The following is a 221,232-nucleotide window of genomic DNA, read 5'->3' as shown; positions in this document are numbered from 1 at the left end:
CCAACTCTCATCATTTGTGCAGTATCCAATAAACTTATGGTTCGTTCATACGCCTATCTACGTGACACTCAATAGCCAGGGTTCTGCTCATACCCCTCATTTTGATTCAGGTCAAGTGCCTTTTGCGGGATCGGACGAAACAGTTTTAGCTGGCCGTCGGCGCCTTCAAAAGCATTGGTACCGTTGTCAAAATATTTTCGCTTAATATCCCGATTGTACACACTCGCACGCTCTACCAGCGTACCCGTGCGCTTCAGGTCCATCCAGCGGTCGTACTCGCCCAGCAGCTCGCGGCCACGCTCATCGAGAATGAAATCGAGGTCGACTACTGCCTCCGTAACCTGCATTTCCGCTACTTTACCTGGCTTCGCGGCCCGGCGTCTGACTTCGTTGATACGCAACGTGGCAGTTGCCACATCTTCGGCCTGCAAGTACGCTTCAGCCGCGATCAGGTAGGTTTCTCCCAACCGCGCCAGGAATATATCACGGGTGCTACTCCCGCCCAGCGAGAAGGTAGCGGTAGGGTCGTCGAACTTGCGTACGGCCGGCGCACTGTTGTCAATACCAACACCGGAAGTACCCATCCAAATATCGCCAAAAGGAATGATCCGCGTCTTGGCACGGTGCGCCGGGTCAGCGGCACGCCATGCCGCCGTGTCTGCCTCCCAGGACTGCGGATAATAATACGAAATATTCATGTTGGCCCGGTCGGCTTTCGACTTGTCGTAGAAATCGTAATAACGAGGGTAGAATACATTCATGAAGGTACCTTCCCAGCGCGCATCGTTCTCGGTAAACAAGCTATACACGTAGGTCGTCGGCATGAGCTGGTAGGCACGATACGGGTAGCCATTCTTCGCGCCCTCACCGCCCATGTACGGACCAAACCAGTAATTCTGGTTGCTGCCGTCGTTGGCGGCATCCTTGATCGAGCTTTTATCAAACTGGATGGAGAAGAGCACTTCAGAATTTTTTTCCTTCCCGGGCCAGAAGAGGTCCTCGAATGAGATCGTCAACGTTTTGCCATTAATTGCCTGATCCGCATAGGCTGCCGCCCTGGTGTAGTCGTCATCTGCGGCAAAAGTTTCATACCCGCGCGTCAGATGTACTTTGGCCAGGTAATGCAACACAGCCGGCTTCGTAATACGACCGAACGAGGTTGTCGTTTCCGGCACCAGCACCAGCGCATCCGCCAGGTCTTGTAAAATAAAGTCATATACTTCGGCTGCCGAATTGCGAGAGAAGTTGTACGCCGGCTCGTCGTACATTTCGGTGACGATGCTTACCCCACCAAACTGCTGTACCAACAAGAAATAATAGTAGGCCCGTAGACACTTTACTTCGCCCAGGCGGATATCGCGGGTGGCTGTCTTCTCTGTTCTGTCGTAATAATATATAGCAGCATTACACCGGCCGATAGCTTTGTAGCAAGCACCGAAAAAGGTTTCCACATTCACGTCGTTCGACGACAGGTTGCGGTATTCGCTAATGCCTTCGGGCTGAGCGTTGCGTCCTTCGACAAATTCGTCGGTCCCGGCGAGGAACATCCACGGCAATTCATATACCTCCCGCAAAGAAGCGTACGTGCTATTGACCAACGCTTCGTAGCCGTTGGCGGTTTTGTAGAACTCTGTATCCGAAATATTCGAGGGATTCTCTTCGTCGAGATAATCGTTACAATTGGCAAGCCCTGCGATCAGCAATGCTGCCATTCCTACATTTTTAATCGTTGCTTTCATCGTCATCAGAATTTGAGGTTGACACCAAATTGATAGGTTACCGAGCTCAGCCCGCCGTTGGCGTATGTGGCATCGGCCCACTCAGGATCAAATCCGTCGTATTCGGTAAACACAAACGGATTCAATACGTTTGCATACACACGCAGGCTGGAAATGCGCGCGCGTTCCAGCATCGCCGCCGGCACGGTATAGCCCAGCGTGATGTTCTTCACTTTTACAAAGCTCGCATCGCGGTAGAAGCCGACGTTCTCGGTGTTCCAGTATTTACCGGAATTCTTGGGCTGAGGATACTCATTGGATACGCGTGTAGCCGTAACATTATTCTCCTGCATGTACCAGTCTACATTGAGCTTGGAGCGGCCGCGGTCTTCGAAGTTCAGGAACTCCTGGTGGAAAGGGCTTAACACTTGCACCCCTTGCCGGCTATACAACGACGCCGACAGATCAAATGCCTTGTAGGTAATCGTCGTCGAGAACCCTCCTGTCCAGCTCGGCATTGGAGTACCGAGAATGCGGCGATCGTCCGGCGTGATCTTATTGTCGTCACCAAAATCTTTCACCCGTGCCTGGCCCGGCGTCTGCGCATACTTCTTGGCTTCCTCCGTCTCGTCGGCCTGCCAGATGCCGTCGAACACATAGTTATAATTGACATTGATGGGCTGGCCAATAAACCACTTATTGGCGATGTCGTCTACTTTGCCGCCAACGAGCTCTACAATTTCGTTCGTGTTCTTGGCAAAGTTGAAGGTTGTTGTCCAGGTAATGGCATCGGTACTAACGTTTACAGTAGTAAGGGATACCTCCACACCCTTGTTGCGTACCTGACCGATGTTGTCGCGTACGCGCGGTCCCGTAGGCTTTGCCGCATCTGCCGGGTCAAAGTATCCGCCGGTTTCAAAGGGAATTGACTTGGCGAGGATTACGTCTTTGGTCAATTTGTTATAGTAGTCCACGGTACCCGTAATGCGTCCACTGAACAATGAAAAATCTACTCCTGCGTCGACTTCCTGCGTCCGCTCCCAGCCCAGCGAAGAGCTGACAATGCCCGTGCGCGGATACCCGGCCGAGGGTGTACCGCCAAAGTCATAATAAATAGGTGTAACCGATATATAGGTATCGTACGGATTTACATTCTGGTTATTACCTGTCATGCCATAGCTCACGCGCAGCTTCAAAGCGTCAACCTGTCGAACACCCGACATAAAGCCTTCCTCATTGATCTTCCAGGCTACCGCCGCCGAGGGGAACGAGGCCCACTTGTGGCCTTTCGCCAATACCGACGCGCCATCCCAACGATTGGAGACTGTGAACAGGTATTTATTGCGCCAGGTATAATTCAACCGCAGCGCGTAAGACATCAGCGACCACTTCTTGAAGTCCGAGTCCGAGCGTTGATTCGTGGGATCGGCCGTGGCAAGGTTTTCAAAGCCCGAGTTATAAGGCAACTTCGTGGCAGACGCCAGCACAGCTTCATCTCGGAACATGTTGAGTGAATACAGACCCATCGCGTTGATGGCATGGTCGCCAATCACTTTATTATAGGTCACCTGGTTGTCCCATATATAGGAGAAAGATTCCAGTGTATTGATCTCGGCATCGGGCAACGTGGCTACGCGGCCTTCGGAATTGGTGCCGAAATACTTACCCGTCTTCTCATATTTGAACCGGGGGGAGAACGACGTGCGTACACTCAACCAGTGAATGGGTGTATATTCTACAAAGGCATTCGCCAGTACATAATACGTACGCGTATCGTTTGATGCATTGGCCATATCTACCAGTGGGTTTACCGAGCTGGTGAAGTCTAAATACGGAAGATCTTTGCCGGGCTGCACAATGAGCGAGTCCGGATAGTCTGTGAAATAGGGTTTCAGCAACGGCGACATCCGGAAGGCATTTACCATGGCGTTGCTGCTGCCGGCTTCGCGCTCAGCAATAGAAAGGTTTACACTGCCACCGGCCGCCCAGCGATCGTTAAGCGTCTGGCTGACATTCGCCTTCAGGTTGTAACGTTTGTAATTGTCGTGTACAATGTTGCCTTCCTCCTCCTGGTAGCCCATGCCAAGGGTATAACCGAGCTTGTTTTCACCCATGCCGGATATGCCGATCCAGTGGTTCATCTGCCGGCCGGTACGGATCAACAGGCTGGGCCAATCGGTATAATCTTTCTCGGCCACGCGACGATTGAGTTCGTCTTTGTTCGTCGCATTGTTGCCAATATTGGTGTCGTACGCCTGCTTAGCCTGAATGGCGCCGGTGATATACGAATCCTGGCGGAAGTTCCAGAACCTGTCACCGTCCATAAAGTCGGGCATGCGTGCGGCGTCGCGTACACCATAATAGCCGTCGTAAGAGATCACAGCTTTCTGCTTTACCGAGGCGCCGCGTTTGGTCGTGACGATGACCACCCCATAGGCACCGCGTGATCCGTAGATGGCCGTGGACGAGGCATCCTTCAGGATGTCGATGCGCTCAATGTCCTGGGGGTTGAGAAAGTCAATGTTTTCGGTGATCATGCCGTCCACTACATACAGCGGTTGGCCACCGCTGAGCGATTGTTGACCGCGAATCTGTACTTTGAAGTTCGCGCCCGGACGACCCGAAGGGTTTGAAATATCTACACCCGCCACCTGACCTTGTACGGCTTCCACCGTACCCAGCGATCCACGTCGTACGATCTGCTCGGGGTCTACAGCGGCTACGGATCCTGTCAGGTCGGTTTTCTTGACAGTACCATACCCGACGACGACCACTTCCGACAATTGTGTGAGGTCGGATTGCAGGCGGACAGACACCGTCGTCTGTGAGCCTACAGCCATCTCTTGCGGTGCATAACCAATAAAAGAGAAGATGAGGATGGCGTCCTGGTTAGGGACTTGCAGACGATAACCGCCGTTCACATCGGTGGTAGTGCCAGTCGTTGTACCTTTGACGAGAACGGATACACCGGGCAGGGGTGCACCATCATCGGAACCAGTAACAATACCGCTGATGGTAACGTCTTGTGCATGAACCTGAGGGGAAAGCATTCCCACCAGTATAAAAGAACAGAGAACAGCCCGACACAAGCTCCTGGCGGAGCCTCTCGCAGCCGGGGAAAAGGACTGTAAAATGTGCATCATAGGGTTAAGGGTTGGTTTGATTGAGTACACTGGCTAAAACATGTTTCTTTAAGGGTTTTTAAGGCCTTAAATTCGATTGCGCAATCGTTCGTGTTGCGCAATCGATTGCATTTTAGAAAGGATTTTCAAATCCTCCAAAGAATATTTCAATTATTTTATCGTGGAGATTTTTTTTCGGGGAAATTTCGTTGAATTACCCGTATTCTGTATGGCTTGGGACCGATACCAATAAAATCCCGCCAAAACTAGCCCTATCTGCGTTTCATTTTATCGCTTTTTTTTCCTTTATATTGCGCAACCGATTACACATTATGTTGCACACGTCTCAATACGCCCATCACCCCACCGCCTACAAGACCTTTACCACAGCCCAGCTTCGCGAGGCTTTTTTGGTAGAGCATGTGTTTGTACCCGGTGAGATCTCTTTGGTTTATTCTCACTACGATCGGCTTATTGTCGGCGGCGCTGCACCGACCACGCAGCCCCTCGCCCTCACTCCAATCGACGATCTGAAAGCAGACTTTTTTCTGCAGCGTCGCGAGCTGGGTATCATCAACGTCGGCGGTGCCGGCGATGTACAGGTAGACGGCCAAACGTATACATTACAAAATAAAGAAGCGCTCTATGTAGGCCGCGGTATAAAGGAAGTCTCCTTTCTGCCAGGTCCGGGCAAGCCGCTCTTTTATCTCAACTCCGCGCCGGCACACGCGGCATACCCGGTACGCAAAGTATCCCTTGCCGACGCCGACACCGTGGAGATCGGATCGATCGAAACGTCAAACCATCGCATCATCCGGAAGCTGTTGGTAAACAGTGTGCTCGAAACATGTCAGCTGCAAATGGGCCTCACCGAGCTTCAAAAAGGTAGCGTTTGGAACACCATGCCAGCGCATACCCATGCCCGCCGCATGGAAGCATATTTTTATTTCGATGTGCCGCAAGGCCAAACGGTGTGTCACTTTATGGGCGAGCCACAAGAGACACGTCATATCTGGATGCAGAATCATCAGGCCGTATTCTCGCCGCCCTGGTCGATTCACAGCGGTGCGGGTACCAGCAATTATACCTTTATCTGGGGGATGGCCGGCGAGAATCTCGACTACAGCGATATGGATGGCGTTAAACCAAACGAGCTGCGATGAGTAAACTTTTCGACCTTACCGGCAAGCGCGCGCTCATTACCGGTGGTACGCACGGCCTCGGCATGGCCATGGCCAAAGGCTTGGGGCAGGCAGGTGCACACCTGCTCATCAATGGCCACTCGCCCGGCAAGATGGAACAAGCCCTTGCCGAATACAGGCGCGAAGGCATTACCGCCACGGGCCACCTGTTTGATGTGACCGACGACAAAGCTGTATACGCCGCTGTCGCCCGCATCGAAGCCGAAGTGGGCAGCATTGACATCCTTGTGAACAACGCCGGCATCATTAAGCGCACGCCCATGCTGGAAATGGAAGTGGAAGATTTTAAACAAGTCATCGATGTAGACTTGGTCGGGCCTTTTATCGTTTCCAAACATGTAGGCAAATACATGGTCCAACGCAAGGCCGGCAAGATCATCAACATCTGTTCGATGATGAGCGAGCTCGGCCGTAATACAGTGACCGCCTACGCCGCCGCCAAGGGTGGCCTGAAAATGCTGACCAAAAATATGGCCACAGAGTGGGCTCGGTATAATATACAGGTGAACGGTATCGGTCCGGGCTATTTTGCTACAGAGCAGACAGCACCCATTCGGGTAAATGGCCATCCGTTCAATGAATTTATTCTGAATCGCACGCCGGCCGGACGGTGGGGTGACCCCGACGACCTCCGCGGCACAGCGGTATTTCTGGCATCTGCCGCGAGCGACTTCATAAACGGGCAGATTATTTACGTTGATGGTGGTATATTAGCAACCATCGGCAAGCCGGCCAACGAGGCCTAACAACGTGTACAGCATGAAGCGTCAACCATGAAGAAGGAAAAAGCGACCATACACGATATTGCCCGGAAACTGAACATTACAGCCTCCACAGTATCACGTGCCCTGAAAGACCACCCGCGCATCAGTGCCGAGACCAAGAAGGCGGTTCAAAAAACAGCCCAGAAGCTCAACTACCAACCGAACCACATCGCAGCGGCGCTTCGCAATGGCAAAAGCAAGATCATCGGCATCATCGTGCCGACAGCCGACCGGAGCTTTTTCTCATCGGTGGTACGCGGTATCGAAGAGATTGCCAACGGCTCGCAATACAATGTGATGATCTGCCAAACATATGACAATTACGAGAAGGAAGTCGCCACGGTAGAAGCCTTGCTCAATGCACGTGTAGACGGCGTCATTGCGTCGCACGGTAAGGAGACGCAAAACTTCGATCACTTTCTAAAAGTAAAAGAGCGCGGTATTCCGCTGATCCTCTTCGATCGCTCGAACGATGAGCTGGAAGTGAGCAGCGTCGTGATTGATGACTTCCTGGGTGCCTACAAAGCGACCGAGCACCTGATCCAACAAGGCTGTCGCCGCATCGCACACTTCACCAACACCCGCAAGATCAGCATCTTCAAGGAACGCCTCCGCGGATATCGTGAAGCATTACTCGACAACAACCTCTCGTACGACGAAACACTGGTGATCGAAAGCAACCTGCAGTTGGAAGACGGCCGCAACAGCACCGAGCAACTACTCACGCTGCGCGAGCGTCCCGACGGTATATTTTCCGCCAGTGCCCTCGGCATTGTAGGCGCGCTGCAAGTATTAAAGGAGAATAACATCGCTGTGCCCGACCAGGTGGCCCTGGTGGGATTCAGTAATGAAACCTATACTTCCTTTACCGACCCTTCCCTCAGCACCGTAGAGCAGCACAGTATGCGCATCGGCAATGCCGCCGCCGAGATCTTCCTCGAAGAGGTCAACGCAGACCAGAAAAAATTCATCCCCCAAAAGATCGTTCTCAAGCCGGAGCTCATCATCCGGCAATCCTCTCTACGGAAGAAATAACTTTATTACATCACCCGGACAACCTATCGCTTTATGACGCATTTCCTGACCGAAGATTTTCTGCTCACAAACGATTTTGCTAAAACGTTATACCATCAGTACGCCAGGGATCTCCCGATCATTGACTACCATTGCCACCTCTCGCCACAGGACATCGCCGGCGATCGCCGGTTTGAGAACCTGACAAAGGTATGGCTGGAAGGCGATCACTATAAGTGGCGCGCGATGCGCACGCTGGGCATTGACGAAAAATATATCACGGGCAACGGCTCGGACGAAGATAAGTTTAAGCAATGGGCTACCACCGTACCGTATACAATGCGAAACCCCCTTTACCACTGGACGCACCTGGAGCTGAAACGCTACTTTGGCGTAGACCAGGTACTCACGCCCGACTCTGCCGATAGCATTTACCGACAGTGCTCCGAGCAGCTTGGACAAAACGGCAATACCACCCGTGGTCTGTTGACCCGCATGAAGGTAGAGGTTGTTTGTACCACCGACGATCCGGCCGATACGCTGGAATATCATCAGCAAATCAAACGCAGCGGCTTTGCTACAACCATTCTCCCGACGTTTCGCCCCGACAAAGCCTACGCGGTGGAAAACCCGGTCACGTATAATGCCTACCTCGAAAAATTATCGGCTGCTGCCGGCGTCACCATCAACAGCTTTGCATCTTTGATCGCCGCGCTCGAAAATCGTATCGAGTTTTTTCACAGCCTGGGGTGCAAACTTTCCGACCACGGCCTGGAGCAGCTTTACTTTCCCGAAGACAAACAAGCCTTCTCGGCAGAAGGTATCTTTACCAAACTCTTGAAGAAGGAAATACTGACAAAACCCGAAGTACAGTATATTAAATATGCTACACTTGTCGAGCTGGGCCGTCGTTATCATCAGAAAGGTTGGACCCAGCAATTTCACCTCGGTGCGCTGCGCAATACCAATGAACGCATGCTGCGCATCCTCGGGCCCGATACGGGCTTTGACTCGATCGGCGACTATACGCAAGCCGTGGCCCTGGCACGGTTCCTGAATGAGCTGGACAGCACCAACCAGCTGGCGAAGACCATCCTGTATAACCTCAACCCCGGTGACAACGAAGTGATGGGCACCATGATCGGTAACTTCAACGACGGCTCCATCAGGGGTAAGATTCAGTTCGGTTCGGCGTGGTGGTTCCTGGACCAAAAGGACGGTATGGAGAAACAGATCAATGCTCTTTCCAATATGGGATTGCTCAGCTGCTTCATCGGGATGTTGACGGACTCGCGTAGTTTCCTCTCGTTCCCGCGTCACGAATACTTCCGCCGCATCCTTTGCAACCTGATTGGCCGGGACGTAACCAACGGTGAGCTACCCGCCGATGAAAAATGGTTGGGTAAGATCGTATCGGACATCTGCTACTACAACGCGAAAAACTACTTCAACTTTTAACACGCTAACCTGTTGCTCCCCATGCCACAGCTCAACCGCCATACGGCCGACCAGCCGCAGACCCTTCCGGTAAAAATACTTCAGTTCGGAGAGGGTAATTTCCTTCGCGCGTTTGTCGACTGGATCGTCGACATCATGAATGAAAAGACAGATTTTTACGGCGCCATCGACGTCGTTCAACCCATTAGCCGGGGCATGGCGGCCCAGCTCCGTGAACAAGATGGTTTATACCATGTGGTGTTAAACGGCCTGCAACAAGGCCGCACCGTTTCGGAAACACGGTTGATTACTTGCGTAGCCGATGCGTTTAATCCCTACGATGATTTTGAACGCTTTTTAGAACGCGCCCGTAACCCCGAGCTGCGGTTTATTCTCTCCAATACAACAGAAGCGGGTATTACATTTCACGCGGCCGATGCCAATCCGAATACATTGGCGGATAGTTTTCCGGGCAAAGTAACGCAGTTGTTATACCATCGCTTCCAGACTTTTCAGGGCGACGCAGAGAAGGGTTTGATTTTGATTCCCTGTGAGCTGATCGAAAAGAATGGCGACAAGCTGCGTGAGACCGTGCTGCAATACGCCGACCACTGGCAGCTGCCGACGGCATTCAAGCAATGGATCCAAACCGCCAATACCTTCTGCAATAGCCTCGTCGACCGTATCGTACCTGGCTTTCCAAAAGATACGATTCGCGACATTCAGCAGGCTGTGGGCTATACCGACAACCTGGTCGTAACCGCAGAGCCTTTTCACCTGTGGGTAATCGAGGCCCCGGCGGCTGTACAACAAGCCTTCCCGGCCGATCAGGCAGGTTTACAGGTAAAGTTCGTACAAGACCTGACGCCCTATCGCACACGCAAGGTCCGTATCCTCAACGGTGCCCATACAGCATTGGTGCCGGTGGCCTACCTGCGTGGCCTGCGCACGGTACGCGAAGCCGTGGAAGATAACTATACCGGCACGTTTCTACGCGAAGCGATCTACCAGGAGATCATCCCTACACTAGACCTCCCGGCAAGCGAATTGGAGCAATTTGCGGCGGATGTGATGGAACGTTTTCAAAACCCCTTTATCCGCCATGAGCTGAGCAGCATTGCCCTGAACTCGATCTCGAAATATAAAGTACGGGTATTGCCGTCGGTATTGGAGTATTACGCACGCCAGGGAACGCTACCCGAAAAGCTCTTGCATGCACTGGCAGCACTCATTCTTTTCTATAAAGGCACGCACCAGGGCGAAACCTTACCGGTGAACGATACACCGGAAATCCTGGAGTTCTTCGCCCGCGTCTGGAAGACGGGCGATGCCGACTATGTAGTGCGCGAAACGCTGGCCAACACGGCCTTCTGGGATCAGGACCTGACCCAGTTACCAGGGCTACTGGCGCGCGTGACGCATTATATCCATGCTTACGAGACTACCGCCAGCCCGGCAGTCTGATCAGCATAGCGCAAAGGTAGTTTCTTGCGCATACACCGATACCGTAGTATTTCCATCTTGAATCACGCCGCCAAATGACCGTGGCCCCCTTGGTGCGTTATTGCTTAGCAACAACCTTGTACTCAAAAGAGTACTTAAGAGTACGAAAAACTTTTTTCCTGTCTTTTGTTAAAATCGTTATTTCAGAAAATCTTTGTACTCCGGGTTTGGTTGGATGGAACCCTATTAAAATTGTATCATTTTGAACAATCAGTCCCCTTGAACACCCACTTATCCTGTAAGTAGTAGTATCGACAGTTGGGTTGACAACTGTTGAGTCACAATCTAAAAAAGCATTCACTAAATCCAGATCATTTCTTCCAAGGAAAATTTTCACCAGCAATTCGTTCCCCACTAAAACCGAATCCTTGGATAGTCGATGTATTTTGGGAATGATAAACTCTCTGCCATTTCTTTCAAGTTTATCCATTGTAAGCAACTGCTTTCCATCCTGATATTCAACCAAATCGATACTCTCGTTTCTGTTTTTACATGACACTCCGAAGAGAATGGTGATTAGTAATAAAAAAACTCTCATAATTTCTAATTCTTTTTCTTCACGGCCTCGGCTGGAATAACAGTTTTAGGGATCATTGGACAACCTGGCCATCGGTGTTAAGGGAAACGAGTGGCCTACTAGCGTAGCGCAAAGGCAGTCCCTTGTGTGTCCCGCGCGTTGGGACCGATATACACATCAAACTTTCCTGGCTCTGTGCCAAAAGACATATCACGCCGATAAAACGACAAATCATGCGCGGTAAGTTTGAACGTAACATTCTGAGACGCGCCAGGCGCTAATTCAATTTGTTTAAATCCTTTTAGCTCACGCACTGGCCGGGTAACACTGCCGGTTACGTCGTGTAAGTATAATTGCACAGTTTCCTTTCCGGCCCGCGCGCCCGTGTTCGTCACTGTGCAGGTAACTATCAACTCGTCTTGTTGCGTCATCTCCTGTTTATCAACCTGCACCGGACCGTATGAGAATGTAGTATAGCTTAGTCCATAACCAAAGGGATAAAGCGGGTCATTGCGTTCGTCCAGGTATTTGGAGGTATATTTATTGTTCGGATCCATGGGACGTCCGGTGTTTTTCATGCTATAATACAAGGGTATTTGTCCCACCGAGCGGGGGAATGTCACGGGCAATCGGCCGGAAGGATTGTAATCGCCGAACAGCACGTCGGCAATGGCCTGACCGGCCATTGTGCCGGGTAACCATGCTTCCACAATCGCGGGTATATTCGCGTCCAGCCACGGTATTGTCAACGGACGACCATTTAACAACACGGCAACCACCGGCTTACCGGTTTTATAGATGGCCTCTATCAACCGCTGTTGTACGCCAGGTATATTGAGCGACGCGCGACTGGCAGCCTCGCCGGTCATCCAGGCGCCTTCGCCTACCGCCAGGATCACCACATCGGCTTGCTGCGCCGTGCGTACAGCCTGTGCGATGGCCTGCGTGCTGTCGTTGTCAATGGCGCACCCTTTTGCATAAAGCACCTGTGTGCCGGCTGACACGGCTTGCTTCACACCTTCCAGCAATGTAGAGGCCTTGTGCCAATCGCCGGCGGCAGACCAGGAGCCGATCATTTCCCTGCGCGCATCTGCCAACGGGCCGATGACAGCCAGCTTCTTAACATCCTTTTCCAAGGGCAACAGCTGTTTGTCATTCTTCAATAACACGATCGCCTTGCGCGCCACATCGCGCGCAGCCTCCAGGTTGGCAGCACTCATAAGGGTTTCCTTTTCACGTTGCTCGCTGCTATAGCGATAGGGATCGTCAAAAAGACCCAGTTCAAATTTCTTGCGTAAGATGCGGCGTACGGCCTCGTCGATCAGACCCTCTTTCAGCTTACCGGCCTTCACCAACGCTGCCAGGGCATCGTTATAAAAGCCGGCCTGCATATCCATGTCCACACCAGCTTCCAACGCGAGGGCTGCTGCTGAAGCGGTGTCTTCTGCAATGCCGTGCGGGATCATTTCCATGATCGATGTATAGTCGGTTACCACAAAGCCGGTGAAGTTCCATTCCTTGCGAAGGATGTCCGTCATTAGATACTTATTTCCGGTGGCGGGTACGCCGTCGATCTCATTGAAGGATGTCATGACCGTGGCGGCCCCGGCGTCGAGTGCCGCTTTATAGGGTGGCAGGTATGTTTCGCGCAGTACGCGGTCAGACATATCGGTGGTATGATAATCACGGCCCGCCTGGGCGGCGCCATAGGCGGCAAAGTGTTTGACACACGCCATGACACTGTTCAAGCTCCCCACACCGTCGCCTTGAATTCCCTTTACGCGGGCGGCAGCGATCTTTGATCCCAGATAGACATCTTCACCAGCGCCTTCCGTGATGCGGCCCCAGCGTGGGTCGCGCGCAATGTCGCACATCGGTGCAAAAGTCCAGTGCAGGCCTTCTGCCGAAGCTTCATCGGCCGCCACCCGCGCTGACTTTTCAACGGCCGCGAGATCCCAGCTTGCAGCTTCTCCCAGTGGCATCGGAAAGATCGTGCGATGGCCATGCACCACGTCGTACCCAAACAGCAACGGTATGTGCAGACGCGTTTCCTTTACGGCGATCTCCTGCAGCTTACGTGTATACGCCGCGCCATAGGCATTGAAGATCGCCCCTACCCGACCGGCTTTAATATCTTCTTTATAATTTTCACGCATCGTTGGCCCCGTAACATCGATGTCACTGGTAAACAGGGTGAGCTGGCCGATCTTCTCGTCCAGCGTCATCAGCGCCAGCACGGAGTCGACACGTGTCCCGATACCTGTCGATGTTTTTTCAGAAGAGTAACAGGCCGCGCACAACAGCGCTGTGGCCAACGTCAGTGAGCACAGTTTGTTCATAGCTATAAAAAATTAGCGGTTTACGCCCGGTTCACCCCCGCAAGTCTCCCTGGTAGCAGGAAGACGTTGCGTAAGGTGGGGCTCCAACCGGAAGTATCGTTTATTAATTACTGAAACCTAATGTGGTAAAGCCGTCCTGTACCTCAGGCGCCGACATAAACAAATCCCACAGGAGTCCCGTACGGTAGTTTTCAATCATCACAATGATCGGCCCCTGGTCGATGGCCAGGTACGAGTCGGCAGTCCATCCTTGTGTCAGGTTAAAAGCGTCGTAGAAACCGTACTCGCCCCATAGGCGATCGCCGACAGAATAGTAAAAGAATTTTAACGCCCGCATCGACTCCTCCGGTGTATAGGGGAATGACGACAAGGCCGCCGTCGGGCTGATCGTTCCGTTATCGTTGGACGGTGAATGCGCGTCGTATCCACGCTGACTATCATCGCTCGACGTAAGGCCCCAGCAGTCTTCACCATAGCCGACATAACCGCCCGGGTTTGCCACGCAATAGGCGTAGTTGATTTTGGAAGCGTTTAGGTTCTGCTGCCAGTAATCGGCGTAGTCGTCCGAGAAATTTGGATCGAGGCCGAGATAGGAATAGTGTACCCAGAACAACGGACTCGGTGTGCCCAACGGAAGCATATAGCCATAGTGTGTCGTACCCGTGCGGATCGCGCCGTTGCGGCCATAACCATTGGTATAAACACTTTTCGGAATGCCGTGTGTAGGCGATGCCGCAGCCAGGAAGTAGGTGATCTGTTCTTCAAAGTAGCCGTACATGGCGAAGTTCATTTGCCAGTCATAATCCGGCGACCAATGCCAGTAGAGCACCTGCTCATCGTTCTTGCGGTACCAGTCCCATTCAACGCCTTGCCACAGCGTGGTGATGCGGTTAATGAGATTGTTGCCCGCGGTATCGGCCGGTTGTAAATACTGCCGGAACGTAAGCAAGCCCTGCACGAGAAACGAAGTTTCCACCAGGTCCCCGCCATCGTCCTTCTGGCTGAACGGCACCACAGCGCCGGTACTGCCGTCGATCCAATGCGACCAGGCACCATGAAAACGATCAGCATCTTCGAGGAAGGTCACGATCTTGTTCATGCGTTCGACGCCTTCGGCGCGCGTGATAAAGTTTCGCTCGATGCCGACGACCATGGCCATGATGCCAAAGCCCGACCCGCCGCTGGTGACAACATCACCCGAACTGTTGCGCTCGCGCGCCAGACCGCTGACGGGATGGCCAAAATCCCAGAAGTATTTAAAGGTTTGTTGCTGTAGTAATGTAAGGAGCGCGTCGTCGGTAATGACCGGGTGGTCGGGTGTTTCGCTGGGCGCTGTATAAAAGCTCTTGATAAAACTCTGTAACACTTCACCTCCACTGCCTTTCACGTTGGTGTTCAGCGTCATGATGTAACGCCGCAGATCGCCCAGGGCACCTGTGACCGTGATCGTTACTTTTTGTTTGTCGGCCGACACCGACAAACTCGCCGGCACCAAAGCGCCGGCCGAAGTGGTAACAAAAATATTTTGCGATACGACAGTAGCGGCATCTACCGGCTTGGAGAAGGCTACTTCGATCGTGGGTCCCGATAGTGCGACATTTGTTACGCGTGGGACCGTGAGTACTTCAGCACCTCCAATCTTCAAGGAGGTAATGGTAATGGTAGATGTTACAGTTGTAAACTCCACCGTGTGTCCGGAAAATACATCGCCCTCCACGCCTTGTAGTCCATCGGACATGACAAGTTGAAAGGTGGTATTGTTGGCTAAATTCGATTCCGGCGTAAGCGTTACGGTTTTATCACCATTGGAATATGTATAGGTCACTGGCACCGTTTCGCCAGATGTTTTGGCTACCAATGTAACAGAGGTTTCTACCGTCGACTTGTCCAATGCTGCGGCAAAGGTTGCCAGCACGGGCTGCTCCACGGGGGCAGCCGTATTTTTAGAAGCATCTGTCAGGTCCAGCACATAGCTTCCTACCTGCGCAGCCGTTAGTTGCAGAACACCCGGTTCGACCGAATCCTTATCATCATCTCCGCAGGATGAAAATACCCACCCGATCATTAAAAATACCATCCATAGCCAGGCGTTGCGTTGCAAATAAGTCATGATGCTTGGGGTTAATAAAAAGAAGAGGAAAGGTCTCCGGCCATGCCGGAAGACCTTTTACCAAACCAAACTAAACGTAGTGAACTATAACCTACGGTTTTTCTGAGTTATACATGACTTCGATTTCTTGTGCGGTGATCGTCTTATTGTAAATGCGCACATCGTCCAACAATCCTTTGTAGTGCTGCGTGTCAGGGTTCTCATAGTCGCCATATTCGAAAGCGGTAGAAGACATGTCGTTGATAAAGCCGAACGCCAGCTTCGTGCCCACACCTTCCTGTGGTTTGAATTTCATGCCCGCCGCATTAAGTTTTGCACCATCGGGCCAGTTGTCAAAGTCAAACGTTTTGGCCAGCTCGCCGTTTACATAGCCCGCGCCGACGCGAGTCGAGGCAGTATAGGTAAATACGAGATGCATCCATTTGCCGTGAATGAGAGCTGCCAAACCTTGCGGGCCATAGTTTTTAGAGAATGTCCATCCCTGCCAGCCTAAGTTACCTTTGCCGTCAATCCAGGTGTTCTCGCCCTCGGTGGCACCATCGCCAACATCATACTGTGCGGCCAGTAGAGCGTCTTTTGCATGCATTTCCACCTGGAAGCCGTTCGACGCCGCCATTCCTAATACAAAGTTACCACCTTGGTTGTGCGCTGTGGTGTCGGCATTTACCCACAGGCTGATCGAGAAGTTGTCGGTATTTGTAAAGTCTGTGCCATTGGGAACTTCCATGATACTGGTCGTTCCGTTAAAGCTGGCCGCATTACCGGCATTGGCGTTCCGACCGGCTACATAAGTAATCGCTACCGATGCATCGGCATTGTGGTCGCCCATCTCGTCATTACCGTTGTTTTCAAAACGCCAGTGTGCCAGCGCGCCGTCAGGAGCAAAGGTACCCGCAGTGGTAAAAGTGCGCTCTACCGCGCCGAATGCTACACCACTCGCAGACTTCAATCCCGCGCCTACATTAAGGAGATACTGAACACCGCCGCTCAATTCAGAAGAGGGTGTGATGGTCAGTGTTTTACCCGACACATCGAAGCCCAGCGGAACTGTTACATTGTCAAAAATACGCTTTAGTGTAATGTTAGACGATGTAGCTGTACTCTCGTCTACATCGGTATTAAACGTCACTACCAGGTCCGCATCTAGCGGTACCTCTGTAGCTGCCGTTGCGCCATTCAAATCTTTGGAACCCGCCATGGCTGACGCGATGGTGAACGTGCTGGGAGAATCATCGTCATCACTACAGCTGTAGAACACCGCCAAACCTGCCAGGCAGGCGAGCATTGCATAGAACTTAATCGTGTGTTTCATAGTTCATTCGTTTTTGGTTATTCTATATTTTAGGATAGTTTGTGTGTATTACCAGTTGGGGTTGTTCAGCCAGCCGTTGAGGTCTGCTTCCGTTTGGGGTATTGCCAACAGGTTATGTTTATCGGCCCGATAGCCGTAGGGCGCCAGCACGGTGGCGGCTTTATTAGTGCGGATCAAATCCCAAAAGCGCAAACCTTCTAACGCCAGCTCTACGCGACGCTCATGCAGAATAATCTCATTCAGCGCGTCTTCGTTGGTTTCGGTGATATCGAGGAGTATCGTGGGATTTTCTCCGCGGGCACGAGCACGTACCTCGTTGAGATAGTCGAGCGCATCATCAGGCTTACCATTTTTGTTTAATGCTTCAGCCGCCATCAGCAACACATCGGCATAGCGTACCAGGCGACGGTTGTAGCCAAACTGCGCGGGCACGTTTGTTCCCGGCGTCCATACCTTTTGGTTATAACATTCCTTTTCTCCGATGCCATTCGGGAAGCCGGGATATACCAGGCTGTTGGTATAGGCTTCCGGTGTATCGGTATCACCCACGATTTTTATACCATCCTGCCACTCACCAACGTCGAGAACGGTAGAATCCAGTCGGGGGTCGCCGGGCTCGAACGAATTGATCAGGTCGAATGAAGGACGGTTGAAGCCCCAGCCACGGTTGGGAATGCCACGGACACCCTGTACGTTGCCATATTGATTCCCACCGATGGGCAAACCCTCCTGCCGTATGGAGCCTATTTCAAAGACAGACTCTACTCCCTGCTCACCGGCTTCGCTATGAGCTTCACCGAAAGATGCCGCCAGGTCATATTGATGCGAGTTGATCACCGCCAGGGCGGCCACCTCAGCTTGCGGAAAATTGCCTAGCCACAAATAGTATCGTGCTAGCAATGCATTGGCTGTACCAATGGTCACGCGCCCCAGGTCATTGGCCGACCAGCGCTCATCATGCCGTTCCCATAGGTTGTCGCGGGCGAACGTAAGGTCTTCTTCAATCAGCGTATAGATCTCCGATGCCGCTGAACGGGGCAATCCTAACGGCGCCACGACCGTGGTGATCTTGGGCACGTCGCCCCAGGCACGCACCAGATCCAGGTAGAAAAGACCACGTAGCAAATGCGCCTCTGCCAGGTAGCGCGCACGCAACGTCTCATCCATCACAATGTTGGGCACGTTCTCGATCACGACGTTGGCGCGTTTGACACCTTGATACAGCGTCGAGTACCAGTTCTTAATGGACGCCTCGGTGCCAACGTGCGTAAAGTTGTCATAGGGTCCGACGATGGCGCGCTGGTCGGTCAGGTTACTGCCTTTGTGGGCGTCGTCCGACATGATATCGAGAATGGGATATAATCCGAAACTATATTCGGGAACACGCAGCGTGTTGTAAATGGCGTTGACGGCCTGCTCAGCATCCGAGGCACTCGTCGGAAAGTTGGCCGACACCAGCCTGCCTTGTGGCGGCTTATCCAAAAAATCACTACAGCCAAACGGAATGGCTACCAGCATCAGGACCATCACAGGGTAATACAGGGTTATTGTATTCTTTTTCATAACCAATCGATTCTTAAAATGTCAGGTTCAAACCACAGGAATAAATACTCGCGATGGGATACGTGCCACGGTCGACTTTACTGTCGAGCGGATTTTCATTGGCGATCTCCGGTGAGTAGCCGGTAAAGCTTTTTGCTGTAAAGACATTGGTACCGCGGATATATACCCGCGCGGCCTTCACAGCCAGACGGTCCGTGATAGACTTCGGCACCGTGTATCCCAGCGTGAGGTTGCGCAGGCGGAAGAAATTTGCACTTTGCACAAAGCGCGAAGACGGCAAAAAGTTTACTCCACCCTCGGAAGGACGCGGCTCGCTGTTGCTGGTCCCTTCGCCGCGCCAATAGTCCATGACGTGCGCCTCAAAATTGTAAAGATCGGGGCGCACTGTTTCTTTATAGTTCATGATCTCGGCCCCCGACTCGCCTTGAAAGTCGAGTCCAAAATCGAAGCCTTTGAAGTCCAGGCCAAGACTGATGCCATAGAGCATGGTAGGAATCGGTGATCCGAGTGACGTGCGATCGCTGTCGTCGATCTTATTGTCGTTGTTGATATTCACAAAGCGAACATCACCCACCCCAACATTATCCATGTGTGGATAAGCATTGAGCTCGCCTTGGTTTTGAAACAAGCCGTCCACCTGGTATCCGTAAAAGCTGCCGATGGATTCGCCTACGATGCTCCGCGTAATAGAGTTGGGACCGAGCAATTGCCCTGACACACTTCCACCACCTTGAATCTTGAGCACTTCATTGTGAATGGTTGTACCGACTGCGCCCAACCGGTAGCCCAGGCCATTGTCGAGCTTGCTCTCCCACCCCACGTTGAACTCAAAGCCACGGTTAAGAATCTCGCCGGCGTTGAACGTAATCTGTGCCCCGGAGCCGTTTCCTAAATAGCCCGGCACTTCGAGTGGGATAAGGATGTCGGACGTTATCCGACGGTAATAATCCATCTCGACTTTTAACCGGTTGTTAAAAAAACCGGCTTCTATACCCACATCCGTCTGCGTGGTGGTTTCCCATATCAAATCAGGATTACCGGTAATGCCATACGTGGCGCCGGAGAACAGGCGATCGCCTTGACCAAACACCGCATTCACGCCGTTGTCTACCAGCGAGTATATTTTGAGATATTCTATCTTTTCGTTCCCGGTCTTGCCCCAGCTGGCACGCAGCTTCAGGTTATCGAGGAACGTGACGTCTTGCAGAAAAGGCTCTTCGATAATATTCCAGCCCACAGCCATTGAGGGAAAGTCAGCGTAGCGATTGATATCTGTAAACTTGGAAGACCCGTCACGGCGGAAGGAGGCCGTAAAAAGATATTTGCCCTTATATGTATAGTTGGCTCGAAACAGGTACGATATCATGGAATAGTTGTACTTCGGATCGGCACCGTTCTCATCTTTTTCGCTATCAATGATGGTAATGGGGCTACCCTGGTTGAAATACCAGAAGTCTTCATCATCACGCAGGATGTTTTGCGACTGTAGCCGTAAAAACTCCGACGTCGTGTTCTGCATCGTGAAGCCTGCCAAAGCGTCGATGTGGTGGTCACCGAAGTTTTTCTGAAAGTTCAGTGTGTTTTCCCACAGCACGGTGGCCTGATCTTCGAACTTCTTTATCAGCAGGTTCTGCGAGCGCTGTTGTTGCGGCGACACAAAGAATACGGGTGTAAATGCCCGATTCTTAAAATACTTCGCATCTACCCCGACGCTGGTACGGAAGGTGAAAGCATTGTCGAGGAAATTCACTTCGCCAAACAAGTTCCCAACACCGCGAATACCACGGTCACTGCTGTTCGTATATTCTATATCAGCCAGCGGATTGCCGACGTTGGGCACGGCATTAAAATTTCCGTCGGGATTGCGCGGTGTCACCACCGGCAGGGCGCGGTACGTTGCAAAGACGGCATTGCCACCGGTATTGGTTTGTTTATAGGGGGTAATGGTAAAATTATTACCAAAGCGAACGTTTTTGCTTAAGTGGAAGGTATTGTTCAGCTTTATTGTAATGCGCTCATAAGCAGACTTTTCTACAATACCCTCTTGCTTAAAATATCCGAGGCCGATATAATACTGGATCTTAGCCGATGCCCCTGCCGCAGAAAATTGATAGTTCTGAATCGGTGCTGTGCCGAAAACAAGCTCCTGCCAGTCGGTATTCGGCACAACGTCGACATTATTATAAGAGCCCGGCGCAAACTGGTTCACGTATGTGGCAAAGTCACGGCCGTTCAGCAGGTCAATCTTGTTCTGCAACTGCTGTACGCTGTATTCGGCTGAGAGGCTTATCGTAGGATACTCTTGTCCCGGTTTGCCGCGTTTGGTAGTAATCATGACTACGCCATTGGCACCCCGCGCACCATAAATGGCCGTGGAGGAGGCATCTTTCAACACTTCCATGGACTCGATGTCGCCTGAGTTTAGGAAGTCGACGTCTTGAACAATGACGCCGTCCACCACATAGATCGGCGACGAGTCATTAAACGTACCCTGCCCGCGAATCCGCACGACAGGCGCTGCTCCTGGCGCCCCCGTCGTACTAACCACCTGTACCCCGGGCACCCTGCCTTGCAGCGCCTGCATGGGTGAGACCGCAGGCACCTTGGTCAGGTCGGCCCCGCGTACCGATGACACCGAACCCGTCAGGTCCGACTTCTTCACCACACCGTAGCCGATCACGACAATATCGTCCAGGGTGGTCACATCACCTTCGAGCGCTACATCCACGACGGTCTGAGTGCTCACCGCAACAGACTGCGATTTGTACCCTACGAGGGTAAATGTCAGCGTTGCCTCTTCCTGTCCGATGTCCAGCGAGTAGTTGCCTTCCGCATCTGTGGCGGTACCACGGCTCGTTCCCTGAACAATAACATTCACTCCAGGCATCGGGCTGCCATCGACCGCATCGGTTACCGTACCCTTAATCGTGCGGGTCTGCGCCCAGGCTGGCACTGCTAACACACAGATAATCAACAGCGTAATAATTCTTTGCATACTTTCATTTCGCAAAACAGATGTTGGTCTTGGGGACTGTTCGCGCTAGTGAAGTTTGCATTTGGCAAGAGAAACCCGGAATTATTTCGTGGAAATGCGCTTAAAACAACGTTTTCGCAATCGGTTTAGTGAGGTGCTTTTTTCCAGAAGAAAAACATTACTTCAAACGATTCCAGAAGGTTTTCGCATAACTGTTCGAGGTGTTTTAACGGATGAAAAACATCGCGCGAGCATTTTGGTTAAAACGTGCCAGAAACACCGGTTTAGGTGTGATGAAAGGAATGGAAATGTGACGAAATGAGAAAAATCACCCGACAGTTTTCGTGGTAGAAAGATGGAGGCGCTTGTCCGGCGCAGGCCCATGGTCTATAATAACCTCTTCCCACCGCGAAGCATGCGGCCGACGCCCCCGGGACTCAAGCTCCAGCAGCCGCTCAATTACTTTGTGTTTAAAGCCCCAAAGCGTATTTACTCGCAGGTCAAGCTGGGCAGCCAGCGCCTCCAGCGTGTAATCCTTGTTACCGACAACAGCCAGGTAGGCAATGTAAAAGGCTTTTTCCACCGGGAACTTGATGCTGTGGAAAATAGTATAGGCCGTAATGGACTCATTATAACCACACCGTGTACAGCGACGGGCAAACTTTTGACTTCCGTCAAAATACTTTTCATTACCACACTTGCGACAGTGAAATCCCTCCTGCCACTTGAGGCTTTCCAGAAAGCGGTAACACGCCAGGGTATCGGGATACAACGTCTGGAACTGCCGATAATCCATGGTCTTCTCCAGGAGGCGCTCGTTCAAAACCTCTTTTAAGCTGTTCTTGAGCTTCCAGTTGTCGAGGTCCAACAGCGAGTTGATCTGGTTGATCTCGTACGACTGCCGTTCGACCTTGATATTGGTCTCCTCCAACAGTCGATTTTTCTCGTGCAGCTCCAGGGTACGCTCGTGCACCTTCTCCTCCAGCTCGCGCGTGACCTTGTCTTTCAACTGCATGTTGACTTCGTGCTGATGGATAATCCGTCGCAAGGCACGGTCCCGCATATCTTTTAATATATGAATGCGATCGCCCATGGCAAAGGTCAACAGCAACATCTCCACCACAAAGCTGAAGTGCAAACTGTAATGCAGGGGCGTCGTAAAAGGCAATATGTTAAAGTAGACCAGTGCCCGGATAAAAAAGCCAAAGAATAAAATGCCATACGCCATCACAAAAAACCGCGCAGGGCGATAGCCTTTGTTCCAGACCGTTATACCCGTATAAAAGATCAACGATAACGGTATGATCTCGATATCACGATAGGTAAGCAGGTGCGGCAGAAACACGAATTCTACCACAAACCACGCCGAGCGTAACCCGATCATCCACATCAGCCAGCGGTCAAGCCGGGGCGCATTGGCATGCGTGCTCAGAAAACGCCGTGTAAAGACCAGGCTCCACAATATAACGGAACACAACGTAACACCCACCGCATAATCATTCCATTCGGGATGCGAGGGCCACAGGTACTGGAAGCCGACGCCGTCGTAGCTCATGGCGTAGGCGGCTACGCTGAGAATATAGAGAATATAATAGATGTTTTTGATCTCCTTAATAGCCAGGTATACCAGGAAGTTATACAAACTAATAATGAGGATCATGCCATAAAACATACCAAACAAAAAGTATTCGTTCAGCGCATAGTATATAAAGCGATCGGCTGAACGAACACCGATGCGCAGGTCGGCAAAGGCATGCGACTGCACACGGAAATAATAATACATCATCGTGTCGGCCTTTACATCCAGCACGATCTCGAAGTTTTTGTGACGCAGTGGCCGCTGGCGGAAGGGTTGTTTGTCACCCATCACCACGTTTTGATACGACCCGTCCATCTGCGGAACATAGGCTTCGATGTAGTCGATGGTCTGATCGTAGAATTCCAGCATCCATACCTTTCGGCTACGGGCATAATGCCGGATCGGCAACCTGATCCAATACGAAGCATCGGGTACGAAATCCTTGTTTTGGTAGGCCGCGTGTTGTTGAAAGCGATTGGAAAAACTGTGCGACGAGATCTGCCAGAATGAAACCGAGTTGGTGGCGTCGCGGTAAAACATCAGCTCATACGGCATAAAGTTTCGCTCCGGTACACTGTCATTCAGCACAAAGATCTCCTGCGCCGCCGGTCGCCCGGCAGCCAATACCAGTAGTAATCCCAGCACCCACCGCATCCTGTTGTTGTTTTATTTTTCGTCTAACCATCCACCGGAAAACCCGGCCTTCTTCAGACCCGCCCGGATATAGGGGCTCTTTTTCATGACTTTCCACAAAAGCTCCGAGCGGTAGTTTTCCAACTGTAATACGATCGGTCCCTGGTCAATGCCGAGATAGTCTTTATCAAACCATCCCGTGGCGCCATTCTCATAAACAATGCTCAGGTTAAAAGCGTCTTTAAAGCCATAGCGATCATATACCCTGGCACCAAAACGCCGCTTCATATGCTTCAAGGCCGGTATACAGATCTCGGGGGCGAACACCAGTGAGCCCCCTGCCGCCGTCGGCGCAATAGTGCCATCATCCTGCAGGTAAAACTGGGAAGCGCCACGCGCATTGTAGCCTTGAAACGCCACGTTGGGATTTTGTTTGCCATCGTTGCCAGGTCCGTCGCATGCCGTCAGACCCCAGGTGTTTTTATCATACCCCACAAACGCCGCGGCGTTGTTAACACAATAAGCACGGTTTGCATAGGTCGCCCGCCTGGAGTTTTCAAAGTAATCGATGCCTTTCTCACGCATATAGGCATCTTGTATGCCGCGAAAGTCAATATACATATGCGAATATTGGTGGCCGAACAGCGGACCGAAGTTTACAAACTCCTGCCCCTGATATTTTGTCCATTGGTAGGTGTCGGTCCACGCCTTCCAGGTTTCAGCCGGTATAGTATGGGTGGGCGAGCCCATCGCGAGGATGTACAGGATCATACCTTCGTTGTATCCACGCCAGGTGGCATCTATAAAACCGCGCTCAGGATGCCAGCCCATGCTCATGACCTTCTTGTCCTGCATAGCCCAGTCCCACTCTACAGCCTGGTATAGTGTATCGGCCAGTGCCCGTATGTGCGTCTCCGTCGTATCGCTGCCATCAAAGTACGCCTGCGCAGAAAGGACGCCCGCCATCAGTAGCCCGGTATCAATCGTCGATAGCTCAACCTGTTGAAACCGCAGGCCGGTCTTCATATCGAGGAAGTGGTAAAAGAATCCTTTGTGACCTGCCACACCTTGTGCGGCCTCACCTTTGGGAAGACGCCGCAAGAATCTCAACGTGCGCAACGTGCGCTCCGCAGCCTGCACCCGCGTGATATACCCACGCTCGACGCCTACCAGGTACGTTGACAAACCAAAGCCCGTCGCGGCGATGCTCGAAAAGCTCTCGCTGGGCCACCGGTCCGGCAGCTGACCATTCTCCGCGTTTGCGGTCTCCCAGAAAAAGGAGAAGGTCTGCTGCGACAGTGAATCGAGAAAAGGTGTTGCGGTAGTGTCACCACCCGGCTGTTTCGGCACACACGCCCAGCATAACGCCAGGAGCACCCACACAGCAGCGGTTCTTCGAAATAAAATCATGCAAGACGGGGTTGTTGTAGTAAAGGAAAGATCGGACTAAAAGCGGATATTGCCAAACGGGTATAGTGGTGGGCAGGGAAATTGCCCGCCAGGCCGGCGGGCAGGCTTGTTCGCGTTACCGTGTGGTCAAATCACCACGCAAAGTATATACCTTCCCTTTTTCAGTTTGTAACGTCACAGTCTTACCCCCATACTGCACCACACAAGCCCCACCCAATTTTGAGTTTAATGTCACCTGTTGTAAGATACCATCCCCCCACACCATCGACACCTCAAAACCACCACGCGCACAAAGCCCACGCACATGCCCCGTAGCCCAGGCCTTCGGCAACGCCGGCAACAACGTCACCGAGCCATCATGGCTCTGCAACAGCATCTCCGCCATCCCCGCCGGAGCACCAAAGTTACCATCGATCTGAAACGGCGGATGATTATCAAACAGATTGGGCAACGTCGACTTCTTAAATAGTGCGACAAGGTTTTCATGCGCCGCTTCGCCATCGCCCAGGCGAGCAAAGAAGTTAACAATCCACGCCCTGCTCCAACCCGTATGGCCTCCACCATGCGCCAGCCGATAATCGATTGTCTTACGAGCGGCAGCAAAAAGCTCAGGTTGCTGGCGGGTAATCTCCTTCCCGGGATGCAAGCCATATAGATGCGATATATGCCGATGCCCAGGCTCAGGCTCCTGAAAAGATTCTGTCCACTCCAGTATACGTCCGTCGGCGCCAATCTGCGTCGGTGATAACTTTGCCAGGATCTTCTCAATCTTTTTGCCAAAAGCTTCGTCGTGATGCAACACGCGCTGGGCCAATAACGTGCTGGTTAACAGGTCGCGGATGATCATGTGGTCCATCGTCGGTCCCATCACCATCGTCGCTCCCCGGCCGTCGGCAGTTTGAAATGAATTCTCCGGAGAAATAGAAGGACCTGACACCAACTTGCCCGTGGCAGGATTCTCAACAAGCCACTGCGCACAGAAAGCTGCAGACTCTTTCAGGATCGGGTAATATTGTTGGAGGAACGCTTTGTCACCTGTAAAAGCATAGTGCTCCCACACGTGCTGCGCACACCATGTCATGCCCATGGGCCACATCGCCCAACTGGGGTAGCCATACGGCGCGGTGAACAGCCACGGGTCTGTCGTAAAATGTGCTACGGTGCCGTCAATGCCATACATAGTCTTCGCCGTCTTGCGCGCATCGGGGCGCAGTTTATCGAGGAAGGTAATGAAGGGCAGATGCAACTCCGACAGGTTGGCTACCTCGGCCAGCCAGTAGTTCATCTGAATGTTAATATTGATATGATAATCCGCACTCCACGGTGGCGTCAGGCCGTCGGCCCAGATGCCTTGCAGGTTTGCCGGCAGGCCTCCCGGACGCGAGCTGCTGATCAACAAATAGCGACCGAACTGGAAATATAACGCTGCCAGGTGCGGATCTTCATTTCCATGCTGCAACGCCGACACGCGTGCGTCGGTAGGAAAGTATACCGCGTTAGTCACCCCCAGATCGAGCGCTACACGGTTAAAGTAGGATTGATAGTCCTGTATATGCGCGCGTTTCAAATCTTCATATCGCTTCGCGGCGGCGGCGGTCAGCTGCTGTTGCGTGGTCGCGCGGGGGTCGCCGCCGGTGTAGTCGGTAGCAATCGCAATCAGCACTGTAACGGCATCAGCCTTCTCTACAGCGAGGTGTGTACCCCCGGCGGACAGGGAACCTCCTTCGGGTATAACACGCAGGTGTGTTACCAGTTTTACACCTACCCCTCCACCGGTGTGCTCCTGTAATAGTATATCATTTCCCGAAACGGATACCGCCGCGTTGCTGCCGGGACGGGTCAGCGCGAACTGTAACGACAGGGCTCCCGGCCGGTCGGCCGTCAGCCGCACGACCACTACCTGGTCGGGCGCACTTGAAAATACTTCCCGCGTATACGCTACGCCTCCTTGCCGGTATTGTACGTTGGCGATCGCCGTCTCGAGGTCGAGTGCGCGTTCGTACCCTTCGGGTTCTGAATCATGTGCGGGAAATGTCAGCCACAGGTCGCCGGCAGTCTGGTAACTGCTGTTGACCGTTTTGTTGCCCATCATCTTATCGATGGCCAGTTGTTGTGCGTCGACATACTTGCCGGCAAACAACAGCTTGCGGATGACGGGCAGCGCAGCACGTGCGCCGGGGTTGATGAAGTCCTCCGGCTTGCCCGTCCACACGCTTTCTTCATTTAGCTGCAAGCGCTCCGACTGCACACCGCCGAAGACCATCGCGCCTACCCGGCCGTTGCCGACCGGCAGCGCTTCGTTCCAATTTGCCGCAGCCCTGTTGAACCAAAGTCTCCAGTCGGCAACCGGCGCGGGCGGCTGCGCGGCAGCGTGCGTCACAACGCCCAGCCACAGCGTGGCCAGCACTAAACTTATGCGTGTATAAGATCGTATCATCATAGTTGAAAAAACTTGCTAGGCTGTTTTGCGCAGCAGCCGCATCGTTAGTACAGGAAACGGATTTCCCAACGAGTCGACCGGTGCCCGGTGAAAGGTACGAAAGCCCATGTGCTCATAAAAGCCCACGGCTTGTTGATTCTGCTCGTTGACATCTACTTCATATATCCCCAATGTTTCGATGGCATACCGCAGCAGCTGCCGGCCCGTACCCCGACCGCGCGCGGCGGGATGTATAAAAAGCATTTCCAACCGCGTACCGGCTACACCCGCAAATCCGAGAATAACGCCGGCCTCACTGCGTATACAGCGCAGGTCAACATCTTTTAAATAGCTGTGCTGTACCAGGGGGCGGAAGAACTGAATATGTGCTTCGGTCAGAAAGTGGTGTGTGGCACGGACGGACGCCTCCCAGACATCGGTAATCGCCGCATAGTCGTTCGGCGAGACAGGTTCGATGGCATGCTGGATCATAGAAAAGGAATTATTAACGGATAAAGACAGATTGTTTGTTCAACGCATCTACCAGCCAGTAGGGATTGACCTGGTCGAGGTCGGCGGGCAACGCGTCGGGGGAAAAGAAACGCCACGCCCGCGTTTCGGCATTGGTAAAAGAAATATCGGGCACTTCGAGCAGCTTTACTTCAAAATACGAGGTGATATACTGCACACGATGGTCGGTATGATCGTATGTGGCAAAGGCCGGCATGGAATATACTCCGATAAGTCGTATGATCTCGGCCGCCGTGTTGATCTCCTCGCGGATCTCGCGCAGCATCGCATCCTCCACCGTTTCGCCAAACTCTACATGTCCCGAAATGATACACCACTTGCCGGTGTCTCGTCGCTGCTGTAGCAACACATGCCCCTGGTCGTTAAATATGGCCGCGGATACGGCGGGGAGTATCTTCTGTTCACGTGGCATCATGGCTGCGCGAAGTTGGAGCCAAATCTTCAGGAATCCAAGCGCTGACGGGCCTTGAGCGCGGTACGCAAAAGTTTACTGACCTTGGCCACGGGCACATCGCGCGCCGGGTCAATTAACAGAATCTTCATACGCGCCCGTTTCTCCGGCAGCAGATCAGGATGCTCCAACAGATGTCCGTCTACAAAACCGACGTACGGTTGTTTGTATTTTTTATGCACCCACAGGTAACAGAACATCTTATCGCGATAGCAATAAAATGGCATACGGTATTTCCAGGCTTCGGTAATGCCGGCATCGAGTTGCAAAATATGCTCACGCAAAAAGATCATACAGCTTTTTACGGGTTCCGGCTGCCCGGCAAAGTAAAGATCGATTGGACGCATCGATACAAGATGCTGAAAAAAGTGCTAACGACCAACGTCCTAAAAAAGGGCAGCGACGTGGCGTTGCCGGAATCTGTCACACAACATTTTGTCCGGGACTACCACACGCTGCCTTGCCTTACCCCTAAGGCAAATCCTAAACCTACACTAAGACCTAACTGAATAAATATTTTTTCAAGACCTCTTCAATCTCCTTATAGAATAGCTTCTCATTTCCTTCTGTCAGGGCGGCGCTGCCCGTGCGATGAAAGTCGTCAATAACGGGTTTATACCAGGTCGTGTTTACGGGAGCGATCAATAGTTGCTTCAGCTCACTTTTAATAAATTCAAGCTTTACGTGTGACAGCTCCATGATCCGGAATTGCTGGGAGAGGTATACAATCATATTTCGCTCATCCAGAAAATCTTTGATCAGATCGTTACGCAACTTGCGAATGACATCTATAATGTCGACAGCGTCGTGGCGTAGCGTGGTATCCTCCATGGTTGTTTGTTGTTTCATATAAGGGGTTAAAAAATGGTTATCGCAAAGGACTATTGTTGAGAGAACATGTGCTGGCCTTTTTCAAAAGTATGCGGGCGCAATAGTCGCGTGCTGATCGTAGCATCGATCTCGCGGTAGAACAACGCGTTGTCCAGGTTTGTAAAATCGTTGTGCAGCACGGCCTGGAAGATCGGACCGTAGAGCACCGGATCGATGCCGTCGTCTTTCAATAAGTCCAGGCTGTTTCGAATCTTTTCCAGTTGACCTACGCTGGCCCGGGAAGAAAATTTATAATCAATGTACGTATTCAGTTCGCCCTGAATCAGTTTATTCACCAGCGTTGCGCGGTGCTGTTGCAGGATTGGCTTTAATTGCCCGGGGATCAGATCCGGATTCCAATCGTCGATTTTTTTGATGCCGTTTGCCGTTTTTACCATTTTCATACCTCAATCGTTTAGACCGATACAAACGTACTAAAACTAATTTTATTAGTAAAAACAAATCTAACTAAATTTGATAATAGCAGTTTTTAGCGCAAAAACGCAGGGTCGTCCTTCTGGAAAGGTCAACATACTTGTCAAAAAAACACGGTCCTTTTTAGTGTTCCTCTTCTAAGGAATTGGCCGTCAGCACGGTATTCCGGATGACCTCATCCAGCTTCTGTGCCGTGGCTTCCAGCATGGAAATAATGCGGATGTTTTCTTCGCTTAACGTAGATTTTTCAATGATGCTGGTCAGACCGAGGATGGTCGCCACCGGCTGCCGCGTATAGTGCGATTGCACCCAGGAAATATGTTTCAATAGCTCGTTCTGCCGCTCGATCTGCAGCAAGTGACGTTTGCGCTCGTCTATATCCGCGACGGTAATGGTGGCGCCAATGATCTGTTCCTGATAAAATACCGGGCCGTATTCGGCGCGTAGCCATCGCGATGTTTCAGGGAACTGCACCTTGCGCTCGGTGACCACCGACTCGCCTGCCAGCGCCCGATCAAAGTCGCTTTTAAAGGCATCGAACAGGTAACGCCCCGCTACCCGTGTGTCGTACAACGTATAGTCGAGTATATTCATGCCGGTCTTCAACTCACGTCCATACAAGGCCTGGCTTTCATCGCCTGCCTTTTTATTGAAGAATAAGATGCTATAGTCGGGGGCCACCAGGATGACGGTGGACTGTGTACTGTCCAGCACGGCCTGCAGGATCTGCCGCGACAATACCAACTCTCTATGAATGGCCTGGAGCTCGGTTACTTGCTTGTTGACTTCCCCCTCCAGGTTTTTGTTCTGATCCGTGACATACGCCAGCAGATCGTTCTTGTAGATGAGCCCTGTCAGGCTGCCATCGTCCATGACGGCCAGCACGTCGGTATGCGTTTCCTGCATCACCCGCAACGCTTCTTCTATAGCGCACTCCGGCGACAGCGTGGGGCGTTCGGTGAGGCAATCGATTACCAGGGTATGCGAGTGCTGTACGACGTCCTGGGGTGTCAGGACACCGATGGGCTGTTCATTTTCATCCTGCACAACCAGCGCGGACTGTTGTACCAGATGGTCTTTGATCGAACGTGTTCCACTGTAGGCGGGAACCACGTCGTACTGATGCCGGATGAAACGGGCGATGGTCATCAGAACTCCTGTTCGATGTTGGAATAGGAGATCGTGACCCGAAAGTCAACCTTCAGCAGCTCGCCTTCGGACACAAAGGGAAAGACCTTGTCGTCGAGTATATCGATGACCTTCTCCTTCGGCATCTTGGATAAGATGCGTTTGTTAACAAAGACAGCCTCTACCAACGGATGGCCGACTTCCACCAGCTCGAAACCATTAGGAACAAGCATATCAAACGACTTCGATATACCGATCTTACCGTGCTGAGAGTTTTTACCCAGGATGAGAATCTCCTGGAAGGGTGGTAATTTGATTTCTTCGAATGAAAGATCGATGGAGTATTTTAATCCATTCCCTTTAACCATAGACTGACATTTTGCATTAGCGCGGGCCTAATATACATTTATAATAGACATATGTATAGGATTTAGGAAATGGGCTACTAAAAAATTATGATCCCGCACCGTATCGGTGACGTTAGGCAGAGCAACTATGGATGGAGGTGAGTAAGCATCCGGACCAGCTCGTGTGCATCCGGCAGCACGGGGTATATGAAAACAGGGATACCGTCAGCATAAATATCCTTGCGTAAGTCCTTTATATAGTGCATGCTAGGAGAAGACTGGGGGTCAGGATATAGGACGATGACATCGGGTATGCGTACGGCGAGCAGGCGCCGCAAATGGAAAAGATCGCCCGCAACCTCTACGGTAGCACACACCGGCACGCCCTCCAACATCTGTTGCGCGCGTTGTGCTCTGGCAGGATCATCACACAATAAAACGATATGCTTGCGAGGCGCCATTGGGTAAGCCGGTCTACAAAAAAAGCGGCTAAAGTTAACGGATCTTTAGAAAATTAACGAAACCGTCAGGTCCAGGAATCGATCTCAGGCATACCGGTTAATATAAATTGCCCGATTATTCAAAATAATAGTTTGACTTTCGGGTTAAATACCCCTTTTTTGTGACCAAGTATGGTTTGTTTTTTGTTAATACGTTGACAATCAATATCTAGCCTGTAAACAGAAGAATATGAACCTTTCCGGCGCCAATACGACCCACGTTCTACTGGCAGAAGACGACAACGAGGATTACTATATATTTTCGGTGGCGATTCAACAGGTACCCCTGACGGTGCTCCTGACACGGGCGGAAAACGGCGAGCTGCTGATGAAGCTCCTCGACGAGAAAGTACCCGATATACTCTTTCTGGACATGCTCATGCCGTGTAAAGATGGGCAGCAATGTCTGCGGGAAATACGCGCAAATAAAAAATACGACTCCCTTCCGATTATTGTTTACTCGTCACTCGACGACCTTCGAACGATCGAGTTTTGTTACCGCGAAGGTTCGAATCTATACGCTATCAAGCCCTCGTCGTTTGATGAGCTTAAAACCATTCTCGAGCGCATTCTGACCATTGACTGGAGGAAGGTGATGTATTTCCCCACCTTTTCGGACTTTGTGCTCAACCCCCACTGAGATGTAGGGTCAATCGGTAACAAACGGGATGTGTACACGCTGGTATGCAGGCTTACGAATGTGTTCCCGCATGTTTCGAAAGCTTTCAAACGGCCCCTTCGTAGCAAACAGATTGATGAGCCATGCCGGAATGGCGCCTCCCGGATCAATATGCAACATATATTCTACCTGCAACTGCGATGATGCCACCGGCCGGATGGTCCACTTCCCGTCGGCGTGTGGCACCCGTACAACGCCATTCTTCTCGGGAACATAGCTGGGTTCGTTAAACGACTCAACGGTCATGATACGCGTCACGGGGTCTTGCGTGACATGAATCCGTGCGATGAAGTCGCGGTTACTGGCCGGCCAGGGCACATTGATCTCCGAATGGTATACAACCTCTTGTGGCGAGATTTGCTTGAGCAGCGTGCAGCTCCTGGTGCTATATACCCATTGATCGGTAGTGGCTACATCCAGAATGACCGCCGCCATCTGGGACATTGTCGCCTGAATCGAAAACGATACCTTTAACGCTTTAATGTCAGAGCCCGCCACCGAGCGCATGTAGATCTTAATACCCTCCTTTTCGTCACGTAGCTTCCAGTCTTCCTGGGCGGCAACGAATTGCATGGGGTAAATAAGTAAGAGAGCCGATAATAGAGATTTAGGCATAAACACTCGGGATAACGCATTTTAGACGTTCGTAGTTTCTAAAATATTGCCGCCGCCGGAGGATCTTTTTTGCATGTCGCTGTATTTCAGGCGACAAACCCGCATTTTCCGTAGACAAGAATAAACCCCGAAACGTATAAAACCGTATCATTGTGACGTTATTGTTTCAATATTTCAAGAGAACTTCCATGCAAACATTCAAATTTCTGCGCCCCGGTGCCCTGCTGGCCTGCTGTGCGTTGTTGCTTTTGGCCGTAGCCTGTAAAGACGATGATGACAGCAATGCCTCCGCCAACAACCGGCACGTCAACGACTGGATCCTGACGAACATGCAAGACTGGTATCTGTGGAATGACGAGCTCCCCACGAACACCAACAAGAACCTCGCGCCCGATGAGTATTTCAGCTCGTTGTTATACGATGGCGATCGCTTCTCGTGGATCCAGGACAACTACCTGGAGCTGTTGAACTCGCTGCAAGGCATCAGTAAAGAAGCCGGCTACGAATATGCCCTCTACCGCGAAAGCAACACGAACAACAATGTGATTGCGCAGATACTGTATATCAAACCGAGCTCACCCGCTAAAAACGCCGGGCTGAAACGCGGCGATGTCATCACGCACATCAACAATACGCAGATCACCATTTCAAACTACCAAACCTTGTTGTCGGCCCTAAGTGAAAATCATACACTGACGTATCGCGCCATGGATGTGGAGAATGAAAGCCTGAGCGATCCCGCCACTGTTTCACTCACCCCCCAGGAGTACCACGAAAACCCGAACTACCTGCACGCCGTCATTGAAACCGGTGAGCACAAGATCGGCTACTACGTCTATAATTTCTTTGCCTCGGGCCAGAGCGATGGCAACGAGTACGATACCGAAATGGAATCGATCATCAACGGCTTTAAAACAGCCGGTATAACGGACCTTGTACTCGACTTGCGGTTTAACAGCGGCGGCTCTGAAGTATCGGCTCTTAACCTGGCCAGCCTGCTCGGTGCAGACGTCAATAACACGAAAGTCTTCATGACAAAAGAATACAACGACGATATAGAGCAACAGATCCTCAACGAACCGGGTCTTGGCGAAGACATACTCACTGTCAACTTCACAGACAAAGCGGCCAACGTGGGCAATCTGCTGCAGAACAAACGGCTCTTTATCCTGACCGGCTCACGCACCGCCTCTGCCAGCGAGCTGATCATCAACGGTCTGCGTCCCTATATGGACGTATTCCTGGTGGGTGACACAACGTATGGCAAGAACGTTGGTTCCACTTCCCTTTACGACGACACAGATGCCACGAACACGTGGGGCATGCAGCCCATCGTCGTAAAAGTATATAATTCACTGAACCAATCTGACTACGACGGCGGCTTCTACCCCAACATCGTAGACCCCGACAACGACTTTATCCTGTACCCGTTCGGCGACGCACGTGAACCCCTGCTGGCCAAAGCGATTGGCCAAATCACAGGAAGCGGTACGATCGGCCGTACCGGCCTGGTAGACCGTCCGCTGGTAGCGCACTCGCTTGATCGTAAGAAGCGAAGCTTCCAGCTAACCGTGGATGATCGCGCGGTACGGGCATTGAACCGACCGTAACCGATCAGCGTAAGTATACTAAAAAGGGTGCCTTCTAAGAGCACCCTTTTTTTATTCACGTGTAAATATTGTGCTACCGGGCCGGCGCTGCCAGCGTGGCTTGCTGTAAGATGCGATTGACATCTACGTTTGCACCCCATGTCTTATTCGCGCGAGGCCCCATGACCAGCTTTAATACACCGCCCTGTACAATGTCGGTGTGCGTCATCCACGGTCCGTCCAGGCGTTTGCCATTCAGGTATGCTTCCTGGATAAACTTGTTCTGCTCGCTGCAGCCGGGGGCATCCACCTGAAAGTCTTTTCCGTTGGGCAGGTGAATCGTCGTCTTTTCAAATACCGGGCTGCCGATGGTATACAACGGAAGGCCTGGTACAATGGGATAAAAGCCCATGCAGGAGAATACCACGAAGGCCGACATGCCACCACCGTCTTCGTCACCGGGTATACCGAAGATATTATCGGGGAACCAGGTGTTGAGCAGCATGCGGATACGCTTCTGCGTCTTCCACGGTGCGCCGGTAAAATTGTATAGATAGGGAATATGGAAGCTCGGCTCATTGCCCATGGAATATTGGCCGACGATACCGGTGAAGTCGGGAAATTTCGCCCACAGCTCGTATTTACTCCGGCCCAGGCCTTCCTGGAACAGTTGATCCAGGCGTGCTTCAAAGGCTTGCTTGCCCCCCATCAGCGTCATCAGGCCGGGAATGTCTTGCTGCACTTGCCACAGGTAGGTCCAGCCGTTGTTCTCATCGTAATAGTCACGGCCACCCATGCCGCCGTCGAAGGTCGGGTCGATGTCGATCCATTTGCCGTTGGCATCTTTCGGCATGAAGAATCCTTTCTCGGCCTGGTACAGATTCTGGTAGTTTGCCGATCGTTTCAAGAAGAGCGCTTGATCGTCTTTGTGTTTTGCCGCCACGGCAAGCTGCGAGAGCGCCCAATCGTCATAGCTATGGCCCAGCGTAATCGCCACGGCCTGCCTGCGCTCGAACGAATGCACCTCCCCTACCGTTTCCTTTTCACCGGGATGCAGGGCGGGATAATATCCTTTCTGGTGATAGAACGAATCCAATGAGCATGCCGGCCCATTACGCCAGGGCAACATGGTCGCCTGTGTGGCATTCTTTTTCGCTGCTTCATAGGCCAGCGGCAAGTCAAATGGCTGAATACCCTTGCGATAGGCATCGAGCAGCGTGATGGTCGAGTGGAATCCATTCATGCACGGATTGTCGCCCCACAACAACGGGAACGTCGGCAGCCAGCCACTCTGTTGGTACATTTTCAGATACGACGCGATCATGTCTGCTTCCTGGGCAGGGTTCAGAATCGTGCGCAGCGGGTGGTGCGCGAGATACGTATCCCATACCCAATCGTCCACATAGAACGGACGGCTATCGTCGTGGATGCGTTTGTCGTAATGGCTATAATATTTACCGTCTTCGGTAATATTGACCATGCGTTCCTGACAGCGGTAGAGCGCCGTATAGAACGTGCGCTTCATCCTGTCGGTGCCGCCCTTTACCTCAATCTGGTTTAATACACCCTCCCATGCCTTCTGCGCACGTTGTTTATCGCCGTCGAAGTCCCACGCAGGTTGTTCTTTTGCGAGGTTCTTGCGGGCCTGCTCTGCGCTGATAAACGATATTGCATATTTAAACTCGATCACGCTCGCACCGGTCTCTGCCCACGACATACACGCCTGGCCTTTGCCGGTGGTCTCGCGACACGCGGCATATACACCGGGCTTGCTGAATTCACCGTATACCCAGGCCGTCATGCCTTTCACTTGCTCGGTACCCGAAACGGCACGATCTGATACCCGTTGCCAGGCACCCCCCTGGCTGATCTGCAGGAATACATTCTTGGTGGTGCCTGCGGGGAAAACTATACGAAAATGCCCAGTCTTGGCGCCGGGTACAAAAGCGATCTCAATCTCTTCCTGGTCCAGCCATTCAGAATAATAGTATGGCGTCAATACTTCATTCTCGGGGTCCCACGTGGCACGCGGTGGTGTGGCCATAGCCATGGCCGCGCCGGTGTAGGGCATGATGCCAAACAGGTGTCCCTGCCGGTGTGAGACCAACGACAGGGGGAATGTGCTGATCTGCGGATCAAGGTGATCTTTTCTTCCGGGGTACGAGCGTATGGCCTGGTTAGGCAGTTGCGCCGTAGGGCGCGTAGGCTCCAGCAAATGGCCGACGTTGCCGACGCGCGGGTCGACCCAGGACAATGGCGCCTGGCCATACGATGTAAGGGCGAGAAGTAAAGCAGCACTTATGCCTGCGGCCGTGCGGCGTGTAATCAGGTTTGATAGCATAGATCGTGGCTAGTTAATCGATTCAGCAACGGTTAAAGATAGCCACCTTCTTCTGAAGACAAAATACCACTTACACGATATCGTGGAAAAGAAAAGCCATCTCAGTTACGAGACGGCCCTTTCATATGCGTCATTTCAGACAGAACTACTTCTGCGCCCCAAATACCTTCTTCAACAAATCCGTTGTCCGTGCGCCCGGATCATCGCGGATATTCTTCTCCTCCTTCGCCACCATCACGAACAGTCCATCGATAGCTTTCTCAGTAGCATAGTCATCCAAATTCGGATTCACCTTCTGCACCATCGGCAGTTTGTTATATGCATTGACCAGGTCTGCATAATACTTGGTAGCGCTAACCTTCTGCAACGCCGACTGGATAATGGGCTTGAACCTGGTAGTAAGCTCCGGCGACGTTGTTTTGTCGAGGTACTGCGTCGCAGCGTCGTCTTCGCCTTTCAGGATACTCCAGGCGTCCTGAACGGTCATCTGCTTGATCGCCGACACAAAGATGGGCTTGGCCTCCTTGGCAGCTTCCTCAGCACCGCGGTTGAGGGCGAGGACAAATTTATCGACCTGAGCGCCCATGCCTACCTGGCGCAGCTTGGTCTCGACTTGTTTTACTTCCGGCGGAAAAGGAATTTTAATTTCGGCATTTTTAAAATAGCCGTCGGCTTGCGACACCAGGTCCGATCCCTTCGAGGCACCATTGGTGAGGGCTTCTTTGAGGCCGGCGGCAACCTCTTCGGTTGTCGGCATCCCCCCTCCTTTCAGGGTCTTCTTCAGCTTGTCCAGGTTCAGCTGCGCATGCGCGAAGCCCCCGATACAAACAAACAACAGCAATAAAACAGCATGTCTCATGTGGTAAAGTTTAGTTGGCAGCATTAATGCAACCGCCTTAGGCCTTGTAACCCGGCGGCAAGTACCGTCTATCACAAACCTTGCCACAGCTGGAAAGTGTTCCAACAGCACGGCCCTTTTTGTAGACAAAAAGGGCCGCTGCGTTGGAGTTTGTGCTGTCATTCAAATGTAAATGTCTGACCCTCTGTCACACCGCGCCACGTATCCGTCCGGAACGGCGACGCCGGAAAACCTTCCTTATTATAAAGATTATCATCCCACGGGTTATCAGACCACCCAAAGCGCACCGCCACCGGCTTCGCCACTTCGTCCGAAGCAACAACTACTTCGTTGCCCTGTAACCAGGCCTTGGCATAATGAAACTTCTTATCTTCTCCCGCCACTTCAAACCCGCGCAAATAACCATACTTATCCCGGACCACCAGGCCACCGCCCACTTCCGTAAACGACACAAAAGCCTTGTTCCCCTCAATCCTTACCGCCTGATACGACGGTCCCGAGTATACATTACCCTGCGTATATACCTTGTTCAGCGCAATAGCCGCCAGGCGCTTGCCTACGTCTTGTTTGTTACGGGGGTGAATGTCAAAGGCTTCGCCAACATCCGTCGTCACCGCCATGCCCGTGTTGGGCAATGCCAGGGTCATGCGTTGCGCCTCCCGCAGCTCAGCCCAGGCGCTGGTGCCCGGGGGGTTGGCGCCGCGGGACGCCTCGTAGGAAGCCAGTTGCACAAAGTAGAACGGGAAGTCACCTTGTCCCCAACGGCTGCGCCAGTCCTTGATCATCAACGGGAAGGCTGTGCGGTATTGATACGCCCGGCCGGCATTGGACTCGCCCTGATACCAGATCGCACCCGCGATGGTATAGGGGATCAGCGGATTCAACATAGCATTGAACAGCAACGTCGGGAAGCTGTTGGGCCCCACAGAGCCACCACCATCGGCCACGCGCTCGACATAAAATTTCCACGGACCAGCCAGCGGTGTGCGTGTATCCGAAGCGGTTGTTATAGCCAATGCCGCCGGTTCGTCCCACAGGCCACCGCCACCGCCGGTATCCTCCACGCGTACGGCAATGACATTCTTGCCGGCTTTTAACAAGCCTGCCGGAATGCGGTATGTTCTCTTCTGGTCATAGCCCACCGTCTTACCGACCGATGTACCATTGATGAAGGTCTCGTCTATATCGTCGATGGCGCCCAGGGTCAGCACGGCATCTCTACCAGCGTCGGCATCGCTCACGTGAAAGGATCTGCGAAACCATACCACGCCATCGAGACCGTCGAGGCGTTGGTTTTCCCACGCACCCGGTATTGACATGGTGGGCCACGATTGGTCGTCAAAAGCAGCATTCTTCCAGGCGGCTACGTTTGTCGCCGGAACGACGATGTTCATCTCTTTCAGCTTTGTTGTAGTACGCTCTTTACGCTGGGCGGCATACGACTCGAGATCGATCCTGGGCAGTGACGCCATCATGGACTTAAACTCTTCGCTCTTCTCGAAGGCCTCGCGGCTGGTCCATGTCTCGCTGTGCGTACCACCCCACGATGTGTGGATCAGGCCGATGGGCACGTGCAGCTTGTTATACAGGTCGCGGGCAAAGAAGTAGCCGACAGCCGTAAAGTTAGCAGCGGTCTCGGGCGTACACGACTTCCAGTCGCCACCGGCCACATCTGCCTGCGGCGTAGACGCAATGGCTTTTTGTACCAGGAACTGACGGATCTCCGGGAAGTTGGCGGCCTGTATTTCCAGCGTTGCATTTTTCGCAGCTGACAGCGGCCATTCCATGTTTGACTGACCGGAGCATACCCACACCTCACCTATTAAAATATTCTTTACAGCAAGGCTGTTTTTTCCTTTTACGGTCATTTCGTAGGGGCCACCGGCGGCTTCGGCAGCAAGGGTGACCGTCCACTTACCCGCTTTGTCAGTCTTAACCTTTTTGGATTGTTTGTTTAACTGTACCGTTACACTTTCGCCGGCATCAGCCCAGCCCCATACCTGAATGGGCTTATTGCGCTGCAATACCATGTTATCGGTGAAGATCTTCGGAAGCTTGACGTTTCCGTAAGCGTGTGCCATTGTGCAAAGCACCGCCAGGGATAGAAGTAATTTTCTCATACGTAAGATGAAATTGAAAATTTTGCCAGGAAAAAGCAACAGAAAGTATACCCAAAAACAGCATGAGCGTGGGAGCGAAGGCGAACAGGTGTTCTGTTTTTCGCACGCGGGCATGAGGTCTTAGCCCCATAACCTAATTGTTACTATATTCGCCGCATTCTGAATGTAAAATTATGCGTATTCTGGTATGCGACGATGACGAGGTCGTACTGAAAGTAGTAGAAGTAACCCTGCGCGAGCAAGGCTACAAGGCGGTCCTGACCCGTGACGGCCAGGAAGCCATGTCTGCACTTGACCGGGGCGAGCACTTCGACCTGATCATTACCGACATCCACATGCCCTACTTCAACGGCGACGATATCCTCAAGCGCGTGCGCGAGGAACAAGGTAAACCCACCCCGATCATCATGCTGTCATCCGACGGCGAAGAAGAAGTGATTGCATTAGCCCTTAAACAAGGTGTCAACGAATTTTTGGTAAAGCCGGTCAATACCCGCGACCTGCTTAAGAAAATACGCACGCTGTTAGGCTGATTGCGAACGATGATTCGGAACCCGACCGACGCCACTCGAGCCGACCGGTGCGTACACCCGGCTCACCTCCACAACGCTTTGTCGTACCGCCGCTATCATGACACGCGCCACCAGGTATATACCGGTGGATAACGCCACGAGGGCCACCAGTTTCTCGGCATTTCGCTGCTCTGCATATATACCGATGCAGCACCAGGCGATTGTCAGTGGGAAAATAAAATCATGATACCGGTTGCGCACGGCATTCGCCAGCAGGGCCACGGCCAGCACCGCGAGGACTGCGACGACATTTTCACCAAAGGGTACACCCTCGTATCCAATCGACTTCAGCCAGACACCGGCATACACGATGGTACTAAAGGTCAGCCAGGCTGCGGCCGTGGTAAAGGGCAGTTGAATCCATTTATATTGACGGTATAGCGTTGTATTCATTTCGTTGCGAATGCGCGTAAAAATGACCAACGATAAAATCAGTTGCCCCACTTGCACCAGCCAGGCAACAAACAAATACTCTTGCGTGAACGTATAAAGCCACACCATGGTCAGCAGAGATGAAAATACTATAGGCTGGGCAATCTTGTCGTAAATGGGAATATGGCGTTGCGCCGGGAGTAATTGATAGCCGGCATATACCAGCAACGATGCGGCGATAATCGCCACCACAGCGAACGTATACGTCGCGGGGATAAACAGATGCTCATGCCGACCGAAGATCGCGCTTACGGGGATCGCATCTCCGGGTAGGAAAGTATAGACAACCGTAAGCCCGATGCTCAGCAAAAGCGCCGGTAAAGCCAACCAGCGCCAGGAACGTGTGTAATGATCTTTCATATAGACGGAATTACTGTCCGGATGACAAATTGAAAAAATTCATGCCGGGGAATCATGGGCTATTGGCGGCATCCTCCATACGTACAACATGCTCCGGATAGTGTAGAAATAAGTCTACTCTCCCCCAGATTGTAGCTAAAATCGGCTGATTCAAGGCGCCTTACACGGCCGGCAGCAGCATTTTGTGGCTGGCATCCTTATGGTAGTATTGGTATAATACCAATTTTTGAGAAACCATGAGACCCTCGATAAAAAACTTCAAAATGCCGCGGATACCATACCGCCGCCCGCACAGTACCGCAGACCCGATCAAGAATTATATTCTGTTGATATTGATTTTGATGCTGCTCTCAGCATTCGTATTGGGCAGCTAACGAAAAAAGGTGTGAGAGCAAGAGTGCTCTCCTTTCTTCACTCCCGCTCTCACACGCACACTGTATTAATCGTGGTGCCCCGCCGGCTCAATATGTATCATAACATCCGTAAACTCCGGCAGCGTTAGTTGAATATGATCTTTAACACGATGTGAAATCGCATGCCCCTCCTCTACCGTCAGGGCCTTATCCACCCAGATGTGCAAGTCAGCATGCTTAAAAATCCCCATCTTCCGGATATGACACTTCTCCACCAAAACCACCTGCGGCACACTACCTGCCAGACGCATCACTTCTGTATTCACGGCAGGATCTAATGCTTCATCCAATAGCTCGCCAATGGCCGGCCGTAGAATGAGATACGCATTGATCATAATAATAGCCGACGCAAACAGCGCTGCATAGTCATCTGCTACTTCATACCCCTCACCCCCCACAATGCCGATCAGGATACCAATAAACGCTGCTGCCGAGGTGATGGCATCACTGCGGTGGTGAAACGCATCGGCCTTCACAGCATCGCTTTTAATTTCGGTACCGGTTTTCAATACAAACCGGTACAACAGCTCTTTCGTCGCGATCACTACCACCAGAATGATCAGCGTATACGGCTCAGGCGTCTTGTGCGGCGTAATCATGTTCTGAATGCTCTTCACGGCGATCACCACCGCCGCAACCGCCATCGCTATGGAGACGCCCAACGCCACAAGCGCTTCCATTTTGCCATGCCCGTAGGGATGGTCTTCGTCCGCCGGACGCGACGACCATTTCAATCCCAGCCACAGCATGGTCGACGTTAAAATATCAGTGCTGGATTCGATAGCATCGGCAATGAGGGCGTAAGAATTTCCGAGTATGCCGCCAATGCCTTTGATAAGCGCCAGGGCGGTACTGACGATGATGCCGATCACCGTTGAACGAAGACCCTTATGTGAGTTGGGAAGTTGGTGCGCCACGCCGTAATTATTGGGCCGCAATATTATAAAAAAAAACACCCGGTGCATGCTTTTATGCTACCGGATGTCTTCCCTATAAGCGATGTGCCGTATTTAATCGGCAATACCCTGTAATTTGTTTAAAGCGATGCCTGCCGAGAGGTAGTCGTACACCGCTTCGAGGTAATTGGATTGCGCCGTCGACAGGGCCAGCTCGGCGTCTGTCAGCTCAAGACGCGCAGAAATACCGCTCTTATAACGATACTGAATGATGGTGTAGCTGAGGCGCGCGGTCTCGCGCGTTACCGATGCCGTTTCGAGTCGCGCGAACGACTCCTGGCGCGCGGCAAGCGCCTGGTGCACAGAAGCGCGCAGCTGCTCGTGCGCGTGTTGTTGGCGCAACACTGCCTGCTGCCGTCCCAGGGCAGCCCGCTTTACTTTCGCTTGCGAGGAAAACCCGGCAAACAGTGGCACCGAGAGCTGCAGTCCCACAAACGAGGCCGAAGGATAATAGGCGTTGCCATACTCAAAGCTGTTGGTATGCGACTGCACCTGGTACTGCGCCACCGCCGAAAGCTGTGGCTTGCGCAGCGATGACGTCATGCGCACTTGCTGATCTTCCAGTTGCTCTCGCAGCGCCAGCGACTGAAAGTAGGGATTGTTACGCTTGGCCGCAGCGTACACGTCTTCTTCCGACGGCACTGCTTCCGGTCCGGGTACTACGAGCGAATCGGTTAGTACGATGTCTTGCAACGAGTCTACACCGATAAGCGTCTTGAGCTGCAGCGTACTAGTCTCTACCGCGAACGATAGCCGCACGAGCTCAGGCTCCAGGTTCCGCACGGCTGTATAGGCACGCAACGTATCGACACGCAACCCTTTACCTTGCAGCAGCAACGAGCGGGCATCTTGCAGCACGCGGTTGTTACGGCGAATGCTCTCTTGCTGGAGCTTGATGCGCTCGTTCAGCACGAGGACCTTGAGATAGGTTTCGCGCAGCGATGCCAGTACCTCCTGACGTCGGCCCTGTAATGCCGTTTGACTTTCACGTTCCTGTAACCGCGCATGGTGCAGCGAAGGGATCGCCAGCGGGTTATAGATAGGTTGCACCGCCGATACCGAAGCATTCAGCTGGTCCTTGCCGCCAAAGCGGCCGTAAGGCACTTTACCTTCCGAGCTGGTTTCACCAAAGCCGAAGAACGGCGGCAGGTCGAAGTAATGATTCACACCCGCCTGCGCGCTTACCGAGGGAAGGTAAAGCGCGCGGGCTACGATGCGTTGTTGGGCAGCTTGCTCGACGCCGAGCTGGCTTTCAAGGATCTCGCGGTTGTGCAGGTCGGCCAGCTGTACTGCCTCCTGCAACGACAGCGACTGTTGTGCGACTGCCGGCCGTGTTGCGCCCAGGATGAGGGCGAGCAACAGCGTGCGATAGATATACCGAAGTGGTTTCATAATTTTTATAGAGTAAGATCAGGCAATAGCCGCCGGGTTACCAGTCACCGGAAGCGGTGCGGGCTTCGCAGCATGCGCATATGGCCTGGAGAAGTAAGAATATACCGAAGGAATCACATAAAGCGTCAGGACACCGGCGAAGATCAGCCCACCCACGACGGCAATACCGAGCGACGTGCGGCTGCCGGACGACGTACCAAGCGACAACGCAATGGGCAGTGTGCCGAAGATCATCGCGAGCGTCGTCATCAGGATCGGGCGGAAGCGCGAGGCCGAGGCGGCCAGCACAGCGTCTTTTACCGACATGCCTTCTTCCTTGCGTTGGTTGGCAAATTCCACGATGAGGATCCCGTTCTTGGTGATCAGACCGATGAGCATAATGATACCGATCTCGCTAAAGACGTTGATCGATTGGCTCGTGATCCAGAGGCTCAGCAGCGCACCGGTCAGGGCCATCGGCACCGTCAGCAGAATGATAAACGGATCGATCAGGCTTTCGAACTGTGCCGCCAGCACCAGGTAGATGAGCAGAATAGCAAAGATGAAGGCGAAGATCAGGCTCGAGCTACTTTCCGCATAGTCGCGGCTCTGACCGGCAAGGGCCGTACTAAAGCCGGGCGGCAACGTAGCCTTCGTGATTTCATTCATTTCCTTGATCGCCTCGCCCAGGCTCACGCCGGCGGCGGGCGTAGCCGAGATCGTAACGCTATACGCCTGGTTATAGCGGTAAATCGCCGGCGGACTTACACTTTCTTTCATGCTCACCAGGTTGTCGAGCGACACCATCTCGCCATTCTCGGCACGCAGGAACAACGAGTTCAAATCGGCCGGTGCAGAACGTTCTTTGCGATCCAGTTGTCCGATCACTTCATATTGCCGGTCGTTGTAGATGAAGTATCCATAGCGGCGACCACTCAACGCCAGCTGCAACGTGCGGCCTATCTCCTGCGTGGAGATGCCCAACTGGGCGGCCCGCTGACGGTCGATCTCGATGCCGATCTCGGGGCGGTTCACTTTAAAGTCAGGATCCTGGAAGCTAAGCTTCGGGCTTTGCGCTACCTGGCCCATCAGCTTCGGCATGACGCCGATCAGGCTGTTCAGATCAGGCGCCTGCACAATATATTGCAACGGCTGTGAGCTGGAGAAACCACCGATGGTCGGTATTTGAATGGGAATGACGATCACATTCCGGAACCGGCCGGAAGCCGCGATTAGTTTTTCATAGATCTGCTGCTGCGACAAGCCGCTGACACGGTCCTTTGGATCTTTTAAGAACACCCATTGGAAACCGCCGTTGACAGGCTGCACGAGTGTACCAACAGAGGCCGCGATACCGGCATAGGTTCGGTTGCCATTCAGGTCAGGAATGGAGTCGGAAATATAATTATTGATCTCCTTCATCGTCTGCTCCATACTTTCGTAGGATGTGCCCTCCGGCGCAATCACGGCCAGTCCCACCATGGAACGATCTTCCAGCGGTGCAAGCTCCGACGGCAGCGAAGGCGCCAGCCACCAGGCAATCGCAAAGGATCCCAACAGCAACACAAACCCAAACCAGCGCACTTTAAAGAAGGCGTGCAGCGACCGCTCATACGCGCGGTTCAGCCCTTCAAACCATGGCTCGGTTTTACGGTACAACCAGCCGTGCGAAGCATTGGCCTTGAGCAAATACGCGCTCATCATGGGCGACAGCGTCAACGCCACGAAAGCCGACACCAGCACCGAGCCGGCCACCACAATCGCAAACTCTTTAAACAACCTGCCCGTGATACCACCCAGGAACAAGATCGGGAGGAACACCGCCGCGAGCGTAACCGTCGTCGAGATTACGGCGAAGTATATCTCGTCAGAGCCTTTGCGCGCCGCTTCGATTGGCGACATGCCCTGTTCAATCTTACTATAAATATTCTCCAGCACCACAATGGCGTCATCCACCACCAACCCGATGGCCAGTACCAGGCCGAGCAATGTCAACACGTTGATCGAAAAGTCGCCGATATACATGATAAAGAAGGCGGAGATGATCGATACGGGAATCGCCACCAGGGGAATGATCGTACTGCGCCAGTCGCGCAAGAAGATAAAGATGATCATGGCCACCAGGCCGAATGCCAGGAAGAGTGTTTCTTCCACTTCCGACAGCGAGTTGCGTACAGGTACGGTAAAGTCTTTTCCAAGATTGATGATATAGTCTTTTGGAGCCGTACGAACGATCTCGTCAAAGCGGGTCTTGAATTCATCTACGATAGCCAGCGAGTTGGCACCCCGTTGCGGCTGCACACCCGTGCCCACGCCGTAACGCGCGGTCGTACCGTCGCCGACGATCATCGCCGTGCGCTCGTTCTGCGAAGACATGATCGCCGTACCGATGTCGCTGAACCGCACGATGGCGCCTTCGCTTTGACGGACAATCATCTTGTTAAAGTCTTCTTCTGTCACCAATCGCCCTTGCGTACGCAGCGTGACTTCGGTGTTCTCGCCTTCAATCCGGCCACTGGGCAAATCGACGTTCTCGCGTTGCAAGGCAGCCTGAACATCGGCAGGCGTTAATCCGTACGATGCGAGCTTGAGCGGGTCCATGCGCAGGCGCATCGAGCGCTTGCGCCCGGCATAGGTATCAACCAGGCGTACACCCGGGATAGATTGCAGCCGCTCTTTTATATTGATGTTGACGAAGTCGGTGATGTCCTCCAGACTCCGGGTATCACTTTGAACCGTGAGGAACACCAGGAACTCGGCAGGGCCGGACTTTTCTACAATGGTCGGTTCGATGTCTGCCGGCAACTGTTGCCGTGACTTCGACACCTTGTCGCGCACGTCGTTGGCGGCAGCTTCCAGGTCAGCGTCCAGGTTAAACTCAACCGTGATAATACTGACCTGCTCGCGCGAAACAGACGACAGCGCGCGGATGCCGTTCGCTTCGGCAATGGCTTCTTCCAGGGGTTTGGTCACCTGGGCGGCAATGATATCGGCGCTTGCGCCCGGATATACCGTGGTTACCATGACGATGGGAGAATCGGTAACGGGATATTCCCGTGTTCCGAGGAATGTGTACCCGACGATACCGAATAGTACCAGCAGGACCGACATAACACCGGCCAATACGGGCCGGGATATACTTACTTGTGATATCGCACTCATGACGATTTTTACTTGATTTTAGGAGAGAGTATGGCCAGGATTATTTTATAGAAGCAAATGCTACCGGAGCGCCAGGACCAAGCCGCAGTAAGTTGCTGACGATTACAGTGTCACCGGCGGTGAGGCCTTCCACGATCTCCACCAGGCCCGTGCTGCGTTGACCGATCTTAACCGGCACCGGTACCACCTGACTGCGGCGGCTTACATACACCGTGTATCCACCGGTAGAGGGTAACAGCGCTTGTGACGGCACCGACAACGCATGTTCCGAAGTGCTCAACCCCAATGAAATGCGTGCGCTCTGACCCGCCAGAAGTTTACCTTCCGTGTTCTTTGCCAATGCGCGTACCAACAACGTACGGGTGTCCTGGCTCAGGCTCGCACCTTTGGCAAATACGCGCGCGGTATAGGGTTTGTCGTCGGATGCCAGCGTGAAGTGTTGCTCGCTGCCCAGTTGGATGACGTTGGTATATTTTTCAGGAATGGAAAACTCTACTTTGATTTGGCTATTGTCTTCAATATCCGTCAGGATCGTATTCACCGAAACAATGGCGCCGGGGTGCGTATTGATCATACCGAGCTGGCCATCGAACGGCGCCACGATGCGGGTCTTGTCGACCATGACCAGCACCTCGTTGATCTGTGCTTGTAATACCTTCAGGTTGGTGATGGCCTCATCATAATCCTGTTGAGAGATGGCTTCTTTTTCCAGTAGATCTTTCAGGCGTTTTTCATTTAGCACGGCAAGTTTCTCTTGCTGACGGAAACGCTCGAGTTGCGCCTGCAGGTCGGCGTCATCCAGGCGGAATAACAATGTGCCTTTTTTCACGTGGCTACCTTCACGCGCATTTACCTGCACGATCCGACGGGTAAGCTCGCTGACGATATCCACTTCCTGATACGCGACGAGTGTGCCCGTCACCTCCAGTTCTTCGTGAATGGCGTGCGGCTGCAACACGATGACGTCTACCGGTACACCCACCGGAGCGGACGCAACCACCGCGGGCTGTTCGAGATTTTCTGCTTTTGTTGTACACGCAGCGATACCGGCTGCGAGAAGTGCAAATGTGACGACTCCCAACAGGGGAGCATACAACCGATGTCTATACGACTTGTTCATAACTTTAATTGATTGATTTATTTAAATTATTCGATGTGTTTAGGAAAAGGGGTGCGAAGTAAATTTGTTCAAATGTCATATCCTAGTACTTATTGATTTATTTAAATTATTCGATATATAGGAACAAAAAAAATTACGCTTTCTTCAGTGACTCCAGGAACTCGATATAATCATCGAGCACCTTGTTGTTGAGTCTGTACTTCACGTTGCGTCCTTCTTTCTCTGCTACGACTAATTCGGTGTCCGTCAGTTGTTTCAGGTGGTGACTGATGGAGGGCTGTGCCAGGTCGATCATATCCTGCAGGTCCGAGCAATACAGGCATTCCTCCTTCTTTCTGATCTCTTTTAAAATCTGCAATCGGTTGGGATCTGCCAACGCCTTCGAGATCTTCTCAGCCTTCTTGATATTCACGCTCGTCTGTTTTGCTGGCAAAGGTACCGAATTCATCGAAATAATTCAATATATCCACCAACGGGGTCCAGGGGCAATAAGTTCTGGGGTTTAGCAACTTTTTTTAACACCGGCGTGCTAGCGGGTGTTAGTCTCCACAGCGCTGAGTGCATCCCTGGCGCAAGAGTTAGTCCCGACTCGTCGGGGGTCTCTTGTGCCTTAACCTGTTGCCAGTCTGAAGACTGGCAACAGGTTAAGGCGAAGAAATTCTACATACCAAATTCCGATTTCTACCAAATACTGATCTTGACAATACCAACGGCTGGAGGCACAATCTTTGACCGGCATACAACCATGAGCAGCCAAATTTATAACAGAACAATTAAAGTTGACGGGGTCGATATTTTCTATCGTGAGGCCGGAGACAGGAAAAACCCCTCCATATTACTTTTACCTGGTTTTCCAACCTCGTCCGTCATGTTTAAAAATCTGATGATCGCTTTATCAGATAAGCTCTATTTGGTTGCGCCAGATTATCCCGGATTTGGATTCAGCGCTTTTCCCGCGAAAGATCAATTTGAATATTCATTTAGAAATATAGCGTCCTATATAAGCAAGTTTACGGATGAGATAAACCTAACGTCATTCACCATCTATCTTCACGACTATGGATCTCCCGTCGGTCTTCAACTGTGCGTAAACCATCCTGAAAAGATCGAGGGAATAATTGTACAAAGCGGTAATGCATACGAAGAGGGTGTTTATCGGATCTGGGATGAAATGAGAGAATATTGGAAAAACCCTACTCCGGAAAAAAAGAAAAAACTTTACGCATTCCTAAGCGAGGAAGGTGTGAAGTGGCAATATACCGCAGGATTGCCTGAAAAATTGCAATCAACAGTAAGTCCTGAATTGTGGGTATTGGATTGGGACGCTATGAAAAGGCCCGGTAATATCGATATGCAATATGAGCTGAATTGTGACTATCAGAATCACATAAAAATGTTTCCCGTTTTTCAGGAGTATTTCCGTGTCCATCAACCTCGTGCCCTCGTCATATGGGGAAAACACGATCCATTCTTTAATGTGGATGAGGCGGTCTGTTACAAGCGGGACTTACCGGATGCCCAGGTTCATATTATCGATGGCAGTCATTGGGTGCTTGAAACAAATTTTGATGAGGTATTGAACCTTATCCGTGATTTTTTTAAGTAGCATGGGCTGAAAATATAATCCCTTAGGTGTCAGCGAAGGCACCATCAATTGTGTATCTTCGATCACCTATTTATAAAGACTATATCGTTTGTCATCGGCCCCCTGGCTTTTATAGTCCTGATTGATCTCTTATACTATAGTCGTCCTTTTCTTTCGTCTTTTCTGTGCGGTAGGATTTCGTGTTGCAACGAGTTTCGTGTAGGATCGTGGTGCTTCCGGGTGCCATTGTGTGCTTGCTGTCTATCGCCGCGAATGCCGGGTTGTTCTTACCCTCCCCGTGCACGATGCGGTTGCGTTAAATATAACCCCCAAAACCCTCCTGTTATGAAAAAAATCCTGCTATGGTTGGCGCTTGTCCCATTCTCTCTCCTATTTCAGACGTGTTCGCACGATGAAGCCGAACACTCCGTCCCCGGTAACATCCAGTTTGCATTCCAGGTCGATGGTGCTGCAGACAACGGCCGCACGGCCGAAACCCTTGTCATTCCCCCCGGCAGTAACGCGTTGATCAGTATTAAAAAACACAATGGTCAAATTGTTTACACCCGTAAGCCCGTAGAGATACTCTCTTTCGGCAACGGTTATATCACCGCGCCGCTCGCCCTACCCTGGGGGGGCTATTATGTTACGGAGTTCCTGATAGCCGACGACGAAAACAACATCATCTTTGCTACGCCGTTGTCCGGTTCACCCCTGGCGAGCCTGATCGATCATCCCGTACCCTTTTACTTCGCCATCCAGGCGGACCGCGTGACCCACACCGGGGTACAAACCATCAGCACTGACTTCCACATGCCTCAAGCTTTTGGTTATGCCAGCTTCGACCCGGAGCTGATCTCACCCAACCTATTGCTGACGACATTTGTCACCAACTACGAAGGCGGGCTCAAAGCCGCCACGGCACACGCGTATGTGCTGCACGGCATGGACACCGTCTTTGACGACATGCTGGGTGTTAAAGTCAACACCGTGCACTTCGATGGCGTCGCCACCGAGACCTATAAATTGATCATCATTCGCCCTGGCTTCGCGCCGTATCGCCGCACCTTTATATTAGAAGAATTACAGGACGAGCTACAAGGCGATCCGCTGGCCGTAGTGCTCGACCCCGCGCTTACCATGACCGCCGCTACCACGCCGGGCAATCCCGGCTTCGAATTTGGTTTTGCCACATGGGATATCCTTACGCCCAAAACGGTTCGATTCGACTGGGGCGACGGCACGACCGACAGCCTGGTGGTCGTGTATCAGAATGATTACCGCATCATGCACACCTACACCACCCCTGGTGAACATTTTGTCAGCGTCACCGGCGATATCCAAATTATCATATCATTTGGCAATGTGTACAATCTCAGCGGTGGCAACAGCCTCAACCTCGAACACCTGGGCGAGCTGCGATACCTCAGCGTTAATGAGGGACCTGACCGTGTGAACCTCTCCCATAATAAACACCTGGAGTCGGTGTCCGTACAAACGACCACGGTACGCTACCTCGACGTGTCGGACAATCATGCGCTTTACGATCTACATTTCTATTTCGACAACACGCACTTCGATGTTGCCTCCTTCCGAAAGATGATTGACGACATTCACACTTCTGTCGTAGCACACCCCCGCCAGGGACGGCTAACCATTGCCCGTGATCTGGCCGGAACAGAATACCTGCAACCGCTGACGCTCGACGACTGGCAAAAGCTCGTAGACCTGCGGGATACCTATGGCTGGCAGATCTACCCCAACCCAGTGGACTGACGTTTCCCGGAAAGGCCGGTGGTAAGACCGGCCTTTTTCTTTTTGGAGGGTGTGACCGGTTGCCAATACCGTGATATTTCTTTCCGTTGATGCTGCATCTCTTATCACCAGACATGCGCTGCCGGTAGACGGCGCCACTGAAATCGTATACGTATAAACATTCACCGCTTGCTCCTCATCGGTTTTCACTTCCTTCATGGTATATACATACCTTACGTTCGGCTCCCGATACCCCTCCGACTCCCTCTCTATTTCCACTACGGGTACATCCGCTGTCACCGGTTCCGCCACCACATGCACTTCTTCCTCCCCCACTCCATCATCCTCAACGCCACCACCCGACACATCCTCTTTCCCACGCAATGCCAGGATTTTCGCCGCTCCGAACCGCTTCACTTCGTCAATCTTCCCGCCCTCCCGAAAGGCTCCATATTCAATACCAATCGATAACATCAACGTCCACCGGTTGTCCGGCGGGAGTACATCCATGGCTAACTCCAGCACAGTGCTTTCCATTCCCTCTAATGAAGGGTTCCAACCTGTTGAAATATCGATCGAGTAATATGACGGATCATACCACGTCGGAGGCAAATACTCTTTAGCGGCCACATCAAATGTCACATCCGGCACAATACCCAACGTAACCGTCAGGCGAAACATAGCGTGGTTATTCTGCGGAAAATAGTTGATGTCACGCATCAGCTCGGGAATTTCAATGCGCGCTGAACGATTGGATCGATCCATTGTATAATATACCGGTGTGCGTACAATGGAGTCGAAGCTAGGCGCTTTATACATGGTTGAAAACCCTTCAAGCAGGCGTGTATGTTCAGAAAGTGTGATACTGCGGCGGCCCCATTCGCTGGTACCGTCGCGCAATTGCACCTGGCGCATGATACTGTTGATATCACTGCCGAAATTATAGTCTGAGAGGCGCCGCAGTTGATGCATGGCCATCCGCACGTAGCTGCCGTGACGCGAGCAACCGCCGAACTCCGACATGGTGCGACGTGTATTTTCAAAGCTGGGACTGGTTTTTACTTTTTCGCGACTGGGCCCGCCCTTGCGACGAACGACAATCTTGTCGACGCCGCGCATGCGGTAGGCGCTCAGCATGTCTAACTTACCGGTAAAGGCAAATGGTCCTTCGAGAAAAGGCATAGTCAATTGGTTTTTGGGTAACGAGAGGGATTTTCGACAACATTCAATGTTGTAACGGTGTCTACGTCGAATGTACGGAAAGGTTGGGAACTGTCAATGAATAGAATAGAATAAATTTAAAAAAAAAGACTTTTAGAATAAGATGTTTAATACCTATATAATAATTGAATATCTATTGAATGAAACTTATTAAACTATTGGATATCTATTCTATATCAGGATATCTGGTGGGTACTATACCGGATTTTTCAGGTATAATTGATAGCACTAATCTTTAAATATGAAAACTTCTCCTGGTAAGGGGCATTCCGGGGAGCGTAGGGCAATCCTTTACATATAAATATACCCGGAAATGGCTTGCAACGTTCCGTTCGGTAGCGGTCCGACTTCGTCGCGGTTCACGGGAAAGTAAGGACTGACTTGCAGTCAGGCCTTTCATGGTTTTCTAAATCGCGACCTGTGGTTTTGTTTAACGTAACAAAAAATTCTCGGGGTCCCGGCTGCAACGCTTTCTTCGGCATACAGTAATGGCTGGTCATGCATATAGAGCGCATCATCAAGAAATTCACTGCCTTCATTGGTGCCGTGTGATGGCTCTTGATGAATCAGGCGTTCTTCTGCTTTGTCTTTCAGGTTCTTATCGGGATATAAGAAGAAAAAGTTCATGGTGTTTACTGGGTTTAATAAGTAATTGGTTCTCTATCAATGGCTATCCGCGTCAGGCCTTTTGTAACTGGGCGCTTAACCACTTTTCAAAGTTGATGGCTCCCAGCGCTGCCTCACCGGCCGGCACCAGTGCTGCGTGGGTCACTTCTCCACCGAAGTATGCCGGTTTGCCATCGGGTATCACCTGGCGCGGGTCGTTTGTTTGTTTCAGATACCTGCTTACCACGTCGTGCATCGCAAAACGTTCCGGTCCGGCAATTTCTGTTTTCCCATTAACAGGCGCTGTCAGCGCATACCTCACTACAAAAGCAGCCACATCATCTGAAGCGATGGGCTGAAACTGCACATCGGAAAGATGTACTTCGTTTCCTTTCGTAGCCTGATTGGCAATGCCCGCGATGAACTCCAAAAACTGTGTGCTGCGGATGATGGTATATGGCACGCCCGATTGTATGATCAGATCTTCCTGGATTTTTTTGGTACGCATGTACCCGATGTTTTGCATCACATCGACTCCGACAATAGAAAGCGCCACGTGAAGCTTTACACCCGCATTGATTTCATTTTTTTAGTGTCGCAAACAACCCCTGAGATTGTCGCTATTCCCATACTTAACGTTGGTGTTGGGCATAACTTTGCTTAATCGCCGGTGCGTGCCCCGAATTGTTACGCCCATTCAGGGCTCGCTGGATACGCCAGGTGCTCAACCTGAAGCCCGAATACAATATGTATTAAAACAAAAGAGAACAGTAACGTCCTGTTCTCTCCTGCCTCAACTGTCTGTATCCTAAAATTATCGAATAATGCGCGATGAATAGACACGCTCATCCGTAGAAACATAAATAACATAGATTCCAGCACCCAACCGCGTAGTATCGATTGCATGTGTCTCTTGCTGCACTTCCATTACTTCGTGCTGCACTACCCGGCCTGAAATATCGGTGATATTAATTTCATGAACCGGAGCCTTCGACCGTACTGTCAACCGCGTTCTGTCGGAGTTTTGAAAGATCGATACTTTCGAGCCCTCTTCACTCCTTCCGATACTTGTCACTTCATTTACATCGCGTACCCGGATGGCGAGCCCACCTCCTGAAGCCAGGTGGAAGGTGAGCTTGCTTTGGCTGGTAACATTCATGATCTCATGCTGGTAAGCTTTGGCGCTGGCTTCGGAATTCGGGGTGTCACGGTATACGTCGGCAACGCGGTCGACGCCTTCGGGGAGAAACGAGAAGTCTACTTCTATGTCGCGGGCTTCGTAGTTGGTCATGGCGCCGACGTACCACTCTTCGGCGTGTTTGCGGGCGATGACGGCATACTTACCGACCTCGGCGGCCAGGGGTAGTGTTTGGTCCCATACGGTGGGTACCCTGGAGAGAAAGCTGAGGATATCAGTATACTTTCTATATTCCGTGGGGGCGTCGCAGAGATAGGCCAGGGGTTGGTCGAACATGACGTACATGGCTACTTCGTGGGTGCGGGTGCCGATCGTCATGGGTACGCCGGTGCCGATGGGTTGGAACTCGAAGCGGCGTACGTTGCGCATGGAGCCGGGAGTATAGTCGAGCGGGCCGGCGAGCATGCGGATGAAGGGGAACTGCAAATGGTAGTCGGGGTTGGGGGTGTCGTCCCATTTGGTACACTCGGCGCCGCGTACGGCCTCGAAGTTGACGATGTTGGGATATTTCCGCTGCAGGCCGGTGGGCTTGGCACAGCCGTGGAAGATGATCATAAGCTGTTGTTGCGCGCAGGCCTTTGCCAGTTGCTCGAACCAGTTGATGGCTACCTGGTCGTCGCGTTCAATGAGGTCAACTTTTATACCGACGATCCCGTAACTCTTCAGCTCGGCGAGGCGGCCGGGGCTTTCTACCGGCAGGTTGATAAAGTCCCACGTAAAAATCTTGACATTCTTCGAGGCTGCGTATTGACACAGCTCCCTAATGTAACTGGTGCTCCAGCCCGCGTCGAGCGTGACGTATTCCAGTTTGTTCTGGGCGGCAAAATCTACGTAGAACTTATATAGGGCCAGGTTGAGGTTCTTGGTGCCGGACGGAATCTGGGTTGTTTCCAGAATGGCATCGTGCCACCACTCCCACGCCGACTTGCCCGGTTTGATCCAGTCGGTGTTGGTGAGTACAGACGGAGTTGCCAGTTTGTAGACGAGCTCATTGGTGAGGAGTGTTTTGTCATCCGTTGATACGATCACGACGCGCCATGGATATTTGCGCGTGCCGGCGGTGCGTGCCAGGAATGCTTCGCGCTCGATTACGCGATGATACTCATAGATGTTGTCGGGGAAGGATACTGTCTTGGGATAATACGCCCACTTTCCTTTTACACTGGTGGTGCCGCTGGGCTGCAAGTACAAGCCTGGATAATCCAACAAGTCCGACTCGGCTACCACTACACGGATGCCAGACCCGGCGTATGAAAACATGGCGGGCGTGATGGAGAACTTTTTGTTGTCGATCGCTGCGATGGACGCGTACGTATTGTACGATCGCTCCCACGACCGCATCTCGCTATCGGCTTCGGGGAAAATTACCTGCGTCTGACCGGCGAAGTTAAAGTTGGCTTCTTCCGACATGACGTCGACGTTGCCGGCGAGTGCGGTCTCGAAGCGATATGCCACGCCTTCGTCATACGCACGGACGATGAGCGAATAGTTCTCTTCGAAGTCGATGCGCAGCTGGTTGTAGTGATCGCGCAGACCATCGTTTTTACCGTAGAGGCGTTCGATGGGCTCGTCGACACTGACCGTTGCCGTGGATTTCACCGTAGCGTTGCTGCCTACGACCAGGCCCGTGCTCAGCGTCAGGCCGATGGGCGATGACGCGATGACCGATGTTCCATTTTTCTCTACGGCATACTGGATGTCGGTTGCCACGTCGAGGTGGATCATTAGCGAGCCATCGGGCGAGGTAACGTCGTACTCCTGTGCGTTGGCTGCAGACCAAAGGCCGGCGAGCAAACACAGGCTAAGAATTTTAAAACGGATTTGAATTTTCATATAGTTTTATTCTTTAATGCTCTTTCACTCTTGTGTGCTGAATTTAAATACGATCCACTCGCGGTACTCTTCTTCTGCCGCCAGGGTGGTATCGGGAAAATGCGCGTGATTGGGGGCGTCGGGAAAATACTGGCATTCGAGACAGATGCCGCCAAAGGGTTTATACGGGATGGCGGTGTGCCCCGGCACCTCGCTCACCAGGTAGTCGGCTGTATAGACCATTAAGCCCGGGTACGAGGTAAAGACTTCCATCTGGCGGCCGGAGGCCTGATCGTATAACACGGCGGCGGGATCCTTTTCCTTCGTGGCTTTGTCCAATATATAATATTCATTCAGACCTTCCAGGCGATCTCCTTTGGGTATGACTTTGTGCCGGACAGTGCTCTGCTGTAGCCGTTTGGTACCTGCCTCGACGATTTCACCGGTAGGAATATACGCCGGCGTAGCGGCCAGAATGTGTGAAGACCGAACACTCAACGTATGATCCAACATTGTGCCCACGGCCGCCAGGTTGAAATATGCGTGGTTGGTAAAGTTGGCAACAGTCTTCTGGTCGGTCACGGCCGTGTAGGTAATGGTTAGTGCTTGTTCTGCATTCCAACGGTACTCTACCCGGAGTGTGAGCGCGCCGGGATACCCGCCGTCGCCTGCGGGGCTGGAGTATGAAAACACTACACCGTCGTTGCGTTGCTCATACGAAAAAACGCGTGCGTGAAAGCCGGCGCCGCCGCCGTGATTGGTGTTTACACCGTCGTTCGCGTCCAGCGTATATTCTTTTCCGTCGAGGGTGAAGCGGGCCTGGGCTATGCGGTTGGCATAGCGGCCTACGGTCGAGCCCAGGTAACAACGATCCTGCAGGTATCCTTCCAGTGACGGGAAGCCCAGCACCACGTGCTCTTTCTTCCCCGCACGATCGGGCACGACCACGGATACCAGTGTGGCACCGTAGCTCGTTACCTCCACATAGGCGCCGTGGCCATTTGTCAGCCGGAAAAGAAATACCGCTTCTCCGTGGTGTGTGCCCCAGGGTGTTTTTGTGATCGCGATGTCGGTTGCTTCGTTCATCTTCTTTTGTTATTCGTGTATGTATACCACCGCGCCGCCGCCCGGTGCGAGCACCAGGTCGGTTTTCGAACGGTTTGTTACATCCAGGGTCTTGTACGTGTATTGCGCAGCATCCTGGTTGTCGGTTCCGTCGGTATATACTTCGGCTTTAAAGGTTTTGCCGGAAGGTAAGAAAGAAAAATCCAGGGGCAACGTGCGACCATCCCAATCTGTCATGGCGCCGACAAACCAGCGATTATCCTTGCGCTTGGCGACCGTAGCATATTGACCCAGCTTTGCGTTTAACACCCGTGTCTCGTCAAAGCTGGTGGGCACGGCGGACAGGTATTTCATGATGTCGGGGTATTTGCGGTATTCTTCGGGTGAGTCGCACAGCATGGCGAAAGGTTGATCGAACAGTACATACATGGCCAGCTCGTGGCAACGGGTTCCTTGCGTAGACGGCAGGCCTGGGTCGATCGGTTTGAACGCTGCCTGTGTTTTGTTGCGCATGCCACCGGGGGTATAGTCTAACGGACCGGCCAGCATGCGGATAAAGGGTATCAGCACGTGGTGCTCCGGGTTTGCTGTCAGGTCCCACTTCGAGCACTCGGCGCCGCGTACGGCCTCGTAGTTGACGATGTTGGGATAGGTGCGTTCCAGGCCGGTGGGCTTGCTGCATCCGTGGAAGTTGATCATGAGATTCTTCTTCGCGGCGGCGCCGGCGATGTCTTCGAACCAACGGATGGCCAACTGGTCGTCACGATCGATAAAGTCCACCTTGAGGCCTACGGCACCCCATTTCGAAATCAAGTCCATGTTTTTGTCAGGGTCGTTCATCAACGTCGTGGCTACACACCAGAGGAATACGCCTACGTTCTTTGATTTTCCATAGCGGATCACTTCCTGTACGTCTACTTTGGGATTGACTTTGCTCAGGTCGAAGATGTTGGACCAACCGGCATCGATCATTAAATACTCCAGGTGGTTGGCGGCCGCAAAGTCGATGTAGTGTTTATACAGGGCGGTGTTGCGGTTGTCCATGCCGGTGGGGATGTCTGCATCTTTTACCATGGCGTCGTGCCACCATTCCCAGGCAGCTTTGCCGGGCTTGATCCAGCTCAGGTCACTGCCGAGTACAGAAGGTCGCGCCAGTTTATAGACCAGCTTGTTCGTGACCAGGGTACGATCGTCGTCCGTGGCGATGATGATGCGCCAGGGAAACGTGCGCGTGCCGCGCGTGTCGGCAATATAGGGTGCGCGTTCTTTCACCACCGATACAAAGTTACCCCAGCTGCCCATTTCGGTGCGCACCGGGAAGCCAGCCCACGTACCTTGCAGCTTGCCGTTGTGCTTGCCTACGTACATGCCGGGGTAATCGGCCACATCGGCCTCTGCTATTACTACGCGTATAGGGTCATACGAAAAGAGCACGGGTGTCAGTGCCTTCTTATTTTCGGCAATGGCCGACACGGTCGCATAGGGTATATAGGGTACCTCCCAGGAAGTCCACACATCACTTTCGGGAAAGATGGCGGCGGGGTCACCTGTTAGATTGAAGCTTGCCCGTTCATTGACGATTTGAATGGTAGACGGCAGCGTGGTGGAAAAACGATAGGCCACGCCTTCGTTATACGCACGCAGTGTCAGTGCATAGTTTCCTTCAAACGTTACCTCCAGCTCGTTGTATTGGTCGTCCAGTGTTTTAGTACTGCCGTACGGCAACGCGATGGTGCCCTTGTTCTTGCGTGTGGTTGTCTTCACCACCTGCGGTTTGGCGCCCAGCACCCGGTCCGGTAACGCCAGGGCGATGGGTGACGTCAGGACGATCTCCTGGTTTTTAAAGGTTACGGAGTAGGCTAATGTGTCGCCGGTATGCAGGTGCAAGGTTAACCGGCCGTCGGGTGATGTTACGGTCAGTGACTTCGGCTTCGGTGTAAAGGCCGACAACGTGTTGACCATTGTCAGGGTCAGTAAATACAGTATTACAATCTTCTTCATGACATGCTCTTATTCTGCTACTGCGCGGAATACCACGCTTTCAAATTCATTGTACATCTGGAAACGAACGCCATAGGTCATCAGGAATTCGCCGGTGAACTTCTGCCCTTCTAGTGCCGAGATTCTTGAATATTGCGGACTTTTATTCACCTCTTTTAGCGTATATATCTTCGCCGGCTCCAAGCCGTGCAGGTATAGTACCTGGTCGTTGCTGTAGATCTCCTTCTTTAACAGATACGAAAAGACCAGGGCTTCTGTACGATCGGGCAGGACGTACATCATGGCCGCGCGTTTGTGCTCATAGGGCGATAACAGGCGATACAGGTCGCCGAACTGGACGATGTGTCGTATGTCTTTATACTCCTGTATGGCCTTTCGTGAGAACTCTTTTTCGTCCGGGCTCATGTCTTTCGGCTGCAGGTCCATGCCTAACTTTGCCGACATGGCGACGTCGAACCGAAACTTGAGCGGTGTCGAGCGTTGTGTGATGTGGTTTGGTACCACGGATACGTGACTGGCCAGTCCCATCGCCGGAAAGAAGTGTGTTGTGCCCCATTGGATGAAGATGCGGTCGAGTGCATCGGTATTATCGCTGATCCAGTATTCGTCGAAGTACGGCAGTGTGCCGTAGTCGATGCGACCACCTCCGCCTGAGCATAGCATGATGCGAACATCGGTATACTTCTGGCGCATGCGTTTCAATACGGCAAACAGACCTTCGGTGTATTTGATCCACAGATGCGACTGACGATCGGCTGGCAAGTAGGACGAGCCGGGATTTGTGACATAGCGATTGCAGTCCCACTTGAGATAGGCTATGCCGGGATTGCGCGTCAGCAGGTTATCCATGACGTTGTATACATAGTCTTGCACCTGCGGGTTGGAGAGGTCGAGGATGAGCTGGTTGCGGCTTACGTCGATGGCGCGGTTGGGCGCAGTGACGGCCCAGTCGGGATGTTTTTCATACAGCTCGCTTTTGGGGTTGATCATTTCCGGCTCTACCCAGATGCCAAATTTGATTTTCTTCCGGTCGGCTTCGCGGAGTAGTGAGTCGAGGCCGTTGGGTAATTTCTTTTTGTTTACATCCCAGTCGCCGAGACCGGCGCGGTCGTCGTTGCGGGGGTATTTGTTACCAAACCAGCCATCGTCGAGCAGGAACAGGTCGAAGCCCATGCCGGCGGCGTCGCCGATGATTTGTTTGAGTACTTTCTCGTCGAAGTCAAAGTAGGTAGCCTCCCAGTTGTTGAGCAAGGTCATACGCGGTCGGTCGCCTTTGTAGATGCCGTACGTGCGTGCCCAGGTGTGGAACTTGCGTGTGATGCCGCCTTTACCCTCGTGGCTGATGGTGTATAGCAGCGCCGGGGTTTTGAATACTTCCTTCGGTTTGAGCACATACTGCGAAGCGTATGGATTTATACCGGCCAGGATGTGCAGATTCTTGAGCGGGTCTACTTCAAATTCCATGCTCCAGCTGCCGGGCCAGGCCAGCGTGCCGCCGATCACGGTGCCGCTATTCTCTTCGGCCGGGCCTTCTACTCCCAGCATGAAGCATGCATGTGCAAACTGGTTGGTGCGTACGCCCAGTTTGGAATCGATGGTTTTTATGCCTTCGGTAAGCTGCTCTTCTTTCATGTTCATCTCCGCCGCCCAGTTGCCGTAGAAGCTGGTGAGCCAATACGACGAGGCGCGCAGGGCGAGCTGCGAGGATGTGAAGTTAAAGAGGGTGATGTCTTTCTTTTCTTCGTGGACCACCTCGGTCCATTGCTCGATGATGTCTTGTTGCTGATAGGCTTTGAAGCAAAGCGTTACCGACAGGTTGTAGTGCCGGTCGCGCAGGCGGATGCGGGTGAGCGTAATGTTTTTGTCCTGTACCTGGGCCTCGGCCGATACGTAGACCAGCTCGGTGGTCAGGTTTCCGTCGGCGTGCACCGCGCGGAATGCGGGTTCGTTTACATAGGCCTTGCCGTACGCCGGGTAGGCATCCAGGTTGGTGAGCTGTATGCCGGCCACGTCTTTTTCGTCAATTGCCTTACCGTAGTAGCACTGTCGTACGACCTGGTCGTTGTCGACTTTATATACCAGGCTGGTGTTGACCGTACGAATAACGACGGCTTTGTTGTTTGTGTTTTGGGCTATGGCCAGGTGTACGGCGGCGAGCCAAAAAAGTGCTGAATATATAGTTCTTATTCTCCTCATCATATTTTCCCTCTCCCGGTAGATATATGCACCAAAAGAGGCCGGTGAGAGCCTCTTTTAGTGCTGATATTATTCTTTACTGCAATCGGTCATTATTGATTGGAGTATCCTTCATTCTGATCTTCTTCGTCGATCTCGTCGTTTTGCTTGATCTCGTCGAGGGGAATGGGATACCGGCGGTGGTACTCCTGAATGGTGTTCTTTTCAGCGGCCCATTTGTTGCGGGTCAGAATCAGCTCGCGGAACTTGCTGGAACGGATCAGGTCCATGCGGCGCCAGCCTTCGAAGCAAAGCTCACGCATGCGTTCGTCCAGGATGTTGTCGCGGAATTCCTCCTGGCCCATGCCGGCATTCCATTGTTTGTCTGCGGGCAGCGATCCACCCCATGCGCGTGCGCGTACGGTGTTGACGGTGGTGACGGCTTCGCCGGTGCTACCGAGCTCGTTGAGGCATTCGGCATAGCAGAGCAAGATGTCGGCGTAGCGGAGGTAGTACATGTTTTTGCCCGAATACCAGAAGCTTCCGATTCCATCGAGACGGGCATCTTCATATTTCTTGATGTGCGGATCCAGCTCATCGCCACCCAGGCCTGGTGCTATTTCAGGTGTTGTTCCTTTGTAGACGAAGTCGTAGCGGATGCTGGCATCTTTGCGGGTATCTCCTTCTTCCCACAGACCTCCTTCACTGACATTGCTATAGCAATAGGCGGTGGGCATCAGCAGGTCGTAGCCGCCGAAGTAAGCATTGTCGCTGATGCTGGCCACGGCACGTGACCCGGTCTGCCACTGGCATTGGTTGTTATCAGGCCACACGTTGCTAAACTGGAACGAAAAGATCGATTCCGCCGGGTTGGGGCTATTGGGATCCCATAATGTAGCCACATTCGGTACAAGTTGAAACCGGCCGCTGTTGATAACGGTAGCAAACTGGTCACGCGCTTTCGTATAGTCACGCACGCCGGAAGCCTCGGGCGCATACAGGTATACTTTTCCGAGCAGGGCCTGCGCAGCGCTTTTGGTAGCACGACGTTTATCTTCCTGATCTTCGGGCAGGTATTGGATGGCACGTTCCAGGTCCTGGACGATGAAGTCGTATACCACCGGCAAGGGTTGGCGCGTTGTACCGTACTCGGCTGCTTTTTCAAGGTCCATCACCGGTATCTCACCCCAATATTGCGTTATTTCAAATGAAACGCCGGCGCGGATAAAGCTGGCTTCACCTAATAACATTTCGCGTTGTGCGTCTCCATTGGTATTGCCTTCCAGCGTAATAATGGCGGTTGCCGCATCGACAATGACGGGCCAACGCTTATTCCATTGTTCGGTAAGAGCACTGTTGCCGGCAACGAGCGTCGCGTCGTATTTATCGAGCGATGACTGTTGTGCTTCCGTGCGCACCTGGTAGGCTCCCTGCTGGGTTTCGTCGGTGCCCAGGGCGAATACGAATCCGCCGCGGTCTTTGCGGGTCTCCCGCCACCGGTTGTAAAGCCCTGTAATTACTCTATCCAGTTTTTCGATATTCGTAAAGGCATCCTCGCGCGACAACGCTGTCTGCGGGTCCTGATCCAGAAAGTCGGCACATGATGACACCATCAGCAGAATGGCCATCAGACCCAATATGATATTTTTAGTGTTCATTGTATTAAGTTTTTTTTAACGCATCGACTGTTCACAGTATCAAAAGCCAATGTTTACACCGGTTACAAGCATGCGCGAGTTCGGGAAGTCGTCGCCGGTTTCGGGATCGTATCCTTTGTATTTGGTTACCAGGAAGACGTTGCTGCCGGTTACGTAAAAGCGGAAGCTGTTCATTTTCAGTTTCTGCACCAGGCTGGTAGGCAGGTTGTAGGCGAGTGTCAAGGCTGACAGGCGGAGGAACGAAGCATTTTGCACACCCAGGTCTACATCACCATAACCATAGCGGTCGCTGCCGTTGTAGGCGCGCGGAACGTTGGTATTTGTGTTTGTGGGCGTCCAGCGGTTTAGCATGTCTTCGTGGGCCGCATACATACCGGTGCCATTCATATAGCCTTCGTACAGGCCGCTGATGCGCTTAGAGCCGTAGTTGTAGTTGAAGACTGCATTCAACGAGAAGTTCCGGAACGTCAGGTCGGTTGAAAATCCACCGTAGAACTTAGGGTCTTTACGACCAACCGCAAAGCGATCGTGATCGTCGATATCGCCGTCATTGTCGCGATCGAGGGGCAGAATATCACCCGGGCGTACCTTGCGGGCCAGGTTCATGGCCGCCACACGGTCCATGTCCGACTCTTGCGCGATCTTGTCAAACTTATATACGTAGATGGAGTTGACGGATTCCCCGACGAAGTAGTTCTCTTCGCGCTGCATCTCCACGCCGGTAGCGCCACCGCGTTTGTAGATCGCGTCGACATCGCCATACAGCGCTTTGATCTTGTTGCGCGTAGACGTAAAGTTAGCGGCAACGGACCAGCGCAGATCCTGGGTGTTGATGACGTTGGCATTTACCGTTAACTCTACACCGTGGTTATTCAGTACGCCGATGTTTGCGATCGTGCTGGTAAATCCGCTGGTCGACGGCAGCGTGCGACGCATCAACAGGTTGGTGTTATCGGTATTGAAGTAGTCCGCTGTAAAGGTGATGCGGTTGTTCAGCACGGCCACATCCACCCCCACGTTTACTTGCTTCTGGCTCTCCCATCCTACGCTGCTGTTGCCCAAGGTGCCTTCAGGCTTGTAGTCTACGTCGTCGCCACTTACCTGTGCGCGGTACAGCGTGAGATACGCATAGTTCGGAATGTTCTGGTTACCCACACGGCCATAGCCGGCACGCAGCTTGAGTTGATCGAGGTTAGCCCCTTCCATAAAGGATTCCTTCGCGATGTTCCAGGCCAGCACTACCGAGGGGAATGTACCCCATTTATTGCCCTCGCCAAATTTGGAGGAACCGTCGCGGCGTATGGTAACGGTAGCAAAGTAGCGATCGTTGTAGGTATAGTTCACACGGCCCAGGTACGATAAAATCGTGCTGGTTGTAAAGTCGGACGCTACCTTAAAATCGTCCCGGTTGAAGGCTTCGCTGATGTACCTATAGCCGAAGTCGTTGGTCGCAAATCCTTGTGCATCGATTTGGTTATAGTCCCAATTGTTCTTTTGCGCACTAACGGTCACCAGGCCTGAAATGACGTGACGCTCGTTAATGATCTTATCGTAGGCAATCGAATTGTCCCATTGCCAGTTCAACCAGTGATCGTTGCGTAGACTGGCGACGCCGGTGGCTTTTTCGTCGGTCGAGGCACGGAAGGCCTGGCCGACATTGTTAGGTGTATACCAGTAATCGCGTTTGTCCATCACATCGGCGGAAAATGTCGAACGAATATTCAATCCCTCAAGGGGATTGATGGCCACATAATTACTCGACATGAGCCGGGTCTGGTAGCTGTCACCTTTGATGCGCAAGCTAAGCAGGGGATTGTAGATGTTTTTATCCGCAAGACCCGACCATTTGAGGTACATGGCCGTATCGGTAATGGCCATCATGGGATTGGCGCCGTTGGCAGTCGAAAACACGCTGCCTTCGACAAACTGATCGGCGCTATGCGAATAGGATGTATTTGTACCGATCTTCAACCAGCGCTTGATATACTGCTCGGCGTTGAGCCGGCCGGTATACCGTTGGTAGCCGGCGTTCTGCACGACACCTTTCTGGTCTACGTAGTTGAAGCTGACGTAGATTGAACCGTCGTCATTGCCGCGGCTGAAGCCGAGCGTGTGGTTCTGCTGCCGGCCTGTGCGGATCACCCGATCGAGCCAGTCGTAGGACTGATTGTTACGATGCGCGTCGAACTCGTAGTCGGCAAAGGCTACCGAATTGTTCTCGTTCAATACCTGGCCGTTTATATACTGCTGGCGGTCTGCTCCCGGATTGTCATCCATATAGCCATTGGCAAAAGCATCTACACGCAGGTCGAACAGGTCTTTGGTACCGAGGCGCGGCATGAGGCGTGTCAGGTCTTGTACCCCTACCCACCCGTCATAGGTAATGCGGCCTTCGCCCTTCTTCCCTTTTTTGGTAGTAATGACAACGACGCCATTGGATGCACGTGATCCGTAGAGCGCTGTTGCGGATGCATCTTTCAACACATCGATGGTGGCGATGTCATTCGGATTTATAAGGTTCAGGCCACCGTCCATGATCAGACCATCTACGACAACAATCGGGTTGGTACCGAACTGTAAGGAGTTGTTACCGCGAATCTGAATGGTTGTTCCATTCGAACCGGGACGGGGATCGTTCTGCACCAACACCCCGGCCATACGGCCTTGCATGGCCTGGCTGAATGTAGATACAGGTTGTTGCCGCAGTTGCTCCTCGGAGGCGTGTGCCACGGCACCGGTCAGATCCTGACGGCGTACGACGGCTCCAACGACGACAACTTCTTCCAGCGTGGTGATGTCGGGAGTGAGTGTTACGTTGATCGTCGTTTGTTCGCCCACGCGTATTTCTTCGGTGGTATACCCGATGAAGGTAAATACCAGGGTGGCATCGGTCGACGGTACGTCGATGGTATAGTTACCATCTGTATCCGTTACCGTACCCAGCGAAGTTCCTTTGATGGACACGCTCACACCGGGGAGTGTTTCTTCGGTGTTGCCATCGCTTTGCGAGATCACGCGACCGGAGACACGGGCGGATTGTGCCGCTGCATCGGTCGCCAGTAAGCTTGCCGGCACAAGCACGGCCAGCATAAAGCTTAGAATATAGTGCAAAGAGCTTTTCATAGGATCGTGGCGTTAGGTCGTTCATCGGATCGAACCGGTACGCACACGGTTGTTGCGCTCGCGATTGGGTATGGCGCGGCCATAGGAAGTAGAGTTTTCCTTTTCATAGGGTAATTGTTTTGAATAGTGTTTCGGTAAGTGTTTCGGTGTTTCGGGTATTATTTCATAGGAGCTTTTTAGTGTCGTATGATCTCGGTCTCAAACTGCTCCAGGGTCTTGCCCTTGGTTTCGGGTATATATTTTAGCAGAATGAAGAAGTAGAGCAGGCATACGCCAGAGAATATAAAGAAGGTCTGGGGCGCATCGAGTGATGCGATCATGACCGGGAAACCATAGGCCAGCGCAAAGCACGCCGTCCATAGCGCACAGGTTGCTACCGACACGGCGATGCCACGCACCTTGGTCGGAAAGATCTCGGAGATGAGTACCCACGTGACGGGTGCCAGCGTGGTAGCATAGGTGGCAATAAAAGCGAGTACAAAAACAGTAAGCCAGTATCCCTGGAATAACCCCAGCGCGTAGCACAGTCCTACGAGAAAAAGCCACATCGCCATGAGCGCTGACCCGACCAGCATCAGTTTCTTGCGGCCCAGCCTGTCGACAAGCTGCATGGCCAGCAGTGTAAAGAGCAAGTTGATGGCCCCGATCATGATCTGTTGAAAGAGCTGATCTTTTACATTCATTCCAGCCTTTTCAAAAATGATGGGTGCATAGAAGAAGATGGCGTTCGCGCCGGAGATCTGTTGGAAGATGGCCATCGTGATGCCGAGCATGACGATGAAGGCGATGCCAGGTTGAATCAAATCGCGCAGCTTGCCTTTTACCTCGCGGGTCATGCCGGTTTGAATCGTTTGGATTTCGGCGTCTACCACCGTCGCGCTACTGGCCAGGCGCAGCAACACCAGACGGGCTTCCTCCACGCGGCCTTTGCTTAAGAGCCAGCGCGGGCTTTCGGGCACCAGAAATACGCAAACAAAGAACAGCACGGCGGGGATGGCTCCCGACGCAAACATCCAACGCCAGTTGTTTTCCAGGTCGGCGAGCAGGTAGTTCGAGAAGTATGCTAACAGAATGCCGATCACGACGGTCAATTGGTTGACCGATACCATGCGACCGCGAATGGCGGCGGGGCTTACTTCTGCTATATAGAGTGGCGACAGCATAGACGCCGCGCCCACGCCGATGCCGGCCATAATGCGCCATACAATCAACCAGGTATAGGTGGAAGACCAGCCCATCAGTAAAGACGACACCATAAAGATGCCCGCGGCAAATGTCAGCGGCAGCTTGCGGCCGTAACGATCGGTGAGGTAGCCGGTCATCAGCGTGCCGATGATACATCCTACGTAGAGGGAACTACCGGTCCAGCCCAGTTGTGCGTCGGTGAGCTGATAGTAAGGCTGCAGAAAGGGTATCGTGCCCGAAAAGATGGCTATGTCGAAGCCGAACAAAAGTCCTCCGAACGCGGCAATCAGACTGATTAAAAATACATAAGAGCTCTTCCCCATAAAGACCGAAATCGTTTCCTACAAAATTGGGGCAAGAATGCAAACGTTTGAATGGAGAATTAAACTTAAATCATGGACTTTCTTATGGTCGTAAAATTTAGCTCATCCTTTTTTGTTGCGGTATTCCTGGGGCGAAATGCCCATGATCTTGGTAAACATTCGGGAGAAATAATACGGGTCTTCGATGCCAACTTTTGATGATATCTCGTTGATTCTCAATGTTGTGAACTGCAGATACTGGCAAGCGTGCTGGATCTTGAGGTGGTTGAAATACACGACTGGCGAGTAGCCGGTCTTTTTCCGGAAGATGCTGGAGTAATGGGACACAGATAGATTAATTGCTGATGCCATCTGTTCCAGCGTAAGCGACACATCGAGGTGCTGCTGCATGTATTCGATCGATAGGTCTACAGTATCCTTCTGAATGGTATGGTGTGCCAACGCAAATTTCTCGGGAAAGGAAAACGATGCCAGCAGGTAGGCAAAGCTGATGTTGGAGTAGGTTAAGTTATCGAGGCTATAGCCGCTCTCGAGTGCCCGAGCGATGGAATCGAAGATCCGGATGCGCTCGTCGAGAAAGGGCGAATAGTTTACATACTCCTTGTACTGACGCGATAGCAGGGAGGCAAAGTAGGGCGCCTGGATGCCTTTAAAATGTACCCAATGAATGGTCCATGGGCTTTTTTCGTCGGCGCCATATTTGTGCGGCATGTCTGCCGGGATGATCAGGAATTCATTGGGGTTTACTTTGTATGTGCCCGTGGGCACTTCGAGCCATCCTTTTCCTTCTGTGCAATAGATAAGGATGTTTTGGGAGATGCCGTTGGGGCGCTCGCGATAGTGATAGGTGGCCCGGGGGTAAAAGCCGATGTCTGTTATATATAATGCATTCACCGGGGGGGTATAGCCGCATACTTCCAGTATTTTTTTGGGTAGCACAATGGCCCGTTGTCCTTCGAATCCCTCCCGTTTACGAATTGTCTGCATGTTTTTAGCGCAATAAGATTGTCCATCAAAAGAGAAACTTAGTCCATCCAATAAGGGGCAAAGGACCGATATTTTTGCAAAAAACAATCGTTTTAGATGAAAATCAATAGCCAAGTGTCCGTCTGGGAGGAAAGCGTCGTCATTCCTACGTACGGAGTGGGTAAACCAGAAAAAAATCCAATCTTTCTTGAGAACCGTGTTTACCAGGGCAGCAGTGGCGTGGTCTATCCGCACCCGGTCATCGAAAAGATACTGGACGAAAAACATGATCAGTCTTACCGGGCGTTGTTCCTGGAGAACCACTATCTCAAGATCATGATCCTGCCCGAGCTTGGCGGCCGTGTGCAAATGGCTTTTGACAAGATCCGACAGCGGCACTTTGTATATTATAACCAGGTCATCAAACCGGCACTGGTAGGGTTGACGGGGCCCTGGATCTCGGGCGGCATTGAATTTAACTGGCCGCAGCACCACCGCCCCAGCACGTTCGACGCGATCGATTATACGATTGAGGAGCATGCCGACGGCAGCAAGACAGTATGGGTAAACGAAGTGGAGCGGATGTTCCGCACGAAGGGTATGGCGGGTTTTCGCCTGTATCCCGACAAGGCGTATCTGGAGATCAACGCAAAGCTCTACAACCGTACACCTTTTCCGCAGACGTTTTTGTGGTGGGCTAACCCGGCCGTAAAAGTAAACGACGACTATCAATCGGTTTTCCCGCCGGACGTGCACGCGGTGTTTGATCACGGTAAGCGCGATGTATCGGAGTTTCCGATCGCGAAGGGTACTTACTATAAAGTAGATTATTCGGCCGGCGTGGATATTTCGCGCTATAAAAATATACCGGTGCCGACGTCGTATATGGCGATCACGTCCAAGTATGACTTTATGGGCGGATACGAGCACGACTCGCGTGGCGGGTTGCTGCACGTGGCCAACCACCATGTGTCGCCGGGCAAAAAACAATGGACGTGGGGTAACGGCGAGTTTGGTTACGCGTGGGACCGCAACCTGACCGACGAAGACGGCCCCTATATCGAATTGATGACGGGTGTCTTTACCGACAACCAGCCCGACTTCTCGTGGATTCAGCCTTTTGAAGAACGTACGTTTACGCAGTACTTTATGCCCTACGGCGAGCTGGGGGTTGTGAAGAATGCCACCCGCGACGCGATGGTGAGCCTGGAGCTGCAAGGTTCGTCGGTTGCTATAAAATTATATGCCACGGCGCTGTACGAAGGCGCCACACTGGAGGTATTTCATACTGGCCGTGGTGTGCATCAGGAAGTGATTACCGTATCGCCCGAGCACATTTATACTGCCACCGTGAAGCTTGACAGCGTACCGCAGGCGGAACAAGTTCGTTTGGTATTGCGTAGCGCTACCGGCAAAGTACTGGTGGAGTATCAACCGGATAAGCCCGAAGTGAAGCCTGTTCCCAATCCGGCCAGTCCGGCGTTGGCCCCCGCTGTGATCACAAGCGTGGAGCAGCTCTTTCTTACAGGCTTACATATTGAGCAATACCGTCACGCCACGTATCGCGCCACCGATTACTACCAGGAGGCCTTGCGCCGCGAGCCTGGCGATGTTCGCAATAACAATGCGCTCGGCTTGTGGTTTCTTAAGCGTGGTCAGCTCGCACAGGCAGAGCCGTACTTCCGCACGGCCATCGCTACGCTGACTCAACGCAATCCTAACCCGTATGACGGCGAGCCGTATTTCAATCTTGGCCTCTGTCTCTCCTACCTGGGTCGGTATGACGAAGCGTTTGACGTATTCTATAAAGCGTGCCGGAATGCTGCCTGGCAAGACAGTGCTTATCTGCAGCTGGCACGCCTGGCTACACGCAGAGGCTCTTACGAAGAGGCGCTCGACCTGGTGGAGAAGTCGCTGGTACGCAACTATCACAGCCATACCGCACGTCACCTGAAAGCTGTGCTACTGCGCAAGTTAGGCCGCACGGCCGATGCGCATGCGTGGATTGCGGCTTCGCTGGCGATTGACAATTTTAATTATGGTTGCCTGTACGAAGAAGTCATGCTGCCTGAAACCAACGCCGCGGCTGCCGCCGACAAGACCGGTCAGCTGCAGCGCCTGATACGCGGGTATGTGCACAATTATATCGAGTATGCGTTTGACTACGCGCATGCGGGGCTGTATGCAGAAGCCTCCAGCTTCCTGAAGCTTTCCTTGAAAGAGGGCCAGCCCACTTACCCCATGGTGCTTTACTACCTGGGTTACTTCGCCGGACTGATGCACGATACGACTGCCGCCAGTCAGTGGTACGCCCAAGCCGCCGCCGCGGCGCCCGACTATTGTTTTCCGAACCGTTTGGAGGATGTACCTGTGCTGCAAGCCGCGCTGGCAGCCAACGCGGGCGACGCCAAGGCGCATTATTATCTCGGCAACTACTGGTATGCCAACCGTCAGTATACGGAGGCCATTGCGTGCTGGGAGAAGTCGGTGCAGTACGATGCCTCGTTCCCGACGGCCCATCGCAACCTGGCGCTGGCGTATTACAACAAACAACAAGATGCTCAGAAAGCCCTGAAGTCCCTGCAGCAGGCCTTTGCGCTTAACCCTACCGATGCGCGGGTGCTGATGGAGCTGGATCAGCTTTACAAGCAACTGAACAAGCCCCACGCCGAGCGCCTGGCGCTGTTGGAGAAACATCTCGACCTGACGGTGGACCGCGACGATCTATACCTGGAGCGTGTCACGCTGTATAATCTGTTGGGTCAGTTCCAACAGGCACGTCAACTGCTGGCGGCACGCATCTTCCACCCGTGGGAAGGCGGCGAGGGCAAGGTGGTAGGTCAATACCTGCTCTGCCACCTCGAGCTGGCTAAAGAGGCTATTTTGCAAGGTGCCTATACCGAAGCCCTTGGACTGTTGGAAGCCGCTGAAACGTATCCGCACAACCTGGGCGAAGGCAAGCTGTACGGCGCCCAGGAAAATGATATCTTCTATCTGAAGGGTTGTTGCTACGAGGCGCTCGACCAGCCGGCTCAAGCGGAAGCTTTTTTCCGGAAGACTACGCAGGGGCTAAGCGAGCCGGCACAGGCGATCTATTACAACGACCAGCAGCCCGACAAGATCTTTTACCAGGGTCTCGGTTGGAGGAAGCTTGGCACGCCTGACCAGGCTACGACGATCTTTCAGCGCCTGATTGACTTCGGTGCCGCGCACCTGAACGACAAGATCCGCATCGATTACTTCGCGGTGTCACTGCCCGATCTGCTGGTTTTCGACCAGGATCTTGATCTACGCAATCGCATTCACTGCCACTACATCATGGGTCTGGGGCACCTGGGCCTGGGGCAGGGCGCGCAGGCAGAAGAACACTTCCAGGCCGTGCTCGCGGCAAATGCCAATCATTTAGGGGCATTCTTCCATCGGAAGATGAATCGTCTGATGCTTCAGCCGACTGTGGCGTAGTGCATTATATATTGGTTGAGAACGGAAAAGAGGTCGGCTTACGCTGGCCTTTTTTCTTTTCTGGGGGTCATTGCCTTGTAAAATAGCATCGGAGTGACTCAGATTGCCTTGTAAAATAGCATTGGAATGGATATTATTGCCTTGCTAAATAGACAAAATAGGAGTAATATTGCCTTGTTAAATAGCTTTTACGGACGGTGCAGCCTCTCGACAGAACGTAAAACACTCATTATAAGTGCCTTACATTAGTCGCCATATTGATCAAGAATTGCTTGCGTGGCGGGCTGAAAAACAAGGAAAGCCATTGCTACTCCGTGGTGCGCGCCAAGTGGGAAAATCAACGGCTATCCGGCATCTGGCGCGTCAATTCACGCACTTCCTGGAAATCAACTTCGAAGAACAACGTCAGGTTCATAAGGTATTTGAGGGCGACCTGGATCCGCTCGAGCTTTGTGAGACCCTTTCGGTGCTTTACAATACGCCGATTGTTCCAGGAAAGACGTTGCTTTTTTTTGATGAGATTCAGGCCTGTATTCCGGCCATTTCCTCCCTGCGATTTTTTTATGAGAAGTATCCTGAACTACATGTCATTGCGGCGGGCTCATTGCTTGAATTTGCACTTGCTGAGATTCCTTCCTTCGGCGTGGGGAGGATTCGCTCTATATTCGTTTACCCCCTTTCCTTTAATGAATACCTTACTGCCGTTGGAGAGTCCGGGCTTGTAACACACAAAGCAAAAGCCTCTCCCGGCAACCCGTTGACGGATGTAATCCATCAAAAACTAATCACGCACTTCAAGCGGTTTTTGGTGCTGGGCGGTATGCCGGAGGTTGTGGCCACATACGTTGAAAGTAACGACCTTATACGGTGTAGCCGCGTGCTCGATGATTTAGTCACCTCACTGCGGACCGATTTCGCCAGGTATAAAAACCACGTGCCTTTTTTACGTATCACAGAGGTCTTCGATTCCATTATACAGCAGTCAGGAGGTAAATTTATTTATTCAAAGGCGGCCATCTCTTCCACGTACAAACAGATAAAAGAAGCTGTGGATCTATTGACGATGGGGGGATTAGTCATCGCTGTAACGCATTCGGCTTCTAATGGGATTCCACTGGGTGCCGAGGTAAATGATAAGAGTAAAAAGCTTCTGTTATTAGACACGGGAATATTTCAACGGCTGCTCCAATTAAACATCGGTGAGTTGTTTTTAGAAACTGATTTTGATGTCATTAATAAAGGTGCCATTGCCGAACAATATGTTGGATTGGAATTGCTCAAAGCTGCTTCATGTTATCGGCAAGAATCCCTTTTTTATTGGCGCCGCGAAGCCAAAAGCAGCAACGCAGAGGTAGACTATGTTACTCAAAAGTCAGGGCAAATTATTCCCATTGAAGTAAAGTCAGGGAAAAAGGGTTCTATGCAAAGCATGCACTTGTTCTTACAAGAAAAGAAGTCACCTTACGGTGTTCGGTTCTCGCTAGAGAACTATTCAACCTATAACAATATCGTTGTCATTCCTTTATACGCTGCAGGAGACTGGTACTCTTCGTAGTGCATATCCCTGGCACGCTTTTGCATTACCGTGATAATATTCGTAAATCAATAATGTAAAAAAGGGAATCCATGGACAAAAAGAAACTGCAGGATCAGGTTGCAATCGTTACGGGTGCCAGCTCGGGTATCGGGGCGGGCATTGCCAGGGCGCTGGCGCGGGAAGGTGCCCGCGTGGTGGTGAACTATTCGAGCAGCCCCGACAAGGCGGCGGAGGTGTTGAAAGAAATACACGCCGGCGGCGGCGAGGGGTTTACGATCAAGGCCAACGTCAGTAAAGAGGAGGACGTGAAGGCTATGTTTGCCGAGACCATTAAGCGCTATGGTACCGTTGATATTCTGATCAACAACGCGGGGTTACAGAAAGATGCCAAATTCCATGAGATGACGTTGGAGGAGTGGAACCAGGTGATCGGCATCAATCTGACCGGGCAGTTTCTGTGTGCGCGCGAGGCTATTAAAGAATTTATGCGTCGCGGCATGGTGCCCGAGCGTTCTAAATCGATGGGCAAGATCATTTGTATCAGCTCGGTGCACGAAGTTATTCCGTGGGCGGGCCACGCCAATTATGCGGCCTCCAAGGGGGGCGTGATGATGCTGATGAAAACGATCGCGCAGGAGTATGCGCCGCAGAAGATCCGCATCAATAGCATCGGCCCGGGGGCGATCCGTACGCCCATTAACTATGCTGCCTGGCAAACACCCCAGGCGTATAATCAACTGCTCAAGCTCATCCCTGCCAAACGCATTGGCGAGACCGAAGACGTTAACGGCGCAGCGGTGTGGCTGGCGTCCGACGACTCGGAATACGTCAACGGCATCACGTTGTTTGTCGACGGGGGCATGTTGCTATACCCGGGCTTTGAAGACAATGGGTGATACATCCTTTTGGTTATCTTTAGCACATGAACGCAGAAAAGACACGTCTGCAGGAAGACGTCGCGAAGGACAAAAACTGGCGCAAGTGGGGTCCCTATCTAACGGAACGGCAATGGGCCACGGTACGGGAGGACTACAGCGAAAACGGTAACGCCTGGCAGTATCTCACACACGACATGGCCCGCAGCAAGGCCTACCGTTGGGGTGAGGAAGGCATCGGCGGCATTAGCGACGACAAACAATACCTGTGTTTTGCCTTCGGTTTCTGGAACGGCAAAGATCCTATTCTCAAAGAGCGCATGTTCGGGTTGACCGGGTATGAAGGCAATCACGGCGAAGACTGTAAGGAGCATTATTATTACCTCGACAGCACGCCGACGCATTCGTACATGAAGATGCTGTACAAGTATCCGCAGGCGGCTTTTCCCTACGCACAGCTGGTGGAAGAAAACCGCAAGCGGACCAAGGCTGACCCCGAGTATGAGCTGATCGATACCGGGGTGTTTGACAACAACCGCTACTTCGATATCTCGATGGAGTACGCCAAGGCCGACGACCGGGACATGCTCATTCGCGTGACGGTGCACAACCTGGGCAGCGAGCCGGCTACGCTGGAAGTGTTGCCGCAGGTCTGGTTTCGCAATATCTGGTCGTGGAAGAGCGGTACTGAAAAGCCCGAGCTTTTTCAAGATGAAGAGGGTGTGATCCAGCTTAATCATCAACGGCTCGGCAAATATTACTTTTATGCCGAGGAGCCCGGTGAGACGCTCTTCTGCGAGAACGAGACCAATACGCAGCGTCTGTATAATTATGCATCGCCGGGCACCTATAAGGACGGCATTCACGAGTATGTCGTTAACAAAAAGGCTAACACCGTAAACGCCACACGCCGGGGCACCAAGGCTGCCGTGCGTTATACGCTTACAGTTGCTCCCGGCGAGAAACGAACCCTCCGGCTACGCCTGGCCTACCGGTATTTATTCAACCCGTTCCAGAAGTTCGACGAAATCTTTACGCAGCGTGTACAAGATGCCGACGATTTCTACCACGAGCTGCAGGAGAAGATCCAGGACGAAGATGACCGGAACATTCAACGGCAGGCTTTTGCAGGCATGCTGTGGAGCAAACAATATTATTACTATGATGTGGGCAAGTGGATCCGCGGCGACGACGGTCAACCTGCCCCCGCCAGCCGCAAGCTGGGCCGCAACCGTGAGTGGATGCACCTGCGGAACTCCGATATTATCTCCATGCCGGACAAGTGGGAGTACCCGTGGTATGCCGCGTGGGATCTTGCTTTTCATACCATTCCGCTGGCGGTCGTGGACGCCGAGTTTGCCAAGAGCCAGTTGTTGCTTTTCACCAAGGAGTGGTACATGCATCCCAACGGGCAGCTACCGGCATACGAGTGGGCACTAAGCGATGTGAATCCGCCGGTGCATGCGTGGGCAACGTACCGGGTATACAAGATTGACGAAAAACGAAACGGAAAAGGTGATCGCGTTTTTTTGGAAGAGGTCTTTCACAAGTTGTTGCTCAACTTCACCTGGTGGGTGAATAAGAAGGACAACGAGGGTAATAACATTTTCCAGGGCGGCTTCCTGGGAATGGATAACATTGGTGTTTTTGACCGGAACACGAAGCTGCCCAGCGGCGAATACCTCGAACAGTCGGACGGCACAAGCTGGATGGCGATGTATACGCTGAATATGCTTCGCCTCTCCCTGGAGCTTTCCAAGGAGAACCCGGTATATCAAAGCCTGGCCACCAAGTTCTTCGAGCACTTTCTCTACATTGCGGGCGCCATGGCCAACATCGGCGGCGAGGGCATTAACTTGTGGGACGACGAAGACGAGTTCTTCTACGATGTGCTCAATACCTCCGACAACCAGTACAAACGCCTCAAGGTGCGTTCGATGGTCGGGCTGATTCCACTCTTTGCTGTTGAAATTCTCGACGAGGAGATCTTCGAATCTAATCCGCAGTTCCGCGAGCGACTGCAATGGTTTTTACAACATCGTGCCGACCTGGCGGGTCTTATTTCACGGTGGGTGGAAAAAGGGAAGAAAGAGCGCCACTTGTTGTCGCTGCTGCGTGGCCATCGCATGAAACGTATTCTGAAGCGTATGTTGGATGAGGCGGAGTTCCTCTCTCCGTACGGCATACGCGCGTTGTCAAAAGTATACGACGCGAAACCTTATACGTTTCATACCGAGGGTACGGATTTAAAGGTAAAGTATATACCGGGCGAGAGCGACTCCACCATGTTTGGCGGTAATTCGAACTGGCGGGGGCCTATCTGGTTTCCGGTCAACTACTTGCTGATTGAATCGCTGCAGCGTTTTTATCAATATTATGGCGACGACTTTAAGATCGAGCATCCTACGGGCTCGGGACAGATGCGCACCTTGCAAGAAATTGCGGATGATTTAAGTGAACGGCTCGTGCGAATCTTTCGCAAAGATGCGTCCGGGAATCGTCCGGTTTACGGTCATCATCCGAAGCTTCAATCCGATCCGAATTTCCGCGATTACATTTATTTCTATGAGTATTTCCACGGCGACAATGGTCGTGGCATCGGTGCTACCCATCAAACGGGGTGGACGGGACTCGTTGCCAAGCTGATTCAGCCCAAGACGTAGTTTGTGCCCGGCCGCATGGCTGGCACTCTATTTTATCAGATGCCGGTATGAAAAAGAGCATAGGAAATACCTTGTGGGCGATCCCCGAAGGCTATATACCGTCAGGCAGCACGGGCCCGGCGCCGGCTATGACGAGTCACGAAACAGCTTGTATTCTCAATGCCGGCGAGGAAGACGCGCAGGTACAGTTTACGATATTTTTCAGTGACCGCGATCCCGTGGGCCCATACCGTGTTACGGTGCCCGCCCGCCGCACGAAACACGTGCGCTTTAACGACCTGAGCGACCCCGCTCCGATTCCCCTGGATACGGATTATGCGTGTATTATTGAATCGACTGTGCCCGTGGTTGTGCAGCATACACGCCTGGACAGCCGGCAAGCCGAAAACGCTTTGCTAAGCACCATGGCGTACCCGGTGTAGACCGGGTACGGTTTTTACACCCTGATACAGACATAAACCCATACCTGTATGGCTAAAAAAATTGCGCCCCAAAAAGAAGAGCCTAAAAAACCGACTCCGAAGAAAGTGACCGATATCTCGGGCCATCCGGCCAAGAGCCCGGATAACGAGCCGCAGTTATACGAGTCCAATTATAAAAAGACGAAGCGTTAGGTTCATACGCCAGTCTGAAGATTGGCGACAGTCGCAGTAACAAGCTCCGCCCACACGTCCATGGAAGACCTTCACACAGATTCTTATCTCCCGATTGAGCATTACGGCATTATCGGCAATTTAAAGACCGTCGCGCTGGTGTCACTGACGGGATCGATCGACTTTATGTCTTTCCCGACGTTTGATTCACCTACGGTGTTTGCACGCCTGCTTGACGCACAAAAAGGTGGATCATTTTCGATCACGCCTGTGATGCAAGATTACCATAGCAAGCAGCTATACCTGCCGGGAACAGCTGTATTGCTGACACGTTTTTTTTCTGACGAAGGGATTGCCGAGCTGACGGACTTTATGCCGATCGTGCAACACCAAGGCGAGAATCTGTGTGCCATTGTCCGACAGGTTACGGCCGTACGCGGCGATCTCACCTTTCGGATGGAGTGTCATCCAGCCTTTCATTATGGGCAGGCCACTGCCAACTATAGTTTTACGGAGACGGGGGTCTTCTTTCGGGCCGAGCATGATGGCGGTGTCGTGTTGCGACTGCTGGCAGACGTGCCGCTACAATTACGCGAAGGCACCGGCTATACCGAGTTTGTCGTCCGGGAGTCAGAGACGGTCCACATTGTGTTGGAATCTGTTTCCGAAGATGAGACCCATGTGCTTCACCCGATCGGATATTATATTAACACCCTTTACGACGAAACCATCAATTTCTGGCGCCACTGGATCTCGCAGTCTACTTACCGCGGTCGCTGGACGGAGATCGTACACCGATCGGCTATTACGTTAAAACTACTGACCTCGTACGAACACGGGTCGATGGTCGCTGCGGCCACATTTGGATTGCCGGAAACGATCGGCGGAGTGCGTAACTGGGATTACCGCTATACCTGGATACGCGACGCAGCATTTACCATGTACGCTTTTCTGCGTCTCGGCTTTACGGAAGAGGCTACTGCTTTTTTACACTGGATCCATGCGCGCACTGAAGAAGGCAAGCTGTACCTGATGTATACCATCGACGGCCGACACGAGCTTACCGAACGCGAATTACCGCACCTGGAAGGTTACAAAGGCTCGCGGCCTGTACGCATTGGCAACGGCGCACAGGAACAATTGCAACTTGACATTTACGGAGAGCTGATTGATACGATTTATATTTATAACAACCAGCATCATGCTATCACATACGAATTCTGGCAGTGTATTGTCAAGCAAGTAGAGTGTGTCATTGCGGACTGGCGTAAGCCGGACCACAGTATTTGGGAGGTGCGCAGCGACAAGCGTGAATTCCTACACAGCCGCCTGATGTGCTGGGTGGCAATGGACCGTGCCATCAAAATTGCCGATCATCGTTCGTTTCCCTATCCCCACGCACTCTGGCATGCCGTGCGCGACGAGATATACTACGACGTGTTCGATGGCTTCTGGAATCCACAGGTCGGCGCCTGGGTACAGTACAAAGGGGCGGATCAGGTCGACGCCAGTGTGCTGCTCATGCCCCTTACCCACTTTGTCTCGCCGGACGAGCCTCGCTGGCTTGCTACGCTCAAGGTCGTAGAAAAGACCCTTGGCATGGACGTGCTGTTGTACCGGTATAAAGATTCGCCCGCGGTAGACGGCCTGACCGGCGAAGAAGGCACATTTACACTATGTTCTTTTTGGTATATCGAAGCGCTGGCTAAAAGCGGCGAGGTTATCCGCGCGCTCGATAGCTTTGAAAAGATGCTGGGGTATGCCAATCACCTTGGTCTGTTCAGCGAGCAGATCAATAAAAACGCGGCGCACCTTGGCAATTTCCCGCAAGCCTTCACCCACCTGGCACTTATCAGCGCCGCCCTGGAGCTCGACAAACAACTGGACCGCCTCGGCTTTCAGCCACAGGACGGAAAGACATAAAAAAAGGCTGCCTTCCGGTGGAAGGCAGCCTGTATACCTGTATCCTAGTAGCTGTCATTCTGCTCCAGGAAGCCTTCGAACTCCGAAGCGCCGTCGATGGCAGTCTGCGGAATCGGGAAGAGACGCTTGAGCGGATCGCTGTTGGTTTTCTCGGTCCACGCATCCTCATATTTGCCGAAGCGAATCATATCGGTACGACGCAGCATTTCAAAATAAAACTCGAAGCCGCGTTCGCGGAACATAATATCGAGATCGATCGACCCGAGTGGAGGAATGCCGATCCGGGCAGTACGTGCAGCCCGTACAGTGTTGACATCCTGCAGCGCGCCGGCAGCGTCGTCCATCCGAAGCTTTGCCTCGGCACGCATCATGTAAATGTCAGCCAGACGCAGCAGTACGATGTCAAATTCACCCTTTGCTCGCCCGTCGTCGGACGTCTTGCTGAACTCGTATTTCAACACACGATAGCCCGAGCTGTAACCGCTATAGGTTGTATAGTCAACTTCTTCCGTGAAGATCACCGGTTGTGTCGTGTTACCGCGGGTATTGTTAAACAACGGCCCAACAACATAATTCGCTCCGTCGGCACAACGTTTGAACGGGGTGCCCTTCCGGTCTGTCTGCAGACCGTACTGCTGCCCCCGCAGGATACCACGGTCGATCTCAAAATCGGCGGCAGCGATACACGTGACGGCGGGGTCCAGGTTTCTCTTATAGAAACGCATGTCTTTGGTAGCAGGGTCTGCGCCGTCATAGGCATCCACCCACGAGTGGTAGAACTCCGGCGTGATGCCTGGCCCGTCGGTACCGTTGGCATTTACGAATTGCGGCAATGGAAACTGGTCACCCGACAGTGAAAAGTATGCCATCCGGTTGTTGCCGTTCAGGTTGGCGCGTTGGTCGATCGCGAAGACAAGCTCCTTGTTCGTATGATTTTCGTCGTCGAAAATCTCAAAGAACTCGGACGAAAGTGCATACTTACCGGCGTCGATCACTTTGTCACAATACTCCACGACCTTCTCCATGTCTTCGCGGCGGAATTCGTAAGCCTCCGCATACGGATTACGATATACCGGGGCATTCAGGTACAGACGCGCCAGCAATCCCTGCGCTGCGGCTTTCGTGATCCGGCCGGGACCGTTTGTATCGTCCAGCACCGCTTCCGCGGCCAGCAGATCCTGCTCGATATAGTTGACAGCTTCGTCGCCGCGGAGCACACGCGACCGTACATCGAGTGTGTCTTTGGACATGACTATACCGAAAAGATCCAGGCTTAGCATGGAATAATAACCGCGCAGACCACGAGCCTCGGCCAGGTATGCGTCTACCTGCTGACCTTCGCTTTGCAGGGTGCGAACGTTAGAAACGGCAATTACCGAACGCGTAATGCCTTGCGAAATGGCATTCCAGGTATTGGTTATCGGGCCGTTCATCGGTGTGTATGTATGCCTGTGCAAATCGATGTAGATATTGTTATCACCCCAATCGGTACCGCCGCGGTACGGCAGGATCGCCTCATCGGTGGAGATTTCCTGCATGGCAAAGTAGCGGGTGTGCAGAAACACCTCCGACAGCGACGCATAGGCCGGTGCCAGGGTGCCTGCTATAACATCACCGTTCGTCACGTTGCCGGTCAGTGACTCGTCCAGCACTTCTTCCTGCAGGTCGGTGCAACCTTCTACCAGCATGACGCCCAAAAACAATATCAATACATATATATTCTTTCTCATACGCTGTGTACAATTAAAATGAAACATTTAAACCGAACACGATTGAACGTGCTTTCGGATAGCTGGCGTAATCAATACCAAACGAATTGGCATCTTCGATCCGGCGACCTTCTGCATTTGCTTCGGGATCATACCCGGAGTAATCGGTTATTACAAAGAGGTTCTGACCGGTAACCGACAGACGCAGCGACTTGATCCAGTTACCGATGCCCAGCGACTCGGGACTGAAGTTATAGCCCAGGGTGGCGTTATTCAGACGCAGAAAAGCACCCTTTTCCAAATAGCGTGTCGATACGCTGTTCGCGTTGGTAACGTCTTCGTTTGAATATCTCGTAGCCGCATCGGTTGTATTGCGGCTCTTGGCCAGCTGGGCACGCGAGAAGTTCAGATTCGCAGTACCGTTGTAAATTTTGTTGCCGCTCAGGCCGTTGAAATTCACCGACAGGTCGAACCCTTTATAGGAAGCTCCCAGGTTGAAGTTGTAAAGTTTGTCGGGCAACGCTGTTCCGGAAATATAGCGGCTTTCGCCATCTTCCCCGGGCTCGAGGTATGTACTAAAGCCATCTTCGCCGATACCGGTAAATTGTTGCAGGAAGAACGTGCCGATGGGCTCGCCATTTATATAGCCGTTTACGGAAGCCGAGGTGAGGCCGCCTCCGGAAATACTGCCGGAAGGGATCAACGTAGCCGGCGAGTTGCGCACTTCGTTTTTAATGAATGTAATGTTACCGCCTACATGGAAGGTGAAGTCAGCTCCGGCGTCATAGCGGTAGTCGAGTGCCATTTCCGTACCCTCGTTGACGATCTCCATGTCTTTTACGTTGCGCCAGTAAAACAAGGCCGGCTGAATCGGGTCGGGTACCGTAACCTTCAGCAATACGTTGCTTGTTACCTTTCGGAAGTAGTCCACCGAGCCTGTGAGCGCTCCTTCAAAAAAGCCAAAGTCAAGTCCGACATCTGTTTGCTTGGAAATTTCCCATTGGAGGTTCGGGTTCGCGTAGTTCTGAACGATTGTGCCTTGCGGCGCGGAACCGTCGGGAAAGAATGGATAACTATACCCTGCGCCGGTGGCAGTCAGGTAGCGTGCAAACGAAGCTTTCGGCTCGATCTCCTGGTTACCGGTCTGGCCCCAACCGGCGCGCAGCTTCAGTGTATTGACCGGGATGGTCGCCATGAACGGTTCCTCGGAGATGATCCAGCCCGCCGCAAACGAAGGGAAGGTACCGTATTTATTGTTGTCTCCGAACTTCGACGAGCCATCCGTACGCACGGTGGCCGTCAGAAGATAGCGCTCTTTGAAGATATAGTTAAGACGGCCGAAGAAAGACTGCAGCTCGTTCTTGACGGCTTTTCCCAACGGGCGGTTGTTATCTGCAGATGCCGTCAAATCGATCTCCGAGCCAAGGCCGGGGTTATAGCGGGGCTCGATACCGGAGATCGGGAAGGTAGAAATGCTCCAATGGCGCGTTTTCGATGTGATCTTCTGGTATGAATGACCTGCCAGTAATGTGAAGGCATGATTCCCCTTCGAAAAATTGTAGGTCAGGTAATGCTCAATCAGGCTGTTTGTGTTATTTGTGAAATACGAGTCCAGCCGGCCTTCCTGGGCGGGATATACGCTCGGCATGCGTTGCACATCCTGAATCGCGCTGGTCACGTCGATACCGACATTAAGCTTATACACCAGGCCTTCGATGATGCGGAATGACGGCGAGATATTACCGATGACACGGTTCGTCTCGGTGATGTCCTTATAGGTATTGAGCATCGCCAGCGGATTTATCGGGTCTTGGCGCTGGTAAATTCCACCGACACTGTCGTAGGCCGGCATGGTCGGATTCGCGGTAAGCGCTGTGTTGACGAGGCTCGAAATCTCGGGGCGATCGTTGCGGGTGTGCGACGCGTTCAGGTTCATGTCCAGGGAAAGACGATCGTTCAATCCCTTTTGGCTGACATTGATGCGGCCCGTGTAACGCTTCAGATTGCTGTTCTTCAGGATACCTTCCTGGTCCTGCATCCCGAGGGACGCGTAATAGTTCATCTTCTCGGCTCCGCCGAAAAACGCCACATTGTGGTCTTGTGTAGTGCCTGTACGCGTGATCTGGTCCTGCCAATCTGTATTGCCGCCGAGATCGATCACGGCTGCGCCTGTCTGCGGCACTGCCTGGCGAAATTCGTCGGCGGAAAAAACATCGATCTTACGGGCAAGTTTTGATACACCGTAGCTCGCCGAGTACGTTACACCGGACTGGCCGGTTTTGCCGCGCTTGGTGGTGATCAGCACAACGCCATTCGCGCCACGAGCACCATAAATAGCTGTCGCGGAGGCGTCTTTCAGCACGTCGATCGACGCGATGTCCTGCGGGTTGAGGAAGTTCAACGGATTGGTCGTACCGCCGTTGTCAATCCCCATACCGGCGGTGTTGCTGTTATCCAGCGGTATGCCGTCAATGACGTACAACGGCGTGCTGCCGCTGCGCACCGTACCGGGGCCCCGAATCGTGATGTTTTGCGCTGCCCCGGGCTCGCCGCTGGCAGACGTGACATTGACACCTGCTACTTTACCTTGCAGCAGCTGCTCCGGCGAGTTGACGATACCTCGGTTGAAATCGTCGGCCTTGACCGAGCTTACTGCACCTGTTATGTCGCGTTTGGACTGTGTGCCGTAGCCCACGACGACCACTTCGCCGAGCGTCGATGCATCGGACATCAGCTGGATGTCGATGGTGCTCTGCGTACCCACCACGACCGATTGGCTGACCGTACCTACAAAGGTGAATACCAACACCGCGTTGGAAGACCCCACCGTCAGGCGATAGTCACCGTTGGCGTCTGTTACTGCACCATTTGTGGTACCTTTCTCCATTACGTTTACACCGGGCAGGGCTGCGCCGGTTTCATCCGTAAGTTTACCTGTCACGGTCAGCGATTGCACCTGCTGTTGTAAAACGGCAGCGAGCAACGGTCGGGGGTTCGCCCCTGCAAAAACGGCCAGCGCCACCGCTACGATATATTTATCGCAGCGACGCCGTAAACTGCCACGTTTTTGGATACGTTCATAGATGTTTGCCATAGGCTGATAGTTTAATTGATTATTATGATTGGAAGTTATGGAAGCTTTACGAGATGCGTAAATCTGTGGCACCTATATTTTGGTGCGCAAAGAAGGTCATTTGCTACGGGAGAGAAAAAAACACGTGTTATCGTTTTATGAACAAACCTTTAACGCGCCTTCACATGTTTATTGAATGTTCATTCAATAAATCATAGCAATCGTTCTCATAACTGACTACGAAGCCGGATCACCTCATGCTTCATACGTTAATTAACACCCCGTTAACCTGAACATCCTGCTGTAGCTGCTATATTGCCGGCTTTTAATTACTCAAGCCTCATGAAATACCTTTCTGTAGCACGCTTCAGCTTCCTTCTTTTCCTGGCAACCGTGTGCCGTGCGCAACAACATTCCGGCACCGGGCTCATTCATGCACACAACGACTACGTACATCCCATTCCGTTTCTGAACGCGTACTACCAGGAAGCAAGCTCGATCGAAGTGGATATATTCTTGCATAACGGCCAGCTGTGCGTGGCGCACACCGAGCAGGAAATCGATCCAAAAAAAACACTGGCGGCACTATACCTCACCCCTTTGCAGGAGAAGATCCGCTTCCATGGCGGCAAGGTATACGCCAAGGGTAAGCCGCTGAATCTCATGATCGATTTGAAAACGCCTGGCGCCACGACGGTACCAGCGCTTGTCAAGGTCCTACAAAAATATCCTACGCTGACTTCGTGCCCGTCGCTGACCATTACGCTGAGCGGCAGTGTGCCGGAGCCGACCACCTGGTCTTCTTACCCCACTTATATTCACTTCGACGGCCGCCCCGCCGTGCACTACACACCGGAGCAGCTTGCCCGCATCAGCATGATGAGCGACGACTTTTCGCAGTATACCATCTGGAACGGCAAGGGGGTGATTCTGGCGAAAGACCGGACGAAGATCGAGGACGTGATTCAGTCGGTACATGCCCGTGGCAAGAAATTCCGTTTCTGGGCGACGCCGGACGTGGTCAATGCGTGGATCACGCTTGGCAAGCTGGGCGTGGACTATATCGGCACGGATAAGGTGGTCGATCTCAACGCGTTTATGAAAGAGACTCCGCATGTGACCTATACGAATGCCGATGTGCACTCCGTGGCCCCTGCGCCAGTATTGCCAGCCAGCACGGCGGTGGCCCGTAACATCATCTTCCTGATCGGTGACGGCATGGGCCTGGCGCAACAGTATGCCGGGTACACCGCCAACCACGGCGCGCTGAACCTGTTCACCATGCCGGTGGTGGGGCTTTCGATCACGACGTCGGCCGACCGTTATATTACGGACTCGGCTGCCGGCGCGACGGCCATGGCGTCGGGCAAAAAGACCAACAACCGCGCGGTGGGTGTTGACTCGCTGAGCCGCCCCATTCCGTCTATCATCGCCCCGCTTCGGCAACACGGTTTCCGAACGGGGGTTATCTCTACCGGCGACATTACCGATGCTACCCCCGCGGCCTTTTATGGGCATTCGGCTGACCGTGCCTCCAGCGAGGTGATTGCCGCTGACTTCCTGACCAGCGACATTGACGTCCTGATCGGTGCCGGCAGCGCGCATTTTTTACAGCGCAAGGACGGCCGCGACCTGCGCGGCGAGCTGCAACAGAAGGGCTATACAGTCGCTACCGATGTTCGTACGCTCGACACGCTGCGGTCGTCGAAGTTTGTCGTGCTGGATAATACCCTGGGATTGTCCATGAAACAAGGCCGCGGTCCGCTGCTGGCCACCACATTGGATAAGACCCTGCAGACCTTTAGCGCGGGGCAGTCACCATTTTTTATTATGGCCGAAGGTGCTCAGATCGATTGGGGTGGCCACTCGAATGATATAGAGTACGTTGTACGGGAGATGTTGAACTTCGATGAGGCGGTGGGCCGCGCGATGCAGTACGTCGCGAAACATCCGGAGACGCTGCTGGTCGTTACGGCAGACCACGAAACGGGTGGGCTTACGCTGCTGGACGGTGATCTAAAGAAGGGCCACATTCGCGGCCACTTCAGCACGGACGACCACACCGCCACACCCGTGATGGTGTTTGCGTATGGCGCAGGGGCTTCCAATTTTGCCGGTGTTTACCAAAATACCGAGCTGTATAAAAAAATGCTGAAGGTACTGGGCATCCAGCCCTAGGCTGTTACTCCCCGGGATGCGGATTACCGCGCATGTAGCCGGCAATCTGGCGGGCCGCACCGTCGGTGCTGGCCGATAGTGTATCGATAATGCGTTGCTGCTCTTGTTCCGTTTTATTTTGGCTGAGCTTCTTGCTGCCTTGCAGGTCGGTGACGACTATATCGAAGGGTACAATGCCGTTGAGCATCCGCAGCTTGTAGTCTTGCGACAAGCCAGCCCATTGCTTACGATATCCTTCTTCGTAGGTATCGATCATTTTCTCTAACGCCTCGAAGGCCTGGTCCCGGTCGTTGATGATCGTGGCCGCGCCATACGCATGCACGGCAACGTAGTTCCATGTAGGCACGCTTTGCTCGTTGTCGTAGTGTGTGGGCGAGATATAGGCGTGTGGCTCGCTGAAGATCACCAGGTTGACCCGGTCGACAATTTGGCGCCATTGTGTGTTGGCTTTGGCGAAATGCGAGGTGAGAATGACTTTATCTTCGCGGGTTGACACGGCAAACGGCAGGTGTGTTGCCAGCGGCACGTTGTCTTTCGCCGTCACAATGGTAGCGAAACTATAGTGTTTCATGAAGTCGAGCAGCTCGACGGTATCGGTAGCGGCAAATTGGTTGGGGATATACATATATTATTTTGAGGCAGTGTGTTATACGGAGCCTGGCAACAAAAGTTTTGGCAAACAAAACGAAAACCGCTATGATCGTGGGGGCGTCGTTATGCTGTTCGTCCGGCGGGTGAGCGTTGTCCGTTCTTTACTCCCGGTTATCCGCATCGAAACGTTTCAATCCAGCCTGCAACCTGTTCACGGTGCTGGCCAATCTCTCAATCTTCGTTTCTTCTTTTTTGGCGGTATAAATCCAATCGATATAGGCCTTTTGTTCGGCTTCGGTGAGCGACTGATAGAATTTCCAGGCGGCGGGCTCATCGCGCAGGCATTGAATCATTTCGCGTGGTGCTTTTACCGGTGTTTCGTCAAGGTATAACGTGATGTGTACAGTGTCGCCGGCTTCCTTCTTAATCTGTTTACGTATCTCCGCTTTTATCGGCAGGAATAGTCGACCGTCGCGCATGGGCATCAGGTTGTACTGGCTGATGTCGTAGTCGTCGATGGTGCCGCGTACTTTTACCATACCGAAGCGGCGCTTGATGTCGGGGGTGATACCGGGCAGGCAGACGAATGTCCAGCCACCCTTGCCAGGGAAACGTTCGAGTGTAAACTTTCGATTAACGAGGGGCTTTGATTTCATGTCGGTACTACCGTGCTGATACTGTTACCAAGATAAATGTTTGTTGTGACAGCCCCATGGTAAGAGGTGTTTTTTATGTAGATGTTTTACCTCACGATGGGCAAATGTGTAGAATTAATAATCACACTCTTCATTTATAGTATAGAAATTACGTTGTGAATACGATTCTTCTGAAATCTTTCCACTTTTCGAAATCCAATTCTCTTCACAACCTCGTAGTTACTGACATGAATTTGAAACTGGCAGCCGTTGTATGCTGATGGTAACAACTTCTGTAGTTGTTCTATTTTTTTTAATTAAAACCTCTCTACACATGAACAAATTAACGATTCCGAAACTCGTTCCGGGCGAACTACGTCCGCAGGGTTTAATGACACCGTTGAAGCGTGGCGCGTTTCTACGGTACCTCGGTGTCTCGGCGGCTGCCACGGGCTTACTACTGGCCGGCTGCAGCGACGATGATGACGACAAAGCGCCTTCCAGCGTCGATCTCGGTAGCGGCGACACGGGTATTCTCAACTATGCGTATTTGCTGGAACAGCTGGAAGCAGCCTTCTATGTAAAGGTGATTAGCTCGCCTTATGCTAACATGCCTGCCGAGGAAAAAACGTTGCTTATGGAAATACGCGACCACGAGCTTGCACATCGTGATTTCTTCAAGGCCGCCCTGGGTAATGCTGCTATTTCCGGTAATGTGGAATTTGACTTTAGCACGATTGATTTTACCAGCCGCGCCAGCGTACTGGCTACCGCGCGCGCGTATGAAGACCTGGGCGTATCGGCCTATAACGGTGCCGGCGTTTTACTGGAGAGCCCCGACTTTCTGCTGATCGCCGGTAAGATCGTGTCGGTGGAAGCACGTCATGCTTCGGCTATACGCGACCTGCTCAATCCTTTTACGGCCGCCTTCTCCGGCGACGACGTTGTGACTCCGTCCGACGGTTTGGATGTGGTCAGGGCACCGTCGGCCGTACTGGCCATTGCCAGTACCTATGTTAAAACTACGGTCGTTTTTGACAATCTCCCTTCTTAACCCCCTCGCAGCATGAACTTATCACGTATATTCAAAGCGATCGAATCGGTCGACCCCGAAGTATATGAGCGCACGAGCAATCGTCGCTCCCTGTTTGGCAACCTGGCTTCCGTTGGCGTGAAGGCAGCAGCAACGGTACCCCTGATTCTGGGAAGCTCACTGAAAAAAGCTTATGGCAAAGGCAAAGCGTCGGTGGGCGATGTGCTCAATTATGCACTGACGCTGGAGTATCTCGAAGATGCCTTTTATGAACAAGGGCTTATGGCCGAAGGATTGATTCCTGAAAACCGCCGTGTCATCTTCCAGCAGATCAGTAAGCACGAAAGCGCACACGTCCAGTTCCTGCTCGGTGTGCTCGACTCGATGGATGTTACCCCCGTGTCGAAGCCGGAATTTGATTTCACCGCGAATGGCGAATATGCAACGGTATGGAGCAGCTATGCCGTGTTCCTGACTTTGTCGCAGGCGTTTGAAGACACAGGAGTACGCGCCTACAAAGGCCGGGCTCAAGAGCTTGTGGGCCAGGCGGCGTTGACCGCGGCGTTGCAGATACACTCCGTCGAAGCGCGCCATGCCTCGATGATTCGTCGCCTACGCGCAGAGAAAGGCTGGATCACCAGTGCCGAGACCAATGGCGTGCCCACTGCCGTCTACGCCGGCGAAGATGTGACGATGCAAGGGACTGTTGATATCACCGGACTTGGCTACACTACCGCCGCTGCCACGCAGGCATTTGATGAGCCGCTTACACCCGATCAGGTGTTGGCCATTGCTGGTCCATTTATCGTGGCTTCGTAGTCAACACTATTCCAAATCAAAGTATAGACCAATCATTTTAAATCAACTCATATGAAAAAAATCCTCGTATTGATCGTCGTTGCCCTGGTGACTTTTAACGCAGCCCAGGCGCGTCGTTATCCGTTGTACAAAAAAACCACTGTCTCTGACAATTGGAAAAAGTCTCCGGAAAGTACCTGGGAGGGCAAAGACAAGGTATGGTATAAGCTCGATAAGCAAGCCAGGCTTTGGTGGTCGAAAGATGGCAAGAAGTGGGAAACTTCCAAGGACCAAACCTGGCAGGATAAAGACGGAAAATGGTTGAAGATACACGACAAAAAGCTTGTATGGTCAATGGATGGCAATACCTGGGCCGAGGTGCCGGAGTGGTCGTGGGCCAGCCCAAACGGTAAGTGGTATAAGTTCGACAAAGACTGGAGTCTTTGGGTGAAGGGATAGATTTTCGTTAGGTTGCTTTAATCGAACCGTTTAGTTATTAGGTTTTAAGTTTTGTTTTGGGAGGGGTTATCCGGTCTGGATAGCCCCTTCGTGTTTGTGCCTGAACCTGGCGTTTTCCAAAGGATATTTGGTTGCGGTAATTGATCGGGAAAAGGTGTCCTTTTATTGGATATAAATTTGGCTGGATTTATTGGCTCAACAATCGACCATTTTTACACCACAGAAGGTCAGGCTTCAGTCGATGCCGTTATAACTGGTTAGTCTCCTTTTCGGTGCACTTTTTATGCAATCGATCTCTTTTTTGAACTAGCTGGTCGAGTACGTGTATATTTTGGGGAAATCGCTCTAAACCAGCTGTTTTCGCAGAAAATATCTTATACCTATGTATGATTTCTGACTCATTACTAAATGAGTTCCTACCAATAATTAGTACCTTACTAATGAGAAAGTTTGGTTGTTCCGGGTTGGTCTCAAACTTACCATTATGCGTAAATGTACTGTTGCTTTTATGCTCGTTAGCGCAGGCCTACTGCTTAACATTTCCCTGGCACACGGGCAAGGAAGCTTGTCACGAAAGAATATTTCGGTTCCGGAAGGACGCATGTCCCTGATGGACATCTTCCGCGAGGTGCAAATGCAGGCCGGCTTCATGTTTGTCTTTCAGCCTACCCTGGTCGATCAGTTTGAGAACCTGGCGGTGCCTGGAGGCAGCCATTCCGTACAAGAATTCCTCGAGATCGTATTACGCGACACCCCTGTAGGGTTTGAGGAGAACGGTCGCAACATCATCATCTTCCGCCGCCCGGTCACGTTCGACATCCGCGGCCGCGTACTTGACCCCGAGACCGAGGAAGGCCTGCCCGGCGTGACGATTTATATCAAGAATTCAAACAAGGGTACGCACTCGGAGCCTGACGGAAGCTTTGCTATTACCGCGACGAAGGATGACATCCTGGTGTTTTCGTATGTGGGGCGAATCACCAAGCAGGTGACGGTGAATGAGCATACGCCGAAGAAGATTGTGCTTCAGCCGATGACGTTGCCGGAGGTGATGATCAATACCGGATATTATCCCGTGACGGAGGCGGAGCGGATTGGGAATATCTCGACGGTGACGTATAAGGAGCTCGAGCGGAGCCCGGTTGTTAATTCGTTGCAGTCTATACAGGGACGATTGGCGGGTGTTTTTGTGGAGCAGATATCGGGGCTGCATGGCAGCGGGTATAGGATTCGAATACGCGGTCAGAATAGTTTGCGCGATGAAGGGAATGAGCCACTTTATATCATCGATGGGGTGCCTTATCCATCGGCGTCGATGACATATAAGACCAATGCTCACCACCTGCCGTTGGCTAACTCTTTGAGTCTAGTCCCCTTGTCTAATATCCATCGCATTGACGTGCTGAAGGATGCTGACGCGACGGCTATCTATGGATCGAGAGGTGCGAATGGCGTAATCTTAATTAACACCAAAGGCCCCACGAAAAGTGGTTCGGGAGCGGAAGTTAATATCAACACCGGTTTTAGCCAGGTTGGACACTATGTTGACCTGCTCAACACGCAGCAGTGGCTGGCGATGCGACACGAGGCATACACGAATGATCGTGACACAGAGAAGATGGATTCAAAAAATTCTCCGGACGTACTTCGTTGGGATACTACTCGCAATACCGATTGGCAGAAAAAATTAATCGGTGGCATTGCTCCTGTCACAAACGCTGTTGTTAATCTTTATGGCGGCGAAGAAAACACGAAGTTCTTTTTCTCCGGAAATTTCTACAAGGAGGGCGGCGTCTTTCCAAAACGTTTTGATTATACACGCGGTTCGGGCCTTTTTAATATGACGCATCAATCAAAAAATAATCGTTTTCATGCTAACATGATCTTTAACTATGCCGCCGACGACAACAACCTGCCTGTGATTGACATTACTCAACAGGCATTTATTCTGCCCCCCACCGCACCCTCGCTATATGATCCTACCGGGCAACTGAACTGGGCTGATTATACCTGGTATAACCCGCTAGCATATTTGGAATACACCTACCGGGCACAAACCACTAATTGGTCTGCTCACACCATGCTAGACTATGAACTGTTACCTGGCCTGGTGCTTAAAGCCAACCTGGGACAAACGGTTTTTACCCGAAAGGAAACAATTATCCTGCCGAAAAGATACTACTCGCCTGCGATCCGCGATTTTCAAACGGGCGAACATTATGAATCCAACAACACCCTCCGAACCATTATCGCAGAGCCCATCCTGGAATATGGTCGCAATCTCTGGCAAGGTAAATTCAAAATTTTGGTAGGCTCAACGTTTCAGAATATGACGCAAGACGCGCAAGCCACCAGCGGAACCGGTTACACGAATGATGCCTTCATCAGCGATTTGGGCGCAGCTCCCACGTTGAAAGCATCAGAACCCATCGCGTGGCTATACCGGTACGCGGCAGCTTTCGGCCGTATGAACTACAACTGGCGGGAGAAATATATTCTGAACGTCACGTTACGGCGTGACGGATCCAGCCGGTTTGGCGCCGGAAAAAAGTTCTCTAATTTCTGGTCGGTCGGGGGCGCCTGGATCTTTACACAAGAGCCATTTTCGGACAAACTGACGTTTTTGAGCTTTGGCAAGGTTCGCGCTACCTATGGCGTCACGGGCAACGACCAGATAAGCAACTACGGATATTATACCGGGTATGAGGAAACTCTTCCTTACGGTGGCAGTAGCGTAACGCCTATCCAACCGAACAATGCGTTATATTCCTGGGAGACTACCCGCAAGGCTGAAATTGGACTTGCATTGGGTTTCTTCCGAAACAGAATACAGGCCGACTTATCTTATTACCGGAACCGATCTTCCGATCAACTTCAGATGTCGCAGGTATCTACCGTAACGGGTTTTGCACAGGCAAACCTTAACCTGCCTATTATCGTACAAAACTCAGGATTTGAGTTTTTAATAAGCACAACGCAGCTAGACGGCCGGCGTTTCTCATGGACCACCAGCCTGAATTTTACATTGCCCTACAACAAACTGGTACGATACGACAATCTTGCAGCTTCTGCAGATTCCGCGCGCTACATTGTCGGAGAATCTCTCAACAGCAGAAAAGTCTACAAGGGTTATGTGGACCCGGTGACGGGTTTATACGCTTTAAAGGACATAAACGGTGATAATATTATTGATCGACGCGACCGCTATACACTGGACCGTGATGGCACTCGCTATTATGGCGGCATAGACAATACTATCCGCTTTCACAATTTCCAGTTGGATATATTAGTTCAGCTTGTAAAACAAACTGCCTCAACCTACGAAGCCAACACAGGCCCTGCGGGACCTAGGGGCAATACCCCCTCTGTGGACGTCCTGGATCGCTGGCAACAACCCGGCGATAACACAAACATCCAGCGTTTTACTGTAAGCAATGAAGGCGCTAATGCATTTGATAAAGCTATGACAAGTGACATTGCGTATGGTGACGCATCGTACATTCGGTTTAAAAATGTGTCACTGTCTTATAATCTCAATACGTCATTCACCAAACGCCTAGCTGTGCAAGGTGCCAAAATTTATGTTCAGGCTCAGAATCTTTTTACGCTCACCCACTACGTAGGGGTTGACCCGGAAACTATTTTTACGACCAATCTTCCTCCGTTACGAACCATTGTTGGAGGTATCCATTTAACTTTTTAAATTTAAATTACGTTGTCATGCATTATGAAAAATTCCCGGTTCTACCGATCTAGCTGTTCGCGATTCGTTACCTTGCTTTTCATAAGCGTCGTACCAAGCTGTGATTCGTTGGTAGACGTCGATCCGCCCGGCACACGGCCTTCACCCGATTTAATATTTCAGGATGATCTAACAGCCGTCACGGCCGCGCGGGGAATGTACAGTGAAATGTCTTCCGAGCCTTATTTCAATAACGCAGGTATCAGCCTTTTGACCAGCCTGTCGACGGACGATATGAAAACGCTGCCGGCAAGCGAAGAAAAGGACCGCGCACCTTTTGAAATCAACAACATCTCCTCTGCTAACCCACTGGTAAAGGAATACTGCTGGCAACCGGGCTACCGTTATGTCTACCTTGCCAATTCCGTTCTTGACGGTCTTGCCGCTTCGAAGGGGGTCACCTCTGTCATGAAAAATCAATTGCGCGCAGAGGCATTGTTTATCCGGGCTTTTTCTACGTTCTATCTCACTAACCTGTTCGGTGCCATCCCCCTGCCCACCACCACTGAACTCACTAAAAATCTACACATAAGCCGATCACCCTCCTCAGACGCATATAACGCTGTTTTGTCAGACCTACTGGAGGCTCAACAGCTATTCTCGATTGATAAAGAGCTTTCTCTTACAAAAGATGCTTATCCCCGCAGCCGGGCGAACTACTGGGCAGCAACGGCATTTCTCGCCCGCGTATATTTATATCTGGAAAAATGGACGGAAGCCGAGCAACAAGCAACAGCGGTGCTTGACCAAACTTCACTCTTTGCCTTGAGTAACGACCTCGACAGTGTATTTCTGGCAAACAGCCGGGAAGTTATCTGGCAGCTTCTGCCGGTCGTGAAAGACGGCCGACCAAGCGGGCCATACGACGCTCAACTCTTCCTCCAGCGACTAAACAAAAGACCCCTTATTCACCTAACAGAATCGTTCCTGGAGACGCCCGAGCCTGGCGACCAACGGCTCGTACATTGGGTGGACACGGCCCATGTATGGAATACCAATACCGTTTATCACTTTGCCAACAAATATCAACAGCCTAATGGTCAGGATCAATTTCACGTCGAATTGCGACTGGCAGAGCTGTACCTGATACGTGCAGAAGCGCGTGCACATCTGGAGAATCTATCCGGCGCAGTCGATGATGTGGACATGATCCGCCGCCGTGCGAGCCTTGCGTTATTTAAAGGTCAATCGATTACCCGTGACGCTCTATTACAGAAAATCGCCCAGGAACGACGCATGGAACTTTTCGCCGAAGGCGGACACCGCTGGTTAGACCTTAAGCGGACAAACCAGGCTTCCGCAACGTTGTCGCTAATTGAATATAAAAAATGGCAGGATACAGATGAACTGTATCCTGTCCCACAATCTGAAATTGTCAGCAATCCCAATCTTGGTCCTCAAAACCTGGGATATTGATCACCGCCTATTGATTTTTGTACATCGGTATCACGCAAGGGCTTCCCAAATCATTCTGCTTTCTAATCGGACAGATACTTCCTTCAATCATTACTGAACATTGTAGTGTTCCACTTGAAACACATCCCGGGTTCGAATTCAATATACACCCACTCGGTGTCATCGCGTAATAATTAATAACCGGCTCACTTTTCTGGCCAAAGATTGTGCCCGCAACGGCAATGGTGACAGCGGCTGACACTGTCAGTAGATTTGAAATGTTCATAGGGTTTAAATGTTTTAATTAAAAATTGCATTTCGTAGGGGCTCCTATCCCTACTTATCCGAATATACTGACAACATTTAATAGTTTCCCCAAAAATTATACTTTAAATATAGAATTAGGGAAACACCCTAGGTATTTAATATATATGTACTATACATTTTCATTTTTCGGGTAAAATATTACCTGGAAACGATTTCGGGATTTGTGTTTTCTTATACCTTTTTGTGGAAAATGAGTCATTGTAGTAGGATAACTACAAATAGGCTTATCCGTATAGTTGTCTTTATCTATAGGCCATACAACGCCGTATGAGAAATATTACCGTCGGGAGACGGGGTGGGTACTTGTGCGTTAAGAGAATTACGCTAGCACAAACAATATAATATTTCTTTAAAAACCCTAACTAAAAAACTTAGTTCAGGTATAAAAAATTACGTTGTATAAATTCAAGCGAGATTTCTAAAACCTTGGTATCTGCCGGGATAATGCATAGCGCAGTTGCATTGCTGGGAGTATATATTCGAATTATTTCAAGGAAATTCCCTACGTACTGATGGAAGCATCAAGCTTGTGATCCAATATGCAAGCATTTAAGGGTTTATGGACTGATCGAAGCCTGGCGAAAGAATTACACCAACGGCAAAAAGATCATCAGTTACCTGGATGGTTTTAAGCTTCTGAATATTTAAATAAATCGACAGGCGTTACATTATAATACGCACACAATCGCGCTAACTGCGAAACCCGTATTTCATGCGTTCCTTCCTCAATCGTCTCTAATACCTCCGCCTTTATCTGGACGGCTTTGGCAACCTCTGTCAGATCTTTCTCTGCTGCCTCTCTTAATCGCTTTAAATTCCCCCCTATCGTCTTTAAACTCTTAGCCAAAGCGTCTTCAAATTCCTTGTCGATCTTTTCCATGGTGTGCGGCGTCTAATCGTTTATGTCAACGGTACAATAACCGGTTCTGTGCGACAAATAACGGAAGATGACATTACTCGTGTCACCATCATATATGTGGTAACAGCCCTAGCAGGCGATAATTTATATTAATCGAAAAAGCTTATACCGGACGATTGTTTTAGATACACAGTTGTACTCTCTAGGGGTATGCCAGACCGAGTATTTTTTCTTTCTCCTTTTTGGCATCCTTTATTGCCGTGCGTTCGGGAAAGTTTTCGATGAGCTCGTTGGATTGCTGGTGAAATTGTTGGGGAGAGCAACCGGCAAATTCGCGGAAGGTACGAATGAAGTGGGATTGGTCAGCATAGCCGTGCTCGAAGGCGATGTCAGAGAGCTTATCGTACTGCCCCTCACGCAGACGGTCCAGCGCTGCCTGAAAGCGCCCGATGCGTGCAAATAGTTTTGGTGAAATACCGATATGTTCGCGGAAGCGCCGTTCGAGGCTACGCTCGGAAATGCCCAGGTCGCGTTGCAATAACGGCAAGGATACATCACCACGGGCACCAGCAATGTGCGATGCTATCTGCTGGGTACGAGCGTCAATGCGCAGGGTGTTTTGCTGAATGAGGTAGAAGAGGTATTGTGATAGTACTTCGATTTGTTCTTGTAGGGTCCGTGTATCGAGCAGGCGCTCGGGTAGGTTGAAAAGCTCCCGGCGTGACAGCCCGCCGAGGTCTGTACAGCTGTTCGTCAGCGCGTCGGCGTCAAGGCCAAAGACCGTACGTAGGGCGTGTGGCTGAAAGTATACACCAATTTGTCGGAACTGTTGCGGTGTATATAGCTCGCGGTGGCTGCTTGCCTGCCCATACAAAAAGCATGCGGGAAGCTTTTTTTGGTCCTGGTCATAGAAGTTGGTGCCACTCAATTGTTGAAAGATCAGACCGGGACAGCCGTCCGCAATGGCGCTAAAGGTTTTCAGCTCGTCACCACAATCCTGGTTCTCAAGCGTCCAGTAATACCGGACGTAGGGCTTGAGGTATTCAGGGGGCGGTATCTGCTGAAAGTGCATATAGTTTAAAGATACGGCTTTACCATGAAAAAGTTGTGGCCTCCTACTGGATCGCTACTCAAACAGCTCCAGTAGCGTGTGAGGCCAGCTGGACGGATCGCTGCCACTATCGCTATCATCGTCGCTAAGCACGATGGCATAGAAGCCTGACTCGCTCATCAGCCGGATGATGGCCTGCGTGTGAACAAAGCCTGTGTTACACTGGACCCGCAGGATGCGGTCGCAGTCATCCAGGGCAAAGTTGGCCTTGTATTCCGGGAAGCGGGTGTGGATGCACACCAGCAGCCAGGTCGCGTCGGCGGCGTCGGTCACGTTGGTTTTAAAAACTTCTACCGTCATACGTGGTATGTTTTAAGGTTGATGCCTTGGTTTAGTAGATCTGCTGTTCGTCGCCCTGGATGACCACTACCTGCATGTCGTCGAGTGCGAGTGCGTTACATCCTTCGGCCAGCAACTGCTGGTTGGTTTTGGCAGCGCTGGCAGCGAAGTCATCATTGTCCATGTGGGGTACGATGACGGCTTGTGTCATGCCGAGTCCTTCCCAAATAACCTCCGGCGCTTCTGCCGGGTCGTCCATAGCGTCGAAGGCCCGGAGGGTGGGTCCGGCCACGATCGCGCCGGCGCTCCATCCGGCATATACTTTGCCCAGTCGCACCAGCGCGGGTATGATCTCATCGGCGCCACTTTCTTTCATGATCCAACGCAAGTAAAATGTGTTGCCGCCGCCGACCCAAATCACGTCTTTGTGGATCAGCTTTTCGCGTAAGGCCTGTCCCTGGCAGTGACGGAGGTCGATGGTCTCCACGTCAAATCCATGGTAGGTAAAGGCATCGCGGGTGGCCTTAACCCAGCCGGCGGAATCAGGGATCACGTCGGCGGCGTTTTCGATGGCGGCCACTTTAATTTCCTTCGGCAATTTGCCGGCAAGCCGTGCCAGGGTAGCATACTGTTCGTCGGGCAAGCCCAACGAGTATAAGAAGAGCTTCGGTATTTTAGGCATAACATTGATTTACTCCAAAATTATACCTGCCCGGGTTATCCCGCAAGAATATACTGCTCCCATAGCTGGATTTGTGTCGGTCAATATATGTAACTGTGCAGGTTCCTATAAAGGCGCTGTCTTCTTATTTTTCCTGTACATCTTTCAGGTTTTGTAAGGTTATCTCCAGGTCCTTGCCCAGGATCTTTTCAAAGTTTATGAACAACAGCATGATGTTCATGGGGTATTTCATACCACTCTGAAAGGCCCAGGTAACGTTTGTTTGATCTGGGGAAATGCTTTGGAACGTTATGATCGAGTCGGCCCGTCCTTCAAATGGTCTGACGAAACGTACTTCAAGCTCTACGCGTTCATCTGCCATCAGGTTTTTGATTTCCTGTTCGCCCTGCCCTACCTGTTTCACGTCGCTGTCCCATGCGTATACAAAGCCCACGGTGCCGTCGGTGCCGCGGAAAGTTTTACGGGAATGTGGGTCTGCCATCACCCATTTATTATAAGCATCCTGGTTCCGAATCTGACTTACGTAGTCGTATATCCCAGCACGTGGGCGGTTAATCGTAATGGACCGCTGTAGCGCGTATTTCTTCCGGACAAATAAGGCTACGATCAGGGGAAGTGCGATAACGGCAAGAAGGATGCTAATAAAGGTGGTCATGGGTGTTGATGTTTTATCCTGGGTCAAAGATACTATGCTCTACGGCCGTATCGGGAGGGGTGAATGTGACAATCGGCGGGGTGCGGCGAGACAAATTGTTGTGTGCGTGTGTGGCTACAACGCCAGACCGAATTCGGACCGAAGGACTTCCCTCCGGTGGTCTTCGCTGCTGATCTCAGAAATGAGTCGCTGCTCATGGCGTTGCTCGATAAGCCGGTCATTGAACAGCGTAATCCGGCCGGCATCGGTAGGACGTGTGCAGACGATGTTTTTGACAAAGTACGAGTCCGGATTGATTTGTTTGTCGTAGCAGCTGGGCTCGAAGTCGCTGACGTTATGGGCGTCGAGGGTAAAGGTATATTTGGGCTGAAAGGTATTGCCGTCAGACGACATGGCCAACCGGTAGCCATCGTTATGCGGATCGATGCGGAAGTAGTTTCGGCCATCGTGCTGCACCTTGCCGGGTGCAATTTCCAACGGTGTGACGAAGAGGTCACCGAAGCCTACGTCGAGTAGGTAGTCGGTGTCTGCCTCCACCACCACAACGGCCATGTGATCAAAGCGCGGACCGGGCGTGCCTGTATCGTCAAAGATGCTGGCCGATATCATGAACCCACGAAAGCCCACATGTTGTAGCAGTGTAAAAAAGAGGCTGTTTAGCTCATAGCAAAACCCGCCTCGCTGTTGGTTCACAATCTTGTCGTATACCGCTGCCGTATCGAGGGTAAATCTTTTTTTATAGTGTACGTCGAGGTTTTCGAAGGGCACCTGAAAAACGTGTTGACGGTGCAATTTCGTGAGAGTATCGGTGTCGGCGGTAAGGGTATGCTCAAAAGCGATTCGGCCCAGGTACTGTGTAATGTTCATGGGAACAATGTTTTCTATGGCTGGCTCTGGCTAAAATCATCGACTATCAATTTTACGAAATTCCTGCTTTTTTCCATGCTGCCGGCGCTATGTATTCTGTATGTTGGCCGGGGCAAGTTGAGTAAATATGTACGCAAACTGCCGCCGATGGGCCGTGGCGCCCGTGACCAGACGCTTGTTTCTTTTCATGGGGGGATGAAATTTAGGCGTGGGATATGGCCGGATTTTGTACCTTCGGTCTATAAAACCCAACTCTCTATGCGGTGGCTCCTCTGCTTTCCGGTGTTTTTTATTGTGTTTACTGCGCATGGGCAAGACGCTATGCCTGCACGCGCTCGTCGTCTTGAGCATCGCATAGCCGAGCAACGTCGCTCGCCACAGGCCGGTGACGATCTGCATGCCCTCGCCGGCGAGCTTCGCCAACTGACGTTGACCAACGCCGACAGTGGGCGTTATTACCTGGGACTTCTTGGAAATTTGTACGACGTACACCGTCATGACAATGTTGTGGCGGCGCATTATTTCATCTCCGCCGGGCTATACTTCCGCCATCAGGGTCAACCCAAGGCTGCGTTACCGTTCATGACCTCGGCGTTGGATTACCTCGAATCCGGCACGCCTGATTCTACTTATGCCACCCAACTACTCAACCTTGGCGACACCTATCAGGCCCTGGGCGATCCCAGCACTGCAGAAGATTATCATCGCCGAGCCCTGCGATTATTCGAAGCAACCGATAACATTCCAGGGCATGGGCAAGCGCTGTATGGTCTTGGCAGTGATCTGCTGGCGCAAGAGCAATATCGCCAGGCGGAAAAACACTTTCGTGCTGCCCTTAAGCTGCAAGGTTCCAAACAAGACGCTCCGGCGCTGATGGCTACACACACCGGGCTTGCCCGCGTGTACGTCGGCATGCGCCGTTCGAGCAAAGCCATCACGCATTACACCCAGGCACTGGCGCTGGCACAGACTCACCAACGCACTGCCGAGACGTTGGCGCTGATGACGGAATTGGGTATTTACTACGCCGAACACCACAATGCCGAGAATGCCAAAAACTATCTATTGCAGGCGTTACCCTTAGCCTATATGGCCGGTGACACTACGACCACTGCGCACATTCGCGCGACGATCGCCACGCTGAATTCCCGGCGCCGCGGCAGCGCCGACGAACGTGTCCTGCTGGACGATCTGCTGGCGACCACACAAACCGCTGATACGCGCGCCTTTCCGGAAGCTTATTACCGCCTGGCGCAGTGGTATGCGCAGCGGCGTCAATTTGACAAGGCCTATACGCAACTGCATGCCTATCTGCAACTAAACGATACGGTGCACGGTCAGGAAGCGCGGCAGGTCTTGCAACGCCTTGAAGCGCACTATGCCGGGACGCAGCAGGCATTCGAGCGCCGCCAGCTGACGGCGGAAAATTATGCGCAAGCCCTGCAACTGCAATTGGATGAACTCTCCGATCAACGCACTCTATTTATCGGCCTAAGCAGTTTGTTGTTCGTGCTGTTGGTCGCCGGCGTTGTTTACCACACCCGCGTGCGGAAGCGTTACGCTCAAGGTGCGTTACAAGAAATAGATATGCCCAAGCCCCCGTCATTCCCGACGAACTTGCCGCATATCACCTCCCCCAGCCTGCGGCCGATGCTGACCGAAGCCGAGGCTGACGCACCTTCGGTTACTACCCTGGAAGCGATGCTCGCTGTTCAAGATGACGACGCCAGCCGCCAGGCGTTGGTGTTGGTTGTTACTGACGATGCCGATACCCGCACGCGTATTACCAATACGCTGCAAGATCATTTTCGCGTCGTTACCGCTACGGATGGGCTGGACGGCTGGGAAAAGGTTTATACGCAAGTACCCGATCTCGTGCTCTGTGAAACGGTCATGCCCCACTTGAGCGGCAATGCGCTCTGTGAGCGCCTGCGCGATGCCACGGCTACCAGCCACATACCGGTTATTATGCTGACTCCCCATGCGGACGAAGAAATACGGGTACAGGGTCTGCAGGCGGGGGCTGATGCTTATATACTCAAGTCGTTTGAGCCGAAGGAGCTGCGTGCGCGCGTACAGCAGATCATCGAGCAACGCGAGGAGCTGCGGCAGTTGCTCAGCGAGCAGGTTGCTTTGCAAACGCACGACATCTTTCTGTCGGATCCTGAATCCGACTTTATCAATCATGTGACCCAACTGCTCGACGCGCACGCTACGGATGCAGGTTTTGGTGAAGAGGAGTTTATCGCCGCAGTGGGACTGAGCCGGATGCAGCTGCACCGGAAGTTAAAGGCGTTGACGGGTAAGTCGACCACTACTTTTCTGCAAGACTTCCGATTGACACGGGCCAAACAATTTCTAGCCGAAGACAAAGGTATTCAGATTAGCTGAGATTGGATTCCACCACGAAGTCGTCTTCGAATGGTACCCACGTAGCACTCGCTTGTTCGTAGGTATACCGCCCATGCCGGGTTGTTGGGCTGCTCATTTCCGCCCGGACATTGTTCAGATCTGAACAATGCTGCTTCTATATCATTGTTTGCCTGGTCAATTTCGCCGATTCCGGTTCTGGCACAGTTATCGTTATTCCTACATTTAGGAAATAATTTTACACCAGAACGACGATGCCTGGCCCTCCTGGTCTGTTTATGCGCTTTTTGCGTTGGTTTTGCCAGCCGAAGCTGTTGTCTCACATCGAAGGCGACTTGCTGGAGCTATATCATGAACGGTTGCGGAGGCAGGGAAAGCGCCAGGCTGATCTTCGTTTTATCGGTGATGTTATTCTCCTATTCCGGCCGGGTATTATCCGGTCTGCCTTTGAACGTACAACACAAACCCCTTATGGTATGTATACTAGCTATTTTAAAATCGGCTGGCGAAACTTGCTTCGCCACAAAGGGTATTCGCTCATTAATATCGGCGGCCTGGGAGCCGGTATGGCTACGGCGTTGTTGATCACCCTGTGGATCTATGACGAGCTTTCATTTAACAAGTATCATGACCACTATAACACCATTGTACAGGTAGAACGCTCGGAGACCTGGGATGGTACCGTTGAAGTGAATGGAATCCACACCACGGGATTAGGATCTTTATTACGTGGCGACACGTACGACGCGTTGTTTGAACGCGTCGCAATGGTCCGGGCCAATCTCGAAGAACGTGTTGTCGCTGTGGGCGAGCGGAAGTTTACCCAACAAGGATATTTCATGCAGCCCGAGGGCGGTGAGCTCTTCAGTCTGCGTATGAAATATGGATCGCGCGACGGGTTAAAAGATATGAAGTCGATTCTGCTATCGGCTTCTTTAGCCGAAAAACTCTTTGGCGATATCGATCCCGTGAACCAGGTAGTGACGATGGATGCGCAGGCCGAACTAAAGGTGATGGGTGTATATGACGACCTCCCACGCAACACCACGTTCCATGAAGCAAGCTATTTTGCTCCGCTCGATCACTATCTGGGAGGCCAGGGATTGGAGACATGGGACAATTACCACATGTATATCTATGCCCAACTGCGTCCGGGTATTAACGTAGCGCGGGCCTCGGCTGTGCTTCGAGACATTATGTTGCCGCACCTCGATGCCGAACACCTGCAGCACAAGCCGGCCGTATTTCTGCAACCGATGTCCCGGTGGCACTTGTATTCACAGTTTGAGAATGGCATAAGTGTAACGAGTGAACGGTTGCGTACGGTTTGGTATTATGGTATTATCGGCGGCTTTATCTTATTGCTGGCGTGTATCAATTTTATGAATCTGAGTACGGCGCGGTCGGAGAAACGGGCGAAGGAAGTGGGCATCCGGAAGTCGATTGGTTCTTACCGGCTACAGCTCATCCAACAGTTTTACGGCGAGTCGTTTTTGATGGCGGGGTTGAGCTTTGTTGTGGCACTGGCACTGGTAGGACTGACGTTACCGTGGTTTAATGCCATTTCCGACAAGGCTCTTACACTGCCCTGGAGCAGCAGTATTTTCTGGCTTGCCTGCGTAGGCTTTACAATCTTTACTGCGTTTCTCGCCGGCAGCTACCCGGCGCTATACCTTTCTTCTTTCAGCCCTGTAAAAGTACTGAAGGGCACTTTTAGGGCCGGACCGGCAGCGTCCGCGCCACGGAAGGTGTTGGTTGTGATTCAATTTAGTATTTCGTTGATGTTAATGATTGCCACCCTGGTGGTACATCAACAAATTCAGTTTGGCAAGAATCGAGCGTCGGGATATACCCGCGAAGGGCTGCTTTCGCTGCGGGCTGCAAGTCCTGAATATGCAGGACGTTATCAGGTGCTGCGCCAGGAGTTGAAGAATACCGGTATGGTGGAAGAGATGGCAGAGGCTAACTACCCGGTGAACAGCACGAAAGGTTGGAATGGCGGTTTTTCATGGAAGGGTCAGGCTATTGAGCCTAGTTTCAACACGATCTTCGTCTCGCACGAGTATGGCAAAACGGTGGGCTGGGAGTTTACCGAAGGGCGGGACTTCTCGCGTGACTACGTTAGTGATATACAAGGTATTGTCATAAACGAATCCGCGTTGCATTTGCTTGGCATGAAGCATCCTGTGGGAGAAAGCCTGGTATGGGGTGAACGGGGCACGTACAAAATTTTGGGTGTGGTAAAAGATATGATCAAAGGATCGCCGTTTGAGAAGACGGATGCTTCGATCATCTTTCTCTCTGAAAATGACATGCGGTGGCTCTATATGCGTCTTACCCCAACGGTCAGTCCGCACGAAGCGATACCCGCCATACAACATGTCTTTGCTACGTTGATTCCGTCGGCGCCATTCGATTATACATTTGTGGACGATATCTATGCAGCTAAGTTCGCTGCCGAGGAGCGCATCGGCCAACTGGCTACCCTCTTCAGCGTCCTGACGGTTGTGATCAGCTGCCTGGGGCTTTTCGGGCTGGCATCGTATGTTGCCGAGCAACGCACGAAGGAGATTGGTATTCGCAAAGTGCTGGGCGCGTCTGTAACATCTCTGTGGCAGATGCAGTCACGTGACTTTGTACGGCTGGTGGTGATTGCCTGTTGTGTGGCCCTGCCGTTGTCATTTCTGGTCATGCAACGCTGGTTAGAGCATTATGAATATCACACTACACTGGCATGGCCTGTGTTTGTCTTTGTGGGCGGCGGAGCATTGGTGTTGACACTGCTGGTCGTGAGCTACCAGGCCTTGCGGGCGGCGGTGACGAGCCCGGTGAAGAGCTTGCGGTCGGAATAAAGGTTGAATAATTCTATCTGGGCCGGATCGGGATCCATATCTCTTCTTCAGAATCCGGATGCTCGTTTTTATATTTCTCTCCCAATATTTCAAAATGTGGGCGATCATCGAGGACATAGTCTGACGCCGGGAGCCACTCCTGAAAAATATATTGGAACGTGGGCATGAACGCACTGGGAGGACCGTGATGTATGAAAACGGCGTAGTATCCTTCGAGGCTAAAGGGCTCCATGCCGGCGGGAATGGTTGTTATGTCAGACACCTCGACGGCTGCCCATCGGTCGAAGGTTATGTGAGGTGTGAATGCCTTTGGAACCCATCCGTGATCGTAGACCTGAATGGAGTATAGGTCAGTGCCCACGATGTTTGATATCTCACGGCGGCGCAGCATAAAGGTGCGCCAAAGATCGGCTGTACGGTTTTCGGCAAGAGTCATGCGGACGTGCATGCCCATTAGTTTTTTGGGGAGTAGCTGTTCGATACGCGGTGCGGTATTCATGCGGGTCGAGATATCATTACGTTTTATGGAATTTCCTCAAAAGTACGCTTAATTTGTCTTGTTCATTGATTGAAATATTTTCCTGGATGGTTGTCCAATTCCGGCACTGTCGGTCATTGTCCGTTAAATTATCTTCAACGCTAAACAAAACATGTATGCAAGAATTCGCATTGTTATTTCGCCAACCAAGCTACGACTACAGTCAAATTTCGCCGGAAGAGATGAAGGAACTTTCAAAAAAATGGAAAGACTGGGCCGGCGGTATTGCCGCGCAAGGCAGGCTGGTATCCAATGGCCCGCGGTTGGGTGATGCCGGCAAGGTGCTCAAAGCGGGCGGCGTCGTTACTGACGGTCCGTTTGTAGAGATACGCGAGCGGCTGGGCAGCTTTATCGTTGTGAAGGCAGAAAGCCTGGAGGATGCTACTACGCTAGCACACGGATGCCCGGCACTGGATGCACAAGGCAGCGTAGAAATACGCCCTATCATGTAATCTTATCTCCCGTAAGAACCCTGCCTGCTATGGGCGGGGTTGTTTTCCATTTTTCCATGATACAAAATCACGACGCGCTTAAACAGCTTTTTCAACGGGAGTTTTCCAAAATGGTGGCCGTTATCGCCCGCTTGTACGGGCTGGAGCATATCGCCCTGGCAGAAGACATCGTGAGTGAGACATTTCTGCAGGCGATGGAGAGCTGGGAAAAGCGTGGCATACCCGAACACGCTACTGCCTGGCTATATGCCGTGGCGAAGCAAAAGACGCTGTATCACTTTCGTCGCACAAAGATCTTGCAAGACAATGTCCTGCCTTCCGTTGCCTCCAACGCGTCAACAAAAACGGATGCCGTCGAGCCCGACTTTTCACAGCAGGGCATTCGTGACAGTCAGTTGCAGATGATGTTTGCGATTTGCACGCCGGCAATTGCCAGTGAAGCCCAGATCGGTTTGGCACTACGCATTTTATGCGGCTTTGGCATAGACGAGATTACCGAGGCATTTTTGTCTAATAAAGAGACGATCAATAAACGCCTGTTTCGTGCACGGGAGAAGTTGCGCACTGAACGTGTTGCTATGGAGTTTCCACCCGAACATACGCTCGCGACACGACTGGACAATGTACTGCACGTACTATATCTGTTATTTAACGAGGGGTACTATTCTACTACCCAGGATAGGATTTTGCAAAAGGACATGTGTCTCGAGGCTATGCGGCTGTGCCTGTTGTTGACTGACTATCCCCCTACCCGTACTCCCAAGACACATGCACTGTTGGCATTGATGTGTTTTCACGCATCGCGGTTTAATGCCCGCCAGGCGTCCTACAGCGATCTGCCTGTGCTGTACGAAGAACAGGATGAGCAACTGTGGGACCAGGCGTTAATCAATCAAGGGCGTCATTTTTTAAATCTCTCTGTGGAGGGTGACGATCTTAGCTCGTATCACTTAGAGGCGCGCATCGCTTCCTGGCATTGCATGAAAGAAGATACGACAGAAAAATGGGAGGAGATCCTGCAGTTATATAATGATTTGCTCTTTATTAATTATTCTCCCAGTGTTGCCCTTAACCGCACATTTGCATTGTATAAAGCGCGTGGCTGGCAAGCGGCACTTGTAGAAGCCGAGAAGCTCAGGCTTGAAAACAATCATTTTTATTTTCTCTTGCTGGGCGAGCTATACCGGCATACCGACGCGCAACAAGCGCTGGCTCATTTCCGCAGGGCACATACATTGGCCAGGACGCAAGCGGAGAAGCGCGGCATCCAGGAGAAGATTGACGCGCTCGGTATTGCTTGATTACTTCTTCTTTTTGGCTTTTGTTTGCTCTTTCTCCTTTGCCTTCGCTTCGTTTTGCAACGTCCGGTATTTTACAATGCGGCTGATGAGCGTTAGTGGCAACGGCTCGTCCAGCGGGAACTGCACAGATCCTTTGCCTCCTTCGTACCTGGCGAGCTCTTTCTTAAATTCTTCAATGCCCTGGGGCGCCGGATAAAACCCGATGTGGTTTTTAAAGGCTGCGAAGTGCACCAGGTTGCCGTGCAGGTAAAAGGTTGGCATAGCATAGCTGATCTTTTCTTCGGCCTTAGGCGCCGCCTTGTGGATTGTTTCGCGCACTTGTTTGAGGAGCTTCTGAATTGCAGGTGAGAATGCTGCGATGTACTCGTCGATGGTGTTAGCCTGTACGTTTTGCATGATCGGGAGAGTTTATAATCAAATTTACAGGCATTTGTCGTGTCCGACGGAGGGCGATCGTGCCTTTTTGAGGGGGGAAAAAGGGCATTATGCCGTTCGCGTTAGCTGCCGAATGGCGGCCAGGTGTGCAAACAGTACGATGGGCACGATGCACGTGGGCAACCAGCTGTAGGGGAAGTTAAGGATCGCGACGTTGGGTTGATCGAAGGCAAATTGCTGGAGTGGCCAGGGCGCCGACAATACCGCGTTTACGACAATGTTAAGCAAAAGGCCCAGGCATAAAATGTTCCAGATCAGTAGCACCGATTTATTTAGCTTGCCTCTTGTTACTCCGACATACGCAACAATCGGGGCGGTAATGCCTGCCAGGATGTCGAAGTTACGGCCTTCGAAGGTCATGAGCTGCGGGATGGCCTGATGTATGGATAACCAAAACAGAATGATCTCGACGGGAATACGTATGACGTGCAGCCACGTAAGCGCAGGCAATGACAGACCGTCGACAAACTGACGCCCGGCTTTGGTGGCAAACAAGAGAATAACCGTGAGCAATGGGGGAAACAACCCGAGTGCAAAGATACGCGGCGGCATCGCAGCCGTGTCGGTGTTATAGATACCTTTTAGTGTCAGGACGGTTTGCAAGGCCAGCCACGCCAGCAGGCAGATAATAATGCCGTAGTGTCTATCTTTTTGGCTACCGGGATAGTGGATGCTACGGCAGAACAGGTAGATCGTGAGAACGGTTGTGATGGCGAAGACCCAGGGGATGTACGTTGGAAGAGGCGGAAGGTTGATTGACATGGCGGGCGGTGTTAGTTTATACCCTGTACCTGAACGACCCGGCTGACCGACGCGTCCTTTAAATGCAAAACTCCTTCACGGGTCTTGTCTCGCTTGAAGGCGTCGAGATCGGCTTGGGTTGGAAAGCTTACAAAATGGACTTCATAAGGTAGTTCAAGGCTACCGCTAACATAGGTCTCCGGCGTTGGGCGAAGGCGGAGAAGAAGCGTGCCGTTGTACGTTTCAATCAGTGGGATCACTACGTCCTCAAATTGATGAAAGGCCTGTTCCTGGCCCTCGTTCAGGTAAACAAGTTGGGTGACGTAAATCATAGACCAAAGGATTCGAGCGTGAAGTCGTATGGTACGCCATCGATGTCTTTGCCTTCACGTAGGTTGGCGAGGCGACGCGTAATGATATTGATGGCCTCTGCGCCATTGTCACTTGTGATGCACGAGCGCTTCATTTTAATGCACCGGGCCAGGGTGGTACCACTGCCGCCGTAGAAATCGCCCACGAGGTCGTTCTCCTGCGTGGTAATGGAAAGAATGTATTCGAGCAGTTGTTCAGGTTTCTTAGAGTCTTTGAAGTCGATACCCTCTCCTCCCTCTCTGTAGACGTTCGGAACGATCTCTGTAAAGTCGAGGTCGTTAGTGGGCAGCACGGGGCGGCCGGCCGTAAGGGTTGACTGAAAGTATACGCCGCTGCTGCGCTTGGCAGTTTGTGTTTGGAACCAGCGGTATCCCAGTCCTTCGTTTTCCAAACCCGGCACACGCACCAGCAGGTTTTCGCCCAGCGGGCGCAGGTAGCTTTCAAAGAATTCGCCCGACCAGTTTGCTGTCGCCAGCTTTCCGGCGATGATGTAGCGGCGCAGGTTATGCACGGCGGCTGCTTCGCGGTGTATTTTGTATTGTCCCGGATGGTATATCTCCACCTCTTTGCCCTGAATGATTCGCCGTTGGGGTTGATCGGTTAACGTTTCGATGCGGTGGTCAAACTTTTCCAGGCGGGGATGTTTCTGTTCGGTATAGAATCGGGTCTGTTTGTCTTTGCGATAGAACAGCAGGTATTCGTACACGTCGTGATACGTGGCATTGATCATCAGCTGCCGTTCGCTGTGCCGGATCTTGACGGGAAACAGGCCAATAAAACATTCGGAGCCAAATACAGTATCGCAGATGTACTTGAGGTTAAAAAGCTCCATCTGGTTGATCGACAGTGCAAGGAATCCCTGTCTGCGGAGCAATTTATAGGTATTGCTTACCACTTCGTGCAACTGCTCAGACCAATGTGCGGATTTGTCACGGTAGTGTTTTCGCGAGCCGCGTGCCCGCTTGGTGTTGTAGGGCGGATCGAGATAAATAAGCTGAAATGCTTCCTGATGGCCCGTTATCAGTTCGCGTGTCAGGGTGGCTGCCTCTTGCTGGAAAAGCTTATAGCTGTTTCCTTCCGCCGGTGGCGTCGCCTGGACTTCCTGTCGGTGCTCCTGTATAACGTTATCAATCACAACTGCTCTTCGGTTTGGGTGATTGACGAAATTAACAGTTTATTTGTTACCGACAAGTTTTTGCTCAGCCTGTCCGTGGAATGGCCGTTGCGCTATTCGTCACGCAGCGTGTCGACCGGGTTTATACGGGCCAGGTGCCAGGATTTGTAGCCGATGGTCAGCAATGCAATGACCAGTAATAAACCGATGCCGATGCAATAGGTCAATATGTTTGTCGCCTGGTAATATTTCCAAATTGCGCTCATGATCACACTCGTCCACGTGGTGCTTGCCCAGGCCCCCAACAAGGAGGCGACCAGTAAGATGATGGCGAACTCGGTGTTTACAATGCGACTGATGGACACCGTCGAAGCGCCCAGAATCTTGCGAATGCCGAGTTCTTTTGTGCGTTTGATGATATTCAGGGACAGTAACGTAAACAATCCTGTGGCGGAAAGGAGCATGGCGACAATTCCCAGAAATGCGTATGAGTACATGATGCTGACATTCAGCCTGTCGACCTGCTGCATGGACGATACCAACATGTGGCCTGGATATAGTCGATTGGGGAAGACTTCATTCCATTGGTTGGCCAGGTAAGTATTGACGGACGACACGTTGCCCGCATCGGCACTGACGACGAGGTGTTTGTACTCATCGGGCTTTATGTACCGGATCATCATCGGTTCCATCTCATACCACAGGCCCCGGGTATATACATCTTTTACGACGCCGATCACTGTCAAACGAATGGTGTCCCGCCAAAGAATTTCCTTGCCTACGGATTCGGTCCATCCGAAACGGTCGGCGAGCTTACGCGTGATGATGACAGACTCTTGCTGGTCTGTTTGAGAGTCTTTGCGAAAGTCGCGTCCGTCCAGCAGTTTCACATCCATGGCTTGCAGGTAGTTGTCCCCTACTTCAATGATATCCGCTTCCAGGGGAAGCGCCGCGTATCGAATCGGCTCGTGTGTATGCGCGGAGAAGATGCCGGTTTTTGCACCCGCGATAGCCAGGATATTGGAATTTGCTTGCAGTGCATTGCGATAGTTTTCGAACTCTGATCGATCATTTACCGGAACGACTATCGCACCCCGTACGTCAAAGCCCAGGTCATAAGCGCGCTGATACCGGGCGTTTTGCATGAAGGCAATTGCGCTGATCACGGCGATAAGTGAAATGGTAAATTGTAAGCCCAGCAAGGTGCGCGTGAAGTAATTGGTTCCGGCAAAGCGCAATTTCCCCTTGAGAATAGTAACCGGTTCAAACCGGCTGATATAAAACGCGGGATAGCTTCCGGCAACAATGCCGGTTGCCAGCAGAATAGCGACCAGGAAAATAACAAATACCGGTTTTTGCAGATAGTGATTGGTGAGGTGGATGTTATTGTCGGTCATGATATTCCATCCCTCGATCAACAGGTCTGTGATGCCCAGCGACAGTATGAGCGCGAGCAGGCATATACAGGTGGTCTCTCCAATAAATTGTACGATCAATTGTATGCGTAAGCTTCCCATCACTTTTCGTAATCCGATCTCTTTCAGGCGACGGGTGGAAATAGCGATGGCGGTATTGGTCAGGTTAAAGCAGGCGATGAGAAGTATCAATATCGCCATGATTACGGAACCAATAATGGCTGCGAGGGGTGGCGCGGCCCAGGTTGCGGCACGTACCTGGTCGTCGCGATCGCGATATGCCAGTGTTGTGAATGGATCGAGTACAAATTCACGTATGCGAAAGTCTTCGCGTACCCGATTGTTGTTTTCGGTGTAGGCTTGTAATTGTTTTTGTACGCCGGCAACGCGAGTCTCGTCTTCGATTTGTATATATAGCGTGGTCTCATGGCGCCAGTCGTCGACGCGGGTGTCTTTATACTCGTCGCGGAAGCCCTCTATGTTCATATAGGCAGAACCGTCGCGCCGGTAGAAGCTGGAGTTGGCTGCGGGCTCGTGGAAGATGCCAGCGATCTTTACTTCTTTAAGCTCGCCACCATAGACTTGTGTGATCGTCTTACCAAAGGCTTCTGAAGGAGTACGGAACAAGCGCACGGCCATAGATTCGCTAATAAAGACACTCGTTTTGTCACGCAAGTCGACGGGGTTGCCTGCGATAAAATCGAATGAGAACATTTCAAAAAAAGCGGGATCAACATACGTGAGGTTGGCCGCGAAGAGGTCGTTGTCGCGTTTGAAGTTGGAGCCCGAATATAAATAGTGCGTGGTGCGACCGACGTCGGGTATTGTTTTATCGATTACCTCGCCCAATGGCAGCGGTGCATATCCCACGCGTGTGAGCTCGTTCTCGAAGGTTTGAACAGCACTGACGCGGTAGATGCTTTCGCGGTTTTTATGTATTGCATCAAAGGTAGCGTCGTACTCAAAGGCAAGAAACGATATGATGCAACAGGCCAGGGCAATGCTCATGCCGCAGATGTTGATCATGACGAAGATCCTATTCTTCATCATGCTGCGGAAGGTTATGAGTAGGTGGGTTTTTATCATGCATACTGCCATGACAACAAATATGCCAGTGGGTCAACGGCTAATTTAGCCAGATTTGTCTGCTTTTGAGAATGTTGCTTGTTCGGTTGCGAACGGGGTTGTTCGTCGGTGGACGGGACCATGCCGGTGCGCAGGTCTGCGCACCGGTGTCGATCCCTCTTATGCGATGTCGTTAATATGTATACCGCAGCGTAATGCCATACGTACGGGGGTCACCGAGTACGCCGGCGTAGTGCCCGGCGTTGCCGGCGGCTACGAGCAGCTGTTCGAAGTAATTCTTATCAAACAGGTTGCGCGCCCAAATGAAGGCCGACAGGCCGTCGGCGGCGCGGAACCCCAGACGTGCATTGACAAGTGTGTAGCCGTCGACGTTCAGGTATTGTGATGGCGATGAACTCGATGAAAATGAAGAACGGTAATATGTATCAAATGCGACGAAGAACCGGGCGCGGCGACCAAAGAAGTCGCGTTGATTGGACGTTATCTCGCCGCCGAGCGATCCCGCCCATTTGGAAATACCGGGCATTTTCTGGCCGGAGATATCTTTAAAGGCCGAAGGGCCACCTGTCTCTTCCAGCGGTACCGGAGCATTTGTGAAGGATACGTACTCACCCTCTGTATATGCCAGTGCGCCATAAAATGAGAAGTTGCTGTTGATGCGGATGTTCCCGTCCAGCTCTATGCCTTGTACCCGTATTTTCTCAGCGTTGGCTAAATAGCCTCGGTTCACCCCCACCTCGGCCGTCTGTACTTGTGTTTGATAATCTTCGATCTCGGTGTGATGGAAGACCACGTTGAGCGTGGCGTTGGCGGCGGGTGAGGTCTTTACGCCCACTTCTACGTGATTAACGGACTCGGGCTTGATGCGTGCCAGGTCAAGCAATATTTCGCCGTTGGCTGTCGGAAGGCCACCAAGGTTTACGCCGACGGGTTTATAGCTTGTGGAATAGGTGGCAAAGGAGTTGATCTTTTCCAGAAACCGATATGCAACAGTCACCTGGCCGGAGAAGTTCGACTCGTCTACGTCTGCGTTGAAGGCCTGGTCGGTATATACCAAGCGCTTGAGTGCAATGAGATCGGGATTGTCGGTCTGCAGGCCTCCGTAGGTGCGACGGTCGAAGTCTACTTCTTTCTCGTCGTAGTTAAAGCGAATGCCGGGCAGGAAGTGTAGCCTATCGGTGATGGCCCAGTCAAGCTGACCGAAGATAGCCCCACCAAAGGTCTTTAACCTCGACTTAGTACTTATACCGTAGCCATCAAACAGCCCCGGTGTTTGCCATAGCTCGCTGGTAGTGCTTTGTGAAAAGCGCCACTGCGCGTTGCCGGATTCTTCTATGTGGAAAGGCTCTGTTTTCAGATCCTGACCGATGGCGAAGACACCGATGACACCGCTCAGCCGGGACGAGAGATCGCCCGCATAGCGCACTTCTTGTGTCCATTGTTGGTGTGTGGATGTGGCTTGCGATAGTTGCAGTATAGACAGGCCTGTAAAGTCGCGGTCATTGGAGGGATCCCAATACCAATACCGCCACGCGGTTGTCGCGGTGAGTGTGCCTGAGCCAATGGTAGCGTCGATGTTCAACGATACGCCGCTGAGGTCGTTGCCCGAGCGCCAGGTAGTGTTGTGATCTATTTTACGATCAAACGGATCGCGGCTGGGAAGCTGGTAGTTCAGGTCCGCAATGATTTGTTCGAACTGGCGGTATGTAGGACGCAATGTCGGTGCAACGCCCGCCACTACCTGGGCATAGCCGTCAGGGCGCTGACGGCTGGCATCACCTGCGAGGATGATCTTCAGTCCATCAGAAGGTTGAAACAACAGCTGAGCCCGGAAGCCGAGGTTGTTCAAATCGTTTACAGGTTTATCGGTCACCACATTCTTTAATAACCCGTCGCGTTGGGTACCGGAGAATGAGAGACGTGCTGCAAACTTTTTACCCAGGGGGCCCGTAATGGAGCTCTTCGCCTGAATATAGCCGTAGTTACCATAGCTCACTTCGAAGCTGGCACCGGGTGTAAAGCTGGGCCCGCGGGTGGTAATATGAAATGCGCCGGCGGTGGTGTTCTTACCAAACAGTGTTCCTTGCGGGCCACGGAGGATTTCGATCTGTTCGATGTCGATGAAGTCTAATGTTGTTGCAGCGGGGCGAGCATAGTACACACCGTCAACGTAGAAGCCTACGCCCGGGTCAATACCATCGTTTGTCAGGCCAAAGGTAGAACCCACGCCACGAATGTTGAGGGTTGTGTTCCGCGGGTTGGAAGAGTACAGCTGTACGGAGGGTACAAGCTCTTTTACACGGTTTACATTGAAGGCTCCCGCATCTTCGACGACAGGCCCTCCTATCACCGAGATGGGAATCGGTACTTCTTGTGCCGTTTCACTGCGGCGGCGTGCGGTGACGACGATTTCTGATAGCAGGCCGTCTTCCGTCAAGGTTATTTCGAACGGCTCACCGTCAAGCTCGTATACCTGTACTTCCTGCGTTTTATACCCTACAGCGCTGATGCGAAGGGAGAATGGAAGTTTTTCAGGAGCGGGAATGGTAAATTGGCCGCTAACATCAGTGGTGGTGTGATTGCCGGCACCTTTAATGAGTACCGTGGCACCTTCTACCGGCGTACTCCTTGCATCTTTAACGACGCCTGTTACGGTTTGTGCGCGGGCCGTCAGTCCCAGCGGCAGCGTAAAGGCGATGATCAACTGTAACGTTTTTTTCATGACTGTTTTGGTTGGTTGACTTCATTTGTTTCATGGTGGTGGAATTTTATGCAGACAATATAATATCCATTAAACTAGTAGACAAATAAATTATGTAACACCTTCCGTCCAGAGGGTCTTATTTGCTGTCGGTGGGCCGGATAAAACACTTTGACAGGATTGGCGTACTTTAGAATACATACCTTAAACCACCCTGTCCCATGACTGCTATGTTGTCCTATGCTTTCCGATTGACCTTATTTCTCTTTTTTAATGCTTCTGTGCTGGTCGCTGCCGCGCAGGGGCTTCGCCGGCCTTATGCTGGTTATAGCGAGCATCGACACGATGGCCTGCGTTACGGCTTTTTCAAACCCGCTGGTTATAATGCTTCGAAGTCTTACCCGCTGGTCGTATATCTGCATGGCGCAAACGACACCCTTTCACGTGAATTAGCATTGTATCACGAGGCGGTTCAGCGCGAGCATCCGTGTTTTGTTTTGACACCTAAATGTTTGAACCCAAACGTGGGGTGGGGTGACGCCTGGCATACTGCTCACAGCCCCGATATGGTGAAGGTATTGGCAGCTGTCGACTCTCTTGTAGGTGTTTATCCGATCAATACCAACAGGCTTTACCTCTATGGCATTTCGATGGGTGGCTTTGGAACCTTCTCTGTTTTGTCTAAAGAGGGGGGGAAATTTGCAGCGGGTTATGCGGTCTGTGGTGGCGCGAGTGTGGATGCGGCTCCGCGTCTTTTACAAACACCGCTTTGGATCTTCCATGGCACGGATGATGACATTGTATTGGCGCGATATTCGCGTGATGTATACCACGAGATGATCCGGCTCGGGGGCAAGCATGTGCGCTATACTGAATATCCTGGAGTCAAGCATAATAGCTGGGAAAACGTAGCCAGAGAGAAAAGTTTGGTGAAGTGGCTTTTTCTCCAGGAGAAGGGACGCATACACAGTGCTCCTGAAGTTGTGCAAAAGCTGGCCGGTAGTTCTGTGTCTGAAGGCATTCAATTGAGTTGGGCCGCTCACACAGGCACGGCGCCGGTGGATCAGGAAGTATGGTTTTATCGTGTGTTTCGCGACGGGACGCTGATCGATGAAGTGGCCGGCGATGCAACGCGTTACCTGGACGCGAAGGCCACAAGCGGTCAGAAGCATACATACCACCTCGTTGCCGTAAATTATTTTTTTCAACCGTCGGCTGCATCATTGCTTGTAGCGGTTGGGAGGTCCAAATGATTTCCGTAAACTAGCGGCTGTATTAACATTATGTCCTTTCAGATCGACGTTCGGAAACATCTTCTTTATGAAGATGAATACATCCTGGTTTTATATAAACCGGCCGGCCTGATGGTGGAGCCGGACCGGAATGGCCATCCCAACCTGCTACACCAGGTACGTCGTTACCTAAAAAGTCTTGTTCCTGCGGGGGAGGCAGTTTACGCACAACACCTTCATCGGCTGGATCGCCCCGTTAGCGGTATTATACTTTTCGCCCGACGGCGGGAAGTTTTACATACCCTCAGCGATCAATTTGCGCAGCGCACAGTGAAGAAATATTATCAAGCTTTGACCACGTACGCGCCATCACAGCCTGCGGGTGTTCTCGAGCATTGGCACCGAAAGGAGAAGAAAAAAGCTGTGATCGAGGACGTTGAAGCTCCCGGCCTGGAAAGCATACGGCTTGACTATACTGTGAAGCCGCAGGGGGATAATCGCTTTTTGTGGGATGTCACGTTGCACACTGGCAAGTATCATCAGATTCGTTCGCAGCTGGCGCATGTCGGCTGTCCTATCATTGGCGACAGCCTATACGGTTCCAGCACAGCATACAAACCCGATGCTATTGCATTGCATGCCTGCGGATTGGGTTTTATACATCCTGTTACCGGCAAGGCCCTGCTGATCGAACGGCCACATCCGTTTTGACGGCTATACTTTCTCTGCTATACGATTCTTACGATACTCAGTAGGCGTCTGTCCTGTGAAGCGTTTAAAGATGAGATTAAACGTGGACTTTGATTTGAAGCCTGCTTCTAACGCCAGTCCCAAAAGATTGAGGTTCTGCACATCCGGGTCGGTCATGAGCCGCTTGACTTCTTCCACACGATACTGATTTACGAAATCATAGAAATTCTCGCCGGTGCCGTCGTTAATGAGCTGCGATAATTGACTGCGGCTCATGCCGATGTGTTTGCAAAGGGTGCTCAGGGTAAGGTCGGCGTCGAGGTAAGGCTTCTGTTCATGCATGTATGCGCGGAGGCGGGTAACGAGCGCCGGGTCGGTTTTGACCAACGGGGTCGCGTCAGTCGCTACAAGGGGTTTCTCGCGTGGCCGCGTGTTAAAGATGTCACGCTGCAGAATTCCTTTAAAGCTTAACGCAAAGATGGAAAGTGAGAATACCCCGGCCGTTGCGCTTTGCAGCCAGCCGCGGCACATGTCGAACTGGACGACGGCAAACAGGCTAAAGAGGAAAAACACGTTGATGAGCATGAATATAATAAGGAAGAATCTGACCCAGGCAATGTTTACATCTTCTGTGTTGGACAGCTCCTGGCGCATGAGCTTTTGGTGCGCAAGCCAGTACGCATGAGTGGCATAGAGGTAGCCCGAAAACTGTACTACCACCAGCAGCCAGAATGCGGTGTGCAACAGGTGGTGATGTTCCGTGGCGATGGTCTTCCAACCTTCAGGCTGAAGTAGGCCGATGGCTACGGAGAGCACGACCAGTGCGACAAATGGAGCGAAATGCAAAAGGCTTGCTGGCGTGAACCATACACGACGGCCCGTGAGCTCGATGGCGTAAAACCGAAGCAAGGGGGCAATGAGAAAAAAGGCGGGGTCGCCCAGGGCATACACGCTGTTTGCCAGGTAGCCGGTGAACCGGCCCAGGTAGAGAATTTGGACGATGCTGAGTGTCATGGCCACCAGGAGAATAGACAAAAAAAGATTGGCGCGGCTTTTCTGTACGTTTTTATGGTTTAGTAACAACACGACAAACAGGCCCTGGGCCATGCCGCCATACACAAGAATTACTGAAAGCTGGTGTTTAAATTCTTCCCACATCTGTCAAGTGCTTACGTCCAGAATATACGAACAAAAATAGTCCAGCGACGTGTAAAACGCGTCCATAAGGGTATTAATGGACGCTTTTGGAGGGCGACGCGGCTACTTTGCCGGTGTTTTTAGCGTAAGACATCGACATGAAAATCTCTATTGTATTCCTTTTATGCCTGGTGGCGCATGGCGCCTTCGCACAGATTTCCGGTACCCTTAGCACGCCTGCGGGCGAGCCCGTAGCCTTTGCTACCGTTCTGATACTGCACACCACCGATAGCACGATGGCAAAAGGTGCCATGACGACGGAATCGGGCACGTTTGGGATTTCCGGGGTGGCCGAAGGGCGTTATTTTGTAAGGTATAGCGCCATCGGCTACCAAACCTTCGACACGCCGCCTTTTACGCTGACGGCATCGGCCTACGACCTGGGCACCCAGGTACTGACGGAAGATGCCCAAACGCTGGGCGAGGTGGTGGTGCAAGGTGAGCGGCCGCTGTTTGAGCAAACTTTTGACCGGACGATCGTCAATGTGCAAAGCAGTGTATTGACGCAGGGCAGCACGGCGTTGCAGGTGTTGGAGCGATCGCCCGGGGTCTATGTGGACGGACGAAATCAAAGTCTTTCGCTGAACGGAAAAAGCAACGTGCTGGTCATGTTAAACGGCAAGCCGATGCGGCTGCCCGGAGCACAAGTCATGGCGTTGCTGAATGGCATGAACGGCGGGGATATTGAAAAGATCGAACTGCTCACTACTCCCCCTGCGCAATACGATGCCGATGGCAGCGGTGGCATGATCAACATTGTTTTGAAAAAGCAGGAAGAGACCGGCACGACCGGATCGGTATCCGCGACTGCGGGATATGGCTGGGGTAAAAAGGGAAATATCAGCGCAAGCCTTTCTCACCGCACGGCGCGCATGACCACCTATGGTTCTTACGCCTTTGCGCACGACCGCCGCCAGGACGGCTGGGCCGCGGTGAGTACCCAAAACATGCCGGCTTTCGGTGGGAAGCTTTTGGTGGATGTTTCCAGTACGGAGCAAGCCACTGCGAATAACCATACGGCTATTGCGGGAGTAGATATTAATCTTACCCGTGGCAAGGTAGGCGGAAGTATTACGCACAACAGCAGTCGCATCGCGCGCCATATCGCCAATCCCGGTATATATACATTGCTTGAATCGGACTCTTTGTTAGGACTGGACTCCCACATCGACGGGAAGAATCGCTGGAATAATACCATCGCGAATCTTTATATGGAGCGAACACTACGTGACGGTGAACAAGTGAATGTAGACCTCGACTACCTTTACTATGACCAAAACAGCCCTACGCACGGACGCACTACGTTCTACGGCCGCGCCGGCAACGAGGCCGTGCCACCGGGCAGTATCTTCTCTGATCAGCAAAGGGGTACATCTCAAACACCGATCCACGTGGGCGTAGTCAAGGCTGATTATACCCGGGCGTTGGGTAAAGATGCACGTTTAGAGACTGGTATAAAAGGAACACTCACACGCACGACAAGTCTCGCGCGTATCGAGACACTGGTTGACGGTGTCTGGACTACCAACGCCCGGTATCGAAACGACGTAGATATGGTGGAGCGAATCGGGGCGGTCTATTCTTCTTTAAACTGGCAGGCCACTTCTGATTTGAACCTGGTTGCCGGCTTGCGCTATGAATATTCGTACACGCATGCTAACGCCGACAAAGAGGAAAACACGATTCACCGCACGTTGGGTAAGCTTTTTCCAAGTGTATTTGTATCGCGAAAGCTTACGGAAGATGCAACACTCCAATTCTCGTATACGAAACGCATTGGACGGCCGTCCTATAATGACCTTACCTCTTACCTGCAGTATGGTGACCCGATGTCGGTATCTACTGGCAATCCGTCGCTGAAGCCCACGGTTACGCATAATTTAAAAGCAGGATTGATGCTAAGCGATTATGCTTTCTCACTGACGGCAAGCCGTGATGATCACCCCATTATTTATTACCAACAAAAAGAAAGTCCGGCAGGGGACCTGATGTACCTCGCACCACAGAACATGGCTTATCAAAATAGTCTGATGCTGCAGGCCACGCTACCTTTCACGATTACATCCTTCTGGACGATGAATTACAGTCTGAACGGCGGCTTGCGACAGTTTAAGCTTGATCATACCCGCGAGAAACTTCAGAAGACTTACGTCGCTTATTCGCTTAATGGCAATCAGACTTTTTTGTTGCCGTGGAATCTTTCATTGGAGGTCTCGGGATGGTATAATTCTTTGCAGTATGAAGGGTCTAAAAAAGTCCAGGGGTTTGGTGTTTTGAGTGCGGGAATTAAGAAGGAACTGAAGGGAAATGGTGGAAGTTTTCAGTTGACGGTGAATGATATTTTTCAATCGATGAAGGTGCGCGGTGCTTTTGGCACGCTGGTGGAAGAGGCGTTTTCGCTACAAGCTAACTACGTGTATCGCGGAGAATCGGCTCGGGCCAGGATTGTAAAAATCTCGTATACGCGGGTATTTGGGAATGTAAAGTTGGGGCAACGATCACGGACTGCGGTTTCGAAAGACGAGCGGGAGCGGATTCGGAAGGAGTAGATCGAAAAGGTACGGCCTGTCCATTTAATTGCGCAATTGCGCGTTTCTCGTCACTATTGGCCTAATTTTTTTATCAGAGTCCACAGACAAAAAAAATCCTGATTATGAAAAACCCATTCATTATATATCTCATATTGGCGGCAGGTGTGTTTTCCTGTGGGCCCGCGACACAGGTGACCGGTTCGTGGAAAAACGACAAGGCACCGAGTGCAAAGATTCAAAGTATTATGGTCACTGCCCTTACCGGGCGTGCTAATGCCCGGCAGACCGTAGAAAATGACCTGGCCCGAGCCTTGGAAAAAGACGGGTATAAAGCTGTGAAAAGTTTCGACGTGATCCCTCCTACTTTCACACAGGGAAAATCCCCTGACAAGGAGGCTTTGCTGGAGAAGATCAAAGGCACGGATGTTGATGCGATCCTAACAGTGGCCCTTATTGACCAAGAGACAGAGAACCGGTATGTACCCGGCAGCTACGGCTATGCTCCCATGACTCGCTTTGGTTATTACGGCCGTTTTTGGGGATATTATAACACCTGGTACCCGACGCTTTATTCACCGGGTTATTACGCCGAAGATAAAATATACTTTCTCGAAACCAACCTTTATGACGCTAAGACTGAGGAGCTATTGTGGTCGGGGCAGTCGGAGACTTATAATCCGGGCAGCCTGACCGAGTTTTCGAAGGAGTTTTCATCGGTCGTCCTGGCAAAGATGGAAAAGGATGGCGCACTGAAATAGCGCATTATTCATGACGACGTTCGCGTCGACGGGTGACAAAGGTCGATGCCAGCATGGAGATGGCCAGTACGCCTATGATAACACTTAGCGAGAGCTCGATCGGAATCTTGATGAGGTCGACAAAGGCCATTTTAGCACCTACGAATATTAATATCACGGATAGGCCATACTTTAGATAGGCAAAATATTGTTCAATGCCGGCCAGGGCAAAGTACAGTGAGCGCAGTCCAAGGATGGCGAAAACGTTGGAGGTGTAGACGATGAAAGGATCTTCCGAGATCGCCAGGATTGCGGGAATAGAATCCACTGCAAAGATCAGGTCTGTGGCTTCAATGAGTATAACGACCAGGAACAGCGGCGTGATCCAACGACGTCCCTCGATGCGCACGAAGAAACGATCGCCGACGAATGACGTAGTGACGGGGAAAATACTACTAACGACTTTTATAAACGTGTTGTTTTCGGGATCGACTTTGGCCTCCTTCGCGGTAAGCATACGAATGCCGGTGAAGATCAAAAATGCGCCGAATACATACATGAGCCAATGGAAGCGGTGTATGAGCTCGATACCCGCGAATATAAAGCCAGCCCGCATAATCAGCGCCCCAACGATGCCGTAGAAGAGTACTTTGTGCTGGTATGCTTTCGGAACGTTAAATACGCTGAAGATCATGACCATGACAAAGATGTTGTCAACGCTCAATGACTTTTCCAGTACGTAGCCGGTAAAGAATTCCACGGCAAGCTCACGGTCGAAGTGAAGATAGATAAAGAGGTTGAAGAGCATGGCGAGCGTGATCCATACGGCTGTCCACAGAAGTGCCTCGCGCACATTTACCTCATGCGATTTGCGATGGAAGACGCCCAGATCCAGGGCAAGCATAAAAATGACGAATACGTGAAAAAAAAGCCAAAGGAGTGTTGACTCGCTCATATGATGACGATCGGGGGTTTGAGCGAAGATACAACTTTAACGCCGACCACAGACAAGCGTCACACACCGGACATCGCTTCGATCGTGCAGAAATACCCCTACCCCTTCACAACGGATATAGATTCGCAGCTTTTCAGGGGTGTTAGAAAGGGATTAAAATTTAAGAACACCTTCCGCAGGCATACCCCTGGCGTGGATTTTCGCCAGGGATATGGGCGGGTGGCTATAGGGTTTTCATGTCGATCACAAACCGATAGAGGACATCGCCGCGAAGCATACGCTCGAAAGCGGCATTGATGTCTTTCATGTTGACCAACTCTACGTCCGCTACGATATTCTTTTCGGCGCAGAAGTCCAGCATCTCCTGGGTTTCGGGCAGTCCCCCCGCGCCGGAGCCGGCTACTACCTTGTTACCCATGGCAAGAGTGAAAGAAGGCACCTGGAACGGTTGTACGGGCATTCCGACGTTTACGTATACACCGTTGGTACGAAGGGTTGCCAGATAGGGATTGATGTCGTGATCGGCAGCTACAGTATCGATGATAAAATCAAACGAGCGCTGTGCGGCCTTCATCTGTTCTTCGTCTTTCGTTACCACCAGGCGGTTTGCGCCCAAACGACGAGCGGCTTCGGCTTTGTTGGGTGACGTGCTTAATACTGTGACATCGGCGCCAAAGGCTGCTCCGAATTTTACGGCCATGTGGCCCAGTCCCCCCAGTCCCACCACGGCCAGCTTGTGGCCTTTGCCAACGTTCCGTCTACGCAGTGGCGAATATGTCGTAATACCGGCGCAGAGCAGGGGTGCTACACCTGCCAGGTCGAGCTTCTCGGACACGCGCAGTGCGAAATCCTCGTGTACGACGATGTAGTTAGAGTAGCCGCCATATACAGGCTGACCGTTCTTGTCCCGGGTGTTGTAGGTCACCACAGGACTTACACTACAGAATTGTTCCTGTCCGTTTCTACAGTCTTCGCAGGTGCGGCAGGAGTCAACCATTACGCCCACCCCGGCCAGGTCGCCCGGCTTGTGTTTTTTGGCATCGACTCCTACCTGGACGATCTTGCCCACGATCTCGTGTCCGGGAACCATCGGAAAGATACCTGGGAACCATTCGTTACGAGCCTGGTGCACGTCGGTGTGGCATACGCCGCAGTAGGCGATTTCGATCAGTACATCCTGTGGTCCAACGTCTCGTCTTTCAAAATTCCACGGCGCCAGCGGGGTATCGGCTGCTTGTGCCGCGTAGGCTTTGGCTTGAATCATACGCTTTGCATTTTAGTGTGACAAAGCTCGCATATGCTGCCGGGTAAGTCGTTAGCCAATTTGCGGGACGTTGTAGCCAAAATGCGATTCTAAGTCCCAGTTCGCTACCCGGGAATATAAGTGTCATCTGAGGTAATAGGAGCCAACGATCCGGGCGGGCAAAAAAAATCCCGACAGTGTTCGCCGTCAGGATTTTTAACAGTTTAAACATTGCTTGTTCATGACCGATTTCCACCCTCCTCGCTAAAACTTCACTCGCCTTGCTCGCCATCAACCAGTTACATAAACTTCAGTGACGATCCTGCGAGGTGGAAATCGCTCCCGAAAGAGTCGATGCTACGTTCGGCAACTGACTCGACCAGGATTAATATGGCGCGAAAATAACAGTTTCTGGCAGACTTGTAGCACAAAAAGAGACAGAGATGCTAAAAAAATGACCTGACGTCCCATTTTATGAAATGGCGGCTGAGTGACGGGCAAACGACGGGTGAAAATCGCCCCAGGCGATCTGCCCAGCGCCGTTAAACGCGTAACATTGTGCCGACAACAAAATCACCATGCAACAACCGGAACTAGGAAGACGACTGACTGCTTTACGCAAGGAAAAGAACCTGACGCAGGAAGAATTGGTGGAGAAGAGCCACGTAAGCGTGCGCACCATTCAGCGTATCGAGGCCGGCGAGGTCCTGCCCCGGATGTCGACCGTGAAGATTTTGTTAGGAGCACTGGGAGAGCATTACGATTCTTTTTTTGCAAAACCTGTCCAGGCTATGGAAATACCTAAAAGTACTTTACCTATTGTAAACCGAAACACTTTGCTGATCGCTGCCCTGGCGGGCGCAGTTTATCTGGTGGCCCAGAGCATTCTCGGGGCGATGGATATTGCATGGATCATCAATCACACCGGTTGGGAGCTCCGGGAGAATACGATCTACACGGGCCTGACCGTCGTCATGGTTATCTCGTATACGTTGTTTGCGCGAGGGTTTATCGCGTTGGGCACTGTATTCGAGCATCCGTTGCTGAAAATTGTAAGCTATGTTCTCATTATCGCAACCGGCCTTAAAGGCATTTTTGATGTGGCTTCCTTATCGGTCGAGCTTGCGGACACACTGTGGTTACCGTATGCTGTCATTGCTATACTTTTTGGTGCGTTGAGTATTGTGTTTGGCGTATCGCTGATCCGTCTCCAGGATGGCATGGGTGAGATCTGCCGTGTTGCCGGAATTCTGGAGATTATTATTGGCTGTACACTCGTGACGGTGGTGTTATTCTTTGTTACCTATATCATCTTGATACCGGCTACGGTGCTGGAGATCCTGGTACTATACAGGGGATACGAATACCTGTCCCGTTCCGACACCCCGCAGCTTGCCGGTGATTAACGGCAGAAGTCTATGAAATAGCACCCAGAATGAGGAGTGGATGGCTTACAGTAAGAACTCTGCAACCATTATAGACGGTACGCTGGCATTTCTGCGCCTATTTTCTTAATATCGTAGCTTGCCGCGATGGCATGCGAAGATAGGATGTTAATTAGGAGATCTGCCTGTGCACTTTTTTTGATTCTGATGGTGTTCAACACCATTGGATATTACTCCTTTCTTGTACTGCTAAAGGAGCAAATGGCCGATCGTCTCTCTCGAAAAATTGCTTCCGGCGTTCCGGAACCGGGCGGAGATATGATCTTAAAAATTCCCCTGGCTGTTCCTTACACTACTGGCTCTGAGGAATATGAATCCTCAAAAGGCGAATTTACCTATGACGGCACGGTGTACCGGATCTTGAAACAAAAACACTACAACGATACTTTATATGTTGTCTGTATCCACGACTATAAGGCTACCCAGGTCGCCAATCAGATCAAAGACCTCTCCCATGCCTTCGCCGGAGACGGTAGCCACGGAACCGGTTTAAAATTGATTGACTCCTTATCGAAATATTACTGTTTTACCCGGCATACTATACTGTCTTTAAGTGCCGGATGGTCGCTCGGGCATACTCTGCCGGAGCCCTCCCATCATTATTCCTGCCGCTGGGCGGAGATCATCTTTCATCCTCCCGAAACAAACGCCTAGCCCCCCTCCCGGCATTGCTTTGTCATCTTCTCCTTGTTGCGCGGAAGCCGATGGGTTTCTGTTCAAGGAATTATCGTTCAGTCGTATCTAATCATTCCAGTCCAATAATGAACAGGTTCATTCTATCCATTAGTATGTGCATTCTTGTATGCTCATGCTCAACATCCGTCGAATATCGGACTCAGTCCAATAAGCCAGATGCTTTACATCGTTCTGTAAAAAAAATAACAGATATTATCGTTCACGACATTTTCTCTCCTCCTGTTGCAAGTCGCATTTACGCATATACTACGGTGGCGGCATACGAAGCGGCCCGCCATGAAGATTCTACCCTGGTCTCGCTCGCCGGGCAACTTAATGGTCTCGCGCCGGTTCCCACGCCAGAACCTGGCGTGGAATACAGTTTTCCCCTGGCATCCACCCAGGCTATTCTGCAGACAGGCCGCGCGTATATCTTTTCGGAAGATAAACTGGATGAGTTTTACAACCAGGTGATGGAAGAGTATCGCAGGTCTGGCATGCCGGAAGAAGTTTTTGATCGGTCGGTGGCGTATGGTAAAGCTGTTGCGGAACATATCATTGCCTGGTCGTCGAAAGACAACTATAAACAAACCCGGTCTTTTCCAAAGTATTCGATTCAGGATAGTCCGTCGACCTGGAAGCCTACTCCGCCGGCCTATATGGATGCCATTGAGCCGCACTGGAATAAGATCCGGACTTTTGTGATTGACTCGGCTTCTCAATTCCGCGGCCAGCCGCCGCCAGCATTCTCTATTGAGAAGAATAGCGATTTTTACAAGCTGGCCTACGAAGTCTATGAAACGGGAAAGACCCTCAGCAAAGAGCAAGAGGAAATTGCGCGCTTCTGGGACTGTAATCCTTTTGTGATGAACGTACGAGGGCACGTGATGTTTGCTACAAAGAAAATCTCGCCGGGTGGCCACTGGATGAACATTGTCGACGTTGCTTGCGAGAAAGCGCATGCCAATGCGTCCCGATCGGCCGAAGCATACGTGCGGGTAGCCTTAGCCCTGGCAGACGGTTTCATTGCCTGCTGGGATGAAAAATACCGAAGCCTCCTGATCCGGCCGGAGTCTTATATCAACCAATATATTGATGAGGACTGGGCGCCTTTACTACAAACACCCCCCTTTCCGGAGTATATCAGTGGTCATAGCGTAATCTCCAGTGCCGCTGCCAGCGCCCTCACAGAAGTTTTCGGTGATAACTTTGCTTTTACCGATTCGACAGAGATGGAATTTGGCCTTACCGCCAGAAACTTCCCCTCGTTCTTTGCAGCCTCTGATGAAGCCGCCCTTAGCAGACTGTATGGCGGTATTCATTACCGTCCCGCGAATGAAAATGGAAAGATTATGGGCATGGCCGTCGGTGCGTTCATCAACGAACGAGTGCGCACCCGGAGCAAGAAAGAAGCAAAAGCCTAAGCTGCTATGGAGTCATTATCAAACCGCCTCCATTATCTCTTTCGTATAGCGTGCGCTATGTGTTTTATCGGCCATGGCGCCTTCGGCATCATCACCAAGCAGATTTGGTGTAATTACTTTGGTGTTTTCGGCATTGGAGAGGCCCTTGCTTACCAGCTGATGCCCGTCGTGGGGATTGTCGACATCCTCTTAGGCCTGATCCTTATTGTCTACCCTATCCGCGCAGCGGCTGCCTGGCTGGTGTTCTGGGGGTTGTTTACGGCCTCGCTGCGGCCGCTCTCAGGCGAGCCCTTTGCCGAGTTTCTGGAACGTGCGGGCAACTGGGGTGCGCCACTGATCTTATTGATGTTGTCGGGCCCCATCGGCCCGGGTATTCGTTCGTGGTTTAAGAAAATGGAACCTGGCACGCCCCTATCAGAAAAACAACTACGTTCGATCGAGCTCTGGCTCAAAATTATTGCCTGCACGTTGCTGGTAGGACATGGTTGGCTGAACCTGATCGAGAAGAAAGGGTTGATTAATCAATATATTTCTTTGGGATTTCATGCACCGGTTTTAATGGCACACATTGTTGGGTTTCTAGAGGTTGCCTGCGGTCTTTCGTTCTTGATCCGGCCCGTGAAACATGTGGTGCTGGTATTCTTTGTGTGGAAGATGACGAGTGAGCTATTCTATCCAGCGTGGGAATTATTTGAGTGGGTGGAGCGCGGCGGAAGTTATGCTGCGCTTCTGGGATTATTTGTTGTTCTTCACTATAGATCTCATGTTATAAAACTGGTGCCCAGGGCTGGACTTGGATAATGCCCTATGTATTTCGCCAGTGAACCCGGCCATATGCCGATGAACCTAAAACGGTATGGCATTGTACGAAGAACGATAACTTCATGAGCAAGATCAACACGCTTGCCATGAAGTATATCGTTCTCTTTCTGTTTATTACAGGAAGCGCTTTTTCAGTCCCGGCGCAAGAAATTGGCGCCAATTTTAACCATGATCCGGAAATCATTGACTTTACCTATTTGAAAAAGACTCCGGTGGAATGGGTTCGTACAACGCCTTACATTTTTGAGTACATACGCGGCAAAAAAAATGTCGATACGGAAATGGGGTTAGCGAAGGTGATTGAGGCAAAAAAGGCTGGCTATAAAGTCGCTTTCGGATTTCGTTGGGACTTTGCTAAATTCAAGTTGAATATTCCTGCACCGGGATCGCCTGAAGAGAAAAAATACTTTGAGACTGCCGCTAGAATATTAAACAGGGTGGGTCCATTCCTGGACATTTTTACGTTAGGGAATGAGCCTAATCTGGAGACGAAGAAGGAAGATTTACAGCGAAATGCAAAGGGCATTGTTCCGCTGGTTTTATTTACGGAACGCTTGTTGTCGGAAGTTGTAGAGCCGTATTATAGTGCGCGTAAGGATTTAAAACGTCCCGATGTTTATACCGGATCATTGCCACGTTTGTTCCTTAAAGACGAGCAGAAGATTCCAGGCGTAGTTGGACTGATCGAATTGGCGCAGCGTCACCCGGCGATCAAAGGATTGGCAATACACTTGCATATTTCCGACTCTTTGGAAATGGCAGAAGCGCTGCAGTTCGTACGAACTATCATGCCAGACAAGCCTATTATTGTCCCTGAATTCTCGTTGTTTCGTTTATACAATAAACATGTATCAGACGCATTGGGTGATAGCGAGCGGGGTATTACATTCGCGAGTCAGTATGGCTACCCTCCTTCTATGAAGCTCTATGAGTGGTATAGCAAAGCCAATACGCAGCGTGTTAGCCCTAAAGAATGGGAGGATATGTTTGCATCGCGTAGCTGGTTTCCGCAACATTTCATGAAAACATATTATCGTTACTTTCAGAAGTATGGTATTGTATTGGCCACATACGGTTATTTAAGCCAATCGGCTCCGCAAAAGATGGGCCCTGCTTCACCAACCTGGTTTGTCAATCCCATTTTTCCCATGAAAAGCCTGACGCCGCTTGCGGACGGGTCGTATGCACCGAATCCACTGTGGTATGATGATTTTGTGACCATTGTGCAACAGGGCAAAAACGGCCATTGAATAACAGGCCGAACGGCGTGACCCCCTGAAACGGACTTAAATAAAAGCCCTGGTTCAGGACAATGGATCCTAAACCAGGGCTTTGAAAATATTTTGTATTAGAAGCTCGACAGGGAGATACCGACTGTGAACGTGCTGAAGTCGACAGGCTGGCGATTCTGCGAGAGTCCATCTTTAAACAGGTCGGTCATGTTTGCATAACCGAAGACGCTGAAGTTTCCGACGCCAATCTTGCCAAACACGCCATAGCGGAATTTGTTCAGCCCAAAGTCTTGTTTGTCTTTAATCTTTTTCACTTCGCCATCTTCCTTGTATTTGATCTTGCCGAAGGAGTCAAACATGTAGCCTACCCGTCCACCGATCGAGATGCGGAAACTACGGGCGGGGTCTTCCGGATTGGTACGGAAGCAAAGCTCGAGCGGCACTTCCACGTAGTTGGTGATGAGCATCGATTTTTTCAGGTTTGAAAACCCGGCAGTCGCCGGGGACACCATAAAAACGGAGTCGGCGTTGTAGGCCAGGGTATACTCGTTTTTGAATTTAAAACGCTCCATGCTGAGGCCGATGCCGGGGATGAAGCTGAATCCGGATTTGAGGATGCGGATGTCGTATTGATAATAGATATTGACGGTTCGGGAGCCCCACAGTCCCAGGGAGAAGTTGTCGGGAGCACCGGAGGCACGATTTACCCCCAGTTCGAGTGTGAAGTTTCCAGGGATATCCGGATGGCCTTTTCTTTTCGTAGTGGTGGTGGTGGTGGTTTCCTGCCCAAAAGCCTGTGCCACAAGTGCGACGAACGCAATAACTACCGCAATTCTTCTGATCATGTACTTTTTTATTCAATAAATACGTTCAAAAATACCCTTAATTGTGGTCCGGGCCAAACCAGATATTTTGTAAAGTGAATTATTTCTTTACATTTGCACTCCCAAATCACACTGGGGCACATAAAAACCAGGGTGCGTAGCTCAACTGAATAGAGCATCTCACTACGGATGAGAAGGTTCGGGGTTTGAATCCCTGCGCGCCCACTGATTAAAAACTAAATCCTGGTAGCATCCCTGCCAGGATTTTTTATTTCCCCGCCCTGAACTTCCCATCCTGATAGCGGCGATTGCAAGCCACTCATTCGCATGGTCTCTACGGAAGATTCAACTATTTGGCTTCTAGTAAGATAACAGAGATCAATTTCTGTATGGCAGAAATTGATCTCTGGCCTGTGCAACTCTAGGGATGCATCAACCTGGCATAAAGTTTCATGACAATACTAAGGCAGCGAAAAGAAGTGGCGGAATTTCGGGCGCTGCTATCGCTTTTTGTATATCTCCTTCAGGATATCCGGATCGCCGTCAATCGGTGGCATTGCCAGGCCCAATATGGTTGCAATGAAGGGATATACATGCACGTTTTCGAATGGCGGTAGGGTTGCCCTTTGTTTTATGTTAGGGCCGGCCGCGTAGAATATGCCTTGCATATTTTTCTCAACACCGGGGTCAAATCCATGTGCGCCAAACACCGCTGGCTGTGGCCCGGCGCGCCGGGGTTGATCCTGGAAGTAGTAGCCGGGCTCGATGACCAGTAGCAGGTCGCCTGCCCGTTCGTGATTGTAATGCCACTGGGTGGGCATCTCTTTTCGTTTGTAGACCTTAAAGTGGTATTCTTTTTTCTTTAGGACGTCGTAGAGCGAGTCGGCTTTATGCGTATAGATATGCGTTTGGGTGCCACCGTTTACAAATACGATCGAACTGTCGCGTGTGTCGAAGAGGTTGGGAATGGATACAAACGTTTTTGGAGTGTTGCTCAGCTCCATCATGCCGTGGTCGGAGACCAAGATCACGTTTACTGGCAGCGCTACTGTTTTCAGCCCGTGCATGAGGTGTCCCAGGAGGCTGTCTGCCTGTAATACTATTTCGCGCAAGGCCTGTGAATTGGGGCCGCTATGATGGCCTTCGGTATCCACGAGCGAGAAGTATAGCGAGATGAAGTGTGGACGCTCCGCTGGCGGCAGCTTGAGCCACGCGATGGTTTGGTCAACACGCTGTTTGTTAGGCACCGATTCATCGTAGTCGAAACAGTAGTCTGGGTATTTGCCCTGGATGGCAGCTTCTGACCCCACCCAGAAGAACGAGGCGGTCTTCAGGCCTTGTTGCTGGGCCAGTTGCCACAAGGGTGTACCGCCATAGTAGCCAGGATTGCGCACGGCTGCACGGTCTCGTATGGCGTAGTATTGATGCAGGGCCGGGTCGTAAAAGGCATTGTCGACCAGGCCGTGGCGGCCGGGGTAAAGCCCGGTAACGAGTGTATAGTGATTAGGGAAGGTTTTGCTGGGGAAGGATGGTATGAGCCCTTCGGCGGCGGCGCCTTTGCGGATAAACTCCTGGAAATAGGGCGGCTTGAACCGCGACACATAATCATATCGGAAGCCATCGAAAGAAACCAGTACTACATACGGTCTTTCTTTGGGTTGCGCGTAGGAGGCTATACTGATAAGATAACCGGCAACGAAGAGCACCACGCTTTTCATCATTCTCACCTAATACATTTAGATTCTCTGCGGCTAAATGTAATCGTCTTTTAGGCCAATTCGCAACCTGCTATGTTATTTGAAGATCAATTTTTGATGGCCGGTTGCCTACCCTCCATAAAAATGCGAATAGAATTGCGGATGCCGTTTAGATATGTAAAGACAGGACGTGTTAAAAAAAACGGTTAGCAAGGCCGCCAATGACAGAGCCCAGCGTACTAAAGAAGCCTTCAAAAAAGCTCATGGCCAATTTTGTACTGACTTCATTTTGCTTCTTCGGTTCATTCATCGAAAAATATTCCTTATCCCCAGTCATTGAGTCATAGTAGTTAATAAGAAGCTTCTGGGCCTGCGACCGGTCTTTCCCGTTATCTCCGTTTTTGCATTTCACTACTTCTTTTATCATTGGCTCATTAGTCAATTAAGCAATTCGGCAGGCTGCCGCTTAACGTTACAGTGTCCTGTTCAATCGTGAATAGCAGGGTTGGCTTTTTGCCCACACGAGACATCGTGCAGAACGAATTCAAGATAAAATCCAACGATGCGTCCTTGGGATAGGAGGCTTCGATCACGCAATTTTTCATTGCTTCGTTTGCAATTTTAACGTGAACATTAAATCGTTTTTCAAGAATTTCGGCAGCGTCCTCAAGTCTCACGCGCGGAAGAACAATCATGGAGTAATGCCAATCTACGTTTTCCGGATTAAATGCTTCTGCGTTATAACGGCCGCTTTCTGTGTAAACAGTTACTCGTTGCCCTTCCATAAGCTCTGCAAGTTTTGCGCCTTTATAACGTACCGCTACCCGACCATGCGCAACGGAGACGGTTAAGAATCCATCTTTCGGGTTGGCGTCTACCCTGAAACCTGTACCGAGTACTTCGATCTCAACATCCTGTGCCGTTTTCACGACGAAGGGTAGTTGAGCATTTTTTGCAACATCCAGATAGAGGCTACCATCCGTAATACTGAGCTCCCGACGATTGTTGGTGAAGAAGGGTGTAGGCGTGCAATAATTCGTCCCGCCCAGAATTACAGCCCAGGATCTATCGGGAAACTGCACATATTGCGCAGGACCGATAACGGACTCATCAGAACAACTTTTGGATTTAAATTGAATGTGCTTTGAAGAAATAGAGATTACGAGCGCGACAAAGACGGCTGTGCATACCAGGGCGACCGTTTTTCCAATCCTCTTATAGATAGAAGCTTGTCCGTTGTTACCTTGTTTGGAAATAATATCGTTGCCCGACAGGCGTCCGTTAATTCTCGTGGCCTCGCGAATGAGTATCTCCTCAATTTCTGCTGGGCTCATCGCGGCCAGACGTGAATCACGCTGGAGTTGATACAGGCTTCCCTTCCAAATATCCAGCTGCTGCTCGGTGGCACCACCTTCCTTTAGAGCCGCCAGGATACGGTTAATGCAAGCAATCATGTTGGTAACCTCTTGTTGCATGAGCCATTCTCTGGCGCGCAGAACGGCCAGACACACCACAGTACTCGCCTCGGGCGAAAGTTTATGGGCATGAAACTCCTTCAGCACCCGTACTTGACGAGCACTTCCAGACCTGTCAGCAGTAAAATCAAACTGCAGGCCATTAACATCTTCGTGCATATGTGAACGAATTAAAAGGCTAAACTTGGGTGGGCTCCCTGAGGCGACAGACGATTAACATCCATTAGCCCTGTATCTAATAAGAGGCAATACTACATTAAAGGTATAAGAGAAATGATTGAGAATTGACACTTCACTCCGATCCTGCCTTAAATCCATTTATATACTGGATATTCCAGGTATCCTGGAAATCATATTCTTTCTAACAGGTGGTATCGGATACCAGGATTTTTTATTTATGTCTACGTCTGAATAACTCCGGCATTAAACCGCTCCACTGTCGCGTGGTTTGCCGCTTCAATACCGGCTGATATCACGTTGCGAGTCTCCAGCGGATCGATCACGTTGTCTACCCAAATGCGCGAGGCCGCGTAGTACGGGCTTAACTGATCGTTATAACGATCGGTGATCTCTTTCAATAATTTATCCTCCTCTTCTTTCGACAACGTCTGCCCTTGTGCTTTCATCGAGCTGACGCGAATCTGCAGCAGTGTCTTGGCGGCGGAGGCGCCGCTCATGACAGCAATCTGTGCCGTGGGCCAGGCCACGATCAACCGGGGATCGTAGGCTTTTCCACACATGGCGTAGTTGCCTGCGCCGTAGGAATTGCCGACGATAACAGTAAACTTTGGTACGGTGGAGTTAGCCATGGCGTTGACCATCTTGGCGCCGTCTTTGATAATACCACCATGCTCTGCTTTGCTGCCGACCATGAAACCGCTCACATCTTGCAAAAACAATAGGGGTATTTTGCGTTGGTTGCAGTTCATGATAAAACGAGCGGCCTTGTCGGCAGAGTCGGAATAGATCACGCCGCCCATCTGCATCTCGCCCTTTTTGTTCTTGACCACTTTACGTTGGTTCGCTACAATGCCCACTGCCCAACCGTCTATACGCGCGGTGCCGCATAACAGCGACTTGCCGTACAGGGCTTTGTACTCGTCAAACTCAGAGTTGTCTACCAGGCGTTTGATCACCTCCAGCATGTCGTAGGGCTTGACGCGATCGCTGGGGACGATGCCATATATTTCGCGGGAATCGAGCTTGGGCGCCTGGGGGGTGACACGATCGAAGCCGGCTTTGTGAGATGCGCCCAGCTTGTCGAAGATGTTGCGTATATAATTAAGACAGCTCTTGTCGTCGGGGAATTTGTTGTCGGTTACGCCGGAGATCTCGCAGTGCGTGGTCGCACCACCGAGGGTTTCATTGTCGATGTCTTCGCCGATGGCGGCCCTTACCAGGTATGAGCCGGCCAGGAAAATGGAGCCGGTCTTGTCGACGATCATGGCTTCGTCGGACATGATGGGCAAGTAGGCGCCGCCGGCTACACAGCTGCCCATGATGGCGGCAATCTGTACAATGCCCATGGAGGACATCCGCGCGTTGTTTCGGAACTGACGGCCAAAGTGTTCTTTATCTGGAAATATTTCATCCTGCATGGGCAGGAATACGCCGGCACTGTCTACCAGGTATACAATCGGCAGATGGTTTTCCATGGCGATCTCTTGTGCCCGCAGGTTTTTCTTGGCGGTGATGGGAAACCAGGCTCCCGCTTTTACGGTGGCATCGTTGGCCACGATGACGGCGAGGCGGCCTTTGATGTGGCCTAACCCAGTCACGACACCGCCGGAGGGGCAACCGCCATATTCTTTATACATGCCATCGCCAGCAAACAGGCCTACTTCTATAAGCTCCGATCCCTCGTCGATGAGGTAGGCAATGCGTTCGCGCGCGGTGAGCTTTCCTTTCTGATGTTGCTCTTCGATCTTCTTCTCGCCACCGCCTAACTGTACTTTTTTACTGCGGGCGTGAAGCTGTGTTACGAGCTGCTTGAGCTGGTCTTCGTTGCGGTTGAATTCCAAATCCTGGGCCATGGGGAATATGATGGGTTAACAGGCACATGTTATCGCTAAAGTTCGTCAATTCCAAATGGCACGGCTCCAGTCGCACCGACGTGTAGCGGCCGTTAATGTATAAAAGAAACCCACTCGACACCTTTCTCACGGCACGTGCGAAGGCCGTTGGTGAAGGTCGAGATAAGAAGCTGTAATACTTCGCCATCGTCAGACTCCATATCTTTTTCAGAAGGTTGGATCTTTTCCAGCACGGCCAGCAGGTGCTCTATCTCCGGTTTGGAATAGTGGCTTATGCCTGGAAAGTCATTGATCGGCGGTATATCAAACAAGTTTTTCTCACCCCACATACGATCGAGGTTGACGGTAGCACCAGCTTTATCCAATAGTTCATTCAGGCGCTTCCAGACCCGGCCGGCATAAAAAATATCATCGTCTGTAGATAGACTGGTGCCAAACACATCGCATGCTACCAGAAGCGCATAACCATACTCATGCGCAAGCTTGGGATCAAGGCCCGTGGAAGGCTGGCTTTTAAAGAGCCCAAAAAATCCACCGCTTCCAGACTTCCGGTCAGCGGGTTTGATGTACTGAAATATGAGCGCGTCTATAATTTCTTCAAAATCGGCCTCACTTTCGCTGGCATAGTGATCATAAAGACCAGATGCTTTTATTTGCTCGGCCAATTGCGCGTCTTTCGAGCCGAGCACCTGCCGCACTTTCTCTAAGTCAACAGCGAAAGGCTGTGCATAGTATCCCATATAATGATTATTACGTCTACTGTACGTCCGGGCTTCCAGACACTGTTGCCATAAACCGGGCACGTGCCACGCGCATCCTACTGCTTTTTCTTCTTCTCGTCTTCTTTACGCTGGCGCTCCTGGTCACGCGCGATTGTCTTGCTGCTTTTGCCCAAAGGGGATAGGAAATGCCGGGGGTTTTTATTGAAGTGCTTGGCCAGCGAGTCAAACGATACCAGCAGTTTGTTGAGGTTCACGTATAGGGTGTCCTCTGTCAACAGTTTGCTGGCGGTGTTGTCGCCTTTGTGAAGGAGTGCCAGGGTCTCATTTAGCTTTGTCAGGCTTTGCTGTGCTTTCTTAACGGTATGGTTGAGCTCCATCACCTTGAGGGAGTCCGACAGCGTGTGGAAGTTGGCGATCGTCGGCTTTAGCTCTTCGAGGGTGCCGTTGAGGTTGGTCGCTACTGATTTGAAGTTTGTGCCCAGGTCGTTGATGTTGCTGTTGGCCGACCGCAGTGTTTGGTTCAGCAAGCTTGGGGTTGTTTGCAAGCCCTTCATCATCGTGTCGAGGCGTGCGCTATTGTTATTAAGGCCGTCCAATAGACGGTTTACGTTTTTCAGTGTTGTCGTCAGGCTGGTGGCTACCGGTTCGGCATTTTGCGCGAGGAAGTCCATGATGCCTTTGGCTACTTCTGACCGGATGGTGTCGTCGGCCTCCAGCACACGGCCACCGGTGCCGTGCATGTCGAGTTGGATGAACCGGCCTCCCAGAAGCTCGCCGTTCAGCATGGCGACAGACGAGTCTGTCAGTACGATGTCCGAATCAATATCCAACTCCACGACCACACGGTCAAGGTGTTGCTGGATTTGGATGTCGCTTACACGGCCCACGGCGTAGCCGTTGAGGAAGATCTGGTTAGACTCCGTCAGCTTGTCGACGTTTTGGTAAATGGCGAAATATTTATTGCTGGATGACAAGAAGTCGGAGCCTTTGAGAAAGTTGAAGCCAAAGTACAGCAATGTGAAGGCCACTACCATAAAGAGGCCTACCTTAAATTCCTTCGATAATTTCATGCGTATAAAATGCGGTTGCTGTGAAGTCCATGGATTCCCGCCCAGGCCGTGTACCGTTTCCGGTGGTCAATTTAGGGATTTTATGGATTCCACTTCGTTTTTGTATTCTTTGAAAGCACGGTAGATGCCCGAAGCTACCAGCTCCTGGCCCTGTTCTGTGGCCAAAAAGTCCTCTTCTGCCGTGTTGGAGAGGAAGCCTGTCTCGATCAGCACGCTGGGCATGGTGGTGCGCCAGAGCACGACAAATCCAGCCTGCTTCACGCCGCGGCTTACACGGCCTACTTTATTTTTAAATTGTCCTTCTACCTTTTGGGCGAACTTGAGGCTGCTTTCCTGGTAGGCGCTTTGAATGAGTGTAAAAAGTATATACGATTCGGGGCTGTTGGGCTCAAAACCCTCATACCGTTCCTTATAATCTTTGTCCATGAGGATCACGGAGTTCTCGCGCTTGGCAACGTCGAGATTTTTTTCGTCCACGTGCATTCCCATGACAAAGGTCTCGGTACCATAGGCCTTCGCGTTAGGGTTGGCATTGGCGTGAATACATATAAAGAGATCGGCTTTGGCTTTGTTGGCAATGGCCGCCCGTTCGTCCAATGGCAGGTACCGGTCGTCCTTACGCGTATAGATCACCTTTACATCGGGGACATTTTTTTCAATATACTCCCCTACCATCAAGGCGATCTTCAGGGCCAGGTCCTTTTCTTTTACTTTCTTGCCCCGGGTACCGTTGTCTTTGCCCCCATGACCGGCGTCGATGACAATCACATCGACCTTCGAATCGTGCTGAGCAGAAACGGGTAAATAATTTAGCAAGGTTATTGCTATCAGAAGCAGGGTTAGTCCAATATTCCTCACAGGCCTTACAATGTTCAATGTATTTGCAATAACTTTACGCAAAAATGTGAATTTTTCACTAAAAGCTAAAAACCTAACCTTTAACCCGGTATTTGTGCGGCATTTTAGTATCCTCCTTTTTTTGCTCATCAGCACTGTCGCCGCCGCGCAAGTGGAACCCCGTATTAAAACCCCACAGGAGGTTATTAGTATTCCGAACGATTCCATTCCGACCTCGGCCGATTCAATTCCGCCACTGGGGACAACAGCCAAGGATACGCTCAAATCCGATACGGTCAAAACTCCGCCACCCAAGGGCGACATTGAGACTACTATCAATTATTCGGCCAAGGACTCGATCCGGGCCACCCTGGACAACCAGATGGTTTGGTTGTATGGTGACGCGAAGATTAAATACGGCGAAATCGAGCTCGAGGCCGAAGAAATTATTATTGACTACGCCAACAATACCCTTACCGCACACGGCCGCCGCGACTCGCTTGGCCACCGTGTGGGATATCCTATCTTTAAAAATGGTGCCGAGCTGTACGAAACCAAAGATATTGTCTACAACTTCAAGACCCGCCGTGCGCGTATCAGTGAGGTTGTCACCACGCAGGGCGAAGGCTATGTCAGCTCACGCGCAGCTTTCAAAAACGAGAAGAACGAGGTCCTTAGCCTTCACAACTCTTACACCACGTGTAACCTCGAACATCCGCACTTCCGCATTATTTCCAGTAAGGCCAAAGCCATACCACACGACAAGATTGTCTCGGGGCCTTTTTATTTTGAGTTCAACGAGATTCCCCTTCCCCTGGGTTTCCTGTTTGGTATGTTTCCATCGCCACGGAAAAGCTCATCGGGTATTATCTTCCCGTCTTACGGCGAAGAGCGCCGCCGCGGCTTCAACCTGCGTAACGGCGGATATTTCTTCGACATCAGCGAATATGTCAAGCTGGCCCTGACGGGCGATATTTACTCGAAAGGAGGCCACGCTGTCTATGCTAACTCCAGCTATCTGAAGCGGTATGCATATAGCGGCACGGTGAACTTTGCCTATTCGCGTAACTCGGATACCGACGATAAGATCGAGACTAACAATTATACAGAAGACTTCCGCCTGACATGGAGCCACTCGCCCCAGTCGAAGGGCAACGGACGTTTCTCGGCCTCTGTTAACGCCGCCACGTCTACCTTCAACCGGAACAACTTCTTGTCGTATGGTAGTCCCAATGCCCAGTACACGGCGGCACTGAGCAACATCTCTACGAAGCTGAGCTCGAACGTGTCGTATAGCCATCGCTTTGCCGGCACGCCTTTTACCATGGCACTTAATGCCAGCCACAACCAGGACATCGTTACAAAAAATGTGGACCTGGCGCTGCCGACGCTAACGGCCAATATGACGAACATTTATCCTTTCCAAAAGAAATCGGGTGAGATCGGTGTGCTGGATAACTTTTCGATTTCGTATTCGCTAACGGCACAGAACCGTGTAACCAACAACTTGGGGCGGCGCACCATTAACGCCACGCAAGACAGCATTGCGCCGTTTACCGCGGCCAATTTTAGTCGGTTCTTCACGAACGGGCGGAAAGGTATTCGTCAATCGGTACCGATCTCGTACTCTTTTAAAGCGTTCAAGTATTTTACCATGTCGCCGTCGATCTCGATAGAATCGAAATCGTATTGGGAAAAGCTTAATTATGCATTTAACAGCCGGGGCCAGATGTACGTCAAGGATACCACAAATGGATTCAATACCATTGTGAACTATTCCGTAAGCACCAGCCTTACTACCCGCATGTATGGCACCTATTTCTTTAAGAAAGGAAAAGTCAAGGCTATCCGACACGTAGTCAATCCTTCGGTGTCCTTTGGGTATACTCCGGACTTCACCACGAACAGCGACTATTTTTTTAAAGCCGGTGCGGTGAAAGAATTGAAAAGGTCCTTCGACGAAATAAAGGGTGATTCGGTATATACGCCAGTATACTATGACAACAAACCTTTCTATTATAGATCCAGGCACGAAGGCTCCGTCTATGGCGGCTCTACCACCGGCCGAAGCGGCTCGATCGGCTTCAGCCTGGGTAACAACGTGGAAATGAAAGTGCAAGGGGAACAGGATTCCGTTGCACGCAAGGTGATGCTGTTGAATAACCTGTCGTTTAACACCAGCTATAACCTGATGGCTGACTCGTTCAAGCTGGCGCCGATTGGTATCGCCGCGAACACCAACATTCTCGACAACATGTTTAACCTGAACGCCTCCGCTACGCTGGATCCGTATGTGTATCGGGACTCTCTCTTCAATGCTGAAACGGGTCGCACCGTCGAGTATCGCTCGAAACAGTATGCCTGGAAAGACGGAAAAGCCGGGCGGATCACCAGCGCCACCGTAGCCATTAGCACGAACCTAAACCCCAAAGCCCGCGATAAAAATAATAGCACACGCGATAAAATTGCCAAATCTGACCTGCCACAACAAGAGAAGGATTTTCTCATTGAAAACCCCGACGCCTACGTAGACTTTGACATACCGTGGAGCTTGAACCTGAGTTATAACGCCGCGTACTCTCACCCGGTCAACGCCGCAGCCAGGATTACGCAGACCGTCACGGCCAATGGCGACTTCTCACTCTCGAAGCAATGGAAGTTTACCTATAGCACAGGCTACCACTTTGAAGACGGCGAGTTCTCTATTACGCAGCTGGGTATTAACCGCGACCTGCACTGCTGGACCATGAGCGTGAACTGGACGCCTTTCGGTCAGTTCCAGCAGTTCTATTTTGTGATTAATGTGAAGTCCAGCTTGCTCCAGGATCTGAAGCTGGAGCGGCGCAAGCCTTTCTTTGATAACCTATAAAAAAAGGCGGTCTCTATTCGAGACCGCCTTTTTATGATAATCAATACGGTATTATTTCAACCACCCTTCCACTTCTTCCTGGGTAGGGTTGGTGATCTCGAGCTTCATCTTTTTGCGTGTACCGCATACGTCGTTGAAAAGCTTGGAGGCTTTCATCTCTTTCATCTGAGCCAGCGACTGAATGCCTAGCTTTTGTAGCACCGGAATCAGCTCGGGGCGTACGCCGGCAGCTTCAAATTCCTTCTCGTCAAAGCCAGCGATAGGCTTTTCGGGCTTCATTTGTGGGAAGAACAGCACGTCCTGAATCGATGCCGAGTTGGTCATGATCATGGACAGGCGGTCGATGCCGATGCCCAGACCTGCCGTCGGCGGCATGCCGTATTCCAGGGCGCGGAGGAAGTCTTCGTCCAGGGTCATGGCTTCCTCGTCGCCGCGCTTGCCCAGCTCCAGCTGCTCTTCAAAGCGTTGACGCTGGTCGATGGGGTCGTTCAACTCGGAGAACGAGTTGGCAATCTCCTTACGGTTACAGATGGCTTCAAAGCGCTCTACCAGGCCCGGCTTGCTGCGGTGTTTCTTGGCCAGCGGTGACATCTCTACCGGGTAGTCGGTAATAAACGTCGGCTGAATGAGGTGGTGCTCGCACTTCTCACCAAAGATCTGGTCGATCAATTTGCCCTTGCCCATGGTTTCGTCCATCGGCACGTTCAACTGGCGGCAGGTGTCGCGCAGTTGTACTTCGTCCATGGTAGAGATATCGATGCCTGTAAAGTGTTGGATGGCCTCGAACATAGTGAAGCGTTTCCAGGGTCTCTGGAAGTCGATGATGTTTTCGCCCACCGTTACGCGGGTAGTACCATGTAGGTCGATGGCGACTTTTTCGACCATTTCTTCCACGAGGTCCATCATCCAGTTATAGTCTTTGTAGGCTACGTACAGCTCGATCTGCGTAAACTCGGGGTTGTGGAACCGCGACATGCCTTCGTTGCGGAAGTCTTTCGAGAATTCGTAGACGCCCTTGAAGCCACCGACGATAAGGCGCTTCAGGTATAGCTCATTGGCAATACGCAAGTACAACGTCATGTCCAGCGTATTGTGGTGTGTCTTGAAAGGACGCGCCGCGGCACCACCGTATAACGGCTGCAGAATAGGCGTTTCTACTTCCAGGTATTCTTTGGCGTTGAGGTATTGACGCATGGAGTTCACCAGCTGCGTGCGCTTAATGAAGGTATCGCGTACCCCTGGGTTTACGATCATGTCGACATACCGCATGCGGTACCGTTGCTCGGAGTCCGTAAAGGCGTCGTGGCGGTGCGTGACGCCTTGCTCGTCGACGGTCTCTTTCGTGATCGGCAGCGGGCGTAGCGATTTGGTCAATACCGTCAGCGCGGTGACGTGTATCGACGTTTCGCCGGTCTGGGTGACAAAAGCGTAACCCTTCACACCGATGATGTCGCCGATGTCGAGCAGTTTTTTAAAGACGGTGTTGTAGAGGGTTTTATCTTCGCCGGGGCACAGGTCGTCGCGGCGCAGGTAAAGTTGAATGCGGCCCGTCTCGTCTTGCAGCTCCACAAAAGAGGCATTGCCCATGACACGCGTATTCATGATACGGCCAGCGAGGGAGACGTCCTTGAAATTGTTTTCGTCCTGTTTGTATTTTTCCAGGATCTCTTTGGCAGAGGTGCTGATTTCAAAAAGATCGGCCGGATAGGGATCAATCCCTAGTTTCCTGAGCTCATCCATCTTTTGCCGGCGGATGATCTCCTGTTCGCTGAGTTGCATCAATTAAAATTTTCCGCAAAAATACGCGAAATAGGGAGAAAAGGAAGATGGCTATTGCGCCGATCTTCGCCGCTGCAGCTCTTTCCGGATCAGAATCAGTTCACGGCTGCTCTGGCCGGCTACAGACGTATTTTCCGTGGCCCGCCGGAACAGATACGGCATGACCGACCGCACCGGCCCGTAAGGCATGTATTTGGCCACTTTGTAGCCTGCCTTTGCCAGATTAAAGGAGATATTGTCGCTCATGCCATACAGCTGCGCAAACCACACGCGCTCGTCGTTGCTGGAAATGCCGTGCTGTTCCATAAGCTGCGTGAGGTACAAATTGCTGTGCTCGTTGTGCGAGCCGCACATAAAAGCCATTTGTCGCAAGTTGACGACACAAAATTCCAGCGCTTCGGTAAAGGCTTTGTCAGATGCGGCCTTGTCGGGCTGGATCGGATCTTCGTAGCCCATTTCTGCGGCCCGCGCGCGCTCTTTTTCCATGTACGCACCCCGCACCAGCTTGGCGCCGAGGTGATAGCCTTTTTCCACTGCTTCGCGAAAAGCATCTTTCAGGTTTTGCAGCGTGGCCTTGCGGTACAGCTGGAAGGTATTGAAGACAATGGCTTTTTCGCGGTTATAGCGGGCCATCATTTCATACGCCAACGCATCGACAGGCTCCTGGATCCAGGTTTCTTCGGCATCTATCAGCACGGGAATGCCACTGGCGTGGGCCAGGCTGCAGATCGCGTCCACCCGTTTTTGTATGCGTTGGTAGGCCTCGTTCTCCGCAGGGCTTAGGGCGTCCTGGCGTTGGATCTTTTCCAGCAGCTCCATGTTGGCAAGGCCCGTTACTTTAAACACCGAGAACGGAATGCCCTTTGGGTTGCTTTTCGCTTTGCGAATGGTGCGCAGCGTTTCTTCAAGTGTTTGGTCAAAGCCCGTTTCGGATGCTTCACCTTCTACCGAGTAGTCGAGAATGGTGCCGACACCGTAACGCGACAGCGTACGAACTTCATCGTCGCAGTTGTCAATACTCACGCCGCCACAGAAGTGGTCGAATGCCGTTTTTTTGATCAGCCCCTCGACCGGCAAGTGTAGCTTTAACGCCAGCTTTGTCGACCCAATAGCCATGGACGAGATCCACGGATGGTTGACGAGCGAGAATATAAAGTTGGCTTTTCGTAGGGCGGCATTGGACTTGTAAGAAAATGCCACCGAGGTGTCTTCAAATGAAATCCTGGGGTGTGCCTGCATACGCTGTTAAAAGTGGCGCAAATATACCCGCTTACAGACGTTAGCAAAAACGAGGGGCCCGGAGTTGTCAGGTTTTTAATAACTTTCGAAAAAAAGTTTACGCAAAGACTGATGCTGCCCGATAACATTTTGTTTTCCGCCGATCCTACCAATGATTTATTGGCAATCCTTCAGAAAAAAAAATACAGCCAGGTGGCCGTTCTCACAGACGAGAACTGCCGGCGGCACTGCTACCCGCTGTTGGAGCGGGCGTTGCCTCCACACCAGGTTATAGAAGTGAAAAGTGGTGAGGAACAGAAAAATCTCGACACCTGCACGTATATCTGGCAAGCCATGACGGAGCAGGCGCTGGATCGCCACGCGGTGTTGATTGTATTGGGGGGTGGCGTGCTGGGCGACATGGGCGGATTTTGTGCCGCAACGTACAAGCGCGGTATTGATTTCATTCTTGTACCCACTACGTTGCTGGCGCAGGTCGATGCCAGCATTGGTGGCAAGCTGGGTGTAGACTTTCAACACCTGAAAAATCACATCGGTGTTTTTCAGGTACCCGTCATGACGTTACTCTACAGCGGCTTTCTGAAGACTTTGCCTACCGCTGAGCTCCGCTCGGGATATGCCGAAGTGATTAAACATACGCTGATCTCCGACCGTGCCATGTGGAATGTGATTGTGCGCAATTCATTTACCGACCAGGATTGGAACACCCTGGTACGTCACTCGGTAGCGTTCAAAGCGCGTGTCACCACCGAAGATCCTACCGAAAAAGGTCTGCGTAAAATTCTCAACGCCGGCCACACGATTGGTCACGCCGTGGAGAGTTATTTATTGGGTAGCAACCGACGCATTTTACACGGCGAGGCTGTGGCGTTAGGGCTTATTGCCGAGGGATATATTGCCGAGGTACGGGGCATGTTGTCAACGACGGACTTTCAACAACTATACCGGTATATTCTTTCTGTATATGGAAAAGTCGCGCTGATGGAAGAGGATATTGAAGCGGCTACGACGTTGACGTTACAAGACAAGAAAAATAAAGCCAACAAAATATTGTGCGTTCTCCAGGAAGGAATCGGGAACGCGCGATGGGATTGCGAGATCAGCCCTGAGGCGGTAAAAGAAGCACTTCGTTTTTACCGTTCACTTCAGATATAATAGATCTCTGAATCGTCGAAGGTCTTTTCGTCTTCCGTCTTTTGAACCTTGCGCAGGTTGACCGTATTGCGGGTAACAAAATGTCTGGTTCTGACCTTACGATCACCTGTAAGTAACCATGCTGCTAACAAGGCCCCGGAGGCCAGGCTTAAGACTGCTATTTTTGAAGTTGTTCTCATACTTTGCATAACTTGAATTCATTTGCAAATGTTTCAAAGGATGGAAAAATATCCTGGAACAAACTGTAATTTGCCCACCAAATTTTATAGTCCATTGAGCACAACCATTCACCTGAAGCGAACGAATGTTTTGAAGGGTACCACTTCACTTCTTCCCGCCTCGAAAAGCATTAGCAACCGGGCGCTTATCATCAACGCATTGGCAGGCGGCACAGCCGAGCTGCACAATTTGTCGGATGCCAACGATACCCAACTGATGCTCCGCCGTGTGGGCTCGACAGACCCGGTCATCGACGTCGAAGATGCCGGCACAACCATGCGTTTCCTCACGGCATATTTTGCTGTCACCAAACAGCAGAAGACGCTCACCGGCACCGCGCGTATGCAGGAGCGTCCCATCGGCATTCTGGTAGATGCACTGCGCAGCCTCGGGGCCGATATTGCCTATACTGGTCGCGAAGGCTATCCGCCACTGCGTACACAAGGCTTCGCCGGTCAACAGCGCGACACCATCCGCATTCGCGGTGATGTGAGTAGCCAGTTTATTTCTGCACTGATGATGGTTGCCCCAATGCTGCCGCAAGGCCTGACGTTGGAACTGGAAGGCAAGGTGGGCAGCCGTCCATACATTGAAATGACTGCTGCGTTGATGAAACACTTCGGGGCCTCCTCTACCCTGCTGGACGACAAAGTTATAATACCTCCAACGCATTATACACCCGCGCCCTTTACCGTAGAGTCGGATTGGTCTGCCGCCAGCTATTGGTTTGCATTTACTGCCTTGGCGCAGGATGCAACAATATCGCTGCCCCGTCTTTTCCAGTCATCACTGCAAGGCGATTCCGTTGTTGTACAAATCATGGATATACTTGGCGTTCGCGCGGTATACGATGGTGGCCTGCTAACACTCACTAAAAAAGAAAGTGCGGCTACCGTGGCGTGGGACTTTACGCACTGTCCCGACCTGGCCCAAACGGTAGCGGTGGTGTGTGCTGCTAAAGGCATTCGCGGTTCCTTCACGGGATTGGAAAGCCTGCGCATTAAAGAGACTGACCGCATCGCGGCCCTGCAAAATGAGCTGCGAAAGATTGGTGCTGATTTAGTAGAGGATTCTACAGAGCACTGGACGTTGGTTCCTTCTCAACAATTGCCGGCATCGGCGTCGTTTGCCACGTATAAAGATCACCGTATGGCGATGGCGTTTGCTCCTCTCGTCACCGTCATGGACGTAACGATCGAGCAACCTGACGTAGTACGGAAATCATATCCTAATTATTGGAACGACCTTCACGCGTTTGGCATTACGTCAGCGTAAGGCTGTTGAAGTACGCCGGCGCTTGTATGAGTCGGCTGCCATACCACGAGAACATTTCGCCGTCGACCAGTATACACCGGGTAGTGGGGCATAGTTGCCGCAATTCTTCCACATGCTTCTGCCGGAACGGATACGGCTCTGATGACAACAAAATATAGTCGGGTGCCAGGGCGGCCAATTCGGCGGGCGTTAGCGTGGGATAACGCGATTGCTGTACGGCGTTGATCAATCCGAGACCCGTCAGCATGGTATCAATAAATGTACCCGGGCCGGCGGCCATCCACGGGTCGCGCCAGATGAGGTATACCACCCGTTTTGGCGGCAAGGGCCTGAGAGCGGCAAACGCTGTGTTGATGCGGTCTACAATGGTAGTGGCAGCCGGCAGGCGGCCCGTAAGCGTGCCAATGGCTAAGATCATCTGCCGGGCGTCTTCCAGTGTCACGATGTCGCTTAGCCATACCGGATGTGTCTCCTGTAAGGTTACAATCCCCTCCTGATAGTTCTCTTCTTTGTTGCCGATAATCAGATCGGGCTTCAGGCTATGAATGGTCTCGAAGTGAAAGTTCTTCGTACCGCCAACGATCGTTTTGGTTTCGCGCCAGGACGGCGGGTATATACAAAACTTTGTAATACCTACCACGTGCTGTTCGAGGCCGACGTCGGCCAGCAGCTCGGTTTGCGATGGCACCAGCGATATAATCCTTTCAGGGGTGCCGTTGTATGTAGTAACATTGTTTCCTACCTGATCGGTGTAGGTCATAGCGATAAAGTTACTAACAAAACAACTGTAATTTTTGGGGAAATGTATAATGTAAGTTGCACGGAGGGGTAAAAGGAACGCACAGAGCGCGCAGAGAAAAGACCCTCTCTATAAAAACTCTGCGACCCCGTGCGTGTTTCTTCGCGTGGAAGGTTCGTTTGCCTTCCATAAGACCTTAAAAACGCACAGAGCACACAAAGAAAAGACCCTCTCTATAAAAACTCTGTGACCCCGTGCGTGTATCTTCACCCAACCCCTACGGACTGGTGTATTTGATTTGGTATTCTGACGTGGAACGTCGTTCCCTGTCCTTGATTCGAAACTACTTTAACTTCTCCCTCCAATCGCTCCAGTGTGTCTTTAACAATAAACAGGCCGAGACCGGTTCCTTGCGATCGGTCTGTTGCTCTAAAAAACAGATCGAAGATTTTCTCCTGGTATAAAGGGTCGATGCCGATCCCATTATCCTCAAAGCTTATGTCACAAAACTCTTCCGTAACTCGCGCTGCAATTTTGATAAATCGGTTTTGCTTTTGCAAGTCCATGTACTTTATAGCGTTCGAAAGTATATTTGTAACGACTGTTTTTACTCTTAAACGGTCGGAATGCCATTCGCAGTCTTCGTGGACGTCCCAAAAAACATCAACGGTATTGTCGGGGTAGAGGTTTTTAAGATTGTCCCATTCTTCCAGCAGAAGTTGCTCGATGCTGACCTTTTCGCGTTGTACGGCCAGCTTCTCGTTGCGATAAAAGTCATTCATTTCCTCGATAAAGGAGTCGAGGCGGAGCAGGCTTTTTTTGATCATGCTGATGTACTGGTCCTTTTCCCCATCCGGCACCATCTCAGCGATTTTAACCAATCCCAGCGCCGACATTACGGGCGCCTTCAGGTCGTGGGTGGTTTTATAGATGACCTGGTCCAGCTGGCGGTTGGAGCGGATCAGCTCGTCTTCACGCAATTTCTTTTCGGTGATGTCATTGAGCTTAAAAATGACGCCTGTGAACTCCTGCCGGTCGAGCAGCTGGGAAGCCGAAACGTCGAAGTATACCATCTGCGCGTCGGCACCGGGCAGCATAAATTCATGGGTGAATTTGCCCGTACCCTCGTGAAGATGTGTTGTAAGGTTTTCAAACTTTTCGCGCTGAATGAACTCGCGGATGTTGCGGCCCAATAAAGAAACGGGCTCAATGCCCAGGATTTTGGCTACGGACGAAGAAACGTAGCGAATGATTAATCCCCTATCTGCGACGATATGAATATCCTCGGAATGCTCTACCAACTCTCTAAAAAGTCCCTCTCCCCAGTCCATCGCTATAGCAACGAATTTTATCGCTGCTCCGTTCCCTTGGCGTTAGATAAGTATGGCCATACTGCTGAGCTGTGTTGATACTTTGAGGTTTGCGGCACCTACGGTGGTCTGATTGAGCTCAAATTTGAGCTTCCCATCTATCACCTTGAAGTTGATGCAACTTCCTTTTTGACCGAGACCGTTCCCATCCGTAACGGTGAGGACAGATTTCCCGGTTATGCTATTTTTAATAGTATCAAAATCTCTGTTCTTTGATTTTCCGACGTACACGACCTGGCAGTCGGCGGCTTCAGCAGGATTGCCGAGCTTTTTGATCACGTATTTTTTACTCCCTTTGGGTTTCCCGTCGTACCACTGTTTGAGTGTATTGAAGACGTTATCATCACCGATAACTCCTACAACAAACTCTCCGGCCTCCCCTTCGTTCGGCCACTGCACATACTTAATAAAGTTGTACAGCATCGCAGAGTGGATTTCGTGCGGCGGGCGTTCCTGTGCTTTGGCACTGATCGCAACAATAATTGTTGCGATGGCAATTAAAACAAGGCGTTTCATAGACTAAAGTTTAGGGAATACTACCAATCTACGAATTAATGAGAAAAAACCCCGGGGAGTAACCCCCGAGGCTTTCCAAACAACCCATTAAATCAATATCGCCATGGAAGAAAGCGAACCGGAAACTTTCAAGTTTGACGCTTCTATCGCTTTCTGATTAAGTTCGAATTTAAGTTTGTTATCTACGGTCTTGAAGTTGATACCACTTCCTTTCTCTCCTAAACCGTTTTTGTCGGTGATCACCAGCGTGCCTTTGCCTTTTACTTTTGCATTGGCAACGTCAAACTCACCGCTCTTTGCCTTGTCTATATAAAGAACATGGCAATCGGTAATTTCTGCAGCAGAGTTGAATTTCTTGATCACGTACGTTTTTGTCCCGCGGGGTTTGCCGCCGTACCAATCTGTCAGTGTCTTGTAAATCTCGTTGCTGCCGACTACACCAATTACAAATTCACCTGAGGCCGCCTGATCGGGCCATTGTACGTACCGTGTGAAGTTAAAGACCATCATGGAGTATACCTCGTGCATGGGCCTATCTTGAGCAAAGGCGCTTCCGCAAACCAGAAAGGAAGCGAGTACCAGAACCTGAATTTTTTTAGTCATCCTGTAGGTTGTTTGATTTCTACAGTACAAAAATAGGCTCCCCCAGCTGCCTGGAAGAGCCTATTCAGAAGCTTACCTTAGCGATGTAAGTTTTTCGCCCAGGATTACTTAATATAGCGGAAATCGTGGCCAGGCTTGAGCTGGAGCAGGAATTCGTAAATCAGGTTGATAACGTTTTCGACATCGTCTTTATGCACCATTTCCACGGTAGTGTGCATATATTTTAAAGGTAAGGAAATGAGCGCAGAGGCCACTCCTTCGGCAGAATATGCAAAAGAATCGGTATCTGTACCCGTTGAGCGCGATACAGCCTGGCGCTGGAAAGGAATCTTACGCTTCTGAGCGGTCTCAATTACCATCTTCAACACGTTATTCTGCACAGCGGGGCCATAGCACACCACAGGGCCGTTTCCAGCCTTCAGGTTGCCACTTTCACGCTTGTTATACATGGGCGATTGGGTGTCGTGCGTGACGTCGGTACAGATGGCCAAATCAGGCTTTAAGCGGCGGGAAATCATTTCCGCGCCCCGCAGGCCGATTTCTTCTTGTACAGCATTTACCACGTACAGGCCGTAGGGCAATTTTTTCTTGTTTTCGTGCAGGCGACGCGCTACCTCCGCAATCATGAAGCCCCCCATGCGGTTGTCCAGCGCGCGACCTACGAGCCAATGTTTGTTCATTTCCATCAGCTCGTCTTCAAAGGTGATGACGCAGCCCACGTGTATGCCAAGGTCGTCTACTTCTTTTTTACTGGCGGCACCGATGTCTATAAAAATGTTCTTCAGCGAGGGTGCCTCTTCGCGCGCAGCATCGCGTACGTGAATGGCGGGCCAGCCAAATACACCTTTTACCATACCACGCTCGGTATGAATGTTTACACGCTTGGAGGGAGCTATCTGGTGGTCGGAGCCACCGTTGCGGCGTACGTAGATGTAGCCGTCGTCTGTGATGTAGTTTACGAACCAGGAAATCTCGTCGGCGTGCGCCTCGATGACCACCTTATACGTTGCCTTGGGGTTGATAATTCCTACGGCCGTGCCATATACATCCACGATCTGGTCACTGATATAGGGTTTGATATAGTCCAGCCAGATCTGTTGGCCCGAGCTTTCAAAACCCGTCGGGGATGCATTGTTCAGGTACTCGTACAGGAATTCTTTGCTTTTTTTATCCATAGTGAATATGCTGTTTCGGGCCACAAGGTAATAAATTCGGTCAAAAAGAAAGCCCGCCTGCCGTGCCGGAGGCAGGGCGGGCGGGCTTGGCCGCAGGTGTCTTACCGCGCGCGACCCGGTTATTCAAACAGCTCCTCGATGGGTTGACCCGTGCAGCCACTGGGAAACTTGATGTTGAGCAAGAGCGATACGGTGGGGGCTACGTCGGTAATAGTGTGGTAGCGCGCGGACGTGCCTTTGCGAATGCCGGCGCCATAGAAGAGGATCGGCACGTTGGTGTCATACGTGTAGGGCGAGCCGTGGGTAGTGCCTTGAATCGAACCCGACTCAAACCAACCGGGCTGCAACACGATGGCGATGTCGCCCGAACGACGGGGATTATACCCGCGGATGATCATGCCCTTGATGCCTTTCTCTTCATAGCTGCCCTGCCGAAGCTCAGCCTGTGTATAATAATTGGCTACGCCGTCCATCGTCATCAGATATTTGCCGATCAGCTCGCTGGCGATCATCATTTCTATGCCCGATGACTTCGGGTCTTTCTGGAAGGCGTCGTGGTTGAGGAACACTTGTTCGTTGCCGATGCCGGCAATAATCTTACGACCGGGGAAGTAGCTCTCTAAATATCCTTCCAGCTTGGCCTGCGCAAATTCGTTGCTGAAGTAGCCTGCCGGCATTTTGCTGTCTTTCAGGTATTGGGGTACGTCGGCTACGGCGTGATCGGCCGTCAAGAAGACGGTATACTTGCCGGCGCCCACTTCTTTGTCGAGGGTCTTGAGCAGGTCTGCCAGGTTGCGGTCGAGGCGAAGGTATATATCTTCGAGCTCCACAGCTTGCGGGCCAACGGCATGGCCGACGGCGTCGGTTGTTGAATACGAGATGCAAAGAAAGTCGGTGACATCGTCTTTGCCGAGACTCTCGCCCGCCAGGCTGGCCTTCGACATTTCGGTGAGGAAGTCGTTCGCAAAAGGCGTTACGTAGAGCAGATCATAGCTTGTGCTCTTACCTCTAAGAGCAGGCAAATCGTAGGGAAACACAGGTTTGGATTTGCCGCCGATCTTCTTCTCATACGGCGAATCGTCGGGACCGCTTTCGGTATACTGCGCGATAGGCAGCAGGGTATTCCACGTTTGGTTGAGGTACTGCGCGGGCAGGTTGAGTGAGTTGAATTTTGTTACCCATGCCGGCAGTTGAGTCATATAGTAGTTACTGGTCATGAAGGTGCCTGTCTTGCCATCAAACCAGTAGGCTCCGTCGGCCATGTGGCCGGCCGGTAATACGGCACCGCGGTCTTTGAAAGAGATGCCGATTACTTTTGCGCGTTTCTGAGTGAAGAGCTTTAACTCGTCCGTGACGGTGGATGACAACATGCGCCAGGGCGATACATCGCCATTGCCGTCTGCACCAACCGCTTTGCGTGTCGAATCCTGCACGCAGTTAACGGTCTTGCGGGTATCTTTATCGTAGAAGTCATTGCCGATAATGCCGTGTATGGAGGGAGTTGAGCCGCTATATACGGAAGCGTGACCGGGGCCCGTTACGGTAGGTGCATAGTTATAATGAGCGTTGCGCAGCATGAAGCCATCGCCCATCAGGCGCTTAAATCCACCGTCACCAAATTTTGAGTAATAACGAGAGAGGTATTCCTGGCGCATTTGGTCGACTACAATACCCACAACAAGCTTGGGTTTTGTCGTTGCGCCCGGTTGAGCCCAGGCAGTGTTCGCCAGGGTCACCAGCACTAGTACAATGATTCTTTGCATGCATGTTAAATTCATGCGGCAAGATAGAGAATCACCCTAATACTGGCATTAAACTTTTATGAACGGATTGTTGCGTCCTGGTAAAGATACGGTGTACAACCAACACCAAATATACTTGATTAGACCGCGCAAGACTGGTTAAAAAATCATGATGGCGAGCAGCGCCATAGAGATCACAGAGCTTGCAAACATGAGCGCCAGGCCCAGAAAATGATAAACATTGATCTGCTTCATAGTAGATAAAAAAGGTTAGGTCCAAAAAATAAATACTACGCGTGGGCGTACGACCAAAGCAGACTAAAGACATGAAGAGATTACGAGTTCGTGCTGCAGCATTTTTCCTGCGCCATGCCTTTAAAAGCCATAAGGTCATACACAGATAAAAACACTATCGTTTGCAGCATTGTTCGCAAACCATTGCAATATAGAAAAAAATCAATACGACACGTTATCTCGAAGTAAAATTATGAGGAAAAAGAACCCCGTTTTGTCCCTGGCATAAGAAATCCAGGCCAATCTGTCGATGGCGTCGCCCGATGTACGCGGCCAAAGTGGCGTAAAAGGCCCTGGCGGCGAGCCATTCTTTCCGAAAAGAACTGCTGGCGGCGAATTTGACGTCCCCCTCTCTCACATTATGTAATACGATATGGATGCTTTTTCGACAATGATCATCGACGCCGTGGAGAAGACCAAAAATGCCGTGGTAAAGATCGATGTGTTTAAGCGCGACGCGCAGGGTGTACTACGGGCCGCAGGGTCGGGATCAGGTTTTATCTTTTCGTCGGACGGACTGGTGTTTACCAACAGCCATGTCGTAGACGGCGCCGAAAAGATCATGGTGAGCCTGCTGAACGAAAACGAGATCGAAGGCTTTTTGGTAGGTAAAGATCCTGACACGGACCTGGCCATTCTCAAGATCTATAGCGAAGGATATTCGGTAGCGCGCCTGGGGGATGCGCAGCACTTACAAATCGGCCAATTGGTCATCGCCATTGGCAATCCCTATGGATACCAGCACACCGTTACAACGGGTGTCGTCAGTGCCTTAGGGCGCACGTTGCAAACACAGTCGGGGCGGTTGATCGATAATGTTATTCAGTCCGACGCGGCCTTGAACCCCGGCAACTCCGGCGGGCCCATGATCACGACGGAAGGTGATGTGATCGGTGTCAACACGGCGGTGATACAAGGGGCGCAAGGACTGAGTTTTTCCGTTGATATCAATACGGCGAAAGAGATCGCGCAACAACTGCTGCGCGATGGTAAGGTATTTAAAGCTTACCTGGGTGTGATGCTGCAAGAAGTAGCCATCAATCCCAAGGTGAAGCAGCACCACGACCTGCGGAATAAACGCGGACTGTTCATTACACGCATGGAGCCTAACTCGCCGGCGTCGCGCTCGCAATTACAAGAAGGCGATATACTGATCGCCTTTAATGATAAGGTGATCAACAGCTCGCATGAGCTTTTCAAGGAGCTAAGCCACCGCGCCATCTTAACCACCACAAACGTATCGGTGATCCGGCACACCGAGCTGCTGCACTTCAGTATTTTTCCTGCCGACCGGAAAGGGTAAAAAGCAAAGCGCGTTGCCCGGTAGGACAGCGCGCTTTGTTATGTTACAGACAGGCGGATAGAACTACCACCGTTTCTTTTGGCCAGTGCGGGCGGGTCCTTTGCCATAGCTGCCGCCACCTTTTCCATAGCTACCTTTGCTTTTTCTATACGGCCTGTCGCCATCGCCGCCACCCGAAGATTCCTTACCATCGGTCACCTCCACCCGTACGGGGCGGCCTTTGTAAGTACCACCATTCAGGGCTTCGACCACGCGAGCAGCCTGATCTTTCTCCACTTCAAAGAACGAATATGCGCCTTTCAAATCAATCCGACCGATGTCTTTCTTGCCAAGACCTGTTTGTTCGTCCACCAGCTCCAGCAGGCCGGGCACATCGAGGCCATCCATCTTACCCAGGTTGATAAAGAGACGGGAACCGGAGGATATATACTTCTCGTCTGCAGATGCTCCTTCGCCACGCTCGCCTTTAGCGTTCAGGTCGGGCGCATTGCGGTAGTAATCAAGGAATCGATTAAATTCGATTGACGCGAATCGTTTTATAAGCTCCTGCTTGGTGAGGTCGGCGAGCTGCTCTTCGATCGCGGGCAAAAACTCGGCAATCTCCGCATCGTTCACCTTTACTTCGTGGACGCGGTTCATCAGGGCCAGCAACTGCTTTTGGCAGACTTCCTGTCCGGTGGGAATCATCATCCGCTTGAAGGGCGACTTCAGCGTCTTTTCGATATGCTTCACCTTGTTGAGCTCACGCTTGGAGATCATGGCAATGGATATGCCCTTTTTACCGGCGCGCGCCGTACGGCCGCTACGGTGGGTATAGAATTCCATCTCATCCGGAATGTTGAGGTGGATAACGTGCGTGATATCATCTACGTCGATGCCGCGGGCGGCTACGTCGGTCGCCACCAGGATCTGTAAACTACGCTGACGGAATTTAATCATCACGCGATCGCGCTGCTGCTGGGTCAAATCGCCGTGGAGTGAGTCGGCGTTGTAGCCGTCTTTCATTAAACTCTCGGCGATCTTCTGGGTGTCAATGCGTGTGCGACAAAAGATGAGGCCGAATATTTCGGGCGTGTAGTCCAAAATGCGCTTGAGCGCTGCGTACCGATCCTTTTCTTGAATGAGGACGTACTGGTGCTCGATGTTTACGTTGCCAGTATTCTTCTCGCCGACCGTCAGCTCGAACGGGTCGGTCATGTAGTTTTTCATGATGGCCCGCACTTCGCGGGGCATGGTAGCGGAAAACAACCAGGTGAATTTAGTTTTCGGCGTAAACGACAGGATCTTATCAAGGTCGTCTTTAAAGCCCATGTTGAGCATTTCGTCGGCCTCGTCGAGTACAACAAAGCGTATAGTGCTCAAGTTAATTGCCTTGCGGTCAATCAGGTCAATGAGGCGACCAGGCGTTGCAACGATAATCTGTGCGCCCTTTTTCACTTTACGAATCTGCTCGCTAATGCTAGAGCCACCGTACACGGCGACGATATTAAAACGCTTTACTTTTTCGGAGAAGTTCTCGAGGTCGTTGGCGATTTGCAGACCAAGCTCGCGTGTGGGGGCAAGCACCAGGGCTTGTGTGTCGCGGCTCTTGTCGTCTACAAGGTCGAGCAGCGGCAGGCCGAAAGCGGCAGTCTTACCGGTTCCCGTCTGGGCGAGACCCACAAAATCACGGTTTCCATTCAACAGGACGGGAATGGCTTGTTCCTGTATGGGAGTAGGTGTTTCGAAGCCGATTAATTGCACCGACTCCACCAGTCCCCTGGACAGGCCCAGGGATTCAAAAGATTTCATTAATTTTTTTCAGTAAGCGGCAAAGGTACGGCTATTAATTGACAATTTGGGGAAAAGCTGCATTGTGCCGGCGAGACTGGCTTTGTCAAAATAAATGCAGGACAGAATAGCCCGGAGCAGGTGTTTTGTTCGGGGCAAAACAAAAAAAAGAGGCCCTGGGACCTCTTTTTGTGGAGAATATCGGAGTCGAACCGATGACCTCTTCCATGCCATGGAAGCGCTCTAGCCAGCTGAGCTAATCCCCCGAAAATGATGCTTTCCGGAAAAAGCGAGCGCAAATATATTTTAATTTGGCTATCAACCAAAATGCGCAGGGAGTTTAAAAAAGCGAAGGAGTTTAAAACCTGGATTTTTATATCCGCTTGAACCGACTGGCGCCAACCAGGGTAGACTCTTCTGCACCATCAACGGGATTTAACCACCATTTGTCCTAGTCCTTTCAGGACTAGCTTATCACTAGCATAAGTCTAGGTTAACACTAGCTTGACTCTAGCTCATCCCCCCTTTATCCGGCCCGTTGGAAACATTTCCAAAACTTCACGAGAAGAACCCAGGCGGGTATTTACATCATCTGATTCCGATCTGTGAAATCCTTAAACTGCTTTCGATACGAGTCGCTTACGGGCAGGGTCACGTTGCCAATCTGCACCTCACCTTTGTGCACGACATCAATGGCGTCTACCGAAACGATATACGAATGATGGATACGAATAAATTTATCGGCCGGTAATTGTTCTTCCAATGTTTTTAGGCGCTGCAGCGTGACAATCTTTTGCTGGCGGGTGTGGATCGTGACGTAGTCTTTCAGTCCCTCCACATACAATATATCGGCCCAACGTACCTTGACCAACTTGGTGCCGTCCTTCACAAATACAAAGGGTTGCTGCTCGGTTGGCTCTGTGCGCGGTGTTTGCACGGATGGTGGCGTGGTGGTGGGTATTAAGCGCTGGCCGGCTTTCTCGACTGCACGTAGAAAACGTTCAAACGTAACAGGCTTAAGCAGGTAGTCTACGACGTCGAGGTCATACCCTTCCAGGGCATATTCGGAGTACGCTGTTGTGAGTACGACCAGGGGGCGTTTCTGTAGCGTTCGCAGCAGCGAGATGCCGGTGATCTCGGGCATTTGAATGTCGAGGAACAACAGGTCCACCGGGTTGGAGCGCAATACATCGATCGCCTCCAGGGGGCTGGCACATGCTTGCAGCAACTGTAGTGAAGGCACCTTGCTTACATAGTCGGTCAGCAGATTGCGCGCCAAGGGCTCGTCGTCGACGATCAGACAGGTGATGCTCATGCCAGGGTGATTTTTAGTGTGAGCGTATAGCGGTCGGCACTTTTCTCTGTGGTGAGGGTATGGCGACCCGGGTAGCTTAAGGCTAATCTACGCTGAACATTCTGCAATCCAATGCCGGACTTGCCGTGCTCGCTGGCGGTGACGGCATGGTTGCTATTTTCTACCGTGTAGGTACATTCGTTGCCGCTGACGCGGATGCTAACCTTGATCCACGCATCGCCGGGACTTGCGCCGATGCCATGTTTAAAGGCATTTTCCAGGAATGTAATAAAGATGAGGGGCGTGATGCGTACGTTCTGTACATCGCCGTGTACCTCAAAGCCGATGGGAATCTGCCCGTTCAGGCGCAGGCGTTCCAGGCTGATGTAGTTTTCCATGTATTCAATCTCCTTCATCAGCGGCACATCGGCGTGGTTAGTTTCGTAAATCATGTAGCGCATCATTTGCGAAAGCTTGGCAATGACCTCGGTGGTATTGGGAGATTGTGAATAAGCGAGGTAATACAGGTTGTTGAGCGTATTGAACAAAAAATGGGGATTGATCTGCTCTTTAAGGAAGTTGAGCTCGGAAATGAGCTTTTCATTTTCGACGGCCTTTTTACGGGATTCGAATTCAAACCACTCTTGTAAGAAGCGCAGCATAGCCACGAAGATGACGACGAAGAGACTGGTGGCTGCAACTTGCACCACAAACGTTGTACTGTATAAATAACCGGCTTTGTGCGTGTAGCCGTCGGCCAGGTAGCGTTGCAAGTGTACGCGTCCGAACGTGAGAATGGCAAAAGGAATAAAAAATTCAAGCAGGTAGCGGCCGGTCTTTTTGTGTTTGAGAAAGCGTGGTAGAACAATGAAATAGTTGAAGTAGGCGACGGCCATATTAAACGCCACGTGGAAGCCCGCCTGGGTAAAAACTTCCAACATTTCGACTTCGCGTTCGCGGTGGCGGAACGATGAAAATTGGTAGATGAAAAACGACAGGTAGGCGCACCAGAACGAAAGGTGCAGCAGGAGAACACGGTGACGTTGAAAGAAGGATTGCATGCTGCGGGTTAACGCAATAAATTTACGGCATCGTACGGCGCGGGTATGGTCTTTTTCACATTTTTCTACCGTTGGCGGAAATTCATCGACCGGTGCGCCGGGTTGTCCGTACTTTTGGGGAAAGTCGAGTTTTTACCCGGAATGTCGAAGCAATCAGCCCATTGGTATAATACGTATCGGCGGCCACTAACAAAAGATTTCCTTTGCCGTTGACCTATGAAATAACGGATTTCCCACATCCCTTTTAACAATTTACCTGAGAGATTTAATATGAAAAAAGCACTTTTTTTCCTGGTGATCACTATGCTCCATGCCGGTGTGTTTGCGCAGGGCCAAGGTGGAGGCAGTGTAGCGGTTGGGGCCAGCAAGCCTATTGCGGGAAGCAAGATTACCGGTACAGTGCTCGACGCCGAAACCCAACAGCCCGTTGAATTCGCGACGGTAGCGCTGGTAGCAGTAGGCACTGAAACGCCGCTTGACGGTACCGTCTGCGATGACAAAGGAAAGTTTACGATCAGCAAAGTGAACCCGGGTACCTACGATGTGATCGTTTCTTTTATTGGCTATGAAACTCAAACGGTCAAGCAGATCACTGTACCGGAAAAAAAGGATGAGGTCAACCTGGGCGTGATCAAGCTCAGCACCGGCACCAAAGTGCTGAAGGAGGTGGTCGTCGAAGGACAGAAGGCACTGATCGAGGAGCGCGTCGACCGCACCGTATACAATGCTGAGAACGACCAGACCGCCCGTGGTGGCGATGGTACCGATGTATTGAAGCGCGTGCCGATGCTGTCGGTAGACCTGGACGGCAACGTCACGATGCGGGGCAGCTCGAACGTGCGGGTGTTGATCAACAACAAACCCTCTACGATCATGGCCTCCAGCGTGGGCGATGCGCTCAAGCAAATTCCCGCCGACCAGATTAAATCCGTCGAAGTGATCACGTCCCCATCTGCTAAATACGATGCAGAAGGTTCTGCCGGTATCATCAACATCATTACGAAAAAGAATACACTGGAAGGACTGACGTTAGGGGTAGACGCCGGCGTGGGTACGCGCGGGTCTAACCTGGGCCTGAATGGAAACTTCCGTCGCGGCAAGATGGGCTTTTCGCTGGGTGGCTGGGGCCGTTCAAATTATAATGTGAAAGGTAGTTTTCAAAGCGACCAGGTGACCCAATCAGCCGATGGCGACGTTACTAACATACAAAGTGCCGACACCCGCAACCGCGGACTGTTTGGCAACTACAACCTGGGCTGGGACTACGACATCAATGACAAAAACTACATGACGGCGTCGGTGCGCTTTGGCGCACGTAACGGTACAAACTTTCAAGACAACCTTTTCAGCCAGATCACCAACAGCCAGGGCGTGACCAGCAGCTTGCGGGACGCTACGTCTGAAGATCTTTCCAACTCCATCGACGCGAACGTTACGTTTACGCACTTGTATGAAAAACCTCAGCGCGAGCTGAGCATCATGGGTAGCTACGGCATCAACAATCGCACAAACTTCTTTGAGAACATTCTGCGCGAGCAGGATGGCACGGCGGCGCGGTCGGGCTTTAAAAATGACAACGACAGCTATAACGAAGAAATGACCTTTCAGGTAGACTACCAAACTCCGATCAGCACCAATCAAATGCTGGAATTTGGTGGAAAGGACATTATGCGTAAAGTATACAGCAATTATACTTACCTGATAGACATCGAAGGCGACGGCACGTACATACCATCGGCAAATTCTTCTTTATCCAACAACCTGAACTACGATCAGAACGTTGTAGCAGGCTATCTGTCGTACACCTATACAACCCCCAGCAATTATAGCTTCAAGGGCGGTGCACGGTATGAGTATACAACCATCGATGCGTATACCCAAACCGAAGACAACATCGACATTCCCGCCTATGGCGCATTGGTGCCCAGCGTGAACGTATCGAAGAAGTTTGCAAACGGCAAAACGGTGAAGGCCGCCTATAACCGTCGTATTCAACGGCCGTCCATCCGGTTCCTGAACCCGAACATCCAGGCTTCAAACCCGTATGATATTACCGAAGGCAACCCGACATTGGATCCGGAGTATACAAACAATTACGAGCTTTCGTATAGTACGTTTATCGGCGGCACTACGTTAAACTTCTCAACCTTCTGGCGTAATACGAACAACGCGATCCAGGACGTACGCAACGTCATCGGCAATAATCCAGCCGACCCTGACACCGTACGCACTACTTATCGTAACATCGGTCAGGAAGATGCCGTGGGTCTGAACTTCTTCGCGAACGTAAACGTCGGCAAGCTGTCACTGAATGGTGGTACAGACTTGTTCTACTCTATGCTGAAGAACCGTACGAACGATGCGCAGTCGAACGCTACCAACTCGGGTTGGGTAATGGGCTATCGCTTATTTGGCAGCTATAATCTCTCCAAAGGTTGGGGCTTCCAATTCTTTGGTTTCTACCGCGGACGCCAGGTACAGCTTCAGGGCACACAGGGCGGCTTTGGTATCTATAGCCTGGGCATGAAGAAAGACTTCAACAATAAGAAAGGCAGTGTAGGCTTTGGCGCGGAGAATTTCTTTACGCCGGAGTTCAAGATCCGCAGCGAAGTGCATACGCCGACGATCGACCGCAACAGCATGACCAGCATGCGTAACATGAGCTTCCGTGTTAACTTCAGCTACCGCATTGGCAAGATGAGCGTCGACTCGAGACCGAAGCGCCGTCGCTCTATCAACAACGACGACCTGAAAGAAGGTGGTGGTGGCGACATGGGCGGTGGTATGCAAGGTGGAGGCGGTGGTGGCCAGGGCGGCGGCACACAGCGCGGCAGTGGCACCGCTCCGACAGTTCCTGTTAAACCGCTGGCACCCGTGGATACCGCAGCGCAAATAGATGCTACCGGTTCATGGAACTATACTGTTGATTCTCCACAAGGCGGCGAAGGCACATTGGTGATCAAGAAGGAAGGCGAGGTATATAGCGGCACGATCAATAACAAACGCTTCAATAAGGAGCTGCCGTTGTCGTCTGTGAAAGTCAATGGCAACGAGCTGTCGCTGGAATACGAAGTATCGTTTGGCGGTAACACTATGATGATTCTTGTAAAGGCCATTATTACGGGTGATACCTTTAGTGGTAACATGGCCGTGGGACAGTTTGGAACCTTCCCGATTCAGGCTAAGAAAAACTAGGCCATTCGGCTGGTAGGTATAAAAAAAGCGGTGTCGATTCAATCGACACCGCTTTTTTTATACACCGGTATAGTATACTTTCTCCGCCAGCGTACGCAAGTTGCGAACGATCTGCGGGTCGACGGTGCGTAGTTTAAATTCAGCGCCTTCTTCAGAGCCCATGCCGGCGATGGCCAGGTTCTTGTACTCCATGGCGCTGGTGGTGTACGCCACGGCAGACGAATGTATTTCCCGGGCGCCTGACTTGCGGACAATGTCTTGTACGGTCTCTTCATTTACACCCGAGCCGGGCATGATGGCAATGCGGCCCGCGGCACGTTTTATGAGCTCGCCCAGAAGGTCGACACCCTGCAAGGCCTTGGGTTGCTGGCCCGAGGTAAGAATGCGATCGAAGCCCACTTCAATACAATCTTCCAGCGCTTCGAACGGATCGCGGGTCATGTCAAACGCGCGGTGGCATGTTACTTTAAGCGGCCGCGCTTTTTCAATCAGCTCACGGCAGCGTTTCTTATCGATTGTGCCGTCAGGATTTAGTATGCCGAATACAACGCCATCGACACTTAGCTTTTGACATTGTAAGATATCCCGCTTCATGGCGTGGTACTCATAGCTGTTATAGTGAAAGTCACCGCCGCGCGGGCGAATCATCACAAACACATCGATGTTCAGATGCTGGCGTATTACTTCGATGGTTCCGTGCGACGGTGTGGTTCCTCCGTCGCCGGGGCTATCACACAATTCAATGCGGTCTGCGCCGCCTTCCTGCGCCTTGAGGGCAGAATCAATGTTGTACGCTACTATCTCGATTTTCATGTATGTCGTTTTGCTGGGGCCGAAAATAGGGAAAAGCGACCCGGAAGGGCAAAAAATAAGAGTCCCCGGTTACGGAGACTCTCTATAGGACTAGGTTTAGGTAAGACAAAATTTTTAACTGGCGTTACTTTCGATAAGCCAGCATTCGTTTGGTTTATAACGAACTTTACCAAAGATATTTCTTTTACCATTACCTTCAAACTCCTACACCGGATTTTTCAGGGCATGGATTAAAAGTGGCTCTTGCCATCAAAAAGTTGGTTTCCGTCAGCCGTGTGGACAGCGTAGGTAAAGCCTTTTTGCAAACAATAGGCTCCATATTCACCTTGTTTGTTCACGGCCAGAAATCCGACCTGCACTTGTTTGGCTCTTTCCGGATTCTTTTTGAGTATCCGCTCTACTGCCAGGCGGCACGCGTCCTGCGGTGAATTGCCCTGACGCATGAGCTCTACTACCAGGTGGCAACCCACGATGCGGATCACCTCCTCACCTACTCCCGTAGCCGTGGCAGCACCCACCTCGTTGTCGACATACAGACCGGCACCAATGATGGGCGAGTCGCCTACGCGACCATGTAATTTATAGGCCATGCCACTGGTGGTACAGGCGCCGGACACGTTGCCGGCGGCGTCCAGCGCAATGATACCGATGGTATCATGGTTCTCGATGTTGGCTACCGGTTTATATTCTGCTTTTTTCAACCACTCTTTCCACGCCTTTTCGGATTCTTTCGTCAGCAGCTTTTCTTTCTTAAAACCATTGGCCAGTGCAAACTGCAATGCGCCATCGCCAACCAGCATGACATGGGGCGTTGTCTCCATCACTTTGCGGGCTACGGAAATAGGATGTACAATGTGTTCAAGGCCCGCTACAGAGCCGCAGTTGCCATGTTCATCCATGATACAGGCATCGAGCGTCACATGGCCGTCGCGGTCGGGTAAGCCGCCCAGGCCGACGGAGGTCTCTTTGGGATCAGCCTCCGGCACGCGGGCACCGGCCTCTACGGCGTCAAGCGCACGGCCGCCGGTGGACAGGACTTTCCATGCCTCCACGTTGGCGCCCAGGCCAAAATTCCAGGTCGATAGTACAATGGGCTTAGCGCCATAAGCAGCCGACGGGTGGGCCAGTGCTGATTTCGCAAACGGCAGGGCAGCAGCACCCAGGGCCGTCAGTTTAATAAATTTTCTACGTGAAGTCATAGACTCGTGTTATCGGTATAGGATTCGTATCTTCAAAACGAGTGACACCCTGCCGTTATAACCCCTACAGCGGTATATTTCCGTGTTTCTTTTTTGGCTGTGCCACGACTTTGTTTTCCAGCATGGCAAACGCCCGGATAAGTTTCTCGCGGGTCTGGTCGGGGTAGATCACTTCGTCGATGTATACGCGGTGTGCGGCGCGGTAAGGGTTTGCGAACTTTTGTGTGTACTCGGCCACCTTCTCGTCCAATTTCGCCGCGGGGTCTTCTGCCTCGGCAATTTCCTTTTTGAAGATGATCTCGGCAGCACCTTTGGCACCCATGACAGCGATCTCGGCCGTAGGCCAGGCGTAGTTCAGATCGGCACCAATGTGCTTGGAGTTCATGACGTCGTATGCACCGCCGTAGGCCTTGCGGGTGATGACCGTCACGCGGGGCACGGTGGCCTCGGAGAAGGCATACAGCAGCTTGGCACCGTTGGTGATGATCGCGTTCCATTCCTGGTCGGTACCGGGCAGGAAGCCGGGCACGTCTTCAAATACCAGCAGTGGTATATTAAAGCAGTCGCAGAACCGTACAAAGCGTGCGCCTTTTACGCTCGCATCGATGTCGAGCACGCCCGCAAGCGACGCCGGCTGGTTACCGACTATGCCGATGCTGCGGCCGGCGATGCGGGCAAAGCCCACCACAATGTTTTCTGCAAAGTTCTTATGCACTTCGAAGAACGTTCCATCGTCTACTACGCCGGCAATTACCTCGCGCATGTCGTACGGCTGGTTGGGATTAGCCGGTATAATATTATTCAGCGCCGGGCGTTTTTCATTTCCAGGTGTATAGGGAAGCCGCGGTGCATCGTCTTCGCAGTTCTGCGGAATATAGCTCAGCAGCGTTTTGATATAGGTAATACACTCTACCTCGTTTGCACAGGCAAAGTGTGTCACGCCGCTTTTAGAGCTGTGCGTAAAGGCACCGCCGAGCTCTTCCGACGTAACGTTTTCGTGGGTCACCGTCTTTACAACGTTGGGGCCGGTCACAAACATGAACGACGTCTTTTCGACCATCAGGATAAAGTCGGTAATGGCAGGTGAATATACGGCACCCCCTGCGCAGGGGCCCATGATGGCGGAGATTTGTGGAATTACCCCCGAGGCCAGGGTGTTGCGGTAAAATATATCGGCATAGCCACCGAGTGATACGACGCCTTCCTGAATGCGCGCGCCACCCGAGTCGTTCAAGCCGATGACCGGGGCGCCGTTCTTCATGGCCAGCTCCATGATCTTCACGATTTTTTCGGCATGTGTTTCGGACAGGGATCCACCGAAGACAGTAAAGTCTTGCGAGAACACATAGATGAGCCGGCCGTTTACCGTACCGTACCCTGTTACGACACCGTCGCCGAGGTAATATTCTTTATCAAGACCAAAGTCTTTGCTACGGTGCATGACGAATTTTCCCAGTTCCTCAAAAGAGCCTTCGTCTACCAATAAAAGGATGCGCTCACGTGCGCTGAGCTTTCCTTTGGCGTGTTGTTGCTCGAGGCGTTTTTCGCCTCCACCGACGAGGGCTTCCTGATTTTTACGTTCGAGCTCGGCAAACTTCTGCTGGAGGGAGGGTTCTTCAACTACTTGTTTGGGCATGTCCTTGGGTTAATTCCCTAAAGATAGAAAAAGTAGAGAGTCCAAACCTATAACCGGAAATTCGTATCTTCACGCCCTTTCTAACCACCCCATGTACGCAAAAATCGCCATTATCGATATGGGAACGAACACGTTCCACCTGCTTATGGCAGGGGCGGATGAACGCGGCTACCATGTTCTCTCGCGCGACCGGCTGGCCGTGAAAATCGGTATGGGCGGCATTAACGAAGGCTATATTACCGAAGCGGGTATTCACCGCGCGCTGCTGGCCATGCAAAGCTTCAAGAACATCATTGAAGAAGCCGGTGTGCAAAAAGTGTATGCCTTTGGCACCAGCGCGTTGCGCAATGCCCGCAACAACCACGAGGTGGTGGCACGCATCAAGGCCCTCACGGACCTGGACGTTGATATTATATCCGGCGACCGTGAAGCTGAGTTTATTTACCATGGTGTGAAGTCGGCTTTACACCTGGAAAGCGACAGGTCGCTCATAGTCGATATCGGCGGCGGCAGTGTGGAGTTTATCATCGGTGACAACGATACCATCTTCTGGAAAAAAAGCCTGGAGATCGGCGCGCAGCGACTACTGGAAAAATTTCACCAGCACGATCCCATCACGCCGGCCGATATGCAAGCACTCGATGTTTATTTCGACACAATGTTGGTACCGTTGTTTGAAGCATTGGAGCAATACCCCACCCGTGTGCTCGTCGGGTCTTCCGGCACCTTCGACACGTTAAGCGATATTTTCTGTATTCGTCACGATATTCACAAAACTGCCGAGGAGATTGAAACACCGTTGTCCTTGGGGGGCTTCTGGGAAATCTACGACGAGCTCATTCACAAGGACCGCGCAGCGCGCATGCAAATGCCCGGAATGATTGACATGCGTGTCGATATGATTGTTGTGGCTTGTTGCTTGATCCGGTATTTGCTGGAGCGTCACGATTTTAATCGCATTCGTGTATCGACGTATTCCTTAAAAGAGGGCGTGCTGGCGTCGCTTATTCAGGAGATGAAGTTATTGGCCTGAGTTACGGCGTGTGCATCTCGCGCATCGCGAGGCGTTTTACAATATATCCCACCAGCAGTCCAAAGCACGCAAAGCCCAGTACGATAAAGAGTATATTTTCCTCAAACGCGGCAGTTGTTAGATTTAGGAAACGCCCTACGAGATAGCCTGCCGTGCTAACCGTTGTGGCCCACAGCAATCCGCTTACGACACTGTATACTAAAAATTGCGCAGGCCGAATATGGCTCATGCCGATGATGACCGGAATCAATACCCGGAAGCCGTACAAGAAACGATATGTCAATAAAATCTGAAACTTGTGACGCATGAAGAAATGCTGTACGGGCCGGACTCGCGCTTGCAGTTTCGGACGGTGGGCAATGAAATATTTACCGTTCAGCCGACCGACCATATAATATACCCAGTCGCTGATAAAAGAGCCGGCAAAACCAAAGAGCATGGTGTAGGGCCCTTCGAAGAGGCCCTTGTGAATGAGAGACGAGGCCACCAGGATAGCGGTCTCACCTTCGAAAAATGTTCCGATGGTCAAGGCCAGGTATCCGTATTTGTCCAAGAATGCCTCCACGTTAATCGTCGCCTATGCTCTCTAACTTACAGAATGTGTCGGTGCCGATGTGCATCAGGGCATCGCCGGCATTGATAACAGGTATATTGTTCAGACCGATTACATAGCCGGTCTCTATCGCCAGGATCTTTTCCTGAAACTCTCCAAAAGGATCTGTCACCGTTCCCACCCAGTCACCCTTGTGTACTTGCTGTCCACAGATGACGTTGGGCTGAAAGAGGCCGGGCGTTTTTGCGCGGATCCATCCGGTACTCCAAATCACTTTGTTTTCCACCTCGGGATGTGGCGCGTCGTCAATCATGTTAAGGTACTTCATCAACCGCAGGGTGCCGGCAATGCCTTCTTTGATAGCATGCTGGTCAAACCGTAGGGACTCGCCACCTTCGTATACAATGATGTTTTTACCCTTGCGGGAAGCCTCCTTGCGCAGTGAGTTCGGTCGGAAAGGCGCATCGATCGTGAAGGGTGCGGCGAAGGCCTGGGCCAGCTCGAAGTTAATCTTGTCTTTGAGCTCAGCGCGTACCTGCGGATAGTTTGCGCGCATGGCACCACCGGTATGAAAGTCGACGCCGAAGTCGATAATGGGTACTACCTCGTGCATCATGTGATACGCCACCCGACTCGCCAGCGAGCCGTTGCGGTTGCCGGGAAACGAGCGGTTTATGTCCTTACCATCTGGCACTTCGCGCGAGTAGTTCAGGAAGCCGTACATGTTGATGATCGGCATACACACCACCGTACCACGTTTGGGCTGATGTAAACCGCTTTCCAGCATCCGACGGACGATCTCCATACCGTTAATCTCATCACCGTGCATACCTGCCATGAGTGCCAGCACGGGCCCTTCTTCGAGGGCTCGCGATACATAGATAGGCGTGTTAATAACGGTGTGTGACGGAAGCCGGGCGATATTGATGTTGATGGTCTTTGACTCGCCTGCCTGGATAGTATGGTCCGCTATCGTGATGTCTTTCATAAGGAGTTTTCCCACCCGACCAAAAGTCGGGATTTATGCTGGCTTAGGTTAAGGACAGCGTAAGATAGCAAATATTAGCGACTCCCCCCGCCGTTACGGGGCGGGCCGTCAGGCGTTGATGCGATCTTTCTGGATCTTTTTCTTAAGCGCGTTCTTTTCCAGGTAGTGAAAGATCTTACCCGCGATGTCTACTTTGGTAGCGCCTTCGATCCCTTCCAATCCTGGTGAGGAGTTTACTTCGATAATGAGCGGCCCCCGGTTGGAAGGCAACAAGTCTACACCCGCTACTCCCAGTCCCATCTTTTTAGCCGCCTTGAGCGCGGCCGACTTCTCCGCGCGTGTGAGCTTTACCACGGTGGCGATACCACCGCGATGCAGGTTGGAACGAAACTCGCCCTCGCGTGTTGCCTGGCGGCGCATGGCCCCCACCACTTCACCGTCGACAATAAACGCGCGTATATCGATGCCGCGGGCCTCTTTGATAAACTCTTGTACGATGATGCGCGCATGTAACCCGTGAAACGCTTCGATTACCGATTGCGCGGCCTTTTCATTTTCGGCCAGCACAACACCCAGGCCCTGCGTGCCTTCCAGCAACTTGATGACCACCGGCGCACCGCCTACGGCTTCCACGATACCTTCGGTGTCGCGTGAGTAGTCCATGAAGATGGTCTTGGGCAGGTCGAGTCCGGCGCGCGAAAGGATCTGTAGGCTGCGAAGCTTATCGCGCGACCGTATGAGCGCTTGCGACTCTATCGCTGTAAAAACTTTCATCATTTCAAACTGCCGCACAACCGCCGCGCCATAGAACGTCACGGATGCACCGATGCGAGGAATGATGGCGTCGAAGTAATCCAGGCGCCGCCCCTGGTATAATACCACCGGCTTTTTCTTTTCAATAAAGAGCACGCATTTCATGTGGTCGATGATCTCGACTTTATGCCCGCGTGCTTCACCGGCCTGCTTGAGGCGTATGGTAGAATACAACTTCGGATTGCGCGACAATATGGCAATATTCATAGGGGAAATCGGGGTAAAGAGGAACTAGCTTTTTTTCTGTTTCAGGGCACGTTGCAATCGCCGCTTTTCACGGTACGAAACATTCTTTTGTTTAACGTCTATCAGGAAGCGATCACGCAGGATCTTTCTTCCTATCAAGATCGGAAATTTAAGGGAACCCCGGTTGCTCAGCGAGAACTCGGTCGTTATTTCTTCGTTAAAAATTTTAAGCGTTGAAACAATCACAAAACGTCGCTCCAGGTCGCCAAAAGAATTTTTGACATCACGTTCTTCGAACTCGGCCACTGAAAATTTCATGCCTGTAAATTCAGGATGTTCTTCGTCGAGGAGAATAAATTCCAGACGGCCGTCTACCACCCGCGCCTGGCGACAGTGCAGGCTACTGGTATACGCGCCGGTGTCGATCTTCGCATGAATGTTGGTCAGGCCTAACATGGGTAGGTCGACGCGATCGTAACGGCCGAGAATCTTCATGAATCATTGTAGTGGCTTAAATATAGCGGGCCGGCCGGATAAAAAAAAAGCCCGGAGCGCGTGCTCCGGGCCGTTAATTTGCCTGGTTGCCGAAAGGGCCAGTGTTAGCCTTTTATTTTTATGGGAACGGCCGTGTTTTCCCACTTTAATACGACCTCGTCTTTGCCGGTGCTGATGTTGAAAGTCTCCACAAAGGCAGGAGTCTTGGTGGGCTTCACGGTCACGCGCAGCACGTCGTCCTTGTCATTATACTTATACGCACCCCACTGCTTGGCATCTTTGTTCAAGATGATGGTCCACTCATTTTCACCGGGGATGGTGAACAACGCATACTTACCCGCGGGTAAATCTTTGCCCTCTATTTTTACCGGCTTGTCAAATTCCAGCGTGGTCGCCTCGTTGGCACCGGTTCTCCAAACTTCACCATACGGAACAAGACCACCCATAATCTTGCGACTGCGGGCAGAAGGTTGGCAGTATGTAATTTTTACGGTGGCGGCACCTACCTTACCGGAAGTTTCTGACTTGGGGCTGGCAGGTTTGTCCTGGGCGCACGCAAGCGACACGACGGAAAGGAAAGTGATCATTAAAAATGCTGCACGTTTCATAAAGCTGTAGTTTTTGGTGTAAAGGGTTTAAAACTGGGTTTCAATATGTAAAAATGCCCCCGCAAAGCGGAGGCATTTTCTTAACTATTATAGAAATATTACCTGTAAACTATTTTAGAGAACGCTATGTACGCGTAAAAGTTTCCCTAAGCGGTTAATTTAATATGTTAATTTCTGTTAAATCTCTGCTCTTAGCGCCCGAACGGATTCAAGGCTGAAAGTGCTCGTTTTCCGCCACCCATTTTATTCATGGTTTTCATCATTTTGCGCATGTCACTGAATTGCTTCAGTAACTGGTTGACCTGCTGCACAGACGTGCCGCTACCCACCGCGATGCGGTTCTTGCGGCTCGCGTTGATGATGTCTGGGTTCTCGCGCTCGCTTAGCGTCATGGAGCGAATGATGGCCTCGATGGGCTTGAAAGAATTGTCGTCAATGTCGATATCCTTAATAGCCTTTCCCATGCCAGGGATCATGCCCAGCAGGTCTTTCATGTTACCCATTTTCTTAACCTGCTCGAGCTGCGACAGGAAGTCGTTAAAATCGAACTGGTTCTTGCGGATCTTTTTATTGAGTCGTGCGGCTTCTTCCTGGTCGAATGCCTGCTGTGCTTTTTCTACGAGCGTCACCACGTCACCCATGCCGAGAATACGGCTGGCCATACGGTCGGGGTAGAAGCGGTCGATCGCATCCATCTTTTCACCCGTGCTGATGAACTTGATGGGCTTGTCTACCACACGACGAATTGACAGGGCAGCGCCACCGCGGGTGTCACCGTCCAGCTTGGTAAGCACCACGCCGTTAAAGTTCAGGCGCTCATTGAAAGCCTTGGCGGTATTCACTGCATCCTGACCCGTCATGGAGTCAACCACAAACAGGGTCTCGGAAGGGTTCAGGGCTTCCTTCAATCGCGCGATCTCATCCATCATCTGCTCGTCTACAGCCAGACGGCCGGCGGTATCGACAATGACGATGCGGTAATTATTTTTTTTGGCGTGCTCGATCGCCGCCTTCGCAATTTTAACAGCGTCTTTATTCTCGGGCTCGGCGTACACCTCCACCCCTACTTGCTCGCCCAGCACTTTCAGCTGGTCGATCGCGGCGGGACGATAAATATCGCAGGCCGTCAGCATGACAGAGCGGCCCTGGCGCTTGAGATAGCTGGCCAGCTTGCCTGAAAATGTCGTTTTACCTGAACCTTGCAGACCGGCAATCAGGATGATGGCCGGCGAACCGTCGATCTTGATGTCTTCGCTCTGGCCGCCCATGAGGCCGGTCAGCTCGTCGTTCGTAATCTTCACCAGCAACTGCCCCGGCGACAGCGAGGTCAGCACGTCCTGGCCCATGGCCTTTTCCTTGATGTCGTCTGTTACCTCCTTGGCTACTTTATAGTTAACGTCGGCATCGATCAGCGCCTTGCGGATCTCCTTCACGGTGGACGCCACGTTGATTTCGGTGATCTGGCCCTGACCTTTCAGGGTCTGAAAGGCTTTATCGAGTTTGAAACTTAAATTATCAAACATGGATGTATCGGTATTTGAGTGATGAGCTTCGTTTTACAATTATTCGGGGGGCTAAGGTAAGCAAAATGTTGGGGAGTCCGCATCAGCCGCGAAAAGGCCAATATGGAAATACTTCGCCTGCCTGAAACTGGGTCTGTTCCAACGGCAGCTCCAGAAAGCCCGTCACATTTTTAAGGTTGGCAAAGTCGCCCGAGCCACCACCGGCGTCGGGGTAGGCCATGAGCCGACCCTGTTCGTTTCGCACACTTACCCGCAGGAAGTACGTTACCCTGGGCTGAAACGAAAATGGCACGGCCAGCACCGCATATGCCGGCGCCGCCTGCACGCCGAGGCTTTGCAGCAGCCAGGGTTTGACATACCGCTGAAAGCACAGAAACGTCGAGACCGGATTGCCGGGCAACGCAAAGACCGTTTTACCACCGGCCGACGCCCCAAACCAGAAAGGCTTGCCCGGCCGCTGACTCACCTGGTGGAAATGCTTGACAACACCCAGTGACTCGAGCACCTCCGGCACAAAGTCGAACTTACCTTTTGACACGCCACCCGATAAAATAATGACATCGTTTGCCTCCACCAGGCCGCGGAGCTTAGCCTGCAACACGTCCTTATCATCCGGAAGGTGTGAGAGCGAAGCGGTAACATGCAGCGCCTCCAGCGCGGCCACCAACGCATGCCCATTGGAGCGACGCACCTGGTGCGGCAGCGGCGTTTCGTCAACATCTACCAATTCATCGCCCGTTGAAACCACTGCCGCACGCGGCGGGGCGAACACGCTTACAAAAGGTTTCCCCACCGAGGCGAGCAACGCAACCTCCGCCGGTGACAAGACGAGACCGGGCTCCAGCAATAATGCTTCCCGGCGGGCATCGCTCCCCTGATAATGAATGCTCTGTCCACGTTCCACCGTGGCCACAGTGATGGTTGCCACGTTGTCCTGGATCGATACATCTTCATAACGCACCACGGTATCGGTACCACTCGGCAGCACAGCGCCGGTCATTACTTCGAACGCGTGCGCCGGATGGCTGAGCGTGTGCGATGGCATGCCGGCGGCTTGCGTACCCTCCAGGGAAAACGTGCGGCGACCTTCGTGCCACGCTTGGTAGGCTATGGCAATGCCGTCCATCGTGGCACGATCAAACGGCGGCAGGTCGCGGTCGGCGGCGATCTCTTCTGCCAGCACACGGCCGTGGGCCTGCGCCAGGGGAATGCTTTCGGTGCGCGGTGTATACAGTGCCTGCAAAATGCGGGCAGTGGCGTCTTGAACAGTTACCATAGCAATTATCGTTACCTTTGTTTTCGATCCGAAAGTTACATGCCTAAAAAACAATTTACACATATCGACGATGCCGGCAACCCAAAGATGGTTGACGTCAGTGCCAAAGCTGTTACGCGCCGTACCGCCCGCGCCCAGGCTGTGATCACGGTGGGCAGCGCCATTCTCAAACAGATCAAAAACAACGAGCTGATCACCAAAAAGGGCCCGGTGTTCCAGACGGCGATCATCGCCGGTGTGATGGGCGCCAAGAAAACCTCGGAGCTCATCCCCTTCTGCCATCCGCTGGGGTTGGAAGATTGCCAGGTGAAGATCACCACCGCGAAGAATAACATCGTAATCACCACAGAGGCTACCGTTACCGCCAAGACCGGTGTAGAGATGGAAGCACTCACGGCGGCGTCGGTAGCCGCGCTTACCGTATACGATATGTGCAAAGCACTCTCGCACGACATGGTCATTGGCGAAGTACAATTACTTGAAAAAACGGGTGGAAAGAAGGACTTCCGCCGTTAACGCAGAAGTGTTGATCGCTGCATGAGAAGACTGGCAAGTCTTTTCGGTCATTTTATAGTAAAAAATGCCCGCACTGGCGGTGACCTTACGTCTTCTTACCCGGATGTATGCCGCGACCGTACACCTCCCCTCAAAATTCAGGTCTGCAAAATGCCGCGCCGGCAAACGAGAAAAACATCATTCTGAAATACTTTTCCTGGTCTTCGCTAAACAACTATAAATCAGCCAGTGATCCCCCACCCGATACGTTGCTACCCCGCTTTCCGGCGACCATTGATCGAAACACGCTATAGGCGGCGTCGGCATTTTATAAAACCCGGGTGAAACATTTCAGAAGCCACCGATTATGAAAAGAAATATTTATGGGTAATTATTACGCGCCTTGTCGGGATAACTTTTTACCCAACTTTTATCGCTACGTGTACATTACCTTGGGGCTATAATTCTACTGTGTCATGAAACCGCTTATCAAGCTTAGCATCAATCCGATTCATCGCGACCTGGCCATTGTTCTGCTGGCGAGTCTACTCGTCGCCGTCCTGATGGTATCGATGGCTATAATGATCTTTGGGTAATACCCTATTCAGCATGCCGATCAGGGATGTGCAGAGATCCATTCCGCGCCGTCTTCCAGCACTTCCTTTTTCCAGATAGGAACTGTCTCTTTCAGAGTATCGATGATATACTGACAGGCAGCAAAGGAGTCGGCCCGATGCGGCGTCGACACCGCTACGACTACGGCGACATCTCCCGGCTGCAATACTCCTACCCGATGGCTTATCGCATAGGCTTGTAACGGCCACCTCACTGCCGCTGCATCCACAATCTTTTGTATCTCGGCTACGGCCATGGATTCGTATGCTTCATACTCCAGGCGCAGTACCCGTTTGCCTTTGGCGTTGTCGCGTACGGTTCCTATAAAGGCGTTTACAGCACCGGCTTGCAAGCGGGTGGCAGCTTGTATTATTTGTTGTACATCGAGGGGTGTTCCGGATAGGGTAATCATAGCTCAAAAATGCAAAAAGGTTATGAGAGGAGAATAGGGTGTTGGAATTTTAAGTATCTTTGGTTTGTTAAGGTTTTGAGTCGAAACAAACGTTATATGAAAGCTAATATGCCGATTGATCCGCACATTGAGCCCGAGGAGGCTGAAGTTGATCCTACAAAGCTGGAAGGGGTGAAATTGTCACTCTATAAAACTAGAGAAGCAAATAAGATTGCATCCAAGCTTAGGCACATCCCGGTAGACCATGTGGTTCTACCAACGCCAGAGGAGTGTGCGCCATATCTTTCGCCACTCTAAAAAAAATGGTAATTCTGCTTTAAATTAACTTTACTAAACCTATTAGATGTTGCTTAGTAAAGCAATATCATTCTGTTTTCCTATCAAAATTTGAAATCGTTATCTCAATTAAATTCTATTAACGTTGGCTACACTTTCGATCATTGCTGGACCCAATGGGGCCGGAAAATCTACCTATAGCAAAGAATTGCTCATTGAGCTTGGAATCGACTCGTTCGACTTTGACAAAGAACTCGATTTACGTTGGAGCATATTTTCCTATGATCCACTGGTAAGACAGGGCGCTCGTGATGCTACGCACGATTTATTCATCATGCAAAGAGAAGCTGCTCTTTTTACACGATCTAATTTCGCTTTTGAAACAAATTACCACACGGAAGCTATCATCCCCACAATTGAAGCTTTTAAGGAGAACGATTTTAGGATCGAGCTACAGTATGTCTTTCTGGAAAATATTCAACTTTCTCTTCAACGAGTAAAACAAAGAGTCCTCACGGGCGGGCATGGTGTGGATAACAACACTATTCGGGAGAGATTTATAGCCAGTCTGCGCTTGTTGGATACAACCTTTCAATTATTTGATCTAGTTTCATTACGTTGTTCCTCTGAAGGCTTTCTGAGACACATTGCCGATGTTGAACCAGGCACAAAAACGGCTATCTCGTTTAATGAAATTCCTCGGGAACTTGTCCCTTTCATTCCGAACCTTTATCGATTTATACATCAGAAATAATCTTCTCGAATAACATTTCATCCCCCGCTCACCGGCGGTATCAAAGCAATCTCATCCCGTTCCTCCAACAACACCCCGTCCTCCGCATATTCACTATTCACAGCAATCATTAACGACCGCAGTCCTGCCAGCGCGGGATAACGCCCTACCAGGGCTGTACGAAGCGCCGCCACGGTATTACCGGGAAGCTCGATCTCGCACTGCCGCCCCCCCAGAATGTCCTTGGCGATGCCAAAGGCCAGTACGGTGTATTTTTTCATGTTTGTATTCATTTTTATGCCGTTAGACCGCTCCAGGTCGTTTTCCAGCAGTATCCCTATTGGAACCGATCGTATCCACAAATTTGTTCGTAATTTGAGCTTTTCTTTTGACATCTGACACTCTACGACAACCATAACAGGCCCCTGACCTACGTACGGCTCGCTGTAACCGACCGGTGCAACCTGCGTTGCTTTTACTGCATGCCGGCGGAGGGAATCCAGTACCTGCCCAAACGGGAGCTACTAACGTTTGAGGAGATCGAACGCACCATCGCCCTGCTGGCGAGACTTGGCATCAGCAAAGTGCGCCTGACCGGCGGCGAGCCGTTCGTGCGCATGGACCTTATGCGCCTGATCCGCAACCTGGTAGAGACCCCCGGTGTCAACGACCTGCACATCACCACCAACGGTGTGCTAACGGCACCCCACGTTGCCGAGCTTAAACGACTCGGCATTGCCTCGGTCAATCTCAGCTTGGATACACTGAATGCGGAGCGGTTTAAGCTGATCACCCGGCGCGCCGAGTTCGGCCCTGTCATGCGTACGCTCGAGCTTCTGCTGAAGCACGACATTCCTACCAAGATCAATGCCGTGGTCATGGAAGGAAAAAACATTGAAGACATACTTCCCCTGGTCGAGCTTACGCGACAACAGGCCGTGGAAGTACGATTTATTGAAGAGATGCCATTTAACGGCGAAGGCAGTCATTACCCCACGCTGCATTGGAACTACGCGCGCATCCATTCATACCTGAAAGAGCATTTCCCCGACCTGCACAAGATACCCGACCCTGCCAACGCCACGGCTACGCAATACGCCATCCCAGGCCATAAAGGCACTGTGGGCATCATCGCAGCCTTTAGCCGCACCTTCTGCGGCACCTGCAATCGCATCCGTATTACAGCACAAGGCACGTTAAAAACCTGCTTGTACGATGAAGGTGTGCTCGACATCCGGCAGTTGCTGCGGTCAGGCGACAGTGACGACGTTATTACCGAAAAACTCTTACAAGTATTTCGCCAGCGGCCCAAAGATGGGTTTGAAGCCGAAGCATCGCGCAGCAATCACCTGCCCGCGCATGAATCCATGTCGACCATCGGCGGATAGATAACACCATGGACAGCAACCTTCTTCTTGCCGCTTCCTTTTTTCTCATTGCGCTCATCTATGCTTCCGTCGGCTTCGGCGGTGGCTCCAGCTACCTGGCACTGCTGGCGCAACCACTATTCATGCTGACACCCGAGGTTATACGTCCCACAGCATTGCTCTGCAATGTCATCGTTGTCACTGGGGGCACACTGATCTTTTACCGCGAAAAACAAATTGTATGGAAAGAGGTCTGGCCATTTCTTGTCGCCAGTATTCCTATGGCATACATTGGCGGCCTGTGGAAATTACAAGACGATACCTTTTTTATCATCCTGGGTGTTACGCTATTTGTTGCCTCCATATTGCTGTGGATACAGCCCGAAGAAATACCGACCGCCAAACGAAAGTATAACACCACGCCGACAAATATTCTGCTGGGAGGTAGCATAGGTTTTCTCTCCGGGCTGGTAAGTATCGGGGGGGGGATCTTCCTCTCTCCCATTCTACATTTACTGCGATGGGGCGATGCGCGGCGTATTTCTGCGCTCGCCAGTTTGTTTATACTCGTCAACTCAATCAGCGGCCTGGCTGGGCAATTCTCCAAAGGCATACCCGATATTCACATGGGTTTCCTCTTGCCTTTGTTGTTAGCGGTTGGCGTAGGGGGCCAGATCGGCTCCCGTCTGGGTGCGCAGCGATTTAATCCGATTTACATCAAACGCATCACGGCATTACTCATTCTGCTCGCCAGCATCAACATTTTGCGCGACCATATGTAGCCCGCGTGTGTTTGCCTAGTAGGTACCGTCGGCAAAAGGACGTGAACCTAAGAAGAAGAAAGACGCGAGGATATAACGGCGTCCGCGTGTTATCGGACGGGCGCCATGTAAATATCCCAATAAGCCTGGATGTACCGACGCATAACCCACCTGTTCGGGTTTGATCAGTTTTTTATACTTCGGAAAGAATGTGCCGCCACCATCATAGTCGAGGTTTAGCGTCACGATCAGCGACACATAGCTACCGTCGTTGTGAAGACCAAGATGCCCCTGGCGTTCGGCCAGGTAACGTACAATGAAATTCTGCGACGTGAGGCTCTCCCAGCCTTGTCCATGTAACTGATATTTATGAAACAGCAACGGATGCAGGTATTTGCGCAGCGCGTGGTTAAACACCTCGTCCAGTCCGAACGAACTCAGTTTAATATCGATGGGATCACCGTCTTTTTCGCGATAGTTAGTCCATTCACCAAAGTGTTCGGCTTCCTCGATGATCTCCTGGCAGAACGTGGCTGTAAAAAATGGAAAGGCATATACGTTGTCGATCGGCTCGTCGCAGATCAGGTCGAACTCGCGGTGCACCAGTTGCGGGTTGACATATCGCTTTACCCAGGCGGACTCGTGTTCGCCAAAGGCCTGGTATAGCTGCGGATGCAACGGAATATAGCCTCCGGCAGCCTGCAACGAAGCGTGCCAGTTGCCGTCGGACGAAATAAAGTTCTTCATGGGCGCCAGTACGTCGAGCCGGCCGGTATACGCTTCTTTTACCTCACGGTCGGGATGCTGGCCGCTGAGGGCGCTGAACAATTCCCCTGCGGGTATGACATGTTGTGCAAAACCTGACGCTGTTAACGTTTCAAGACCTCGCTGGTTGAGGCGATAAGCATAGGCCCCCTGACTATAACCCGGCCGTACGAGCCCCCCGATGTCGGTTGGGCGGTCACCATCACTGGCATACCGGCCGAGGTATAACAAGTCCGATGTCTCCGCGGTATTCAGAATGTGATAGTGTGTGCCCGTGGGTAGAAAATCTTCTTCCAACACCACAATGGATTGTCTTCCCTCCTGTATCGCCTGTTGCCACACACGCCAGTGACCGATAGCCAGACTCACATCTCTCTTTTCGTCGGGATGATATCCATCCATCAGTTTCATACCAGCGGCTTTCAATGCGGTCATGGCATCGATCTCGCGCGGCACGTCCACTATCTCAAGCGGGGTATTTTCCGGCAGTGGCAAAAGTCGCAGACGCTCTGCAAAGAGCTTTTCTTTATTTGCTCCGTTGCCGGGAAATGTGAGTACGAAGACTTTCTCTGTCGTGATCATACGGTGTATTACACTTCTGCCGGAGTCGAGAACAACTTGTACGCAAACACAAAAAAGCCCACAATAAAGGCAACAATACCCAGGTATACCAGGATCTGAAATGGCATCACCACCTTTGTATACCGTTCATAGTCGTTATCAAAAAAATAGATTCCAAAAGAGAAGAACACGCCACACACCAATCGTGCAAATGCACCGAATAGCATCAGGCCCGTAGCGACCGACGGCCGGGTAGCAATGGCGTACACCGTGGCACCCACTATCAGCAGGTTGGCAATAACGCCGATAGACTGGGGAAGAAGGGAAAAGAGTTGATATTCATCCATAGGTAACTGGTATTATATAGACACTCGTTTTCTTAATGCATCGTGCAGGAAGAGCAAAAAGCCACAGGCAAACATCAGCGCACCAATGTTCGAGATGACCCCCATAACACCAAAATACCGGGCGATTTCTTCCATCGGCAGATTGGCATTTATACCCCACACGCTGAACCACGCTGAGAAAAACGCGCCGGGTATGCCCACCGCTTCACCCACCAGCATCACGTACGCCGGGGCCGTTGGCCGTTTGATGATACAATAAAGCGGCAGGGCCAGCATGGCCACTTGAAACAATATTCCAAAAAGAGCCGGAAGCGCTCTCAGTAGTAGATCTCCCAAAGTAGTTTCTTCCATATCAATAATTGACGTTCGGGCGAATATAACGAAAACCCCTAATGTACCCACGACCGATGGACGAACCTGCAAGCCAGGCGCGGGTTTTTAGCTAATCCTTCCTATTTTGCACCGATAATCCGCCTGCATGAAAAAAATAAACTTCGCCCGGCACGTTCTTCCCCACATCGTTGCCATCGCCGCGTTCCTATTGGTTACCGTCGTATTCTTCAGCCCATTTTTCTTCGACAACAAGGTGCTGTCGCAATACGACATCCAGCAATGGGAGGGCTCATCCAAGACCTTGCGCGACTACCGCGAAGCCACCGGCCAGGAGGGGCTGTGGGCCGACAATATGTTTAGCGGCATGCCCGCATACCTCGTTAACGTGCATTGGAGCAACTATCCCATTACCGTTCTGAAGAAGGCACTGTCTCTTGGACTGGCCCACCCCTACGCCAACATCTTCATCGCGTTCATCTCCTATTATATCATGCTGCTGGCCTTCCGCGTACGGCCTTATCTCGCCATCGGAGCGGCCCTTGCGTTTGGGCTTTCATCGTATATGATCGTCGGGCTTGCCGCCGGCCACAACGGCCGTATCGGCGCCATCGCGTTTATGCCCCTGGTCATCGCGGGTATACACCTGGCCTACTCCGGTCGACGGTTGCTGGGTTTTGGCCTCTCCACCGCTGCAATCGCTCTGGAACTGAAGGAGAATCACTTGCAAGTAACCTTTTACCTCATGCTCATTGTACTGCTCTACGGGGTCGTACAGTTCATCTTCGCGTTGCGTGAAAAAAGGATCGCCGGTTTTCTGACCGCTACGTCGCTGTTGATCCTTGCAGCTGTTATTGCCGCCGGTACTTTTATCGGGCAACTGTGGGGTGTGACCGAACAAAGCACATACTCCATCCGTGGTAAGTCCGACCTGGCAGCGCCGTCGTCGCAAGGTGCTTCCGGTCTTACGCGTGAATACGCCTTCGACGCCAGCAATGGCATCTGGGAGCCGTTTATGATGCTGATGCCCAACTTCTACGGCGGTAGCGCCGCCAATTATTTAGTGAGTGATCGCAAAAGCGAAGTATACCAGGCCCTGGCCCGCTCGGGCGACGAGCAAGCCGCCAACCAACTGGCCAACTTCACGTCCGGCTACTGGGGACCGCAATCTTATACTGTTCCATACTACGCGGGCGCCACCATCATCTTTTTGTTTGCCGTCGGCCTGGCCTTTGCCGATCGTAAATACATCTGGTGGCTCGTGCCCACCGCCATCCTCGGCATTATGCTCAGCTGGGGTAGCAGCTTTGGCGCGTTCAATTACTTCTTGTTCGACCACGTGCCGGGCTTTAACAAATTCAGGTCCGTCACCTTCGCGCTGACCATCACACTCTTTACACTGCCCCTGTTGGGTGTGCTTGGCGTTGAAAAGCTGCTGGAAACAGGACTGGACAAAGTCGCGAAAAAGAAATTGCTCATCGCCTTTGGCGCCACGGGGGGGCTGTGCCTGCTGTTGCTGCTCTTTGCCGGTGCGTTCAGCTTTACCCGTGCAGGCGAAGAACAACTGCCGTCGTGGTTTACCGGCGCATTGATCGATGACCGCAAGAGCCTGTTCCGAAGCGATGCATTCCGGTCACTCGCGTTTATTGCCGCACTCTTTATCATGCTATACTTTGCCGTGTGGAAAAAAGTACCGGCCGCATTCTATGCTTTTGTAGCCATCATGATTGTGTTTGACGTAAGCCTCGTAGACCGTCGTTACTTTACGAAAGACAACTACGTGCGCAAACGTGAAACTACGGCCCCCGAAATGACGCCTGCCGACCAGGCCATCCGGCGTGACACTTCGTACTACCGCGTGTACAACATTCAGCCGGGTGCGTTTACCAGCGAAGCGCGTACCGCGCTTTATCATTACTCTGTGGGCGGCTACCACGGCGCCAAGCTGCGCCGCTACCAGGACTTGTACGATTCCTGCTTATCGCAGCAAACCGTCGCATTGATACAAGGTATCCGGGCCGGCGACTTAAACTTTCAGCCGTATGGTGTCATCAACATGTTGAACATAAAATACATGGTGTATGGACAGCAGGCCAACCAGATCATTCCAAACGAACAGACCAATGGCCCCGCATGGTTTGTACGCGATGTAAAGAAGACCAACTCACCTGCCGAAGAGCTGGCGACACTGTGCGACACCGACACAAAAACGACCGCCGTGGTCAACACCGCCGCCGTGACAGTGCCCGAGTTTGGATACGACAGTGCCGCCACCATTTCGATCGTCACCCACAAGCCTCCCTACCTTAAATATCAAAGTCACTCGGCGCAAAACGGGTTGGCGGTATTCTCAGAAATATACTATCCCAAAGGCTGGCGTGCCTTTATCGATGGCCAGGAGACAACCATTCTGCAAGTGAACTATGTATTGCGCGCACTGGCTGTGCCGGCGGGTGATCACACCATTGAATTCCGCTACGAGCCTGCTCCGTATAGAGTTGGCAACAAAGTGATGATGGCCTCCACCTGGCTCACTGTATTGGTACTCCTTGGCAGCCTCGGCTGGAGCCTGCGCGAGCATCCGCGAGTGAAGGCCGAAGCATAATGATTAATTTTATTACATGACCCAATCGGATTGACAATAGAGCAAAAATATATTGATCCAGATGTACATTTTTGCTCTATTAATTGATACCATGCTATTTATGCAAAAATCTTACCTACGCCTATTTGCGGTGTTGCTGCTTTTTTCGATAATGACATTTACAACATCCTGCAGCGATAATGATGATGATCATAATGATGCCAACAAAACCGATCTGCTGGTTGGTAAGCAATGGTACCCCACCCGGTATGAAGAAGAAGACGAAGGCAAAGTAATCGATGTGACTACCTCGTGGCTGCGTGACTGTCAAAAAGACGACTACTTATTTTTTGAAGAAAAAGGAATCTTCATGTCAAGCTCCGGAAATATACAGTGCGGCGACAACAGCGGCGCCGACCTTGATGGCGAAGGCACTTGGTCTTGGAAAAACGACAACAAAGTTCTCTCCATGGTGTGGCCAATCGTTACTATTGACCAGGAAGTCCTTTCACTTTCCGCAACGGAGCTTCAAGTGAGATATGAGATTACCAACGGCCCTAACCCAGCGGACAAAGGATTTTTAGTTACCACCTACAACACTCGCAATTAAACTAGTGGCAAACAAAGAGGCCGCTCTCATACCAGGGAGCGGCCTTTATTTTAGGGCTTGCTAAGCATTAGCCGAGCTTTTGCAGCACGTCCATCACTTCTTTTACCGCCTTGCGGCTGGCTTCGAGCAGTGCTTTTTCTTCAGAGTTCAGGTCGAGCTCGATAACTTTCTCAACACCATTCTTACCGAGGATAACCGGTACGCCGAGATAGCAGTCGTTAATGCCATACTCGCCTTCCAGCTTGATACAAGCCGGGAACACACGGCGCTGATCTTTTACGATCGCTTCTACCATTTGCGCTGCGGCCGAGCCGGGTGCATACCAGGCAGAAGTACCCATCAGCTTCACAAGCTCACCACCGCCCACTTTCGTGCGTTCCAGAATGGCATTCAGCTTGTCTTTGTCGATCAATTCAGTAACCGGAATACCTGCTACAGTAGTGTAGCGAGGCAGCGGTACCATCGTATCACCGTGGCCACCCATCAGAATCGCCTGGATATCTTTCGGCGATACGTTCAGGGCTTCTGCCAGGAAGGCGCGGTAACGCGCTGTATCCAGAATACCGGCCATGCCGATTACACGTGTGCGGGGAAATTTAGAGGTGAGGTGTGCCTGGTAAGTCATTACGTCCAGCGGGTTGCTGACCACGATAATGATGGCATTGGGTGAATGCTTCACGACATTTTCTGTCACCGACTTCACGATGCCGGCGTTTGTACCGATAAGGTCGTCGCGGCTCATGCCCGGTTTGCGGGGCAGACCGGAAGTGATCACCACCACGTCTGAGCCAGCCGATTTCGAATAATCGTTGGTGGCGCCGATCGTGCGGCTGTCATAGAGGTCGATCGGAGCTTTCTGCCAGATATCCAGGGCCTTGCCTTCGGCAAAACCTTCCTTGATATCGACCAGCACGATCTCGTTAGCCACCTCGCGGTAGGCCAGCACATCGGCACACGTAGCGCCCACATTGCCAGCGCCTACTACTGTTACTTTCATATGGATATAAATTTTAGTGTTGGAAAATCGATGAAAAATACGCTGCTGATCCGGGTGTTAAACGGGGACAGATGAACCAATATCGCTTTGAAAATCAGCACGTTTCGGGATAAAGGCAGGGATAATGCTCCAAATAAACCGGGGGCGAATTTATCACTCCATGCGCCAAAAGAAAAAGTTATTCTATAAAATGTGCGCGCGGATTGTAAACGTCAGCACCTGTTTGGTCGCCGCAGTAACTTTAAACCGGTCGTCCAGACGATGCCCCACCACCCAAAAAATCCGTTCCCCGGCCTCCAATACGGTCACAGCAGCCTTGTCCGCACGAGCCACCTTGCGGTCAATCAGGAAGTCGCTGATCTTTTTACCATGACTCATGCCTAACGGGTAAAATACATCGCCGGCACGCCATCGGCGCCAGGTAATAGGAAAGGTTATGCGATCGGCGTCCACCGTAGCGTGCCACGCACCACCCATCAACGGCTGACCTGCCTCATTCCTTTCTACCGCGAGCGTCCAATCGCCCAACACCACGTGCTGGTGCTCCGTCGCCAATGTTACCGCTTCCCAATCTACCCTGCGCGGTGTCAGGATCAGCGCTTCGCGATCGATCATGACGGTATAGGCTTCTGCCAGGAACTGCTTACCAGGCTGCCCAGCCAAAGCGTTTGTCATACCCTCACACTGACTATAGTGAAAGCCAAAAGGACGCAGGTAACGCGCCAGGATAGCCGCCGCGTGTGGCGCTGCCGCGAAATCTTTGCGTATAGCGATGCGGTTTCCCGTCGCAGTGGTATACACGGCCTTCCAATGTTCGAGACCTGCGACCGCAAGCGATAAGACTCCTTCCATACTTGCTAGGCCGCGCGACACGGTTTGCTCCAGCGACGGATTTAATTCCTTCAAGCGCGGCACGACCTGATGTCGTATAAAATTGCGCGCATAATCATCGGTCTGATTGCTGGCATCTTCGCGCCAGGCAAAATCTTTGAACGCAGCGTATGCTTCTACTGCGGCGCGGGTAGCAAACAACAGCGGCCGAATGATGGCACCCTGCTGCACAGGTATACCCGCCAGGCCGTCGGGGTTCGCACTGCGTGTCCAATTCAGCAGAACTGTTTCCAGGGCATCGTTTAAATGATGTGCCGTAGCAATGCGGTCAAAGCCCTCGCGCACTCTTACCTCCTCAAACCAGGCATATCGCAATGCCCGCGCGGCGAGCTGTATCGACAACCCCTCAGTTTCGGCATAGGCAGCCGTATCCATACGCTTTAAAAAACACGGTATGCCCAAGTCGCGGCAGAGAATCTCCACAAATTGCTGGTCGCCGTCAGAGGCCTCCCCCCGCAGCTGAAAATTACAATGGGCCACGGCAACCGGCTGACCCGCCTCGTGGAAAAGCCGCAGCATCACAACGGAGTCAATTCCCCCACTTACGGCCAGTAAAATGCGATCGGTCGGGCCGCACAAGTGGTGTTCACGAATATGGTTCAGAAATTGCTCTAGCATGGACTTCAAAGGTACGATTATAGTTATTCGTGCCCATATGACAGATCATTTGTAGCTTGCATCATGAAAAACTCGGAAAGCATCGCCCGCCGGGGATCCCGGATCGTCTGGTTGCTGTTAGCAGGATTTCTGCTGGCGGGCAGCCCGTTGCTGGCCCAAAAGCGCGTTCACCTCAAACAGGCCGACAAACTGCGTGGCGGCCGCCTGGGCGACGAACGTTTTGACCGCCTGCTGGGCAATGTTATCATGACCCAGAACAAAACCACTATCTATTGCGACTCCGCCTATTTCTTCAAAAAACGAAACTACGTAGAGGCCTTTGGCCGCGTGCGCATCCTGGAAGGTGACTCCGTTACCATCACCGGCCGCAAGCTGGAATACGATGGCAACACCAAGCTCGCACGCCTGCGCAACAACGTTGTCTTTACCAAGCTGGCAACCGCCACGCTATACACCGAGTACCTCGACTTCGACCGCAACCGGAATCTCGCCTACTACAAAACCGGCGGCCGCCTGGTCGATAGTGTCAACACGCTTACCAGCGTACGCGGGTATTACAACGTATCCAACAACCTCGCATCATTCAAAAAGAATGTAGACGTAAAAAACCCGGATTATACCATGACGGCCGACAGCCTTCAGTATAATTCGCGAAGCAAGACCATTTATTTCGTAAGCCCCACCAATGTAGTACGCAGTGACAGCAGCACCATTGTGTATGAAAGTGGCTTTTACGAAACCACCACCAAACGCTCAGACCTCAAGCTCGGTCAAGCCGAAACACAAGACTATACCCTCGACGCCGAAGACTACAAGCTGGACGATTTTCATAAACGTTACCTTTTCCGGCGCAATGTGGTGATGACCTATAAAAAAGAAAGTCTTATCATCTACGGACAGGCCGCCGATTATTACCGAACCAAAGGTATTGCCAAAGTCTATAACAACGCCTACCTCGCCAAGGTGGCCGACAACGGCGACACCCTCTTCATGTCTGCCGATACGTTGGTATCGATCGATAGCCCCGACCCCGCTAAGAAAAGATTGCTGGCATACAAAAACGTCAAGATTTATAAACGCGACATGCAGGGCGTAGCCGACTCCGTTGAATATCGCGCCATCGATTCCACCATCTACTTTTATAAGAAGCCTGTACTCTGGTCTGAAGGCAATCAAATGACCGCAGACTCCATTCGCGCAGTGATGAAGAATAACACCATCGACCGCATCCATATGGTGGCGAACTCCTTTGTGATCTCGCGCGATACGTTGGTGAACTACAACCAGATCAAAGGACGGCTCATGACCACTTACTTCCGTGACCAGAAGATCAGTCACGTGTACGTAGAAGGTAACGGTGAGAGCCTTTATTTCTTGCTGGACGAGAAGACCAACCTTTCCTCGGGCATGAACAAGATCATATGCAGTAACATCATGATCCGCTTCAAGCAAGGTAAAGTGAATAATCTTACTTTTTACAAAAAGCCCGAGGCCAGTGTTATTCCGCCGCACGAGCTCAAGATTGAAGACACGAAGCTCAAAGGCTTTGAGTGGCGCGGCAAGGAGAAGCCTGCCCGCGAAGACGTTGTAAAACCACAGGTCCCATCAATCAGTAGCAACAAGGCGGCAAGCGTTCACAAAAAAGAATTGGTGACCCCCCGCGCAGGCGACACCACTACAATAACAGACAAAAAGACTGTGGGTGGAGGCATGGTTAAACCGTTACCCGAGTCAAGCATAGACAAAAAAGGACTGGTAAGGCCTCGCGCCAAAAGCGATACCACTGCGATAACCGAAGACCGAAAACGTTTGTAATTTAAAATTACGCAAAGCCCAACGAAAAAGTTGTCCAGCTAGTATGAGATTCCCGTATAATGTTTAACTTTTGTAGACGATGCGGGGCCTATGAGAAAATTTCTATTGCTGACGATCTGTGCGCTGCTTTTCCGGTTTGCCTCCGGTCAGAGCTTCGAGGTTGTCGCCCTGCAAGACACGTATCGCGGCCTCATCGGCGAAACGATCAAAGCCCCCATCCGTTTTAAGAACACTTCTGACAAGTCCATTACGCTGATTATCAGAAAGATCGATAGCCAGATTGGCAGCACACAGAAAAACTTCTTCTGCGTCGGCGAAAACTGCCTGGAACAAAAAGTCGAAGATTACATTATCAAGGTTGACCCTGGACAAACGCTTAGTAGCCTGCAGGTTGCGTTAGAAGCAGGACTCGTGCCCGGCATCAGCTCCGTGCATTACCTGGCCTTCAGCCGTTCCAACCCTAGCCATACTGTCGAATTCCGCGTCAACTTCGCCGTAGACGAAAAACCCGAGAAACAAGACCTGTATTCATCCCGTTTTATTACCATCCACGACGTTTATCCCAACCCTGTTACCGACAACAACGCCTACATCGACTACAGCATGCTGAGCGAGCAGGTAAAAGCCAAGATCATCATGCACAACCTGTTGGGCAACCCTGTTGGCCTCTATCCGCTCTCCAGCGCAGAAAATCGGGTGCGGTTACGCACCGATGAGCTGAGTGCCGGCATCTACTTCATCACGCTCTACCTCGAAAATGAGAGCGTTATGACCCGCAAACTGATCGTTAAGAAGTAACTAGTCCATGCCCAGACAAGGGTCATTTTCAGCTAAAGGCCGGGATTACCCGTATCATAACCCGTATCATAACCCGTATCATAACCCGTATCATAACCCGTATCATACCCGTATCAAAGCCATACTAAAACCGTATTAAAGGCATACTTACTGTATCCATAAGCCTTAGACAAACCATCCCAAACACAACTTTTTTTACGTTTCCCACATCTTAAAACGAGCGGAAAAGGCGTTTTTCTGTTCTCTTCACTTGTATTATATTTGCGGGCTTATGCGAAAACTATCAGTAGCTTCATACTTTCTCGTCATTCTTCTGGCCGTTGCGGCATGCAGCAAGTTCCGGAAAATTGAAAAAAGCCCGGATTGGCGGGTAAAGTACGAGGCCGCCATGGTTTATTACGATAAGAAGGAGTATTACAGGGCCTCCGTGCTGTACGAACAGATCCTGCCCGTAGTACGAGGCTTACCCGAAGGCGAGAAAGTGCAGTTTTACCTGGCGTACTGCCAGTTCTATGACAAACTGTACCTCCTGGCTTCCGAGCAGTTTAAAACCTTCTATGAAACCTACGGGCGAAGCACCCTGGCCGAAGAAGCGCGCTACATGTATGCCTATTCGCAATACGCCTCCTCGCCCGACGCAAACCTGGATCAGACCAACTCCATCAATTCCATGGCCGCCATGCAGGAGTTTTTGAACCGGTATCCTAACAGCACCTTTCGTGAAAAGGCCGTAGAGGTAATTTTCACCACGCAAGCCAAGCTGGAAACCAAAGGCTTCAACAACGCGTACCAGTACTACCGCATGCGCAGCTATAAAGCGGCGATTGTGGCCCTGAATAACTTTAAAAACAACTTTCCCGATTCGCACTACCTGGAGCAGGCTTCATTCCTGGTCGTTTCGGCCGAGTACAAGCTGGCACAGCAAAGCATTTACTCCAAACAGGCAGAACGGTACAAGGCTGTAGTCGATCACTACAAGGAATATATCGACAAGTATCCCGAGGGCAAATACCTGCGCGAGGCTGAAAAGTTCTACACCGACAGTCTGGAAAAACTTAGCAAATTCAAAAACACAAATACATAATACTATGGCAGTTCAATCATCCATCATTACCCGCGACGTAGAAAAGATCGCTGCTACGACAGGCAACTTGTACGAGTCAGTAGTAGTGATTTCGAAACGTGCCCGTCAGATCGCCATAAACATGAAAGAAGAGCTCAACAACAAACTTGCTGAGTTCGCGACGACCGTAGACAACCTCGAGGAAGTATTCGAAAACCGCGAGCAAATCGAAATCTCGAAGTTCTACGAGCGCATGCCGAAGCCGACCAACATCGCTACCGACGAGTTCCTCGATGGCGACCTGAGCTTCCGTCGTCGTGGCATTGAAACTGACTTCAAACAAGACTAAGCGCGAGCCGTTAATCGTTATCTGTTGATTGTAATACAATTGCAGCCGTTAACGAATAACGGTCAACCTGTAACGAGATCCGGCGCATGCAAGGCAAAAAAATCGTACTCGGCGTCAGCGGGAGCATCGCCGCCTATAAATCGGCGATGCTCACACGCCTGCTGGTGAAGGCCGGCGCAACGGTAAAGGTCGTCATGACCCCCGCCGCCGCCGATTTCATTACGCCCCTTACGCTCTCAACACTCTCAAAAAATGCCGTTCTCACGGACTTTGTTCGCGACGAGACCGGTCAGTGGAACAACCACGTCGACCTCGGTCTGTGGGCAGACGCCTTGATCATTGCTCCCGCCAGCGCCAACACCGTAGCCAAAATGGCCCACGGCCTCTGCGACAACCTGCTGCTGGCCGTATACCTCTCCGCGCGCTGTCCAGTCTTCCTGGCACCCGCCATGGACCTTGACATGCTGCAACACCCCGCTACACAAGGCAATCTCTCAACGCTTCACACCTACGGCAACACCATACTCGCGCCTGGTTATGGCGAATTGGCCAGCGGTCTTACCGGCCACGGACGCATGGCCGAGCCCGAAGAGATTCTCGCTGCGCTGCAAAAGTTCTTTCAGGCCTCAGGCCGACTTTACGGCAAATCCGTGCTGATCACAGCAGGCCCCACGCAAGAGGCGCTTGACCCGGTGCGATTTATCAGCAACCATTCCACAGGGAAAATGGGCTTCTCACTGGCCGAAGTTTTTGCGCGCGAAGGTGCCCACGTAAACCTGGTGAGCGGTCCGACGCAGCAACGCGCGCAACATCCCAACATCAAAGTAATTCCCGTCGTATCGGCCGAAGACATGTATAACGCCAGCGCTGCGCTTTTCGCCGAAAGCGACATTGCCGTACTGGCCGCCGCCGTAGCCGACTACCGGCCCATAGAGAAGGCTGAACAGAAAATCAAGAAGGCCGACGGAAACCTCACCCTGGCCCTGACCAAAACACGCGATATTGCAGCGTCGCTGGGACAGGTAAAACGCCCCGGGCAAATCATGGCGGGCTTTGCACTCGAAACAGAAAACGAGCAGCAAAACGCCTTGAAAAAGCTCACCGCCAAGAATTTTGACCTCATTGTGTTAAATTCACTCAACGACAAAGGCGCCGGCTTCGGACACGACACGAACAAAGTCACCATTCTCGATCATAAACACGGAGTGCGGACGTTCGAACTTAAAGATAAGAAGGATGTAGCGCTGGACATTGTCAACGCCATTATTGAAAAGCTGCATGATTAAGAAAGTACTCCTGGCGGGTTGTATCCTTTGGGCCGTTGTTGCACAAGGCCAGGAACTGGCCTGCACTGTCTCCATCAACGCCACCGGTGCACAAAGCAATGACCGTACGGTCTTCGCCGACATGAAAAAAGCTGTCGAACAGTTTATGAACACCCGCAAGTGGACGAATGATACATACAAGAACTACGAGAAAATCGCCTGCAATATCCTCATCACGATTACGAAAATGAACTCGCCGACCAGCTTTGAAGCCTCGGTGCAGGTACAGTCGGCACGACCGGTATATAATTCCAATTACCCGACCCTTGTATTCAATTTCGCCGACCGCGACTGGCAGTTTGACTATATCGAGTCGCAGCCGCTGGAATACAACGATAACACGTTTACCAACAACCTCACCTCCATGCTGGCGATGTACGCGTATGTCATCATCGGCATTGACTACGACACCTTTAGCGAGATGGGTGGTACACCGTTTTTCCAGCAAGCACGCCAGGTCGTGAACAACGCGCAGCAATCAAACCGCGAGGGGTGGAATTCCCTGGGCAGCAACCGTAACCGCTACTGGATCGTCGAAAACTTCAACAACCCGCAGATGAACGACCTGCGTAAGGCTTACTATGCGTATCACCGCCTTGCGCTCGACATCTTTCACAAAGATCCTGACAAAAGCCGCGAGGTTATACTCAAAGGTCTGAAAGACATCAAGAAAGTGCGCGATATCAATCCCACGGCCGTGCTGCTGGTGAGCTTCCTGGACGCCAAAAACAAAGAGCTGGTAAACATATTCTCATCGGGTAATCTACCCGTGCGCCGCGAGGCGTACGACATCATCAAGACGCTCGACCCTTCGGGTACCATCTACGACAAGATTATCCAGAACTAGTTCTTCGCACTACAATCCCATGGGTACCAAACAGCTTCGCCTGAGCGATCCGGAGCAAATCCGAAAAAGAATCGATGAATTTGTGGGCAAACAAATTAATATTGTGCTTACGGATAGCACGGTTGTATTTGGCACATTGGAGCACGTAAACGCCACAGGCATCACCCTCCAAAACATGCGCCTGAGGAAAACTACCTACCCGTTTGTTACCCTGACAGAAATCTACTTCGATACGAACGCCTGATGCTGAAGCACCTGACCATCAAAAATTACGCTCTTATCCGCCACCTGGAGCTCGAGCCGTCTGCGCACCTCAACGTAATCACCGGCGAGACCGGTGCCGGTAAATCCATCATGCTGGGCGCCCTGGGCCTGCTCATGGGCAACCGGGCAGAAAGCAAAGTACTGTGGGATGAACAGGAAAAATGCGTCACCGAAGGAGTCTTCGACATTCGCCACTACCGGCTGAAATCATTCTTCAAAACCGAAGACCTCGACTATGACGACACCACGGTGATCCGGCGCGAGATCAGCCCCGGCGGCAAATCCCGCGCGTTCATCAACGATACCCCCGTTACCCTCGAGGTAATGAAAAAGCTCGGCGGCCTGCTCATGGACGTACACTCGCAGCACGAAACCCTGGCGCTGGGCAACCAGGCCTTTCAACTGCGGCTGATCGATGCCTACGCCGAGAACAACACGCTTACCGACAAGTACGCCGAAGACTGGTCCACCTATACCAAAGCCAAAAAAGCGTACGAAAACCTGCGCGACGAGGCTGACACCCTGCGCCAGGAAGCCGACTATATCCGTTTCCAACTCGAGGAGCTGAACAAAGCGGCGCTGGAAGAAGGGAATGAGCAAGAAAAGCTCGAATCGGAGCTTAAGATCATGGAGCATGCCGAAGAGATCAAAAGTCGCTTCCAGGGCTTCCTGGCCGTGCTCTCGACATCCGAGTATGCCGCGCGCAACGGCCTGAGCGAAGCCCGCGGCCACCTGCAACACATTGCCGCCTACTCCGAGCAATATGCTACACTGCTGCAACGCCTCGACAGCGTCATCATTGAACTGGATGACATCTTAAACGAAGCAGAACGTGAAGAAGAGACTATCGAATTCGATCCCGGGCGTTCTGAGCTAATCAAAGAACGTTTGAGTCTGTTCTACCGCCTGATCAAAAAACATGGCGCCGCCGATGTACCGGCGCTTATTGCCCTGCGCAACGGTCTGGAAGAAAAGAACAGCATTACCGGCAACCTCGACGAAGCACTGGCCAAAGTAAAAGCTGCCTTTGAAACTGCCGAAAAGAACGTGCGGGCTAGCGGTGCCAAGCTGAGCGAGTCACGCCAGAAAGTATTTACCCCGCTTACAACACAGCTTGTCAAGCTGCTGCAAGAGGTCGGCATTTTGAATGCCACGCTAACCGTAGACCGCCAATCCGCCGAGCCCTCGTCGTCCGGCATCGATAAAATCGAATTACTCTTCAGCGCCAACAAAGGCATTGCACCGCGCCCGCTGGCACAGGTAGCTTCGGGGGGTGAATTCTCCCGCCTCATGTTCTGCATCAAATACGTCATGGCCGAAAAGACAGCGATGCCGACGCTTGTACTCGATGAGATCGACACCGGTATCTCCGGCGAAGTAGCCATCAAGTTGGGCAACCTCATGAAGAGCATGTCGAAGAAACATCAGCTCATTACCATCAGCCACTTACCACAAGTGGCAGCGAAAGGTGATTCGCATTACTTCGTGTATAAAGATCACTCTGCCGCCAAGACTATGAGTAACATCCGCGAGCTCAAAGCGCAGGATCGTGTACAAGAGATTGCCAAAATGATCGGCGGCGAGAAGCCTTCGAAGATCGCGCTCGAAAACGCCCAGGAGTTGTTGACCCAGTAACGAAGGGTATATTATTTCCCTTTCTTTGCCGCTTCTTCCTGACGGATTTCTTCTTTGATCCGATTACCCATCGTGCCCCGGAAGCGTTTCCAGAAAGACTCACGTTCCATGATGGAAACAAAGTCGGATACATATAACGTTGCTGTATCGACGACCGGCAGCGTTTTGCCTTCCAGTTCGAGTATGTCGGTTACTACGGGCACCGACTTCACTCCGGGACAGTACTTGCGGATAAAACTTTTGAGCATGGCTGACTGAAAGGGATCGGTAGCCAATGCGATCTTCTGAAAGCCCATCTCCTTCGCCAATCTCCACGAGTAGTAAATATTTTCGGTGCTGTGCTCGGCCCTGGTTTCGGCAAAAGTGTGCTCAGGCGGTATCCCTAGCGAGTCGGCAATCATCTTCATTGCTTTGCCTTCCACAAAGTGGCTGTATACGGCCGATCCCGAAAAGATAATATTGCGGGTATAGCCACTGTCGTATAAATGTTTGGCCCAGAAGATGCGCATGTTCATCACCCGTGTCGTATGCTCCTTCTCATACGGCACGCCGGGCACGATCACCACATCAAAGGGTTTCTCTTTCGCCGCTTCGACATAAAGCTTTCGCGCCTGGCGTTGAAAGGAGCAATGCATCAACAGCAAGGCAATACCGAGAAATAATGGTAGAGATAATACGATCTTGAGAAGTCTTTTCATAGGTTCCGTAAATAATCGTTATCGCGCATGTCGCAACTTCCAGGTCTCGTCATAGACCAGCGTGCCGCCGTCTACCAGTTCACGCACGATGTCTACAAACAGCTCGCGATCACGCGGTGCAATGCGTTCTTCCAGCTCTTCCATACTCATCGGTGTTGCCCGCAGCAGTGTTAGAATCTCAGCATGCAGCTCTTCTATTGCCGAAGCATCTTGCTCCTTTCGCTGGGCCAGGCAGACGTCACATAGGCCACAGACACCAATGGCCTCTTCACCAAAATATTCCTGCATCACCACCATGCGGCAACGCTCCGTCTGCTGGGCATAGTGCGTAATAGCCTGCACTTTATCAAACGCCAACTTCTTGCGTGCCTCCAACCGTCCCAGATCAAGCGGCAGGCGGTCCGCATCCTGGCGTGGCAGAATGAAAGTCACCTGCGGCTTATCTTTTAATGGCTGGTATAGCACTACCTTCAACGAATCGAGGTGTTGCAACACCGCCCGAATATCTCCCTCGCGGGCACTCATGGCCCGCGCGATGAACGCTTCCGATATACGTACAAAGCCTGCCAGCAGCTCGCCACCGTACAGGCGCAATAACATTTTAATAACCGGATCAAACCGCGCGTTGGCAATCTGAAACTCATACAACCGCCCCTTATCCATCAAAAAATGCAAATGCGACGGGTTGTAAAAACTCTCGGTAAACTGAATCAATCCCTCCTCTTCCAGCTTCTTTAATGCCACATATACTTCAGCCTGCTGGAATTGAAAGCGGTCCGCGAAGTCATGTAAGTCAAAATCATAGCTCTGTCCTTCACCACTTCCGATCGCCAGCTGGTAATAGTTGGCCAACGCCTGGTACGTACGGCGAAGCACCTCCGGCGGGGGATGGTTCTGAGTAGCCTTAAACTGTAAGCTCGCTACATCGCCATCCTGATAAAGAATCGTGGCAAACGAGCGCTCTCCATCGCGACCGGCGCGGCCGGCCTCCTGGTAATACGACTCGATGTTCTCTGGTAGGTCCAAATGCACCACCAGCCGCACATCGGGTTTGTCAATGCCCATACCGAAGGCGTTGGTCGCCACGATCACGCGCGTACGATTCTTGAGCCAGTCATCCTGCCGGCGACCGCGTTCGTCAAAGTCCAGCCCCGCATGATAATACGACGCAGCGATGCGCCGGCGCACCAGCCACTCGCTAATCTCCTGCGTGGCCTTGCGCGAGCGTACATACAAAATGGCCGCACCCGGCACTTTCTGCAAAATCTCCAACAGCTTCTGCTCTTTGTTCTCTGCCTTTCGTACGACCAGCGATAGGTTGGCCCGTGCAAACGACTGTTGAAAAACACCCATCGGCTGCCGGAAGGCAAGCTTCTCCACAATATCCTGCCGCACGATCGGCGTAGCCGTGGCCGTCAGCCCTATAATCGGTACCTGGGGCAGGAGCTCCCGCAAGGCTGCAATGCGCATGTACGACGGACGAAAATCATACCCCCACTGCGAAATACAGTGGGCCTCATCCACCGCGATCAGGGACACCTTCATCTGCTTCACCCGTGCCACAAAAAGCTCGGTATGCAGCCGCTCTGGCGAAACATATAAGAACTTAACCTGCCCGTAAATACAATTATCCAACAACACATCGATCTCTGCGCGCCGCAGGCCCGAGTGAATGGCCACCGCCTGAATCTCGCGCTTATGCAGCTGTTCCACCTGGTCTTTCATCAAGGCAATGAGCGGCGTGATCACAATACAGATACCCTCCAGTACCATAGCAGGCACCTGAAAGCAAATAGACTTACCCCCACCTGTTGGCAGAAGGGCCAGCGTGTCCCGTCCCTCCAGCACCGAGGCAATGATCTCCTCTTGTCCCGGGCGAAAGCTGGGGTACTGCCAGTATTGTTGTAAGATGGAAAGAGCTTGATCCACGGCAGGAAATATAACAAATGAGGTGCGTATGCCCTACCAGACTATCTTCTCCTTGTTCAGAAAAGCGTCGATGCCGCGCCGGCAGTCGGCGGATGCCCGCGCGTCGGCATTGCGTTCCGCGGCAAAAGCCAGGGCCGCTTCCAACGGCATCTCGGGTACCCGGGCCATCATCTGCTTGGTCATCGCCATCGCACCGGCAGAGTTCGTCCGGCACAGGTGCTGGGCCAACGCCATAACCTCGCCCGCCAGTTGGTCGGCCGATGGCACCACCGTTGTCACCAGCCCCATCCGACGTGCCTCCTCGGCGCTGATCAAATCACCCCGAAGCAACAGCTGCCGGGCCTGCGCCTCCCCCAGCTTGCGAAGCAAGAACACCATCACGATGGCCGGTATAAATCCTATCTTCACTTCTGTATACCCGAACCTGGCTTCCGGCACTGCATAAACGAAGTCGCACACTCCCGCCAGGCCGCAGCCGCCGGCCAACGCGTGACCCTGCACCTGGGCAATAATAACCTTCGACAAAGTGTACATCTGCAGGTATAGCTCTTTCAGGTGTGTAGAGTCCGCCACGTTCTCCGCATGGGTGAAGTTGCGCAGTTGCTGCAGGTAGGCCAGGTCGGCCCCCGCACAGAACGCCTCGCCGGCAGCCCGGAGAATAATGATTTTCACGGCGTCGTCCCCTTCCGCCAGTCGAAACGAATCTTTCAATTCAGCGATCAGCTCATGGCTTAGGGCATTGCGTTTTTCGGGCCGATTTAAGGTGATCGTCGCGATACGATCGGCAACCGTGTAGTCTACGTACTGCATAAGTATAGTGGGTCGTTGGTTTATCCGGTAATCTCTTGGAACGCACCGCGATGCCAGACGGAATGTACCCGCAACCCCAGCGGCGCCGCATCGTCCAGGAGCTTCGTGGCAAAATAATACGTATTGCTGCTGTCCAGCAAGATTTGTTTGGCATCAATGTGTGCCGCCAGCAATTTTATATCTTTTAAAGCATTGTTGGAAATGATCAGGTAATCAACCGCCAGGCGCTCCGGCATCGGGAACTCCGGCCCGGTAATCTGCAAGATAATTTTCTTACGCCACACCACCAGCCGCGCCCCGGGCACTACATGACTTCGCTCCACCGCATCTGCTACCCCTCCGACAGCACCGCAACGTTGATGGTTGGGTTGTATATGAAACCGCTGCTTACGTACATCCTTCATCAACGCGGTGTCAGCATACACGCTGGCGCAGCCGTCGGCCACGAGATCCCACGCGCTGTGACCCGGCACTTTATAAACCGTCATGCGTGCAGGACGAACTTCGTAAAAAATATAGTGCCAACGGCTTGCTGAAAAAAGCATCGCCAGGCAAAGCATCATCACGACATAAGCATAGTGGCGGTGTTGCAGCATTGCCGCACCGGCAATACCCATCGCCAGCAGCAACCAGCATTGCAGCGGCGTGAGATAGATATTACCCCATACACTAAATGGAAATGCCGCAACGGCCGTGACGATACCATTGAGAAAATAAATACACCCTGTTAAAATATATCCCAACGCACCCGCCACCCACGGCAGACTGCTACACGCCAGCAACGCCAGCCCACCCACCAGCACGATTGACGATCCTGGCACCAACAATAAATTCACTAGCAAAAAGTAATTCGGAAACTGATGAAAATAAAATAACACCACCACGGTGGTCGCCAGCTGCGCTGCCAGCGTGACGCAGGTCATCTTCCAAAGTTCATCCCATACCCGGGCATTGGGCTCCCACAGTGTATACAACCGCGGTTGCAGGTATACAATGCCGAGCACGGCCAGGTACGAAAGCTGAAACCCTACCGACATAATGAGATACGGATTGTACAACAACAGAACGAAGGCCGAGGCCGCCAGCATATTATATACATTCCCCTGTCGGTGAAACGCCTGCCCGACAACAACAAACGAAAACATCGCCACCGCACGCAACACCGATGGCGACAATCCTGTCACAAAAGCATACCCCCACAATACCAACAGGCTCACCCCCGCCAGCAACACCCGCCCATAACGGAGCTGCTGCACCGGTCGCAATATCCAGCCGAGAATGAGATAAAGAATAGAAACGTGCAATCCCGAAACCGCCAGCACATGCACAACGCCTGTAGCGGAATAGGCATCCAACAGCCCCTGGTCCAGGTCATCAGTCATGCCCAGCACCAATGCAGAGGCAACCGCCTGCTGCTCCTTACCATCGATATGAGTCGCCAGTACACCCGCAGCCCAGCGACGCACCTGCAAAGCATACATCCATACCCGCGACGGTGGCGCATGCCCCATGCGGACAACCTGCCCCTTTTGTAAAAATTGCTGATGGTAAATGTTCTGAAACTGCAAGTACCGCCGGAAGTCAAACTCCCCGGGATTAGCCGGTGGGGGTACCGTAGCAGGAGTGCCTTTCACCAGCAATACATCACCATACGCAGGCATCGCCGGCAGTGCATCCGGTCGCACGTATAACAACACTTTACCCACACGGGGGCGCCATACGCCGGTATAGACCCGGTCGACTGCAACCGTTACTTTCCACGATCGTTCCCGCGGCACCGGCTGGTCTACCACCCGGCACTGGTAATAGTGGACGGAGTCGCCCGCCTGCACCAAATGGTCGGGTCGGCGACTCTCGGTCTTGTACCCCACTTGCAAATAACCCGTCAGGAAAAGCGCCAGCATGGCCAGCACACCCTGCCATGCTGGGCAGAATGTGGCGCCGGGCCAATAAAGAAAAAGCAGATAGGCAATGATTACTCCCGCCAGGGCCGCCAAAGCAGGACCGGCAGGAATACAATCGGGCGCGTGGATGGCCAACAAAATGCCTCCCGACAAAAACATAACCATTCGTACGAATGCATACGGAATCCAACGGTACATGCTGGAAGGTACACAAAAAATGCGTTACTGTGGCTCGTCGCGGCGATAGGCTTCGATGATGTCGCGCACCAGGCGGTGACGCACTACGTCTTTTTCATCCAGCTCCAGGATACCAATACCCTTGACATCTCCCAGAATGCGAACAGCCTCCTTCAAACCTGACTGCTGGCGCTTAGGCAGGTCGATCTGCGAAGCGTCGCCGGTAACAATCATCTTTGATTCCGGTCCCATACGCGTCAGGAACATCTTCATCTGCATAGGCGTCGTGTTCTGGGCTTCGTCCAGCAATATGAAAGCATTGTTTAGGGTCCGCCCTCGCATATAGGCCAGGGGTGCGATCTCAACGATCTCCCGTTCCATATAATATTGTAGCTTTTCAAACGGGATCATGTCGTGCAGGGCATCATAGATCGGCCGCAGGTACGGATCGATCTTTTCTTTCAGGTCGCCCGGCAAAAAGCCCAGGTTCTCCCCCGCCTCTACGGCCGGCCGGGTGATGATCAACTTCTTCACCTGCTTATTCTTCAGCGCCCGCACCGCCATGGCCACGGAGATATAGGTCTTACCGGTACCGGCTGGGCCCAGCGCAAAGACCAGGTCGTTGTCCTTTATCAGGTCCACCAACTTTTGCTGGTTGACGGTCTTGGGCTTGATCGGCGCCCCCTTGGTGCCGTATACGATCACGTCGTCGCTGTTGCCATTCGCGCTATGCTTCGGGAGCATACGCTCCTGTTCGTGGTCGATATAATTCTGTACGTTCTCTTCAGTCACCTTGCCATATTTATGGTAATGCTCGATCAGGGAATTCAGGATATCGTCAATCTGCACGATCTCGTCGGTCGTGCCCTTGATATAGAGCTGATTTCCACGCGACACAATGCGGCTCTTCGGAAAAGCCGCCGCCAGCGAATCAATAGTTTTGTTCTCTACCCCGAGGAAATCGATCAGGGAAATATTGTCAAGAGTTACAGTTTTTTCGATCAACTAAATTTGGTGTTTAAGTAATAACATATACAGGAATCGACTTAACAAAGTTCATTTCCGCGATATGCGGTAAAAATGCTTACTTTGCCCCATCAAATTTAACGAATATCCGCCGCAGCATCAACCATGGCCATCGTCACCCTTCTTACAGATTCCGGCGAAAGTGACCATTATGTGGCGGCCATCAAAGCGCGCATCATCAGCGTCAACCCCGGCGTACGCATCGAGGACATCAGCCACAAGATCAAGCCAGCCGACATCGGCCATGCGGCCTTTGTACTGCGCGCCGTATTCCGCGATTTCCCCAAAGGTACCGTCCACCTCGTCGGGGTCGACGCCACCGGCAACCGTGGCGACGTGCCCATTGCCGTCCAACTCGAAGATCACTTTTTTGTAGGCTGTGATAATGGCTTCTTCGGCCTCATCACCGACAAGTCGCACCAGCAGCTGGTCGAGTTGAACGCCATCAATACTATCAGCACTACCTTTCCCGAGCGTGACATCTTCGCCCCCACGGCGGCCAAGCTGGCCAGCGGGGTGTCGATCACCAACCTCGGCAAGCCCATGGTGGCGTTTAAAAAAATGATCGACCGCCAGGTGAAGGCCACCAAAAAGCAAATCTCCGGCACCGTGATCCGCGTCGATGGCATGGGCAACCTCATCACCAACATTCCGCGCGACGCATTCGAGATCCTGAGCCGCGACAAGGTATATACCATTCAGTTCGGCGGTGAAAAATTCCGCCGCATCCATACCCAGTACAACCAGGCTGACGACGGCGAATGCTTCCTGGTATTTAACAGCATGGGCCTGCTGGAGATCGGCATCTATAAAGGCAACGCCTCCGAGCTGCTCGGTCTGGAATATGACAGCGCCGTCAACATTTTTTTTGAGGAATAACCGCAAACCCTCTTCCATGATCATACGTATCGTCCGCATGCACTTTACGGAAGCCGGCGTCGCCGACTTCCTGGAAATTTTTAATCAAAATAAGGACGCCATCCGTAACTTTCCCGGCTGCCACCACCTCGAACTGCTCAAGGACGCCACCAACTCACACATATTCACCACCTTAAGCTACTGGCAAGAGCCCGCCGACCTGGAACGCTACCGCACCTCCGACCTGTTCGGAAACGTCTGGAGACGTGTAAAACCGCTTTTTTCGAGCCGCGCAGAGGCATTTTCGCTCGAAAAATTTATCACGGTCTAATCGGTTGCATCCCAAAAAAAGATTCCACATATTTGCAACCCATTTACCAAAAGGGTTGAAACCCTTTATTAAATGCCTGAGTGGCGGAATTGGTAGACGCGCTTGACTCAAAATCATGTGCCTTCGGGCGTGCCGGTTCGACTCCGGCCTTAGGTACGACTCTGAATGCTTGTGAAGGATATTCACAAGCATTCTTCGTTTTTAGGGGGCCAATATCTTCAGCCTTATCTTAAAACTCAATCTTAGTCAGCCGACAGGCTCTCAGCCTCCTTCGTTATCAAATCCAATAATTCTTCCATCGACATAGTAATCTCTTCAAAGCCTCTGCTAACAACATCCAACGTTACATCTTTGAAAGTGGCAATGTAGTGATCGCACCCCCGATATAGATCCCACGCGGTATTACCCTTCCTTTGCTGGCTTAGCTCGGCAATCCATGACGATTCTTTTACGAGAAACAGATCATAAAATCCAAGCCCAAATTTAGCCATGGGATGTGATCCAATCCCTTCGTCGTTTGGAGTTCCGTATTTAAAATACAAGAAATCAAATTTTAATGCACTGACTCGCCCGCCTTTTTTTTCGAGCAGCAAATACAAGGCGTGTTGGGTGGATACAACGAAGTTCTCATACATGAATTTGTACTCCTTCTCCAAAGTGACTTTTACTACCTGCATTTGATCAATTAACACTATTAAAGTAATATCAGCAAATACGCTTCGGGATGCCTATCTCATTAGCACCGACCGCACCCGTCTTCACTTCTCCAGCCCGTTTGTAATGCGTAATAATCACCCCGGTTGTAGTAACAATGTTCTCCACTAATGTAAACGCCGCCGGGAGCACACCATCGTCAAACAACTTTTTTCCTCCACCGAGAATCACCGGGTGAATTTTGAGCCGGAGCTCATCTACCAAATCATTCTTTAGTAGTAAATGAGTAAGCTCACTGCTACCCCAAATGTGAATATCAGAACCTTCCGTATTCTTCAGCTTTTTAATATCTGCCACGCTTTTAATGAACACAGAATTTTTCCAATCTGATTTTCCCCTGGTCTTTGACAGAACGTATTTTGTACCATCATTAATGCCTGGCCAAAAGTCAGCGTGTTTCGGCCAGTAGTTCTCCCAAATCTCAAATGTCTTCCTGCCCAAAGATATTCTGCCGGTTTCAACTCTTCCCTCACCACGTTGCCATAAACTTCATCAGAATAGGGTGCAGTCCAACCGCCATACTTAAAACCATCCGATGGATCCTCCTCCTGTCCACCCGGTGCCTGCATGACACCGTCCAGGGTAATCAACGCTAGAGCAATCATCTTTCTCATGGTATTCCCGTTTTAGTACGATACGAATCTCGTTGATAAATATGGCCCCATGGGTGTGTAAATGAGACAATCGCAGTGGCTAAATGTGACAAAGCATTTTACAAATGTGATGAACGAGAAGCCTGTGACGAGACAAACAAGTACCTTAGAATCTATAAATAGCGCAGCCATGCAATTCACCAAACTCGTTCCCGAGCTCTATTACCGTGACATCCAGGAAGGCTTGAAAATGTTCGTCGACTGCCTGCAATTCCGCGTCGGTCACAGCGAATTGGATTCCGACAATCCCTTCTGCGTCGTAGAAAAAGATGATCTGAGCGTCATGCTTTTTGAGAACGTAGCATATGCCGAAAAATTCACACCGCTGTTGCGACTCGTGACAAACAACATTGAAGACGTTTACAAACAGGTAGCATCAAAACATCCTGAATTGTTGCATCCCAACCTAAATCAGGTGACGTTGCGGCCATGGGGCGCAAAAGAATTTGCCCTGCTGGATGACCAAATCGGTATCGTTGTTCAACAATGGTAACATCTGTAACCCTATCGCAAAACACCCCGTTTAGGCATCTATACCGTCGCGCTACCTCTTGAAGTATTTCATATTTATAGCCGTCCTCGTAGCGGCTGCGTTCCTAACCGTCGTCACACAGGTTGGCGGCGCCATCTATCTGGCATCCTGGATACTCTATCTCCTGATTCGAAAACGGATCGCAAAAAGATCTTGGAGAATCGCCGCTCGGTATACCCTATTCATGGGGCTATACTTGATTACAATCCTCATCATCATGCCTCCCATCGCAAAAAAGTATGGAAGAGTTCCCTTGCCATTTATAGAGACCAACCACGTCAGGCCGCTATCCATTTGGACCGCCTTGCTCAACCGAAACTACGTACGCCCCGAGCTCCGAGCCATCACGTATGCCGTAGGGGATGAAATGAACCGAAAATACCCAGGCACCGTGATCAACTACATGGATGCCAATTTTCCCTTCCGCGATGGCTTCCCACTGCTGCCCCACATCAGTCACAACGACGGCAGAAAGCTAGACGTTGCTTTTCACTACATCGACAAGGCTACCGGAAAACGTAGTAACGGAAACCCGTCGCCCATCGGCTACGGGGGCTCGGAACCTCCTCGCAAAGGCGAACCCGACAGACCTTCCCGCTGTACCTCGAATTGGCAATACAGTTATATGTACGGGTGGATGCCCTTATCCGACAGGTTAGCATTTGATCAGGCCCGGACCCAAGACATGATCAACGCATTCATCAAACAAAAAGGTATCAAAACCCTCTACCTCGAGCCACACCTAAAAAAGCGTCTTCACCTCACAAGCAAAAAGATCAGGCTACACGCGTGCTACTCCGTACGCCACGACGACCATGTTCACGTGCAACTTTGAGAGGTACGAAGGAGTTCCGCATGACTCGCGCAGGTGTTGCTCGCCTGTTCAGTGGACCCGTTAACCCATAAAAGCACTTTACCATCCTAAAATTTCAGAATTGCGACTCAAATCGCTTATTTTCACCATCAGCATGTACATTTGCCGCGCCGGTTGTCTTAAATTGGCCTCGCCAGACACGCACGTTTACACCCAGACATGAAAAAGAGCAAAGTTTCGATAACCGATATTGCCTCCCAGCTCAAGATTTCCACGACCACCGTCTCCTTCATTTTAAATGGAAAAGCCAAGGAAAAAAGGATCAGTGACGAGCTCACGGAAAAGGTCTTGAAACTGGTGGAAAAGGTGGGCTACAGACCCAACCACTTTGCTCAAACGCTGCGCACCGGCAAGACCAACATCATCGGGCTTATGGTAGAAGATATCTCCGATCCCTTCTTCGCCAGCCTGGCCAAACATATCGAAGACGTCGCCTTGCAGCGCGGCTACAAGATCTTATACTGTAGCACCGAAAACGGAAAGAAACGAGCCCAGGAGTTCCTTCGCATGTTCGATCAACTCGGCGTCGACGGCTACATCGTCACCCCCCCGGCCGGGATAGAAGACGACCTCAGCGCACTCATTGACAATGGAAAAGAAATTATATTATTCGATCGCCACTTCAAAAAGGTCGCCACCGACTACGTCATCACCGACAATGCCGAAAGCGCCTATGCAGGCGTGGATCACCTCGTAAAACACGGTTATAAAAAAATCGCTTTCGTAACACTCTTATCACGCCTGCCCCAAATGACCGGCCGGTTGGCCGGCTACGAGCGCGCTATGCGCAAATATGCGTTACCAGCCGTGGTACACAAACTCTCCTATTCTGCCAGCCGGGCAGACTACATCGAGAACATAACCGACATTGTCAAACAAGATCCCTCCATCGACGCCATACTTTTTAGCACGGGCTCGTTGGGCTTGAGCGGTGTCGAAGCGCTCACACACCTCGATGTCAACATACCCGACCAGATAGGCGTAGTATCATACGACGATCCCGACCTGTTTCGCATCAACCGCCCTACCATCACCGCCATTGCCCAACCCATTGAACAATTGGCCCAGGCGTTGATCAACCGGCTGTTGGACAAAATCGCCAAGCCTTCCAAAAAAACCGGGAAAGAAAAGCAGGAAATCATTATCCCTGCCACGTTGATACCGCGCGAGTCCTCTCGCAAAAAAAACTGATCCTCGTTACTTCACCGACAATCTTTCTTCGAGTTCCTCCAGCGAAATCCCTTTCGTTTCCGGCATGATAAACGCCGTAAACAAAAGCTGCAATACCATCAGCAAAGCAAAGCCACTAAAGATCATCCAGGACTGAAAGGCATTGATCAAAATTGCTCCCAGCAAGGTGATCAAGGCAGCAAACCCGTTGAGCACCCCCATACCCCATGCCTGTCCGTAAGCGCGTACTGGAGTTGGAAAGATCTCAGACATATACACAAAGATTACCGCCCCCTGCCCCACGGCATGAGAAGTAATAAACAACAACATAAAAACCAGCATAAAGACCGCCGGCGCACCGACATAAAAGCCATAAGCAATCATGGCCAGGCTAATAATATATCCGATTGACCCCACATACATAAGCCTCCGCCGCCCGATCCGATCGATCAGATAAACACCCACCAACGTAAACACCACGTTTACCAATCCGATGGCAACCGAACTCAGCAGCGACTGCGCCGTACCCGAGCCTGCTTTCGCCAAAACTTCCGGCGCGTAGAATAAAATAAAACTGATACCCGAAAACTGATTAAAGAAGGACATCAAAAACGACAACACCAGCACACGCGTATACTTCTGGGAGAAAAGACGCTCTGTATAGACGCTCGACGGATTTTCGGTGTGAATCGTGCGTAGCAATCGGTCTGCCTCCTCCTTTTTACTGATCCGATCCAATACCCGATGCGCCGCAGCAGCATCACGTTTCCGCAAAATCAACCATCGGGGGCTTTCGCTAATACTGAAAAGTAGTAGTGTAAAGACGCTGTACGGCACAGCCATGATTCCCAGCATCCACCGCCAGTTATCTGCACCGAAGGAAACCGCAAAGAAATAATTAGAGAGAAAAGCAAGCAAAAGACCCAATACAAGATTTAGCTGAAACAACATGCCCAACCGTCCCCGATGCCGGGCATCCGCAACCTCTGATATATAGGTAGGCGCAACGATGGAGCCTACACCCGCACCAAGTCCGCCGACAAACCGAAAAAAAGAAAACATATAGGGACTATCCGAAAGCGCCGTGCCGAGCGATGACACAACAAACATACACCCCACCAGGATCAATGTCTTTTTCCGCCCCAGCTTTTCCGTAGGATAACCTCCCAACAACGAACCGGTAACACTTCCCCAGAGCACCATCGAAATAATAAACGTTCCGTGAAACCAGTCTGACGTATGCCACAATTGTTTCAGCGGAATGTTGATTCCCGAGACAATAACCGAATCAAATCCAAAAAGAAAACCCGTGATGGATACGACTAAAACACATAGAAAACCCTTACGTTTCATAGTACATACAAGATACGGGCCTTTCAGGGTAATTCAACGGTTGCGGCCGGCGTCAGGAGGAATTTCTGGCAATAAGAAGCGTGGGCAGAATGATATTCTTGATAGGTGACTGCTCGCTATTTTGCATACGCGCCAGCAACGTATCGATCGCCGTCTGAGCAATCTCTTCAATAGGTTGTGCAACAACGGTAATATTGGGCTTATAAACCCGGAAAAGATCGTGGTCATCGAACGACACCACGGCAATATCATCTGGAATCTTCAACTCCAACCGGCTGATGGCCTGCAGACCGCTGATGCCTAAATAGTTCGTACCAAACACCACCGCATCTAACTGGCGATTCTTGTCCAGGAAAGCCTCGATCTCCTCCACATAGCTCAGGTAGTGTTCGCGAAAGGGTAACGGAAAAACATAGGGCGTCAGACCATGATCGGCAATAGCCTCGTTATACCCAATCACGCGGTCCTCCTTCTCCGGCTTATCCAGTGCCAGCGCCACCAGGCCAATATTGGTAAAACCACGGTCAATTAAATGTTTCACCGCTTCGTACATACCGCCCCGGTTGTCCACCATAACGGAGTCCGTCGCCTTATTGCCAAACTTCCGGTCAAAGAGCACAACGTTCATGCCGCTGTCGACCATCTCCTTGATCTCTTTCTCCATCCCGCGCGTAGGGGCGATAATACAACCATCGACCCCCATTGTGGTAAACATCGACAGAAACTCCTTGCCACGCTGTTTGTCGTTCTCCGTACTGCAATAAGCAATCTTATAGCCGTTTTGATAGACCTTCTCTTCGATCCGTTTGGCGATACTGGCGTAGAAAGGGTTGGAGATATCTTCCACCATCAGACCGACAATATTGATCTTGCCCGTCCGCAAACCCTGCGCAAACAGATTAGGGTGATAGCCCGACTTCTCCGCCGCGCTCCGTACCCGCTTGATCAACTTGTCGCTAAACCGGCTAGCCTGCGCCTCACCGTTCAAAATGATCGAGACCGCCGTTTTTGAAACGCTCAGCTTCTTCGCTAAATCTCCAATGGACGGCCTAACTTTTTTCATGACATTTATTCCCTTGATACATAGTCAGGGGCCTTTACCAGTCAAAAATATAAATTAAGTTGACATCACGCATTCCCTAGCGTGTATCAGACCCAAAATGTTCGTTGGGCTTATCCCCCATCACCAGGCGCAGCTCGCCACCTTTCACAATATCAGCGAAGTCAATAAAAGTCTTATTATAGTCGGCACCATTTAACGTAGCGCGCTGAATATAGACATTGGTCGGGCCATTGTTCTCCGCTAAAATGATAAACTGCTTGCCTGAATAATATGTTGGATCCAACGCAATCGATACTTTGTCAAAAACCGGGCTGGTAATATCATACTGACTCTTCCCCGGACACACCTGGTACAATCCCGACGCCGCCAGCACATACCAGGCCGACATCTGCCCTACATCCTCATTGCCCACCAGCCCTTCCACCGAATTGTTATACGCCCGGGCGCAAATCTCCCGCGTCCACTTTTGCGTAAGCCACGGCGCTTGTACATAGTTGAACAGGAAAGGAACGTGATGCACCGGCTCGTTGGCGTGGTTGTAATATAGATTCCAGAGAAAATCCTTAGGTGCCTGCTCAAAAAACTGAACCAGATCGTCCTTTACCTTTGCATTTCCCCCCATAAGGGCCACCATACCCGGTATATCCTGCGGCACAAACCAACCTTGCTGATACGGGTTACTTTCAATCGAACCAAGCCACTCCTTCAAACGCCCTTCTTTAGGCCATGCCTCCCACGTACCATCCTCCTTCCGTGGCCGAAACCACTTTACCGAGTCGTCAAAAATGTTACGGTAATTTTGTCCTTTCGCCAGGTAAACCTTCGCCAGGCTGTCCTTGCCCATTTTAGATGCCAATATACCCGTGCACCATTCGGTATATGCATACTCCAGCGTGTTGGAAATCCCCAACGACTGGTAGAAATAACCTTTATCACCATTGCCAAACCGTTCGCTTGTCTTTACCGCCAGGTCGAGCAACGCCTTGTCATCCACCTTCAGGATGCCCTTATTGTACGAATCGGCCATAACCGAGATGGCCGGATTGCCGATCATACAGCCACTATAAGCATTCAGCAGTTCCCAACGCTCCAGGTAGTCATGATTGGATTCATGCGCCAGCGCGATCAGAGAATTAGACATATCGTTCACCAGCGATGGATTGATAATGGTCTGCAACGGAAACTGGCTGCGGAACACATCCCAGCCACTAAAAATCGTCCGGCGATTATACCCCGATGCCTGGTGCACCTTCCCATCACCCCCCGTAAAGCTTCCATCGACATCGGAGGATGCCCGCGGGTCGATCATGGTGTGATAAAGGGCGGTATAAAAGATAGACTTCTCGTCATCCGTACCACCGCTCACAGTCATTTTGCCCAAGGCAGCATTCCACGCATCCACTGCGCGCTGGTGCACCGCGTCAAAATTCCAATCCGCAATCTCAGACTCCAGGTTTTTCTGCGCGCCTTCCATGCTCACAAACGAAATACCGGACCGGAGCATAACCTGCTCGTTTGTCGTGCTCGGGAACTCGCTAAAGAAACCCAGGTGTTTACCCTCCACTTCGGTGGCCGAATCTAACACCACCGCTTCTGCCACCCGTTGCTGATACCGGTCGCTTTCAACATCTTCACGCTTGCGCGTCCAGGAGTCCGGGATGTCAGCACGCCATACACCAAATTTCTGAAAAGGCTTACTGAACTGGGCGTAGAAATAAACCGTGTAGTTTGCGTGGCCATCACCGTTCCCCCATCCGCCGCCGTCAGGCGTGCACTGCATCCAACCTTTAATGGTATGATCATCCACCACCTTTATATACTGTCGCACGGACGTACCGCCTACCCGCCGGGCAAGATCGATTTGAATACGTGCCTGATCGTGTTTCGGAAAGGTAAACCGCAACATCCCGCTGTGCGGTGCTGCCGTCGCCTCGGCCCGAACGTTATAGTCACTTAACAATGTCGAATAATACCCGGCCGAGGCCTGTTCCTGATCCTTCGCATAGTGTGAGCGATACCCAGTATTTGGACCACCTTCTTTACCACGACTGGTCTTGAGCTTACCGGTGGTAGGCATCACTAAAAAGTTACCCAAGTCGCCATACCAACCAATTCCGCTCATCTGCGTAAACGCAAAGCCTTCGATCGTAGTATGCTCGTAACTATAGCCGGACCCATTGTCACCACCCGTGATAGTATTGGGGCTCACCTGCACCAACCCATACGGCGTCGTGGCCCCCGGAAAGGTCTTTCCGAGTCCATGGTATGTCCCTGCCTTACCCGTACTGGTACTGGCTCCGATAAAAGGCCTTACATATCCAGCCGGTAAGTCCTCGGCTGTATCCGGTGTTGAAGCTGACTTACAACCAACCAGCAGTGTAATCACAAAACACCATTGCGCTATCCGTCCCATAACTCTTTCTATTTTGTTTTTCCTGTACCCAACGCCGCAACTTCGATCCGGTGACTCTTGGGTTTATTCATATCATAAATCATATCTACCAGCAACTTCATTTGGTTCACATACGACTGGCGTACTTCCGGGAATCGAAGACTTTCATACGCACCAATCTTCCCGCCAACAACCCAATCCTTCTTTGCTTGTTTACTGACAAGATCGTAGGCAGCCTGATCATCTTGAAACAGCATGCCGCGAGGCTGGAAGAAAATAAACTCCAGGCCGTAATAGTCGCGCAATTTGCTCTCAAATTCTTTACGCGCCTGATTAAGGTTTGCTACCTGCACCGCTTGCTTATACTGAGGCGTTTTTACGACCAGGGCAAGATTGATACCTGCCGCAAGCTCTTCCTTCTTCCACGTACCCATCACGTTGCCGTCAATCTTCAATTCATACTGTGCCGCCGTTAGACCGGTCACACGCAACAGTTCCTGATTAAAGTCCTGTATAAACGGAACTACCGCCAGCGCATCAGATTGCTTTTGATCACTTCCCCACATACGCGAAGCTGAATCAACCGGAAAAGGCAACGCCTTCGCCAGGTAATCAAACGACACGCCATTCGCCACGGTAAGGCTACTTACATCGGCACCCGCACTTTTCTTAACAACCTTCTTCTTAGCGTCTACCTCTACTTCCGCCAGCGGCACACCGGCTAAACCCTGCGCTTTCAGGAACAGGTAGGCCATCACCAGGTGTCCACCGTTACCAGGGTGGATCCGGTCCTTGCCAACAATCGTAAACTCCGGGTTGCTTTTCTGCCCTTCCAGGTTGATCTGCTGCATGGGATAGAACAGATCAACGAACGACCACCGATTCGCCGAGGCAGCTTCCTTTTGAAAAGCAATGATGCGCTCCATCGCCTTGCTCTTACCCGGGAAATAGTTGTCTTTGTTTTTCATCGTCTCGTCATACGGCGACGATGACATCATGATCTTTTGAGCCGGAAGCGCTTTTAACTTCTCTACCAATGGAAGAAAGCCCTCGCGCGAAGCAGCAACCTTCTTGTCTGCCTCCTTCTCGGGTTCGGCACCATTATACTCAAAATAACCCGAGTCATTCATACCAAATGTCAGCACGATGGCCGACGGATTTCGCTTGACCACGTCTTCATCAAAGCGTGCAGCGATGTCCTTTATCGTATTACCGCCGATACCGACGTTCATCACCTCGATCCGCTCGCCCGGAAACCGCGTCATATAGTACAACCATATATACGATTCATAATACCCTGCTTCGGTAATACTATTGCCCACAAATGCTACCTTACTACCGGCGGGAAATTTTTGAAGGGACTGAGCGTCGGTCATCAGAGCACTGCCCAGGAGGAGACCGGCGAGTAAAATATCTTTCAAACGCTGCATATACTTACTTGGATAATTTCATTTTAATAGTACAAATTCCAAACTGTGGTACCGTCAGCGCCACGGTGCTTTTGCCACCCGTAACAAAAACTGGCAGCATTTTCCGTACATCACCATCGAGCTCAATTTGACTGGCCTCCCGTATGATGGTATGGACAACAGCCGACCCCGACGCCTCTTTAGACGAAGCGTTAAAGATTCTCAGAAACACATCGTCACCGTCCATCTGCAGTGAAGTCAACTCCCAGCCCTTGCTGAGCGTTAGCCACGACTTACTCCATGACACCGGCTTCTTATCCAACAACACCGGCACCAACGGCTCATTCCAACGCGTCGCCGTCTCACTAACGCCGGCAGCATCCCATTTCTGTGCATGCGGCACCAAAGCATACTGAATCTGTGAAGGGCCTTCAATCTTATAATTCATTCCCCACAACGCCGTGCCTGAATACTGCAACGTCAACGCCAGGGAATGACCCTCACCCGAAACATAGCTGGTCGTGTGATCCGTCAGCAAGGTCATGCCATAGCCCCCGGAAGCGTCCTCCGCATCTACCCAGCGGAGCACGACATTGTTTTTAATACTATCCCAGCGATCAAAGTACGTATTCTCCAATCTGCTTTCAGTTACGTCAAACGGCGCATCTTTATAGATCCTGGCTTTCCCAAACGATGTCGGAAACAGCGCTAACAACTTATACCGATCATCGTAAAACGCCTTCTCCGGATTCTCTGCTTTAAAATCCCGGGCCTGTGAATACTTACCAATCCCAGGATTCCCCTTCCAGTCGATCGTCAAGTCGAAATCTATTTTCGGATCATGCTGATATAATGTCACCACTTGACGAAACGGATGCGCGCCAATCTGTCCTACAATTTGCAATCGCGTTTGCAAAGGGCCATCTTCCAATACGCTCACAGTGGCGGGCTTGTCCGTGCTCGACAGGAAAGCATTCTCCTCATAGAAAAAGCCCCGCAGCTCGTTAAAGCTTCTTTCATGTTTGGCGTCTACAAACTCTTTATTCTTTAAGGTCTTTGCCTTCAGGCTTGTTATAACACCACCACGGGCCGGATCGATAACAAGACGATAAAAGTGCGTATCGACAACATACTTTTTATCCTTGCTAACGGAAACATGCTTCCCTTTAGCCGCACTCGGCTTCCTTGTGTTAACCTGATACGTTGCGTAGCCAACGGCAGGAACACGCGCCAGGAACGACAATTTTCCATGCTCGTTCCCGATAGGCTGGGAATCTACCCAGTCGCCATGCTCATCGTGAATACCCCACGAGCGCACATCAACACCGGAAGCGAGTGGAACTGAAACAAGCTCATATCGATCGGAAGCCGTTGTATTGAACACCCGAATATACTGCCCCGCTGCACGTACTTCTTTCAAGGCAGAAGTCCCTACAATAGAGTCACTGGTATGGACAGTAAATGCCGTCCAATCCCGCGTCATATCCGCCCAGGTATGTCCAGGCTTCCCGTTATACGGAACAATCCAGCAATCATGATGCTGTGCCAACAGTAAGGTGCGCCAGGCGCTATCAAACACTTTGTTCGGATACGCCGTGTCCCCCTCGAGCGCGCGCAGCGTAGCGATTTTCTCAGCCATCACAATTTTATTCTCAGCAACCCGCACCTGCTGTGCCAACCGCTGCAATACCTGCGAACCCCATACCAGGCTCACCTGCATATCCTCCTGGCTTACGCGCCACGAGTCGTTGAGCGTAGAAGTCCCAACCATGGCAAAATAATTCCGCCAGGTAGTATACAGCGAAGGCTGATAGGTCGGCTTCGCTACCCCCAACCAGGGGCCACCACGCCAGCCCGCGTCTTGCAAGCACATGCCCACCGGCGAGGCAATATTGTCTCGAAAACAAGCTGCAATATATTCTTGCGAATTCCCCCACGCCATTGTCTGCCAGGTCGAACCCGGAAGTAGCTGCTCACATCGATAACGCGGCACCGTCGGAATACCCGTACCATCAGGACCAATCCAATTTACAACACCCGTGCCATGCGCCCGCGTATAGCCACCCCAGCAAGTATTAGGATTCTTTAAAGAAGCATACCTAAACCCAAACGACTTCAGAATTTGCGGCAAGGCGCTCGTGAAGCATGGCTCCTCCGAGCTATACGTACGAAAGTCAACAGACGGAAAATGTTCCCTCGTCTTTTTAATGCCGTAAGAGAGCTGCCGGATCACACTCTCACCCGTAATATTGAACAAATAAGCCTGGCCATACGCCGGGTTCACAAATTCAACCCGCTCACGAATCGCCGGATCTTGCAACGCATCTTTAAATGCCGAATACGCCGCCGGGTCATACACCTTTACCGAGTCCCATGTCTCCGGTTCAATCTCCAGGTTAACGCTCCATTCCGGATGCTTCTGCAGTTGCTCAACCATAAACCGCGTTTGCCACCGCGGATAATGTCCATACACACCTCCATGATACCCGTCAACAAAGTAAGCTGTCTGCGCACGGGTCACCCCCATGCCAAATACCAGGCAAAGCCCCGCAACAACCAACAGTTTTATACCACGCGTCATCATATCACTTCTGTTCACGCCACGAATCTGTTCGAAAAGGCACCGCCGGCAAGCCGTTACCATTCTCAAAATTAGTCACCGCATAATTAGTAAAAGCATACCGCAGCGCCACAGGTCGTTTGACCTTAGAGGAGCTTACCTTCACCTGATCCCCAACAATAGCGGCTTCCGCCGCATAAAACTTACCATCTTCTCCCGCGAGCGAAAAGAACTTAGGCGAAGCGCCGTCTTTCGTTTTTAATCCCCCGGCGATGGTCTCCGGTATATATGTCACAATGGCAGTCCCCTTCTCAAATCCTACTGTCTTCATCTGTGGACCCTGATATACCACCGACAATCGGTTATACGTTTGGTGCAACGCCGTCAGCGCAAGGCGTATGCCCACCGGCTTTTTATTCTTCGGATGCAAATCCTTTGCTTCGCCCACATCCATCGTCAGCACCATACCTGTATTATTGAGTCTCAAAATATTGGCTTGCGCCTCACGAAAGAAAGCATAGTCCGCCAGGTCGGGATTCTCCTGGTCCCAGAAAAACGGCGCCACCTGTACAAAGTAAAATGGCAGCTCACCCTGGCCGAAATTAGACCGCCAGCTTTGAATGAGTGTATGCATCAAATGCGTATAGCCACCGCGCTCATTCCGGTTAGATTCTCCCTGATACCAGCAAAAGCCACGAATAGACAGTTTTACAAACGGATGGATCATTGCATTATACAACAGAAATGGTCGCGTGACCTTCTCAAACGAAAAACCACCGTCTATGACCTCCCGGGATTTTTCGCTTTTCAAATAGGGCTGCAGATAAGCCGAGTCCAGCAACGGATCGGCCGCCAGCACCGCCCGCGGCACATACGCCTGCGCTGCCGACGCGCCAATACCCGAGAAGATAACACCCACCGGCACGTCGAGTGTTATATGTAATTGTCGCGCAAAGAAATACGCCACCGCGCTAAACTTCTCCACCGTCTGTGGTGTACACGCCATCCATTGCCCCTTTACGTTGTCCAGCGGTGTGTTGCTAAAGTTCAGTGCCGCGTTAAAAAGACGAATGTTCTTATAGTCCGCCTGGGCAGCTTCCGCTTTGCCATCCAGTATATCGCTCACGGGCGATTGCATATTAGACTGCCCACCACAAAACCATACTTCACCAAGCAAAATATGTTGAAGGACTACGCGCGCCACAGTACCACTGGATATCTGCAGCGTATGCTCGCTGAAATCTCCGGGCTGCACTTTCGGAACCGGTATGATGCCTATAAAATCACCGTGGTCGTCGGCTTGTACAACGACTGCGGTTTTTAGCCAATCTGCTTCGATCTTAACAGGTTCAAATCGGCCTGCCTTGCCCCAAACAGTAAAAGGTTTGTTTTGCTGGATCACCATGTTGTCGGTTAACACGTCGGCAAACCGCAGCGCGGGCTGTGCCGTCTGCTGCGCGCGCACCGACAATGCACTCCCCAACATCAAAATCCCAAACATCCAGCCTCCGTGTGTCGCGAGGCGACCCGGGATAATCCTATTAAAAATCGATCTTACTTTCACGTTATACTATTAATCTACTGACATCGTAAACGAAGCGACTGCACAAGCACTACCCGCAACGTATCCGAAGCATCAAAAATATCATTCTTTACATTACCGGCCGACTGCATATATACCGCTTATGTAAAAGGCACCATCAACATCTCACCTCTTCTCCGCTTTCGATATGGAAAAAGGTTTATCACCATCCTGCGTGCCACGCTCATGAGCCGGTTTGTCGCTCATCTCAAATTGCAACACGCCACCCTCCATGATCGTACCATAATTGATCCAGTTATGTGTATGCTCTTTCCCGTTCAGCAGTGCCGAACGAATGTAAACATGATCGGTGCTGTTGTTCCGGGCGTCGATCACAAACTTCTTTCCATTCTCCAGGGTAATAGTAGCCTTCTTGAATAATGGGCTACCAATAACATATTGATCAGTGCCGGGGCACACACTGTAAATGCCCAATGCGCTCAGCACATACCACGACGACATGCCGCCCTGATCTTCGTCCCCGGGAAATCCATTTTCTGTGGCATTGTACAGACGCGTCATGATCTCACGCACCTGCTTCTGCGCCTTCCATGGCTGCCCAACATAGTTATACAAATAAGGTGCGTGCTGAACCGGCTGATTGCCATGAGCATATTGTCCCATTTCCGCCAGCACCATCTCCTTCATCTCGTGGATCGTCTGACCATAGGTGCCTACCTTGAACCTGGAATGCATCGTAAACAATGAATCCAGCTTCGCGGCGAAGGCCTTCTCTCCCCCCATTAAATCGACAAGCCCCTGCACGTCGTGGAAGACAGACCAGGTATAGTGCCAGGCGTTTCCTTCCGTAAAAGGCCCACCCCACTCGATCGGATCAAAGTCAGGGAGCCATGTGCCATCGTTCTTTTTTCCACGCATGAAGCCAGTAGAAGAATCGAATACAAACTGATAGTTCATCATCTGTCTTTCAAAGACTTTCTGATAAAAGGTATTACCGGTAGTTTTTGCCAGTTGGTAAGCGCAGAAGTCATCGTATGCATACTCCAGCGTTTTGGCGGTAGACTCGTGATAGTCAGGGTACGGAACAAATCCAAGATCGAAATAAGGCTTGAATCCTTCTCTACCGTTGGCACCGCCCCAGGGGCCTTTATTCGTAACCTCATGAAGATAGGCGCCGAGCGCTTTGGCGGGATCGAACGTGCGAATGCCCTTCGACCAGGCGTCTGCCAGCAGCGAGATAGAGTGGTTGCCCACCATGCCACCGGTCTCACCCGGGTTAGACCACGATGGAAGCCACCCGCATTCCTGCTGCGCGTTCAAAAGGGCCTGCATGTACCGGCCTTGCTGGGCAGGATGCAAAATATTACTCAGCGGAAATTGCGAACGGAACGTATCCCAGAATCCATTGTCGGTATACATATAGCCGTCGTGCACCTTCCCATCATACGGACTGAAATAATACGGCTTACCATCCGCTTTCAATTCAAAGAACTGTCGCGAGAACAGGTTGGCCCGGAAAAGACATGAGTAAAAGGTCGCTTTGTCCTTCTCATTGTCTCCTTCCACCCGTACCCGGTTAAGAAGCGTGTTCCAGCGTTTGAACGCTGCATCCCTTGTCTGTTCGAATTTCTTGTGAGGCCCCAGCTCCTGCTGAAGTGTAAGCGCTGCCTGCTCCGGACTAATGTACGATGAAGCCACGCGCACCTGCACTACAGCACCGGGCTTAAACTGCAAGTATGCTCCTTCGCCCAGACCTTCGTCTGACGTGCTTGCGCTATTGATCTTGCCTTCTTTATTCTCCCATGTGCCATAGGCTTGAAAAGGTTGATCAAAGATCATCACAAAGTAGTTCCTGAAATTCTGCGGCACAAAACGACCATTGTCTACCCAGCCGATGATCTTCCGCTCCCCAGGAATTATCTTAACATGGCTGTTCTTCACATAGCCATCCAGGATCAGGAAAGCATTGTCCTTCGGAAAGCTAAACCGGAAGTGCGCGCCACGCTCGGTCGGCGACATCTCGGTGCGAATGCCGTTATCGAATTTTACACTGTAGTAATGAGGCTTGGCCGTTTCATTTGCGTGAGAAAAGGCCAGCGCACGTTCTTCTTCCCGAACCGCCAGCTTCCCTGTGCCGGGCATCAGGGAAAATACCGCGTAGTCGTTCATCCATGGACTACATTGATGAACCTGCTGAAATCCACGGATCGTTTTCGCCGTGTATTGATATTTCCACCCATCACCGTTCTTGCCGGTCTGAGCAGACCAGAAGTGCATTCCAAAAGGAAGACCTGTCGTCGGGTAAGTATTCCCATACGACAGGTCCCATGTTGAATTCGTTCCTTGCAGTGTATTGACATATTTCACCAGGTCAACCTCCTGCCCCGATACACGCACACACAGTCCAACAAAGATCAGGGCAAAAGCCGCACGGCGAAACAGGTCATATTTTATACGCATCACTCAGAAAAAATCATTTTTAATTACTCTCCCAGTTATATACTCTTACGAAATAAGGCCTGTAGTTGTCCGCACTACCCGGAGTATTGAAGTTATCGCCAAAATTAACCGGATTGATGTTGTAGGATATAACAAGCTCCCCTTCCTTCGACAAAGCATGATGAACTACCGCGTTGTAGGTGATAAACTTCGGATCAGCATCTTGTGTATACTTGTCAGGAATTGTATACAGCGTACGCTTGTTTGTGAACGGGCCGGTAGGACTTGCACTTTCATAAATGAGGATCTCAAGTCCAAAACAGGTTCCCTGCGTCACGAAATAGTACTTATCTCCTTTCTTGAACACATTCGCCTGTGTCGCTGTGCCATCGAGCACGGCAATGTATTTACTCGGATCAGCTGGCGCGGGCGATACCCAGCCATCGGTGGTATAATACTCCCAGGTGCCCCGCAAGTCCTGCCCCGGAACACGGGCCACATAGATCTTCGCGGCGCAGATGCCATAGTTCTGCTGCGTATACATGTAGGTATACCCGTCGTCAGCTTTGAAGATGCTGCCATCCCAGGCCAGCTCTCCCACATATTTATCCTGGATCAGCTCCTTGAAGTTCATCTCCGTATCGAAGATGGCTATATCGGTAGAGACGTGAACGCCGGCAAATTCTGCGGGTTGAATCTGCCCCATCAGCATCTGTACCTCGTTATTGATTACCTGAGAAGGACCTCCCCAGTACCATTTATCGTCGTCGTTGGCGTTGGCGCCAGGGTAACGTACCCAGGTGTCGGTGTTCTCGTTCGTTCCGGGATTGAGCTGAACGTAGCTGTACAGTGACTTATTTTCCTGAATGAATCCCGCGTTGCGCGCAAAGGTGTTGTTGGTACGCGAGCGGCTATTGTCAATCAAACCGAAGAAGCTATCCTGAAAAGACCATAACAGTGATCCATCGGGAAGCTCCGTAGTGACGCATCCGTCTCCACCGTTCCATCCGGAAAAGCGGGTGAGGAATTTATTATAGCTCAGATCATGATATACCGTAAATTCTGACTCCCAGCCTCCTGTATTCGGAATGAGCTCGAGCTGGATCGCCTCCGGATCAGCCGTGAGCTTCACCTCAACAGTCCATTCACTTTTCCTGCCGGACTCGGATGTGACAACATAACCAACTTTATTATTAGCTTTAAAGTTTACCGCAGTGCCCGATACCGGAACGACTGTAGCATTGGAAGATACCCCAAACGTAGGAACCACGTGCTCCAGGTCGGTGCCAAAGGGTAAGGTGATCGTAACCGTTCGCGTCGCTTTATCGATCGCGGCACTGCCGACCTGCCCTGGTACGTTGTAAGAAACGATGTTACTATAGGAGAACACGACCGTCTCGGTGTCGTCATTCTTGCATCCGAAAATGACGGCCGCAAGAACCACCAGGAAGAATATAGACTTCTGACTTCTTTTCATGTGGATTGTTGTTTTACTTAGAAACCTACCTGCACACCCAAGTTCACTACGCGCTGATTGAGGTATGCATCACCCGCGGTGTTCGTCGAAATCTCAGGATCCTGCTGATATTTTGAAAAGTTGGTCCATGTCAACAGGTTATAGGCTGTAAGATAGAACCGTATGTTGTTGACATTTTTGGGAACCAACCGGTCAGGCAACTGATAGCCCAGGTTTACGGTCTTCAGGCGTACAAAACGCGCATCGATTAACCAGAAATCAGACGGGAAAGCGTTACCGCTGTTCACCGTAGTGGGGTTGCTTGTCAACCGGGGAAACTCTGCGTTATCCGCATTGTCAGGCGTCCAACGCTTAAGATGTGCAGGCTGGAACTGGCTTTTGAAAGGTTCAATACCGGTACCTACCACGCTAAAGCTGTAGTTGAATGACCCCTGAAATAACACCGATAGGCTGAATCCTTTGTAGTTCGCTCCGAGGTTTAAGCCAAGCGTAGTATTAGGCAGATTCGGTTTGCCGATAGCACCCTGATCAAAATTATCGATCACACCATCATTGTTCAAATCCTTATACTTCAGATCACCTGCCTGAATGGGAGTACTCGTGAGCGGCATGGCGACATTGTTGGCAGCATCACCGTCGTTGTTTCTGGCAATATCCTCTTCAGAATAGAAGCCGGCGTACGTATAACCGAACGGCTGATTAATAGGACGGCCGGTTGCCGCCAGCCAGGGGTATGCCGGACGAGCCTCATCGTTGTACAATACCTTGTTTTTGGCAACGGAAAATACAAAGGACGATGTCACGGTCACCTGTCCTACTTTGGTATTATAGTTCACAGAGCCGTCAATACCCTGGTTGCTGGTCTTCGCAATGTTTGTCGGAGACGTGCCGATACCGATGATCGAAGGAATGCTGCTGTCCCTGCTCACCAGCTGGTTAAAGCGGTAGTCGTAGAAGTAGTCGATTGTAAGCGAAAGCTTGTCGCCGACAAGGTTGGCATCAAGTCCTACGTCAAACTTTCGCGCCCGCTCCCATTTGACATTGGGGTTACCGAGATCACCCTCACGAATGGTGGTAACGCCCTGCGGAATTTGACCAAACGCATAACCGCCGCCTTGGGCGTATACCTGTTTAAATAAATAGCGCCCTCCGTACGAAACGTCCGAGCCAACCTGACCATACGAGGCTCTCAGCTTGAACAAAGTAAAATAAGGAATGGCGTCTCTGAAAAAATCCTCCTCGGAAAGACTCCATCCCGCAGCAATAGCAGGGAAGAATCCATTTCGTTTGTCCTTTCCAAAACGGTCTGTACCGTTGTACGCGCCGTTGAAATCCAC

Annotated in this window: 174 protein-coding genes and 3 tRNA genes (1 of these 177 cut by a window edge); 63 read left to right on the top strand and 114 right to left on the bottom strand. The window is 51.6% G+C overall.

Annotated features, from left to right (window positions below; genetic code table 11):
* Positions 1-68: 68 nt before the first annotated feature.
* Together KK062_RS06260 and KK062_RS06255 are read right to left on the bottom strand one after the other, a co-directional pair.
* On the bottom strand, positions 69-1,739 hold the full coding sequence (locus KK062_RS06260; protein ID WP_254083403.1) for a RagB/SusD family nutrient uptake outer membrane protein: 1,671 nt from the start codon (positions 1,737-1,739) through the stop codon (positions 69-71).
* A 5-nt stretch (positions 1,740-1,744) separates the two neighbouring features.
* A complete protein-coding gene (locus KK062_RS06255) occupies positions 1,745-4,768 on the bottom strand; it encodes a SusC/RagA family TonB-linked outer membrane protein (protein ID WP_254083402.1) in 3,024 nt (1,007 codons plus the stop codon).
* 404 nt (positions 4,769-5,172) lie between these two features.
* Here KK062_RS06255 and kduI point away from each other — a divergent pair, with 404 nt between their 5' ends.
* Genes kduI through KK062_RS06230 form a run of 5 tightly spaced genes read left to right on the top strand, consistent with a single transcriptional unit; the run spans position 5,173 to position 10,721 of the window.
* Positions 5,173-6,003 carry a 5-dehydro-4-deoxy-D-glucuronate isomerase gene (gene kduI, locus KK062_RS06250; RefSeq protein ID WP_254083401.1) on the top strand — a complete coding sequence of 277 codons (831 nt, stop codon included), beginning with the start codon at positions 5,173-5,175 and terminating at the stop codon, positions 6,001-6,003.
* A complete protein-coding gene (locus KK062_RS06245) occupies positions 6,000-6,788 on the top strand; it encodes a gluconate 5-dehydrogenase (protein WP_254083400.1) in 789 nt (262 codons plus the stop codon). The genes kduI and KK062_RS06245 overlap by 4 nt, the downstream gene beginning before the upstream one ends.
* 27 nt (positions 6,789-6,815) lie before the next feature.
* Positions 6,816-7,841 (top strand): LacI family DNA-binding transcriptional regulator, encoded by a 1,026-nt coding sequence (locus KK062_RS06240; RefSeq protein ID WP_254083399.1) that lies wholly within the window; start codon positions 6,816-6,818, stop codon positions 7,839-7,841.
* Positions 7,842-7,874: 33 nt separating this feature from the next.
* A complete protein-coding gene (gene uxaC, locus KK062_RS06235; protein ID WP_254083398.1) occupies positions 7,875-9,278 on the top strand; it encodes a glucuronate isomerase in 1,404 nt (467 codons plus the stop codon).
* 21 nt (positions 9,279-9,299) lie between these two features.
* Positions 9,300-10,721, top strand: coding sequence for a tagaturonate reductase (locus KK062_RS06230; RefSeq protein ID WP_254083397.1), 1,422 nt, complete (start codon positions 9,300-9,302; stop codon positions 10,719-10,721).
* Between the two features lie 97 nt (positions 10,722-10,818).
* Here KK062_RS06230 and KK062_RS06225 read toward each other — a convergent pair whose 3' ends face one another.
* The 17 genes from KK062_RS06225 to KK062_RS06145 all read right to left on the bottom strand — a co-directional run bounded on the left by KK062_RS06225 (position 10,819) and on the right by KK062_RS06145 (position 31,839).
* Positions 10,819-11,298 (bottom strand): hypothetical protein, encoded by a 480-nt coding sequence (locus tag KK062_RS06225; RefSeq protein ID WP_254083396.1) that lies wholly within the window; start codon positions 11,296-11,298, stop codon positions 10,819-10,821.
* A 98-nt stretch (positions 11,299-11,396) separates the two neighbouring features.
* Positions 11,397-13,616: a beta-glucosidase BglX gene (gene bglX / locus KK062_RS06220; protein WP_254083395.1), complete on the bottom strand. Its 2,220-nt coding sequence runs from the start codon at positions 13,614-13,616 to the stop codon at positions 11,397-11,399.
* Positions 13,617-13,719: 103 nt separating this feature from the next.
* Entirely contained in the window at positions 13,720-15,726 is a 2,007-nt protein-coding gene (locus KK062_RS06215; protein ID WP_254083394.1) for a glucoamylase family protein, read from the bottom strand.
* 91 nt (positions 15,727-15,817) lie between these two features.
* Positions 15,818-17,038 (bottom strand): LamG-like jellyroll fold domain-containing protein, encoded by a 1,221-nt coding sequence (locus KK062_RS06210; RefSeq protein WP_254083393.1) that lies wholly within the window; start codon positions 17,036-17,038, stop codon positions 15,818-15,820.
* A gap of 48 nt (positions 17,039-17,086) precedes the next feature.
* Positions 17,087-18,601 (bottom strand): RagB/SusD family nutrient uptake outer membrane protein, encoded by a 1,515-nt coding sequence (locus KK062_RS06205; protein ID WP_254083392.1) that lies wholly within the window; start codon positions 18,599-18,601, stop codon positions 17,087-17,089.
* 13 nt (positions 18,602-18,614) lie between these two features.
* The gene (locus tag KK062_RS06200) at positions 18,615-21,596 is read right to left on the bottom strand and encodes a SusC/RagA family TonB-linked outer membrane protein (RefSeq protein ID WP_254083391.1); all 2,982 of its coding nucleotides are present in this window, start codon (positions 21,594-21,596) and stop codon (positions 18,615-18,617) included.
* 307 nt (positions 21,597-21,903) lie between these two features.
* Positions 21,904-23,808 (bottom strand): 7TM diverse intracellular signaling domain-containing protein, encoded by a 1,905-nt coding sequence (locus KK062_RS06195; RefSeq protein ID WP_254083390.1) that lies wholly within the window; start codon positions 23,806-23,808, stop codon positions 21,904-21,906.
* Positions 23,809-23,820: 12 nt separating this feature from the next.
* The gene (locus tag KK062_RS06190; protein WP_254083389.1) at positions 23,821-25,197 is read right to left on the bottom strand and encodes a glucoamylase family protein; all 1,377 of its coding nucleotides are present in this window, start codon (positions 25,195-25,197) and stop codon (positions 23,821-23,823) included.
* 115 nt (positions 25,198-25,312) lie between these two features.
* Positions 25,313-27,637, bottom strand: a complete 2,325-nt coding sequence (locus tag KK062_RS06185; protein WP_254083388.1) for a glycoside hydrolase family 95 protein — start codon at positions 27,635-27,637, stop codon at positions 25,313-25,315.
* 15 nt (positions 27,638-27,652) lie between these two features.
* Positions 27,653-28,108, bottom strand: coding sequence for a GNAT family N-acetyltransferase (locus tag KK062_RS06180; protein ID WP_254083387.1), 456 nt, complete (start codon positions 28,106-28,108; stop codon positions 27,653-27,655).
* Between the two features lie 13 nt (positions 28,109-28,121).
* The gene (locus KK062_RS06175; protein ID WP_254083386.1) at positions 28,122-28,562 is read right to left on the bottom strand and encodes an NUDIX domain-containing protein; all 441 of its coding nucleotides are present in this window, start codon (positions 28,560-28,562) and stop codon (positions 28,122-28,124) included.
* Positions 28,563-28,588: 26 nt separating this feature from the next.
* The gene (locus tag KK062_RS06170; protein ID WP_254083385.1) at positions 28,589-28,891 is read right to left on the bottom strand and encodes a DUF1801 domain-containing protein; all 303 of its coding nucleotides are present in this window, start codon (positions 28,889-28,891) and stop codon (positions 28,589-28,591) included.
* Between the two features lie 208 nt (positions 28,892-29,099).
* On the bottom strand, positions 29,100-29,447 hold the full coding sequence (locus KK062_RS06165; protein ID WP_254083384.1) for a hypothetical protein: 348 nt from the start codon (positions 29,445-29,447) through the stop codon (positions 29,100-29,102).
* Positions 29,448-29,479: 32 nt separating this feature from the next.
* Positions 29,480-29,872, bottom strand: a complete 393-nt coding sequence (locus KK062_RS06160; RefSeq protein ID WP_254083383.1) for an alpha-amylase family protein — start codon at positions 29,870-29,872, stop codon at positions 29,480-29,482.
* A 154-nt stretch (positions 29,873-30,026) separates the two neighbouring features.
* Positions 30,027-31,052, bottom strand: a complete 1,026-nt coding sequence (locus tag KK062_RS06155; protein WP_254083382.1) for a CBS domain-containing protein — start codon at positions 31,050-31,052, stop codon at positions 30,027-30,029.
* The gene (locus KK062_RS06150; RefSeq protein WP_254083381.1) at positions 31,052-31,399 is read right to left on the bottom strand and encodes a hypothetical protein; all 348 of its coding nucleotides are present in this window, start codon (positions 31,397-31,399) and stop codon (positions 31,052-31,054) included. Before KK062_RS06150 ends, KK062_RS06155 begins: the two co-directional genes overlap by 1 nt.
* A gap of 125 nt (positions 31,400-31,524) precedes the next feature.
* Positions 31,525-31,839, bottom strand: a complete 315-nt coding sequence (locus tag KK062_RS06145) for a response regulator (protein ID WP_254083380.1) — start codon at positions 31,837-31,839, stop codon at positions 31,525-31,527.
* Positions 31,840-32,068: 229 nt separating this feature from the next.
* Here KK062_RS06145 and KK062_RS06140 point away from each other — a divergent pair, with 229 nt between their 5' ends.
* A complete protein-coding gene (locus tag KK062_RS06140; RefSeq protein ID WP_254083379.1) occupies positions 32,069-32,518 on the top strand; it encodes a response regulator in 450 nt (149 codons plus the stop codon).
* A gap of 9 nt (positions 32,519-32,527) precedes the next feature.
* Here KK062_RS06140 and KK062_RS06135 read toward each other — a convergent pair whose 3' ends face one another.
* Entirely contained in the window at positions 32,528-33,130 is a 603-nt protein-coding gene (locus KK062_RS06135; protein WP_254083378.1) for an START domain-containing protein, read from the bottom strand.
* 230 nt (positions 33,131-33,360) lie between these two features.
* On the opposite strand from KK062_RS06135, the gene KK062_RS06130 reads away from it, so the two are divergent.
* Entirely contained in the window at positions 33,361-34,782 is a 1,422-nt protein-coding gene (locus KK062_RS06130) for a S41 family peptidase (protein ID WP_254083377.1), read from the top strand.
* A gap of 73 nt (positions 34,783-34,855) precedes the next feature.
* Here the strand turns inward: KK062_RS06130 and KK062_RS06125 are convergent, their stop codons facing one another.
* The 3 genes from KK062_RS06125 to KK062_RS06115 all read right to left on the bottom strand — a co-directional run bounded on the left by KK062_RS06125 (position 34,856) and on the right by KK062_RS06115 (position 40,081).
* Positions 34,856-37,102, bottom strand: coding sequence for a GH92 family glycosyl hydrolase (locus tag KK062_RS06125; protein WP_254083376.1), 2,247 nt, complete (start codon positions 37,100-37,102; stop codon positions 34,856-34,858).
* Between the two features lie 145 nt (positions 37,103-37,247).
* Positions 37,248-37,961 (bottom strand): DUF4197 domain-containing protein, encoded by a 714-nt coding sequence (locus KK062_RS06120; RefSeq protein ID WP_254083375.1) that lies wholly within the window; start codon positions 37,959-37,961, stop codon positions 37,248-37,250.
* Positions 37,962-38,119: 158 nt separating this feature from the next.
* Positions 38,120-40,081: a sialate O-acetylesterase gene (locus KK062_RS06115; RefSeq protein WP_254083374.1), complete on the bottom strand. Its 1,962-nt coding sequence runs from the start codon at positions 40,079-40,081 to the stop codon at positions 38,120-38,122.
* Positions 40,082-40,254: 173 nt separating this feature from the next.
* Between KK062_RS06115 and KK062_RS06110 the strand changes: the two genes are divergently transcribed.
* Positions 40,255-40,614, top strand: a complete 360-nt coding sequence (locus tag KK062_RS06110) for a response regulator (protein ID WP_254083373.1) — start codon at positions 40,255-40,257, stop codon at positions 40,612-40,614.
* On the opposite strand, the gene KK062_RS06105 is transcribed toward KK062_RS06110, so the two are convergent.
* The 6 genes from KK062_RS06105 to KK062_RS06080 form a co-directional block, all read right to left on the bottom strand.
* A complete protein-coding gene (locus KK062_RS06105) occupies positions 40,606-41,445 on the bottom strand; it encodes a TspO-related membrane protein (RefSeq protein ID WP_254083372.1) in 840 nt (279 codons plus the stop codon). The genes KK062_RS06110 and KK062_RS06105 overlap by 9 nt on opposite strands.
* A gap of 439 nt (positions 41,446-41,884) precedes the next feature.
* Positions 41,885-42,775 (bottom strand): cation diffusion facilitator family transporter, encoded by an 891-nt coding sequence (locus tag KK062_RS06100; RefSeq protein WP_254083371.1) that lies wholly within the window; start codon positions 42,773-42,775, stop codon positions 41,885-41,887.
* Positions 42,776-42,868: 93 nt separating this feature from the next.
* Positions 42,869-44,206, bottom strand: coding sequence for a TolC family protein (locus KK062_RS06095; RefSeq protein WP_254083370.1), 1,338 nt, complete (start codon positions 44,204-44,206; stop codon positions 42,869-42,871).
* Positions 44,207-44,224: 18 nt separating this feature from the next.
* Positions 44,225-47,347, bottom strand: a complete 3,123-nt coding sequence (locus KK062_RS06090) for an efflux RND transporter permease subunit (RefSeq protein WP_254083369.1) — start codon at positions 47,345-47,347, stop codon at positions 44,225-44,227.
* A gap of 40 nt (positions 47,348-47,387) precedes the next feature.
* Positions 47,388-48,467 (bottom strand): efflux RND transporter periplasmic adaptor subunit, encoded by a 1,080-nt coding sequence (locus tag KK062_RS06085; RefSeq protein ID WP_254083368.1) that lies wholly within the window; start codon positions 48,465-48,467, stop codon positions 47,388-47,390.
* 133 nt (positions 48,468-48,600) lie between these two features.
* Positions 48,601-48,879 (bottom strand): ArsR/SmtB family transcription factor, encoded by a 279-nt coding sequence (locus KK062_RS06080; protein ID WP_254083367.1) that lies wholly within the window; start codon positions 48,877-48,879, stop codon positions 48,601-48,603.
* 333 nt (positions 48,880-49,212) lie between these two features.
* On the opposite strand from KK062_RS06080, the gene KK062_RS06075 reads away from it, so the two are divergent.
* Together KK062_RS06075 and KK062_RS06070 are read left to right on the top strand one after the other, a co-directional pair.
* Entirely contained in the window at positions 49,213-50,073 is an 861-nt protein-coding gene (locus KK062_RS06075; protein ID WP_254083366.1) for an alpha/beta fold hydrolase, read from the top strand.
* Positions 50,074-50,397: 324 nt separating this feature from the next.
* Positions 50,398-51,828, top strand: coding sequence for a hypothetical protein (locus tag KK062_RS06070; RefSeq protein WP_254083365.1), 1,431 nt, complete (start codon positions 50,398-50,400; stop codon positions 51,826-51,828).
* A gap of 1,596 nt (positions 51,829-53,424) precedes the next feature.
* Here KK062_RS06070 and KK062_RS06065 read toward each other — a convergent pair.
* The 10 genes from KK062_RS06065 to KK062_RS06020 form a co-directional block, all read right to left on the bottom strand.
* The gene (locus tag KK062_RS06065) at positions 53,425-53,655 is read right to left on the bottom strand and encodes a hypothetical protein (RefSeq protein WP_254083364.1); all 231 of its coding nucleotides are present in this window, start codon (positions 53,653-53,655) and stop codon (positions 53,425-53,427) included.
* Positions 53,656-53,707: 52 nt separating this feature from the next.
* Positions 53,708-54,142: an SDR family oxidoreductase gene (locus KK062_RS06060; protein ID WP_254083363.1), complete on the bottom strand. Its 435-nt coding sequence runs from the start codon at positions 54,140-54,142 to the stop codon at positions 53,708-53,710.
* Positions 54,143-54,448: 306 nt separating this feature from the next.
* Positions 54,449-56,665 carry a glycoside hydrolase family 97 N-terminal domain-containing protein gene (locus tag KK062_RS06055; RefSeq protein ID WP_254083362.1) on the bottom strand — a complete coding sequence of 739 codons (2,217 nt, stop codon included), beginning with the start codon at positions 56,663-56,665 and terminating at the stop codon, positions 54,449-54,451.
* A 24-nt stretch (positions 56,666-56,689) separates the two neighbouring features.
* Positions 56,690-57,730 (bottom strand): aldose epimerase family protein, encoded by a 1,041-nt coding sequence (locus KK062_RS06050; protein WP_254083361.1) that lies wholly within the window; start codon positions 57,728-57,730, stop codon positions 56,690-56,692.
* A gap of 9 nt (positions 57,731-57,739) precedes the next feature.
* Positions 57,740-59,710, bottom strand: coding sequence for a glycoside hydrolase family 97 protein (locus KK062_RS06045; RefSeq protein WP_254083360.1), 1,971 nt, complete (start codon positions 59,708-59,710; stop codon positions 57,740-57,742).
* A gap of 9 nt (positions 59,711-59,719) precedes the next feature.
* Positions 59,720-61,909: an alpha-galactosidase gene (locus KK062_RS06040; protein ID WP_254083359.1), complete on the bottom strand. Its 2,190-nt coding sequence runs from the start codon at positions 61,907-61,909 to the stop codon at positions 59,720-59,722.
* Positions 61,910-61,998: 89 nt separating this feature from the next.
* Entirely contained in the window at positions 61,999-63,543 is a 1,545-nt protein-coding gene (locus tag KK062_RS06035; protein WP_254083358.1) for a RagB/SusD family nutrient uptake outer membrane protein, read from the bottom strand.
* Between the two features lie 39 nt (positions 63,544-63,582).
* Entirely contained in the window at positions 63,583-66,666 is a 3,084-nt protein-coding gene (locus tag KK062_RS06030) for a SusC/RagA family TonB-linked outer membrane protein (RefSeq protein WP_254083357.1), read from the bottom strand.
* 176 nt (positions 66,667-66,842) lie between these two features.
* Complete coding sequence (locus tag KK062_RS06025; RefSeq protein WP_254083356.1) at positions 66,843-68,174, bottom strand: sugar porter family MFS transporter; 1,332 nt, start codon at positions 68,172-68,174, stop codon at positions 66,843-66,845.
* A 102-nt stretch (positions 68,175-68,276) separates the two neighbouring features.
* Positions 68,277-69,161, bottom strand: coding sequence for an AraC family transcriptional regulator (locus tag KK062_RS06020; RefSeq protein WP_254083355.1), 885 nt, complete (start codon positions 69,159-69,161; stop codon positions 68,277-68,279).
* Between the two features lie 96 nt (positions 69,162-69,257).
* Here KK062_RS06020 and KK062_RS06015 point away from each other — a divergent pair, with 96 nt between their 5' ends.
* The 7 genes from KK062_RS06015 to KK062_RS05985 all read left to right on the top strand — a co-directional run bounded on the left by KK062_RS06015 (position 69,258) and on the right by KK062_RS05985 (position 80,193).
* Positions 69,258-72,602 (top strand): DUF5107 domain-containing protein, encoded by a 3,345-nt coding sequence (locus KK062_RS06015; protein WP_254083354.1) that lies wholly within the window; start codon positions 69,258-69,260, stop codon positions 72,600-72,602.
* A gap of 235 nt (positions 72,603-72,837) precedes the next feature.
* Positions 72,838-74,157, top strand: a complete 1,320-nt coding sequence (locus KK062_RS06010) for an ATP-binding protein (protein WP_254083353.1) — start codon at positions 72,838-72,840, stop codon at positions 74,155-74,157.
* Between the two features lie 71 nt (positions 74,158-74,228).
* Complete coding sequence (locus KK062_RS06005; protein ID WP_254083352.1) at positions 74,229-75,035, top strand: SDR family oxidoreductase; 807 nt, start codon at positions 74,229-74,231, stop codon at positions 75,033-75,035.
* 26 nt (positions 75,036-75,061) lie between these two features.
* Complete coding sequence (locus tag KK062_RS06000) at positions 75,062-77,677, top strand: MGH1-like glycoside hydrolase domain-containing protein (protein WP_254083351.1); 2,616 nt, start codon at positions 75,062-75,064, stop codon at positions 77,675-77,677.
* A 47-nt stretch (positions 77,678-77,724) separates the two neighbouring features.
* Positions 77,725-78,099 carry a sensory rhodopsin transducer gene (locus tag KK062_RS05995; protein ID WP_254083350.1) on the top strand — a complete coding sequence of 125 codons (375 nt, stop codon included), beginning with the start codon at positions 77,725-77,727 and terminating at the stop codon, positions 78,097-78,099.
* Between the two features lie 48 nt (positions 78,100-78,147).
* On the top strand, positions 78,148-78,291 hold the full coding sequence (locus KK062_RS05990; protein WP_254083349.1) for a hypothetical protein: 144 nt from the start codon (positions 78,148-78,150) through the stop codon (positions 78,289-78,291).
* A gap of 60 nt (positions 78,292-78,351) precedes the next feature.
* Positions 78,352-80,193, top strand: coding sequence for a glycoside hydrolase family 15 protein (locus tag KK062_RS05985; protein ID WP_254083348.1), 1,842 nt, complete (start codon positions 78,352-78,354; stop codon positions 80,191-80,193).
* A gap of 44 nt (positions 80,194-80,237) precedes the next feature.
* Here the strand turns inward: KK062_RS05985 and KK062_RS05980 are convergent, their stop codons facing one another.
* Both KK062_RS05980 and KK062_RS05975 read right to left on the bottom strand, forming a co-directional pair.
* Positions 80,238-81,923: a RagB/SusD family nutrient uptake outer membrane protein gene (locus tag KK062_RS05980; protein ID WP_254083347.1), complete on the bottom strand. Its 1,686-nt coding sequence runs from the start codon at positions 81,921-81,923 to the stop codon at positions 80,238-80,240.
* Positions 81,924-81,936: 13 nt separating this feature from the next.
* Positions 81,937-84,996 (bottom strand): SusC/RagA family TonB-linked outer membrane protein, encoded by a 3,060-nt coding sequence (locus KK062_RS05975; RefSeq protein WP_254083346.1) that lies wholly within the window; start codon positions 84,994-84,996, stop codon positions 81,937-81,939.
* Between the two features lie 321 nt (positions 84,997-85,317).
* Between KK062_RS05975 and KK062_RS05970 the strand changes: the two genes are divergently transcribed.
* On the top strand, positions 85,318-87,153 hold the full coding sequence (locus KK062_RS05970; protein ID WP_254083345.1) for an alkaline phosphatase: 1,836 nt from the start codon (positions 85,318-85,320) through the stop codon (positions 87,151-87,153).
* Between the two features lie 4 nt (positions 87,154-87,157).
* Here the strand turns inward: KK062_RS05970 and KK062_RS05965 are convergent, their stop codons facing one another.
* The gene (locus KK062_RS05965) at positions 87,158-87,778 is read right to left on the bottom strand and encodes an FMN-binding negative transcriptional regulator (RefSeq protein ID WP_254083344.1); all 621 of its coding nucleotides are present in this window, start codon (positions 87,776-87,778) and stop codon (positions 87,158-87,160) included.
* 127 nt (positions 87,779-87,905) lie between these two features.
* Complete coding sequence (locus tag KK062_RS05960) at positions 87,906-88,400, bottom strand: YdeI/OmpD-associated family protein (RefSeq protein WP_254083343.1); 495 nt, start codon at positions 88,398-88,400, stop codon at positions 87,906-87,908.
* A gap of 313 nt (positions 88,401-88,713) precedes the next feature.
* Here KK062_RS05960 and KK062_RS05955 point away from each other — a divergent pair, with 313 nt between their 5' ends.
* From KK062_RS05955 to KK062_RS05935, 5 genes are all read left to right on the top strand, one after another.
* A complete protein-coding gene (locus tag KK062_RS05955; RefSeq protein WP_254083342.1) occupies positions 88,714-89,433 on the top strand; it encodes a ferritin-like domain-containing protein in 720 nt (239 codons plus the stop codon).
* A gap of 12 nt (positions 89,434-89,445) precedes the next feature.
* Positions 89,446-90,231 carry a ferritin-like domain-containing protein gene (locus KK062_RS05950; protein WP_254083341.1) on the top strand — a complete coding sequence of 262 codons (786 nt, stop codon included), beginning with the start codon at positions 89,446-89,448 and terminating at the stop codon, positions 90,229-90,231.
* A gap of 51 nt (positions 90,232-90,282) precedes the next feature.
* Positions 90,283-90,669, top strand: a complete 387-nt coding sequence (locus KK062_RS05945; RefSeq protein ID WP_254083340.1) for a hypothetical protein — start codon at positions 90,283-90,285, stop codon at positions 90,667-90,669.
* 484 nt (positions 90,670-91,153) lie between these two features.
* Positions 91,154-94,372, top strand: a complete 3,219-nt coding sequence (locus tag KK062_RS05940) for a SusC/RagA family TonB-linked outer membrane protein (protein ID WP_254083339.1) — start codon at positions 91,154-91,156, stop codon at positions 94,370-94,372.
* A gap of 207 nt (positions 94,373-94,579) precedes the next feature.
* A complete protein-coding gene (locus tag KK062_RS05935; RefSeq protein WP_254083338.1) occupies positions 94,580-95,827 on the top strand; it encodes a RagB/SusD family nutrient uptake outer membrane protein in 1,248 nt (415 codons plus the stop codon).
* A 934-nt stretch (positions 95,828-96,761) separates the two neighbouring features.
* Here KK062_RS05935 and KK062_RS05930 read toward each other — a convergent pair.
* From KK062_RS05930 to KK062_RS05905, 6 genes are all read right to left on the bottom strand, one after another.
* Positions 96,762-97,013, bottom strand: a complete 252-nt coding sequence (locus KK062_RS05930) for a helix-turn-helix domain-containing protein (RefSeq protein ID WP_254083337.1) — start codon at positions 97,011-97,013, stop codon at positions 96,762-96,764.
* A 181-nt stretch (positions 97,014-97,194) separates the two neighbouring features.
* Entirely contained in the window at positions 97,195-98,064 is an 870-nt protein-coding gene (locus KK062_RS05925) for an AraC family transcriptional regulator (RefSeq protein ID WP_254083336.1), read from the bottom strand.
* A gap of 54 nt (positions 98,065-98,118) precedes the next feature.
* The gene (locus KK062_RS05920) at positions 98,119-98,403 is read right to left on the bottom strand and encodes a hypothetical protein (RefSeq protein ID WP_254083335.1); all 285 of its coding nucleotides are present in this window, start codon (positions 98,401-98,403) and stop codon (positions 98,119-98,121) included.
* Positions 98,404-98,434: 31 nt separating this feature from the next.
* On the bottom strand, positions 98,435-99,064 hold the full coding sequence (locus KK062_RS05915) for a Type 1 glutamine amidotransferase-like domain-containing protein (protein ID WP_254083334.1): 630 nt from the start codon (positions 99,062-99,064) through the stop codon (positions 98,435-98,437).
* A 124-nt stretch (positions 99,065-99,188) separates the two neighbouring features.
* Positions 99,189-99,719: an SRPBCC family protein gene (locus KK062_RS05910; protein ID WP_254083333.1), complete on the bottom strand. Its 531-nt coding sequence runs from the start codon at positions 99,717-99,719 to the stop codon at positions 99,189-99,191.
* A 114-nt stretch (positions 99,720-99,833) separates the two neighbouring features.
* Positions 99,834-100,586, bottom strand: coding sequence for an arylamine N-acetyltransferase family protein (locus KK062_RS05905; RefSeq protein ID WP_254083332.1), 753 nt, complete (start codon positions 100,584-100,586; stop codon positions 99,834-99,836).
* Between the two features lie 258 nt (positions 100,587-100,844).
* Here KK062_RS05905 and KK062_RS05900 point away from each other — a divergent pair, with 258 nt between their 5' ends.
* Complete coding sequence (locus tag KK062_RS05900; RefSeq protein ID WP_254083331.1) at positions 100,845-102,977, top strand: response regulator; 2,133 nt, start codon at positions 100,845-100,847, stop codon at positions 102,975-102,977.
* 233 nt (positions 102,978-103,210) lie between these two features.
* Positions 103,211-105,808 (top strand): ABC transporter permease, encoded by a 2,598-nt coding sequence (locus KK062_RS05895; protein WP_254083330.1) that lies wholly within the window; start codon positions 103,211-103,213, stop codon positions 105,806-105,808.
* A gap of 13 nt (positions 105,809-105,821) precedes the next feature.
* Here KK062_RS05895 and KK062_RS05890 read toward each other — a convergent pair whose 3' ends face one another.
* Positions 105,822-106,307 (bottom strand): GyrI-like domain-containing protein, encoded by a 486-nt coding sequence (locus KK062_RS05890; protein ID WP_254083329.1) that lies wholly within the window; start codon positions 106,305-106,307, stop codon positions 105,822-105,824.
* 155 nt (positions 106,308-106,462) lie between these two features.
* On the opposite strand from KK062_RS05890, the gene KK062_RS05885 reads away from it, so the two are divergent.
* Together KK062_RS05885 and KK062_RS05880 are read left to right on the top strand one after the other, a co-directional pair.
* The gene (locus KK062_RS05885) at positions 106,463-106,798 is read left to right on the top strand and encodes a YciI family protein (RefSeq protein ID WP_254083328.1); all 336 of its coding nucleotides are present in this window, start codon (positions 106,463-106,465) and stop codon (positions 106,796-106,798) included.
* A 56-nt stretch (positions 106,799-106,854) separates the two neighbouring features.
* Complete coding sequence (locus tag KK062_RS05880) at positions 106,855-108,099, top strand: RNA polymerase sigma factor (protein ID WP_254083327.1); 1,245 nt, start codon at positions 106,855-106,857, stop codon at positions 108,097-108,099.
* Here KK062_RS05880 and KK062_RS05875 read toward each other — a convergent pair whose 3' ends face one another.
* The 6 genes from KK062_RS05875 to KK062_RS05850 form a co-directional block, all read right to left on the bottom strand.
* Positions 108,100-108,495 (bottom strand): iron chaperone, encoded by a 396-nt coding sequence (locus tag KK062_RS05875; protein ID WP_254083326.1) that lies wholly within the window; start codon positions 108,493-108,495, stop codon positions 108,100-108,102.
* Positions 108,496-108,582: 87 nt separating this feature from the next.
* Positions 108,583-109,296 (bottom strand): DUF8737 domain-containing protein, encoded by a 714-nt coding sequence (locus tag KK062_RS05870; protein ID WP_254083325.1) that lies wholly within the window; start codon positions 109,294-109,296, stop codon positions 108,583-108,585.
* 11 nt (positions 109,297-109,307) lie between these two features.
* Positions 109,308-109,607, bottom strand: a complete 300-nt coding sequence (locus tag KK062_RS05865; RefSeq protein WP_254083324.1) for a DUF1330 domain-containing protein — start codon at positions 109,605-109,607, stop codon at positions 109,308-109,310.
* Complete coding sequence (locus KK062_RS05860; protein WP_254083323.1) at positions 109,604-110,782, bottom strand: DNA methyltransferase; 1,179 nt, start codon at positions 110,780-110,782, stop codon at positions 109,604-109,606. The genes KK062_RS05865 and KK062_RS05860 overlap by 4 nt, the downstream gene beginning before the upstream one ends.
* A 92-nt stretch (positions 110,783-110,874) precedes the next feature.
* Positions 110,875-113,226 (bottom strand): ABC transporter permease, encoded by a 2,352-nt coding sequence (locus KK062_RS05855; protein WP_254083322.1) that lies wholly within the window; start codon positions 113,224-113,226, stop codon positions 110,875-110,877.
* 208 nt (positions 113,227-113,434) lie between these two features.
* Complete coding sequence (locus KK062_RS05850) at positions 113,435-115,984, bottom strand: TonB-dependent receptor (RefSeq protein WP_254083321.1); 2,550 nt, start codon at positions 115,982-115,984, stop codon at positions 113,435-113,437.
* Between the two features lie 200 nt (positions 115,985-116,184).
* On the opposite strand from KK062_RS05850, the gene KK062_RS05845 reads away from it, so the two are divergent.
* Both KK062_RS05845 and KK062_RS05840 read left to right on the top strand, forming a co-directional pair.
* Positions 116,185-117,216, top strand: a complete 1,032-nt coding sequence (locus tag KK062_RS05845; protein WP_254083320.1) for a carboxylesterase family protein — start codon at positions 116,185-116,187, stop codon at positions 117,214-117,216.
* A 30-nt stretch (positions 117,217-117,246) separates the two neighbouring features.
* A complete protein-coding gene (locus KK062_RS05840; protein ID WP_254083319.1) occupies positions 117,247-117,906 on the top strand; it encodes an RluA family pseudouridine synthase in 660 nt (219 codons plus the stop codon).
* A gap of 3 nt (positions 117,907-117,909) precedes the next feature.
* Here the strand turns inward: KK062_RS05840 and KK062_RS05835 are convergent, their stop codons facing one another.
* Positions 117,910-119,043, bottom strand: a complete 1,134-nt coding sequence (locus tag KK062_RS05835; protein ID WP_254083318.1) for a helix-turn-helix domain-containing protein — start codon at positions 119,041-119,043, stop codon at positions 117,910-117,912.
* A gap of 137 nt (positions 119,044-119,180) precedes the next feature.
* Here KK062_RS05835 and KK062_RS05830 point away from each other — a divergent pair, with 137 nt between their 5' ends.
* Together KK062_RS05830 and KK062_RS05825 are read left to right on the top strand one after the other, a co-directional pair.
* Positions 119,181-121,631, top strand: coding sequence for a TonB-dependent receptor domain-containing protein (locus KK062_RS05830; protein WP_254083317.1), 2,451 nt, complete (start codon positions 119,181-119,183; stop codon positions 121,629-121,631).
* A gap of 104 nt (positions 121,632-121,735) precedes the next feature.
* Positions 121,736-122,371, top strand: coding sequence for a DUF4136 domain-containing protein (locus KK062_RS05825; RefSeq protein ID WP_254083316.1), 636 nt, complete (start codon positions 121,736-121,738; stop codon positions 122,369-122,371).
* Positions 122,372-122,375: 4 nt separating this feature from the next.
* Here the strand turns inward: KK062_RS05825 and KK062_RS05820 are convergent, their stop codons facing one another.
* Positions 122,376-123,305: a TerC family protein gene (locus tag KK062_RS05820; RefSeq protein WP_254083315.1), complete on the bottom strand. Its 930-nt coding sequence runs from the start codon at positions 123,303-123,305 to the stop codon at positions 122,376-122,378.
* 223 nt (positions 123,306-123,528) lie between these two features.
* Positions 123,529-124,569, bottom strand: coding sequence for an NAD(P)-dependent alcohol dehydrogenase (locus tag KK062_RS05815; RefSeq protein WP_254083314.1), 1,041 nt, complete (start codon positions 124,567-124,569; stop codon positions 123,529-123,531).
* 557 nt (positions 124,570-125,126) lie between these two features.
* Here KK062_RS05815 and KK062_RS05810 point away from each other — a divergent pair.
* The 5 genes from KK062_RS05810 (at position 125,127) to KK062_RS05790 (ending at position 130,164) form a co-directional block, all read left to right on the top strand.
* Positions 125,127-125,954 (top strand): helix-turn-helix domain-containing protein, encoded by an 828-nt coding sequence (locus KK062_RS05810; RefSeq protein ID WP_254083313.1) that lies wholly within the window; start codon positions 125,127-125,129, stop codon positions 125,952-125,954.
* Positions 125,955-126,194: 240 nt separating this feature from the next.
* Positions 126,195-126,647 (top strand): hypothetical protein, encoded by a 453-nt coding sequence (locus KK062_RS05805; RefSeq protein ID WP_254083312.1) that lies wholly within the window; start codon positions 126,195-126,197, stop codon positions 126,645-126,647.
* A 293-nt stretch (positions 126,648-126,940) separates the two neighbouring features.
* The gene (locus KK062_RS05800) at positions 126,941-128,092 is read left to right on the top strand and encodes a vanadium-dependent haloperoxidase (protein WP_254083311.1); all 1,152 of its coding nucleotides are present in this window, start codon (positions 126,941-126,943) and stop codon (positions 128,090-128,092) included.
* A gap of 6 nt (positions 128,093-128,098) precedes the next feature.
* Positions 128,099-128,893: a hypothetical protein gene (locus KK062_RS05795; protein WP_254083310.1), complete on the top strand. Its 795-nt coding sequence runs from the start codon at positions 128,099-128,101 to the stop codon at positions 128,891-128,893.
* Between the two features lie 83 nt (positions 128,894-128,976).
* Positions 128,977-130,164: a hypothetical protein gene (locus KK062_RS05790; protein ID WP_254083309.1), complete on the top strand. Its 1,188-nt coding sequence runs from the start codon at positions 128,977-128,979 to the stop codon at positions 130,162-130,164.
* 98 nt (positions 130,165-130,262) lie between these two features.
* On the opposite strand, the gene KK062_RS05785 is transcribed toward KK062_RS05790, so the two are convergent.
* A complete protein-coding gene (locus KK062_RS05785; RefSeq protein WP_254083308.1) occupies positions 130,263-130,991 on the bottom strand; it encodes a porin family protein in 729 nt (242 codons plus the stop codon).
* Between the two features lie 130 nt (positions 130,992-131,121).
* Here KK062_RS05785 and KK062_RS05780 point away from each other — a divergent pair.
* A tRNA-Arg gene (locus tag KK062_RS05780) sits at positions 131,122-131,195 on the top strand.
* A gap of 275 nt (positions 131,196-131,470) precedes the next feature.
* Here the strand turns inward: KK062_RS05780 and KK062_RS05775 are convergent.
* The 7 genes from KK062_RS05775 to KK062_RS05745 form a co-directional block, all read right to left on the bottom strand.
* On the bottom strand, positions 131,471-132,691 hold the full coding sequence (locus KK062_RS05775; RefSeq protein ID WP_254083406.1) for an alkaline phosphatase family protein: 1,221 nt from the start codon (positions 132,689-132,691) through the stop codon (positions 131,471-131,473).
* A gap of 169 nt (positions 132,692-132,860) precedes the next feature.
* Entirely contained in the window at positions 132,861-133,094 is a 234-nt protein-coding gene (locus KK062_RS05770) for a hypothetical protein (protein ID WP_254083307.1), read from the bottom strand.
* 7 nt (positions 133,095-133,101) lie between these two features.
* Positions 133,102-134,301: a FecR family protein gene (locus KK062_RS05765; RefSeq protein WP_254083306.1), complete on the bottom strand. Its 1,200-nt coding sequence runs from the start codon at positions 134,299-134,301 to the stop codon at positions 133,102-133,104.
* Positions 134,302-134,543: 242 nt separating this feature from the next.
* Entirely contained in the window at positions 134,544-136,175 is a 1,632-nt protein-coding gene (locus tag KK062_RS05760; RefSeq protein ID WP_254083305.1) for an acyl-CoA carboxylase subunit beta, read from the bottom strand.
* A gap of 92 nt (positions 136,176-136,267) precedes the next feature.
* On the bottom strand, positions 136,268-136,915 hold the full coding sequence (locus KK062_RS05755) for a DUF7691 family protein (RefSeq protein ID WP_254083304.1): 648 nt from the start codon (positions 136,913-136,915) through the stop codon (positions 136,268-136,270).
* 77 nt (positions 136,916-136,992) lie between these two features.
* Entirely contained in the window at positions 136,993-137,967 is a 975-nt protein-coding gene (locus KK062_RS05750) for an MlaD family protein (protein WP_254083303.1), read from the bottom strand.
* Between the two features lie 66 nt (positions 137,968-138,033).
* Complete coding sequence (locus KK062_RS05745; RefSeq protein ID WP_254083302.1) at positions 138,034-138,783, bottom strand: N-acetylmuramoyl-L-alanine amidase family protein; 750 nt, start codon at positions 138,781-138,783, stop codon at positions 138,034-138,036.
* 88 nt (positions 138,784-138,871) lie between these two features.
* On the opposite strand from KK062_RS05745, the gene KK062_RS05740 reads away from it, so the two are divergent.
* A complete protein-coding gene (locus KK062_RS05740) occupies positions 138,872-141,673 on the top strand; it encodes a putative LPS assembly protein LptD (RefSeq protein ID WP_254083301.1) in 2,802 nt (933 codons plus the stop codon).
* Between the two features lie 51 nt (positions 141,674-141,724).
* Here the strand turns inward: KK062_RS05740 and lysS are convergent, their stop codons facing one another.
* Both lysS and KK062_RS05730 read right to left on the bottom strand, forming a co-directional pair.
* Entirely contained in the window at positions 141,725-143,452 is a 1,728-nt protein-coding gene (lysS, locus tag KK062_RS05735; RefSeq protein ID WP_254083300.1) for a lysine--tRNA ligase, read from the bottom strand.
* Between the two features lie 51 nt (positions 143,453-143,503).
* Positions 143,504-144,691 carry a proline dehydrogenase family protein gene (locus KK062_RS05730; protein WP_254083299.1) on the bottom strand — a complete coding sequence of 396 codons (1,188 nt, stop codon included), beginning with the start codon at positions 144,689-144,691 and terminating at the stop codon, positions 143,504-143,506.
* A 111-nt stretch (positions 144,692-144,802) separates the two neighbouring features.
* On the opposite strand from KK062_RS05730, the gene aroB reads away from it, so the two are divergent.
* The gene (aroB, locus tag KK062_RS05725) at positions 144,803-145,846 is read left to right on the top strand and encodes a 3-dehydroquinate synthase (RefSeq protein ID WP_254083298.1); all 1,044 of its coding nucleotides are present in this window, start codon (positions 144,803-144,805) and stop codon (positions 145,844-145,846) included.
* Here the strand turns inward: aroB and KK062_RS05720 are convergent.
* Positions 145,837-146,025 (bottom strand): hypothetical protein, encoded by a 189-nt coding sequence (locus KK062_RS05720; protein WP_254083297.1) that lies wholly within the window; start codon positions 146,023-146,025, stop codon positions 145,837-145,839. The genes aroB and KK062_RS05720 overlap by 10 nt on opposite strands.
* A gap of 94 nt (positions 146,026-146,119) precedes the next feature.
* Between KK062_RS05720 and KK062_RS05715 the strand changes: the two genes are divergently transcribed.
* Positions 146,120-147,340, top strand: coding sequence for a 3-phosphoshikimate 1-carboxyvinyltransferase (locus KK062_RS05715; RefSeq protein WP_254083296.1), 1,221 nt, complete (start codon positions 146,120-146,122; stop codon positions 147,338-147,340).
* Here KK062_RS05715 and KK062_RS05710 read toward each other — a convergent pair.
* The 6 genes from KK062_RS05710 to pafA all read right to left on the bottom strand — a co-directional run bounded on the left by KK062_RS05710 (position 147,327) and on the right by pafA (position 153,506).
* Entirely contained in the window at positions 147,327-148,100 is a 774-nt protein-coding gene (locus tag KK062_RS05710; protein ID WP_254083295.1) for an ABC transporter substrate-binding protein, read from the bottom strand. The two genes, KK062_RS05715 and KK062_RS05710, sit on opposite strands and share 14 nt — an antisense overlap.
* A 245-nt stretch (positions 148,101-148,345) precedes the next feature.
* A complete protein-coding gene (locus KK062_RS05705) occupies positions 148,346-149,410 on the bottom strand; it encodes a sensor histidine kinase (protein ID WP_254083294.1) in 1,065 nt (354 codons plus the stop codon).
* Positions 149,411-149,452: 42 nt separating this feature from the next.
* Positions 149,453-149,965: a YfiR family protein gene (locus KK062_RS05700; protein WP_254083293.1), complete on the bottom strand. Its 513-nt coding sequence runs from the start codon at positions 149,963-149,965 to the stop codon at positions 149,453-149,455.
* Positions 149,966-150,052: 87 nt separating this feature from the next.
* Positions 150,053-150,568, bottom strand: a complete 516-nt coding sequence (locus KK062_RS05695; RefSeq protein ID WP_254083292.1) for a YfiR family protein — start codon at positions 150,566-150,568, stop codon at positions 150,053-150,055.
* A gap of 104 nt (positions 150,569-150,672) precedes the next feature.
* Complete coding sequence (locus KK062_RS05690; protein WP_254083291.1) at positions 150,673-151,743, bottom strand: M42 family metallopeptidase; 1,071 nt, start codon at positions 151,741-151,743, stop codon at positions 150,673-150,675.
* Positions 151,744-151,862: 119 nt separating this feature from the next.
* Positions 151,863-153,506 (bottom strand): alkaline phosphatase PafA, encoded by a 1,644-nt coding sequence (pafA, locus tag KK062_RS05685; protein WP_254083290.1) that lies wholly within the window; start codon positions 153,504-153,506, stop codon positions 151,863-151,865.
* Positions 153,507-154,152: 646 nt separating this feature from the next.
* Between pafA and KK062_RS05680 the strand changes: the two genes are divergently transcribed.
* Entirely contained in the window at positions 154,153-155,082 is a 930-nt protein-coding gene (locus tag KK062_RS05680) for a S1C family serine protease (protein WP_254083289.1), read from the top strand.
* A gap of 63 nt (positions 155,083-155,145) precedes the next feature.
* Here the strand turns inward: KK062_RS05680 and KK062_RS05675 are convergent, their stop codons facing one another.
* The 4 genes from KK062_RS05675 to KK062_RS05660 form a co-directional block, all read right to left on the bottom strand.
* Positions 155,146-156,873 (bottom strand): DEAD/DEAH box helicase, encoded by a 1,728-nt coding sequence (locus tag KK062_RS05675; protein WP_254083288.1) that lies wholly within the window; start codon positions 156,871-156,873, stop codon positions 155,146-155,148.
* A 171-nt stretch (positions 156,874-157,044) separates the two neighbouring features.
* Positions 157,045-157,118: transfer RNA gene (locus KK062_RS05670), tRNA-Ala, on the bottom strand.
* 317 nt (positions 157,119-157,435) lie between these two features.
* Positions 157,436-158,167, bottom strand: a complete 732-nt coding sequence (locus KK062_RS05665; RefSeq protein ID WP_254083287.1) for a LytR/AlgR family response regulator transcription factor — start codon at positions 158,165-158,167, stop codon at positions 157,436-157,438.
* The gene (locus tag KK062_RS05660) at positions 158,164-159,207 is read right to left on the bottom strand and encodes a sensor histidine kinase (RefSeq protein WP_254083286.1); all 1,044 of its coding nucleotides are present in this window, start codon (positions 159,205-159,207) and stop codon (positions 158,164-158,166) included. Before KK062_RS05660 ends, KK062_RS05665 begins: the two co-directional genes overlap by 4 nt.
* Before the next feature lie 270 nt (positions 159,208-159,477).
* On the opposite strand from KK062_RS05660, the gene KK062_RS05655 reads away from it, so the two are divergent.
* Positions 159,478-162,402 (top strand): TonB-dependent receptor, encoded by a 2,925-nt coding sequence (locus tag KK062_RS05655; RefSeq protein WP_254083285.1) that lies wholly within the window; start codon positions 159,478-159,480, stop codon positions 162,400-162,402.
* Between the two features lie 57 nt (positions 162,403-162,459).
* Here KK062_RS05655 and KK062_RS05650 read toward each other — a convergent pair whose 3' ends face one another.
* The 3 genes from KK062_RS05650 to KK062_RS05640 form a co-directional block, all read right to left on the bottom strand.
* On the bottom strand, positions 162,460-163,215 hold the full coding sequence (locus tag KK062_RS05650) for a copper homeostasis protein CutC (RefSeq protein ID WP_254083284.1): 756 nt from the start codon (positions 163,213-163,215) through the stop codon (positions 162,460-162,462).
* 230 nt (positions 163,216-163,445) lie between these two features.
* Positions 163,446-164,414, bottom strand: coding sequence for an isoaspartyl peptidase/L-asparaginase family protein (locus KK062_RS05645; RefSeq protein WP_254083283.1), 969 nt, complete (start codon positions 164,412-164,414; stop codon positions 163,446-163,448).
* A 64-nt stretch (positions 164,415-164,478) separates the two neighbouring features.
* Positions 164,479-166,050 (bottom strand): acyl-CoA carboxylase subunit beta, encoded by a 1,572-nt coding sequence (locus KK062_RS05640; RefSeq protein WP_254083282.1) that lies wholly within the window; start codon positions 166,048-166,050, stop codon positions 164,479-164,481.
* 91 nt (positions 166,051-166,141) lie between these two features.
* Here KK062_RS05640 and KK062_RS05635 point away from each other — a divergent pair, with 91 nt between their 5' ends.
* On the top strand, positions 166,142-167,083 hold the full coding sequence (locus tag KK062_RS05635; protein WP_254083281.1) for a Ppx/GppA phosphatase family protein: 942 nt from the start codon (positions 166,142-166,144) through the stop codon (positions 167,081-167,083).
* Between the two features lies 1 nt (position 167,084).
* Here KK062_RS05635 and KK062_RS05630 read toward each other — a convergent pair whose 3' ends face one another.
* From KK062_RS05630 to KK062_RS05600, 7 genes are all read right to left on the bottom strand, one after another.
* A complete protein-coding gene (locus KK062_RS05630; RefSeq protein WP_254083280.1) occupies positions 167,085-167,636 on the bottom strand; it encodes a DedA family protein in 552 nt (183 codons plus the stop codon).
* Positions 167,637-167,649: 13 nt separating this feature from the next.
* Positions 167,650-168,624, bottom strand: coding sequence for a succinylglutamate desuccinylase/aspartoacylase family protein (locus KK062_RS05625; protein ID WP_254083279.1), 975 nt, complete (start codon positions 168,622-168,624; stop codon positions 167,650-167,652).
* A gap of 108 nt (positions 168,625-168,732) precedes the next feature.
* Positions 168,733-169,644, bottom strand: a complete 912-nt coding sequence (gene rimK / locus KK062_RS05620) for a 30S ribosomal protein S6--L-glutamate ligase (RefSeq protein ID WP_254083278.1) — start codon at positions 169,642-169,644, stop codon at positions 168,733-168,735.
* A gap of 24 nt (positions 169,645-169,668) precedes the next feature.
* Positions 169,669-170,118 carry an ATP-dependent zinc protease family protein gene (locus KK062_RS05615; RefSeq protein ID WP_254083277.1) on the bottom strand — a complete coding sequence of 150 codons (450 nt, stop codon included), beginning with the start codon at positions 170,116-170,118 and terminating at the stop codon, positions 169,669-169,671.
* A gap of 104 nt (positions 170,119-170,222) precedes the next feature.
* A complete protein-coding gene (locus KK062_RS05610; RefSeq protein WP_254083276.1) occupies positions 170,223-170,726 on the bottom strand; it encodes a DUF2911 domain-containing protein in 504 nt (167 codons plus the stop codon).
* A gap of 191 nt (positions 170,727-170,917) precedes the next feature.
* Positions 170,918-172,249 (bottom strand): signal recognition particle protein, encoded by a 1,332-nt coding sequence (ffh, locus tag KK062_RS05605; RefSeq protein WP_254083275.1) that lies wholly within the window; start codon positions 172,247-172,249, stop codon positions 170,918-170,920.
* 82 nt (positions 172,250-172,331) lie between these two features.
* Positions 172,332-173,525 (bottom strand): molybdopterin molybdotransferase MoeA, encoded by a 1,194-nt coding sequence (locus KK062_RS05600; protein ID WP_254083274.1) that lies wholly within the window; start codon positions 173,523-173,525, stop codon positions 172,332-172,334.
* 39 nt (positions 173,526-173,564) lie between these two features.
* Between KK062_RS05600 and moaC the strand changes: the two genes are divergently transcribed.
* Positions 173,565-174,041, top strand: coding sequence for a cyclic pyranopterin monophosphate synthase MoaC (moaC, locus tag KK062_RS05595; RefSeq protein ID WP_254083273.1), 477 nt, complete (start codon positions 173,565-173,567; stop codon positions 174,039-174,041).
* A gap of 595 nt (positions 174,042-174,636) precedes the next feature.
* Here moaC and KK062_RS05590 read toward each other — a convergent pair.
* On the bottom strand, positions 174,637-175,047 hold the full coding sequence (locus KK062_RS05590; RefSeq protein ID WP_254083272.1) for a molybdenum cofactor biosynthesis protein MoaE: 411 nt from the start codon (positions 175,045-175,047) through the stop codon (positions 174,637-174,639).
* A gap of 421 nt (positions 175,048-175,468) precedes the next feature.
* Between KK062_RS05590 and KK062_RS05585 the strand changes: the two genes are divergently transcribed.
* The gene (locus tag KK062_RS05585; RefSeq protein ID WP_254083271.1) at positions 175,469-176,077 is read left to right on the top strand and encodes a hypothetical protein; all 609 of its coding nucleotides are present in this window, start codon (positions 175,469-175,471) and stop codon (positions 176,075-176,077) included.
* A 17-nt stretch (positions 176,078-176,094) separates the two neighbouring features.
* Here KK062_RS05585 and KK062_RS05580 read toward each other — a convergent pair whose 3' ends face one another.
* Complete coding sequence (locus KK062_RS05580; RefSeq protein ID WP_254083270.1) at positions 176,095-176,337, bottom strand: MoaD/ThiS family protein; 243 nt, start codon at positions 176,335-176,337, stop codon at positions 176,095-176,097.
* 114 nt (positions 176,338-176,451) lie between these two features.
* Between KK062_RS05580 and moaA the strand changes: the two genes are divergently transcribed.
* Both moaA and KK062_RS05570 read left to right on the top strand, forming a co-directional pair.
* Entirely contained in the window at positions 176,452-177,444 is a 993-nt protein-coding gene (gene moaA / locus KK062_RS05575) for a GTP 3',8-cyclase MoaA (RefSeq protein ID WP_254083405.1), read from the top strand.
* Positions 177,445-177,452: 8 nt separating this feature from the next.
* The gene (locus KK062_RS05570) at positions 177,453-178,205 is read left to right on the top strand and encodes a sulfite exporter TauE/SafE family protein (protein WP_254083269.1); all 753 of its coding nucleotides are present in this window, start codon (positions 177,453-177,455) and stop codon (positions 178,203-178,205) included.
* A 15-nt stretch (positions 178,206-178,220) separates the two neighbouring features.
* Here the strand turns inward: KK062_RS05570 and KK062_RS05565 are convergent, their stop codons facing one another.
* The 3 genes from KK062_RS05565 to KK062_RS05555 are packed head-to-tail and all read right to left on the bottom strand — an operon-like array spanning position 178,221 to position 180,208.
* Positions 178,221-179,531, bottom strand: a complete 1,311-nt coding sequence (locus KK062_RS05565; RefSeq protein ID WP_254083268.1) for a 2OG-Fe(II) oxygenase family protein — start codon at positions 179,529-179,531, stop codon at positions 178,221-178,223.
* 8 nt (positions 179,532-179,539) lie between these two features.
* Complete coding sequence (locus tag KK062_RS05560; RefSeq protein ID WP_254083267.1) at positions 179,540-179,857, bottom strand: hypothetical protein; 318 nt, start codon at positions 179,855-179,857, stop codon at positions 179,540-179,542.
* A gap of 12 nt (positions 179,858-179,869) precedes the next feature.
* On the bottom strand, positions 179,870-180,208 hold the full coding sequence (locus KK062_RS05555) for a hypothetical protein (RefSeq protein ID WP_254083266.1): 339 nt from the start codon (positions 180,206-180,208) through the stop codon (positions 179,870-179,872).
* A gap of 127 nt (positions 180,209-180,335) precedes the next feature.
* On the opposite strand from KK062_RS05555, the gene KK062_RS05550 reads away from it, so the two are divergent.
* Together KK062_RS05550 and KK062_RS05545 are read left to right on the top strand one after the other, a co-directional pair.
* On the top strand, positions 180,336-182,792 hold the full coding sequence (locus tag KK062_RS05550; protein ID WP_254083265.1) for a YfhO family protein: 2,457 nt from the start codon (positions 180,336-180,338) through the stop codon (positions 182,790-182,792).
* A 100-nt stretch (positions 182,793-182,892) separates the two neighbouring features.
* The gene (locus KK062_RS05545; protein ID WP_254083264.1) at positions 182,893-183,381 is read left to right on the top strand and encodes a hypothetical protein; all 489 of its coding nucleotides are present in this window, start codon (positions 182,893-182,895) and stop codon (positions 183,379-183,381) included.
* Between the two features lie 67 nt (positions 183,382-183,448).
* Here the strand turns inward: KK062_RS05545 and mdh are convergent, their stop codons facing one another.
* Together mdh and tilS are read right to left on the bottom strand one after the other, a co-directional pair.
* Positions 183,449-184,378 (bottom strand): malate dehydrogenase, encoded by a 930-nt coding sequence (mdh, locus tag KK062_RS05540; protein WP_254083263.1) that lies wholly within the window; start codon positions 184,376-184,378, stop codon positions 183,449-183,451.
* A 183-nt stretch (positions 184,379-184,561) separates the two neighbouring features.
* On the bottom strand, positions 184,562-185,887 hold the full coding sequence (gene tilS, locus KK062_RS05535; RefSeq protein ID WP_254083262.1) for a tRNA lysidine(34) synthetase TilS: 1,326 nt from the start codon (positions 185,885-185,887) through the stop codon (positions 184,562-184,564).
* A gap of 63 nt (positions 185,888-185,950) precedes the next feature.
* Here tilS and KK062_RS05530 point away from each other — a divergent pair, with 63 nt between their 5' ends.
* From KK062_RS05530 to recN, 8 genes are all read left to right on the top strand, one after another.
* A complete protein-coding gene (locus KK062_RS05530; protein ID WP_254083261.1) occupies positions 185,951-187,702 on the top strand; it encodes an OstA-like protein in 1,752 nt (583 codons plus the stop codon).
* Positions 187,703-187,792: 90 nt separating this feature from the next.
* The gene (locus tag KK062_RS05525) at positions 187,793-188,500 is read left to right on the top strand and encodes a T9SS type A sorting domain-containing protein (RefSeq protein ID WP_254083260.1); all 708 of its coding nucleotides are present in this window, start codon (positions 187,793-187,795) and stop codon (positions 188,498-188,500) included.
* Between the two features lie 271 nt (positions 188,501-188,771).
* Positions 188,772-189,584: an outer membrane protein assembly factor BamD gene (locus tag KK062_RS05520; protein WP_254083259.1), complete on the top strand. Its 813-nt coding sequence runs from the start codon at positions 188,772-188,774 to the stop codon at positions 189,582-189,584.
* 4 nt (positions 189,585-189,588) lie between these two features.
* On the top strand, positions 189,589-189,912 hold the full coding sequence (locus KK062_RS05515; RefSeq protein WP_254083258.1) for a DNA-directed RNA polymerase subunit omega: 324 nt from the start codon (positions 189,589-189,591) through the stop codon (positions 189,910-189,912).
* 86 nt (positions 189,913-189,998) lie between these two features.
* Positions 189,999-191,198 carry a bifunctional phosphopantothenoylcysteine decarboxylase/phosphopantothenate--cysteine ligase CoaBC gene (gene coaBC, locus KK062_RS05510; protein WP_254083257.1) on the top strand — a complete coding sequence of 400 codons (1,200 nt, stop codon included), beginning with the start codon at positions 189,999-190,001 and terminating at the stop codon, positions 191,196-191,198.
* Entirely contained in the window at positions 191,191-192,084 is an 894-nt protein-coding gene (porD, locus tag KK062_RS05505) for a type IX secretion system protein PorD (RefSeq protein WP_254083256.1), read from the top strand. Before coaBC ends, porD begins: the two co-directional genes overlap by 8 nt.
* 19 nt (positions 192,085-192,103) lie before the next feature.
* Positions 192,104-192,328: a hypothetical protein gene (locus tag KK062_RS05500; RefSeq protein ID WP_254083255.1), complete on the top strand. Its 225-nt coding sequence runs from the start codon at positions 192,104-192,106 to the stop codon at positions 192,326-192,328.
* Positions 192,328-193,983: a DNA repair protein RecN gene (gene recN, locus KK062_RS05495; RefSeq protein ID WP_254083254.1), complete on the top strand. Its 1,656-nt coding sequence runs from the start codon at positions 192,328-192,330 to the stop codon at positions 193,981-193,983. Before KK062_RS05500 ends, recN begins: the two co-directional genes overlap by 1 nt.
* A gap of 11 nt (positions 193,984-193,994) precedes the next feature.
* On the opposite strand, the gene KK062_RS05490 is transcribed toward recN, so the two are convergent.
* Genes KK062_RS05490 through KK062_RS05470 form a run of 5 tightly spaced genes read right to left on the bottom strand, consistent with a single transcriptional unit; the run spans position 193,995 to position 200,506 of the window.
* Entirely contained in the window at positions 193,995-194,681 is a 687-nt protein-coding gene (locus KK062_RS05490) for a YdcF family protein (RefSeq protein ID WP_254083253.1), read from the bottom strand.
* Between the two features lie 18 nt (positions 194,682-194,699).
* The gene (locus tag KK062_RS05485; RefSeq protein ID WP_254083252.1) at positions 194,700-196,610 is read right to left on the bottom strand and encodes a RecQ family ATP-dependent DNA helicase; all 1,911 of its coding nucleotides are present in this window, start codon (positions 196,608-196,610) and stop codon (positions 194,700-194,702) included.
* Positions 196,611-196,643: 33 nt separating this feature from the next.
* Complete coding sequence (locus tag KK062_RS05480; protein ID WP_254083251.1) at positions 196,644-197,420, bottom strand: enoyl-CoA hydratase/isomerase family protein; 777 nt, start codon at positions 197,418-197,420, stop codon at positions 196,644-196,646.
* A 20-nt stretch (positions 197,421-197,440) separates the two neighbouring features.
* Positions 197,441-199,522: a ComEC/Rec2 family competence protein gene (locus KK062_RS05475; RefSeq protein WP_254083250.1), complete on the bottom strand. Its 2,082-nt coding sequence runs from the start codon at positions 199,520-199,522 to the stop codon at positions 197,441-197,443.
* Between the two features lie 24 nt (positions 199,523-199,546).
* Complete coding sequence (locus tag KK062_RS05470; protein ID WP_254083249.1) at positions 199,547-200,506, bottom strand: PhoH family protein; 960 nt, start codon at positions 200,504-200,506, stop codon at positions 199,547-199,549.
* A gap of 126 nt (positions 200,507-200,632) precedes the next feature.
* On the opposite strand from KK062_RS05470, the gene KK062_RS05465 reads away from it, so the two are divergent.
* The 3 genes from KK062_RS05465 (at position 200,633) to KK062_RS05455 (ending at position 201,872) form a co-directional block, all read left to right on the top strand.
* A complete protein-coding gene (locus KK062_RS05465) occupies positions 200,633-201,406 on the top strand; it encodes an SAM hydrolase/SAM-dependent halogenase family protein (protein WP_254083248.1) in 774 nt (257 codons plus the stop codon).
* A 16-nt stretch (positions 201,407-201,422) separates the two neighbouring features.
* The gene (locus KK062_RS05460) at positions 201,423-201,716 is read left to right on the top strand and encodes a putative quinol monooxygenase (protein ID WP_254083247.1); all 294 of its coding nucleotides are present in this window, start codon (positions 201,423-201,425) and stop codon (positions 201,714-201,716) included.
* Positions 201,717-201,790: 74 nt separating this feature from the next.
* A tRNA-Leu gene (locus tag KK062_RS05455) sits at positions 201,791-201,872 on the top strand.
* 86 nt (positions 201,873-201,958) lie between these two features.
* On the opposite strand, the gene KK062_RS05450 is transcribed toward KK062_RS05455, so the two are convergent.
* The 3 genes from KK062_RS05450 to KK062_RS05440 are packed head-to-tail and all read right to left on the bottom strand — an operon-like array spanning position 201,959 to position 203,044.
* Positions 201,959-202,393 carry a hypothetical protein gene (locus tag KK062_RS05450; protein WP_254083246.1) on the bottom strand — a complete coding sequence of 145 codons (435 nt, stop codon included), beginning with the start codon at positions 202,391-202,393 and terminating at the stop codon, positions 201,959-201,961.
* Between the two features lie 28 nt (positions 202,394-202,421).
* Positions 202,422-202,727, bottom strand: a complete 306-nt coding sequence (locus KK062_RS05445) for a dihydrofolate reductase family protein (RefSeq protein WP_254083245.1) — start codon at positions 202,725-202,727, stop codon at positions 202,422-202,424.
* Complete coding sequence (locus KK062_RS05440; RefSeq protein ID WP_254083244.1) at positions 202,706-203,044, bottom strand: hypothetical protein; 339 nt, start codon at positions 203,042-203,044, stop codon at positions 202,706-202,708. Before KK062_RS05440 ends, KK062_RS05445 begins: the two co-directional genes overlap by 22 nt.
* A gap of 169 nt (positions 203,045-203,213) precedes the next feature.
* Here KK062_RS05440 and KK062_RS05435 point away from each other — a divergent pair, with 169 nt between their 5' ends.
* From KK062_RS05435 to KK062_RS05425, 3 genes are all read left to right on the top strand, one after another.
* Positions 203,214-203,576 (top strand): VOC family protein, encoded by a 363-nt coding sequence (locus KK062_RS05435; RefSeq protein WP_254083243.1) that lies wholly within the window; start codon positions 203,214-203,216, stop codon positions 203,574-203,576.
* Between the two features lie 223 nt (positions 203,577-203,799).
* Positions 203,800-204,450 carry a hypothetical protein gene (locus KK062_RS05430; protein WP_254083242.1) on the top strand — a complete coding sequence of 217 codons (651 nt, stop codon included), beginning with the start codon at positions 203,800-203,802 and terminating at the stop codon, positions 204,448-204,450.
* Positions 204,451-204,648: 198 nt separating this feature from the next.
* Positions 204,649-205,680: a LacI family DNA-binding transcriptional regulator gene (locus KK062_RS05425; protein WP_254083241.1), complete on the top strand. Its 1,032-nt coding sequence runs from the start codon at positions 204,649-204,651 to the stop codon at positions 205,678-205,680.
* Positions 205,681-205,686: 6 nt separating this feature from the next.
* Here KK062_RS05425 and KK062_RS05420 read toward each other — a convergent pair whose 3' ends face one another.
* The 9 genes from KK062_RS05420 to KK062_RS05380 form a co-directional block, all read right to left on the bottom strand.
* Positions 205,687-207,012 (bottom strand): sugar porter family MFS transporter, encoded by a 1,326-nt coding sequence (locus tag KK062_RS05420; RefSeq protein ID WP_254083240.1) that lies wholly within the window; start codon positions 207,010-207,012, stop codon positions 205,687-205,689.
* Between the two features lie 52 nt (positions 207,013-207,064).
* Positions 207,065-208,075: a LacI family DNA-binding transcriptional regulator gene (locus KK062_RS05415; protein ID WP_254083239.1), complete on the bottom strand. Its 1,011-nt coding sequence runs from the start codon at positions 208,073-208,075 to the stop codon at positions 207,065-207,067.
* A 76-nt stretch (positions 208,076-208,151) separates the two neighbouring features.
* The gene (locus KK062_RS05410) at positions 208,152-210,488 is read right to left on the bottom strand and encodes a GH92 family glycosyl hydrolase (protein ID WP_254083238.1); all 2,337 of its coding nucleotides are present in this window, start codon (positions 210,486-210,488) and stop codon (positions 208,152-208,154) included.
* A gap of 8 nt (positions 210,489-210,496) precedes the next feature.
* Entirely contained in the window at positions 210,497-211,897 is a 1,401-nt protein-coding gene (locus KK062_RS05405; protein WP_254083237.1) for an SGNH/GDSL hydrolase family protein, read from the bottom strand.
* A 4-nt stretch (positions 211,898-211,901) separates the two neighbouring features.
* Positions 211,902-214,475 carry a glycoside hydrolase family 38 C-terminal domain-containing protein gene (locus tag KK062_RS05400; RefSeq protein ID WP_254083236.1) on the bottom strand — a complete coding sequence of 858 codons (2,574 nt, stop codon included), beginning with the start codon at positions 214,473-214,475 and terminating at the stop codon, positions 211,902-211,904.
* Positions 214,462-216,000, bottom strand: a complete 1,539-nt coding sequence (locus KK062_RS05395; protein WP_254083235.1) for a sialate O-acetylesterase — start codon at positions 215,998-216,000, stop codon at positions 214,462-214,464. Before KK062_RS05395 ends, KK062_RS05400 begins: the two co-directional genes overlap by 14 nt.
* A gap of 144 nt (positions 216,001-216,144) precedes the next feature.
* On the bottom strand, positions 216,145-218,439 hold the full coding sequence (locus KK062_RS05390) for a GH92 family glycosyl hydrolase (RefSeq protein ID WP_254083404.1): 2,295 nt from the start codon (positions 218,437-218,439) through the stop codon (positions 216,145-216,147).
* Positions 218,440-218,458: 19 nt separating this feature from the next.
* Positions 218,459-219,895 carry a DUF5005 domain-containing protein gene (locus KK062_RS05385; protein ID WP_254083234.1) on the bottom strand — a complete coding sequence of 479 codons (1,437 nt, stop codon included), beginning with the start codon at positions 219,893-219,895 and terminating at the stop codon, positions 218,459-218,461.
* A gap of 17 nt (positions 219,896-219,912) precedes the next feature.
* Positions 219,913-221,232, bottom strand: the 3' end of a protein-coding gene (locus tag KK062_RS05380) for a SusC/RagA family TonB-linked outer membrane protein (RefSeq protein ID WP_254083233.1). The gene runs 1,785 nt beyond the window's last position; the window shows 1,320 of its 3,105 coding nt (coding positions 1,786-3,105); its start codon lies off the right edge, out of view; the stop codon is at positions 219,913-219,915.

This window comes from Dawidia cretensis, from assembly GCF_018598175.1.
Taxonomy (GTDB): Bacteria; Bacteroidota; Bacteroidia; order Cytophagales; family Cyclobacteriaceae; genus Ohtaekwangia; species Ohtaekwangia cretensis.
The sequence above is the reverse complement of the archived record's forward strand: the minus strand, read 5'-3'. Positions and strand labels throughout refer to the sequence as shown.

Bases quoted from the DNA above. Each gene is read 5' to 3' on its own strand.
- KK062_RS06155 (WP_254083382.1), bottom strand. From the start codon at position 31,052: ATGACCATCGCCCGTTTCATCCGGCATCAGTACGACGTGGTTCCCGCC.
- KK062_RS05570 (WP_254083269.1), top strand. From the start codon at position 177,453: ATGGACAGCAACCTTCTTCTTGCCGCTTCCTTTTTTCTCATTGCGCTC.
- KK062_RS05700 (WP_254083293.1), bottom strand. From the start codon at position 149,965: ATGAAACGCCTTGTTTTAATTGCCATCGCAACAATTATTGTTGCGATC.
- KK062_RS05765 (WP_254083306.1), bottom strand. From the start codon at position 134,301: ATGCACGAAGATGTTAATGGCCTGCAGTTTGATTTTACTGCTGACAGG.
- KK062_RS06205 (WP_254083392.1), bottom strand. From the start codon at position 18,601: ATGAAAAAGAATACAATAACCCTGTATTACCCTGTGATGGTCCTGATG.
- KK062_RS06245 (WP_254083400.1), top strand. From the start codon at position 6,000: ATGAGTAAACTTTTCGACCTTACCGGCAAGCGCGCGCTCATTACCGGT.
- KK062_RS05500 (WP_254083255.1), top strand. From the start codon at position 192,104: ATGGGTACCAAACAGCTTCGCCTGAGCGATCCGGAGCAAATCCGAAAA.
- KK062_RS05845 (WP_254083320.1), top strand. From the start codon at position 116,185: ATGACTGCTATGTTGTCCTATGCTTTCCGATTGACCTTATTTCTCTTT.
- mdh (WP_254083263.1), bottom strand. From the start codon at position 184,378: ATGAAAGTAACAGTAGTAGGCGCTGGCAATGTGGGCGCTACGTGTGCC.
- KK062_RS05660 (WP_254083286.1), bottom strand. From the start codon at position 159,207: ATGCAATCCTTCTTTCAACGTCACCGTGTTCTCCTGCTGCACCTTTCG.
- KK062_RS05895 (WP_254083330.1), top strand. From the start codon at position 103,211: ATGCCTGGCCCTCCTGGTCTGTTTATGCGCTTTTTGCGTTGGTTTTGC.
- KK062_RS06065 (WP_254083364.1), bottom strand. From the start codon at position 53,655: ATGAACTTTTTCTTCTTATATCCCGATAAGAACCTGAAAGACAAAGCA.
- KK062_RS05550 (WP_254083265.1), top strand. From the start codon at position 180,336: ATGAAAAAAATAAACTTCGCCCGGCACGTTCTTCCCCACATCGTTGCC.
- KK062_RS05975 (WP_254083346.1), bottom strand. From the start codon at position 84,996: ATGGCAAACATCTATGAACGTATCCAAAAACGTGGCAGTTTACGGCGT.
- ffh (WP_254083275.1), bottom strand. From the start codon at position 172,249: ATGTTTGATAATTTAAGTTTCAAACTCGATAAAGCCTTTCAGACCCTG.
- lysS (WP_254083300.1), bottom strand. From the start codon at position 143,452: ATGCAACTCAGCGAACAGGAGATCATCCGCCGGCAAAAGATGGATGAG.
- recN (WP_254083254.1), top strand. From the start codon at position 192,328: ATGCTGAAGCACCTGACCATCAAAAATTACGCTCTTATCCGCCACCTG.
- KK062_RS05885 (WP_254083328.1), top strand. From the start codon at position 106,463: ATGCAAGAATTCGCATTGTTATTTCGCCAACCAAGCTACGACTACAGT.
- tilS (WP_254083262.1), bottom strand. From the start codon at position 185,887: ATGCTAGAGCAATTTCTGAACCATATTCGTGAACACCACTTGTGCGGC.
- KK062_RS05415 (WP_254083239.1), bottom strand. From the start codon at position 208,075: ATGAAAAAAGTTAGGCCGTCCATTGGAGATTTAGCGAAGAAGCTGAGC.
- KK062_RS05545 (WP_254083264.1), top strand. From the start codon at position 182,893: ATGCAAAAATCTTACCTACGCCTATTTGCGGTGTTGCTGCTTTTTTCG.
- KK062_RS05590 (WP_254083272.1), bottom strand. From the start codon at position 175,047: ATGATTACCCTATCCGGAACACCCCTCGATGTACAACAAATAATACAA.
- KK062_RS05755 (WP_254083304.1), bottom strand. From the start codon at position 136,915: ATGGGATACTATGCACAGCCTTTCGCTGTTGACTTAGAGAAAGTGCGG.
- KK062_RS06140 (WP_254083379.1), top strand. From the start codon at position 32,069: ATGAACCTTTCCGGCGCCAATACGACCCACGTTCTACTGGCAGAAGAC.
- KK062_RS05910 (WP_254083333.1), bottom strand. From the start codon at position 99,719: ATGACCACCTTTATTAGCATCCTTCTTGCCGTTATCGCACTTCCCCTG.
- KK062_RS05750 (WP_254083303.1), bottom strand. From the start codon at position 137,967: ATGAAATTATCGAAGGAATTTAAGGTAGGCCTCTTTATGGTAGTGGCC.
- KK062_RS06040 (WP_254083359.1), bottom strand. From the start codon at position 61,909: ATGATGAGGAGAATAAGAACTATATATTCAGCACTTTTTTGGCTCGCC.
- KK062_RS05525 (WP_254083260.1), top strand. From the start codon at position 187,793: ATGAGAAAATTTCTATTGCTGACGATCTGTGCGCTGCTTTTCCGGTTT.
- KK062_RS05555 (WP_254083266.1), bottom strand. From the start codon at position 180,208: ATGGAAGAAACTACTTTGGGAGATCTACTACTGAGAGCGCTTCCGGCT.
- KK062_RS05990 (WP_254083349.1), top strand. From the start codon at position 78,148: ATGGCTAAAAAAATTGCGCCCCAAAAAGAAGAGCCTAAAAAACCGACT.
- KK062_RS06030 (WP_254083357.1), bottom strand. From the start codon at position 66,666: ATGAAAAGCTCTTTGCACTATATTCTAAGCTTTATGCTGGCCGTGCTT.
- KK062_RS06255 (WP_254083402.1), bottom strand. From the start codon at position 4,768: ATGCTTTCCCCTCAGGTTCATGCACAAGACGTTACCATCAGCGGTATT.
- KK062_RS05915 (WP_254083334.1), bottom strand. From the start codon at position 99,064: ATGCCTAAAATACCGAAGCTCTTCTTATACTCGTTGGGCTTGCCCGAC.
- KK062_RS05640 (WP_254083282.1), bottom strand. From the start codon at position 166,050: ATGCCCAAACAAGTAGTTGAAGAACCCTCCCTCCAGCAGAAGTTTGCC.
- KK062_RS06170 (WP_254083385.1), bottom strand. From the start codon at position 28,891: ATGATCTTTTTGCGTGAGCATATTTTGCAACTCGATGCCGGCATTACC.
- uxaC (WP_254083398.1), top strand. From the start codon at position 7,875: ATGACGCATTTCCTGACCGAAGATTTTCTGCTCACAAACGATTTTGCT.
- KK062_RS05825 (WP_254083316.1), top strand. From the start codon at position 121,736: ATGAAAAACCCATTCATTATATATCTCATATTGGCGGCAGGTGTGTTT.
- KK062_RS05690 (WP_254083291.1), bottom strand. From the start codon at position 151,743: ATGGATAAAAAAAGCAAAGAATTCCTGTACGAGTACCTGAACAATGCA.
- KK062_RS05635 (WP_254083281.1), top strand. From the start codon at position 166,142: ATGTACGCAAAAATCGCCATTATCGATATGGGAACGAACACGTTCCAC.
- KK062_RS05560 (WP_254083267.1), bottom strand. From the start codon at position 179,857: ATGGATGAATATCAACTCTTTTCCCTTCTTCCCCAGTCTATCGGCGTT.
- KK062_RS05905 (WP_254083332.1), bottom strand. From the start codon at position 100,586: ATGAACATTACACAGTACCTGGGCCGAATCGCTTTTGAGCATACCCTT.
- KK062_RS06035 (WP_254083358.1), bottom strand. From the start codon at position 63,543: ATGAACACTAAAAATATCATATTGGGTCTGATGGCCATTCTGCTGATG.
- KK062_RS05425 (WP_254083241.1), top strand. From the start codon at position 204,649: ATGAAAAAGAGCAAAGTTTCGATAACCGATATTGCCTCCCAGCTCAAG.
- KK062_RS05815 (WP_254083314.1), bottom strand. From the start codon at position 124,569: ATGATTCAAGCCAAAGCCTACGCGGCACAAGCAGCCGATACCCCGCTG.
- KK062_RS05675 (WP_254083288.1), bottom strand. From the start codon at position 156,873: ATGAAATCTTTTGAATCCCTGGGCCTGTCCAGGGGACTGGTGGAGTCG.
- KK062_RS05720 (WP_254083297.1), bottom strand. From the start codon at position 146,025: ATGAGAACAACTTCAAAAATAGCAGTCTTAAGCCTGGCCTCCGGGGCC.
- KK062_RS05450 (WP_254083246.1), bottom strand. From the start codon at position 202,393: ATGCAGGTAGTAAAAGTCACTTTGGAGAAGGAGTACAAATTCATGTAT.
- KK062_RS06110 (WP_254083373.1), top strand. From the start codon at position 40,255: ATGCGTATTCTGGTATGCGACGATGACGAGGTCGTACTGAAAGTAGTA.
- KK062_RS05625 (WP_254083279.1), bottom strand. From the start codon at position 168,624: ATGAAAGACATCACGATAGCGGACCATACTATCCAGGCAGGCGAGTCA.
- KK062_RS05490 (WP_254083253.1), bottom strand. From the start codon at position 194,681: ATGAAAAGACTTCTCAAGATCGTATTATCTCTACCATTATTTCTCGGT.
- KK062_RS05930 (WP_254083337.1), bottom strand. From the start codon at position 97,013: ATGGAAAAGATCGACAAGGAATTTGAAGACGCTTTGGCTAAGAGTTTA.
- KK062_RS05920 (WP_254083335.1), bottom strand. From the start codon at position 98,403: ATGACGGTAGAAGTTTTTAAAACCAACGTGACCGACGCCGCCGACGCG.
- KK062_RS06000 (WP_254083351.1), top strand. From the start codon at position 75,062: ATGAACGCAGAAAAGACACGTCTGCAGGAAGACGTCGCGAAGGACAAA.
- KK062_RS05730 (WP_254083299.1), bottom strand. From the start codon at position 144,691: ATGCAGGCACACCCCAGGATTTCATTTGAAGACACCTCGGTGGCATTT.
- moaC (WP_254083273.1), top strand. From the start codon at position 173,565: ATGCCTAAAAAACAATTTACACATATCGACGATGCCGGCAACCCAAAG.
- KK062_RS05970 (WP_254083345.1), top strand. From the start codon at position 85,318: ATGAAATACCTTTCTGTAGCACGCTTCAGCTTCCTTCTTTTCCTGGCA.
- KK062_RS05980 (WP_254083347.1), bottom strand. From the start codon at position 81,923: ATGAGAAAGAATATATATGTATTGATATTGTTTTTGGGCGTCATGCTG.
- pafA (WP_254083290.1), bottom strand. From the start codon at position 153,506: ATGCAAAGAATCATTGTACTAGTGCTGGTGACCCTGGCGAACACTGCC.
- KK062_RS05650 (WP_254083284.1), bottom strand. From the start codon at position 163,215: ATGAAAATCGAGATAGTAGCGTACAACATTGATTCTGCCCTCAAGGCG.
- KK062_RS05705 (WP_254083294.1), bottom strand. From the start codon at position 149,410: ATGGACTGGGGAGAGGGACTTTTTAGAGAGTTGGTAGAGCATTCCGAG.
- KK062_RS06135 (WP_254083378.1), bottom strand. From the start codon at position 33,130: ATGCAATTCGTTGCCGCCCAGGAAGACTGGAAGCTACGTGACGAAAAG.
- KK062_RS06005 (WP_254083352.1), top strand. From the start codon at position 74,229: ATGGACAAAAAGAAACTGCAGGATCAGGTTGCAATCGTTACGGGTGCC.
- KK062_RS06195 (WP_254083390.1), bottom strand. From the start codon at position 23,808: ATGCGGTGGGTGCTGGGATTACTACTGGTATTGGCTGCCGGGCGACCG.
- KK062_RS05420 (WP_254083240.1), bottom strand. From the start codon at position 207,012: ATGAAACGTAAGGGTTTTCTATGTGTTTTAGTCGTATCCATCACGGGT.
- KK062_RS05960 (WP_254083343.1), bottom strand. From the start codon at position 88,400: ATGAAATCAAAGCCCCTCGTTAATCGAAAGTTTACACTCGAACGTTTC.
- KK062_RS05820 (WP_254083315.1), bottom strand. From the start codon at position 123,305: ATGAGCGAGTCAACACTCCTTTGGCTTTTTTTTCACGTATTCGTCATT.
- KK062_RS05600 (WP_254083274.1), bottom strand. From the start codon at position 173,525: ATGGTAACTGTTCAAGACGCCACTGCCCGCATTTTGCAGGCACTGTAT.
- KK062_RS05580 (WP_254083270.1), bottom strand. From the start codon at position 176,337: ATGAAAAAATACACCGTACTGGCCTTTGGCATCGCCAAGGACATTCTG.
- KK062_RS05440 (WP_254083244.1), bottom strand. From the start codon at position 203,044: ATGAGAAAGATGATTGCTCTAGCGTTGATTACCCTGGACGGTGTCATG.
- KK062_RS06175 (WP_254083386.1), bottom strand. From the start codon at position 28,562: ATGATGCCACGTGAACAGAAGATACTCCCCGCCGTATCCGCGGCCATA.
- KK062_RS06190 (WP_254083389.1), bottom strand. From the start codon at position 25,197: ATGATTTTATTTCGAAGAACCGCTGCTGTGTGGGTGCTCCTGGCGTTA.
- KK062_RS05530 (WP_254083261.1), top strand. From the start codon at position 185,951: ATGAAAAACTCGGAAAGCATCGCCCGCCGGGGATCCCGGATCGTCTGG.
- KK062_RS06230 (WP_254083397.1), top strand. From the start codon at position 9,300: ATGCCACAGCTCAACCGCCATACGGCCGACCAGCCGCAGACCCTTCCG.
- KK062_RS05610 (WP_254083276.1), bottom strand. From the start codon at position 170,726: ATGAAACGTGCAGCATTTTTAATGATCACTTTCCTTTCCGTCGTGTCG.
- KK062_RS06210 (WP_254083393.1), bottom strand. From the start codon at position 17,038: ATGAAACACACGATTAAGTTCTATGCAATGCTCGCCTGCCTGGCAGGT.
- porD (WP_254083256.1), top strand. From the start codon at position 191,191: ATGATTAAGAAAGTACTCCTGGCGGGTTGTATCCTTTGGGCCGTTGTT.
- KK062_RS05865 (WP_254083324.1), bottom strand. From the start codon at position 109,607: ATGATTTACGTCACCCAACTTGTTTACCTGAACGAGGGCCAGGAACAG.
- KK062_RS06060 (WP_254083363.1), bottom strand. From the start codon at position 54,142: ATGCGTACCAAAAAAATCCAGGAAGATCTGATCATACAATCGGGCGTG.
- KK062_RS06105 (WP_254083372.1), bottom strand. From the start codon at position 41,445: ATGAAAGATCATTACACACGTTCCTGGCGCTGGTTGGCTTTACCGGCG.
- KK062_RS05810 (WP_254083313.1), top strand. From the start codon at position 125,127: ATGCAACAACCGGAACTAGGAAGACGACTGACTGCTTTACGCAAGGAA.
- KK062_RS05805 (WP_254083312.1), top strand. From the start codon at position 126,195: ATGGCCGATCGTCTCTCTCGAAAAATTGCTTCCGGCGTTCCGGAACCG.
- KK062_RS06025 (WP_254083356.1), bottom strand. From the start codon at position 68,174: ATGGGGAAGAGCTCTTATGTATTTTTAATCAGTCTGATTGCCGCGTTC.
- KK062_RS05945 (WP_254083340.1), top strand. From the start codon at position 90,283: ATGAAAAAAATCCTCGTATTGATCGTCGTTGCCCTGGTGACTTTTAAC.
- KK062_RS05480 (WP_254083251.1), bottom strand. From the start codon at position 197,420: ATGCAGTACGTAGACTACACGGTTGCCGATCGTATCGCGACGATCACC.
- KK062_RS05645 (WP_254083283.1), bottom strand. From the start codon at position 164,414: ATGACTTCACGTAGAAAATTTATTAAACTGACGGCCCTGGGTGCTGCT.
- KK062_RS06070 (WP_254083365.1), top strand. From the start codon at position 50,398: ATGAAAAAAATCCTGCTATGGTTGGCGCTTGTCCCATTCTCTCTCCTA.
- KK062_RS05520 (WP_254083259.1), top strand. From the start codon at position 188,772: ATGCGAAAACTATCAGTAGCTTCATACTTTCTCGTCATTCTTCTGGCC.
- KK062_RS06090 (WP_254083369.1), bottom strand. From the start codon at position 47,347: ATGAGTGCGATATCACAAGTAAGTATATCCCGGCCCGTATTGGCCGGT.
- KK062_RS06115 (WP_254083374.1), bottom strand. From the start codon at position 40,081: ATGAGAAAATTACTTCTATCCCTGGCGGTGCTTTGCACAATGGCACAC.
- KK062_RS05405 (WP_254083237.1), bottom strand. From the start codon at position 211,897: ATGCAGCGTTTGAAAGATATTTTACTCGCCGGTCTCCTCCTGGGCAGT.
- KK062_RS06145 (WP_254083380.1), bottom strand. From the start codon at position 31,839: ATGGCGCCTCGCAAGCATATCGTTTTATTGTGTGATGATCCTGCCAGA.
- KK062_RS06150 (WP_254083381.1), bottom strand. From the start codon at position 31,399: ATGGTTAAAGGGAATGGATTAAAATACTCCATCGATCTTTCATTCGAA.
- KK062_RS06185 (WP_254083388.1), bottom strand. From the start codon at position 27,637: ATGATGATACGATCTTATACACGCATAAGTTTAGTGCTGGCCACGCTG.
- bglX (WP_254083395.1), bottom strand. From the start codon at position 13,616: ATGAACAAACTGTGCTCACTGACGTTGGCCACAGCGCTGTTGTGCGCG.
- KK062_RS05515 (WP_254083258.1), top strand. From the start codon at position 189,589: ATGGCAGTTCAATCATCCATCATTACCCGCGACGTAGAAAAGATCGCT.
- KK062_RS05770 (WP_254083307.1), bottom strand. From the start codon at position 133,094: ATGATAAAAGAAGTAGTGAAATGCAAAAACGGAGATAACGGGAAAGAC.
- KK062_RS05795 (WP_254083310.1), top strand. From the start codon at position 128,099: ATGGAGTCATTATCAAACCGCCTCCATTATCTCTTTCGTATAGCGTGC.
- KK062_RS05935 (WP_254083338.1), top strand. From the start codon at position 94,580: ATGTCTTCCGAGCCTTATTTCAATAACGCAGGTATCAGCCTTTTGACC.
- KK062_RS05695 (WP_254083292.1), bottom strand. From the start codon at position 150,568: ATGACTAAAAAAATTCAGGTTCTGGTACTCGCTTCCTTTCTGGTTTGC.
- KK062_RS05410 (WP_254083238.1), bottom strand. From the start codon at position 210,488: ATGGGACGGATAGCGCAATGGTGTTTTGTGATTACACTGCTGGTTGGT.
- KK062_RS05965 (WP_254083344.1), bottom strand. From the start codon at position 87,778: ATGTATATCCCCAACCAATTTGCCGCTACCGATACCGTCGAGCTGCTC.
- KK062_RS06050 (WP_254083361.1), bottom strand. From the start codon at position 57,730: ATGAACGAAGCAACCGACATCGCGATCACAAAAACACCCTGGGGCACA.
- KK062_RS05950 (WP_254083341.1), top strand. From the start codon at position 89,446: ATGAACTTATCACGTATATTCAAAGCGATCGAATCGGTCGACCCCGAA.
- KK062_RS05880 (WP_254083327.1), top strand. From the start codon at position 106,855: ATGATACAAAATCACGACGCGCTTAAACAGCTTTTTCAACGGGAGTTT.
- KK062_RS06095 (WP_254083370.1), bottom strand. From the start codon at position 44,206: ATGAAACCACTTCGGTATATCTATCGCACGCTGTTGCTCGCCCTCATC.
- KK062_RS06225 (WP_254083396.1), bottom strand. From the start codon at position 11,298: ATGAGAGTTTTTTTATTACTAATCACCATTCTCTTCGGAGTGTCATGT.
- KK062_RS05655 (WP_254083285.1), top strand. From the start codon at position 159,478: ATGAAAAAAGCACTTTTTTTCCTGGTGATCACTATGCTCCATGCCGGT.
- KK062_RS05855 (WP_254083322.1), bottom strand. From the start codon at position 113,226: ATGATGAAGAATAGGATCTTCGTCATGATCAACATCTGCGGCATGAGC.
- KK062_RS05615 (WP_254083277.1), bottom strand. From the start codon at position 170,118: ATGAAGATTCTCGGCCGTTACGATCGCGTCGACCTACCCATGTTAGGC.
- KK062_RS06020 (WP_254083355.1), bottom strand. From the start codon at position 69,161: ATGCAGACAATTCGTAAACGGGAGGGATTCGAAGGACAACGGGCCATT.
- KK062_RS05890 (WP_254083329.1), bottom strand. From the start codon at position 106,307: ATGAATACCGCACCGCGTATCGAACAGCTACTCCCCAAAAAACTAATG.
- KK062_RS06180 (WP_254083387.1), bottom strand. From the start codon at position 28,108: ATGATCCAGCATGCCATCGAACCTGTCTCGCCGAACGACTATGCGGCG.
- KK062_RS05955 (WP_254083342.1), top strand. From the start codon at position 88,714: ATGAACAAATTAACGATTCCGAAACTCGTTCCGGGCGAACTACGTCCG.
- aroB (WP_254083298.1), top strand. From the start codon at position 144,803: ATGCTGCCCGATAACATTTTGTTTTCCGCCGATCCTACCAATGATTTA.
- KK062_RS06160 (WP_254083383.1), bottom strand. From the start codon at position 29,872: ATGAAAATGGTAAAAACGGCAAACGGCATCAAAAAAATCGACGATTGG.
- KK062_RS06240 (WP_254083399.1), top strand. From the start codon at position 6,816: ATGAAGAAGGAAAAAGCGACCATACACGATATTGCCCGGAAACTGAAC.
- KK062_RS05760 (WP_254083305.1), bottom strand. From the start codon at position 136,175: ATGGCCCAGGATTTGGAATTCAACCGCAACGAAGACCAGCTCAAGCAG.
- KK062_RS06085 (WP_254083368.1), bottom strand. From the start codon at position 48,467: ATGAACAAGTCGTATAGACATCGGTTGTATGCTCCCCTGTTGGGAGTC.
- KK062_RS05435 (WP_254083243.1), top strand. From the start codon at position 203,214: ATGCAATTCACCAAACTCGTTCCCGAGCTCTATTACCGTGACATCCAG.
- KK062_RS05830 (WP_254083317.1), top strand. From the start codon at position 119,181: ATGAAAATCTCTATTGTATTCCTTTTATGCCTGGTGGCGCATGGCGCC.
- KK062_RS06075 (WP_254083366.1), top strand. From the start codon at position 49,213: ATGAGCAGCCAAATTTATAACAGAACAATTAAAGTTGACGGGGTCGAT.
- KK062_RS05985 (WP_254083348.1), top strand. From the start codon at position 78,352: ATGGAAGACCTTCACACAGATTCTTATCTCCCGATTGAGCATTACGGC.
- KK062_RS05460 (WP_254083247.1), top strand. From the start codon at position 201,423: ATGATCATACGTATCGTCCGCATGCACTTTACGGAAGCCGGCGTCGCC.
- KK062_RS05940 (WP_254083339.1), top strand. From the start codon at position 91,154: ATGCGTAAATGTACTGTTGCTTTTATGCTCGTTAGCGCAGGCCTACTG.
- KK062_RS05390 (WP_254083404.1), bottom strand. From the start codon at position 218,439: ATGCGTATAAAATATGACCTGTTTCGCCGTGCGGCTTTTGCCCTGATC.
- KK062_RS05790 (WP_254083309.1), top strand. From the start codon at position 128,977: ATGAGCAAGATCAACACGCTTGCCATGAAGTATATCGTTCTCTTTCTG.
- coaBC (WP_254083257.1), top strand. From the start codon at position 189,999: ATGCAAGGCAAAAAAATCGTACTCGGCGTCAGCGGGAGCATCGCCGCC.
- KK062_RS06215 (WP_254083394.1), bottom strand. From the start codon at position 15,726: ATGACTTATTTGCAACGCAACGCCTGGCTATGGATGGTATTTTTAATG.
- KK062_RS05475 (WP_254083250.1), bottom strand. From the start codon at position 199,522: ATGTACCGTTGGATTCCGTATGCATTCGTACGAATGGTTATGTTTTTG.
- KK062_RS05875 (WP_254083326.1), bottom strand. From the start codon at position 108,495: ATGCAAAACGTACAGGCTAACACCATCGACGAGTACATCGCAGCATTC.
- KK062_RS05925 (WP_254083336.1), bottom strand. From the start codon at position 98,064: ATGCACTTTCAGCAGATACCGCCCCCTGAATACCTCAAGCCCTACGTC.
- KK062_RS06125 (WP_254083376.1), bottom strand. From the start codon at position 37,102: ATGCTATCAAACCTGATTACACGCCGCACGGCCGCAGGCATAAGTGCT.
- KK062_RS05680 (WP_254083289.1), top strand. From the start codon at position 154,153: ATGGATGCTTTTTCGACAATGATCATCGACGCCGTGGAGAAGACCAAA.
- KK062_RS05710 (WP_254083295.1), bottom strand. From the start codon at position 148,100: ATGACCTACACCGATCAGGTAGGAAACAATGTTACTACATACAACGGC.
- KK062_RS05385 (WP_254083234.1), bottom strand. From the start codon at position 219,895: ATGAAAAGAAGTCAGAAGTCTATATTCTTCCTGGTGGTTCTTGCGGCC.
- KK062_RS05785 (WP_254083308.1), bottom strand. From the start codon at position 130,991: ATGATCAGAAGAATTGCGGTAGTTATTGCGTTCGTCGCACTTGTGGCA.
- KK062_RS05835 (WP_254083318.1), bottom strand. From the start codon at position 119,043: ATGTGGGAAGAATTTAAACACCAGCTTTCAGTAATTCTTGTGTATGGC.
- KK062_RS05995 (WP_254083350.1), top strand. From the start codon at position 77,725: ATGAAAAAGAGCATAGGAAATACCTTGTGGGCGATCCCCGAAGGCTAT.
- KK062_RS06260 (WP_254083403.1), bottom strand. From the start codon at position 1,739: ATGAAAGCAACGATTAAAAATGTAGGAATGGCAGCATTGCTGATCGCA.
- KK062_RS06045 (WP_254083360.1), bottom strand. From the start codon at position 59,710: ATGAAGAAGATTGTAATACTGTATTTACTGACCCTGACAATGGTCAAC.
- KK062_RS05430 (WP_254083242.1), top strand. From the start codon at position 203,800: ATGGGGCTATACTTGATTACAATCCTCATCATCATGCCTCCCATCGCA.
- rimK (WP_254083278.1), bottom strand. From the start codon at position 169,644: ATGAATATTGCCATATTGTCGCGCAATCCGAAGTTGTATTCTACCATA.
- KK062_RS05565 (WP_254083268.1), bottom strand. From the start codon at position 179,531: ATGATCACGACAGAGAAAGTCTTCGTACTCACATTTCCCGGCAACGGA.
- KK062_RS06165 (WP_254083384.1), bottom strand. From the start codon at position 29,447: ATGAAACAACAAACAACCATGGAGGATACCACGCTACGCCACGACGCT.
- KK062_RS06120 (WP_254083375.1), bottom strand. From the start codon at position 37,961: ATGAGACATGCTGTTTTATTGCTGTTGTTTGTTTGTATCGGGGGCTTC.
- KK062_RS05775 (WP_254083406.1), bottom strand. From the start codon at position 132,691: ATGATGAAAAGCGTGGTGCTCTTCGTTGCCGGTTATCTTATCAGTATA.
- KK062_RS05665 (WP_254083287.1), bottom strand. From the start codon at position 158,167: ATGAGCATCACCTGTCTGATCGTCGACGACGAGCCCTTGGCGCGCAAT.
- KK062_RS05850 (WP_254083321.1), bottom strand. From the start codon at position 115,984: ATGAAAAAAACGTTACAGTTGATCATCGCCTTTACGCTGCCGCTGGGA.
- KK062_RS05465 (WP_254083248.1), top strand. From the start codon at position 200,633: ATGGCCATCGTCACCCTTCTTACAGATTCCGGCGAAAGTGACCATTAT.
- KK062_RS05840 (WP_254083319.1), top strand. From the start codon at position 117,247: ATGTCCTTTCAGATCGACGTTCGGAAACATCTTCTTTATGAAGATGAA.
- KK062_RS06015 (WP_254083354.1), top strand. From the start codon at position 69,258: ATGAAAATCAATAGCCAAGTGTCCGTCTGGGAGGAAAGCGTCGTCATT.
- kduI (WP_254083401.1), top strand. From the start codon at position 5,173: ATGTTGCACACGTCTCAATACGCCCATCACCCCACCGCCTACAAGACC.
- KK062_RS05870 (WP_254083325.1), bottom strand. From the start codon at position 109,296: ATGTCAATCAACCTTCCGCCTCTTCCAACGTACATCCCCTGGGTCTTC.
- KK062_RS05900 (WP_254083331.1), top strand. From the start codon at position 100,845: ATGCGGTGGCTCCTCTGCTTTCCGGTGTTTTTTATTGTGTTTACTGCG.
- KK062_RS06200 (WP_254083391.1), bottom strand. From the start codon at position 21,596: ATGCAAAGAATTATTACGCTGTTGATTATCTGTGTGTTAGCAGTGCCA.
- KK062_RS06055 (WP_254083362.1), bottom strand. From the start codon at position 56,665: ATGAAAATTCAAATCCGTTTTAAAATTCTTAGCCTGTGTTTGCTCGCC.
- KK062_RS06130 (WP_254083377.1), top strand. From the start codon at position 33,361: ATGCAAACATTCAAATTTCTGCGCCCCGGTGCCCTGCTGGCCTGCTGT.